The 218613-nt window shown below is 71.1% G+C and carries 218 protein-coding genes, 3 tRNA genes, 3 pseudogenes and 1 riboswitch (1 of these 225 running past the window's edge); of the genes and pseudogenes, 119 read left to right on the forward strand and 105 right to left on the reverse strand.

The features are described 5' to 3' along the window. Positions 1-208 precede the first annotated feature (208 nt). Both DJ021_RS07235 and DJ021_RS07240 read right to left on the reverse strand, forming a co-directional pair. Positions 209-493 (reverse strand): DUF167 family protein, encoded by a 285-nt coding sequence (locus DJ021_RS07235; RefSeq protein ID WP_111456903.1) that lies wholly within the window; start codon positions 491-493, stop codon positions 209-211. Between the two features lie 5 nt (positions 494-498). Then, positions 499-804: a YggT family protein gene (locus DJ021_RS07240; protein ID WP_111456904.1), complete on the reverse strand. Its 306-nt coding sequence runs from the start codon at positions 802-804 to the stop codon at positions 499-501. 121 nt (positions 805-925) lie between these two features. Here DJ021_RS07240 and DJ021_RS07245 point away from each other — a divergent pair. Continuing rightward, positions 926-1001: transfer RNA gene (locus tag DJ021_RS07245), tRNA-Ala, on the forward strand. Between the two features lie 33 nt (positions 1002-1034). Here the strand turns inward: DJ021_RS07245 and DJ021_RS07250 are convergent. The 3 genes from DJ021_RS07250 to DJ021_RS18840 all read right to left on the reverse strand — a co-directional run bounded on the left by DJ021_RS07250 (position 1035) and on the right by DJ021_RS18840 (position 3674). After that, positions 1035-2090 (reverse strand): sensor histidine kinase, encoded by a 1056-nt coding sequence (locus DJ021_RS07250; protein ID WP_111456905.1) that lies wholly within the window; start codon positions 2088-2090, stop codon positions 1035-1037. Between the two features lie 201 nt (positions 2091-2291). Next, complete coding sequence (locus DJ021_RS07255) at positions 2292-3335, reverse strand: glycine zipper 2TM domain-containing protein (protein ID WP_243625923.1); 1044 nt, start codon at positions 3333-3335, stop codon at positions 2292-2294. A 162-nt stretch (positions 3336-3497) separates the two neighbouring features. Continuing rightward, positions 3498-3674, reverse strand: coding sequence for a hypothetical protein (locus tag DJ021_RS18840; RefSeq protein ID WP_165837140.1), 177 nt, complete (start codon positions 3672-3674; stop codon positions 3498-3500). A 331-nt stretch (positions 3675-4005) separates the two neighbouring features. Here DJ021_RS18840 and DJ021_RS07260 point away from each other — a divergent pair, with 331 nt between their 5' ends. Further along, positions 4006-4215, forward strand: a complete 210-nt coding sequence (locus DJ021_RS07260) for a hypothetical protein (RefSeq protein WP_111456907.1) — start codon at positions 4006-4008, stop codon at positions 4213-4215. An 89-nt stretch (positions 4216-4304) separates the two neighbouring features. Next, positions 4305-5081, forward strand: coding sequence for a metallophosphoesterase family protein (locus tag DJ021_RS07265; RefSeq protein WP_207801787.1), 777 nt, complete (start codon positions 4305-4307; stop codon positions 5079-5081). A 10-nt stretch (positions 5082-5091) separates the two neighbouring features. On the opposite strand, the gene polA is transcribed toward DJ021_RS07265, so the two are convergent. Then, positions 5092-7962 carry a DNA polymerase I gene (gene polA, locus DJ021_RS07270; protein WP_111456908.1) on the reverse strand — a complete coding sequence of 957 codons (2871 nt, stop codon included), beginning with the start codon at positions 7960-7962 and terminating at the stop codon, positions 5092-5094. A 169-nt stretch (positions 7963-8131) separates the two neighbouring features. After that, positions 8132-8941 (reverse strand): isocitrate lyase/PEP mutase family protein, encoded by an 810-nt coding sequence (locus DJ021_RS07275; RefSeq protein ID WP_111456909.1) that lies wholly within the window; start codon positions 8939-8941, stop codon positions 8132-8134. Between the two features lie 140 nt (positions 8942-9081). Here DJ021_RS07275 and recF point away from each other — a divergent pair, with 140 nt between their 5' ends. From recF to DJ021_RS07290, 3 genes are all read left to right on the forward strand, one after another. Further along, positions 9082-10227, forward strand: coding sequence for a DNA replication/repair protein RecF (gene recF, locus DJ021_RS07280; protein ID WP_111456910.1), 1146 nt, complete (start codon positions 9082-9084; stop codon positions 10225-10227). Next, positions 10224-12662, forward strand: a complete 2439-nt coding sequence (gene gyrB / locus DJ021_RS07285) for a DNA topoisomerase (ATP-hydrolyzing) subunit B (protein WP_111456911.1) — start codon at positions 10224-10226, stop codon at positions 12660-12662. The genes recF and gyrB overlap by 4 nt, the downstream gene beginning before the upstream one ends. Positions 12663-12824: 162 nt before the next feature. Next, entirely contained in the window at positions 12825-15071 is a 2247-nt protein-coding gene (locus tag DJ021_RS07290) for a TonB-dependent receptor (RefSeq protein ID WP_111456912.1), read from the forward strand. Positions 15072-15080: 9 nt separating this feature from the next. Here DJ021_RS07290 and recQ read toward each other — a convergent pair whose 3' ends face one another. After that, positions 15081-16943, reverse strand: a complete 1863-nt coding sequence (recQ, locus tag DJ021_RS07295) for a DNA helicase RecQ (RefSeq protein ID WP_111456913.1) — start codon at positions 16941-16943, stop codon at positions 15081-15083. Positions 16944-17020: 77 nt separating this feature from the next. Beyond that, positions 17021-18013 carry a phosphate/phosphite/phosphonate ABC transporter substrate-binding protein gene (phnD, locus tag DJ021_RS07300; RefSeq protein WP_111456914.1) on the reverse strand — a complete coding sequence of 331 codons (993 nt, stop codon included), beginning with the start codon at positions 18011-18013 and terminating at the stop codon, positions 17021-17023. Between the two features lie 94 nt (positions 18014-18107). On the opposite strand from phnD, the gene DJ021_RS07305 reads away from it, so the two are divergent. The 4 genes from DJ021_RS07305 (at position 18108) to DJ021_RS07320 (ending at position 22673) form a co-directional block, all read left to right on the forward strand. Then, entirely contained in the window at positions 18108-19787 is a 1680-nt protein-coding gene (locus DJ021_RS07305; protein ID WP_111456915.1) for a lysine--tRNA ligase, read from the forward strand. A gap of 103 nt (positions 19788-19890) precedes the next feature. Then, positions 19891-20370, forward strand: a complete 480-nt coding sequence (locus tag DJ021_RS07310; protein WP_111456916.1) for a MerR family transcriptional regulator — start codon at positions 19891-19893, stop codon at positions 20368-20370. 39 nt (positions 20371-20409) lie between these two features. Then, the gene (locus DJ021_RS07315; RefSeq protein WP_111456917.1) at positions 20410-22197 is read left to right on the forward strand and encodes an acyl-CoA dehydrogenase C-terminal domain-containing protein; all 1788 of its coding nucleotides are present in this window, start codon (positions 20410-20412) and stop codon (positions 22195-22197) included. Beyond that, positions 22197-22673: an OsmC family protein gene (locus tag DJ021_RS07320; RefSeq protein WP_111456918.1), complete on the forward strand. Its 477-nt coding sequence runs from the start codon at positions 22197-22199 to the stop codon at positions 22671-22673. The genes DJ021_RS07315 and DJ021_RS07320 overlap by 1 nt, the downstream gene beginning before the upstream one ends. Before the next feature lie 153 nt (positions 22674-22826). Here the strand turns inward: DJ021_RS07320 and DJ021_RS07325 are convergent, their stop codons facing one another. The 3 genes from DJ021_RS07325 to DJ021_RS07335 form a co-directional block, all read right to left on the reverse strand. Then, on the reverse strand, positions 22827-23270 hold the full coding sequence (locus DJ021_RS07325) for a very short patch repair endonuclease (protein ID WP_111456919.1): 444 nt from the start codon (positions 23268-23270) through the stop codon (positions 22827-22829). Continuing rightward, positions 23267-24256, reverse strand: coding sequence for a cysteine synthase A (gene cysK / locus DJ021_RS07330; protein WP_111456920.1), 990 nt, complete (start codon positions 24254-24256; stop codon positions 23267-23269). Before cysK ends, DJ021_RS07325 begins: the two co-directional genes overlap by 4 nt. 206 nt (positions 24257-24462) lie before the next feature. Further along, positions 24463-25599 carry a DNA cytosine methyltransferase gene (locus DJ021_RS07335; protein ID WP_111456921.1) on the reverse strand — a complete coding sequence of 379 codons (1137 nt, stop codon included), beginning with the start codon at positions 25597-25599 and terminating at the stop codon, positions 24463-24465. A gap of 46 nt (positions 25600-25645) precedes the next feature. On the opposite strand from DJ021_RS07335, the gene DJ021_RS07340 reads away from it, so the two are divergent. From DJ021_RS07340 to DJ021_RS07350, 3 genes are all read left to right on the forward strand, one after another. Continuing rightward, positions 25646-26101, forward strand: a complete 456-nt coding sequence (locus DJ021_RS07340; RefSeq protein ID WP_133254964.1) for a COG3650 family protein — start codon at positions 25646-25648, stop codon at positions 26099-26101. A gap of 348 nt (positions 26102-26449) precedes the next feature. Next, positions 26450-28189 (forward strand): N-acyl-D-amino-acid deacylase family protein, encoded by a 1740-nt coding sequence (locus tag DJ021_RS07345; RefSeq protein ID WP_111456923.1) that lies wholly within the window; start codon positions 26450-26452, stop codon positions 28187-28189. 11 nt (positions 28190-28200) lie between these two features. Further along, entirely contained in the window at positions 28201-29223 is a 1023-nt protein-coding gene (locus DJ021_RS07350; protein WP_111456924.1) for a TauD/TfdA family dioxygenase, read from the forward strand. On the opposite strand, the gene DJ021_RS07355 is transcribed toward DJ021_RS07350, so the two are convergent. Both DJ021_RS07355 and DJ021_RS07360 read right to left on the reverse strand, forming a co-directional pair. After that, a complete protein-coding gene (locus DJ021_RS07355) occupies positions 29220-29639 on the reverse strand; it encodes a PaaI family thioesterase (protein WP_111456925.1) in 420 nt (139 codons plus the stop codon). The genes DJ021_RS07350 and DJ021_RS07355 overlap by 4 nt on opposite strands. Next, positions 29636-30079, reverse strand: a complete 444-nt coding sequence (locus tag DJ021_RS07360; protein ID WP_111456926.1) for a PaaI family thioesterase — start codon at positions 30077-30079, stop codon at positions 29636-29638. The genes DJ021_RS07355 and DJ021_RS07360 overlap by 4 nt, the downstream gene beginning before the upstream one ends. A 343-nt stretch (positions 30080-30422) precedes the next feature. On the opposite strand from DJ021_RS07360, the gene DJ021_RS07365 reads away from it, so the two are divergent. Together DJ021_RS07365 and DJ021_RS07370 are read left to right on the forward strand one after the other, a co-directional pair. Next, positions 30423-31433 (forward strand): ligase-associated DNA damage response exonuclease, encoded by a 1011-nt coding sequence (locus tag DJ021_RS07365; protein ID WP_111456927.1) that lies wholly within the window; start codon positions 30423-30425, stop codon positions 31431-31433. 55 nt (positions 31434-31488) lie between these two features. Further along, positions 31489-33111 (forward strand): cisplatin damage response ATP-dependent DNA ligase, encoded by a 1623-nt coding sequence (locus DJ021_RS07370; RefSeq protein ID WP_111456928.1) that lies wholly within the window; start codon positions 31489-31491, stop codon positions 33109-33111. A gap of 3 nt (positions 33112-33114) precedes the next feature. Here DJ021_RS07370 and DJ021_RS07375 read toward each other — a convergent pair whose 3' ends face one another. Then, positions 33115-33657, reverse strand: a complete 543-nt coding sequence (locus DJ021_RS07375; protein ID WP_165837141.1) for a D-glycero-alpha-D-manno-heptose-1,7-bisphosphate 7-phosphatase — start codon at positions 33655-33657, stop codon at positions 33115-33117. Between the two features lie 98 nt (positions 33658-33755). Here DJ021_RS07375 and DJ021_RS07380 point away from each other — a divergent pair, with 98 nt between their 5' ends. From DJ021_RS07380 to bamJ, 4 genes are all read left to right on the forward strand, one after another. Next, the gene (locus DJ021_RS07380) at positions 33756-35612 is read left to right on the forward strand and encodes an ABC transporter ATP-binding protein (protein WP_207801788.1); all 1857 of its coding nucleotides are present in this window, start codon (positions 33756-33758) and stop codon (positions 35610-35612) included. A gap of 11 nt (positions 35613-35623) precedes the next feature. Next, entirely contained in the window at positions 35624-36688 is a 1065-nt protein-coding gene (locus DJ021_RS07385; protein WP_111456930.1) for a mannose-1-phosphate guanylyltransferase/mannose-6-phosphate isomerase, read from the forward strand. A gap of 67 nt (positions 36689-36755) precedes the next feature. Further along, the gene (locus DJ021_RS07390) at positions 36756-37964 is read left to right on the forward strand and encodes a threonine ammonia-lyase (protein ID WP_111456931.1); all 1209 of its coding nucleotides are present in this window, start codon (positions 36756-36758) and stop codon (positions 37962-37964) included. Between the two features lie 3 nt (positions 37965-37967). Beyond that, positions 37968-38453, forward strand: coding sequence for a BamJ family beta-barrel-assembly machinery protein (gene bamJ / locus DJ021_RS07395; protein ID WP_111456932.1), 486 nt, complete (start codon positions 37968-37970; stop codon positions 38451-38453). Between the two features lie 23 nt (positions 38454-38476). On the opposite strand, the gene DJ021_RS07400 is transcribed toward bamJ, so the two are convergent. Next, positions 38477-38920 carry a DUF2267 domain-containing protein gene (locus DJ021_RS07400; protein WP_111456933.1) on the reverse strand — a complete coding sequence of 148 codons (444 nt, stop codon included), beginning with the start codon at positions 38918-38920 and terminating at the stop codon, positions 38477-38479. Between the two features lie 124 nt (positions 38921-39044). Next, on the reverse strand, positions 39045-39515 hold the full coding sequence (locus DJ021_RS07405; protein ID WP_243625924.1) for a GNAT family N-acetyltransferase: 471 nt from the start codon (positions 39513-39515) through the stop codon (positions 39045-39047). Between the two features lie 90 nt (positions 39516-39605). Here DJ021_RS07405 and argE point away from each other — a divergent pair, with 90 nt between their 5' ends. Beyond that, positions 39606-40778, forward strand: a complete 1173-nt coding sequence (gene argE / locus DJ021_RS07410; RefSeq protein ID WP_111456934.1) for an acetylornithine deacetylase — start codon at positions 39606-39608, stop codon at positions 40776-40778. Here the strand turns inward: argE and DJ021_RS07415 are convergent. After that, the gene (locus DJ021_RS07415; protein ID WP_111456935.1) at positions 40738-41775 is read right to left on the reverse strand and encodes a glycosyltransferase family 2 protein; all 1038 of its coding nucleotides are present in this window, start codon (positions 41773-41775) and stop codon (positions 40738-40740) included. The genes argE and DJ021_RS07415 overlap by 41 nt on opposite strands. A gap of 30 nt (positions 41776-41805) precedes the next feature. Between DJ021_RS07415 and rfbC the strand changes: the two genes are divergently transcribed. Beyond that, on the forward strand, positions 41806-42360 hold the full coding sequence (rfbC, locus tag DJ021_RS07420) for a dTDP-4-dehydrorhamnose 3,5-epimerase (protein ID WP_111456936.1): 555 nt from the start codon (positions 41806-41808) through the stop codon (positions 42358-42360). Between the two features lie 206 nt (positions 42361-42566). On the opposite strand, the gene queG is transcribed toward rfbC, so the two are convergent. From queG to DJ021_RS07440, 4 genes are all read right to left on the reverse strand, one after another. Further along, on the reverse strand, positions 42567-43718 hold the full coding sequence (queG, locus tag DJ021_RS07425) for a tRNA epoxyqueuosine(34) reductase QueG (protein WP_111456937.1): 1152 nt from the start codon (positions 43716-43718) through the stop codon (positions 42567-42569). Continuing rightward, the gene (gene fzlA, locus DJ021_RS07430) at positions 43699-44385 is read right to left on the reverse strand and encodes an FtsZ-binding protein FzlA (RefSeq protein WP_111456938.1); all 687 of its coding nucleotides are present in this window, start codon (positions 44383-44385) and stop codon (positions 43699-43701) included. Before fzlA ends, queG begins: the two co-directional genes overlap by 20 nt. Before the next feature lie 87 nt (positions 44386-44472). Further along, positions 44473-45417: a cation diffusion facilitator family transporter gene (locus tag DJ021_RS07435; protein WP_111456939.1), complete on the reverse strand. Its 945-nt coding sequence runs from the start codon at positions 45415-45417 to the stop codon at positions 44473-44475. Positions 45418-45471: 54 nt separating this feature from the next. Next, positions 45472-46557 carry a citrate synthase/methylcitrate synthase gene (locus tag DJ021_RS07440; protein ID WP_111456940.1) on the reverse strand — a complete coding sequence of 362 codons (1086 nt, stop codon included), beginning with the start codon at positions 46555-46557 and terminating at the stop codon, positions 45472-45474. 80 nt (positions 46558-46637) lie between these two features. On the opposite strand from DJ021_RS07440, the gene DJ021_RS07445 reads away from it, so the two are divergent. Further along, positions 46638-47801: a citrate synthase gene (locus DJ021_RS07445; protein WP_111456941.1), complete on the forward strand. Its 1164-nt coding sequence runs from the start codon at positions 46638-46640 to the stop codon at positions 47799-47801. Between the two features lies 1 nt (position 47802). On the opposite strand, the gene DJ021_RS07450 is transcribed toward DJ021_RS07445, so the two are convergent. From DJ021_RS07450 to DJ021_RS07460, 3 genes are read right to left on the reverse strand one after another with little or no spacing between them, the layout of a single operon-like run. Then, positions 47803-48972, reverse strand: coding sequence for an aspartyl/asparaginyl beta-hydroxylase domain-containing protein (locus DJ021_RS07450; RefSeq protein WP_111456942.1), 1170 nt, complete (start codon positions 48970-48972; stop codon positions 47803-47805). 56 nt (positions 48973-49028) lie between these two features. After that, a complete protein-coding gene (gltB, locus tag DJ021_RS07455) occupies positions 49029-53564 on the reverse strand; it encodes a glutamate synthase large subunit (RefSeq protein ID WP_111456943.1) in 4536 nt (1511 codons plus the stop codon). A 5-nt stretch (positions 53565-53569) separates the two neighbouring features. Further along, the gene (locus DJ021_RS07460; RefSeq protein ID WP_111456944.1) at positions 53570-55018 is read right to left on the reverse strand and encodes an NAD(P)-dependent oxidoreductase; all 1449 of its coding nucleotides are present in this window, start codon (positions 55016-55018) and stop codon (positions 53570-53572) included. A gap of 210 nt (positions 55019-55228) precedes the next feature. Here DJ021_RS07460 and DJ021_RS07465 point away from each other — a divergent pair, with 210 nt between their 5' ends. Continuing rightward, a complete protein-coding gene (locus tag DJ021_RS07465; protein WP_111456945.1) occupies positions 55229-56032 on the forward strand; it encodes an undecaprenyl-diphosphate phosphatase in 804 nt (267 codons plus the stop codon). Between the two features lie 193 nt (positions 56033-56225). On the opposite strand, the gene DJ021_RS07470 is transcribed toward DJ021_RS07465, so the two are convergent. After that, a complete protein-coding gene (locus tag DJ021_RS07470; RefSeq protein ID WP_111456946.1) occupies positions 56226-57203 on the reverse strand; it encodes a complex I NDUFA9 subunit family protein in 978 nt (325 codons plus the stop codon). Positions 57204-57359: 156 nt separating this feature from the next. Between DJ021_RS07470 and DJ021_RS07475 the strand changes: the two genes are divergently transcribed. The 5 genes from DJ021_RS07475 (at position 57360) to lptB (ending at position 60158) form a co-directional block, all read left to right on the forward strand. Beyond that, positions 57360-57446: transfer RNA gene (locus tag DJ021_RS07475), tRNA-Leu, on the forward strand. 97 nt (positions 57447-57543) lie between these two features. Further along, the gene (locus tag DJ021_RS07480; protein ID WP_111456947.1) at positions 57544-58161 is read left to right on the forward strand and encodes a ribonuclease D; all 618 of its coding nucleotides are present in this window, start codon (positions 57544-57546) and stop codon (positions 58159-58161) included. 30 nt (positions 58162-58191) lie between these two features. Further along, on the forward strand, positions 58192-58794 hold the full coding sequence (lptC, locus tag DJ021_RS07485; protein WP_111456948.1) for an LPS export ABC transporter periplasmic protein LptC: 603 nt from the start codon (positions 58192-58194) through the stop codon (positions 58792-58794). A gap of 13 nt (positions 58795-58807) precedes the next feature. Continuing rightward, complete coding sequence (locus tag DJ021_RS07490; protein ID WP_111456949.1) at positions 58808-59380, forward strand: LptA/OstA family protein; 573 nt, start codon at positions 58808-58810, stop codon at positions 59378-59380. A gap of 52 nt (positions 59381-59432) precedes the next feature. After that, complete coding sequence (gene lptB / locus DJ021_RS07495) at positions 59433-60158, forward strand: LPS export ABC transporter ATP-binding protein (protein WP_111459018.1); 726 nt, start codon at positions 59433-59435, stop codon at positions 60156-60158. Here the strand turns inward: lptB and DJ021_RS07500 are convergent. Next, a complete protein-coding gene (locus DJ021_RS07500) occupies positions 60151-60876 on the reverse strand; it encodes a helix-turn-helix transcriptional regulator (protein ID WP_111456950.1) in 726 nt (241 codons plus the stop codon). The genes lptB and DJ021_RS07500 overlap by 8 nt on opposite strands. Positions 60877-60964: 88 nt before the next feature. On the opposite strand from DJ021_RS07500, the gene DJ021_RS07505 reads away from it, so the two are divergent. The 5 genes from DJ021_RS07505 to DJ021_RS07525 all read left to right on the forward strand — a co-directional run bounded on the left by DJ021_RS07505 (position 60965) and on the right by DJ021_RS07525 (position 65158). Then, positions 60965-61696, forward strand: a complete 732-nt coding sequence (locus tag DJ021_RS07505; protein WP_111456951.1) for a glutathione S-transferase family protein — start codon at positions 60965-60967, stop codon at positions 61694-61696. Positions 61697-61774: 78 nt separating this feature from the next. After that, positions 61775-63268 (forward strand): RNA polymerase factor sigma-54, encoded by a 1494-nt coding sequence (gene rpoN, locus DJ021_RS07510; RefSeq protein WP_111456952.1) that lies wholly within the window; start codon positions 61775-61777, stop codon positions 63266-63268. A gap of 59 nt (positions 63269-63327) precedes the next feature. Beyond that, the gene (locus DJ021_RS07515) at positions 63328-63951 is read left to right on the forward strand and encodes an exopolysaccharide biosynthesis protein (RefSeq protein ID WP_111456953.1); all 624 of its coding nucleotides are present in this window, start codon (positions 63328-63330) and stop codon (positions 63949-63951) included. A gap of 32 nt (positions 63952-63983) precedes the next feature. Further along, positions 63984-64610, forward strand: coding sequence for a ribosome hibernation-promoting factor, HPF/YfiA family (gene hpf / locus DJ021_RS07520; protein WP_111456954.1), 627 nt, complete (start codon positions 63984-63986; stop codon positions 64608-64610). A 71-nt stretch (positions 64611-64681) separates the two neighbouring features. Continuing rightward, positions 64682-65158 (forward strand): PTS sugar transporter subunit IIA, encoded by a 477-nt coding sequence (locus DJ021_RS07525; protein WP_111456955.1) that lies wholly within the window; start codon positions 64682-64684, stop codon positions 65156-65158. Between the two features lie 94 nt (positions 65159-65252). Here the strand turns inward: DJ021_RS07525 and DJ021_RS07530 are convergent, their stop codons facing one another. From DJ021_RS07530 to DJ021_RS07550, 5 genes and pseudogenes are all read right to left on the reverse strand, one after another. Beyond that, on the reverse strand, positions 65253-65510 hold the full coding sequence (locus tag DJ021_RS07530) for a DUF1150 family protein (RefSeq protein WP_111456956.1): 258 nt from the start codon (positions 65508-65510) through the stop codon (positions 65253-65255). A 106-nt stretch (positions 65511-65616) separates the two neighbouring features. Further along, positions 65617-66039, reverse strand: coding sequence for an Hsp20 family protein (locus DJ021_RS07535; protein ID WP_111456957.1), 423 nt, complete (start codon positions 66037-66039; stop codon positions 65617-65619). 98 nt (positions 66040-66137) lie between these two features. Then, a complete protein-coding gene (locus DJ021_RS07540) occupies positions 66138-66848 on the reverse strand; it encodes a hypothetical protein (RefSeq protein ID WP_133254965.1) in 711 nt (236 codons plus the stop codon). Further along, a complete protein-coding gene (locus DJ021_RS07545) occupies positions 66845-67537 on the reverse strand; it encodes an acyltransferase (protein WP_111456959.1) in 693 nt (230 codons plus the stop codon). Before DJ021_RS07545 ends, DJ021_RS07540 begins: the two co-directional genes overlap by 4 nt. 89 nt (positions 67538-67626) lie before the next feature. Next, positions 67627-67905, reverse strand: a pseudogene (locus DJ021_RS07550) (HAD-IC family P-type ATPase); the annotation flags it as partial. A gap of 70 nt (positions 67906-67975) precedes the next feature. Here DJ021_RS07550 and DJ021_RS18845 point away from each other — a divergent pair. After that, on the forward strand, positions 67976-68143 hold the full coding sequence (locus tag DJ021_RS18845; protein ID WP_165837142.1) for a hypothetical protein: 168 nt from the start codon (positions 67976-67978) through the stop codon (positions 68141-68143). 43 nt (positions 68144-68186) lie between these two features. On the opposite strand, the gene DJ021_RS07555 is transcribed toward DJ021_RS18845, so the two are convergent. Together DJ021_RS07555 and DJ021_RS07560 are read right to left on the reverse strand one after the other, a co-directional pair. Next, a tRNA-Ala gene (locus DJ021_RS07555) sits at positions 68187-68262 on the reverse strand. Positions 68263-68381: 119 nt separating this feature from the next. Next, on the reverse strand, positions 68382-68843 hold the full coding sequence (locus tag DJ021_RS07560) for a TIGR02300 family protein (protein WP_111456960.1): 462 nt from the start codon (positions 68841-68843) through the stop codon (positions 68382-68384). Between the two features lie 120 nt (positions 68844-68963). Here DJ021_RS07560 and aroA point away from each other — a divergent pair, with 120 nt between their 5' ends. The 5 genes from aroA to mscL all read left to right on the forward strand — a co-directional run bounded on the left by aroA (position 68964) and on the right by mscL (position 73838). Next, positions 68964-70304, forward strand: a complete 1341-nt coding sequence (gene aroA / locus DJ021_RS07565; RefSeq protein ID WP_111456961.1) for a 3-phosphoshikimate 1-carboxyvinyltransferase — start codon at positions 68964-68966, stop codon at positions 70302-70304. Next, positions 70301-70975 (forward strand): (d)CMP kinase, encoded by a 675-nt coding sequence (cmk, locus tag DJ021_RS07570; protein ID WP_111456962.1) that lies wholly within the window; start codon positions 70301-70303, stop codon positions 70973-70975. The genes aroA and cmk overlap by 4 nt, the downstream gene beginning before the upstream one ends. A 155-nt stretch (positions 70976-71130) precedes the next feature. After that, positions 71131-72840 carry a 30S ribosomal protein S1 gene (gene rpsA, locus DJ021_RS07575; RefSeq protein WP_111456963.1) on the forward strand — a complete coding sequence of 570 codons (1710 nt, stop codon included), beginning with the start codon at positions 71131-71133 and terminating at the stop codon, positions 72838-72840. Between the two features lie 241 nt (positions 72841-73081). Then, entirely contained in the window at positions 73082-73369 is a 288-nt protein-coding gene (locus tag DJ021_RS07580; RefSeq protein WP_111456964.1) for an integration host factor subunit beta, read from the forward strand. A gap of 7 nt (positions 73370-73376) precedes the next feature. Beyond that, complete coding sequence (gene mscL / locus DJ021_RS07585; RefSeq protein WP_111456965.1) at positions 73377-73838, forward strand: large-conductance mechanosensitive channel protein MscL; 462 nt, start codon at positions 73377-73379, stop codon at positions 73836-73838. A gap of 146 nt (positions 73839-73984) precedes the next feature. Here mscL and DJ021_RS07590 read toward each other — a convergent pair whose 3' ends face one another. Then, the gene (locus DJ021_RS07590) at positions 73985-74545 is read right to left on the reverse strand and encodes a hemerythrin domain-containing protein (RefSeq protein ID WP_111456966.1); all 561 of its coding nucleotides are present in this window, start codon (positions 74543-74545) and stop codon (positions 73985-73987) included. Between the two features lie 102 nt (positions 74546-74647). Here DJ021_RS07590 and DJ021_RS07595 point away from each other — a divergent pair, with 102 nt between their 5' ends. The 6 genes from DJ021_RS07595 to DJ021_RS07620 are packed head-to-tail and all read left to right on the forward strand — an operon-like array spanning position 74648 to position 79885. Beyond that, on the forward strand, positions 74648-75289 hold the full coding sequence (locus DJ021_RS07595) for a phosphoribosylanthranilate isomerase (protein WP_111456967.1): 642 nt from the start codon (positions 74648-74650) through the stop codon (positions 75287-75289). 23 nt (positions 75290-75312) lie between these two features. Then, positions 75313-76533, forward strand: coding sequence for a tryptophan synthase subunit beta (trpB, locus tag DJ021_RS07600; protein WP_111456968.1), 1221 nt, complete (start codon positions 75313-75315; stop codon positions 76531-76533). Next, on the forward strand, positions 76530-77363 hold the full coding sequence (gene trpA, locus DJ021_RS07605; RefSeq protein WP_111456969.1) for a tryptophan synthase subunit alpha: 834 nt from the start codon (positions 76530-76532) through the stop codon (positions 77361-77363). The genes trpB and trpA overlap by 4 nt, the downstream gene beginning before the upstream one ends. Positions 77364-77368: 5 nt before the next feature. Continuing rightward, positions 77369-78298, forward strand: coding sequence for an acetyl-CoA carboxylase, carboxyltransferase subunit beta (accD, locus tag DJ021_RS07610; protein ID WP_111456970.1), 930 nt, complete (start codon positions 77369-77371; stop codon positions 78296-78298). Then, positions 78273-79631: a bifunctional folylpolyglutamate synthase/dihydrofolate synthase gene (locus tag DJ021_RS07615; RefSeq protein WP_243625925.1), complete on the forward strand. Its 1359-nt coding sequence runs from the start codon at positions 78273-78275 to the stop codon at positions 79629-79631. Before accD ends, DJ021_RS07615 begins: the two co-directional genes overlap by 26 nt. Next, positions 79628-79885, forward strand: coding sequence for a hypothetical protein (locus DJ021_RS07620; RefSeq protein WP_111456971.1), 258 nt, complete (start codon positions 79628-79630; stop codon positions 79883-79885). The genes DJ021_RS07615 and DJ021_RS07620 overlap by 4 nt, the downstream gene beginning before the upstream one ends. Positions 79886-79903: 18 nt before the next feature. On the opposite strand, the gene trxA is transcribed toward DJ021_RS07620, so the two are convergent. The 7 genes from trxA to DJ021_RS07655 form a co-directional block, all read right to left on the reverse strand. After that, positions 79904-80239 carry a thioredoxin gene (trxA, locus tag DJ021_RS07625; protein ID WP_111459020.1) on the reverse strand — a complete coding sequence of 112 codons (336 nt, stop codon included), beginning with the start codon at positions 80237-80239 and terminating at the stop codon, positions 79904-79906. An 82-nt stretch (positions 80240-80321) separates the two neighbouring features. Then, positions 80322-83780, reverse strand: coding sequence for a double-strand break repair helicase AddA (gene addA / locus DJ021_RS07630; RefSeq protein WP_111456972.1), 3459 nt, complete (start codon positions 83778-83780; stop codon positions 80322-80324). Beyond that, positions 83777-86773: a double-strand break repair protein AddB gene (gene addB, locus DJ021_RS07635; RefSeq protein WP_111456973.1), complete on the reverse strand. Its 2997-nt coding sequence runs from the start codon at positions 86771-86773 to the stop codon at positions 83777-83779. The genes addA and addB overlap by 4 nt, the downstream gene beginning before the upstream one ends. Beyond that, entirely contained in the window at positions 86770-87483 is a 714-nt protein-coding gene (locus DJ021_RS07640) for a nucleotidyltransferase family protein (RefSeq protein ID WP_111456974.1), read from the reverse strand. Before DJ021_RS07640 ends, addB begins: the two co-directional genes overlap by 4 nt. Next, positions 87480-88595, reverse strand: coding sequence for an N-acetylmuramate/N-acetylglucosamine kinase AmgK (amgK, locus tag DJ021_RS07645; RefSeq protein ID WP_111456975.1), 1116 nt, complete (start codon positions 88593-88595; stop codon positions 87480-87482). The genes DJ021_RS07640 and amgK overlap by 4 nt, the downstream gene beginning before the upstream one ends. Continuing rightward, entirely contained in the window at positions 88555-89034 is a 480-nt protein-coding gene (gene tsaE / locus DJ021_RS07650) for a tRNA (adenosine(37)-N6)-threonylcarbamoyltransferase complex ATPase subunit type 1 TsaE (RefSeq protein ID WP_111456976.1), read from the reverse strand. The genes amgK and tsaE overlap by 41 nt, the downstream gene beginning before the upstream one ends. Then, a complete protein-coding gene (locus DJ021_RS07655) occupies positions 89031-89903 on the reverse strand; it encodes a GNAT family N-acetyltransferase (protein WP_111456977.1) in 873 nt (290 codons plus the stop codon). The genes tsaE and DJ021_RS07655 overlap by 4 nt, the downstream gene beginning before the upstream one ends. Before the next feature lie 116 nt (positions 89904-90019). Here DJ021_RS07655 and DJ021_RS07660 point away from each other — a divergent pair, with 116 nt between their 5' ends. After that, positions 90020-90655 (forward strand): hypothetical protein, encoded by a 636-nt coding sequence (locus DJ021_RS07660; protein ID WP_111456978.1) that lies wholly within the window; start codon positions 90020-90022, stop codon positions 90653-90655. A gap of 70 nt (positions 90656-90725) precedes the next feature. On the opposite strand, the gene DJ021_RS07665 is transcribed toward DJ021_RS07660, so the two are convergent. After that, positions 90726-91172, reverse strand: a complete 447-nt coding sequence (locus tag DJ021_RS07665) for a hypothetical protein (protein ID WP_111456979.1) — start codon at positions 91170-91172, stop codon at positions 90726-90728. A gap of 88 nt (positions 91173-91260) precedes the next feature. On the opposite strand from DJ021_RS07665, the gene zapE reads away from it, so the two are divergent. Next, positions 91261-92379 (forward strand): cell division protein ZapE, encoded by a 1119-nt coding sequence (zapE, locus tag DJ021_RS07670; protein ID WP_111456980.1) that lies wholly within the window; start codon positions 91261-91263, stop codon positions 92377-92379. Positions 92380-92411: 32 nt separating this feature from the next. On the opposite strand, the gene DJ021_RS07675 is transcribed toward zapE, so the two are convergent. Continuing rightward, positions 92412-93293 carry a LysR substrate-binding domain-containing protein gene (locus tag DJ021_RS07675; RefSeq protein ID WP_111456981.1) on the reverse strand — a complete coding sequence of 294 codons (882 nt, stop codon included), beginning with the start codon at positions 93291-93293 and terminating at the stop codon, positions 92412-92414. Between the two features lie 189 nt (positions 93294-93482). Between DJ021_RS07675 and sdhC the strand changes: the two genes are divergently transcribed. From sdhC to DJ021_RS07705, 6 genes are read left to right on the forward strand one after another with little or no spacing between them, the layout of a single operon-like run. Next, positions 93483-93890: a succinate dehydrogenase, cytochrome b556 subunit gene (sdhC, locus tag DJ021_RS07680; RefSeq protein ID WP_111456982.1), complete on the forward strand. Its 408-nt coding sequence runs from the start codon at positions 93483-93485 to the stop codon at positions 93888-93890. After that, a complete protein-coding gene (gene sdhD / locus DJ021_RS07685) occupies positions 93890-94282 on the forward strand; it encodes a succinate dehydrogenase, hydrophobic membrane anchor protein (RefSeq protein WP_243625927.1) in 393 nt (130 codons plus the stop codon). The genes sdhC and sdhD overlap by 1 nt, the downstream gene beginning before the upstream one ends. 3 nt (positions 94283-94285) lie before the next feature. Continuing rightward, positions 94286-96073, forward strand: a complete 1788-nt coding sequence (gene sdhA / locus DJ021_RS07690) for a succinate dehydrogenase flavoprotein subunit (protein ID WP_111456984.1) — start codon at positions 94286-94288, stop codon at positions 96071-96073. Positions 96074-96093: 20 nt separating this feature from the next. Next, on the forward strand, positions 96094-96876 hold the full coding sequence (locus DJ021_RS07695; protein ID WP_111456985.1) for a succinate dehydrogenase iron-sulfur subunit: 783 nt from the start codon (positions 96094-96096) through the stop codon (positions 96874-96876). 57 nt (positions 96877-96933) lie between these two features. Then, positions 96934-98163 (forward strand): NAD(P)/FAD-dependent oxidoreductase, encoded by a 1230-nt coding sequence (locus DJ021_RS07700; protein WP_111456986.1) that lies wholly within the window; start codon positions 96934-96936, stop codon positions 98161-98163. Positions 98164-98182: 19 nt separating this feature from the next. Then, positions 98183-98503: a 2Fe-2S iron-sulfur cluster-binding protein gene (locus DJ021_RS07705; RefSeq protein WP_111456987.1), complete on the forward strand. Its 321-nt coding sequence runs from the start codon at positions 98183-98185 to the stop codon at positions 98501-98503. Between the two features lie 300 nt (positions 98504-98803). On the opposite strand, the gene DJ021_RS07710 is transcribed toward DJ021_RS07705, so the two are convergent. Then, entirely contained in the window at positions 98804-101128 is a 2325-nt protein-coding gene (locus tag DJ021_RS07710; protein WP_111456988.1) for a sensor histidine kinase, read from the reverse strand. A 138-nt stretch (positions 101129-101266) separates the two neighbouring features. Between DJ021_RS07710 and DJ021_RS07715 the strand changes: the two genes are divergently transcribed. After that, positions 101267-101857, forward strand: coding sequence for a hypothetical protein (locus DJ021_RS07715; RefSeq protein ID WP_111456989.1), 591 nt, complete (start codon positions 101267-101269; stop codon positions 101855-101857). A gap of 7 nt (positions 101858-101864) precedes the next feature. After that, entirely contained in the window at positions 101865-102284 is a 420-nt protein-coding gene (locus DJ021_RS07720) for a metallopeptidase family protein (protein ID WP_111456990.1), read from the forward strand. Here DJ021_RS07720 and DJ021_RS07725 read toward each other — a convergent pair. Further along, entirely contained in the window at positions 102281-102949 is a 669-nt protein-coding gene (locus tag DJ021_RS07725; protein WP_111456991.1) for a TMEM175 family protein, read from the reverse strand. The two genes, DJ021_RS07720 and DJ021_RS07725, sit on opposite strands and share 4 nt — an antisense overlap. Before the next feature lie 167 nt (positions 102950-103116). Between DJ021_RS07725 and DJ021_RS07730 the strand changes: the two genes are divergently transcribed. The 3 genes from DJ021_RS07730 (at position 103117) to DJ021_RS07740 (ending at position 106333) form a co-directional block, all read left to right on the forward strand. Continuing rightward, complete coding sequence (locus DJ021_RS07730; protein ID WP_111456992.1) at positions 103117-104244, forward strand: ferritin-like domain-containing protein; 1128 nt, start codon at positions 103117-103119, stop codon at positions 104242-104244. Between the two features lie 331 nt (positions 104245-104575). After that, the gene (locus DJ021_RS07735) at positions 104576-105700 is read left to right on the forward strand and encodes a ferritin-like domain-containing protein (protein WP_111456993.1); all 1125 of its coding nucleotides are present in this window, start codon (positions 104576-104578) and stop codon (positions 105698-105700) included. A 102-nt stretch (positions 105701-105802) separates the two neighbouring features. Further along, complete coding sequence (locus tag DJ021_RS07740; RefSeq protein ID WP_165837143.1) at positions 105803-106333, forward strand: lipocalin family protein; 531 nt, start codon at positions 105803-105805, stop codon at positions 106331-106333. A gap of 594 nt (positions 106334-106927) precedes the next feature. Here DJ021_RS07740 and DJ021_RS07745 read toward each other — a convergent pair. Next, positions 106928-107785, reverse strand: a complete 858-nt coding sequence (locus DJ021_RS07745) for a DUF3800 domain-containing protein (RefSeq protein ID WP_111456995.1) — start codon at positions 107783-107785, stop codon at positions 106928-106930. Here DJ021_RS07745 and DJ021_RS18850 point away from each other — a divergent pair. From DJ021_RS18850 to mmcB, 3 genes are all read left to right on the forward strand, one after another. Further along, entirely contained in the window at positions 107784-107942 is a 159-nt protein-coding gene (locus DJ021_RS18850; RefSeq protein WP_165837144.1) for a hypothetical protein, read from the forward strand. The genes DJ021_RS07745 and DJ021_RS18850 overlap by 2 nt on opposite strands. Positions 107943-107998: 56 nt before the next feature. Further along, positions 107999-108148 carry a hypothetical protein gene (locus DJ021_RS18855; RefSeq protein ID WP_165837145.1) on the forward strand — a complete coding sequence of 50 codons (150 nt, stop codon included), beginning with the start codon at positions 107999-108001 and terminating at the stop codon, positions 108146-108148. A gap of 67 nt (positions 108149-108215) precedes the next feature. Next, positions 108216-108674, forward strand: a complete 459-nt coding sequence (gene mmcB, locus DJ021_RS07750; protein ID WP_111456996.1) for a DNA repair putative endonuclease MmcB — start codon at positions 108216-108218, stop codon at positions 108672-108674. Between the two features lie 3 nt (positions 108675-108677). Here mmcB and DJ021_RS07755 read toward each other — a convergent pair whose 3' ends face one another. Both DJ021_RS07755 and DJ021_RS07760 read right to left on the reverse strand, forming a co-directional pair. Continuing rightward, on the reverse strand, positions 108678-109235 hold the full coding sequence (locus tag DJ021_RS07755) for an ActR/PrrA/RegA family redox response regulator transcription factor (RefSeq protein WP_111456997.1): 558 nt from the start codon (positions 109233-109235) through the stop codon (positions 108678-108680). An 81-nt stretch (positions 109236-109316) separates the two neighbouring features. Then, positions 109317-110717, reverse strand: a complete 1401-nt coding sequence (locus tag DJ021_RS07760; RefSeq protein ID WP_111456998.1) for an ActS/PrrB/RegB family redox-sensitive histidine kinase — start codon at positions 110715-110717, stop codon at positions 109317-109319. 54 nt (positions 110718-110771) lie between these two features. Here DJ021_RS07760 and DJ021_RS07765 point away from each other — a divergent pair, with 54 nt between their 5' ends. From DJ021_RS07765 to DJ021_RS07775, 3 genes are all read left to right on the forward strand, one after another. Then, positions 110772-111383 carry an SCO family protein gene (locus DJ021_RS07765; protein ID WP_111456999.1) on the forward strand — a complete coding sequence of 204 codons (612 nt, stop codon included), beginning with the start codon at positions 110772-110774 and terminating at the stop codon, positions 111381-111383. Positions 111384-111497: 114 nt separating this feature from the next. After that, complete coding sequence (locus DJ021_RS07770; protein ID WP_111457000.1) at positions 111498-112769, forward strand: polyhydroxyalkanoate depolymerase; 1272 nt, start codon at positions 111498-111500, stop codon at positions 112767-112769. A 9-nt stretch (positions 112770-112778) separates the two neighbouring features. Beyond that, positions 112779-113519 carry a M48 family metallopeptidase gene (locus DJ021_RS07775; RefSeq protein WP_111457001.1) on the forward strand — a complete coding sequence of 247 codons (741 nt, stop codon included), beginning with the start codon at positions 112779-112781 and terminating at the stop codon, positions 113517-113519. A 156-nt stretch (positions 113520-113675) separates the two neighbouring features. On the opposite strand, the gene DJ021_RS07780 is transcribed toward DJ021_RS07775, so the two are convergent. After that, the gene (locus DJ021_RS07780; protein ID WP_111457002.1) at positions 113676-115670 is read right to left on the reverse strand and encodes a transglycosylase domain-containing protein; all 1995 of its coding nucleotides are present in this window, start codon (positions 115668-115670) and stop codon (positions 113676-113678) included. A 286-nt stretch (positions 115671-115956) separates the two neighbouring features. On the opposite strand from DJ021_RS07780, the gene DJ021_RS07785 reads away from it, so the two are divergent. After that, complete coding sequence (locus tag DJ021_RS07785; RefSeq protein WP_111457003.1) at positions 115957-116301, forward strand: DUF8200 family protein; 345 nt, start codon at positions 115957-115959, stop codon at positions 116299-116301. An 80-nt stretch (positions 116302-116381) separates the two neighbouring features. Here the strand turns inward: DJ021_RS07785 and DJ021_RS07790 are convergent, their stop codons facing one another. Beyond that, positions 116382-118280 (reverse strand): type I secretion C-terminal target domain-containing protein, encoded by a 1899-nt coding sequence (locus DJ021_RS07790; RefSeq protein ID WP_111457004.1) that lies wholly within the window; start codon positions 118278-118280, stop codon positions 116382-116384. Positions 118281-118621: 341 nt separating this feature from the next. Between DJ021_RS07790 and DJ021_RS07795 the strand changes: the two genes are divergently transcribed. The 7 genes from DJ021_RS07795 to DJ021_RS07825 all read left to right on the forward strand — a co-directional run bounded on the left by DJ021_RS07795 (position 118622) and on the right by DJ021_RS07825 (position 124500). After that, positions 118622-119176, forward strand: coding sequence for a F0F1 ATP synthase subunit delta (locus DJ021_RS07795; RefSeq protein ID WP_111457005.1), 555 nt, complete (start codon positions 118622-118624; stop codon positions 119174-119176). A gap of 4 nt (positions 119177-119180) precedes the next feature. Then, the gene (atpA, locus tag DJ021_RS07800) at positions 119181-120713 is read left to right on the forward strand and encodes a F0F1 ATP synthase subunit alpha (protein ID WP_111457006.1); all 1533 of its coding nucleotides are present in this window, start codon (positions 119181-119183) and stop codon (positions 120711-120713) included. A gap of 28 nt (positions 120714-120741) precedes the next feature. After that, on the forward strand, positions 120742-121614 hold the full coding sequence (locus DJ021_RS07805; protein WP_111457007.1) for a F0F1 ATP synthase subunit gamma: 873 nt from the start codon (positions 120742-120744) through the stop codon (positions 121612-121614). Between the two features lie 21 nt (positions 121615-121635). Next, on the forward strand, positions 121636-123159 hold the full coding sequence (gene atpD, locus DJ021_RS07810; protein ID WP_111457008.1) for a F0F1 ATP synthase subunit beta: 1524 nt from the start codon (positions 121636-121638) through the stop codon (positions 123157-123159). Positions 123160-123165: 6 nt separating this feature from the next. Next, complete coding sequence (locus tag DJ021_RS07815) at positions 123166-123429, forward strand: ATP synthase F1 subunit epsilon (protein ID WP_111457009.1); 264 nt, start codon at positions 123166-123168, stop codon at positions 123427-123429. Positions 123430-123517: 88 nt separating this feature from the next. Further along, positions 123518-124249: a hypothetical protein gene (locus tag DJ021_RS07820; RefSeq protein ID WP_111457010.1), complete on the forward strand. Its 732-nt coding sequence runs from the start codon at positions 123518-123520 to the stop codon at positions 124247-124249. Beyond that, on the forward strand, positions 124249-124500 hold the full coding sequence (locus DJ021_RS07825) for a CBU_0592 family membrane protein (RefSeq protein ID WP_111457011.1): 252 nt from the start codon (positions 124249-124251) through the stop codon (positions 124498-124500). Before DJ021_RS07820 ends, DJ021_RS07825 begins: the two co-directional genes overlap by 1 nt. Here DJ021_RS07825 and DJ021_RS07830 read toward each other — a convergent pair. The 8 genes from DJ021_RS07830 to DJ021_RS07865 all read right to left on the reverse strand — a co-directional run bounded on the left by DJ021_RS07830 (position 124497) and on the right by DJ021_RS07865 (position 133348). Beyond that, complete coding sequence (locus tag DJ021_RS07830; RefSeq protein ID WP_111457012.1) at positions 124497-125258, reverse strand: alpha/beta fold hydrolase; 762 nt, start codon at positions 125256-125258, stop codon at positions 124497-124499. The two genes, DJ021_RS07825 and DJ021_RS07830, sit on opposite strands and share 4 nt — an antisense overlap. A gap of 92 nt (positions 125259-125350) precedes the next feature. Next, the gene (locus tag DJ021_RS07835; RefSeq protein ID WP_111457013.1) at positions 125351-125851 is read right to left on the reverse strand and encodes an RNA pyrophosphohydrolase; all 501 of its coding nucleotides are present in this window, start codon (positions 125849-125851) and stop codon (positions 125351-125353) included. Further along, positions 125848-126969, reverse strand: a complete 1122-nt coding sequence (locus DJ021_RS07840; RefSeq protein WP_111457014.1) for a divergent polysaccharide deacetylase family protein — start codon at positions 126967-126969, stop codon at positions 125848-125850. The genes DJ021_RS07835 and DJ021_RS07840 overlap by 4 nt, the downstream gene beginning before the upstream one ends. Positions 126970-127133: 164 nt before the next feature. Then, positions 127134-128525: a S41 family peptidase gene (locus tag DJ021_RS07845; protein WP_111459021.1), complete on the reverse strand. Its 1392-nt coding sequence runs from the start codon at positions 128523-128525 to the stop codon at positions 127134-127136. A 74-nt stretch (positions 128526-128599) separates the two neighbouring features. Next, on the reverse strand, positions 128600-129451 hold the full coding sequence (locus tag DJ021_RS07850; protein ID WP_243625928.1) for a murein hydrolase activator EnvC family protein: 852 nt from the start codon (positions 129449-129451) through the stop codon (positions 128600-128602). Further along, positions 129451-129915, reverse strand: coding sequence for a 23S rRNA (pseudouridine(1915)-N(3))-methyltransferase RlmH (rlmH, locus tag DJ021_RS07855; protein WP_111457016.1), 465 nt, complete (start codon positions 129913-129915; stop codon positions 129451-129453). The genes DJ021_RS07850 and rlmH overlap by 1 nt, the downstream gene beginning before the upstream one ends. 2 nt (positions 129916-129917) lie before the next feature. Beyond that, positions 129918-131132: a class I SAM-dependent methyltransferase gene (locus DJ021_RS07860; protein ID WP_111457017.1), complete on the reverse strand. Its 1215-nt coding sequence runs from the start codon at positions 131130-131132 to the stop codon at positions 129918-129920. Then, positions 131129-133348 carry an O-linked N-acetylglucosamine transferase, SPINDLY family protein gene (locus tag DJ021_RS07865; protein ID WP_111457018.1) on the reverse strand — a complete coding sequence of 740 codons (2220 nt, stop codon included), beginning with the start codon at positions 133346-133348 and terminating at the stop codon, positions 131129-131131. Before DJ021_RS07865 ends, DJ021_RS07860 begins: the two co-directional genes overlap by 4 nt. Positions 133349-133525: 177 nt before the next feature. Between DJ021_RS07865 and DJ021_RS07870 the strand changes: the two genes are divergently transcribed. The 3 genes from DJ021_RS07870 (at position 133526) to DJ021_RS07880 (ending at position 136198) form a co-directional block, all read left to right on the forward strand. Next, a complete protein-coding gene (locus tag DJ021_RS07870; protein ID WP_111457019.1) occupies positions 133526-134827 on the forward strand; it encodes a M20/M25/M40 family metallo-hydrolase in 1302 nt (433 codons plus the stop codon). Between the two features lie 350 nt (positions 134828-135177). Beyond that, complete coding sequence (locus DJ021_RS07875) at positions 135178-135597, forward strand: PEGA domain-containing protein (protein WP_243625929.1); 420 nt, start codon at positions 135178-135180, stop codon at positions 135595-135597. Further along, positions 135584-136198: a hypothetical protein gene (locus tag DJ021_RS07880; protein ID WP_111457020.1), complete on the forward strand. Its 615-nt coding sequence runs from the start codon at positions 135584-135586 to the stop codon at positions 136196-136198. The genes DJ021_RS07875 and DJ021_RS07880 overlap by 14 nt, the downstream gene beginning before the upstream one ends. Positions 136199-136740: 542 nt before the next feature. Here the strand turns inward: DJ021_RS07880 and DJ021_RS07885 are convergent. Further along, the gene (locus tag DJ021_RS07885; protein WP_111457021.1) at positions 136741-139278 is read right to left on the reverse strand and encodes an excinuclease ABC subunit UvrA; all 2538 of its coding nucleotides are present in this window, start codon (positions 139276-139278) and stop codon (positions 136741-136743) included. A gap of 400 nt (positions 139279-139678) precedes the next feature. Between DJ021_RS07885 and rplU the strand changes: the two are divergent. The 9 genes and pseudogenes from rplU to DJ021_RS07930 form a co-directional block, all read left to right on the forward strand. After that, positions 139679-140068, forward strand: a pseudogene (gene rplU / locus DJ021_RS19195) (50S ribosomal protein L21); the annotation flags it as partial. A 353-nt stretch (positions 140069-140421) separates the two neighbouring features. After that, entirely contained in the window at positions 140422-140694 is a 273-nt protein-coding gene (gene rpmA / locus DJ021_RS07895; protein WP_111457023.1) for a 50S ribosomal protein L27, read from the forward strand. A 130-nt stretch (positions 140695-140824) separates the two neighbouring features. Further along, positions 140825-141358, forward strand: a complete 534-nt coding sequence (locus DJ021_RS07900; protein WP_111457024.1) for a GNAT family N-acetyltransferase — start codon at positions 140825-140827, stop codon at positions 141356-141358. A gap of 363 nt (positions 141359-141721) precedes the next feature. Beyond that, the gene (obgE, locus tag DJ021_RS07905; protein ID WP_111457025.1) at positions 141722-142771 is read left to right on the forward strand and encodes a GTPase ObgE; all 1050 of its coding nucleotides are present in this window, start codon (positions 141722-141724) and stop codon (positions 142769-142771) included. Then, a complete protein-coding gene (proB, locus tag DJ021_RS07910) occupies positions 142759-143892 on the forward strand; it encodes a glutamate 5-kinase (RefSeq protein ID WP_111457026.1) in 1134 nt (377 codons plus the stop codon). Before obgE ends, proB begins: the two co-directional genes overlap by 13 nt. A gap of 48 nt (positions 143893-143940) precedes the next feature. Beyond that, positions 143941-145521, forward strand: a complete 1581-nt coding sequence (locus DJ021_RS07915) for an aldehyde dehydrogenase family protein (RefSeq protein ID WP_111457027.1) — start codon at positions 143941-143943, stop codon at positions 145519-145521. An 11-nt stretch (positions 145522-145532) separates the two neighbouring features. Next, entirely contained in the window at positions 145533-146192 is a 660-nt protein-coding gene (locus DJ021_RS07920; protein ID WP_111457028.1) for a nicotinate-nucleotide adenylyltransferase, read from the forward strand. Positions 146193-146269: 77 nt separating this feature from the next. Continuing rightward, positions 146270-146701: a ribosome silencing factor gene (gene rsfS / locus DJ021_RS07925; RefSeq protein ID WP_207801889.1), complete on the forward strand. Its 432-nt coding sequence runs from the start codon at positions 146270-146272 to the stop codon at positions 146699-146701. Between the two features lie 158 nt (positions 146702-146859). Then, complete coding sequence (locus DJ021_RS07930; RefSeq protein WP_133254966.1) at positions 146860-148050, forward strand: molybdopterin molybdotransferase MoeA; 1191 nt, start codon at positions 146860-146862, stop codon at positions 148048-148050. A 71-nt stretch (positions 148051-148121) separates the two neighbouring features. On the opposite strand, the pseudogene DJ021_RS19200 reads toward DJ021_RS07930, so the two are convergent. Continuing rightward, positions 148122-148982 (reverse strand): annotated as a pseudogene (locus tag DJ021_RS19200) (XdhC family protein); the annotation flags it as partial. A 96-nt stretch (positions 148983-149078) separates the two neighbouring features. Between DJ021_RS19200 and DJ021_RS07940 the strand changes: the two are divergent. Then, positions 149079-149954 (forward strand): bifunctional regulator KidO, encoded by an 876-nt coding sequence (locus DJ021_RS07940; RefSeq protein WP_111457031.1) that lies wholly within the window; start codon positions 149079-149081, stop codon positions 149952-149954. A 219-nt stretch (positions 149955-150173) separates the two neighbouring features. Here DJ021_RS07940 and DJ021_RS07945 read toward each other — a convergent pair whose 3' ends face one another. The 7 genes from DJ021_RS07945 to DJ021_RS07975 form a co-directional block, all read right to left on the reverse strand. Then, the gene (locus DJ021_RS07945) at positions 150174-152003 is read right to left on the reverse strand and encodes a TonB-dependent receptor plug domain-containing protein (RefSeq protein ID WP_111457032.1); all 1830 of its coding nucleotides are present in this window, start codon (positions 152001-152003) and stop codon (positions 150174-150176) included. Between the two features lie 145 nt (positions 152004-152148). Continuing rightward, a riboswitch (cobalamin riboswitch) is annotated at positions 152149-152365 on the reverse strand. 51 nt (positions 152366-152416) lie between these two features. Further along, a complete protein-coding gene (locus DJ021_RS07950) occupies positions 152417-153187 on the reverse strand; it encodes a polysaccharide deacetylase family protein (RefSeq protein ID WP_111457033.1) in 771 nt (256 codons plus the stop codon). Positions 153188-153208: 21 nt separating this feature from the next. After that, positions 153209-154021, reverse strand: coding sequence for a glycosyltransferase family 2 protein (locus DJ021_RS07955; protein ID WP_111457034.1), 813 nt, complete (start codon positions 154019-154021; stop codon positions 153209-153211). A 99-nt stretch (positions 154022-154120) separates the two neighbouring features. Further along, positions 154121-156490 carry a TonB-dependent receptor gene (locus tag DJ021_RS07960; protein WP_243625930.1) on the reverse strand — a complete coding sequence of 790 codons (2370 nt, stop codon included), beginning with the start codon at positions 156488-156490 and terminating at the stop codon, positions 154121-154123. Between the two features lie 36 nt (positions 156491-156526). Continuing rightward, a complete protein-coding gene (locus tag DJ021_RS07965; protein ID WP_165837146.1) occupies positions 156527-157516 on the reverse strand; it encodes a FecR family protein in 990 nt (329 codons plus the stop codon). 97 nt (positions 157517-157613) lie between these two features. Continuing rightward, the gene (locus DJ021_RS07970; protein ID WP_111457036.1) at positions 157614-158159 is read right to left on the reverse strand and encodes an RNA polymerase sigma factor; all 546 of its coding nucleotides are present in this window, start codon (positions 158157-158159) and stop codon (positions 157614-157616) included. Next, positions 158152-158823, reverse strand: coding sequence for a class I SAM-dependent methyltransferase (locus tag DJ021_RS07975; RefSeq protein WP_111457037.1), 672 nt, complete (start codon positions 158821-158823; stop codon positions 158152-158154). The genes DJ021_RS07970 and DJ021_RS07975 overlap by 8 nt, the downstream gene beginning before the upstream one ends. A gap of 279 nt (positions 158824-159102) precedes the next feature. Here DJ021_RS07975 and DJ021_RS07980 point away from each other — a divergent pair, with 279 nt between their 5' ends. After that, a complete protein-coding gene (locus DJ021_RS07980) occupies positions 159103-159468 on the forward strand; it encodes a response regulator transcription factor (protein ID WP_111457038.1) in 366 nt (121 codons plus the stop codon). On the opposite strand, the gene DJ021_RS07985 is transcribed toward DJ021_RS07980, so the two are convergent. Beyond that, positions 159440-160420: a retropepsin-like aspartic protease gene (locus DJ021_RS07985; protein WP_111457039.1), complete on the reverse strand. Its 981-nt coding sequence runs from the start codon at positions 160418-160420 to the stop codon at positions 159440-159442. The genes DJ021_RS07980 and DJ021_RS07985 overlap by 29 nt on opposite strands. A 191-nt stretch (positions 160421-160611) precedes the next feature. On the opposite strand from DJ021_RS07985, the gene DJ021_RS18860 reads away from it, so the two are divergent. Then, a complete protein-coding gene (locus tag DJ021_RS18860) occupies positions 160612-161700 on the forward strand; it encodes a hypothetical protein (protein ID WP_111457040.1) in 1089 nt (362 codons plus the stop codon). Between the two features lie 22 nt (positions 161701-161722). Here the strand turns inward: DJ021_RS18860 and DJ021_RS07995 are convergent, their stop codons facing one another. Further along, entirely contained in the window at positions 161723-161953 is a 231-nt protein-coding gene (locus DJ021_RS07995) for a hypothetical protein (protein ID WP_111457041.1), read from the reverse strand. A gap of 118 nt (positions 161954-162071) precedes the next feature. Between DJ021_RS07995 and DJ021_RS08000 the strand changes: the two genes are divergently transcribed. Continuing rightward, positions 162072-162503 (forward strand): hypothetical protein, encoded by a 432-nt coding sequence (locus DJ021_RS08000; RefSeq protein WP_111457042.1) that lies wholly within the window; start codon positions 162072-162074, stop codon positions 162501-162503. 4 nt (positions 162504-162507) lie between these two features. On the opposite strand, the gene bla is transcribed toward DJ021_RS08000, so the two are convergent. Continuing rightward, a complete protein-coding gene (bla, locus tag DJ021_RS08005) occupies positions 162508-163698 on the reverse strand; it encodes a class A beta-lactamase (protein ID WP_111457043.1) in 1191 nt (396 codons plus the stop codon). Between the two features lie 23 nt (positions 163699-163721). Continuing rightward, positions 163722-164687: a CDF family Co(II)/Ni(II) efflux transporter DmeF gene (gene dmeF, locus DJ021_RS08010; RefSeq protein ID WP_111457044.1), complete on the reverse strand. Its 966-nt coding sequence runs from the start codon at positions 164685-164687 to the stop codon at positions 163722-163724. A gap of 75 nt (positions 164688-164762) precedes the next feature. On the opposite strand from dmeF, the gene DJ021_RS08015 reads away from it, so the two are divergent. Then, positions 164763-165818, forward strand: a complete 1056-nt coding sequence (locus DJ021_RS08015; RefSeq protein WP_111457045.1) for a CobW family GTP-binding protein — start codon at positions 164763-164765, stop codon at positions 165816-165818. Between the two features lie 265 nt (positions 165819-166083). Here DJ021_RS08015 and DJ021_RS08020 read toward each other — a convergent pair whose 3' ends face one another. Both DJ021_RS08020 and DJ021_RS08025 read right to left on the reverse strand, forming a co-directional pair. Further along, positions 166084-166503 (reverse strand): biopolymer transporter ExbD, encoded by a 420-nt coding sequence (locus DJ021_RS08020; RefSeq protein ID WP_111457046.1) that lies wholly within the window; start codon positions 166501-166503, stop codon positions 166084-166086. Between the two features lie 177 nt (positions 166504-166680). Beyond that, positions 166681-167127, reverse strand: a complete 447-nt coding sequence (locus DJ021_RS08025; RefSeq protein ID WP_111457047.1) for a biopolymer transporter ExbD — start codon at positions 167125-167127, stop codon at positions 166681-166683. 239 nt (positions 167128-167366) lie between these two features. Between DJ021_RS08025 and DJ021_RS08030 the strand changes: the two genes are divergently transcribed. Next, the gene (locus tag DJ021_RS08030) at positions 167367-168332 is read left to right on the forward strand and encodes a WD40 repeat domain-containing protein (RefSeq protein ID WP_111457048.1); all 966 of its coding nucleotides are present in this window, start codon (positions 167367-167369) and stop codon (positions 168330-168332) included. A gap of 31 nt (positions 168333-168363) precedes the next feature. Here the strand turns inward: DJ021_RS08030 and DJ021_RS19080 are convergent, their stop codons facing one another. Beyond that, a complete protein-coding gene (locus DJ021_RS19080) occupies positions 168364-168831 on the reverse strand; it encodes a UBP-type zinc finger domain-containing protein (protein ID WP_207801789.1) in 468 nt (155 codons plus the stop codon). On the opposite strand from DJ021_RS19080, the gene DJ021_RS08040 reads away from it, so the two are divergent. After that, positions 168767-169261, forward strand: a complete 495-nt coding sequence (locus tag DJ021_RS08040; RefSeq protein WP_133254967.1) for a hypothetical protein — start codon at positions 168767-168769, stop codon at positions 169259-169261. The genes DJ021_RS19080 and DJ021_RS08040 overlap by 65 nt on opposite strands. Here DJ021_RS08040 and DJ021_RS08045 read toward each other — a convergent pair. Beyond that, complete coding sequence (locus DJ021_RS08045) at positions 169258-169920, reverse strand: nitroreductase (RefSeq protein ID WP_111457050.1); 663 nt, start codon at positions 169918-169920, stop codon at positions 169258-169260. The genes DJ021_RS08040 and DJ021_RS08045 overlap by 4 nt on opposite strands. Before the next feature lie 157 nt (positions 169921-170077). Here DJ021_RS08045 and mtgA point away from each other — a divergent pair, with 157 nt between their 5' ends. The 3 genes from mtgA (at position 170078) to ald (ending at position 172729) form a co-directional block, all read left to right on the forward strand. Next, positions 170078-170758, forward strand: coding sequence for a monofunctional biosynthetic peptidoglycan transglycosylase (mtgA, locus tag DJ021_RS08050; RefSeq protein ID WP_279386499.1), 681 nt, complete (start codon positions 170078-170080; stop codon positions 170756-170758). 154 nt (positions 170759-170912) lie between these two features. Continuing rightward, a complete protein-coding gene (locus DJ021_RS08055; protein WP_111457051.1) occupies positions 170913-171527 on the forward strand; it encodes a DUF4168 domain-containing protein in 615 nt (204 codons plus the stop codon). 86 nt (positions 171528-171613) lie between these two features. Further along, entirely contained in the window at positions 171614-172729 is a 1116-nt protein-coding gene (ald, locus tag DJ021_RS08060) for an alanine dehydrogenase (RefSeq protein WP_111457052.1), read from the forward strand. A 169-nt stretch (positions 172730-172898) separates the two neighbouring features. Here the strand turns inward: ald and DJ021_RS08065 are convergent, their stop codons facing one another. From DJ021_RS08065 to DJ021_RS08075, 3 genes are all read right to left on the reverse strand, one after another. Next, positions 172899-174266 carry a M20/M25/M40 family metallo-hydrolase gene (locus tag DJ021_RS08065; RefSeq protein WP_111457053.1) on the reverse strand — a complete coding sequence of 456 codons (1368 nt, stop codon included), beginning with the start codon at positions 174264-174266 and terminating at the stop codon, positions 172899-172901. Positions 174267-174329: 63 nt separating this feature from the next. Beyond that, a complete protein-coding gene (locus DJ021_RS08070) occupies positions 174330-176375 on the reverse strand; it encodes a TonB-dependent receptor (protein ID WP_207801790.1) in 2046 nt (681 codons plus the stop codon). Position 176376: 1 nt separating this feature from the next. Then, positions 176377-176931, reverse strand: a complete 555-nt coding sequence (locus tag DJ021_RS08075) for a cytochrome c (RefSeq protein WP_165837147.1) — start codon at positions 176929-176931, stop codon at positions 176377-176379. Between the two features lie 111 nt (positions 176932-177042). On the opposite strand from DJ021_RS08075, the gene DJ021_RS08080 reads away from it, so the two are divergent. Together DJ021_RS08080 and DJ021_RS08085 are read left to right on the forward strand one after the other, a co-directional pair. Beyond that, positions 177043-178344 (forward strand): helix-turn-helix domain-containing protein, encoded by a 1302-nt coding sequence (locus DJ021_RS08080; protein ID WP_133254968.1) that lies wholly within the window; start codon positions 177043-177045, stop codon positions 178342-178344. Positions 178345-178437: 93 nt separating this feature from the next. Further along, on the forward strand, positions 178438-179022 hold the full coding sequence (locus DJ021_RS08085; protein ID WP_111457056.1) for a DedA family protein: 585 nt from the start codon (positions 178438-178440) through the stop codon (positions 179020-179022). Positions 179023-179029: 7 nt separating this feature from the next. On the opposite strand, the gene DJ021_RS08090 is transcribed toward DJ021_RS08085, so the two are convergent. Continuing rightward, positions 179030-179770 carry a sulfite exporter TauE/SafE family protein gene (locus tag DJ021_RS08090; RefSeq protein ID WP_111457057.1) on the reverse strand — a complete coding sequence of 247 codons (741 nt, stop codon included), beginning with the start codon at positions 179768-179770 and terminating at the stop codon, positions 179030-179032. A gap of 80 nt (positions 179771-179850) precedes the next feature. On the opposite strand from DJ021_RS08090, the gene DJ021_RS08095 reads away from it, so the two are divergent. The 3 genes from DJ021_RS08095 (at position 179851) to DJ021_RS08105 (ending at position 181968) form a co-directional block, all read left to right on the forward strand. Next, on the forward strand, positions 179851-180279 hold the full coding sequence (locus DJ021_RS08095; protein WP_111457058.1) for a hypothetical protein: 429 nt from the start codon (positions 179851-179853) through the stop codon (positions 180277-180279). Positions 180280-180311: 32 nt separating this feature from the next. Continuing rightward, positions 180312-180827: an OsmC family protein gene (locus DJ021_RS08100; protein ID WP_111457059.1), complete on the forward strand. Its 516-nt coding sequence runs from the start codon at positions 180312-180314 to the stop codon at positions 180825-180827. Between the two features lie 115 nt (positions 180828-180942). Then, complete coding sequence (locus DJ021_RS08105; protein WP_111457060.1) at positions 180943-181968, forward strand: methyltransferase; 1026 nt, start codon at positions 180943-180945, stop codon at positions 181966-181968. A gap of 14 nt (positions 181969-181982) precedes the next feature. On the opposite strand, the gene moaC is transcribed toward DJ021_RS08105, so the two are convergent. From moaC to moaA, 5 genes are read right to left on the reverse strand one after another with little or no spacing between them, the layout of a single operon-like run. After that, positions 181983-182453 (reverse strand): cyclic pyranopterin monophosphate synthase MoaC, encoded by a 471-nt coding sequence (gene moaC, locus DJ021_RS08110; protein WP_111457061.1) that lies wholly within the window; start codon positions 182451-182453, stop codon positions 181983-181985. Next, a complete protein-coding gene (gene moaB, locus DJ021_RS08115) occupies positions 182450-183016 on the reverse strand; it encodes a molybdenum cofactor biosynthesis protein B (RefSeq protein ID WP_111457062.1) in 567 nt (188 codons plus the stop codon). The genes moaC and moaB overlap by 4 nt, the downstream gene beginning before the upstream one ends. Further along, a complete protein-coding gene (locus DJ021_RS08120; protein WP_111457063.1) occupies positions 183013-183468 on the reverse strand; it encodes a molybdenum cofactor biosynthesis protein MoaE in 456 nt (151 codons plus the stop codon). The genes moaB and DJ021_RS08120 overlap by 4 nt, the downstream gene beginning before the upstream one ends. Further along, positions 183465-183704, reverse strand: a complete 240-nt coding sequence (locus DJ021_RS08125; protein WP_111457064.1) for a MoaD/ThiS family protein — start codon at positions 183702-183704, stop codon at positions 183465-183467. Before DJ021_RS08125 ends, DJ021_RS08120 begins: the two co-directional genes overlap by 4 nt. A 4-nt stretch (positions 183705-183708) precedes the next feature. After that, on the reverse strand, positions 183709-184737 hold the full coding sequence (moaA, locus tag DJ021_RS08130; protein ID WP_111457065.1) for a GTP 3',8-cyclase MoaA: 1029 nt from the start codon (positions 184735-184737) through the stop codon (positions 183709-183711). A 59-nt stretch (positions 184738-184796) separates the two neighbouring features. Between moaA and DJ021_RS08135 the strand changes: the two genes are divergently transcribed. Continuing rightward, positions 184797-185360 carry a nucleotidyltransferase family protein gene (locus DJ021_RS08135; protein WP_243626127.1) on the forward strand — a complete coding sequence of 188 codons (564 nt, stop codon included), beginning with the start codon at positions 184797-184799 and terminating at the stop codon, positions 185358-185360. A 119-nt stretch (positions 185361-185479) separates the two neighbouring features. Here DJ021_RS08135 and DJ021_RS08140 read toward each other — a convergent pair whose 3' ends face one another. The 3 genes from DJ021_RS08140 to DJ021_RS08150 all read right to left on the reverse strand — a co-directional run bounded on the left by DJ021_RS08140 (position 185480) and on the right by DJ021_RS08150 (position 188496). Further along, positions 185480-185713 (reverse strand): GIY-YIG nuclease family protein, encoded by a 234-nt coding sequence (locus tag DJ021_RS08140; RefSeq protein WP_424443728.1) that lies wholly within the window; start codon positions 185711-185713, stop codon positions 185480-185482. Positions 185714-185785: 72 nt separating this feature from the next. Then, on the reverse strand, positions 185786-187993 hold the full coding sequence (locus DJ021_RS08145) for a xanthine dehydrogenase family protein molybdopterin-binding subunit (protein WP_111457066.1): 2208 nt from the start codon (positions 187991-187993) through the stop codon (positions 185786-185788). A gap of 11 nt (positions 187994-188004) precedes the next feature. Next, a complete protein-coding gene (locus tag DJ021_RS08150) occupies positions 188005-188496 on the reverse strand; it encodes a (2Fe-2S)-binding protein (protein WP_111457067.1) in 492 nt (163 codons plus the stop codon). Between the two features lie 126 nt (positions 188497-188622). Between DJ021_RS08150 and DJ021_RS08155 the strand changes: the two genes are divergently transcribed. The 3 genes from DJ021_RS08155 to DJ021_RS08165 all read left to right on the forward strand — a co-directional run bounded on the left by DJ021_RS08155 (position 188623) and on the right by DJ021_RS08165 (position 190989). Further along, the gene (locus tag DJ021_RS08155) at positions 188623-188973 is read left to right on the forward strand and encodes a c-type cytochrome (protein WP_111457068.1); all 351 of its coding nucleotides are present in this window, start codon (positions 188623-188625) and stop codon (positions 188971-188973) included. An 11-nt stretch (positions 188974-188984) separates the two neighbouring features. Continuing rightward, complete coding sequence (locus DJ021_RS08160; protein ID WP_111457069.1) at positions 188985-189869, forward strand: NAD(P)-dependent oxidoreductase; 885 nt, start codon at positions 188985-188987, stop codon at positions 189867-189869. A gap of 67 nt (positions 189870-189936) precedes the next feature. Next, a complete protein-coding gene (locus DJ021_RS08165) occupies positions 189937-190989 on the forward strand; it encodes a phosphotransferase (protein ID WP_111457070.1) in 1053 nt (350 codons plus the stop codon). A 65-nt stretch (positions 190990-191054) separates the two neighbouring features. Here the strand turns inward: DJ021_RS08165 and DJ021_RS08170 are convergent, their stop codons facing one another. The 3 genes from DJ021_RS08170 to DJ021_RS08180 form a co-directional block, all read right to left on the reverse strand. Next, positions 191055-192734 carry an MFS transporter gene (locus tag DJ021_RS08170; protein ID WP_111457071.1) on the reverse strand — a complete coding sequence of 560 codons (1680 nt, stop codon included), beginning with the start codon at positions 192732-192734 and terminating at the stop codon, positions 191055-191057. A 66-nt stretch (positions 192735-192800) separates the two neighbouring features. Next, positions 192801-195179: a PAS domain-containing hybrid sensor histidine kinase/response regulator gene (locus tag DJ021_RS08175; protein ID WP_165837148.1), complete on the reverse strand. Its 2379-nt coding sequence runs from the start codon at positions 195177-195179 to the stop codon at positions 192801-192803. A gap of 65 nt (positions 195180-195244) precedes the next feature. Further along, positions 195245-196435, reverse strand: coding sequence for an acyl-CoA dehydrogenase (locus DJ021_RS08180; protein ID WP_111457073.1), 1191 nt, complete (start codon positions 196433-196435; stop codon positions 195245-195247). A 159-nt stretch (positions 196436-196594) separates the two neighbouring features. On the opposite strand from DJ021_RS08180, the gene DJ021_RS08185 reads away from it, so the two are divergent. From DJ021_RS08185 to DJ021_RS08200, 4 genes are all read left to right on the forward strand, one after another. Then, entirely contained in the window at positions 196595-198313 is a 1719-nt protein-coding gene (locus DJ021_RS08185) for an MASE4 domain-containing protein (RefSeq protein ID WP_207801791.1), read from the forward strand. A 106-nt stretch (positions 198314-198419) separates the two neighbouring features. Continuing rightward, a complete protein-coding gene (locus DJ021_RS08190) occupies positions 198420-200894 on the forward strand; it encodes a TonB-dependent receptor (RefSeq protein WP_111457075.1) in 2475 nt (824 codons plus the stop codon). 2 nt (positions 200895-200896) lie between these two features. Further along, positions 200897-201574 carry a Fe2+-dependent dioxygenase gene (locus tag DJ021_RS08195; protein WP_111457076.1) on the forward strand — a complete coding sequence of 226 codons (678 nt, stop codon included), beginning with the start codon at positions 200897-200899 and terminating at the stop codon, positions 201572-201574. Positions 201575-201634: 60 nt separating this feature from the next. After that, positions 201635-201823 (forward strand): hypothetical protein, encoded by a 189-nt coding sequence (locus DJ021_RS08200; protein WP_111457077.1) that lies wholly within the window; start codon positions 201635-201637, stop codon positions 201821-201823. A 229-nt stretch (positions 201824-202052) separates the two neighbouring features. Here the strand turns inward: DJ021_RS08200 and cysQ are convergent, their stop codons facing one another. Further along, positions 202053-202805 carry a 3'(2'),5'-bisphosphate nucleotidase CysQ gene (gene cysQ, locus DJ021_RS08205; protein WP_111457078.1) on the reverse strand — a complete coding sequence of 251 codons (753 nt, stop codon included), beginning with the start codon at positions 202803-202805 and terminating at the stop codon, positions 202053-202055. A 17-nt stretch (positions 202806-202822) separates the two neighbouring features. Continuing rightward, positions 202823-203020 (reverse strand): DUF3553 domain-containing protein, encoded by a 198-nt coding sequence (locus DJ021_RS08210; RefSeq protein ID WP_111457079.1) that lies wholly within the window; start codon positions 203018-203020, stop codon positions 202823-202825. 65 nt (positions 203021-203085) lie between these two features. Here DJ021_RS08210 and chpT point away from each other — a divergent pair, with 65 nt between their 5' ends. The 4 genes from chpT (at position 203086) to DJ021_RS18865 (ending at position 205212) form a co-directional block, all read left to right on the forward strand. Further along, a complete protein-coding gene (chpT, locus tag DJ021_RS08215) occupies positions 203086-203748 on the forward strand; it encodes a histidine phosphotransferase ChpT (protein ID WP_111457080.1) in 663 nt (220 codons plus the stop codon). Between the two features lie 63 nt (positions 203749-203811). Further along, positions 203812-204177, forward strand: a complete 366-nt coding sequence (locus tag DJ021_RS08220; RefSeq protein ID WP_111457081.1) for a response regulator — start codon at positions 203812-203814, stop codon at positions 204175-204177. Then, on the forward strand, positions 204174-204995 hold the full coding sequence (locus DJ021_RS08225) for a CheR family methyltransferase (protein WP_111457082.1): 822 nt from the start codon (positions 204174-204176) through the stop codon (positions 204993-204995). The genes DJ021_RS08220 and DJ021_RS08225 overlap by 4 nt, the downstream gene beginning before the upstream one ends. A 61-nt stretch (positions 204996-205056) precedes the next feature. Next, on the forward strand, positions 205057-205212 hold the full coding sequence (locus tag DJ021_RS18865; RefSeq protein WP_165837149.1) for a hypothetical protein: 156 nt from the start codon (positions 205057-205059) through the stop codon (positions 205210-205212). A gap of 83 nt (positions 205213-205295) precedes the next feature. Here the strand turns inward: DJ021_RS18865 and DJ021_RS08230 are convergent, their stop codons facing one another. From DJ021_RS08230 to nepR, 4 genes are read right to left on the reverse strand one after another with little or no spacing between them, the layout of a single operon-like run. Further along, positions 205296-205433 carry an entericidin A/B family lipoprotein gene (locus tag DJ021_RS08230; protein ID WP_111457083.1) on the reverse strand — a complete coding sequence of 46 codons (138 nt, stop codon included), beginning with the start codon at positions 205431-205433 and terminating at the stop codon, positions 205296-205298. Positions 205434-205473: 40 nt separating this feature from the next. Further along, entirely contained in the window at positions 205474-207189 is a 1716-nt protein-coding gene (phyK, locus tag DJ021_RS08235) for a sensor histidine kinase PhyK (protein WP_111457084.1), read from the reverse strand. 19 nt (positions 207190-207208) lie between these two features. Further along, positions 207209-207811: a sigma-70 family RNA polymerase sigma factor gene (locus DJ021_RS08240; protein WP_111457085.1), complete on the reverse strand. Its 603-nt coding sequence runs from the start codon at positions 207809-207811 to the stop codon at positions 207209-207211. Further along, positions 207811-207999, reverse strand: a complete 189-nt coding sequence (nepR, locus tag DJ021_RS08245; RefSeq protein WP_111457086.1) for an anti-sigma T factor NepR — start codon at positions 207997-207999, stop codon at positions 207811-207813. Before nepR ends, DJ021_RS08240 begins: the two co-directional genes overlap by 1 nt. Before the next feature lie 231 nt (positions 208000-208230). On the opposite strand from nepR, the gene phyR reads away from it, so the two are divergent. Both phyR and DJ021_RS08255 read left to right on the forward strand, forming a co-directional pair. After that, positions 208231-209034, forward strand: coding sequence for an anti-anti sigma factor/receiver protein PhyR (gene phyR / locus DJ021_RS08250; protein ID WP_111457087.1), 804 nt, complete (start codon positions 208231-208233; stop codon positions 209032-209034). Positions 209035-209116: 82 nt separating this feature from the next. Beyond that, positions 209117-209290, forward strand: a complete 174-nt coding sequence (locus DJ021_RS08255) for a DUF1328 domain-containing protein (RefSeq protein WP_111457088.1) — start codon at positions 209117-209119, stop codon at positions 209288-209290. Positions 209291-209354: 64 nt separating this feature from the next. Here DJ021_RS08255 and DJ021_RS08260 read toward each other — a convergent pair whose 3' ends face one another. From DJ021_RS08260 to DJ021_RS08275, 4 genes are all read right to left on the reverse strand, one after another. Then, positions 209355-209663 (reverse strand): hypothetical protein, encoded by a 309-nt coding sequence (locus DJ021_RS08260; RefSeq protein WP_111457089.1) that lies wholly within the window; start codon positions 209661-209663, stop codon positions 209355-209357. Between the two features lie 11 nt (positions 209664-209674). Next, complete coding sequence (locus tag DJ021_RS08265; protein WP_111457090.1) at positions 209675-209884, reverse strand: hypothetical protein; 210 nt, start codon at positions 209882-209884, stop codon at positions 209675-209677. Positions 209885-210307: 423 nt separating this feature from the next. Beyond that, positions 210308-210757 (reverse strand): OmpA family protein, encoded by a 450-nt coding sequence (locus DJ021_RS08270; RefSeq protein ID WP_165837150.1) that lies wholly within the window; start codon positions 210755-210757, stop codon positions 210308-210310. Positions 210758-210859: 102 nt separating this feature from the next. Then, positions 210860-211204, reverse strand: coding sequence for a YMGG-like glycine zipper-containing protein (locus DJ021_RS08275; RefSeq protein WP_111457092.1), 345 nt, complete (start codon positions 211202-211204; stop codon positions 210860-210862). A 123-nt stretch (positions 211205-211327) separates the two neighbouring features. Between DJ021_RS08275 and DJ021_RS08280 the strand changes: the two genes are divergently transcribed. From DJ021_RS08280 to DJ021_RS08290, 3 genes are read left to right on the forward strand one after another with little or no spacing between them, the layout of a single operon-like run. Beyond that, positions 211328-211687 carry a hypothetical protein gene (locus DJ021_RS08280; RefSeq protein ID WP_111457093.1) on the forward strand — a complete coding sequence of 120 codons (360 nt, stop codon included), beginning with the start codon at positions 211328-211330 and terminating at the stop codon, positions 211685-211687. 22 nt (positions 211688-211709) lie between these two features. Further along, a complete protein-coding gene (locus tag DJ021_RS08285; RefSeq protein WP_111457094.1) occupies positions 211710-212576 on the forward strand; it encodes a diacylglycerol/lipid kinase family protein in 867 nt (288 codons plus the stop codon). 2 nt (positions 212577-212578) lie between these two features. Beyond that, positions 212579-213361, forward strand: coding sequence for a metallophosphoesterase family protein (locus DJ021_RS08290; protein ID WP_111457095.1), 783 nt, complete (start codon positions 212579-212581; stop codon positions 213359-213361). A gap of 7 nt (positions 213362-213368) precedes the next feature. On the opposite strand, the gene DJ021_RS08295 is transcribed toward DJ021_RS08290, so the two are convergent. The 3 genes from DJ021_RS08295 to DJ021_RS08305 all read right to left on the reverse strand — a co-directional run bounded on the left by DJ021_RS08295 (position 213369) and on the right by DJ021_RS08305 (position 214391). Beyond that, entirely contained in the window at positions 213369-213542 is a 174-nt protein-coding gene (locus DJ021_RS08295) for a DUF1328 domain-containing protein (protein WP_111457096.1), read from the reverse strand. A gap of 121 nt (positions 213543-213663) precedes the next feature. Next, positions 213664-214074, reverse strand: coding sequence for a hypothetical protein (locus DJ021_RS08300; RefSeq protein ID WP_111457097.1), 411 nt, complete (start codon positions 214072-214074; stop codon positions 213664-213666). After that, positions 214071-214391 (reverse strand): glycine zipper domain-containing protein, encoded by a 321-nt coding sequence (locus DJ021_RS08305; protein ID WP_111457098.1) that lies wholly within the window; start codon positions 214389-214391, stop codon positions 214071-214073. Before DJ021_RS08305 ends, DJ021_RS08300 begins: the two co-directional genes overlap by 4 nt. Before the next feature lie 201 nt (positions 214392-214592). Here DJ021_RS08305 and DJ021_RS08310 point away from each other — a divergent pair, with 201 nt between their 5' ends. Then, complete coding sequence (locus DJ021_RS08310) at positions 214593-215984, forward strand: HWE histidine kinase domain-containing protein (protein WP_243625931.1); 1392 nt, start codon at positions 214593-214595, stop codon at positions 215982-215984. Between the two features lie 217 nt (positions 215985-216201). Here the strand turns inward: DJ021_RS08310 and DJ021_RS08315 are convergent, their stop codons facing one another. After that, positions 216202-217440 carry a CaiB/BaiF CoA transferase family protein gene (locus tag DJ021_RS08315; RefSeq protein WP_111457100.1) on the reverse strand — a complete coding sequence of 413 codons (1239 nt, stop codon included), beginning with the start codon at positions 217438-217440 and terminating at the stop codon, positions 216202-216204. Positions 217441-217591: 151 nt separating this feature from the next. Between DJ021_RS08315 and DJ021_RS08320 the strand changes: the two genes are divergently transcribed. Beyond that, the gene (locus DJ021_RS08320) at positions 217592-218272 is read left to right on the forward strand and encodes a fumarylacetoacetate hydrolase family protein (RefSeq protein ID WP_111457101.1); all 681 of its coding nucleotides are present in this window, start codon (positions 217592-217594) and stop codon (positions 218270-218272) included. Beyond that, a protein-coding gene (gene maiA, locus DJ021_RS08325; RefSeq protein WP_111457102.1) for a maleylacetoacetate isomerase crosses the window boundary here: on the forward strand, positions 218272-218613 show its 5' portion. 300 nt of this gene lie beyond the right edge of the window; the window shows 342 of its 642 coding nt (coding positions 1-342); the start codon lies at positions 218272-218274; the stop codon falls past the right edge of the window. Before DJ021_RS08320 ends, maiA begins: the two co-directional genes overlap by 1 nt.

Genomic DNA, 218613 nt, shown 5'->3' on the forward strand with positions numbered 1-218613 from the left:
AGGCTTCAGCCGGATGGGAAGGGGGAGATCGGCCCGGCCGCGGTCGGGGGGGATGCCAGGGGTGTGGGCCGGGCCGATCTGTAACCGCTCTGGACTGACAGGTGTCGCAGAGCAGTCGCTCCTGAAACACTCCATCAAAAAGCAAGTTCCGCGAGGGGCGGAAAAAAGTCGCGGGCGGGCGTCGGTGGCCGGGCGTCCGTGGACGGTGTCAGGCGGCGGGCGGGTGGCCGAAGGCGCGGGCCGCCTCGGCCTCGTCGAGGCCGTCGATTTCAACCTGCTTCACCCGCGCCGTGTCGCCGCGGACGATCCGCACCTGCGACTTCGGGCGGCCGAGCGCCTTGGCGAGCAGGGCGACGACCGCGGCGTTGGCCGCGCCTTCGGCGGCGGCGGCGGAAACCCGGACCTTCAGCACCGGACGGCCGGCCTCGTCGCGGCTCCAGCCGTCGACGGCGTCGCGCCCGCCGCGCGGCGTGACCCGCACGGCCAGCCGCACCGGCCTCAGCCCATCAGGCCGATGAGCGGCGTGAAGATCAGCGGCAGGAGGTAGGTGATCGTGCCCTGGATGATCAGGATGACGATGATCGGGCTGATGTCGACGCCGCCCAGGGACGGGATCATCCGCTGGAAAGGCGCCAGCACCGGCCGGGTCACCGCGTCGAGGAACCGCGACACGTTGTAGACGAAGCGGTTGCGCAGGTTGATCACGTCGAAGGCCACCAGCCACGACAGGATGGCGCTGATGATGATCGCCCACACCAGAAGCTCGAGAAGCGAGCGGACGATGAAGTAGAGGAAGCTGCCCATGCCTGCGCTTCTAGCGGGGTTTGCGGCCCGGGCAAAGACGCCCCCGTAGCGTATGCGGCGTCGCCACGCGCTCTGCACGCTTGACAGAGGCGGGCGCAAAAGGGTTATTCCGCGCCTTCCTGGGGCCGTAGCTCAGTTGGTAGAGCGCCTCGTTCGCAATGAGGAGGTCAGCGGTTCGATTCCGCTCGGCTCCACCAGGAACCTTCCAAGCCCCGCGTCGCCCTGCCCGCCTAATGATGGTGAGGCGGCGGCTCCAGGCAGGTGATGGTGATCCGGGCGCCCGGACCGGCGTCGAGCACCGCGACCTCTGCGCCCAGCTGGCGGGCCAGCGCCTCCACGACGCTGGTGCCGAGGCCCACCCGGGCGGTGGCCGACGCCGGCGGCCGGCCCACGCCATCGTCGGTCACCGAAAGCGTCCAGCCCGGCGGGTGCAGTTCGTAGGCGACGACGATGTGGCCGTCGCGGGTTTCCGGAAAGGCGTGCTTCAGGGCGTTGATCACCAGTTCGGTGACGATGAGGCCGAGGCTGACCGCCTCGCGCGAAGTCACGGTGGCGGCTTCGGCGCGGACGTCCAGCCGGATCGGCCGGGAGTCGCGAATCATCGATGAGCCGAGGCTGCCGCACAGCTTGGTCAGGTACGGCCCCACGTCGACCTCGCCCAGGCTGGCTTGCAGGTGTTGCTGGACCGCGGCCACCGACATCACCCGGTCGTGGGCGTCACGCAGGTGGAGCCGGCTTTCCTCCGACTTCACGGTCCTGGCCTTGAGCAACAGGACGCTGGCGATGATCTGCAGGCTGTTGGCGACCCGGTGCTGCATCTCCTGCAGCAGGACGGCGCGCTCGCGCAGCAGGTCGTCCTTCTCCAGCAGCAGGGAGGCGATCTGGCCGTCGGCCCGCCGGCTATCGGTGACGTCCTCGATCGACAGCATGACCAGGGGCCCGCGGTCGCGGTCGTCGTCCAGCCGCTGGACGTTCAGCATCAGGCGGCGCGGCGCCGCCGACCCCGCGGAGAGGTCGGTCTCATAGGGTGAGATGTCGAGACTGCCGGCCAGCGCGCTCTCGAGCAGTTCGCGCAGCTGGGGGAAGGCCCACTCTCCGGCGCCCAGGTCGTCCAGGGTCCGTCCGTCCGTCAGGTGGGGGGCGATGTCGAACGCGCTGGAGAAGGAGCGGCTGGCGCAGACCACGCGCAGGTCGCGGTCGAACAGCAGCAGCGGCAGGTGCGAGGTGTTGATCAGCGCGCGGGCGAGGCTCAGCCCGAGCTCGCCGCGGGATTCGATGGTCACCATTGTCGGCGAATTCCCCGACGAACGCGGCCGGAGCCGCGAAAGCCTTGCTCGGGTCAGGCGCCGCAGCGACTGACCGCAGTTCGTCTGGGGGCAGCCTACCACACGAGGTTGCGGCGCTGCAGGAATTCGGCGACGGCGGCCAAACGCCAAACGCCCGCCGGATTGCTCCGGCGGGCGCTGGCTTAAGCGGCGGACAGATGATCAGTAGTTGCGGCGGTTGTCCCGCTTGGTCCAGCGGATGCTGCTCCGCAGGGTTTCCAGCTTGGCCTGGATGCGCGCCTCGTCGCGTTGGGCGAGCTGGCCGCGGTAGTGGCGCATCCCCGATTCTTCGCGACGGATGGCGTCCAGCGACCGCAGGGCGCGGTTGGCGTCGCCGCGGCTCAGCGAGCCGTCGTCCATGCCGCGGCGGATGCTCTGGTCCAGCCACGCTTCGCGCGAGGCGATGTCGGGGCGGGTGTTGGCCCAGCTTCCGCGGGTGTCGTAGGAGGCGTTCGACGTATAGCCGGCGGCCGCTGCGGCCGTGGGGATCCAGCGACCGCGGGTGTCATAATAGCCCGAGGTCTGGCCGGCTCTCCAGCGGCCGTTGGCGTCGTAGTAGCCCGGCTCCGCATCGGCGATCCAGGCGCCGTTGGCGCCCTGGTGGCCGGCGGCCTGGCCGGACATCCAGCGACCGTTGGAGTCGTAGTGGCCGGTGGTGGGGCCCGCGACCCAACGGCCCTGGCCGTCGTAGTAGCCGCTGGCGGTGGCCGCAACCCACTGGCCGTCGGCCTCGTAATAGCCCTCGGCCGAGGCCGGGATCCAGTGGCCGTGGGAGTCGTAGTAGCCGCTGGTCGAGGCGGTCGTGCTGGCGGTGACCCAGCGGCCCTGGCCGTCGTAGTAGCCGTTCGGCGCGCCGTCGACCCACTGGCCGTTGCGATCATAATAGCCGGCGGCGTTCGCCTGCTCGACCGCGTTGGCGTGCCAGGCGCCGTTGGTGTCGTAGTAGCCATAGGCGTGGGCGCAGTCGGCGCGGGACTTGCTGACCTGGTTGCCGATCACCGCGCCGCCGACTCCGCCGATCACCGCGCCGGTGGTCTTGTCGCCATGGCCCGCGACCGCACTGCCCAACAGGGCGCCGAGGCCGGCGCCGACGACGGTGCCGGCGACGCGGTTGTTGTGTTGCTGTTCGCAGCTCGTCTGAGCGAACGCGAACGAAGGAAGGAGGGCCGCCGCGGCGATGCCGGCGACGAGCAGATGTTTTCGCATGGAATGGAGCTCCTGGAAAAGATGCATATCTTTCCGCTTGCAACCATAACGCTCAAGCTTGCGAACAGTTCCAGTATCGCGCGAACAATGCGGCGCTGAACTTCGGAATTATTCGGGAGGCGACGAATAAATCGTCGCGCCGTTTCGACCCGGCTTCGGGATTTACTGCCCGCTACCCAGCGGATTGGGCGGGCGCATCGCCCTGCGGCCGTGCAGGCGCTCGAGTTCCTCGCGCAACCGGCCGGCCTCGGCCGAGATGTCGGTGACGTCGGACTGCAGTTGGGCCACCCGCTGGCGCAGGTAGAGGTTCTCGCGCTGCAGGTCCTCGGGCGCGGTCACCGCGACCGGCCTTCGCGCGCGCCGACCAGGGTGTAGACCAGGGGAAAGACGATAGCGGCCAGCACGCAGAGCGCAGAGGCGGCGAAAAGCAGGGACATGGAGATCTCGAAGGGCGCCGCATCGGGAGGATTGACCGCTTCGGTGGCGGCGGCCCGCCCGACGGCGCACGTCCCCTATATGGGGGTCCCGCGACGATCCGCCAGCGCGCAGGATCCACATCGCGCCCCGGAGCGTCCCGCGACGTGCTAGGCTGGGCCATTGCCGGCACGTGCTTTGGGGCCGTCGGCAGCTGAGAGAGCCTTTGCGCTCCCGCCTCCAGCGAGGCCGAACCATGTCGCGACAGCAGCAATATCTCGCCAACGCCCTGACCTGCGCCAAGCGTGGGGCGGCGGCCACCGAGGCCGAGGAGCGGACCGCCTCCGAACAGGCCGAGCAGGCCTGGCTCGTCCTGGCGGGCATCGAGGCGGCCAGGGAGCTGCCGGCGGCCGCGGCGCCCGCCAGCATCCGCCAGGGCCACCGCGCGGGCTGGTACGCCGGCTGAGCCGCCAGCGGCGCCGGAAAGCGTCGCCGTTCGTTGTGGGGTAAGGATCGCGGACCTATGTTCGCGGTCCGTCAGTCTGGACGCCTTCCTTGTTCGCTCGCCTGTTCGGCCGCAATCGTACGCCCGACGTTCCGCCCACCACCGGCGGCCGGCTGGTCTATGCCGTCGGTGACGTGCATGGGCGGCTGGACGCGCTGGAGCCGCTGTTGCGCGACATCGGCCAGGACGTGCTGACCGCCCCGCCGGCCGAGCGGCCGATGCTGATCTTCCTCGGCGACTATGTGGACCGCGGGCCCGAGAGCCGGCAGGTCGTCGACCTGATCCTGCGGATGCAGGCGGACGAGGCCTTCGAGACCGTGGCGCTGAAGGGCAACCACGAGGAGGCCCTGCTGCAGTTCCTCGACGATCCGAGCTTCGGGGCGACCTGGATGGAGCACGGCGGCGGCCCGACCCTGGTCTCCTACGGCGTGCAGCCCCCCGCGACCCGCACCGACGCGGAAGCCTGGCAGCGGGTGCGCGACGCCTTCGACAAGGCCCTGCCGGCCGACCACCGGAGCTTCTTCGGAAACCTGCGGCTGATGGAGACGGTGGGCGACTACGCCTTCGTCCACGCCGGCGTGCGGCCCGGGGTGCCGCTGGAGCAACAGGCCGAGCGCGACCTCCTGTGGATCCGTCATGAGTTCCTGCAGGACCGTGGCCCGTTCGGGAAGGTGATCGTCCACGGCCACACCCCGGCCGAGGAGCCGCAACTGATGAAGCACCGGCTGGGCGTCGACACCGGCGCCTACGCCACCGGCCTGCTCACCGCCGTGCGCCTGCGCGACGAAGGCCAGACCCTGATCCAGGCCCGCGCGCGGCGGGGGTAGCGGCCCGCGGCTAGTGGGCGTCGTCCCAGTTGGCGGCGGCGCGGGCCTCGACCACCAGCGGCACGGACAGGGCCACCGCCGGCTCCGGCGCCGATTCCATCACCCGCTTGGCCACCGCGATCACCGCCTCGGCCTCGGCTTCCGGGGCCTCGAACACCAGTTCGTCGTGCACCTGCAGCAGCATGCGCGCCGTCAGGCCCTCGGCTCTGAGGGCGTCGGGCATGCGCACCATGGCCCGGCGGATCACGTCGGCGGCGGCGCCCTGGATCGGGGCGTTGATCGCCGCGCGGTCGGCGAAGGACCGCTCCGCCTGGCTCTTGCCGCGCGCCGCCGGGATGTGGACCTTGCGGCCGAAGATGGTGGTCACGAAGGCTTGGCTGCGGACCTGCTGGATCATGCGGTCCATGTAGGTGCGGATCCCCGGGAAGCGGTCGAAGTAGGTCTTGATGTAGGCGCCGGCCTCCTCGCGGGGGATCGACAGCTGGTTGGCCAGGCCGAAGGCCGAGATGCCGTAGACGATGCCGAAGTTGATCGCCTTGGCGCGCCGGCGGGTCTCGGCCGGCATGCCTTCCACCGGCACCCCGAACATCTCCGAGGCGGTCATGGCGTGGATGTCGAGGCCGTCCTTGAACGCCTGCTTCAGCTGCGGGATGTCGCCGATGTGGGCCAACAGGCGCAGCTCGATCTGGCTGTAGTCGGCGCTGATCAGCACGTGGCCGGGCTCGGCGATGAAGGCCTTGCGGATCTTGCGGCCCTCCTCGGTGCGGACCGGGATGTTCTGCAGGTTGGGGTCGGACGAGGCGAGGCGCCCGGTGGTGGCGGCCGCCAGGCTGAAGGAGGTGTGCACCCGGCCGGTGCGGGGCGAGATCGCCGCCACCAGGTTGTCGGTGTAGGTGCCCTTCAGCTTCGACAGCTGGCGCCAGTCCAGGAGGGTGCGCGGCAGCTCGTGGCCCTGGGCGGCCAGATCCTCCAGCACCGAGGCGTCGGTGGAGGTCGCGCCGGTGCCGGTGGTCTTGCCGGTGGCCAAGCCCATCTCCTGGTACAGCACCTCGCCGATCTGCTTCGGCGAGCCGAGGTTGAACGGCCGGCCGGCCAGCCGGTGGGCCTCGATCTCCAGCTCGCCCATCCGCACCGCGAAGTCGTTGGACAACTGGCGCAGCCGCTCGGGGTCGACCTTGACGCCGGCCAGCTCCATCTCGACCAGCACCTTCGGCAGCGGCCGCTCCAGGGTCTCGTAGACGGTCAGCAGGTGCTCGTGCGCCAGCCGCGGCCGCAGGTGCTCGTAGAGCCGCAGGGTGACGTCGGAGTCCTCGGCCGCGTAGCAGGTCGCCTCGCTCAGCGGCACGTGCTTGAAGCTCTTCTGCGCCTTGCCGGCCCCGGCCACGGTCTTGAAGCTGATCGGCTCGTGGTCCAGCCAGCGCTTGGCGAGCTCGTCCATGCCGTGGCTCTTGTGCAGCCCCGCTTCCAGCACGAAGCTGATCAGCATGGTGTCGTCGATCGGCCCGACCTCGATCCCGTAGCGGGAGAGGACGGCCATGTCGTACTTGGCGTTCTGCGCCACCTTCAGGACCGCGGGGTCCTCCAGCAGCGGCTTGAGCCGGGCGATCACCTCTTCGCAAGGGATCTGCGCCAGGTCGGCGGGCTCCTCGAAGTCGAGGCCGCCGGCGGCCTCGTCCTGGTGGCCGACCGGGATGTAGCAGGCCTCGCCCGGCGCCACGGCCAGGGACACGCCGCACAGCTCGGCGCTGGCCGAGGACAGCGCGTCGGTCTCGGTGTCGAAGGCGACGATCCCCGCCGCCCGCGCCCGGGCGATCCAGGCGTCCAGGGTCTCGACGTCGCGGACGCACTGGTAGGTGGTGACGTCGATGGCGGCGTGCTGCGGGACCTGCGGTCCCTTGGTCTCGGCGGGAGCCGGGGTCGCCGTCGGGGCCGCGCCGCCGCGCGCCTCCACCACCCGCCGCGCCAGGGTGCGGAACTCCATCAGCTCCAGGAAGTCGGCGAGCACCTGCGGGTCGGGGTCCTCCACCGCCAGCTCGTCGATCGGGCTCGGCAGCGGGGTGTCGCAGTCCAGCCGCACCAGTTCCCGCGACAGCCGCACCTGGTCGGCGAAGTCGATCAGCGTCTGGCGGCGCTTGTCCTGCTTGATCTCGTGGGCGCGCGACAACAGCGTATCGAGATCGCCGTATTCGAGGATCAGGGCCGAGGCGGTCTTGATGCCGATGCCCGGGGCGCCGGGGACGTTGTCCACCGAGTCGCCGCACAGGGCCTGCACATCGACGACCTTGTCCGGCGGAACGCCGAACTTCTCGACGACCTGCTCGGGCCCGATGCGGACGTTCTTCATGGTGTCCAGCATGGTGACCTGCGGGCCCACCAGCTGCATCAGGTCCTTGTCGGAGGAGACGATGACCACCTCGCCGCCGAAGTCGCGGACCTTGCAGGCGTAGGCGGCGATCAGGTCGTCGGCCTCGTAGCCGGGCAGCTCCAGGCAGGGCACACCGAACGCCCGGGTGGCGTCGCGCACCAGCGGGAACTGCGGCCGCAGATCCTCCGGCGGCGGCGGGCGGTGGGCCTTGTACTTGTCGTAGAGCTTGTTGCGGAAGGTCTGCTCGGAATGGTCGAACACCACCGCCAGGTGGGTCGGCGCGTCGTCCGAGGCCTTCATGTCGACCAGCAGCTTCCACAGCATGTTGCAGAAGCCCTGCACCGCGCCCACCGGCAGGCCGTCCGACTTGCGGGTCAGCGGCGGCAGGGCGTGGAAGGCGCGGAAGATGAACCCCGACCCGTCCACCAGGTAGAGCCGGACCTTGGGTCCGTCCTGCGTCGGTTCGCGCGGGATCTCGTCCAGGGTCTGCGGGGCGGCGTCGAGCGTGTCGGTCATGAGGGCAAGATAGGGCGGCCGGGCGCGAAGGTCATCTGCGACGAAGCGGCGAGCCCATCCTCGTTCGTCATGGCCCGGCTCGTCCGGGCCACCCAGCCCAAAGCCGTTCCGCGGTTGACGACGTTCGGCCTTGGGATGGATCACCCGGACGAGCCGGGTGATGACGAGTTCAGACGGAGAACCGCGTGTTGAGGTTGGGCAGGCCCTCGGCCCCCGCGGAGAAGGCGGCCGCCTCGCCGCTTTCCAGGTAGCCGGCGACCGCCTTGCCGAGGGTGGCGTAGGCGGCGCGGAACGGCGAGGTCGCCGAGCTCAGCCGCCGCACGCCCAGCGCCTGCAGCCGCGCGGCCGGCGACAGGCCCGGCAGCAGCATGATGTTCAGCGGCAGGTGGATGGCGTCCGCCAGTCGGCCGATCAGGTCGTCGTCCTTCGGCCCGGGCACGAAGATGCCGTCCGCGCCCGCGGTCCGGTAGCGCTCCGCCCGCTGCACGGTCTCGGCATAGGCGGCGGAGCCCTCGGCCAGCCCCTTCAGATAGACGTCGATGCGGGCGTTGATGAACAGCGGGACCCCGGCCCGGTCGGCGGCCTGGCGCACCGCCTCGACCTTGCGGGCATGCAGCTCGGGGTCGCGCGTTCCGTCCTCGAAGTTGATCCCCACCGCGCCGGCCTGGATCAGCCGCGCGATGAACTCGCCCAGTTGGCCGAGGTCGTCGGTGTAGCCGCCCTCCACGTCGGCGGTCACCGGGACCGAGACCACCCGCGCCACCTCGGCGACGGTGGTCAGCACCTTGTCGGTCGGCACGGCGTCGCCGTCCGGATAGCCGTGCGCCCAGGCCACCGCCGCCGAGGAAGTCGCCACCGCCTTGGCGCCGGCGTCCTCCATGATCGCCGCGCTCGCCGCATCCCAGGCGTTCGGCAGCACCAGGATCTCGGCGCCATGGTGCAGGGTCTTGAACTGCTCGGCCTTGCTGGTCTGGTCCATCCGGATCTCCTCCGCTCAAGCTCGTTGCCCCAATATGGGGAGGATTGCGATGCGCCGCTCGCGGAAAACGGACCTCGACGCAGCGTCGCACGCGCGCGCGAAACCCTGCCCGCGCCCGAGAAACCCTGTATGACCGCGGCGTGACCTCCACGGCCCTCACCCGCCTGACCCTCTCGGACTTCCGCTCCTACGCGACGGCCGAGCTCGTCCTGAGCGGGGCGCCGGTGTTCCTGGTGGGGCCGAACGGGGCGGGGAAGACCAACCTCCTGGAGGCGGTGAGCTTCTTCACCCCGGGCCGCGGCCTGCGCGGGGCGAGCCTGGCCGAGGTCGGCCGCCGGCTGCCGGGCGAGGCCCAGGGCCGCGCCTGGGCGGTGGCGGCGGTGATCTCCGCCGACGGCGAGGAGACCCGGCTCGGCACCGGCGTCGAGCAGGCCGGCGCCGCGCGGCGCACCGTGCGCCTGGAGGCCGAGACCGTGCCGCCCGGCCGGTTGGCCGAGCACCTGCGGCAGGTCTGGCTGACCCCGGCCCAGGACCGGCTGTTCCTGGAGGGGGCCGGCGAGCGGCGCAGGTTCTTCGACCGGCTGGTGTTCGCCGCCGAGCCCCGCCACGCCGCCCACGCCCAGGTCTACGACAAGGCCAACCGCGAGCGCATGCGCCTGCTTACCGACGGCCCGGCCGATCCGGTCTGGCTCGACGCCCTGGAGGCCCGGCTGGCGGAGGCCGGCGCCCTGATGGCCGAGGCCCGCGCCCGGACGCTGGCGGCCCTGCAGGACGAGATCGACACCCGCGGCGAGCGGCCCTTTCCGCAAGCGCAGCTCAGCCTCACCGGCGAGTGGGAGCAGATGGCGGCCGAAGGCGCCGAGATCGCCGACATCGAGGCGAAGCTGGCCCGCGCCCTGGCCGCGGCCCGCGACCGCGACGCCGCCGCCGGCCGCGCCCTGACGGGCCCGCACCGCGGCGACCTGGCGGTGATCCACGCCGAAAAGGACCGCCCCGCCGCCGAATGCTCGACCGGCGAGCAGAAAGCGCTGATTTTGAACCTCGTTCTGGCCCAGGCGGCGCGTCTTGCGCGTGCAGAATCAGCGCCAAACCCTATATTGTTGCTGGACGAAGTCGCAGCGCACCTGGACCGCCGCCGGCGGGCCGCGCTGTTCGACGAGATCGAGGCGCTCGGGCTCCAGGCCTTCCTGACCGGAACCGACGAGCACCTGTTTGAAGACCTGCAAGGCCGGGCCCAGGGGGTCCGTGTGGACGCCTCCGGCCTCGCCATCCTGGACACGCAATGACCGACGAGACGCAGATCCCCGACAACACGCCCGAGAACAACGGCCAGGCCGAGTACGGCGCTGAATCGATCAAGGTCCTGAAGGGCCTGGATGCGGTGCGCAAGCGGCCGGGCATGTACATCGGCGACACCGACGACGGCTCGGGCCTGCACCACATGGTCTACGAGGTGGTGGACAACGCCATCGACGAGACCCTGGCCGGCTGGGCGACGCGGGTGGAGGTGATCCTCAACGCCGACGGCTCGGTCACCGTCACCGACGACGGCCGCGGGATCCCCACCGACATCCACGAGGGCGAGGGCATCTCGGCGGCCGAGGTGATCATGACCCAGCTGCACGCCGGCGGGAAATTCGACCAGAACTCCTACAAGGTCTCCGGCGGCCTGCACGGGGTCGGCGTCTCGGTGGTCAACGCGCTGTCCGAGTGGCTGAAGCTGAAGGTCTATCGCGGCGGCATCGCCCACGAGATGGAATTCCGGAACGGCGACGCGGTCTCGCCGCTGGCGGTGACCGGCAAGGCGCCGCTGCGCGAGAACGGCGAGTTCCTGTCGGGCACCGAAGTCACCTTCTTGCCGTCGCTGCAGACCTTCGCCTTCATCGACTTCGACCGGAAGACCCTGGAGCACCGGCTGCGCGAGCTCGCCTTCCTGAACTCCGGCGTGACCATCTGGCTGAAGGACAACCGCGAGGCCGAGCCGTTCGTCGAGGTGATGCACTACGAGGGCGGCATCGAGGCCTTCGTGCGCCACCTGGACAAGGCCAAGACGCCGCTCCTGAAGACCCCGATCGTCATCCGCGGCAAGCGCGAGAACGTCGAGCTGGACCTGTCGCTGTGGTGGAACGACGGCTACCACGAGAACGTCCTGTGCTTCACGAACAACATCCCGCAGCGCGACGGCGGCACCCACCTGGCGGCGTTCCGCTCGGCCCTGACGCGGATCATCTCCAACTATGCGGAGAGTTCCGGCGCGGCGAAGCGCGAGAAGGTCTCGGTGTCCGGCGAGGACGCCCGCGAGGGCCTGACCTGCGTGCTGTCGGTGAAGGTGCCGGACCCGAAGTTCTCCTCCCAGACCAAGGACAAGCTGGTCTCCTCCGAGGTGCGTCCGGCCGTCGAGGGCCTGGTGCAGGAGGGGCTCGCCAGCTGGTTCGAGGAGCATCCCACCGAGGCGCGGCTGATCGTCCAGAAGATCGCCGAGGCGGCCGCCGCCCGCGAGGCGGCCCGCAAGGCGCGTGAGCTGACGCGGCGCAAGTCGGCGCTGGATATCTCGTCCCTGCCCGGCAAGCTCGCCGACTGCGCCGAGAAGGACCCGGCCAAGTCCGAGATCTTCATCGTCGAGGGGGATTCGGCCGGCGGCTCGGCCAAGCAGGCCCGCAACCGCGACAACCAGGCGATCCTGCCGCTGCGGGGCAAGATCCTCAACGTCGAGCGCGCCCGCTTCGACAAGATGCTGGGCTCCGAGCAGATCGGCACCCTGATCACCGCCCTGGGCGCCGGCATCGGCAGCGAAGACTTCAATATCGAGAAGCTGCGCTACCACAAGATCGTGCTGATGACCGACGCCGACGTCGACGGCGCCCACATCCGCACCCTGCTCTTGACCTTCTTCTACCGGCAGATGCCGGAGGTGATCGAGCGCGGCTACCTCTATATCGCCCAGCCGCCGCTCTATAAGGCCTCCAAGGGCAAGTCGGTGCGCTACCTGAAGGACGATCCCGAGCTCGAGATCTACCTGATCGACGAGGGCGTCGAGGGGGCCACCCTGGAGCTCTCCAGCGGCGAGCGGCTGACCGGCCGCGACCTGCTGGCCATGGTGCAGACCGCCCGCGGGGCCAAGGCCAACGTCGAGCGGCTGGCCGCCCGGGCCCCGGCCTTCGCCATCGAGCAGGCGGCGCTGGCCGGCCTGCTGGCCGAGGGCGGCGACCCCGCCGCGGCGGCGAAGCGGCTGGACCTCTACGCCGAGGAGGGCGACGGGGCCTGGACCGGCGAGCCCGGGGCGCAGAACAGCTACGTGTTCTCGCGCGTGAAGCGCGGCGTCTCCGAGCGCATCGTGCTTGACGAGTTGCTGCTGCACGCCGCCGACGCGCGCCGCCTGGCGGAACGCTCGAAGGAGCTGGCGGAGATCTTCTCCGGCCGCGCGACCTACACCCGCAAGGACCGCACCACCCAGGTCCGCGGCCCCATCGACCTGGTCAATGCGGTGATGGACAACGGCCGCCGCGGCCTCTCCGTGCAGCGCTACAAGGGCCTCGGCGAGATGAACGCCGACCAGCTCTGGGAGACCACGCTGGACGCCAACGCCCGCACCCTGCTGCAGGTCAAGGTCACCCACAGCGACGACGCCAGCGACATGTTCAGCCGGCTGATGGGCGACCTGGTCGAGCCGCGCCGCGAGTTCATCCAGGAGAACGCCCTCGACGCCGAGGTCGACGTCTAGGCCAAGCGCCACCGGTGCAGAAATGTCCCACCGGCGTCCGAAAATGAGCCCCGAAGGCTTCCGATCGGCCCGCCTGCGTGACACTAGAGTGACGTCAGTGTGTCGGTTTCGCTAAACGCTCCTCCAGGGTAGCGCCGGTTCGGCGCGACAGGGGATGTGGCGATGATCCGGATGAGCTCGCGGCGGTCGGCGCTGACGATGGGCGCGGCGGCGGCCGCAATGGCGCTGGGCGCCGGTTTCGCCGGCCAGGCGATGGCCCAGGAGGCGGGGCCGACCGTCCTCGGCGAGGTGGTGGTGACCGCCCAGAAGAGGCTGGAGAACATCAACGACGTCCCGGTCTCGGTGACCGCGATGGGCGGCGAGAAGCTGGACGTCATCCGCTCCTCGGGCGGCGACATCCGGGTGCTGTCCTCGCGGGCGCCCAGCCTGACGCTGGAATCCAGCTTCGGCCGCACCTTCCCGCGGCCCTATATCCGCGGGCTCGGCAACACCGACTTCGACCTCAACGCCTCGCAGCCGGTGTCCTTCGTCTATGACGACGTGGTGCTGGAGAGTCCGATCCTGAAGGGCTTCCCGCTCTTCGACATCGACCAGGTGGAAGTGCTGCGCGGGCCGCAAGGCACCCTGTTCGGCCGCAACACCCCGGCCGGGGTGCTGAAGTTCGACTCCGCCAAGCCCGGCCAGACCTTCGGCGGCTACGCCCAGGCCTCCTACGCGACCTACGGGACCACCAACCTCGAGGGCGCGGTCTCCGGCCCGATCGTCCCGGACGTCCTGGCCGGCCGCATCTCGGCGCTCTACCAGCACCGCGACGACTGGATCGACAACACCTTCACCCATCAGGACAACGCCACCGGCGGCTACGACGAGTACGCCCTGCGCGGCCAGCTGCTCTACACCCCGAACAGCCAGTTCAGCGCGCTGGCCAACGTCCACTACATGCACCTGGACGGCACGCCGCAGATCTTCCGCGCCAACATCATCCAGAAGGGGACCAACGACTTCGTCCCCGGCTTCGACCCGGAGAAGATCGCCCAGGACGCCCAGACGCGGTCGTTCCAGAAGGTCGAGGCCAAGGGCGCCAACCTGAAGCTGACCTATGACCTGGGCGGCCCGGTGCTGACCTCGATCACCGGCTACGAGGCGGTCACCGCCCTGTCGCACGGCGACATCGACGGCGGCTTCGGCGCGGTCTTCGCCCCGCCCTCCGGCCCCGGCCTCATCCCCTTCCCGTCGGAAAGCGCCGACGGCATGCCCTATCATGCGCAATGGAGCGAGGAGCTGCGGCTGGCCGGCCAGCGCGACGCCCTGAGCTACACCGTGGGCGCCTTCTACTTCTTCGAAGACGTCAAGATCGACAGCTTCGACTACAACACCCTCGCCGGCGGGGCGCAGGACGGCTACGCCTACCAGCACCAGAAGACCACCTCCTGGGCGCTGTTCGGCAACGCAGACTACAAGCTCACCCCGCAATGGACGGTGGGCGGCGGCCTTCGCTATTCCAACGACAAGAAGGACTTCCTGGCCCAGCGGCTGGTCTCGCCGTTCGGCGCGCCGCCGACGCCGGTGCTGCGCGCCAACCCCAACAGCGACGACGTCAGCTTCAACCTCAACACCACCTATGCGCTGAGCGACACCGCCAACCTCTACGCCCGGATCGCCAAGGGCTACCGCGCGCCCTCGATCCAGGGCCGGCTGCTGTTCGGCGACACCATCTCCGTCGCCACCAAGGAGACGCTGATGTCCTACGAGGCCGGCTACAAGGCCGACCTGTTCGACCGCCGCGTGCGCCTGGACGCCGACGTCTTCTACTACCGCGTGAACGACCTGCAGCTCACCGCGGTGGGCGGCGGGGCCAACTTCAACCGGCTGATCAACGCCAGGCACGCCACCGGCTACGGCTTCGAGTTCAACGGCGAGGCGCAGCCGGTCGAGCACCTGCTGCTGACCGCGGGCCTGTCCTACAACCACACCGAGATCGACGACCCGAACCTGGTCACCCAGCCCTGCGGCGGCGGCTGCACCGTGCTGGATCCGGCCGGCGCCGTGCCCGGGACGGTCAATATCGACGGCAACAGCCTGCCCAATGCGCCGCGCTGGATCGCCAACCTGACGGCGCGCTACGCCATTCCGTACGGCGAGGGCGAGTTCTTCGTGTTCACCGACTGGGCCTACCGCTCGAAGATCAACTTCTTCCTCTACAACTCGGTGGAGTTCACCGACGACCACCTGCTGGAAGGCGGCCTGCGGCTCGGCTACCGGGCGGCGGGCGGCAAGTGGGAAGCCGCGCTCTTCGGGCGCAACATCACCGACGACCGCTCGCTGGAAGGCGGCATCGACTTCAACAACCTGACCGGCTTCATCAACGACCCCCGCACCATCGGCGTCGAGGTGAAGACGACGTTCTGACGATCGCGCCTAGCCCTCGAAGCCGCTGACGACTTCGAGCACCGCCTCGCCGTAGCGGGCGAGCTTGCCTTCGCCGACGCCGTTGAGGCGCTCCAGGGCGGCGCGGCTGCCGGGGCGCACGCGGGCGATCTCGGCCAGGGTGCGGTCGTGGAAGATCACATAGGGCGGCACGTGCTGCGACTTGGCCTCGCTGGAGCGCCAGGCCCGCAGCGCCTCGAACAGCGGCTGGTCGGCGGGGGGCAGGGCGGCCATGGCCTCGCGGCCCCGCTTGCGGGTGCGGCCGCCGGCGCGGCCTGAGTCCTCCGGCCCCTCCGGATGCTTGCGCATGGCCACGCGCCGCTCGCCGCGGAACACCGCCCGCACGGCCTCGGCGTCGCCCAGTCCCACCAGAGGACGGCCGTCGTTGGGGTCCTCGCGCAACAGCCCCTCGAACAGCAGCTGTTCGGTCAGGTCGCGCCACTGGGTGGCGTTGAACTCGGTCCCGATGCCCCAGGTGGAGAGCGAGGATTCCTGGGCGCTGACGTCCTTGGTCTTGCCCAGCAGGTGATCGACCAGGCGCCCGCGGCCGAAGCGGCCGGCCAGCCGGTGGGCGGCGGACAGGGCCTTCTGCGCCGCCTCGGTGGCGTCGGTGGTCTCCACGGCGCCGGTGCACAGGTCGCACTGGCCGCAGGCCTCGACGCCCTCCTCGCCGAAGTAGCGGCGCACCGCGCCGGCCCGGCAGCCGGTGCCGTCCAGCAGGGTGTAGAGCTGGCGGACCTTGCGGACCTGCACCTGCTTGACCTGCTCGTCCACGTCGCGCTCGCCGATCCGGCGCAGGGCCCAGGCGAGGTCGGAGGCGCCGTAGAGGGTGATCCCCTCGGCCGGGTCGCCGTCGCGGCCGGCGCGGCCGATCTCCTGCCAGTAGGCCTCGATGGAGGCGGGCGGATCGGCGTGGATGACGAAGCGCACGTCCGGCTTGTCGACCCCCATGCCGAAGGCGATGGTCGCCACCATCACCGCCGCGTCGGCCTCTAGGAATTCCTCCAGCCGCTGGGTGCGCAGGGTCCGTTCCAGGCCGGCGTGGTAGGCCAGCGCCGGCACGCCGGCGGCGCGCAGGGCCTCGGCGATCTTCTCCGTGCCGTCGCGGGAGCCGGCGTAGACCACGCCGGAGCGGTTGGGCCGGGCGGTGACCAGCTCCACCACCCGCTTCTGCGCCGCGCCGCGCTTGCGCTCCGCCGACAGGATCAGCTCCGGCCGCGCGAAGCTGGCCACGAACTCCCTGGAGCCGGTGAGCTTCAGCTCGCCGCGGATGTCGTCGCGGGTGCGGGCGTCGGCGGTGGCGGTGACCGCCAGCCGCGGCACGTCGGGGAAGATCTCCGCCAGCCGCCCTAGCATCCGGTACTCGGGGCGGAAGTCGTGGCCCCACTGGCTGACGCAGTGGGCTTCGTCGATGGCGATCAGCGCCAGCGGCGTGCGCGCCAGCCGGTCCATCATCCAGGGCTGCATCAGCCCTTCCGGCGACAGGTAGAGGAGGTCGAGCTCGCCGGCGTCGATCCGCCGCCAGGTCTCGGCCTTCTCGGAGGGGTCGATGTTGGAATCCAGCCGCGCCGCCGCCACGCCGGACTGCTGCATGGCCGCCACCTGGTCGGTCATCAGCGCGATCAGCGGCGAGACCACCAGCCCCAGGCCCGGGCGGATCATACTGGGGATCTGGTAGCAGAGGCTCTTGCCGCCGCCGGTGGGCAGCACCGCCAGCGCGCTGCGGCCCGCCAGCACCTCGGCGATGACGTCGGCCTGCATGCCGCGGAAATCCGCGTGGCCGAAGGTGCGTCGCAGGATCTCCCGCGCCTGGTCGAGCGGGGTCAGGTCAGGTTCGGCGAGGGCGACGGGCATCGCGCCGGTTATGGGGCCGACTCAGCCCGAACGCCATGCGTCGCAAAGGCAATCCTTCTTCCGCAAGGGGAGGAGGATCACGGATGCGCGGCGGCGGCCTCGGTCTTGATCTGGGTCAGGGCGGCCTGCGCTTTGGCGATCGCCGCGGCGTCGTGCTTGCCCTTCGCCGCCACCAGCTGGCCGGTGGCCTCCATCTCGCGCACCGGCAGCAGGTGGGAGTTGTCCGCGTGCTTGAAGGGGCCGGTCTGGATGCGCTCCAGGATCGCCCGCTGGCGTTTGGCTTCCGGGGTGTCGCCGACGCCGTAGCTGAAGATGAACTTCGCCACCTTGGCCTTGGTGGCCGGGTCGAGGTCGGCGCGCCAGATCATCGGGTCCTCCGGAATGGTCGGCGAGCGCCAGATCACCTCGAGGCTGGCCAGCGTCTTGCGGGCCAGGGGCGTGTCGATCGCGCCCAGCCGGTCAATGGAGCGGGTGTTGTTGGTCGCCGCCGGCAGCACGCCGGAGCCCACCGCATAGAGGTTCGCCTCGGCGTTGGCGGAGCGCACGGTCTTGAAGCAGGTGGCGGGGTCGAGGCCGCGCGGCCCGAACAGGTAGGTCATCGGCGCCAGGGTGCCGGACGTGGACTTGGCGTCGCCCATGCCGAAGTCGAGGGTGCGGTCGCACTTCAGGATGCGGTCGAGGGTGATCCCGGAGCCCTTCCGGACGATGATCACCCCCTGGTAGCCGTCCGGCCCGGTGGGATGGGTGGTGCGGGCGAACACCTCGCCCCCGGCCCGGCGCACCGCCTCCAGGCCCGACTGGTTGGTGAACCAGCCGAGGTCCGCCTGCTTGAAGCGCAGCGCCTCGATCAGCGCCGAATAGTTGCTGCCGAAGAACGGCTTCACCTTCATGCCGGTGGCGGCCTCCATGTCCTTCAGGAACGGGCCCCACTCCTGCAGCTGGGTCTGGGCGCCCTCGGTGGAGACGATGGAGAAGGTCAGCGTCTGCGGCGCGGCGGTCTTCGGCGCGGGCTTCGAGCAGCCGGCGAGGGCCGCGAGCGCGACGGCCAAGGCGAGGCGACGTGTGATCATCTGCGGTTCCCCCTGGCGCGAGCATAGGCAGGTTCACGACCGCACGGCAAAACTCCGCTTGAGCCGCCCGCCGCCGCAGCGTAGTGGCGCCCCCATGTTGCAAGGTCTTTCCCATCCGGCCCGCGAGGCGAAGAGCTGGCCCTTCGAACAGGCCCGCGGGCTGCTGGAGCGGGTGCTGCGCCTGCGGCTCAGCGACGCCGAGCGCGACCTGGCCGCGACGCTGTTCGCCCAGGGCAAGTTCGCCGAGGCGGTCCGCACCCTGCCGGCCCTGCTTGAGCCGGTGGTGTTCCAGTGCGGTTACGGGGCGTCGGGCCTGCCGCACATGGGCACGTTCGGGGAGGCCGCGCGGCCGACCATGGTGCGCACGGCCTTCCGGGCGCTGACCGAGGACGCCATTCCGACGCAGCTGATCGTCTTCTCCGACGACATGGACGGGTTCCGGAAGATCCCCGACAACGTGCCCAACCGCGAACTGCTGGAGCTGGACCGCGACAAGCCGGTGACCAGCGTCCGCGATCCGTTCGGCGAGCACGAGAGCTTCGGGGCGCACAACAACGCCCGGCTGCGCGCCTTCCTCGACGGCTTCGGCTTCGACTACACCTTCATGTCGTCCACCGAGACCTACAAGTCCGGCCGCTTCGACGCGGTGCTGCTGCGCATCCTGGAGCGGTTCGACGCCGTGCAGGCGATCATGCTGCCGACGCTGGGCGAAGAGCGCCGGGCCACCTATTCGCCGTTCCTGCCGATCAGCCCGACCAGCGGCCGGGTGCTGCAGGCCCCGACGATCGCGCGCAACGTCGAGAAGGGCACCATCACCTTCCCCGACGAGGACGGCACGCTGACCGAGGTCCCGGTGACCGGCGGCCACGTGAAGCTGCAATGGCGGCCCGACTGGGCGGCGCGCTGGGTGGCGCTGTCGGTCGACTACGAGATGTCCGGCAAGGACCTGGTGGACTCGGTGCGGATCTCCAACCGCATCGCCAAGGCGCTGGGCGGCGAGCCGCCGGAGGCCTTCCACTTCGAGCTGTTCATGGACGAGAACAACCAGAAGATCTCCAAGTCCAAGGGCAACGGCCTGACCATGGAGGAGTGGCTGCGCTACGGCACGCCGGAGAGCCTGGCCTACTACATGTACCAGTCGCCGAAGTCGGCCAAGCGGCTCTATTTCGACGTCATCCCCAAGGCCACCGACGAGTACCTGCAGCAGCTCGACGCCTACAACCGCGCCCGCGCCGAGAGCGGCGCGCCGGCCATCGACAACCCCGCCTGGCACGTGCACCGCGGCGCGCCGCCGGAGCGTGGCTCGCCGGTGAGCTTCTCGCTGCTGCTGAACCTGGTGTCGGCGGCCGACGCCTCGACCAAGGACATCCTGTGGGGCTTCCTGGAGCGCTACATCCCCGGCGCGACGCCGGCCACCGAGCCGCTGCTCGACCAGCTCGCCGGCTACGCGATCAACTACTACGAGGACTTCGTGAAGCCGGCGAAGACCTTCCGCGCCCCGGACGCGCGGGAGCGGACGGCGATGGAGGACCTGGTGGCGCGGTTGCGGGCCCTGCCGCCGGGCGCCGACGCCGAGGCGATCCAGAACGAGGTGTTCGAGGTCGGCAAGGCGGCCGGCTTCGAGCCGCTGCGCGCCTGGTTCGGGGCCCTCTACGAGGTGCTGCTGGGCCAGAGCCAGGGCCCCCGCTTCGGCTCCTTCGTGGCGATCTTCGGGATCGAGCGCACCATCGCCCTGATCGAGCGGGCGCTGGCCGGCGAGCTCGCCGCCGCCTAGGGCGAACGAGGTTCAGGCATCGGCGATACCGGCTGACCTTGACGTAAACGGAAAGACGGCTTTACGCTGTCAGGCATAATCAACAGCGTCCAGGGAGGACGCCATGCCGAACGACCTGCGGCGGCCCAGCCGCACCTTCACCATCCGCCAGCTCTGCCTGGAATTCAAATGCACGCCGCGCGCCCTGCGCTTCTACGAGGACAAGGGGCTGCTGGCTCCGGCGCGCGACGGCATGAACCGGGTCTATTCTTACAAGGACCGCGCCCGGCTGCAGCTGATCCTGCGCGGCAAGCGCGTCGGCCTGGCCCTGGCCGAGATCGGCGAGATCCTCGACCTCTATGAGGTCGACGATGGCGGCGCCCAGCAGGCGGCCAAGTCGCTGCGCAAGTTCCGCGAGCGGATCCTGGCGCTGGAGAACCAGAAGCTCGACATCGACAAGGCCATCAAGGAACTGAAGCTCGGCGTCGAGGCCATGGAGAAGCGGCTGACCGAAACCCGGCCGGACCTGCTTCCCCGCGCCGCCGATTACGATCAGATGTTGCGCCATCGCCTCGACGGCGTGGAACATAGCGAAGCCAAGTAGCCGCGGGCCCCGCGCCCGGAGGCGAGATCCGGAGCGTCCATGACCTACCAGCCTCCCGTTCGGGACTACGCCTTCCTGTTGCGCGACGTGCTCGAGCTGGAGCGCTACGCCAACCTGCCGGCCTTCGCCGACGCCAGCATCGACACCGTCGACCAGATCCTCGAGGAGGCCGGCCGCTTCACCGCCGAGGTGCTGGCGCCGCTGAACCGCGTCGGGGACAAGGAAGGCTGCCGCTGGAGCCCCGACTTCACGGTCAAGACGCCGACCGGCTTCCAGGCCGCCTACCGCCAGCTGGTCGAGGGCGGCTGGCCGGCGCTGGGGGCCGATCCCAACTACGGCGGCCAGGGCCTGCCGGCGGTGGTCAACCTGGCGTTCTCGGAGATGTCGTCGGGCGCCAACATGGCGTTTTCCATGTATCCGGGCCTGACCCACGGGGCCTATTCGGCGATCCTCAACGGCGGCTCCCCGGCGCAGAAGGACCTCTACCTGCCGAAGCTGGCCTCGGGCCAGTGGGGCGGGACCATGAACCTCACCGAGCCGCACTGCGGCACGGACCTTGGCCTGCTGCGCACCAAGGCGGTCCCGCAGGCCGACGGCAGCTACCGAATTTCGGGCCAGAAAATCTGGATTTCCGGCGGCGAGCACGACCTGACCGAGAACATCATCCACCTGGTGCTGGCCAGGATCGAAGGCGCGCCGCAGGGGACGCGCGGCATCAGCCTGTTCATCGTGCCGAAGTTCATCCCGGACGCCCAGGGCAATCCCGGCGCGCGCAACGCGGTGAAGTGCCTGGGCCTGGAAGAGAAGATGGGCATCCACGGCAACGCCACCTGCGTGATCGGCCACGAGGAGGCCACCGGCTGGCTGGTGGGCGAGGAGAACCGCGGCCTGTCGCTGATGTTCGTGATGATGAACGAGGCCCGCATCGGCGTCGGCCTGCAGGGCGTCGCCCAGGCGGAAGCCGCCTACCAGGCGGCGGCGGCGTTCGCGAAGGAGCGGCTGCAGGGCCGTTCGCTGACCGGGCCGAAGAACCCCGACGGCCCGGCCGACCCGATCATCGTCCATCCCGACGTGCGGCGGATGCTGATGGACTCCCGCGCCGTGGTGGAGGGCGGCCGCGCCTTCCTGCTGTGGACCGCGCTGCAGGGCGACCTGGCGCACGCCAGTCCCGACGAGGCCGTGCGCCAGAAGGGCCACGACTACATGGCGCTCCTGACCCCGGTGCTGAAGGCCTTCCTGACCGACCGCGGCTTCCGGGTCTGTTCGGACGCCATGCAGGTGCACGGCGGCGCCGGCTTCACCGAGCACTTCCCGGTCAGCCAGTACCTGCGCGACGTGCGCATCGCGCTGATCTACGAGGGAACCAACGGCGTACAGGCCCTGGACCTGGTGGGCCGCAAGCTCGCCGCCGACGGCGGCCGCGCGGTGATGAGCTTCTTCGCCGAGCTCGACGCCTTCGTGGAGGCCAACGAGGCCGATCCGGCGCTGACGCCGTTCACCGCGCCGCTGGCCCAGGCCAAGGGCCAGCTGCAGGAGGCCACCATGTGGCTGATGCAGAACGGCCTCGCCAACCCCGAGAACGCCGGCGCGGCCTCCACCGATTACCTGCACCTGTTCGGCCTGACCGGGCTGGGCTTCATGTGGGCGCTGATGGCCAAGGCCGCGCAGGCGCGGATCGCCGCCGGCGACACCGACCCGCTGTACGCCGAGAAGCTGGCGGTCGGCCGCTACTACGTCGAGCGCGTCCTGCCGGAGACCGCCTCGCACCTGGCCAAGCTGAAGACCGGGTCGGAGGCCATGATGGCGCTGCCGGCCGAGGCGTTCTGATGGCCGTCTATCGCGCCACCGCCGACTGGTCGCTCACCGCGCCGGGGGAGGACTTCCTGAAGGGCCGCTACGGTCGCGGCCATGCGGTGAGCTTCGAGGACGGGCCGCAGATCCCCGGCACCGCCTCCCACCACGTGGTGGGGACCAGGTGGGCGGCGCCCGGCGCGGTCGATCCGGAGCAGATGCTGGTGGCCTCGCTCGCCACCTGCCACATGCTGAGCTTCCTGCACGTGGCGCGGGAGGCTGGGTTCATCGTCACCGGCTACCGCGACGAGGCCGAGGGGGTGATGGAGAAGAACCCCGAGGGGCGGCTGGCCGTCACCCGCATCACCCTGCGCCCGGCGATCGCCTACGAAGGCCGCCAGCCCACGCCGGCCGAGCGCGACCACCTGCACCACCTCGCCCACGAGGTCTGCTTCATCGCCAATTCGATCAAGACCGAGGTGGTGGTGCAGGAACGCCAAGCCGTCGAGTAGGGGGCTCCGGTCATCCCCGCGAAAGCGGGGACCCATGTGTTTTGGCGTTTGGGCGTATCGCGCGCACGCGGTGGCCAGACAGGGTCAGCTACAGAAAAAGCCTGGGTCCCCGCTTTCGCGGGGATGACTGGTGTGGGATGGCCGAGCGACCCGTCATCCGTCATCGCCCACACGGGGAGAAGGCGCGAGGAGCTCCGCCAGCCGCGCCCGCAGCGCGACCGCGTCCTTCAGGTCGCATTCCCACAGCGTCTCGACCCGCCAGCCGGCCGCCGCCAGCGCCTCGCGGGCGGCGAGGTCGCGGGCGCGGTTGCGGGCGACCTTGGCGGTCCAGTACTCGCGGTTGGCCTTCGGCACGCGCGACCCGCGGGCGCAGTCGTGGCCGTGCCAGAAGCAGCCGTGGACGAACAGCGCCAGGCGGCGGCCCGGCATGACGATGTCCGGCCGGCCGGGCAGGTCCTTGCGATGGAGGCGATAGCGGGCGCCGAGCCCGGTCAGCGCCCGGCGCACCGTCATCTCCGGCGTCGTGTCGCGACCCTTGACCCGCCGCATGACGGCGGAGCGCTTGGCCGCGTCGTAGACGTCGGTGCGTTCCGTCACAGCCCGTCGAACAGCGCCGTCGACAGGTAGCGCTCGGCGAAGCTCGGGATGATCGCCACCACCAGCTTGCCGGCCATGTCGTCGCGGCTGGCTACGTCGAAGGCCGCCACCAGCGCCGCGCCGGAGGAGATGCCCACCGGGATGCCCTCCTCGTGGGCGACGCGCCTGGCCATCGCGAAGCTGTCGTCGTTGGACACCTGGACCACCTCGTCGATGATCCCGCGGTCGAGGATGGAGGGCACGAAGCCCGCGCCGATGCCCTGGATCTTGTGCGGCCCGGGCTGGCCGCCGGACAGCACCGGCGAGGCCTCGGGCTCCACCGCGATCATCCGCACCGAGGGCTTGCGGGCCTTCAGCACCTGGCCGACGCCGGTGATGGTGCCGCCGGTGCCGACGCCGGAGACCACCGCGTCGACGCGGCCCTGGGTGTCGTTCCAGATCTCCTGCGCCGTGGAGACCCGGTGGATCAGCGGATTGGCGACGTTGTCGAACTGCTGCGGCATCACCGCGCCGGGGGTGGCCTCGACCAGCTCCTTGGCCCGCGCCACCGCGCCGGCCATGCCGCGCTCGGCCGGCGTGAGCTCGAGCTTGGCGCCCAGCAGCAGCAGCATCTTGCGCCGCTCGATGGACATGCTCTCCGGCATCACCAGGGTCAGCTTGTAGCCCTTGGAGGCCGCCACGAAGGCCAGCGCGATGCCGGTGTTGCCGCTGGTGGGCTCGATGATCGCCCCGCCGGGCTTCAGCACGCCCTTGGCTTCCAGGTACTCGATCATCGCCACGCCGATGCGGTCCTTCACCGAGCCGATCGGGTTGAAGAACTCCAGCTTGGCGACCACCTCGCCCTTCGGCTTCAGCGCCGCGGTGAGGTTGGGCAGGCGCACCAGCGGCGTGTCGCCGATGGTGTCGATGATGGAGTCGTAGATCCTGCCGCGGCCGGCCCGCTCATAGCGGGCGGCGTCGTAGACCTTGTCGGGAGTGGCGTCCATGGATGGACCTTTCGTCGCGGGCTGCCCTTCGGAGCGCGAACCTAAGACTTCCAGCGGCTTTTGGAAGCACCCTCGCGTCGATCGCCCTTCGTCATGGCCCGGCTTGTCCGGGCCACCCAGCCCGATGCGGGGGCCTCATGTGCTGAAGATCGGCTTTGGGATGGGTCACCCGGACAAGCCGGGTGATGACGAGCGCGGGGTGATCGTTACTCCGCCGCCATGGCGGCAGGCCCGTCCAGCAGCGGCTCCAGCAGCTCGCGGGCCAGCCAGCGGACCACCGGCACGGCGACGCCGTCGCCGGCCACGTGCAGGGCGTTGGTCGCCGCCTTCGGCAGGGCGTAGCTGTCCGGCAGGCCCATCAGGCGGGCGGCTTCGCGGGGGGTGAGCAGGCGGGTGCGCACCCGCTGGCCCTCGACGCTGACGATGACCTGGCGCGAGGAGCCGCCGCGCGGCGTGCGCAGGCAGCCGGCGACGCCGTCAAATCGGACTTCGGCGCGCTGCACCCGCTGGCCGTCCTCGATCCGCATGCGCCGGAAGACCGCGCCGACCACGGCGACGCCACGGTCCTTGAGCGTCTCCAGCCGGGTCAGGTGCAGCGGCGACATCATCGAAAGCCACGCGGCGGTGCGCTCGGCGCTGTGCCAGGCGACGTCCGCAGGGTCTTCGAGCAGGGCGGCCAGGTCGGTGTTGCGCGGCGGCGGGGCGGGCAGCCGCCAGTCGATCCAGCGGGTCGCCAGCGCCGGCGGCAGGTGGGCGGCGGCGGCGTGCACCGCCCGGGTCCGGAAGGGGCTGTCGCCGACCAGGTGGGCGGGCGCCGGCTCGCGGGTGGCGATCACGAACACCCGCGGCCGCGATTGCGGCAGGAAGGCCGCCGCGTCGATCTCCAGCGCGCCGAAGCTGTAGCCCTGGCTGGCCAGCGCCTCGCCCAGGGCGGCGAAGTCGGCCCCGCCGTGGGAGGTCAAAAGGCCGCCGACGTTCTCGATGACGATGATCCGCGGCGCCCGATGCTCGGCGCCCAGCGCCTGCATCAGCCGCCAGAAGCCGAAGAAGGCCGAGGAGCGCCCGCCCGCCAGCCCGGCCCGCGCGCCGGCCAGGCTGAAGTCCTGGCAGGGCGAGGAGGCCCAGGCGAGGTCGGCGCGGCCCGCGAGGTCGGCGGCCGACAGCTTCCAGACGTCGCCCACGTGCAGGTGGTCCGCGGCGTCGGCGAAGTTGGCCCGGTAGGTGGCGGCCTTCACCGGATCGAAGTCGTTGGCGAAAGCGCAGCGCCAATCGTCCCCGAGCCCCAGACGGGCCATGCCCCCGCCGGCGAAAAACTCGTAGAAGGTGGCGGGCGCCCGACTCATGGACAGCGAGTCTAGCGTGCGTCGCGCCCACCGAAAGGCCGCAGACATGCGCCGATTGATCGCCCTATCCGCCCTGGTCCTCTGCGCCTGCCAGCCCCACGGCCCGGGGGGCAAGCCGGCGGCGTCGCCGGACGACCCGCTCAAGGCCGCCCCGCCGCCGATGACCGCGGCCCAGATCGGCGGCGACATCGACGCGCGTGGGACCGAGCCGTTCTGGAGCCTGAAGATCCGGGGGACGCAGATGACCCTGTCGCGGGCCGGCGCGCCGGACCTGGTCGCCACCGTCGCCGCCCCGGTGCTGGGCGACGCGCAAGCCGCCTGGTCCGGCCAGTCCGCCGACGGCCAGACGATCAAGGCGACGGTCTACGTCAGCGATTGTACGGATGGGATGGGCGACCGGACCTATCCGCTGGCGGCCCAGGTGGAACTCACGCAGCTCACGCAGCTGAGCGGATGCGCCGCCAGGCCCGCGAGCGCGCCGAAGGGCGTCGCCGCCCGCTAGTCCCCAGCCTGGCCACGGCCCGGCTCGAAGGAGGCGACCTGCGACTGGCGGGCCGTCGCCGCCTGGCTGTGGTGCCGCACCGGGAGCGCAAGCCCCACGGCGATAGCCGCGGCGGCGGCCGCGGCGAGAAACGCTTTCAGCGCCATGTCCGGGTCCCTCGAACCGTCCTTACGCGAAGGACTACGGTGTAGCTTGCTGCGGTTAATGGTCGGGGAATTAACAGGCTGAATAAACAGTGAGTTCCTACGGCCAAGCCATCTGCGGGCTTGACCGATCCCTGCGCGCGGGCGGCTAATTACCGGCGATAACAAAACGCCCGACGACAAAACGCCTGGGGAGGCGCGGCGCATGGACAAGGCCTACGACCTGGTGATCCGGGGCGGGACGCTCGTCGACGGTTCCGGCGGCGCGCCGGTCGACGCCGACGTCGGCGTCAGGGACGGGCGGATCGCCGCGGTGGGCCGGATCGCCGGGGCCGGCGCCGAGGAGATCGATGCCGCCGGCCTGCTGGTCACCCCGGGCTTCGTCGACATCCACACCCACTATGACGGCCAGGCCACCTGGGACAGCCGGATGCAGCCGTCCTCCTGGCACGGGGTCACCACCGTGGTGATGGGCAACTGCGGCGTCGGCTTCGCCCCCTGCAAGGCCGAAGACCACGACCGGCTGATCCGGCTGATGGAAGGCGTCGAGGACATTCCATTCCCGGTGCTGAGCCAGGGCCTGCCGTGGACCTGGGAGAGCTATCCCGACTATCTCGACGCCCTGTCGCAGCGCCGCTTCGACGTCGACATCGGCAGCCAGCTGCCGCACGCCGCGCTGCGGGTGTTCGTTATGGGCGAGCGCGGGGCCAACCGCGAGCCGGCCACTCCGGCCGACATCCACGCCATGGCGGCGATCGCCCGGCGGGCGGTGGACGCCGGCGCGCTCGGCTTCTCCACCTCGCGCACGCTCAACCATCGCACCTCCGACGGCCAGCCGACCCCGACCCTGACGGCGGGCGAGGACGAGCTGACCGGCATCGCCATGGGCCTTGCGGCGGCCGGCAAGGGGACGCTGCAGTTCGTCTCCGACTTCGCCGACGCCGAGGCGGAGTTCGCCATGCTGCGGCGGCTGGTGGAGAAATCGGGCCGGCCGCTGTCCTTCAGCCTGGTGCAGAGCCCGCGCCAGCCGGAGGGCTATCGGTTCCTGCTGGAGAGGCTGTCGCAGGCCAGCGCCGCGGGCCTGCCCATGCGCGCCCAGGTGGCGGGGCGGCCGGTGGGCATCCTGTTCGGCTTCGAGCTGACCCTGAACCCCTTCAGCCACCATCCCGCCTATCGGGGGATCAAGGACCTGCCGCTGGAGGGCCGCGTGGCGCGGCTGCGCGATCCCGCCTTCCGCGCGCGGCTGCTGGCCGAGCAGAGCGAGGCGGACCGCGGCTTCGCCGGCGCCCAGCCGCGCAACTGGGACAAGATGTTCCTGATGGGCGACGAGCCCGACTACGAGCAGACGCCGGACCAGACGGTGGCGGCGCTGGCCGAGCGCCGCGGGGTCGATCCCGCCGAGGTGGCGCTGGATCACATGCTGCGCCAGGGCGGCCGCGGCATGCTCTACCTGCCGTTCCTCAACTACGCCGACGGCTCGCTCGACCCGGCCTACGAGATGCTGACCCATCCCGACGCGGTGCCCGGCCTGTCGGACGGCGGCGCGCACGTGGGCATGATCTGCGACGGCAGCTTCCCGACTTCGAACCTCACCCACTGGACCCGCGACCGCACGCGGGGGCCCAAGCTGCCGCTGGAGCGGATGGTCCGGGCCCAAACCCGCGACACCGCCGAAGCCGTCGGCCTCTACGACCGCGGCCTGGTCGCGCCGGGCTACCGCGCCGACCTCAACGTCATCGACTACGGCCGGCTGAAGCTGTTGAGCCCGCAGGTCGCGCACGACCTGCCGGCCGGCGGGCGGCGGCTGATCCAGCGGGCGGAAGGCTATGTGGCGACCATCGTCGCCGGCCAGGTCACCTACCGCGGCGGCGAGCCCACCGACGCCCTGCCCGGACGCCTGCTGCGCGGCGCGCAGGGAGCACCCGCCGCCCTGGCCGCGGAATAGGAGGGCCTGCCGTGCACGTCGACGTCCTGGAGACCGCCTGCGAATGGAGCGCCGAGGACGTCCGCGACCCGGCGCGGTGGACCGAGCAGCTCTCCGCCGCGGAAATCGCCGAGCTGGAGGCGGCGATCGCCCGCGCCCGCGACAGGTCCTCCGACCTCCTCGACCTCGGCAAGGCCGACTTCCCGCTGCCGACCCTCGGGCCCCGGCTGCGGGCGATCGAGACCGAGCTGATGGACGGCCGCGGCTTCGTGCTGATCCGCGGCCTGCCGCGCGAGCGCTGGACCAACGACGACATGTGCCTCGCCTACTGGGGGATCGGCGCGCACCTGGGCAAGCCGTGGCCGCAGAACGCCAAGGGCCATGTGCTGGGCGACGTCACCGACCAGGGCAAGCAGCCGGGCGACCCGACCGCGCGGGGCAACGAGCTGGGCCAGATCGGCCTCGACTACCACTGCGACGGCTCGGATCTGGTGGGCCTGCTCTGCCTGCAGACCGGGGTCGAGGGCGGGTTGTCGGCGGTGTGCAATTCCGTCGCCCTGCACAACCGGCTGGTCCGCGAGCGGCCGGAGCTGGCCGCCGAGCTCTACCAGCCGCAGCCCTACGACTACCGGGGCGAACAGCCGGCCGGAAAGCCCGCGTGGTACTCGATGCCGGTGTTCACCCGCCACGGCGACCGGCTGTTCGTGCGCCTGATCCGGCCCTACATCCTGGCCTCGCAGCGCCACGCCGAGGCGCCGCGGCTCACCGACAAGGCCCTTGAGGCGCTGACCTGGATGCAGGAGACGGCGGAGAGCGGCCGCTACGCCGTGACCATGGACTTCCGGCCCGGCGACATGCAGTTCATCAACAATTACCACGTGCTGCACGGCCGCACGCCCTATCGGGACGACCGCGCCGCCGGCCGGGTGCGGCACCTCAAGCGCCTGTGGCTGGAGACCGACCTGCTCGCCGACCGCCCGTCGATCTTCACCAACCGCATGGGCTCGCACTGGGCGAAGAAGCTCAGCGTCAGCCGGCTGGACGCCGCCTCCTAGCCCTCGGCGCTGAGCAGGAAGTGGCCGCGCAGCGCCGCCACCGGATGGTCGCGCGCCTCCTGCCAGGCCTCGACGTGGACGTTGGCGATGCGCCGGCCGACCTTGCGCAGGTCGGCGCGGGCGTAGGTGGTCAGCGCCCGGCCGGGGCGCAGGTATTCGATGGTGACGTCGATGGTCTTGTGGATGCGCGCCGTGGGCTGGGTGACCGACAGCTGCGCCAGCGCGGTCATCTCCAGGAAGGCCCCCAGCACCCCGCCGTGCAGGGCCGGCAGTATCGGATTGCCCACCAGGTGCGGCGCGAACGGCAGGACGGCGGTCATCTCGTCGCCGGCCAACTCGGCGCGCATGCCCAGGAAGCGGATGTAGGGCACCCGCTGCAGGAAGGCTTCGAGCTGGCGGGCGGAGTCTTCGCTCATCCCGCAGCTGGCCGGTTGATCACGAAGGCGGCCTGGGCCGTGGCGATGGGATCGGCCGGGTCGGCGTCCCACGCCTGGGCGCGGACGAAGGCGATGGAGCGGGTGAGCTTGTAGCAGTGCGCCTCGCAGATCACGCCGGCGCGCGGCGCGGCGGCGCGCATGTAGTCGATCCGCAGGTCGAGGGTGGCCGTGGAGGCGAGCGCGGCGCCGGCGGCCGAAGTGATGGCCAGGCCGCAGGTGTGGTCGAGAAGGCTGGTGACCACCCCGCCGGCGATGACGCCGGTGTCGGGATCGCCGACCAGGTCCTCGCGCCAGGGAACCTCGATGGAGCCCCGGGGCCCCTCGGCGGAGCGCAGCCGGAAGCCCAGCGCCGCGGCCTGTGGCCCGCCGGTGGCCATGGTCACGAAGGCTTGCCGCAGCTGGTCGGGGTCGAAGCTCATGCCCCGCGGGGTTACGGCCGCCCCGCCTCGCCGTCAACGATGGCGCGGCAGAGGGCGGCCGGGACGGAACCTAGTGGGCGAGCGTTGCGATGTAGGCGACGACGATGGCCAGCACAGGCGTCGCGGCCATGGCGAAGTTGGCGACGCCAAGCAGGGGAGAGAAGGTATTCGACATGGTATGCCTCATGTTGTTCAGGGTGTGGGCGCGGTGTCGCGTCCGGTGAGGCGGGGTATATGTGACGACGTGCTTGAATACTCGTTAAGTCGGCGTCATGACGTCGAATTCATAAGGTGAATACTTGGTAAGGTTGCGCCGCGGCCACAGCGGCCTAGATGCGAGATCATGATCCGTCCACAGGACCTGCTCTGCCCGAAGCCCGAGGGGCTCTACTGTGCGCCCGGCGACTTCTACATCGACCCGGTGCGGCCGGTGCCGCGCGCGGTGATCACCCATGGCCACGCCGACCATGCGCGGTCGGGACACGGCGCGGTGCTGGCCACCGTCGAGACCCTGGACATCATGGGCGAGCGCTATGGGCTCGCATTCGCCGAGACCATGCAGGCGGCGGCCTATGGCGAGGCGGTGCCCCGCGACGAGGTCGAAGTCACCCTGGTGCCGGCCGGCCACGTGCTCGGCTCCGCCCAGGTGGTGGTGCGCTGGAAGGGCCTGACCATGGTGGTGTCGGGGGACTACAAGCGCCGCCGCGACCCGACCTGCCCGCCGTTCGAGCCGGTCCCCTGCGACGTCTTCATCTCCGAGGCCACCTTCGGCCTGCCGGTGTTCCGCCACCCCGACGACAGGGACGAGATCGCCCGCCTGCTGCGCTCGGTGGCGCAGTTCCCGGAGCGCTCGCACCTGGTGGGCGCCTACGCGCTCGGCAAGGCCCAGCGGATCATCCGCCTGCTGCGCGAGGCCGGCTGGGAGCGGACGATCTATGTCCACGGGGCGCTGGAGCGGCTGAACGCCCTCTACGAGAAGCACGGCGTCGACCTCGGGCCGCTGGCGCCCGCCACCACCACCGAGAAGCGAGCGTTCGCCGGCGAGATCATCGTCGCGCCGCCCTCCACCCTGCAGGACCGCTGGAGCCGGCGGTTCCCCGATCCGGTGGCGGCCTTCGCCTCGGGGTGGATGCAGGTCCGCGCCCGCGCCCGCCAACGCGGCGTCGAGCTGCCGCTGGTGATCTCCGACCACGCCGACTGGGACGAGCTGACCGCCACCGTGGACGAGCTGCGGCCCGGCGAGCTGTGGATCACCCACGGCCGGGAGGAAGCCCTGGCCCGCTGGGCCGAGCTGCACGGCGTCCCGGCCCGGGCGCTGGCCCTGGTCGGCTACGAGGAGGAGGGCGATGACTAGCCTCTGCCGCGGCGCCCCCTTCCGAACATCATCCCCGGGAGGGCCGCGGTAGCCGATGCGCGCCTTCGCCGAGCTGCTGGACCGGCTGTCGCTGACCGGGTCGCGGAACGCCAAGCTGACGCTGGTGCGCGACTATCTGCGCGATACGCCGGACCCCGACCGCGGGTGGGCGCTGGCGGCGCTGACCGGCGACCTGACCTTCACCGCCGCCAAGCCGACCTTCATCCGCAAGGCGGTGGAGGAGCGGATGGACCCGCAGCTGTTCTGGTGGTCCTACGACTATGTGGGCGACCTGGCCGAGACCGTGGCCCTGGTCTGGCCCGCGCGGCCGGGCGCCAACCGCGAGCCGGAGCTGTCGGAGGTGGTGGACGCGCTGCGCGGCGCCACCCGCGCCGAGGTGCAGCGGCTGATCGAAGGCTGGCTCGACGCCATGCGCGAGCCGCGCGAGCGCTGGGCCCTGCTCAAGCTGATGACCCGGGAGCTGCGGGTCGGCCTCTCCGCCCGGCTGGCCAAGCAGGCGGCCGCCGACCTGGCCGGCGTCCCGGTGGCCGAGGTGGAGGAGCTCTGGCACGCCCTGCATCCGCCCTACGAGGACCTGTTCGCCTGGCTGGAGGGGCGGTCGGAGAAGCCCTCGTCGGAGAACCCCGGCCGCTTCCGCCCGGCCATGCTGGCCCAGGCCATCGACGAGGCGGCGGACTTCGCCAAGCTGGACCCGGCCGACTACGCCGCGGAGTGGAAGTGGGACGGCATCCGGGTGCAGGCGGTGCACGAGGGCGGCGTCCGCCGGCTCTACACCCGCACCGGCGACGACATCTCCAAGACCTTCCCCGACGTCCTCGACGCGCTGACCGACGAAGGCGTGATCGACGGCGAGCTGCTGGTGATGCGCGAGGGGCGGGTGGCGAGCTTCGCAGACCTGCAGCAGCGGCTGAACCGCAAGTCGGTGGACGCCAGGCTGATGGCCGCCTACCCGGCCGGCGTGCGCGCCTACGACCTGCTGGCCGAGGGGCCGGAGGAGACCCGCACCCTGAGCTTCGCCGAGCGCCGCCAGCGGCTGGAGGCCTTCGTGGCGCGCCAGGCCAGCCCGCGCCTCGACCTCTCGCCGATGCAGCCGTTCGCCAGCTGGGCGGAGCTCGCGGCCCTGCGCGCCGAGCCGCCGCCCGGCGACCCGCAGGTGGCCGAGGGCCTGATGCTCAAGCGCTGGGACTCGATCTACGAGGCCGGACGGCCGAAGGGGCCGTGGTTCAAGTGGAAGCGCGACCCGTTCCTGATCGACGCGGTGCTGATGTACGCCCAGCGCGGGCACGGCAAGCGCTCGAGCTTCTATTCCGACTACACCTTCGGGGTGTGGACCGACGGGACGGACGGCCAGCGGGCGCTGACCCCGGTGGGCAAGGCCTATTTCGGTTTCACCGACGAGGAGCTGAAGCAGATCGACAAGTTCGTCCGCGACAACACCATCGAGCGGTTCGGGCCGGTCCGCTCGGTGCGCGCCGAGCCGCACGCCGGCCTGGTGTTCGAGGTGGCCTTCGAGGGCCTGCAACGCTCCGGCCGCCACAAGTCCGGCGTCGCCATGCGCTTCCCGCGCATCAGCCGCATCCGCTGGGACAAGCCGCCCGGCGAGGCCGACGAGCTGCCCACGCTAGAGCGGATGCTGGAGCAGATGGAGGCGCGCTGAGCCTCAGCCGAACTGGACTTCCGGCAGCTCGTTCTCGAGGAAGGTCTTCAGGTCGCCGCCCGGGAACAGCACGCCGCGGATGCCGGCGCGGGTGGCGGCGTCGATGTCGGAGACCTTGTCGCCGACCAGGATCGAGCGCTCGCGGTCGATCGGCCAGTCGGCCAGGGCGCGCAGGATCATGCCCGGGTTCGGCTTGCGGTCCGGCGGGTCGGGGTGGCGGTACTGGTCGAGCTCGGCCTTGGGGTGCTGCGGGGCGAAGTAGAAGGCGTCGATCCGCCCGCCGGCCTGGGCGAGCTCCTCGGACATCCGCGCATGCAGGGCGTGCATGTCGTCCTCGGTGTAGTAGCCGCGGCCGACCCCGGACTGGTTGGTCACCACGATCACCAGCCAACCGGCGCGGTTGAAGGCGACTACCGCCTCCCGGGCCCCCGGGATCCAGCGGAAGTCCTCCCAGCGGTGGACGTAGCCCTGGTCCTCGTTCAGCACCCCGTCGCGGTCGAGGAACAGCGCGGGACGCGGCGGGAGGGCGGAGGGACTGTCGGACACGCGCCGGACTATAGCCAAAGCCGCCAAACGTGCGATTTCAAAAAGCCGGAAGGGGCGGCTAAGGTCGTCGATCTCGCCGTCCTGCCGAAGGGTTGAGCTTGTCCGCCACCGCGCCGCCCATGCTCGACCCGGTGGTCGCCCCCGAAAACGTACTCGCCCTCGAAAACCTGGCCGTCGACTTCGCCACCCATGACGCCGTGGTGCAGGCGGTGCGCGGCGTCTCGCTGTCGATCGCCCGCGGCGAGACCCTGGGCGTGGTCGGCGAGAGCGGGTCGGGCAAGAGCCAGACCTTCATGGCCGTGATGGGCCTGCTGGCGCAGAACGGCCGCGCCACCGGCTCGGCGAGATTTCGCGGCCAGGAGCTGCTGGGGCTGAAGCCCCGGGCGCTGAACCGCATCCGCGGCTCGAAGATGACCATGATCTTCCAGGACCCGCTGACCGCCCTGACCCCCCACGTGCGGATCGGCGAGCAGATCGCCGAGCCGCTGCGGCTGCATCTGGGGCTCAGCGACCGCGACGCCCGGGCGCAGGCGAAGCTGTGGCTGGAGAAGGTGCGCATCCCCGACGCCGCGCAGCGGCTTCGCCAGTATCCGCACGAGCTCTCCGGCGGCATGCGCCAGCGGGTGATGATCGCCGCGGCGATGGCCGGCGGCCCGGAGCTCTTGATCGCCGACGAGCCGACCACGGCGCTCGACGTCACCGTGCAGGCCGAGATCCTCGACCTGATGAGCGACCTGCAGCGCGAGACCGGCGCGGCCATGGTGCTGATCACCCACGACATGGGCGTGATCGCCCGGCTCGCCGACCGGGTCTGCGTGATGAAGGACGGCGCCTACGTCGAGGCGGGCTCCGCCGAGGCGATCTTCGCCCGTCCGCAGACCGACTACACCCGCGCCCTGCTGGCCGCGATTCCGCGGCTCGACCGCGAAGGCCGCGGCGGCCGGCCGATGCTGGCGCCGGTCGCCGCGGACGCGCCGGTGGTGGTCGAGGGCCGCGACGTGAAGGTCTGGTTTCCGGTCGCGGGCGGCCTGTTCGGACCTCGACAACAACTGCGCGCCGTCGACGGCGTCTCCTTCCAGGTTCGTCAGGGCGAGACCCTCGGCGTGGTCGGCGAGAGCGGCTCGGGCAAGTCGACGCTGGCGCGGGCGGTGCTGAACCTGATCCCGCCCACCGCCGGCGCGGTGACCCTGATGGGCCGCGACATCACCCACGCCGAGCGCGCGGCGATGCGGGCGGCGCGGAAGGACCTGCAGATCGTCTTCCAGGACCCGCTCGCCAGCCTCGATCCGCGGATGACCATCGGCGATTCCATCGCCGAGCCGCTGCAGGTCTTCCGGCCCGACCTGGACCGCGCCGGCCGCGACCGGGAGGTGGCGGCGATGATGGCCCGCACCGAGCTCGATCCCGGCCTGATCAACCGCTACCCGCACGAGCTCTCCGGCGGCCAGAACCAGCGGGTGGGCATCGCCCGGGCGATGGTCCTGAAGCCGAAGCTGGTGATCTGCGACGAGGCGGTGTCGGCGCTGGACGTCTCGATCCGCGCCCAGATCATCGACCTGCTGATCGACCTGCAGAAGGAGATGGGCCTGGCCATGGTGTTCATCAGCCATGATCTGGCGGTGGTGCGCGAGATCAGCCACCGGGTGCTGGTGCTCTATCTCGGCCGGGTGGTGGAGCAGGCGGACGGCGCCCGGCTCTACAGCGCGGCGCAACACCCCTACACAAAAGCCCTGTTGTCCGCCGCGCCGATCCCCGATCCGAAGCTGGAGCGCAACCGCAAGCGGCTGAAGCTGGCGGGCGAGCCGCCCAGCCCGATGGACCCGCGCTCGGCCTTCCGGTTCGCCCCGTCGCGGCTGCCGGTCGATCCCAATGCGCCGATCCTCGCGCCGGCGCTGCGCGAGGTGGCGCCCGGCCACTGGGTGGCGGAATTCGACCCACCGGCGGAAGTGGCTTAGGAAGCTTCGCCATGGCCAAGATCACCCCAGTCATCATGTCCGGCGGCTCCGGCACGCGCCTGTGGCCGGTGTCGCGGCGCGCGTCGCCCAAGCAGTTCCACGCGCTGGGCGGGGCCCACACCCTGATCCAGGAGACGGCGCTGCGCTCACAGGGGCCGCTGTTCGACGCCCCGGTGGTGGTCTGCAATGCGGCGCACGCGGAGATCGCGCGGACCCAGCTCACCGCGGCCGGGGTCGCCCCGCAGCTGATCATGCTGGAGCCGATGGCCCGCAACACCGCCCCCTGCGCGGTGGCGGCGGCCGCCGCCCTGGCGGCGCGCGATCCCGACGCCCTGCTGCTGCTCTTGCCCGCCGACCACGACATCACCGACGTGCCCGCCTACCAGGCGGTGATGGCGGCGGGCCGGCAGGCGGCCATCGACGGCGCCCTGGTGGTGTTCGGCCTCAAGCCCAGCCGGCCCGAGACCGGCTACGGCTATATCCGCGCCGGCGCCGGCGACGGCCCGGTGCGGCCGGTCGAGGCCTTCGTGGAGAAGCCCGACGCCGCCACCGCCGCGCGCTTCCTGGCCGACCCGGCCTACAGCTGGAACGCCGGCATGTTCCTGTTCTCCGCCCGCGCCTTCCTGGAGGAGGCCCGGCGCCTGGCCCCCGAGGTGGCTGAAGCCGCCGAGGCCGCCGTGCGCGAAGCCCGGGTGGTCGACGGGATCATGCCGCTGGGCCCAAGCTTCGAGACCGCGCCCTCGATCTCCATCGACTATGCGGTGATGGAGAAGACCAGCCTCGCGGTGGTGGCGCCCTGCGACCTCGGCTGGAGCGACGTGGGCGCCTGGCAGGCGATCTGGGAGCTGGCCGACAAGACCGCGTCGGGCGACGTTTTCCAAGGCGACGTGACGGCGGTGCAGACCGCCGGCTGCCTGGTGCGCAGCGACGGCCCGCCGGTGGTGGTGGCCGGGGTCGAGGGGCTGGCGGTGATCGTCCAGGACGGCGTGGTGCTGGTCACCCGCCGCGACGCCTCCGAGCCGCTGAAGGCCGCCGTCGAGGCGATGAAGGCGGCCGGCCGCGGCGACCTCCTCTAGACGCTGCATTGCAGCAGCGGCGTCACGTCGTTAGGTTGCCGGCCTTTCTCGCCCCGGCTTCCCGCACATGACACTTTCCTTCGACGATATCCTCGCCGCTCAAGAGCGGTTGAAGGGTCATATCGAGCGCACCCCTTGCCGCCCGTCGAGGACGCTGTCGGAGATTACCGGCGCCCAGGTGTGGGTGAAGTTCGAGAACCTGCAGTTCACCGCCGCCTACAAGGAGCGCGGCGCGCTCAACAAGCTCCTGCAGCTCACCGAGGCCGAGAAGAAGCGCGGCGTGATCGCGGCCTCGGCCGGCAACCACAGCCAGGGGCTGGCCTACCACGCCGCGCGCCTGGGCATCCCGGTGACCATCGTCATGCCGCGCGGCACGCCGTTCGTGAAGGTGCAGCAGACCCGCGCCCACGGCGCCGACGTGGTCATCGACGGCGAGGGCTACGACGAGGCCTCGGCCTTCGCCATGAAGCTGCGCGACGACCGCGACATGGTGTTCGTCCACCCCTTCAACGACCTCGACGTCATGGCCGGCCAGGGCACGGTGGCGCTGGAGATGCTGGAGGACGCGCCGGACCTCGAGGTGCTGCCGATCCCGATCGGCGGCGGCGGGCTGATCGCCGGCATGGCCACGGCCGCCAGGCACGTGAAGCCGGACATCCGGATCGTCGGCCTGGAGCCGGCCATGTATCCGTCGTTCACCGCCAAGATGCGCGGCGTCAACGCCGGCGCGGCCACCGGCGGGGCGACCATCGCCGAGGGCATCGCCGTCAAGCAGGTGGGCGAGCTCAGCTACGCCGTCGCTCGGCCGATGATCGACGAGGTGCTGCTGATCGAGGAGCCGTTCTTCGAGCGCGCGGTGGCCCTCTACTGCAACGTCGAGAAGACCGTCACCGAAGGCGCCGGCGCGGCCTCGCTGGCCGCCCTGCTCGCCTATCCGGAGCGGTTCCGGGGCAAGAAGTGCGGCCTGGTGATCACCGGCGGCAACATCGACACCCGCCTGTTGGCCTCGGTGCTCACCCGCGAGCTGGTCCGCGAGCAGCGGATCGTCAGCCTGCGGATCATCGGCGACGACCGGCCGGGCCTGCTGGCCAACGTCTCCACCATCATCGGCCAGCTGGGCGCCAACATCATCGAGGTGGCGCACAACCGCCTCGCCCTGGACGTGCCGGCCAAGGGCGCGGAATTCGACCTGATGATCGAGACCCGCGACGCCCAGCACACCCAAGAGATCATGGACGCGCTGCGCGAGCGCGGCTATCCGCCGAGGGCTGTCTGACCCATGTTCCGTACCCTGACGATATTGGCCTGCGCCCTGGCGCTGGGCGCCTGCCACAAGACCCTTCCCGACCAGAGCGCGGCGGCGAAGACCTTCCTGGCGCAGAACGCCACCCAACCGGGCGTCCACGTGCTGCCGGACGGCCTGCAGTACAAGGTGGTCCGGTCCGGGCCCGCCGACGGCCTGCGGCCGCAGCGGATGGACGAGGTCAAGGTCCACTACGAAGGCAAGCTGATCAACGGCAAGGTGTTCGACTCGTCCTACGAGCGCGGCCAGCCGGCCTCCATGCCGCTGAAGGGCCTGATCCCCGGCTGGCAGGAGGCGCTGCAACTGATGCGGCCGGGTGACGAATGGGTCCTCTATGTCCCGCCGGCGCTGGGCTATGGCGACCAGGGCGCGGGCGGCGAGATCCCGCCCGGCGCGGCGCTGATCTTCCGCATCGAGCTGATCGACGTATTGCCCGGCGTCGGCCACATCCAGCAGGGCTGATTGGCAGCAGGGCTGATCCGCCGCTATTGGGTTTGCAGGGCGGCCGGGAACAGGTGGCGGATGTCCTTGGGCAACTGCATCATCAGCTTGCGGATCGAGTCCTTGCCCATCTGGTGCGACAGCGCCGTCAGCACGCCGCGAGTCGTCTCCGCCACGTCCAGCGGGTAGCTGGCGGGCAGCTTCTCCTCGACATGCAGCAGGAATTCCGAGGCCAGCCGCTCGCCGCTGGGACTTGCCGAGACCTTCCAGCCCTCGGTCATGAAGCCGCGCATCAGCATCGGCAGCTGGGCTGCGAAGTTCATCGCCTGGTCGGGCTCGAGGCGGTCGCGCAGGGCGTGCAGCACCGCCCGCGTCGCCTCGTAGGAGCGTTGGCGGTCCAGCGAGGCCAGTTCGGCCTCGACCTTCTTCAGCCAGAGGTTGGTCTCCTGAACCGTGGTGTCGAAGACAGGCAGACCGGTGACGCTCATGGAGCAGCTCCTCGTCCGGTGTGACGTCCTGCCAACCCGCGGCGGCGCCGTGCGTTCCGCCCGGGGGGCCAAATGTCGTCCGGCAGACCCAAACGACTTCGGGAACGCGGTCGCCCCGCCCCGCCTACAGCGCGCGGCGCATCCCGGCATGGCTCCGCTCGAAACCGAGGCGCTCGTAGAAGCGCTGGGCGTCGGTGCGGCTCGCGTGGGTGAACAGCTCGACGAAGCGGCAGCCGCGACGGCGGGCCTCGTCCATCGCCCATTCGATCATCGTGGCGCCCAGGCCCTGGCCGCGCCGGCCGGAGTTCACCCGCACCGCCTCGATCAGCGCCAGCTCCGCCCCCCGGTTGGAGAGCCCGGGGATGAAGGTCATCTGCAGCGTCCCCACCACCGCGCCCGAGGCGTCCTCGGCGACCGCCAGCAGGTTGCGGGGATCGGCGTCGATCTTCGCGAACGCCGCGAGGTAGGCCGGCAGCGGCGGGTCGCTCGCCCGTTCGCGGCTGGCGCCCAGATGGTCGTCGGCCAGCAGGGCGACGATGGCGGCCACGTCGTCGCGCCGCGCCTCGCGCAAGGTGATCGGTGCGATGCTCGGCATCTGGAGCCTCCCGGCGGCGATCTTCCCCACCGACCTAGCACATGGCGCTTTCCTTTGAGGCCTGGACGACGCGGGTCTATGCCATGCGCCATGGCCGAAGACCTGACGCCCGCCGCCCTCGACATCCTGCAGACCCTGGTGGCCTTCGACACCACGTCGCGGCTGTCGAACCTCGAACTGATCGCGTGGGTCGAGGCCTACCTCGACGGCCACGGGGTCCCGCACCGCCGGGTGCCGAACGCCGACGGCCGCAAATCCAACCTGATCGCCACCGTCGGGCCGGCGGTCGAAGGCGGCGTGGTGCTGTCCGGCCACACCGACGTGGTGCCGGTGGACGGCCAGCCGTGGACCTCGGACCCGTTCACCGTCACCGAGCGCGACGGGCGGCTCTATGGCCGCGGGACCTGCGACATGAAGGGCTTCCTGGCCCTAGCGCTGGCCGCCGTGCCGGGTCTGAAGGCCGCCGATCCGAAGCGGCCGGTGCACCTGGCCCTCTCCTACGACGAGGAGATCGGCTGCCTGGGCGCGCCCTCGATGATCGAGGTGATCGCCCGCGAATTCCCGAGGCCCGCGCTGGTGGTGGTCGGCGAACCCACCGACATGGTGGCGGTGAACGGCCACAAGGGGATCGCCACCTTCACGGTGACCGTCAACGGCCACGAGGCCCACTCCAGCCAGACCCAGCTCGGCGTCTCGGCGATCATGGAGGCCGTGCCGCTGATGGCCTCGCTGCGGGCGCTGGCCGAGCGGCTGGAGCACGACGCCGACCCGGCCTCGCCGTTCACGCCCAAGGGCGCGACCCTGACCATCGGGGTGGTGCACGGCGGCACCGCCGGCAACATCCTGGCCCGCGAGTGCCAGTTCCTGTTCGACCTGCGCTGTCCGCCGGGACTGGATCCGGACGCGATCCTGGCGCCCTTCCTCGCCCAGGCGCAGACGCTGAACCAGGCGCTGAAGGCGCGCTCGCCGGACGCGGGCGTCACGGTTCAGCGGCGCTCCAGCACCCCGCCGCTGTCGCCGGAGCCGAATGGCGTCGCGGAGGCCTTCGCCCGCCGCCTGGCCGGCGACAACGGACCCGCCCGCGCGGTGGCCTTCGCCGCCGAGGCCGGGCAGTTCCAGGAGGCCGGCTTCTCCACGGTGATCTGCGGGCCCGGCTCCATCGAGCAGGCGCACCAGGCCGACGAGTTCGTCGAGCTCTCTCAGATGCAGCGCGGCGCGGCCTTCATGGGTCGACTGATCGAGTGGGCCGCCGCCGGCGAATGACCACCCGGCGCTGGAACAGGTCGAGCGGGTTCCAGGTCATGGTCCGGGCGATCGCCCACGAGCCCACCGTGCGTTGCGCCTGGGCTTCGCGGCGGGCCTCCAGCGCGATCCGCAGGCCGCTTACCCCGGCCTTCAGCCCCCGCCAGGGCGCCGCCAGCTCGCCGCGCGTGGCGTGGCGGGCGAACAGCAGGGCGGTGGCGGCCACGTGCAGCGGCAGGGTCAGCCAGAACAGCACCGGCGGGGTGTTCTTGACGAACACCCACAGGCGATTGCGCGTGCCGTGGAAGACCGCGAAGTCGGAGCGCGGGCCGCCCGACGAGGCCGAGCCCACGTGCCGCACCACGGCGTCGGGGACGATCAGCGTCGGCTCGCCGCGCAGCTGCAGGCGGTAGCCGAGGTCGACGTCCTCGCAGTAGCAGAACAGCCGCTCGTCGAAGCCGCCCATCTCCAGGAACAGCGCCCGGTCGATCAGCATGGCCCCGCCGCAGGCCGAGAACGCCTCGCCGGGCGCCATCGGCCCGGGGTCCTTCTGCAGGTAGCCGCCGCGGAACGGAAAGCCCGCCGCCGCCATCACGTCGCCGAGGCCGTCGAGCCGGCCGGGGTCCTCGGCCAGCAGTTGCCGCGAGCCGAAGGTGTGGACGCCGGGGTTGGCCTCGGCCGCCGCCAGCAGGCGCGCCAGCCAGTCGGGCTCGGCGAAGGCGTCGGGGTTGATCAGCGCCAGCCATTGGCCGCGCCCGCGCCGCGCGCCCTGGTTCACCGCCGCCGCGAAGCCCAGGTTCTCAGTGTTGGCGATGAAGGTCAGCGTCGGGTCGGCCTGCGCCGCGGCCTGGGCGGCGCCGTCGCTGGAAGCGTTGTCGACCAGGATGACCTCGGTCCCGCGGAGCGTCTGGGCCTTCAGGGCCGCCAGGCACTGCGCCAGCAGCGGACCGCTCTCATAGGCGACCACGACCACGCTGACGCGCGGAGGAGGCTTGTCATTCGCGCCGACCCGCGCCATCCGAAGGGCTGCTCCTCATCCTGGGCCGACATGACGACGATCACGCCACTGGCGCTTCCCGAGGTCCTGCTTATCACGCCCCGCCGCCATGGCGATGCCCGCGGCTGGTTCGCCGAGACCTGGAGCCGCCGGAGCCTGGCGGAGGCCGGCGTCGACGCCGACTTCGTGCAGGACAACCAGGCCTACAACGCCCGCAAGGGCACCGTGCGCGGCCTGCACTTCCAGCAGGCGCCGCATCCGCAGGCCAAGCTGGTGCGGGTGGTGCGCGGCGCGATCTACGACGTGGCGGTGGACGTGCGCCCCGGCTCGCCGACCTTCGGCCGCTGGGTGGGGGCCGAGCTCACCGCGGCGGGCGGCGAGCAGCTGTTCGTGCCGCGCGGATTCGCCCACGGCTACTGCACCCTCACCGATGACTGCGAGCTGTTCTACAAGGTCGACGGCCTCTACGCCCCGCAGACCGAGGGCGGCGTGGCGTGGAACGACCCCGACCTCGCCATCGACTGGCCGCTGGCCGGCGAGCCGGTGCTGTCCGACAAGGACCAGGCGCTGCCGACCCTCAAGGACATGCCGCAGGCGAAATTCTGATGGGTGTCGGGCGCGAGCCCGACGCATGACAGGTCGCGCTAACCCGCTCCCAGTCATCCCCGCGAAAGCGGGGACCCAGGTGTTTATGTTCTCGACCGGTGATCCAGGTGCGGTCCGTCGACGGTGACGCAAAAGCCTGGGTCCCCGCTTTCGCGGGGATGAGCGGATTTGGGGGCGGATACCCTCAGCAACGCCTCATCCCACGCTTACGCGGGATGGCCTTCTCCCACGGGGACGTCGGACCATTCCGCGCGAACCTGCTCGTCCGTCTCTGACGGCGCCCGCTCCGCCCGCAACGCCTCGAACGGCTCCGCGTCCAGCAGCCGCGACAGCGCCCACACCGCCGCGCCGCGGACCAGGGGCGCGGGATCGTCCAAGAGCCGGCGCGCCTCGGCCGCCAGGGCCGGCTCGGCGGAGTTGCCGATGGCGTAGAGCACGTTGCGCAGGAAGCGGTCGCGGCCGATGCGCTTGATCGGGCTCTTGGAGAACAGGGCGCGGAACGCCGGATCGTCCAACCGCGAGAGCTCGGCCAGCGAGGGCGCCCGCAACGCCTCGCGGGCGTGCAGCTTCTGCTCGGCCGACTGTTGGGCGAACTTGTTCCACGGGCAGACCGCCAGGCAGTCGTCGCAGCCGTAGATCCGATTGCCGAGCGCGGCGCGGAATTCGGGCGGGATCGGGCCCTTCAGCTCGATGGTCAGGTAGGAGATGCAGCGCCGGGCATCGAGCTGGAAGGGCGCGGGAAAGGCCTGGGTTGGGCAGACCTCCAGACAGGCGGTGCAGCTGCCGCAATGGACGGCCTCGACCGGGTCCGGCGTCAGGTCGAGCGTGGTCAGGATCGAGCCGAGGAACAGCCAGGAGCCGAACTCGCGGCTGACCAGGTTGGTGTGGCGGCCCTGCCAGCCGAGGCCCGCGCGCTCGGCCAGGGGCTTTTCCAGCAGCGGCGCGGTGTCGACGAACACCTTCAGCTGCCCCCCGAACCGGGCCTGCAGCCAGCCGCCCAGCTGCTTCAGCCGGCCCTTGATCAGCTCGTGGTAGTCGTCGCCCTGGGCGTAGACGCTGATCGCCGCCCGCGTCGGCTGCTCGAGGATCGCCAGCGGATCGGCGTCGGGGCCGTAGTTCATGCCCAGCACGACGGCCGAGCGGGCCTCGGTCCACATGGCCCGCGGGTGCGCCCGGCGTTCGGCGGTCTCGGCCATCCAGCCCATCTCGCCGTGGCGACCGGCGTCGATGAATTCGGCGAGCCGGCCGGCGGCTGGCCAGGCGGCGTCGAGATCGGTGAAGCGGCAAAGGTCGAAGCCGAGGGCCTTGGCCTCGGCGCGGATCAGGTCTTCAGGTCGTTCAGAAGTCGAGATCGTCATATTGCTTGGCGGGCGTCAGGCCCGGCCAGCGGTCCAGCAGCAGCGGCCGGAAACACGGCCGGGATTTCAGCTTCATGTACCAGGTCTTCACGGCAGGGAAGTCGGCCCAGGGCACGTCGCCGAAATAGTCGATCACCGACAGATGGGCGGCGGCGGCGAAATCCGCCAGGGAGAGCCGCTTGCCGGCCAGCCACTCGCGGTCCTGCAGCAGCTTGTCGATGTAGAACAGGTGGTTCTTCAGGCCCTCGCGGCCCTGGCGCAGGTTGGCCAGCTCCGGGGCGCCCAGGCCTAGCAGCCGCTTCTCCATCTTCTCGTGCAGGATGTAGCCGCCGGCCTCGAACTCGAACTTGCGGTCGAACCACTGCAGCAGGCGGCGCGCCTCCGCTCGTTCGGCCGGCTCGCGGCCGAGCAGGGCGGGCTCGGGGGCGCTCTCCTCCAGGTGGTCGAGGATGGCGCGGCTCTCGCAGAGCACCAGCTGCGCCTCGCCGCGGGTCTCCACCAGCACCGGCGTCAGGCCCGACGGATTGAGCGCGGTCAGCTCCTTCGGCCGTTCCCAGTAGCGCACCTGCACGTCGGTGAACGGCAGCCGCTTCTCGCCCAGCACCAGGCGCACCTGGCGCGAGGCGGGATCGAGCGGGAAGTGGTGAAGGGTGCGTTCGACGCTCATGTCCGGGCTAACGCGCGAGTTGCGTGGGGGATTCGCCGGGGCGAATCGGCTGGGCCCCAACAGACGCCTGAGCCCTTAAGGGCGCGTTTACTGCGCCTGCGCGCGGGCGGCTTCGGCGAAGGCGCCGCCGTGCGGCTCGGCCCGACCGCGGGGGTCGGCGTGGATGATGATGTCCGCCGAAGGGAACACCTCCAGCAGCCGCTTCTCCGCCGCCACGATCACCTCGTGCGCCGATTCCAGCGTCAGCTCGGGGTCGAGGTCGACGTGCATCTGCATGTGGATGAACGGGCCGGAGGCGCGGGTGCGCAGCTGGTGGACGTCGGTGAGCCGGCGGTCCTGGGTCATCAGCTGGACGATGGTGGCGCGGGCCTCGTCCGAAAGCTCGTGGTCCATCAGCTGGCCCGAGGCCTCGCGGAACACGCCGACCGCGCCCCACAGCAGCAGGGCGGCGACGATCAGGGCGGAGATGGCGTCGAGCCCGTTCAGCCCCAGCCAGGCCGAGGCGCCGATGCCGGCGAGGGCGATTACGTTGGAGGCCAGGTCCGAGGCGTAGTGGGCGCGGTCGCCGGAGACCGCCACCGAGGAGGTCTGCCGCAGCACCCGGGTCTGGGCGACGATCAGGAGGCCGGTGAGGGCGGTGGAGACCAGCATCACCACGATCGCCCAGCCCTCCGACTTCAGCGGCTGCGGTTCGAGCAGGTGGCCGACGGCTTCGCGGGCGATCAGGGCGGCGGAGGCGAACACCAGACCCCCCTGCACCAGGCTGGCGAAGGCCTCGGCCTTGCCGTGGCCGAAGCGGTGCTCGGCGTCCGGCGGCGCCACCGCGTAGCGGACCGCGAAGAAAGTGGCGAGCGAGGCGACCAGGTCGAGGCCGGAATCCGCCATCGAGGCCAGCAGGGCCACGGAGCCGGACGCCAGCCAGGCGGCGACCTTGATGGTCACCAGGATGGTGGCGGTGGCCACCGACAGCAGGGTCACCCGCCGGGTCAGCGCCGCGGTCTCCGCCGCGGCCATGCCATGTATCGTGCTCATCGGGCCGGAAGTTAGCGCCGCCGAAGCCCCAGGCCAGCGCGAACGACTCTCAGCTTAGGCCGCCACCTGCGGCAGCGGCCCGACGTAGCGCGACTGCGGGCGAATCAGCCGGCCGCCGGCCAGCTGTTCGCGGGCGTGGGCGATCCAGCCCGCCACCCGGCCCATGGCGAAGACGCAGGTGAAGGTCGACGGCGGCAGGCCGAGCGCTTCCAGTAGCAGGGCGGTGTAGAACTCGACGTTGGTGTCGAGCGGGCGGTTGGGCTTCTTCTCGCGCAGGATGGCCAGGGCGGCGCTCTCCACCGCCTCGGCGAAGGCCAGGCGGCCGGGCCGGACGTTGGAGCCGTCGCTGAGCCGCCCGACGGCGCGCTTCAGGGCGTCGGCGCGGGGATCGCGCACCCGGTAGACCCGATGGCCGAAGCCCATCAGCCGGTCGCCGCGGGCCAGCGCCGCCTCAAGCCAGGCCCGCGCATTGGCGGGCTCGCCGATGGCGTCCAGCATGTCGATCACCGGGCCCGGCGCGCCGCCGTGCAGCGGCCCCTTCAGGGCGCTGATCCCGCCGAGCACCGCCGAGGTCAGGCCGGCGCGGGTGGAGGCGATCACCCGGGCCGCGAAGGTCGAGGCGTTGAGGCCGTGGTCGCTGACCGTCACCAGGTAGGCGTCCAGCGCCTCGGCTTCGGCGCGGGTCGCCGGGCGGCCCCGGGTCATGCGCAGGATGTCGGCGGCGTGGCTGAGCGCGGGATCGGGCCGCACCGGCGCCTCGCCGGCCTGGGCGCGCACCACCGCGGCGGTGAACACCGCCGGCGCGGCCAGCAGCCGGAACGCCACCTCGAGGTCGTCGCCGTCGGCCAGCCGGGCGGTGAGCGCCCGCATGGCCTCGATCGGCGTGCGGTCCAGCAGGCCGGTGTCGAGGGCCGCCACCTCGGCGAACACCGCCAGCCGGGCCGCGCCCAGGGCTGGCCCGAAGTCGGCCGGCAGGTCGTCGAAGAAGCCGTCGAACAACAGCCGCGCCACCTCCTCGAAGCGGGTGCGCCCGGCGAGCTCGTCCAATGAGCGGCCGCGGATGATCAGCCGCCCCGCCTGCCCGTCGACCTCCGAGAGCACGGTCTCGGCCGCAACGACGTCTTCCAGGCCATCCGACATGGCGTCCTCCAAACTGGCTTGCCGCCGCCTAGATTTGTCGGCAACCTTCCTCAGTCAATCTTGATCAATGTAATCAACGTATGCCTTCGCCTGACTGGATCGCCGCCGAGGAAGCCCGTGACCGTCTCGGCGTGCGGCCGCAGACCCTCTACGCCTATGTGAGCCGCGGGCGGGTGCAGGTGCGGCCCGATCCGCACGATCCGCGGCGCAGCCTCTATCGGGCGGCCGACATCGCCGCGCTCACCCAGCGCAAGGCCCGCAGCCGCAAGGTGTCGGAGGTCGCCGCCGGCGCGATCGCCTGGGGCGAGCCGGTGCTGGAATCGCAGATCACCACGGTGAGCGGCGGGCGGCTGTTCTACCGCGGCCGCGACGCCATCAAGCTGGCCGAGACCGAGACCCTGGAGGCGGTGGCGCGCCTGCTGCGCGGCGGCCATGGCGCGGCGCTGAAGCGCACCGAACGTCCGGTCCCGCCGAGGGCGGAGGACATGCGCACCCGCGCCTTTCTGGCGCTGGCGGCGCGGGCCGGGACCGACCCGCCGGCCCGCGGCCGCAACGCCCTGGCGCTGGCGGTGGAGGCCGCGACCCTGCTGGACGTGCTGACCGACGCCGTGGCCGGCGAGGTCGGCGGCGGGGCGATCCACAACCGGCTGGCGCTGGCCTGGGGCCTGGGTCCCGGCGGCCCCGGCGCGGACCTGATCCGCCGCGCCCTGGTGCTGGTGGCGGACCACGAGCTGAACGCCTCGGCCTTTTCGGCGCGGGTGGCGGCGTCCACCGGAGCCTCGCTGTCGGCGGCGGCGCTGGCCGGGCTGGCGACGCTGTCCGGGCCGCGGCACGGCGGGGCGACGGCGGCGGTGCGCACCTTCGCCCGCGAGGCGGCCCAACTCGGCCCGCGCGCCGCCATCGCCAACCGGCTGGTGGAGGACCGCGCCCTGCCGGGCTTCGGCCACGCCCTCTATCCCGACGCCGACCCGCGGGCCGCCGCCCTGCTGGAGCGGTTCGACGCGCCGCCGGAATTGGCCGCCCTGCGCCAGGCTGTGGAGGCCGCGGCGGGCCTGGCGCCCAACGTCGACTTCGCGCTGATGGCGATCTGCGAGGCGTTGCGGCTGCCGCAGGATGCGCCGTTCGCCCTGTTCGCGGTGGCCCGCTGCGCCGGCTGGATCGCCCACGCCCTGGAGCAGGGCCAGGCCGACACCCTGATCCGGCCCCGCGCCCGCTACGTCGGACCGGAGCCGGAGTTCGGCTAGCTCAGTCCGAGAAGAACTCGTTCCTGGCGTGCATCATGGCGGTGATCAGCTGCCGCTCCCCAGCATCGAGACAGGGGTTCCAGATGTCGAAGATCAGGATCACCCGAAGCGCGTCGGCGTCGTTCCAGGCCTCGTGCTCGATGGTGTCGTCGAACACCCAGGCCTCGCCCATCTTCCAGGTGCGCGTCTCGTTGCCGACCCGAAACCGCGCCGGTCCCGGCAGGATCAGCGGCAGATGGACCAGCAGGCGAGCGTTGGTGGAGCCGGTGTGCGGCGGAATGTGGGTGCGCGCGTCCAGCGCCGAGAAAACCGCCGTGGGCGCGAACCCCGGCTGGGCCGCCATGGGCAGGCTCTCCAGCAGGGCCGCCGTGTCCGGGCAGACGGCGCAGGCGGCGTCCTGCTTCACCCCGTCCTTCCAGAGGAAAAGCGAGCTCCATCGGCGCGAATGGTTGAGCTCGCCCCACTGGTTGACCGGCGCGCCCGGCGGATAGGCGATGTAGGGCACGAAGCCGTCGGCGGCCTCGGCCAGGGCTGTCTGAAGCTCAGCCTGGATGGTCGCGGTCGCCGCTTCCAGCACCGGCAGCCACGGAAACTCGGCGCGGTCGTGGAACGGGATCGCCGGCAAGCCCGGATAGTGCAGCAGCAGCGGCTCCTGGGTGTAGGCCTGTGTCCTGCCGGAGAAGATCGACAGCGACTCCTCGAATCGGCGCCGTCCGGGCAGGGAAACCTCGACGGCCACCCCCGCCAGGCGCTCGCGGAGGTAAGCCTCAAGGGCGTCGGCGGTGCGCGCCACCACCGCCCGGGCCCGGGCGGTGGGCGGGCCAAGCTGCGGCGGCATCGCCGGTGGCGCCGGCGCGATCTTCAGGGCGTTCCGGTAGATCTGCGCAGCCGCCCGCTCCCCCGACAGCTTCTCGACCAGAGCACCCTTCGAAAGCAGGGCGAAATAGTCGTAGGGATCGATCGCCAGCGCCTCGTCCAGCGCCTCCACGGCGCCGGCCAGATCGCCGGCCGCGCGGCGGACGACGGCCTTCTGCACCTTCAGGTCGACGCCGGTAGCGCCGCCCGCCTCCGCCTCGGCGATCAGCGAAAGCGCCCCGACGAGGTCGCCGCGGCGCAGCGCGTCGTGGGCGCGCGCGCTGAGCCGTTCATGTAGCGTTGTGGCGGAGCTCACCCCTCAGGGACGTCGCCGAACGCCGTTACCCCCTCCTGCGGGCCGGCCAGTGGCGCTCAGGCGCGCAGGGGCGCCGACTCCTCCGCCTCCAGCCCATGCGTCAGGCGCCCGACCATCTCCTTCGGGGTCACCTGCCAGAACCGCTCCAGCGCCCGGTCCCAGTCGCGGAGCAGCTCGTCGGCCAGGCCCGACCCGGTCTCGCGGGCGTGCTCCTCGACCAGGTCGCGCAGGACCCCGGCCCAGTGGCTGGAGGCCAGGCGGCCGACCACCACGCTCTCGGGATTGAGCGCGGTGCGGAAGCTGCCGTCGGCGTCGTAGACGAAGGCCATCCCGCCGGTCATCCCGGCGGCGAAGTTGAAGCCGACGGGTCCGAGGATCACCGCCTGGCCGCCGGTCATGTATTCGAGGCCGTTGGCGCCGCAGCCCTCGACCACGGCGGTGGCGCCGGAGTTTCGCACCGCGAACCGCTCGCCCGCCAGGCCGGCGGCGAACAGCCGCCCGGAGGTCGCGCCGTAGAGCACGGTGTTGCCGAGGATGGCGTTGGCCTCCGGCCGCGCCAGGTGGCCGGAGGGGCGGATGACGATGGTCGCGCCGGACAGGCCCTTGCCGACGTAGTCGTTGGCCTCGCCGGTCAGCTCGATGCGCAGGCCCTGCACGGCGAAGGCGCCCAGGCTCTGGCCGCCGGAGCCGCGCAGCTGCACCGTGAGGTGGCCCGGTGCGAGGCCGGTCATGCCGAACTTGCGCACGATGTGCGAGGAGGTCCGCGTGCCGATCGCCCGCTGGGTGTTCTGCACCGTGTAGGTGAGCTGCATCTTCTCGCCGCGCTCCAGCATGGGCGCGGCGTCGCGGACGATCTGGGCGTCGAGGGTGTCGGGCACCTCGTTGCGGCCGGCCACCGTGCAGTAGGACTTGTTGAGGCCCGGGTCGGCCTTCACCAGCAGCGGGTTGAGGTCGAGGTCGTCCAGGTGCTCGCCGCCGCGCGACACCTGCATCAAGAGGTCGGTGCGCCCGACGATGTCCTGCAGCGAGCGCACGCCCAGCTGGCCGAGGATCTCGCGGACCTCCTCGGCGATGAAGGTGAAGAGGTTGATCACCTTCTCCGGCGAGCCGGAGAACTTCGCGCGCAGCGCCTCGTCCTGGGTGCAGACCCCCACCGGGCAGGTGTTGGAATGGCACTGGCGGACCATGATGCAGCCCATGGCGATCAGGCTGGCCGTGCCGATGCCGAACTCCTCCGCGCCCAGCATGGCGGCGATCACCACGTCGCGGCCGGTGCGGATGCCGCCGTCGGTGCGCAGCCGCACCGAGTGGCGCAGGTTGTTCAGGGTCAGCACCTGGTTGGCCTCCGACAGGCCCATCTCCCACGGCCCGCCGGCGTACTTGATCGAGGTCTGGGGCGAGGCGCCGGTGCCGCCGACGTTGCCGGAGATCAGGATCACGTCTGCTTTGGCCTTGGCGACGCCCGCGGCGATCGCCCCGATGCCGGTCATCGCCACCAGCTTCACGGTCACCCGGGCGTCCGGGTTGATCTGCTTCAGGTCGTAGATGAGCTGGGCCAGGTCCTCGATCGAATAGATGTCATGGTGCGGCGGCGGGCTGATCAGCATCACGCCGGGGGTGGCGTGGCGCAGCTTGGCGATCAGCTCGGTGACCTTGAAGCCGGGCAGCTGGCCGCCTTCTCCCGGCTTCGCCCCCTGGCTGACCTTGATCTCGATCTCGCGGCACTGGTTCAGGTACTCGGCGGTGACGCCGAACCGCCCCGAGGCGATCTGCTTGACGGCCGAGTTGGGGTTGTCGCCGTTCGGCAGCGGCTTGTAGCGGGCGGAGTCCTCGCCGCCCTCGCCAGAGACCGACTTGGCGCCGATCCGGTTCATGGCGATGTTGAGCACGCCGTGCGCCTCGGGGCTCAGCGCCCCCATGCTCATGCCCGGCGTCAGGAAGCGCTTCCTGATCTCGTTGACGCTCTCGACCTCCTCCAGCGGCACGGCCTTGCCGTCGGCCCGCCAGTCCAGCAGGTCGCGCAGCTGGATGGTCGGCAGGGTGCGCATGCCCTCGGAGAAGCGCTTGTAGGCCTGGTAGTCGCCGCGGTCGCAGGCGGCCTGCAGGGTGTGGATCATCCGCGCCTCGAAGGCGTGGGCCTCGCCCGCCCGGCGCGCCTTGTAGAAGCCGCCCACCGGCAGGCTGAGCGCCGCCGGATCCCAGGCGCGGCGGTGCAGCTCGACGGCCTTGGACTCGATGCCGGCCAGGCCGATGCCGGAGATGCGCGACGGCATGCCGGGGAAGAACTCGGCCACCAGGGCGCGCGACAGGCCGACCGCCTCGAAGTTCAGGCCGCCGCGGTAGGACGAGATCACCGAGATGCCCATCTTGGCGATGATCTTCAGCAGGCCGGTCTCGATGGCGGTCTTGTAGTTCACGCACAGCTCGCGGAGCGACAGCTCTCCGGTGAGGCCGCGCTCCATCCGGTCGACGAAGCTCTCCTGCGCCAGGTAGGCGTTGATCGCCGTGGCGCCAGCGCCGACCAGGACGGCGAAATAGTGGGTGTCCAGGCACTCGGCCGAGCGGACGATGATCGAGACGTAGGACCGCAGCCCCTTGCCCACCAGCCAGGCGTGGACGCCGCCGGTGGCCAGGATCAGCGGCAGGGCCACCCGGTCGGGCCCGGTGGCCAGGTCGGACAGCACGATGGTCGAGCAGCCGCGCAGGGCGGCGTCCTCGGCCTCCGAACGGATGCGGTCGAGGTTGGCGCGCAGGGCGTCGCCGGGCCGCGATTCCTCCGCCGGGATCGGCATGGTGCAGTCGACGACGGCGACGTTCTTCTCGCCGATCACCCCGGCCACGCGCTCGTACATGCCGGTGGTCAGCACCGGCGAGTTCAGCACGAAGACATCGGTCTGGGTCTCGTCCTCGGCCAGGATGTTGCCGAGGTTCTTGAACCGGGTCTTCAGGCTCATGACGCCGGTCTCGCGCAGCGAGTCGATCGGCGGGTTGGTCACCTGGCTGAAGTTCTGCCGGAAGAAGTGGCTGAGCGGCCGATAGTCCTTCGACAGCACCGCCAGCGGGGTGTCGTCGCCCATCGAGCCGATCGCTTCCTTGGCGTCCTCGACCATCGGGGCGAGGATCAGCTCGAGGTCTTCCAGGCTGAGGCCGGCGGCGGCCTGGCGGCGGACCAGCTCCTCGCGGCCCCACAGGCGCTGCTCCGGCCCGGGGCCGATGCGCTCTTCCAGCTCGACGATGTTGCCGAGCCACTTCTCATAGGGGTGCTGGGCGGCGAGGCGGTCGATGATCTCCTCTTCGCCGTAGAGCCGGCCTTCCACCAGGTCGACGGCCAGCATCCGGCCGGGGGCGATGTGCGCCTTGCGAACGATGCGCGCCTCCTCGACGCGGCACATGCCGGCCTCCGAGCCGACGATCAGCAGGCCGTCGGAGGTGTGGGCGACGCGCAGCGGCCGCAGCCCGCTGCGGTCCTTGCCGGCGATGACCCAGCGGCCGTCGGTGGCGCAGACCGCGGCCGGCCCGTCCCAGGGCTCCATCACCGAGTTGCAGTAGGAGAACAGCGCCCGGTGCGAGCGCTTGATCTGAGCTTCGGTGCGCCCGTTCCAGGCCTCCGGGATCAGCAGGGTCTTGGCCATCGGCGCGTCGCGGCCGGCGCGGACCAGCACCTCGAAGGTGTTGTCGAGCGCCGCCGAGTCGGAGCCGCCCGGCTGGATCACCGGCTTCACGTCGTCGCCGAGCTCGCCGAAGGCCTGGGCCGCCATGCGGATCTCGTGGGACTTCATCCAGCCCACGTTGCCCTTCAAGGTGTTGATCTCGCCGTTGTGGGCCAGCATCCGGAACGGCTGCGCCAGCCGCCACTCCGGAAAGGTGTTGGTGGAATAGCGCTGGTGGAACACGGCGACGGCGGCGGTGAACCGCGGGTCGGTCAGGTCTGGGTAGAACTCGTCGATGTGCTCGGCGAGGAACATCCCCTTGTAGATCAGCGACCGGGCCGACAGGGAGCAGATGTAGAAGTGCTGGATGTTGGCCTGGGCGACGCGCTTCTCGATGCGCTTGCGGCACAGGAACAGCGCGCGCTCCAGCGCCTCGCCCTCCATGCCGGCGGGCGGCGAGAGCATGATCTGCTCGATCTCGGGACGGGTGGCGTTGGCCTTCTCGCCGATCACCCGGTTGTCGGTGGGCACCTGGCGCCAGCCGTAGATGTAGAAGCCGAAGCGCAGGGCCTCCGCCTCGACGATGGTCCGGGCGGTCTCCTGGGCGGCCAGGTCGGTGCGCGGCAGGAAGACCTGGCCCACGGCGATCGGGCCCGGCCGCACCTTGTGGCCGATGCGCGCCACCTGGTCGGCGAAGAAGTCCTGCGGCACGGAGACCAGCACGCCGGCGCCGTCGCCGGTCTTGCCGTCGGCGTCCACGGCGCCGCGGTGCCAGACCGCCTTCAGCGCGCGGATCGCCAGCTCCACCACCTCGCGGCGCGGCTTGCCGTCGATGGCGCAGACCAGGCCGACGCCGCAGGCGTCGCGCTCGCTGGAGGGATCGTAGGCGCCGCCGTCGATCAGCTTCTGGCGGTTGGAAAGGTAGAGCTGGGTTTCGTCCATCGGGCTCACTCCGCCGCCATCAGCGCGTCGGCGCCGGTCTGGGCTTCGAGGTATCGGTGCATGGCCTCGGCCGCATCGCGGCCGTCGCGGATCGCCCAGACCACCAGGCTCGCCCCACGCACGATGTCGCCGGCGGCGAACACGCCGGGCAGCGAGGTCATCATGCTGCGGAAGTCGGCCTTCAGCGTGCCCCAGCGGGTGACCTTGAGCTCGTCCGCGGCAAAGGCCGTGGGCAGGTCCTCGGGGTCGAAGCCCAGGGCCTTGATGACCAGGTCGGCCTTGAGGTCGAAGTCCGCGCCCTCGACCTCCTCCGGCGCCTGGCGCCCGGACGCGTCGGGCGGGCCCAGGCGCATGCGCACGGCGCGGACGCCCGCAGCCTTCAGCGCCTCGCCGCTCACCGCCCGCGGCGCGGCCAGCCATTCGAACACCACGCCCTCTTCCTCGGCGTGGGCCACCTCGCGGGCCGAGCCCGGCATGTTGGCCTTGTCGCGGCGGTAGAGGCAGGTGACCGAGGCGGCGCCCTGGCGCACGGCGGTGCGCACGCAGTCCATGGCGGTGTCGCCGCCGCCCACCACCACCACGTGCCGGCCCGCGGCGTTCAGCCGGCCGCTTTCGTAGTCCGGCACCCGGTCGCCCAGGCCCTGGCGGTTGGAGGCGATCAAATAGTCCAGCGCCGGCACGACGCCTTCCGAGCCCGCGCCCGGCACGGCGAGGTCGCGGGGCTTGTAGACCCCGGTGGCGACCAGGACGCTGTCGTGGCGCGCGCGCAGCTCGGCGAGGGTGGCGTCGCGGCCGACCTCGAAGTTCAGCCGGAATTCGATGCCGCCGTCGGCCAGCCGGCGGGTGCGGCGCTCGACGACCTCCTTCTCCAGCTTGAAGCCGGGGATGCCGTAGATCAGCAGGCCGCCGGCGCGGTCGTGGCGGTCGTAGACGGTGACCGCGTAGCCCAGCTCGCGCAGCCGCTCGGCGGCGGCGAGGCCGGCCGGGCCCGCGCCGACGATCCCCACCGACTGGCCGCGGTCGGCGCCGGCGAGCAGGGGCTGGACCCAGCCTTCCTCCCAGGCCTTGTCGCTCAGGTACTTCTCCACCGCGCCGATGGTCACGGTGCCGTGGCCGGACTGTTCGATGACGCAGTTGCCCTCGCACAGCCGGTCCTGCGGGCAGATGCGGCCGCAGATCTCCGGCATGGAATTGGTCGCCTGGGAGAGGGCGTAGGCTTCCTGCAGCCGGCCCTGAGCGGTCATCCGCAGCCAGTCGGGGATGTTGTTGTGCAGCGGACAATGGGTCTGACAGAACGGCACGCCGCACTGCGAGCAGCGCGAGGCCTGCTCGGAGGCCTTGGCGTCGATGAAGTCCGCATAGATCTCGTGGAAGTCGCCGGTGCGCGCGTCCGCCGCGCGCTTCGACGGCGTCGTCCGGGGTGTGGTCGTGAACTTCAGCATCCGCTCGGCCATGGACGAGGCTCCTTCCGCAGCCGCCATTTAGAGGCGTGGCGACGAGCAGGAAAGCAGATGGTCCAATTCCAAGACTACAACTTCGCCGCCAGCGGCGGACGCCCAGAGCTTAAGCAGGACCCGCTCCGATATTAGTCCAATTTCAGGATGAACATATTTTTCACCATAATTGCTATCTTCTGACCGCTTGCCGCCGCCTTGGAGAGTGCTGTGTCGGACTGGATCTACGCCGTCGTCCTAGGCGTCATCGAAGGGCTGACGGAGTTCATTCCGGTCTCGTCGACGGGGATGCTGTTGCTGGCCAAGACGGCGATGGGCTTGCCGGACGGCTTCTGGGACACCTTCTGCGTGCTGATCCAGCTGGGCGCGATCCTGGCGGTGGTGGTGCTCTACTTCGGGCGGCTCTGGGGCGTGCTGCTGCGGCTGCCGCACGACAAGCAGGCCCGCCGCTTCGTGCTCAGCGTGCTGGTCGCCTTCCTGCCGGCCGCCGTGGTCGGCCTGCTGCTGCACGACTTCATCAAGAGCGTGTTGTTCGACAGCCCGCGAGTGCAGTGCGTCTCGCTGATCCTCGGCGGCCTGGTCCTGCTGGTGATCGACCGCGTCGTCCCGGCGCCCACGCGCAACGATCCGATGAAGCTGCCGCTCGCCACCGCTTTCGTGATCGGCCTCTTCCAATGCCTGGCGGTTATTCCCGGCACCTCGCGGTCCGGGGCCACCATCGTCGGCTCGATGCTGATGGGCGTCGACAAGCGCGCGGCCGCGGAATTCTCGTTCTTCCTGGCGATCCCGACCATGGCCGGGGCCTTCGCCGTCGACGCCTGGAAGAGCCGCGGTCAGTTGGCCACCACCAACATCGAGCTGATCGCGGTCGGTTTCGTGGTGTCGTTCGTGGTCGCGCTGGCGGTGATCAAGGCGATGCTGGCGATCATCTCGCGCCGCGGCCTCGCGCCGTTCGGCTGGTTCCGGATCCTGGTCGGGGCCGTCGGCCTGGGCCTGCTGGCGCTGCGGGGCTGATCGGCGCTGCGGTCCCCCGCTCCTCGTCATGGCCCGGCTCGTCCGGGCCACCCAGCCCAAGGCGAGCGCCTCAGCTGGTGAAGAACGGCGTGGGGATGGGTCACCCGGACAAGCCGGGTGATGGCGAATAAGGTTTATCCCGGACAGCCGCCCCACGGCTTTCGGGATGACAGCTAAGTGGAAATGAGAGGCCTCAGGCCCGTTCGGCGGCCATCTCGCGGTCTTCCTGGTCGGCGTACTGGCCGCCGCGGCGGTAGCGGTAGAGGTAGGTCGGCAGCACCGATTCCACGGTGGTCGGCGTGATTCCGAGGTCGGGGAGGCCCGGATAGGCGCCGCTGACCACGTTGTCGGTCTTCAGCAGCTCCACCTGGTCGGCGGTGATCGGCGGCGCGACGACGCCCGCGGCGAGATCGCCCACGGCGCCCAGCAGGCGGGCGACCGGGAAGGGCACCGGCGCCAGCAGGCGGCGGCGGCCGGTCTCCCTCAGCATCATCTCCATCAGCTCGCGGAAGGTGAACGTCGCCGGCCCGCCCAGCTCATAGGTCTGGCCGGCCGCGGCCGGGTCGCTGGCCAGGCGGGCGATCGCCTTGCCGACGTCGCCCACGAACACCGGCTGGAAGCGGGTTTTCCCGCCGCCGATCAGCGGCAGCGCCGGGCTCACCGCCGCCAGGGCCGCGAAGCGGTTGAAGAAGTGGTCCTCGGATCCGAAGACGATCGACGGGCGGACCACCACGGCGCCGGGGACCGCGTCGCGCGCCGCCAGCTCCCCCTCGGCCTTGGTGCGGGCGTACTTGGAGGCGGCGGCCGGGTCGGCGCCCAGGGCCGACATCTGCACCAGCCGGGGGATCCCCTCGGCGCGCACGGCCTCGGCGACGGTCTTGGCGCCCATGACGTGCACGGCCTGGAAGCCCTGGCGGCCGGCCTCGTAGAGCACGCCGACCAGGTTCACCGCCGCGGTGGCCCCCTCCAGCGCCCGGCGCACGGAGGCTTCGTTGCGGACGTTGGCCTGCACCACGTCGATCTGGCCCACGTCGCCGTGCAGCCGCATGGCGTAGCCGAGGTTGGGATTGCGGATCGCCACCCGGATCCGCCAGCCGGCCTTGGCGAGCTGGCGCACAGTCTGGGCCCCGATGAAGCCCGATCCGCCGAAGACGGTGACTAGGTTCTGCATAGGTGAGCGCCGGCTGCCGTTCGAGAGGTCCAGGAGGGTGCGGATAGACGATGCGGCCCCGAGCCGCAATGAGACTTGGCTAAACCTCGCGGAGCGCCGTTGACCGGGCCGGGGCGGCGCTTTAAGGAAGCGCCCTCGCGCGATCCGGTGGATCGGGCCCAGGTGGCGGAATTGGTAGACGCGCTGGCTTCAGGTGCCAGTGGCTTAACGGCCGTGAAGGTTCGAGTCCTTTCCTGGGCACCATCGATTGTAGACGACGCGCTTCGGCAGTCCTTTCCTGGGCGCCATCCCTCTCTCTATAGTGGAGAGCCGGGATGGGCCGGAGCGAGCGTACAGAGACGTGACGACCTATCTGCATCAGGGCGATCTGCCGGCCGACGCCTTGGCCAACGCCACCGCCGTCGCGATCGATTCGGAGACCATGGGCCTGCGGCTCGGGCGCGACCCGCTGTGCGTGGTGCAGCTCTCCGACGGCGGCGGCGACGCCCACGTGGTGCAACTGGACCGCACCACCTATGACGCCCCCAACCTGAAGCGGCTGCTCACCGATCCGGCGGTGACCAAGATCTTCCACTACGGCCGCTTCGATATCGCCATGTTCTGGCTTCATCTCGGGGTGGTGACGACGCCGGTCTACTGCACCAAGATCGCCTCCAAGCTGGCGCGGACCTACACCGACCGCCATGGGCTGAAGGACGTGACGCGGGAACTGGTCGGCATCGACCTCTCCAAGGCCCAGCAGAGCTCCGACTGGGGCGCGGCCAAGCTGTCCGAGGAACAGGTCGCCTACGCCGCCTCCGACGTCCTGCACCTGCATGCGCTGCGGTCCCGGCTCGACGACATGCTGGCGCGCGAGGGGCGCGACGGCCTCGCCCGCGCCTGCTTCGAGTTCCTGCCGCACCGGTCCCTGCTCGACGTCGCCGGGTGGGAAGACGTCGACATCTTCGCCCATACCTGAGGCCGCCCTGTGACGGCCCAAGACCTTTCCATGATCGCCGCCCCGGACCGCCGGGCGGGATTCGCGCGCTGGCGCCGCCGCTCGCGCCTCATCCGCCTGCTGCGCATCGCCCTGCCGGTGAGCATCTTCCTGATCTTCGCCGGCATGGCCGGGGCGGTGGCCTACAACACCTTCGGCGCCGAGCCGCCGCCGCCCAAGGACACCAACGCGCCGATTCGGCTGGTGAATCCGCGCTTTGTCGGCCGCGACGACAAGGGCCGGGCCTTCCTGTTGACCGCGGTCACCGCCACCCGCGATCCCCAGGAGTACCAGCGGGTGCTCCTCGACCACCCGGCCCTCGTGCTCGACGAGGAGGGGACCGATCCACTGCGCGTCACGGCGCACGAAGGCGTCTACAATGAAGGCGACGGCAAGCTCGAGGTGCACGGCGGCGTACGGCTCTCCGGGGCCAAGGCGGCGTTCGACACCGCAGCCTCGCTGTTCGACACCAAGACCGGGGAACTGGTCGGTTCAGGTCCTATTCAAGGTTCTGGGTCGCTTGGAGAAATCACCGCAAAGTCCTATGGCGTGTACGGCAAAGGCGAGCGGATGATCTTCAAAGGCGGCGTCCACACCCGCCTCGACTCGAAATAGAAGCAGGCGGCTGATGCGATTGAAGAGCCTTTTCCCGACGATGGTGGCCGCAGCGCTCGCGCTGCTGGGCGGCCCCGTGGCTGCGCAGCAACTGGCCACCAACTCCAAGTCCCCGGTCGACATCACCGCCGATGAGCTGGAGGTGGTGAACAACAAGTGCCAGGCGATCTGGCGCGGCAACGCCGAGGCCCTGCAGGACACTGCCCGGCTGCGCGCCGACGTGCTGACGATCTACAACCACATCGGCGGGGCCAAGCCCGGCGCACAGGGGCCGGCCTGCGGCGATATGGAGCGGATGGAGGCCCAGGGCTCGGTCTACTACGTGACCCCGCAACAGCGCGTGCACGGCGACGCCGCGGTCTACGAGGCCGGCAGCACCACCATCACCATCACCGGCGACGTGGTGGCGGTGCAGGGCCAGAACGTGCTGCGCGGCAGCCGGATGGTGTTCAACACCCAGACCGGGCAAGGTCAGATGCAGGGCGGCGCCAAGGGCCGCAAGGGCGAGCGGCCGCGCGGGGTCTTCTATCCCAGCCAGGCCAACGCCAACTCGTCGAACACGAAACCATCACCGGCGCGCCGGTAGGTCTGGAACAGGTGATCTCTTGAAGCAGGAACGCTTCGCCGTTCTCCCGGGACTGGTCGGCGAAGGCCTGGTCGTGGACAATATCGGCAAGTCGTTCCGCGGCCGGCCGGTGGTCAAGGGCGTGTCGCTGCGCCTGGCGCGCGGCGAGGTCGCGGGCCTGCTGGGCCCCAACGGCGCCGGCAAGACCACCTGTTTCTACATGATCACCGGCCTGATCCCGGCCGACTACGGCGCCATCTATCTCGACGGCGAGGACATCACCGCCCAGCCGATGTACCAGCGCGCCCGCATGGGCGTCGGCTACCTGCCGCAGGAGACCTCGATCTTCCGCGGCATGACCGTCGGCGAAAACGTCATGGCCGTGGTCGAGCTGCGCGAGCGAGACCGCAAGAAGGCCCGCGAGATCGTCACCCAGCTCCTCGAGGAGCTGCATATCGAGCACCTGCGCAACGCCCCCGCCATCTCGCTGTCCGGCGGCGAGCGTCGCCGCGTCGAGATCGCCCGCGCCCTGGCCTCCGAGCCGTCGTTCATGCTGCTGGACGAGCCCTTCGCCGGGATCGACCCGCTGGCCATCGCCGACATCCGCGAGGTGATCGCCTATCTGAAGAAGCGCGGCATCGGCATCCTGATCACCGACCACAACGTGCGCGAGACGCTGGACATCATCGACCGCGCCTCGATCATCCACGCCGGCGAGGTGCTGTTCGAGGGCCGGCCGGACGAGATCGTCGACGATCCGGAAGTCCGCCGCGTCTACCTCGGCGACACCTTCAGCTAGCCTTCGCGGTCACCGACTGGGCGCGCATGGCCTCGGCCTGCGCCAGCTTCGCCTTCCGCCAGCGAGCGCGCAGCGTCGCCGGCCGCTCGGGATAGCGCTCCTCCAGGAACTGCGCGCCGGCCACCCGATCGGTGCGGAAAGTGCGGAAATCCCGGCGTAGCTCGCACCAGGCGACCAGCAGCCGCACGGTCTCGTGGTAGCCGACCGCGATCGGCCAGATGATCCGCTCGCTCTCGCGCTCCTGCTCGTCGCGATAGGTCAGGCTGATCTTGCGCGCGCCGTGGATGGCGCGGCGCACCGCGGCCATGTCCAGCCGGTCGGGCAGGGCGTTCCAGTTCGGCGCGGCGCCGCTGGCCGGCTCCAGGATCAGCGGTCGCAGGCGCTCCGGCACCGCGACGCCGATCTTGGCGATCAGGTCCTGCGCGGCCCGCGCCAGCGCCGGGTCGCCGCGGCTGGCCACCCATTGCGCTCCCAGCACCGCCGCCTCGATCTCCTCGGCGGTCAGCATCAGCGGCGGCAGGTCGTAGCCGCCCTCCAGCACATAGCCGACGCCCGCCTCGCCGCGGATCGGCACCTGCTGGCCGATCAGGTCGGCGATGTCGCGGTAGACGGTGCGCTTTGAGGTCTCCAGTTCCGCGGCGATGGCGTCGGCGGTCACCGGCCCGCGGCCGCGCCGCAGCACCTGGATGATCTGGAACAGCCGGTCGGCGCGCCGCATGTCTCTCCCGCCACTCTGCTGACAGAACGCTGGCGGCAGAGGGGGGGCTACTCCTTCGCCTGTGTCAACTCACGGACGGAGCTTCCCCATGATCATCCTCTACGGCGTCGGCGCCGGCTTCGGCCTTCCCGAGATCAGCCCCTACGTCACCAAGACCGAGGTGCAGCTGAAGATGGCGGGCCTCGCCTATCGCAAGGAACACGGCCAGCGGGAGCAGTCGCCCAAGGGCCAGCTGCCGTTCATCGACGCGGGCGGCGAGCGCATCGCCGATTCCACCTTCATCCGCGGCTTCCTGGAGCGGACCTACGGGATCGACTTCGACGAAGGGCTCGACAGCCGCCAGCGCGCGGAGGCCTGGGCCGTCGAGCGGATGTGCGAGAATCACCTCGCCTGGACCGGCGTCCATGCCCGCTGGCTGATCCCGGAGAACTTCGCCAAGGGCCCGGCGCAGTTCTTCGCCGGCGCGCCGCCGGCGGTGCGCGACGAGGTGCTGGCCGCGGTCGGGGCCAACCTGCGCGCCGTCGGCGTCGGTCGGCACTCGGAGGCGGAGATCGTGGCGCTGGGCGTGCGCTCCCTGGCGGCGCTGTCGGTGCTGCTGGACGACCGGCCCTACCTGATGGGGTCGCGGCCCTGCGGCGCCGACGCCACGGTGTTCGCCATCCTGGCCTTCATCCTGACGCCCTATTTCGACTCCGAGCTGCGGACCCGGGCCGAGGGCTTCGCCAACCTGGTCGCCTATGGGGACCGGCTGATGGCCCAGTTCTATCCGGAGTTCCCCTGGCGGGCCGCGACAAAGCAGCCGGAAGCGGCGCTCGCCTGATCAAAACGCCGGCGGTTAACCAATCGGTGGGGAACGACAGCTTAGCCTCCAGCAAGAAACAGGCCAGAGGGGGCTATCTTGGCGCTAGGCGCACGTTTGGAGCTTCGGCAGGGCCAGGGTCTGGTCATCACGCCGCAGCTGCAGCAGGCCATCAAGCTGCTGCAGCTGTCCAACATGGAGCTCGAAGCGTTCGTCGAGACGGAGCTCGAGCGTAACCCCCTGTTGCAGCGCGAGGAGGCCGAGCCCGAGCCGACGGCGGAGGCGGTCGCGCCCAGCGACCTTTCCACCGATCGGGTGGAGGATTCGGAGGCCCGCGCCGACCTCGACGCCAGCTACGACGACTCCTCGCCCGGCGAACGGGCCACCGGCGACACCCCGGAAGCCCCGGCCGCCGAGGCGGGCGGCGCCATCGACTGGTCGAAGGCCGGCCGCGGCGGCGGCTTCGACGGTGACGCCGAGGGCATGGAGGGCTCGCTGACCCGCGAGAAGACCCTCGCCGAGCACCTGCAGGACCAACTGGCGGTCGCCGGCCTCACCGGCCCCGAGGCGGCGGTGGCGCGCGTGCTGATCGACGCCGTCGACGAGGGCGGCTACCTGCGCGCCGACCTCGACGAGATCGCCGAGCGGCTGGGCTGCGACATGGCGCTGATCGAGAAGGTGCTGGCGGTGGTCCAGGGCTTCGAGCCCACCGGCGTGGCGGCGCGCGACGTGCGCGAGTGCCTGATGCTGCAGCTGAAGGACCGCAACCGCTTCGATCCGGCCATGGACGCCCTGCTCGACAACCTGGCGCTGCTGGCGCGGCGCGACATGACCGCGCTGAAGCGGGCCTGCGGCGTCGACGACGAGGACCTCAAGGACATGGTCGCCGAGCTCCGGGCGCTGACGCCGCGCCCCGGCGCGGCGTTCGGCGGCGAGCCGGTGCAGGCCGTGGCCCCCGACGTCTTCGTGCGCGAGAGCGCCGGCGGCCTCTGGCACGTGGAGCTCAATTCCGAGACCCTGCCCCGGCTGCTGGTCGACCAGCGCTACCACGCCCGGGTCAGCGCGGTCGCCCGCTCCGACCAGGACAAGACCTTCGTCTCCGAGTGCATGGCCCAGGCCAACTGGCTGGTGAAGAGCCTCGACCAGCGGGCCAAGACCATCCTCAAGGTCTCCTCGGAGATCGTGCGCCAGCAGGACGGCTTCCTGGCCTACGGCGTCGAGCACCTGCGGCCGCTGAACCTGAAGACCGTCGCCGACGCCATCGGCATGCACGAATCCACCGTCAGCCGGGTGACCTCCAACAAGTACATCGCCACGCCGCGGGGCGTGTTCGAGATGAAGTTCTTCTTCACCTCGGCCATCCAGGCCACCGAGGGCGGCGAGGCCCACTCCGCCGAGAGCGTGCGCCACAAGATCCGCCAGCTGATCGACGCCGAGGCTAGGGACACCGACGTGCATTCCGACGACCGGATCGTGGAGATCCTCAAGGAAGCCGGCGTCGACATCGCCCGGCGCACCGTCGCCAAGTACCGCGAGGCCATGCGCATCCCCTCCTCGGTGGAACGCCGGCGGATGCTCAAGGAAGCGATCTAGGTCCGCGGGCCGCGAAAACCCTTGGCGCAGGGGCCCGCAAGGCCCAGATCAACGGCGACATGTCCGCCGCCTCCGAAATCCGTCAGCCGCTCTCCGCCATCCTGCGCGACCTCGCCGGGCAGGAGGCGCCGACCGTCTCGGTCGAACAGCTCATGGAGCGGTTCGGCGGCCGGGCCATCGGCGCCGTGCTGCTGGTCTTCGGCCTGATCTGCACCCTGCCGCTGCCGCCGGGCAGCACCACCCTGTTCGGCGCCCCGCTGGTGCTGCTGGCGCCGCAGTTGATCGTCGGCGGCCGGGTGGCCTGGCTGCCGGCGAACGTGCGCCGGCGCGGCATCGCCACCGCCGACCTGCGCCTGGGCCTGCCGCGCGTCCTACCCTGGCTGGAACGGGTGGAGGCGGTCTCCAAGCCCCGGCTGGCCTTCCTGTTCGGTGCGGTGGGCCAGCGGCTGATCGGCGTCGTCTGCACCGTGCTGGCCTTGGTGCTGATCCTGCCGATCCCACTCGGCAACATCCTGCCGGCCGCGGCGGTGAGCGTGCTGTCGCTGGCCCTGGTCCAGCGCGACGGCCTGCTGGCGCTGGTCGGCTACGCCCTGGTGGGCGCCAGCGTCGGCGTCCTGGTGCTGGCGGCGGGCATCATCAACCGCGGCGCCCACCAGCTGATTTCGCTATTCACGGCGGCTTGACACCTTCCAGCGCCGCGCGCGTTCATTCGGTCATGCAAGTTCAGATCACCGGCAAACACGTCGAACTCGGCGAGGCCCTGCGTACGCGGATCGCCGACGAACTTTCCACCAGCATAGGGAAATACTTCGACCGCGGCGGCGGCGCCGACGTCGTCGTCCTGCGTGAAGGCCATTCCTTCAAGGTCGACTGCGCCGTCACCCTGGCCTCGGGCCAGCAGCTGACCACCCACGGCCTCGGCGGCGACGCCCACGTGGCCTTCGACGCGGCCATCGCCAAGATGGACAAGCGCATCCGACGCTATAAGCGCCGCCTGAAGGACCATCACGTGCAGGCGCAGGCCAAGCAGGCCGAGACCGCCGCCTATTTCGTCCTGCAGTCCGCCGACCTGTCGGAGGACGAGGACGACGACGAATCGATCGAGCTCTTCCCGGAGCCGATGGTCATCGCCGAGACCGAGAAGCCGATCCGCACGATGACCGTTTCGATGGCGGTCATGGAGCTCGACCTGACCGAATCTCAAACAATCGTGTTTCGCAACGCCGCGCACGGCGGCTTGGCCGTGGTATATCGCCGCCCGGACGGCAACATCGGTTGGGTTGACCCGGAGCGGACGAAATCGGCGAACGGGGATAGGGCCGACGGAACCGACAGCGCCTGATTGCAATTCGAACATCCGTCACAACGGTCAGCTAGATCACGGGCCGTAAAGTTGCGGGCTTTTAGAGAACCATGAACATCGGCGAACTTCTTGATCGCAACGGCATCGTGTTGCGCGTCAGCGCGGCCAACAAGCGCCAGACCCTGGCGGTGATCGCCGAGATCGCCGCCCGTACGTTCGGCCTCGACGCCGGGGTCACCCTCGACGCCCTGACCGAGCGCGAGCAGGCGGGGTCCACGGGCGTCGGCCACGGCGTCGCCGCGCCGCATGCCCGCCTAACGGGCCTGGACCGCATGCGCGGCGTGTTCGTGCGCCTGGAACAGCCGGTGGAATTCGATTCGGTGGACGACCAGCCGGTCGACCTGATCTTCGCCCTGTTCGCCCCCAAGGACGCCGGCACCGAGCACTTGCGGGCGCTCGCCCGGGTGTCGCGGCTGCTGCGTCAGCCGAAGCTGCGCGAGCACCTGCGCCAGGCCCGTACGGTCGACGCCATCCATGCGCTCCTGGTCCAGGACGGCGGGGCCACCGCCCGCTCCTCGGCCGCCTAGACCCGGCGCCGCCAACACCGACCGACAACAAAAAAGCCGGCTTGCGCCGGCTCACGCCCTCCCCGGCCCGGGGAGGGGCGGACTGGTTGCAGAGCTAGTGCACCGACACCGGCGCCAGCTCATGGGCGAGGGCTGCGGCGACCGCGGACTCGCGATCGGTCAGCACCGCCAGGCGTTCGCCATCGGCCCGATGCACCGCATAGAGCGTCTGCTCGGGATCGAGCTCGAACCCCTGCACCTGGGACGACGGCACGCTCGCCAGGATCTCGGCCGCCTTTACGGGGCGGACATAAACAAGGTTCGGGGCGCCCAGGGCGGCGAACGCTTCAGTCGTCAATACGGGTGTCATCATGACCACCTCCAAAAACTCAACGCGTCGAACGGACGCCGGTTCAGCCGACCGTTCGGGGGAATGACGCCGGACAATCCGCACGCCATGATTTGACCGGCCACGCCCTTCAACCTGCGGAGCGGATCGGGATGGTGGTGATCCGCCTCTCCGGCTGCGGCCGCGCGAGGTCGATGTGGAGCAGGCCGTGCTCCAGGGTCGCGGCGTCCACCACCATGCCATCGGCAAGGACGAAGCTTCGGATGAAGCCCCGCGCGGCGATGCCGCGGTGGAGATAGGCCTCCTCGGGCCGGGCCGTGTCGCCGTCCCGCTTGCCGGCCACCACGAGCTGGCGGTCCTCCACGGTGACGGTGAGCTGGTCCGGCGTGAAGCCGGCGACAGCGAGCGTGATGCGCAGGCTCCCCTCGCCCGTATCCTCTACGTTGTAGGGGGGATAGCTCTCGGCGGCCGCCTTGGCGGCGCGCTCGATCAGGCTACGGGTGTGCTCGAAGCCCAGCAGGAACGGGCTGTCGAAGAGTATCGACCGGTTCATCCTTCAGAGTCCTCAAGGAAGCGACTCTCCGGCTGGGCCGCCCGGCAGCGGCGCGGCTCGACCGGACAAGGACTATTTGGGAGCCCGCGGGCGAACTTTCAATGCGCAGGGGTGGGCGCGGGCGCGGGCGCGGGCGGGCCGAGCGGCGCGGCGGGATCGGGATTTTCGCCGATCGCCACCTGGTGGATCACGAACTCGCCGCCCAGCTGGTCGTCGGGGTCGAACCGGAGCTGGTCGATCGTCGAGTTGGTCCAGTCGTCCCCGCCGGCCGCCGGCTTGGCCATGTTGTAGACCAGCGTCACCGTCTCGTTCACCGCCGGGTCCTTGCGATCCAGCGGCAGCCCGATGAACTGTTCGGCCGTGCCGTGCTGGGTGGTGGCGTAGTAGAGCACCCCCGACCACAGGCCGCCGGCCTTCCTGCGGGTCAGGCGCACCAGGACGATCGGATTGCGCGCGCCGTTCACCTGCAGCCCCTTGGGCGAGAGCACCATCGGGTCGAACCGCTGGTCGGTGACGTGCAGGCCGCCGCCGGGCTCCAGGCCCAGGACGCCGCCGCCCATGGTGAAGCCGTCGGTGGCGTTGTCGAAGGTCCACTGCTTGATGGTCTTCACCGGCTTGCCGTTCAGCTCGAAGGCGCCGGTCTGGGCGTTCCAGCGGGCCGGGCCCGGCCGTTCGCTGGCGGGGCCTGCGGGGGCCGTCGCCGCCGGCGTCGCCTGCCCGGGCTGCCCAGGTCGTGGCTTTGGCTTCTCGCACCCCGCGACCGCGAGCGCGACGGCGGCGCTTGAGAGGATGAGCAAGGTCGCTTTCACGCGCGGAAGATCCTTGGGTTGGTGCTGGCCTTCGGTCGCAGGGGTATGACACGGTTAAGCCACGCCCTGAAGCCTGACGGCCGTGGATCCGCGACCGGATCTATATGCTCCACGAACTCGCGCCGCCATTCCACTCCGGTCCGCATCACCCGGGCGGGCGTGCCGGCCGCAATGACGTTGGGGGGGATTTCGCCCACCACCATCGAACCCGCCCCGATGACGGCGCCGGCCCCGATGACGGCGCCCTTGGTGACGAGGACCCGGGTCCCGAGCCAGACGTGGTCGCCAATCGTAATCGACCGGGCCGGATTAATCCGCCGCCCGGTCGCGCGGTCGTAAATCGGATGCATGTCGCTGACGTCCATATGGATGTCGGTGGAGAACATGCAGTCTTCGCCGATGTTGATCTCGCCGGTCTCGTGCATCGAGATGCCGGCCGCGTTGATGGTGGTGCCGCGACCGATGCGCAGCACGCCGCCGTCCCCCCGCAGGGTGCGGATCATGCCATTGATGTTGCAGCCGTCGCCGATTTCGACCAGGCCGCCGTCGCCCTGCAACCAGATGCTCGCCGTCAGTACGACGTTTTTACCGATCCTCAGCGTGTTGCCCCGGCCATGGATCAGGATCCGACCCTCGACCTCGCTTTCCAGTTCCAGAACGGTGTCTGGCCTCGCAAATTCGACCGGCATCGATGCTCTTGCTCGCCCGGGCCCACAACGCCCCGTTCGACCCGTAGCATCGAAGCGCGGCCTTTGCAGACCCGAAACGCGGGTCCGCCCTAGCCGTCCAGGCGCGCGCCGCGCAGGCGCAGGGCGTTGCCGATGACGCTCACCGACGACAGCGCCATGGCCAGGGCCGCCACTTCCGGCGAGAGCGTCAGGCCGAGGCTCGGGGCGTCGTTGACCCCGTCGCCGGCCATGGCGACGCGGCGGCCCTCGGCGCGCAGCCGCTGGACGACCGCGGCCTTGTCCTGCGGCAGCACCTCCGCCTCGACATCCTCGATGCCGAGCTTGCGGGCGACCGCCAGGGCCGTGGCCCGGTTGTCGCCGGTCAGCATCGCCCGCGCCTAGCGGACCGACAACGACGAGCTGACCACCGTCGGCGGCCACCACGGCCCGGTCTACACGGTGGCCAAGGCGTCCCTGGGCGCGATCCGCGACTGGCGGATCTCCGAGCACGTCACCTTCGGCCTGGGCGGCCTCTATGCGGTGAACTTCATCCCCTCAGGGCTGACGGCCGCCTACGGCGCCGATCCGGCCGGGGCCATGGCCTTCGTGCGGATGAAGCTGCAGTAGGCCGGAAAAGGCGAAGGCCCGACGGGTTACCGTCGGGCCTTCATGGTGGAGCTAAGCGGAGTCGAACCGCTGACCTCTTGAATGCCATTCAAGCGCTCTACCAGCTGAGCTATAGCCCCGAGGTCTCGGGTTCCCAGGACGTTTGTCGCCCCCCGGGAAGGCGCGGAACCTATTCAAAGCACGTGGCGCGATCAAGCCCGGGTTTGGGCTTTTTCGCCACACCGCCGATCGAAGCCGATCAGCGGTCCTCGTCGCCCTCCTCTGGGAGGCCTTCGATCTCGTCGTCGAAGTCGTCGTCGTCCTCTTCCTCCAGGAAGGGCACGTCGGCGTCGTCTTCGACTTCTTCGTCGTCCGTGAACTCGCCCAGGTCGTCGGCGACGGGCGCCACGCCCGGTTCGGCGGTGTCCTCGTCGTCGTCGGTGGCGAGCGGCGGTTCGTCCGCCACCTCGTCCAGTTCCGGCGCGCCGATATCTTCTTCTTCTTCGTCCTCGGCGTCGTCCGCCTTGCCCTTCACCTGATCTTCTTCGACCTCAGGCTCGGGAACCACGGCGCGGGCGCGGACCCGGCGATTGCGAACGGCCTCGTCAGGATCGAATTCGGTGCCGCACTTCGGGCAGTGCGCCGGACGCTTGCTGAGGTCGTAGAACTTCGCTTGGCAGTGGGGGCAAATCTGTTTGGAGCCCAGCTCGGGATTGGCCAAAGGCGACGACCCTCTAAAACGGCGGTTTTGCGAAAGCGGGCTCCCTTGCCACGCGCGGGAGCGACTGTCAAAAGCAATCCCCCTCGTGAACCGGCGGCCTGCGGAGGCTCGATTTTCAATATGACCGCGGCTGGACTGACCGCCAGGCGCACCGGACCTCTCAGAGGCCGTGTGCGGGCGCCCGGGGACAAGTCGATCTCGCACCGGGCGCTGATCCTGGGCGCGCTGGCGAACGGCGCAACCGACATCGAAGGCCTCCTGGAAGGCGATGACGTCAAGCGCACCGCCGCGGCGATGGCGAGCTTCGGCGCGCGCGTGGAGCGGCTGGGCGAAGGCCGCTGGCGGGTGGACGGCCAGGGCGGCTTCGCCGAGCCGACGGACGTGGTCGACTGCGGCAACGCCGGCACCGGCGTGCGGCTGGTGATGGGCGCGGCCGCCGGCTTCGAGCTCTCCGCCACCTTCACCGGCGACGCCTCCCTGCGCGGCCGGCCGATGAACCGGGTGCTGAAGCCGCTCGGCGAGATGGGCGCCACCTGGATCTCGCGGTCCGGCGGCCGCCTGCCGCTGACCCTGAAGGGCGGCGGGCTGAAACGCATCGCCTACCGCCTGCCCGAGCCCTCGGCCCAGGTGAAGTCGGCGGTCCTGCTGGCCGGGCTGCACGCCGACGGGGGGGCCGAGGTGTTCGAGCCCGAGCCCACCCGCGACCACACCGAGCGCATGCTGCGGGCCTTCGGCGCCGAGGTTGAGGTGTTCGAAGAGAACGGCGGCCGGCGCATCCTGCTGGCCGGCGGCCAGCGGCTGACCGGGACCACGGTGCGGGTGCCGGGCGATCCGTCCTCCGCCGCCTTCCCGCTGGTGGCGGCGCTGATCACCCCCGGCTCCGAGGTGACCGTGGAAGGCATGCTGCTCAACGCGCTGCGCATCGGCCTGCTCGACACCCTGGGCGAGATGGGCGCCGACATCTCGGTGACCAACGTCCGCGACGAGGGCGGGGAGACGGTCGCCGACCTCACCGCCCGCTATTCGCAGCTGACCGGCGTCGAGGTGCCGGCCGAGCGCGCGCCCTCGATGATCGACGAATATCCGATCCTGGCGGTGGCCGCCGCCTTCGCCGAAGGCCGCACGGTGATGCGCGGCATCGGCGAGATGCGGGTCAAGGAGAGCGACCGCATCGCCCTGATGGCCGCGGGCCTCGCCGCCTGCGGGGTCGGCGTCGAGGAGGAGCCGGAGGGCATGACGGTGATCGGCTGCGTGCGCGGCAACCACGCGGTGACCGGCGGGGCGCGGGTCACCACCCACGGGGACCACCGCATCGCCATGTCCCACCTGATCATGGGCCTCGCCGCCGAGCAGCCGATCGCGGTGGACGAGCCCGGCATGATCGCCACCAGCTTCCCCGGCTTCGTGGCGCTGATGCGCGGCCTGGGCGGCGAGATCGACGACGAGCGCCCGGCCGCATGAAGGAACAGGCGCCCAACCCGAACTTCGTGATCGCGGTCGACGGCCCGGCCGCCTCCGGCAAGGGGACGATCGCCACCCGCCTGGGCGCCGCCTACGGCCTGCCGGTGCTGGACACCGGCCTGCTCTACCGCGCCGTGGGCGTGCTGATGCAGCGGGCCAGCGAGGACCTGGACGACCACGAGGCCGCCGCCGCGGCGGCCGCGATCCTGACCTCCGACCTCCTGGACGACCCCGCCTGCCGCACCCGTGCGGCGGGCGAGGCGGCCAGCCGGGTGGCCATCCATCCGCGGGTCCGCGGGGCGCTGATGGACTTCCAGCGCACCTTCGCCAGCCAGGAGGGCGGCGCGGTGCTCGACGGCCGCGACATCGGCACGGTGATCGCCCCCGACGCCCCGGCCAAGCTCTACGTCACCGCCTCGCCGGAGGTCCGCGCCGAGCGTCGCTGGAAGCAGCTGACCGCCCAGGGTGAGCGCGTCGAGCTTGCCGACGTGCTGGAAGACATCCATAGACGCGACGCCCGCGACGGCGGCCGCGACGCCGCCCCCATGCGGCCCGCCGCCGACGCCGTCTTGCTGGACACCTCTGAAATGACTATAGACCAAGCCGCCGATGCGGCCCGCCGCATCGTCGAGGCGGCGCGCGCCCGCTGGGAGAAATCCCGGCAGAGCTAATCCACCCGCGCCTTTCCCTCGCACGGCTGCGGGCAGACTTCATTTAAGCGCGAGGTATTCCCCGCGCCTTCGGTTCAACCCCTAACCCGACGTAGGGACTCCGTCCGACGCCCTTGGCGCACGGGCCCCCCGTCATTTGAAGACGAAAGATTCCCATGGCTGACGATATGAGCCTCAATCCCACCCGCGACGATTTCTCCGCCCTGCTCGACGAGTCCCTCGGCGGCCGTGACTTCATGGAAGGCCAGGTTGTCCACGGCAAGGTCGTGGCGATCGAGAAGGACATCGCGATCATCGATGTCGGCCTGAAGACCGAAGGCCGCGTGCCCCTGAAGGAATTCGGCGGCGAAGACGGCAAGCCCGCCAACCTCAAGGTCGGCGACACCGTCGAGGTCTTCCTCGAGCGCGTCGAGAACGCCATGGGCGAAGCGGTGCTGAGCCGCGACAAGGCCCGCCGCGAGGAAGCCTGGACGCGCCTGGAAGCCGTCTACGAGCGCAACGAGCCGGTGATGGGCTCCATCGTCGGCCGCGTGAAGGGCGGCTTCACCGTCGACCTCGGCGGCGCCTCGGCCTTCCTGCCGGGCTCGCAGGTCGACATCCGCCCGGTGCGCGACGTTGGCCCGCTGATGGGCCGCGAGCAGCCGTTCGCGATCCTCAAGATGGACCGCCCGCGCGGCAACATCGTCGTCTCGCGCCGCGCCATCCTGGAAGAAGCCCGCGCCGAACAGCGCACCGAGCTGGTCTCCCAGCTGCAGGAAGGCGAAGTCCGCGAAGGCGTGGTCAAGAACATCACCGACTACGGCGCGTTCGTGGACCTGGGCGGCATCGACGGCCTGCTGCACGTCACCGACATGAGCTGGAAGCGCGTCAACCACCCGAGCCAGGTGCTGGCGGTGGGCGACACGGTCAAGGTGCAGATCGTCAAGATCAACCCCGACACCCAGCGCATCTCGCTCGGCATGAAGCAGCTGCAGTCCGATCCCTGGGACGGCGTGGAAGCCAAGTACCCGGTGGGCGCGAAGTTCACCGGCCGGATCACCAACATCACCGACTACGGCGCCTTCGTGGAGCTGGAAGCCGGCGTCGAGGGTCTGGTGCACGTCTCGGAAATGTCCTGGACCAAGAAGAACGTCCACCCGGGCAAGATCGTCTCCACCTCGCAGGAAGTGGAAGTCGTGGTCCTGGACGTCGATCCGTCCAAGCGCCGCGTGTCGCTGGGCCTCAAGCAGGCCATGGCCAACCCGTGGGACGCCTTCGTGGCCACCCATCCGGTCGGCTCGACGGTCGAAGGCGAGGTCAAGAACGCCACCGAGTTCGGCCTGTTCATCGGCCTGGACAACGACATCGACGGCATGGTGCACCTGTCCGACCTGGACTGGGCCGCGCCGGGTGAAGAAGCCATCGCCCGCTACAACAAGGGCGACATGGTCAAGGCCCGCGTGCTGGACGTCGACGTCGAGAAGGAGCGCATCTCCCTCGGCATCAAGCAGCTGGCCGGCGACCCGATGCAGGGCGACAGCTTCCGCAAGGGCCAGACCGTCACCGTGGTGGTGACCGAGGTCACCTCGGGCGGCATCGAAGTCCGCTTCGGCGAGGACGATGCCCCGATGAGCGCCTTCATCCGCAAGTCGGACCTGTCGCGCGACCGCGCCGACCAACGGCCGGAACGGTTCGCCGTCGGCGACCGGGTCGACGCCCAGATCACCAACGTGGACAAGGCCGCGCGCCGCGTCTCGCTGTCGATCAAGTCGCTCGAAATGGTCGAAGAGAAGCAGGCCATCGAGAAGTTCGGCTCGTCGGACAGCGGCGCTTCGCTGGGCGACATCCTGGGCGCGGCTCTGCGCGAGAAGGCCCAGAAGGAATAGTCACCCTCAGCTGAGGACGTGACGAAGCGGCGGATCGGGAAACCGGTCCGCCGTTTTCTTTTTGGCGGCGCGGTTTGCACGCCGCGAAGCCATCGCGAGAGCAGATTGCAGGCGCCGCTCAGGGTTGTCCCGGGATCGACCCGGTAAAGCTTGACGGTGAACGCCGTAAACCCTCTTTACGCCTTGAATACAAAGGCGCACTCGCTCATGGTCGCGCCGCTTGAGGACCTGAAGGGCCCCCATGATCAAGTCCGAACTGATCGCTAAACTTGCCGAAGAGAACCCGCACCTGACCCAGCGCGACATCGAGCGCGTGGTCGGCGTCGTCCTCGAGCGCATGATCCAGGCCCTGGAGGAGGGTGGACGCGTCGAGCTCCGCGGCTTCGGCGCCCTGTCCGTCCGCTCCCGCGACGCCCGCGCCGGCCGCAACCCGCGCACCGGCGAGCCGGTGAACGTCCGCGCCAAGCACGTGCCGTTCTTCAAGAGCGGCAAGGAACTGCGCGAACGTCTCAACGTCACCGACGAATAGGCCCGCCATGACCCTGACTGACGCGCCCGCGGCGCCGAAGCGCCGGGTCTCCATCCTCTCGGAATTCCGCGAGTTCATCGCCCGCGGCAACGTCATCGACCTCGCCGTCGGCGTGATCATCGGCGCGGCCTTCAACGACATCGTCAAAAGCCTGGTCGACCAGATCGTCATGCCGCCGGTCGGCCTGCTGCTGTCCGGCATCGACTTCTCGCACCTGGAATGGGTGCTGAAGCCGGACAATCCGGCCACCAAGGCCAACGAGCTGGTGGCCATCCAGTACGGCCTGTTCCTCAACACCCTGATCAAGTTCGTGATCGTCGCCTGGGTGGTGTTCCTGCTGGTCAAGGCGGTGAACGTCATCCGCCGCCGCGACGCCGAGCGGCCGCCGGAGGCAAAGCCCGCGCCGCCGCCGCAGGAAGCGCTGCTGATCGAAATCCGCGACCTTCTGAAGGCGCAGGCGGAAAAGTAGGGCCTCGTCCACTCGTCATCACCCGGCTTGTCCGGGTGATCCAACCCGAAGCCGCTCTCCATCAGCTGCGGAAACGTGTTGGGCTGGGTGGCCCGGACAAGCCGGGCCATGACGATCCGGAGGAAGCGTCGGTGCTCCCCGGCCGCCTACGCCACCTTGAAGCCTTCCCAGTTCATCATCTTGGTGAGCCGGGCGTTCTCCTCGGCCGGCAGGGCGTCGCGGAAGGTGGGGAAGATCTCGTCCTCTTCCTGGCGCATGTGCTCCTGCAGGTCTGTCCAGAACTCCCGGGCCCGGAGCAGCCACTGCGGGTCCCGCGAGGAGATCCGGCGCAGGTCGTAGATGAAGGTCTTCGCCTTGGCGTGGTCGTCGACGAGGTGGTGCGCCTGCTCGGCGTGGGCGTTCTCCGACAGCGCCGGATAGATGACGTTCTCCTCCTCGATCGCGTGCTTGGTCAGCGCATAGGCGATCTTGGTCAGCAGCATCTCGCGCTTGAGCATCTCCTCGTCGGAGGTGGCGAGCAGGGTGTCGAACATCTTCTCCACCATGCGGTGCTCGGCGGTGAGGCCGGCGACCCAGTCGCCCGCGGCGAGCGCGGGTCCCTGCATCACCGCCTTGCGGGCGTGCGGAATGGCGAGGCCGGCCAGCAGGCCGAAGGCGGCGCCTGTGGCCAGGCGGCCGAACGAATGGTCGGAGGTCGAGTGTGGCATGGTCGTTCTCCTGCAGTCGGTTTGAGAACCTGCCGGGGCTGACCGCTGTTCCGGACGATCTTCGCCCTTGCGGCGAAGCCGCGGAGGCCCCTAATTCCCGCCATGTCGATCCAGGCCAAGATCTGCGGCGTCTCCACGCCCGAGGCGGTGCGCGCCGCCCTGGACGGCGGCGCGGCCTGGCTGGGTTTCGTCTTCTTCCCGAAGAGCCCGCGCAACCTCAGCCTCGAGGCCGCGGCCCGGCTGGCCGAGCCGGTGCGCGGCCGCGCCAAGGTGGTGGCCCTGGCGGTGGATCCGGCCGATTCCCTGGTCGACGACATCGCCCGGGCGCTGCGGCCCGACCTCATCCAGCTGCACGGCAAGGAAACCCCCTCGCGGGTGCGCGAGATCGGGCTCCGCGCGCAGGCCGGCGTCATCAAGGCCGTGGCGGTGTCCGAGGCCTCCGACCTCGACCGGGCCCGTGCCTACGAGACCGTCGTCGAGCACCTGATGTTCGACGCCCGTCCGCCCAAGGACGCCTCCCGGCCGGGGGGCATGGGCGGCCGCTTCGACTGGACGCTGCTCGCCGGACGTCGGTTCGAGCGCCCCTGGTTCCTGGCCGGCGGCCTCGACCCGTGGAACCTCGCCGAGGCGGTGCAGCAATCCGGCGCGCGCCTGGTGGACGTTTCCTCTGGCGTGGAGCGTGGGCCCGGCTTAAAGGACCCCGCCTTGATCACGGCGTTTCTCGACGCCGTCAAAAGAGCCTGATTGGCGCGTCTAAGAAGCGAACCGTGAACGCCTCCGCCAGACCCAACGACTACGCCGCCTATCCCGACGCCCACGGACGGTTCGGGGACTACGGCGGCCGCTACGTGCCCGAGACGCTGATGCCGCTGGTCCACGAGCTGGACGCGGCCTACCGCGCCGCCAAGGCGGACGAGGCCTTCCAGGCCGAGCTCAACGGCTACCTGAAGCACTACGTCGGGCGGCCCAGCCCGCTCTATTTCGCCGAGCGGCTCACCGCCCACTTCGGCGGCGCGAAGATCTATCTGAAGCGCGAGGAGCTGAATCACACCGGCGCGCACAAGATCAACAACTGCATGGGCCAGATCCTGCTGGCCATGCGGATGGGCAAGACACGGATCATCGCCGAGACCGGCGCCGGCCAGCACGGCGTGGCCACCGCCACCGTCTGCGCCCGCTTCGGCCTGCCCTGCATCGTCTACATGGGCGCGGTGGACGTGGAGCGGCAGAAGCCCAACGTCTTCCGGATGAACCTGCTCGGCGCGGAAGTGCGGCCGGTGACCTCCGGCTCCTCGACCCTCAAGGACGCCATGAACGAGGCGCTGCGGGACTGGGTGACCAATATCGAGGACACCTACTACCTGATCGGCTCGGCGGCCGGCCCGCACCCCTATCCGGAGATGGTCCGCGACTTCCAGGCGGTGATCGGCAAGGAATCCCGCCAGCAGGTGCTGGAGATGGAAGGCCGCCTTCCCGACGCCGTGGTGGCCTGCGTCGGCGGCGGCTCCAACGCCATCGGCCTGTTCCACCCCTTCCTCAACGACGAGGCGGTGAAGATCATCGGCGTCGAGGCCTCGGGCCACGGCATGGAGACCGACAAGCACGCCGCGGCCATCAACGGCGGCCGCCCGGGCGTGCTGCACGGCAACAAGACCTACCTGATCCAGGACGCCGAGGGCCAGATCACCGAGGCCCATTCGATCTCCGCGGGCCTCGACTATCCCGGCATCGGCCCGGAGCACTCGTGGCTGCACGACGTCGGGCGCGCGACCTACCTGACGGCGACGGACGAGGAGGCGCTGGACGCCTTCCAGCTCTGCTCCAAGCTCGAAGGCATCATCCCGGCGCTGGAAAGCGCCCATGCGCTGGCCCGCCTGCCGGAGATCGCCGCCGAGGTCGGCAAGGGCGGGATCGTGGTGCTCAACCTGTCCGGCCGCGGCGACAAGGACGTCGCCACCGTCGCCGCCCACATGGGGCTCGAGATTTGACCAAGGCCCGGATCGACGCCCGCTTTGCGGAGCTGAAGCGTGAAGGCCGCGCCGCCTTCGTCGCCTATGTGATGGCCGGCGACCCCGACGCCGCCACGGCGCTGAAGATCCTGCAGGGGCTGCCGGCGGCCGGCGCCGACCTGATCGAGCTCGGCTTCCCGTTCTCCGATCCCATGGCCGAAGGGCCGCCGATCCAGCGCGCCGCCCAGCGGGCGCTGGCCAACGGCATGACGCTGAAGGGCACGCTGGAGCTGGCCCGCCAGTTCCGCGCCGGCGACGCCGCCACGCCGCTGATCCTGATGGGCTACATGAACCCGCTGGTGACCTGGGGCTTCGAGGCCTTCGCGCGCGCCGCCGCCGACGCCGGCGTCGACGGCCTGATCGTCGTCGACTGCCCGCCGGAGGAAGCCGATCCCCTGGCCGACGCCCTCGACGCGGCCGGCGTCTCGCTGATCCGGCTGGCGACCCCCACCAGCGACGACGCGCGGCTGAAGACCATCGTCCGGCGCACCTCCGGTTTCGTCTATTACGTCTCGGTGGCCGGCGTCACCGGGGTCAAGGAAGCCGACGAAGTGGCGGTCGCGCCGATGGTCGAGCGGGTGCGCGAGGCCTCGGGCCTGCCGGTCGCCGTCGGCTTCGGCATCAAGACTCCGGAAAGAGCCGCGGCCATAGCGCGGGTCGCCGACGCGGCCGTGGTGGGCTCCGCCCTCGTGGACGAAGTCGCCAGGGCGGTGGAGATGAACGAAGACGTGACCTCGCGAGTTCTTTCCAAAGTCGTATCCTTGGCTAAGTCTGTGCGCCTCGCGCGAGTCGGCCAAACGGCGGTCTGAAATCCATGGCTATGGCTGATCAACGAAACGACAAGCCCGGCCGTCCTCCCGCGGCGCCGCGGGAACGCTCCGGCTGGCTGTCCCGTATCGCGCCGGGCGTGCGCAACGCGTTCGCCAAGCGCGAGACGCCGGAGAACCTCTGGGTCAAATGCCCCGATACCGGGGAGATGATCTATCGCCCCGACCTGGAGGCGGCGCTGTGGGTGACGCCGTCCGGCCACCACATGCGGATCGGGGCCGCGGCGCGCCTGCGCTTCACCTTCGACGACGGCAAGTTCGAGCGGATCGCCTCGCCGGTGGTGGGCGACGACCCCCTCAAGTTCCCCGACGAGAAGCCCTATCCCGAGCGCCTGAAGGCGGCCCGCAAGGCCACCGGCGAGCAGGATTCCATGGCCATCGGCTACGGGCACATCCACGGCCAGCCGACCATGGTGGTCGTGCAGGACTTCACCTTCATGGGCGGCTCGCTCGGCATGGGCGCCGGCGAGACCTTCATCAAGGCCGCGCAGGAAGCCGTGAAGCGGCAGGTCCCGTTCGTGATCTTCACTGCCTCGGGCGGCGCGCGCATGCAGGAGGGCACGCTGTCCCTGATGCAGATGGCCCGCACCACGCTGGCGGTGAACGAGGTCAAGGCGGCCGGCCTGCCCTACGTCGTGGTGCTGACCGACCCGACCACCGGCGGCGTGCTCGCCTCCTACGCCATGCTCGGCGACGTCCACCTGGCCGAGCCCAACGCCACCATCGGCTTCTCGGGCCGCCGGGTGATCGAGCAGACCATCCGCGAGACCCTGCCGCCGGGCTTCCAGAAGTCGGAGTTCCTGGTCGAGCGGGGCATGGTCGACCGCGTGGTCGAGCGCGCCGAGCTGCCCGCGGTGCTGGGCTCGATCCTCAAGACCTTGATGATGGGGCGTGACCGCCTTTCCTCCGCCGCCTGATGTGACCGCGGTCCACGATTACGACCCGATCCGCGCGTCCGATCACGCGATCCAGCGCCTGCGCGCCAACCACCCGAGCCTGATCGACCTGACCACCGGCCGCGTCGAGCGGCTGCTGGCCGCGCTCGGCCATCCCGAGCGGCGCCTGCCGCCGGTGATCCACGTGGCCGGCACCAACGGCAAGGGCTCCACCGTCGCCTACCTGCGGGCGATCGGCGAGGCGGCCGGCCTGAAGGTCCACGCCATCACCTCGCCGCACCTGGTCCGCTTCGCCGAGCGCATCCGCATCGCCGGCCAGCTGATCACCGACCAGCGGCTGTCGGAGCTGATCGACCGGGTGGAGGCGGCCAACGAAGGCCAGCCGATCAGCTTCTTCGAGATCACCACGGTGCTGGCCCTGCAGGCCTTCGCCGAGACGCCGGCCGACCTATGCATCGTCGAGGTGGGCCTGGGCGGCCGGTTCGACGCCACCAACATCTTCGACGCCCCGGCGCTCAGCGTGATCACCCCGGTGGACTACGACCACCTGGAGATGCTGGGGCCCGAGCTCGGCAAGATCGCCTGGGAGAAGGCCGGGATCATCAAACGCGGCCGTCCGGCGGTGGTCGCCCGCCAGCCCGAGGAGGCGCTGGAGGCCATCGAGCGCGAGGCCGACGACCGCATGGCGCCGCTGTTCCTGATGGGCCGCGACTTCGACGCCTGGGAGGAGCGCGGCCGGCTGATGGTGCAGATGCAGGACCGGTTGCTGGACCTGCCGCCCCCGAGCCTGTTCGGGGGCTACCAGTTCGACAACGCCGGCCTGGCGGTGGCCGCGGCGCTGACTCTGGATCCGCAGCTCAGCGAGGAGGCGGTGGGGCAGGGCGTCTCCGGCGCCGTCTGGCCGGCCCGCTTCCAGCGGCTGACCAAGGGCCCGCTGGCCGAGCTCGCCCGGGCCCGCGGTTCCGACCTCTGGCTCGACGGCGGCCACAATCCCCACGCCGGGCGGGCGCTGGCCGAGGCCGCCTCGCGCCTGGTGGACCGCGATCCGCGGCCGCTGGTGCTGGTCACCGGCATGTTCGCCCGCAAGGACGCCGTCGGCTTCTTCCGCCCGTTCGCCGAGATGCACCCCAAGGTGTTCGCCACCACCTTCGAGTCCGGCAACGCCGCCAGCCCCGAGGAACTGGCCGCGGCCGCCACCCAGGCCGGCCTCAAGGCCGAGACGGTGGCCGACGTGTCCGACGGCGTGCGGCGCGCGCTGGCGGTGGAAGGCCCCGCGCCGCACGTGCTGATCTGCGGCGGCCTGCATTTCGCCGGCGAGGTGCTGGCGATGAGCCCGGAGACCTGGCCCACATGAAACCCAAGGTCGTCGTGCCCTGGCACTACCTGGTCATGCTGGTGCTGGGCGTGGCGGTGCTGGCCCTGCTGCTCTGGCGGTTCGGGCGCACCGACAAGGTGCTGATCGGCTGGCTGATCGGCTGGCTGGTGCTCAGCCGCCTGGTCGACACGGTCTACCGCCGCAGGCGTCGCCGCCTGGCGGCGCAAACGAACCCCGGAGCGCAAACGAAAACGGGGGAAGCCGATGGCTCCCCCCGAAATTCGCAGGACTGAAATCCGTCGGCCGGCGGCTCAGGCCGTGGCGGCGACGCCGGCTTCGTTCAGCCACTCCAGGATCTTCTGCTTGGGCATGGCGCCGACCTTCATCGAGGCCATCTGCCCGCCCTTGAACAGCATCATGGTGGGGATGCCGCGCACGCCGTAGCGGGACGGCGTGGTCGGGCTCTCTTCGATATTCAGCTTGGCCACCGTCACCTGGGCGCCCAGCTCTTCGGAGATCTGCTCCAGCGCGGGGGCGATCTGCTTGCAGGGACCGCACCACTCGGCCCAGAAGTCGACCAGCACGGGACCTTCGGCCTGCAGGACGTCCTTCTCGAAGGATTCGTCGGTGACCTTCACGGTGCTCATGGAAAGCTCCTTACGCGCGCGGCCATGGGAACGGGCCGCGTGCTTCTTCGACTCGCCGATGTAGGCGGCCCACGCCCTGGTATCAACCGGCACGGCCGAGGTCAGCAAGGGTTTGGTCGATCAGCTTTTCTGGGATCGGCATCAGCTTCGGCCCGTCGGTCCAGACCAGCGCCGCCGCGATGCGCCGGCCGGGGAACACCTCGCCGAGCACCGCGGCGTAGACCGCCATCTGCCGCAGGTAGGCGGGATCGGCGTCCTCGATCCGGTCCGGCGAAGGGCGGTTGGTCTTGAAGTCCGCCACCAGCACCCGGTCGGGCAGCACCACCAGCCGGTCGATGCGGCCGGAGATCTTCAGGCCGGCCGGCAGGGCCGCGGCGGAGCCGGCGATCCCCACCTCGGCGCGGGAGCCGGGGCCGAACACCTCGGCGAAGCGGGCGTCCTCCAGCACCGCCAGGGCGGCGTCGGTCATCTCCGCCCGCTGGGCGTCGGTGAGGTCGCGCTCGCGGGCCAGCAGGGCGCGGGCGCCCTGGCGGCGTTCGGCCGCCGCCAGGTCCGGCAGGATCTGCAGCAGCCGGTGGATCAGGTCGCCGCGGCGGAAGCGGCCGAGCCCGCCCACCGCGGTCAACGGCGACGGCGCCGGGACGGCCGCGCCTTCGCCGAGGTCCGAGGGCGAGGCGTAGCGGGCGAAGACCTCGACCCGCGGCGCGTCGGCGGTCCAGCCGGGCAGGGCGCTCGGGACGCGGACCTGCGCGCGGACGCCGCCGCGGCGCTCGGGATCGGGCCCGAACCGCTCGGCCGTGACCTTGCCGCAGGCGGCCGGGCGCAGGTGCGGCTTGACGCCCTCGTGCGCGAAGCCGGCCTTCACCGCCGCCCACCAGCCCTTGAGCGACTCCTCCTTGCGGTTGGCGGCGATGCGCCCGCAGATCACCAGCCGCTCGCGGGCGCGGGTCAGGGCCACGTAGAGGAGGCGCAGGGACTCCTCGGTCTCCTTGCGGGCGCGCAGCTCGCGCGCCAGGCGGGAGGCCTCGCAGTCGCCCTTCTGGGCGGCGCACCACAGGAAGCCGCCGTCCTCGGTCTCCAGCAGCGGCGAGCCCCGCGCGCCGGTCTGGCTGGCGGTCTCCGGCAGGAAGACGATCGGCGCCTCCAGGCCCTTGGCCCCGTGGGCGGTCATCACCCGCACCTCGTCGCGGGCCGCCTCCAGCTCGCGCTTCACGGTGATGTCGAGGCCGGCGAAGTCGGCGGCCAGCCGCTCCAGGTCGTGGACGCCCCGGGCTTCGGCGGCCAGCACCTGGGCCAGGAACTCGTCCAGCGCATCCTCCGCCTCGCCGCCCAGCCGGCGCAGCAGCCGCGCCCGCATGGAGCGGCCCCGGCCGTCGCGCGCGCCCAGCACCCGGCTGTAGAGCTCGAAGGGCCGGCGCACCTGCGCCTCGTCGCGCAGGAAGCCCAGGAAATCGGCGGCGGCGCGCCACTCCGGCGCCGCGTCGGCGCGGTCGCGCAGCACCTGCCACAGCGGCGTCTTCCCGCGCCCCTTGGCCAGCCGGTAGAGGCTCTCGTCCTCGACGTCGCAGAACGGGCTGCGCAGCAGGCTGGCCAGCGTCAGGTCGTCGTTGGGGAACAGGGCGAAGCGGGCCAGCGCCAGGAGGTCGTCGAAGATGATGTGCTGCGACAGCGCCAGCCGGTCGGCGCCGGCCACCGGGACCTTGGCGTGCTTCAGCGCCCGTAGGATCTCCTCGAACAGGCCGCCGCGCTTGCGCACCAGGATCAGCACGTCGCCGAACGTCGCCGGCCGCCACACCCGGTCTTCCTTGTCGAACACCGCGTCGCCGCGCTCGACCAGCTCCTTGATCTCGCAGGCAATGTTCTCGGCCAGCCGCTTGGTGGCCGACGCCTCGGCCTCGGCGTCCAGCGGCGCGTCCCAGGCGTCGCGCTCCTCGCCCCTGATCTCGCGCTCCAGCGGCCAGATGTCGACGCAGCCCTGGTGGCCGGCCCGCATCGGCTCGTGGCGCAGGGCATGAACGCCGGGCGGCACGCCCTCGGTGAACACCGCGTCGACGAAGGCCAGCACCTGTTCGGTCGAGCGCCAGGAGGCGGACAGCGGCACGCTTTCCCCGCGCCGGCCCACGGCGGTGATCTCCGCCACGTAGCGGCTGGTCTCGGCGATCAGCCGGGCGGGGTCGGCGCCCTGGAACGAGTAGATCGACTGCTTCTCGTCGCCGACCACGAACAGGCTGCGCTCGATGTCGCCGTCGGCCCGCGGCAGGCCCTCGCCGGAGAAGAAATCACCGGTCAGGGCGCGGACGATCTCCCACTGGTCGGGGGCGGTGTCCTGCGCCTCGTCCACCAGGATGTGGTCGATGCCGCCGTCCAGCTTGTAGAGCACCCAGGCCGCGGCCGGCCGGCCGGCCAGCAGGGCCTTGGTCTTCTCGATCAGGTCGGCGAAGTCGAGCGCGCCGGCCGAGGCCTTCTCCAGGCGGTAGGCGGTCAGGTATGCGTCGGCCAGCGTCAGCGCATAGGCGGTGTCCCAGGCGACCTTGGCGGCGTGCAGCTCGTCGCGGGCGGCCGCCAGCCGGTCCTGCTCGGCCAGCAGCCGTTCGCGCAGATCCTCGCGCGCCTTCAGCCCGGCGGTCTTGGCGACCCAGGTGGCGGGGGTGCCCTCGCCCCGCTCGGTGAACAGGGCGGCCAGGGCGTCGGCGAAGGTGAGGTCGGCGTGCCCCGCCACCGCCGCCAGTTGCCGGGCGCACTTCTGGTCGGCGACGCCGCCGGCCATCAGCACCTCGGCGGCCTCGCGCCACATGCGCCGGTCGAGCGCCCGGACGGCGGCGGCCTCCAGGGCGTCGGGGTCCATCCACTGGCGGAAGCCGCAGGTCCGCCACACCCAGTCGATGGCCCCGTCGAGGCCGCCTTCCCGCGCCAGGAACGCGCCGAGCGGGGCGCGGCGGGCTTCGAAGCCCAGGAACATCTGCTGGAAGGAGGCGAAGTCCAGCGCCACCGAGAAGCGGGCGTAGGCCTCGGCGATCCGCCCTTCGCCCTTCAGCGCCACCCGCGCCACCCCCTTGCGGGCGGCGTCGGCGATGGCGGCGGAGGCGGCGTCGTCCATCACCCGGAAGCCTGGCGACACGCCCGCCTCCAGCGGGAAGCGGCGCAGCAGCTTCTCGCAGAAGGCGTGGATGGTCTGGATCTTCAGCCCGCCGGGGGTCTCCAGGGCGCGGGCGAAGAGGGCGCGGGCGGTTGAGAGGTCGCGGGGCTCGTAGCCGCCGGCCTCGCGGCCCTCCAGCCTGGCGAGCTCGTCGCGCAGTTCGACGTCGCCCATCACCGACCAGCCGCCCAGCCGGCCGAACAGCCGGCGCTGCATCTCCGCGGCCGCCGCCTTGGTGTAGGTGACGCAGAGGATGGCCTCGGATTCGGCGCCGGCCAGCAGCAGGCGCGCCACCCGGTCGATCAGGGTCTTGGTCTTGCCGGAGCCGGCGTTGGCGGTGACGAAGGCGGAGATCGCCGGGTCGGCGGCGGTGCGCTGCGGGTCGTGGAGCAGGGTGGCGTTCATCCGTCCTCCTCCTCGCCGCTGGTCGACCATTCGAACACCCGGGCCAGATGGTCGTAGTCGCCGTGCCGGTCGCGGACGAACTGCGGCGCGGTGCGCGAGACGTAGGGCCGGTCCGGCTCGTAGAAGCGGGCCACCAGGGCCCTCAGGCCCTCCAAAGCGCGTTCGGCGGCGTCATGGCTCTCCTCGCCGGCGCTGGCGCGGACCTCCTCCTTGCCGGCCGGCTTGCGGCCGGTGACCTCGAGATAGGTGAGCTCGCCGGGCTGCAGCCGGCCGATGTCGGCGAACCCGCCGTGCGCCAGGATGGCGGCGGTCAGCGTCAGCTGCGGCGAGAAGCCGGCGTCCACCACCTTCTGCGACGGCGCCTTGCCGGTCTTGTAGTCGAGGATGTGGCCGAAGCCGTCGGGGGTCGCCTCTATGCGGTCGGCCTTGGCGGTGACGGTGAAGGTGCGGCCGGCGATCTCCAGCGGCAGGCGGCCGGTCAGCTCCACGTGGACGGCGCGGCCGTCGGCGCGGCGGCGGGCCTCCAGCTCGGCCACCCAGGCGGCGGCTTCACGCGCCAGCGCCGCCTCGCGCGCCAGGCTCTCGCGCGGCATGCCGGCGGTCTCCAGCTCCTGCAGGTAGAAGCGCTCGAAGATCGCCGCGGCATCGGCCGGCAGCTCGCGGGGATGGTCGAGGGCGAAACGTTCGAAGGCGGCGTGGATGGCGGTGCCGCGGGCGCGGGCCTCCACCGGCTCGTCCGGCCGGTCCAGGGGGCGGAACCGCAGGATGTCGCGGGCCCAGACGCCGTAGGGGTCGCGGGTCAGGGCCTCGACGCGGGTGACCGCCAGTTCGACGGGGCGGTCCTCGACCGGCGGGGCCGGGGCGGGGCGCCTGGCCGGGGCGTACTCCGACGGCGCGTCCAGCCGCCGGGCCCAGTCCAGCGCCTCCGGCCGGCCGGGGATCTCGACGCCGGCGCCGCGGGCCAGGGTCTCCAGCCGCCACAGCCAGCGGGATTTCACCGACGGCCCGCCCTCGCGCCGTTCGGCATGCAGCAGGATCACCTCGGGCGCGCAGGCGGCCTGGGCGAAGTCGTGGGCGGCCAGGCCTACCCGGCGCTCCGGCGGCGGCAGGCCCAGCCGGCTGCGCATCGGCCGCGACAGGAAGGGGTCGAGCGGCGCGCCCCGGGGCCAGACGCCCTCCTCCAGGCCCGCCACCACCAGCCGGTCGGCGCGCACCAGCCGCGCCTCGATGGCGCCCAGGATCCGCAGGCGGGGATGCGTCGCGCCGCCGGCGCGCACGCTCTCGCCCTCCATAAGCCGGCCGAGCAGGTCGGCGAAGCCGCGTGGCGTCGCGGGCGGCAGGTCGGCGCCGTCCTGGATCAGCGCGGCCAACAGACGGCTCATGGACTCGCCGCCGGGGCCGCTCCAGAGCTCGCCCAGGCGGCCGTCGGCGTCAGCGGCCAGCGCCTCCATGGCCGCGGCGGCGGTCCGCGCCGCCTCCGCAGGGGAAATCGCGTCGGCGCGATCGAGCCCGTCCAGCACCGTGCGCAATCGGTCGGCCAGGGACAGCGCGTCGGCGTGCTCCGCCAGCTTCGCCCGCAGCTTGTCCCAGCTCCCCGGCCGGGGGCCGCGCAGGCCGTGGCGCTCCAGGTCGTCGCGGGCGCGGGCCAGGTCGAGGGGGTCCAGGCCCAGGCGCGCGTAGGGGTGCTTCAGCAGCCCGAGCAGGGTCACCGGGTCCAGCGGATCGACGACGGCGCGGGCGACCAGGCCGGCCAGCGCCCCGCAGCGGCAGCCGGCCAGCGCCTCGCCGGCCGATGAGTCCGGGATCACCCCCCAGCGGGCGAGCTTGGCCGCCACCCGCCGGGCCAGGGTCTGGTCGGGGGCCACCAGGGCGGCGGTGCGGTCCGGCGTCTCCAGCGCCTCGCGCAGCAACAGGGCGGCGACGGTGGCGGCCTCTTCCTCGGAGCGGGCGCTGACCAGCGACAGGCCCTTCAGCCCCTCGGCGATCGGATCGACCTGCTCGGCGTCGGCCTCCAGCCGCAGCTGTTCGATGGCGTGCAGCCAGTCGGCGGTGGCTTCGGCGGGGCGCAGGGCCTCGTTGATCACCCGCCGCCGCCAGCGGCCCTGGGCCTGGAAGCCGTGGCTGGCCGGCCAGGTCTCGACCTCGCCGCGTTCGACGCCGGCCCGCTGCAGCAGGCGGCGCATGGCCCCCTGCGGATGCTGTTCGCCGACCTGCAGCCAGGCGGTCTGCGCCAGGCTGTCATCCAGCCCGGGCAGGACCACGCAGCCCTGCGGCGCCTCGGCGATCACCCGCAGCAGGTCGGCGGTGGCCGGCGCCGTGCCGGTGGAGCCGGCGGCCACCAGCACCCCCTGCGGCGGATGGGCGGTCCAGGCCTCGGCCAGGCGGCGCAGCAGGCGCACGCGGCGCTCGCTGACGTCGACCACGCCGAGCTCCGCCAGGCGCACGGGCCATTCGCGCAGCGCAGTCTCCAGGAAGTCGCGCGACACCCGCCAGTGCTCGGCGAGGTCGGCCTCGACGAGGCCGGCCAGCCGCTCGCCGGCCTCGACCTCCTCGATCTGCAGGCTGTCGAGGAAGCCGCCCAGGGCGTCGGCCAGCTCCAGGGCCGAGGAGGCGGTGAGCTCGCGGCCGGGCAGCAGGTCGGCGTGGCCGGCGACCAGCCGGGTCAGCTCGAAACGCCGGCGCAGGGGGTCGATGGCGGCGGGCAGGTCCAGCGCCAGGTCGCCCGGCTCGAACGGCGGCTCGCCCTCCTCCAGGTCGCCCAGCGGCCGCATCTGCGGCGGCAGCACGGCGCGGCCGCCGGCGGCGCTGACGAAGGCGTCGGCCAGGGCGCGCGCCCCGCGGCGGGTGGGGGTCAGCACGGTGGCCTGCGACAGCGCCTCGGGCCCAAGCGGGCTCAGAGCCTCGTGCAGGCCAAGCGCCAGGTCCTGGGCGAACGGCCGGTGCGCCGGGATGTTGAACCAGCGGGGACCCGGGCGTTCAAAGAAGGCGCTCACGTGAGCCTTGCCTCCGCCGCCTCCCGGGCTGCGGGGTCCCCCACGTGCATCCAGAAGGCGTCCATGGCCACGCCGTAGAGCCGGCCCTGCGCCTGCAATCGATGCCAGGTCGGCAGGATGGAGAACGCGCCCTCGGGCGCGCCGTCGAGGATCTGCGGCTTCAGGATGCCGAAGCCGACGTTGGCGTAGGGGGTGGGCGGCTCGGCTGCGGTCGAGTGGGTCAGCCGTCCGGCCGCGTCCATGAAGAAGCCGTTCGGGCCCTCGAAGCCGATCCCGTGGCCGCGGCGCACCAGCAGCAGCAGCAGGTCCATGGCCGCCGGGTCCCAGGCCGCCTTCAGGCTCTCCAGCGGCGGCGTCCCTTCCTCCAGCCACAGGGAGTCGATGTTGGCGACGATGATCGGCTCGTCGCCCAGCAGCGGCCGGGCGTGCCGGATGCCGCCGCCGGAGTCGAGCAGGCCGGCCCGCTCGTCGGAGATCAGGATCTCCAGGTCCCGGCGCTGGGCCAGGTGGGCTTCCAGCTGGTCGGCGAGGTGGTGGACGTTGACCACCGCCCGCTCGACGCCGGCGTCCTTCAGCTCATCCAGCACCCGGTCGATGAGGGCCCGGCCCGCCACCGGCGCCAGGGCCTTGGGCAGGCGATCGGTCAGCGGCCGCATGCGGGTGCCCAGCCCCGCCGCCAGCACCATCGCGGTCGTCGGCCCGGGCGTCACGTGCGCGCCTCGCGGGGCACGTAGCGGTCCATCCAGGCCTTCAGCTCCGCCAGCTGCGGGTCGGCCAGGCAGCGGTCGAGATAGCCCCAGAGCCTGGGCATGAAGGCGGCGTAGCGGGGCTTGCCGTCGCGGGTCACCAGGCGCGCGAAGACGCCCAGGATGCGCACGATGTTGAGCGCGCCCAGCGCATGGTAGTCGGCCAGGAACCGCGCCCGGTCGATGTCCGGCTTCAGCTCGAAATAGCGGGCCAGGGCCGCCGCCTCCAGGCTGGCGGAGACGTCGCGGCGTGCGTCGTGCAGCAGCATCGACATGTCCCACGCCGGGTGCGCCTTCAGCGCGTCCTGGAAGTCCAGCAGCCCGACCCGAGCCGCGCCCGCCCGCAGCGGCAGCCAGATCAGGTTCTCGGCGTGGTAGTCGCGGTGACAGAAGACGGTCGCGCCCGCAGCGCCGTGGGCCCGGATCGGCGCCCAGATCGCCTCCCACGCCGTGACCGCGGCGGCGTCGAACGCGAGTTCGGGCTTCAGCTGCGGCAGCCATTCGGTGAACACGCCGCTGGCGATCTCCAGCGCCACCTCGTCATAGGTCAGCAGGGGCCAGCTGACGCCGTCGTAGGCCAGCACCGAGGGCGGTGCGATCTCGTGGATGCGCACCAGGGCCACGACGGCGTCCTCATAGAGCGGCGCCTCGTCCTGGCCGGCCTCGATCAGCCGCGCGAACAGGTCGTCGCCGAGGTCTTCCAGCACCGCCAGGCCGCGCGGCGCGTCGGCGGCGAGGATGGCGGGCGCCGACAGCCCCTGGGCGCGCAGCCAGCCGGCGGTGGCGATGAAGGCGTCGACCCGCCCCGCCGCCAGCCGCGCCAGGGCGTTGTAGCCGAGCGCCAGCCGTTCGGCCCGGGTGGCCTCGGGCGGGCAGCGGGGGCTTTCCAGCGCCGGCGGCTGGTCCATGAAGATCAATGTGGTCCCGTCGGCCAGGTACAGGCGCTCGTAGCGGCGCGTCGAGGCGTCGCCGCTCAGCGGCTCCCGGCGCGCGCCGCCGAAACCGTGGGCCTGCAGGAAGCCGGCCTTCTCCGCCTCACGTTCGGAACTCAAGCCCTCGTCCTTCCCAGGCCCCATGCGGGATCAGCCGCACGTAGCGCCCGTCGCTCTCACTGTCGTCCGGAAGCCCGATCTCTATATCGAGTCGGTCGGCGGGCAGACGGCCCTCCAGCCGCTCGGGCCATTCGACCACCGCCGCGCCGTCCTCCAGCGCCTCGTCGAGGCCGATCTCATAGGCCTCGTCCGGACTGGATAGCCGATAGAGATCGAAATGGGCCACCTTGAGGCGCGGCCCTTCGTAGAACTGCACCAGGGTGAAGGTCGGCGAGGGCACCTCCTCGTCCGGCGCGGTCAGCGCGCGGACCAGGGCGCGGGCCAGCGTCGATTTCCCCGCGCCCAGGGGGCCGGAGAGGCAGACGACGTCGCCGGCCCGCAGCGCCTCGGCCACCGCCGCGCCCAGCCGCGCGGTGGCGGCTTCGTCGGGCAGGCGGAATTCGCCCTCGGCTTCCAGGATCATGCGAAGGCCCGCGCCGGGTCGGCCGGCAGCTGGCGCTCGACGTAGGCCTTCACGCTGCGGATGGCGTCCGCGGGCTCGCCGACCAGGGCGTCCGGCCGGATCGGCGCGCCGATGGTCAGCGAGAACCGCCGCCCCTGCTTGTTCAGCAGCTCGTGGAACAGGGTGATGTCCCGCAGCTCGCCGGAGAAGCGGTTGAAGAAGTGGAACAGGGTCGACCAGGGCCCGGCCACGTGCACCGGCAGGATCGGCGCCTCGTACTTCCGCGCCAGGGAAACGGCGCTGGGCGCCCACGGCGGGTCGCAGAGCCGGCCGTCGGCCTGCCGCCGCGCCAGCCGGCCCGACGGGAAGATGATCAGGCAACGCTCCGCCTCCAGGGCGTCGCGGGTGGCGAGCAGGGTCTGGCGGGTGCGCTCGCGGGTCCGCTTGGCCTCCACCCACTCCACCGGGATCAGCACCTCGCCGAGCCGGTGGGCGACCCGGTGGGCGTCGGAGTTGGCGTAGAAGCAGAGGTCGGGCCGCAGCGCCTTCAGCACGTCGTAGACCGCGATCCCGTCGGCGATCCCGGTCGGGTGGTTGCAGACTACGATCAGCCGCCCCTTGGCGGGCACGTGCTCAAGCCCCCGGGCGGTGACCTGCACCGACAGCAGGGCCGAGACGTGCTCCAGCGCCGCGCGGCCGGGGAGCGGATCGATGGCGTCGGCCATCCGCCGGGCCCGGCCGTAGTCCAGCATCGCGTAGAGCAGCGGCCTGACCAGCGGCCAGGCGGGGCTCGCCGACAGCTTCGGCGCCCGCTCGGCGATCAGCACGTCGACGATGTGCGGCGATCGCGCGGTGCGCGGCAGGGCGTGGGCGGGCGAAGCGACCGTCATGGGCGCAGGATGCGCCAGCGCCTGTTCCCAGGGCAAGGGCGTGGAACGACAGCGGTGCTGTCGCGGAACCTTCCCGCGGCCTATGTCTGTTCACAGTGGGGCTGGAGATCGATGGGATGAGACGGTTCAAGCTGTGGGCTTCGGCGGTCCTGGTGCTGGCGGTGATCGTCGCCGGCAGCTGGGCGGTGTGGAACTTCGAGCTGCGCTGGCGGCCGAAGACCATCACCCGCCACCAGGCGGAGATCACCAACCTGCTGCAGTCCGCCGGCTGGGTGTCGCCCGGCCTGCCGGGGAAGAAGCTCTACATGGTGTCCTACCGCAATTGCCCGGAGTGCATCCGCTTCAAGCTGGAGGAGGTTCCGAAGCTCTCGGCGAAGAACGTCGACAGCCGGGTGATCGAGATCGCCCGGCGCGACGTCAACGGCCTGACGAATTCGACGGCGGCCGAGCGCGCCACGGTCGCGCAGCTGTGGATCACCCGGAGCTGGAAGCTGATGCAGGCCTGGGAGGCCGTGCCCGCCGACGCCTGGACCGCGCCCGGCATCCCGCGCGCCGACGGCGACATGGCCCGCACGGCGGTGGTGGAGAGCGGCCGCAACCTGGTCGACCGGCTGCAGCCACTGCTCAAGGACAACGGGATCAACTTCGCCTACCCGACCCTGATCTGGTGGAACGACAAGGGCGAGATGCGCGGCTGCGCCTGCGAAAGGCGGGAAACCTACCGCTTCGTCCGGCGCGAACTGGGGGCTTAGGGCGCTCGTCATCCTCCGGTCGCCCGCCGGGTGATCCGGGGATGACGACGTTATTGGCGGTATGGGCGGCTCAGGTGCGCCGGCTGATGATGTCCTTGTTCAGCTTGCGGGTCTTGGCGCCCTGGCCGCGCTCGGCCTCGGTGCGCAGCGGCCGGCGGGTGTGGGTCTGCGAGTGCGTCACGCCTTCGCCGGCCGGCTCGCCCCAGTCCTCCTGGGGATTGTCGCGCTGACCGAGGTCGTGGGGGTTCACGTTCGCCGGCGCGCCGGCGCCGAGCATGGGGTCGTCTTCGGGTTCGGCCGCGTCGCCGTCGTCGGCGGCGAAGCTGCGGTCCTCGCCGGAGGCCTCTGCGTCGTCCCGGGTATCCGGCTCGAAGGGTTCGAGGCGCTCCGGATCGGTGGCGTCTTCGCTGCGGGCCGGGTCCTTCTGCAGGTTCAGCTCCTTCTGGCCGACTCCGAGCCCCTGGGTGCGGGCGCGGTTCACTTGCGGGGGGGTGGGCATGCGCGGGTCTTCGGCCATGGGAAGGCTCCTTCTGCGTGCCGCATCAACCGCTCGGCGGCGCCGCCGTTCCTTGCGCTGAGCGGCCGCGGTCGCTAGGCGGGAAGCAATGGCCTCCGCGCTCCAAGCCGCCTACGACGCCCGCCTGGAGCGCGGCGAGCTCCGCCCCGATCCGGCGCAGGCCGAGGGCCTGCGGGCGCTGCTGCGGCTCGAGCAGGAGCTGGCGGAGGCGACGCCGCCCGGCCGGCTGGCGGCCCTGTTCCGCAAGCCGCAGGCGCTGCGCGGCGTCTACCTCGTGGGCCCGGTCGGCCGCGGCAAGTCCATGCTGATGGACCTGTTCTTCGAGACCGCGCCCACCGAGTCCAAGCGCCGCACCCACTTCCACGTCTTCATGGGCGAAGTCCACCGGCTGATCGGCGAATGGCGCGGCGGCGACGCGGCGGCCCGCAAGGCGCGGTTCGGCCAGCACAGGGGCGACGATCCGATCCCGCCGGTCGCCGACCTGGTGGCCGACGCGGCGCGGCTGCTCTGCTTCGACGAGTTCCAGGTCACCGACATCGCCGACGCCATGATCCTGGGGCGGCTGTTCGAGGCGCTGTTCGCCCGCGGCGTGACCCTGGTGGCGACCTCCAACCGCGCGCCCGACGACCTCTACAAGGACGGCATCAACCGCCAGCTCTTCCTGCCGTTCATCGACCTCCTGAAGGCGCGGCTGGAGGTGGTGACCGTGGCCGGCGGCCACGACTACCGGCTCGACCGGCTGCGCGCCGCCGGCGCCTGGTTCTCGCCGGACGACCCGGACAACCAGCGGTGCTTCGACCGGCTGTGGCGCGACATGCTGGGGGCCGAGGAGGAGAGCGGCGCGACGCTGGAGGTGCTGGGCCGCCAGGTCACCCTGCCGCGTGCCTCGGGCGGCCTGGTGCGGGCGGGCTTCGCCAGCCTGTGCTCGGTGGCGCTGGGTCCCAACGACTACCTCGCCCTGGCCGGGCGCTTCCACACGGTGTTCCTGGAGGACGTGCCGAAGCTCACCGCGAACCGCCGCGAGGAGGCCCGCCGCTTCGTCATCCTGATCGACACCCTCTACGAGGCGAAGACCCGCCTCGTCGTGCTGGCCGAGGCCGAGCCCGCCCAGCTCTATCCGGCCGGCGACGGGGCCTTCGAGTTCGAGCGCACCGCCTCGCGCCTGCAGGAGATGCGCTCCACCGACTGGCTGGAGGAGGTGGGCTAACGCACCTCCCGCGCTTTGCAGGGGAGGCGCGATCAGGCCCGCAGGCTCTCCACCAGCTCGCGGGCATAGGGGCGCAGGTCGTCCAGGGCGCGGACGACGATCTTCAGGTCGCGCAGCGCCCAGTCGTCGGTGAGCTCGACCAGCCCCAGCTTCATGGTCTTGGCGGCGCGGTGGGCGGTGGTCTGCGGCACCACGCCGACGCCCACCCCGCACTCCACCAGCCGGCAGACCGCGTCGAAGCTGCGCAGCTGGACCCGCAGCCGCAGCGGCCGGCCTTCGCGCGCCGCCTTGGCGGCCAGGAACCGCTGCAGGGAGCTCGACCGCTCCAGCCCGACGAAGTCGCAGGCCAGCACCTCGGAGAAGGCCACGGAGGGCCGGGCCGCCAGCGCATGCTCGGCGCTGGTCACCACCACGAAGCGGTCGGAGCGGAAGGCGAAGGTCTGCAGGGCGCCGACGTCGACCGTGCCGGCGACGATGCCCACGTCGCCGACGCCCTCGGCGATCAGGCCGACGATCTCGTCGGACAACCGCTCCTCCAGGTCGACGCTGACGTGGGGATGGGCGGCCAGGAAGGAGCTCAGCGCCTCGGGCAGGAATTCGGTCAGGGCGTTGGTGTTGGCCAACAGCCGCACCTCGCCGGAGAGCCCGCCGGCGTAGGCGCCCAGGTCTTCGCGCAGCCGCGCGCTCTGGGCCAGGATGGTGCGGGCGTGCTTGACGAGGGTGCGGCCGGCCTCGGTGGGCGTCACCCCCTGGCGCGAACGGGTCAGCAGCGGCGCGCCCAGCACCTCCTCCATGCCGCGGATGCGGGTCGAGGCCGCCGCCAGCGCCAGGGCGCTGCGCTCCGCCCCGCCGGTGATGGAGCCCGCGTCCACCACCTCGCAGAACAGCTTCAGGTCAACCAGATCGAACCGCATCCTTCGTCTCCCGCGAAGGAAGACTACAGGAAAGACGCATTGCGCCGTGAGCGGAAAAGGAAAGACTTTTCGGGTTCGGCGAAGCACGGCCGGGCGGGTGCGCCCTCCACGGCCGCCTCCGTTGACACCCCCGGGCGGCGGCTTAAAAGCGGAGCCGCCTCCCAACCAGACGAGCGAGCGGCGAGAGACATGACCGACGCCTCAAGGCCTCCCCGCGAACCGCCGATGTCGCCGCACCTGTCGGTCTGGCGCTGGCACATCACCATGGCGACCTCGATCGCGCACCGGGCGACCGGCGTCGCGCTCTATGTCGGGGCGCTGATCGCCGCGGCCTGGGCGGTCGCCCTGGCGCAGGGGCCGGACGCCTACGCGGGGTTCAAGCACCTGCTCGGCTCGCCGCTCGGCAAGCTGGTGATGTTCGGCCTGACCCTGTCCTTCTTTTATCACCTGGCCAACGGCGTGCGGCACCTGGTCTGGGACGCCGGCCACGGGCTGAACGTGAAGAGCGCCAACGCCAGTTCGGTGGTGGTGTTCGCCTTCACCGCCGCCGCCACCGTGGCGATCTGGGTGATCGCCGCCATGACCGGAGCGCTCTGATGGCCAGCTATCGCACACCGCTGTCGCGGGCCCGCGGCCTCGGCTCCGCCAAGCATGGCGTGGGCGTCTGGATCGGCGAGCGGGTGAGCGCCATCGCCCTGGTCCCGCTGACCCTGTGGGGCGTGTTCGGCGTCCTGCGGCTGGCCGCCGGCGACTACAACTTCGCGGTCGCCTGGATCTCCCACCCGCTGAACGCGGTGCTGATGGTCCTGCTGGTCGCGCTCAGCTTCTGGCACATGCACGCCGGCATGCGGGTGGTGATCGAGGACTACATCCACGTCACCCTCAACAAGACCGGCCTGTTGCTGATCAACCTCTTCGTCTGCGGCCTGTCGGGCGCGCTGGCGGTGTTCTCGATCCTGAAAGTCGCCCTTGGCGGCGGAGCGTACTGAGCGATGGCGACCTACGACTTCATCGACCACAAGTACGACGTCGTGGTGGTGGGCGCCGGGGGCTCCGGCCTTCGCGCGGCGCTCGGCTGCGCGGCGGCCGGCCTGAAGACCGCCTGCGTCTCCAAGGTGTTCCCGACCCGCTCGCACACCGTGGCGGCCCAGGGCGGCATCTCCGCCAGCCTCGGCAACATGGGCGAGGATGACTGGCGCTGGCACATGTACGACACCGTCAAGGGGTCGGACTGGCTGGGCGACCAGGACGCCATCGAGTACCTGGTCCGCAACGCGCCGGCGGCGGTCTACGAGCTGGAGCACTGGGGCGTGCCGTTCTCGCGCACCCAGGAAGGCAAGATCTACCAGCGGGCGTTCGGCGGCATGACCCGCAACTTCGGCGAGGCGCCGATCCAGCGCACCTGCGCGGCGGCCGACCGCACCGGCCACGCCATGCTGCACACCATGTACGGCCAGGCCCTGGCGCAGGAGACCGAGTTCTTCATCGAGTTCTTCGCCCTGGACCTGATCATGGACGAGGGCGTCTGCCGCGGCGTCACCGCCTGGAAGCTCGACGACGGCACCCTGCACCGCTTCCAGGCGCAGCTGGTGATCCTCGCCACCGGCGGCTACGGCCGCGCCTACTTCTCCTGCACCAGCGCCCACACCTGCACCGGCGACGGCGGCGGCATGGCGCTGCGGGCGGGCCTGCCGCTGCAGGACATGGAGTTCGTGCAGTTCCACCCCACCGGCATCTACGGCGCCGGCTGCCTGATCACCGAGGGCGCGCGGGGCGAAGGCGGCTACCTGACCAATTCCGAGGGCGAGCGGTTCATGGAGCGCTATGCGCCCTCCGTGAAGGACCTGGCGCCGCGCGACATGGTCAGCCGCGCCATGACCATCGAGATCCGCGAAGGCCGCGGGGTGGGTCCGAAGAAGGACCACATCAACCTGCACCTCGACCACCTGGACCCGAAGATCCTGGCCGAGCGGCTGCCGGGCATCTCGGAGAGCGCCAAGATCTTCGCCGGCGTCGACGTCACCAAGGAGCCGATCCCGGTGCTGCCGACCGTGCACTACAACATGGGCGGCATCCCGACGAACTTCTACTCCGAGGTGGTCACCAAGGCGGGCAAGAACCCCGACCAGGTGGTGCCCGGCCTGATGGCGGTGGGCGAGGCGGCCTGCGTCTCGGTGCACGGCGCCAACCGCCTGGGCTCCAACAGCCTGATCGACCTCGTCGTGTTCGGCCGCTCGGCCGCCCTGCGCGCCGCCGACACCATCAAGCCCGGCGCCACGCAGCCGGAGCTGAAGCCGCACCACACCGAGAAGCACCTCGCCCGCTTCGACCGGCTGCGCAACGCCAGCGGCGCCACCACCACCGCGGCCCTGCGGCTGGAGATGCAGATGGCCATGCAGGAGGACGCCGCCGTCTTCCGCACCGGCGAGAGCCTGCGCTCCGGGGTCGACCGGCTGAACGTGGTGCAGGCCAAGCGCGGCGACCTGCGGGTCACCGACCGCGGGATGATCTGGAACACCGACCTGATGGAGACCCTCGAGCTCGACAACCTGGTCGGCCAGGCGGCGGTGACGGTGGTCGGCGCAGCCAACCGCGCCGAGAGCCGCGGGGCCCATGCCCGCGAGGACTTCCCCGACCGCGACGACAAGCGCTGGATGAAGCACACCCTCGCCTGGTTCGACGACGCGACCGGCAAGGTGAAGATCGACTTCCGCCCGGTGCACGACTTCACCATGACCAACGACATCGCCTACATCCCGCCCAAGGCGCGGGTGTACTGAGCGCTTGAGGACGCCACCCCATGGTCCAGCTCCGGCTTCCGAAGAACTCCCGCGTCACCAAGGGTCGCCACCACCCGGCGCCTGAGGGGGCGACGCGCACCAAGACCTTCCGCGTCTATCGCTACGACCCGGAAGGCGAGGGCAATCCGTCCTGGGACACCTATGAGGTCGACGTCGACGCCTGCGGGCCGATGGTCCTCGACGTGCTGATCCACATCAAGAACACCATGGACGCGACGCTGGCGTTCCGACGCTCCTGCCGCGAGGGCGTCTGCGGCTCCTGCGCCATGAATATCGGCGGCCGCAACACGCTGGCCTGCACCCACGGCTGGGAGGAGGCCCCGGGCCGCGAGGTCTCGATCAGCCCCCTGCCGCACATGCCGGTGCTCAAGGACCTGGTCCCCGACCTGACCCTGTTCTACGCCCAGTACGCCTCCATCGAGCCGTGGCTGAAGACCGAGACGCCGCAGCCGCAGAAGGAGTGGATCCAGTCGCCGGAGGACCGCGAGAAGCTGGACGGCCTCTACGAGTGCATCCTGTGCGCCTGCTGCTCCACCTCCTGCCCCAGCTACTGGTGGAACCAGGAGAAGTACCTCGGTCCCGCCGCTCTGTTGCACGCCTACCGCTGGCTGATCGACAGCCGCGACGAGGCCACCGGCGACCGGCTCGACGAGCTGGAAGATCCCTTCAAGCTCTATCGCTGCCACACCATCATGAACTGCGCTCAGGTCTGTCCGAAGGGCCTCAACCCCGCCAAGGCGATCGCCGAAGTGAAGAAGATGCTGGTGGACCGGGTCGTCTGACGGCTAGGGTATCTCTCCCAAGTTGACGCCAGAGTCATTTTTGGGCAACGGGGGAGAATGAGCGACCTCGCCGCACATGTGGTGATCCTGGGCGCGGGCCACGCCGGCGGTACGGCGGCGGCCCTGCTGCGCCAGTATGGCCATACCGGCCCGATCACCCTGGTCGGGGCCGAACCGCTGCCGCCCTATCAGCGGCCGCCGCTGTCGAAGGCCTGGCTGAAGGGCGAGGCCGACGCCGACTCCCTGGCGTTGAAGCCGCTGGAGTTCTACGCCGAGCACGACATCGACTTCCGGCCCAGCACCCGGGCCGTGGAGATCAACCGCGGCGAGCGGACCGTGCGGCTCTCCGACGGCGCGGCGCTGACCTACGACAAGCTGATCCTCGCCACCGGGGCGCGGGCCATCGCCCTGCCGATCGCGGGCGCGGACCTGGCCGGCGTGATGTTCCTGCGCACCGCCGCTGACGCCGAGCTCCTGAAGGCGACCATCGGGCCGGGCAAGCGCCTGGCGGTGGTGGGCGGCGGCTATATCGGCCTGGAGGTGGCGGCGTCCGGCCGCGCCCTGGGCGCCGAGGTGGTGGTGCTGGAGCGCGAGCCGCGGCTGCTGGCGCGGGTGGCCTGCGAGACGCTGTCGACCTTCTTCCGCGACTATCACGAACAGCACGGCGTCACCTTCGACCTGGGGGCCGACGTCGCCGGGTTCGAGGGCCAGGACGGGCGCGTGACCGGGGTGAGGCTGGCGGACGGCCGCATCGAGCCCTGCGACGCGGTGGTGGTCGGCGTCGGCGCGGCCCCCAACGACGAGATCGCCGCCGAGGCGGGGCTGGAGACGGCGCGCGGCGTGGTCGTCGACCTCGAGGCCCGGACCTCGGACCTGAACATCTTCGCCATCGGCGACGTCGCCCACCGGCCGATGCCGATCTACGACCGCATGTTCCGCATGGAGAGCGTGCCCAACGCCCTCGAACAGGCCAAGCAGGTGGCCAGCGCCATCACCGGCCGTCCGGCCCCGGCCGGGGAATGCCCCTGGCAGTGGTCCGACCAGTATGACCTGAAGCTGCAGATCGCCGGCTACGCCTTCGACGTCGACCAGATCCTGGTGCGCGGCGATCCCGCGGCGGCCAAGTTCGCGGTCTTCCACCTGAAGGGCGACCAGGTGCAATCCGTGGAGGCGATCAACTCGCCGCCGGAGTTTATGATGGGCAAGCAGCTCATCCTCAGCCGCAGGCCGGTCGACAAGGCCAGACTTGCGGACCCGTCAATTTCCATGAAAGAGGTCGCCGCCTAAGGTCGGCGGCGAGGGTATAATGGCCAAGATCACCTACATCGAGCACGACGGGACCGAGCACGTGGTGGACGTGAAGCCGGGACTTTCGGTGATGGAAGGGGCTGTGAAGAACAACATCCCCGGCATCGACGCCGATTGCGGCGGCGCCTGCGCCTGCGCCACCTGCCACGTCTATGTGGATGAAGCCTGGCGCGAGAAGACCGGCTCCTCCTCGGCCATGGAGGAGTCGATGCTCGACTTCGCCGAGAACGTCGAGGCCAACAGCCGCCTCTCCTGCCAGATCAAGGTCAGCGACGCCCTCGACGGCCTCATCGTCCGCATGCCGGAAAGCCAGCACTAAGAAATTCCTCCCCCGCTGGGGGAGAAGGCCATCCCCGCGCCAGCGGACGGATCAGGGGTTCGCTTCCCTATCCGCCTTTTGCGCCGCAGGCGCTATTTGTCCACGAACCACACGAACCACACGAACGCAGGCCCATTTGCAGGGCTCGCGAGCGGCACGTTCCGTTCGTGTGGTTCGTGTGGTTCGTGGACCCGTCAAAGGGGCGCTGGCGCGCCATGGACGCTTGGAGTCCAGCGCGACCCCTCATCCGTCAGCCTTCGGCTGCCACCTTCTCCCACAAGGGGAGAAGGAATCCTCCCGCTACCCGTTCAGGCCCAGCTCCGGCTGCGCCGCCGCGGCGTGGGCCTCTTCGGGCAGGTGGCAGGTGAAGGTGGCGCCGGCGCCGGGCTCGCTCTCCAGGGCTACCCAGCCGCCGTGCAGCTCGGTCAGCGCCTTGACCAGCGCCAGGCCCAGGCCCGGGCCGCCCCGCTCGCGGCCGACGAAGCGGTCGAAGATGTGGGCCTGGACGTGGAAGGGGATGCCGCGGCCGGTGTCGGAGACCTGCAGCTGGACCTCGCCCAGGGCCTTGCGGGCGGTGACGGTGACCACGCCGGTCGGCGGGGTCTGGCCGAGCGCGTTTTCCACCAGGTGGTCGAGGATCTGGCCGAGCCGGCGGGCGTCGCCGCGGATCACGCCGACGTCGTCGGGCCGCTCCACCACGATCGAGACCCGCATGGCCTCGGCCTCCTTCATCCAGCGGCCGGCCACCGAGATCAGCAGGTCGGAGACCCGCACGTCCTCCAGGTCCAGCGCCATCTCGTCGGCGTCGATCTGGGCCATGTCGAGCACGTCGTCGATGGAGCGGGCGAGCTGGGTGGCGGCGGCCTTCACCGCCGCGGCGTGGGCCCGGCCGCGCTCCGACAGCGCCTCGCCGGAGCGCTCCAGCAGTTCCGAGTAGCCGATGATGGTGGTGAGCGGGGTGCGCAGCTCATAGGAGACGTTGCCGACGAAATCGCGCTTCAGCCGCTCGGCCTCGGTCAGCGCCGCCTCGCGGGCGGCCAGCGCGCTCTCCAGCTTGCGGGCGTCGGTGACGTCGGTGAAGGCGATCAGCGTCGCCCCGTCCGGCAGCGGCCGCGACTGGTAGGCGACGATGCGGGAGTCGGAGGTCTTCACCTCGCCGCTCATCGGCGCGCGGGCGCTGGGGTCGGGGTCGGCGACGCGGCCCTTCACCTCGCGCCAGAAGCCCATGTCGTGCAGCTTGGGGATGCAGAGCTCCACCACGCCCTCGAAGTCGCCGGCGGCGTCCAGCTGGGCCGGAGTGATGTGCCAGAACCGCGCGAACGCCTCGTTGTGCAGCCGCAGCCGGCCGTCGGAGCCGAACACGGCGACGGCGTCGTTCAGCTTGTCGAGGGTGGCCTGCTGCACCTGGATCAGGGCGTTGTACTGGGCCTTGAGCTTGAGCTCGCCGGTGATGTCGGAGAACAGCAGCAGCAGGCCGCCCATCGGGTGCGGCTGGCGCACCACCTTCAGCGTCTGGCCGTGCGGCAGGCTCCAGAGGTCGTCGGGGCCGGCCGCCAGCTGCTCGTAGCGGTCGAGCTCGGCCGCCTTCCACTTGGCGTAGTCGGCGGTCTCCGGCAGGCGGCGGCGCTGGCGCAGGCGGTCGAGGATCTCCGAATGGCTCGGCTGTTCCGCCAGCCAGGCCGGCTCGAGGGCCCACAGCTGGGCGAAGGCGGTGTTGTGGAAGATCAGCTTCTTGCCCTGGCTGAACACCGCCACGGCCTCGGCGATGTGGTTCAGGGTCTCGTCGTGCGCCTCGACGTTGCGCTTGAGGATCTCGCGCATCTCCTCCAGCTCGGTGACGTCCTCGGTCCACACCCCGACGCCGCCGCCTTCCAGCGGCTGGGCGACGATGTGGAAGGCGCGCCGGCGGCCGCCGACGGTGGCCCAGCGCACCGCGTCGCGCCGCTGGCCGAGGTTGGCCGCCTCGCTGGCCAGCGCGTCGGCGCCGCGGTCGAAGGCCACGCCGCGCGCCGCGGCCTCGTCCAGGCTGGCGGCGTCCGCCGCCTTCAGCCACGCGGCGTTGACCCAGACCGGCGAGCCGTCCGCCGCGGCGATCCAGGCCGGGCAGGCGCGGGCGTCGAGGAAGGCGGCCAGCCGCGGCGCGGTCGGCAGGCCGGCCTCCTCGCCCATCACCGCCGACAGCCGCAGCCAGGCCAGGGCCCCGGCCGCGCGGCCCTCGACGGTGACCACGCCGGCCGTTCCCTGCACCTCGAAGGCGCAGGCCTCGCCGCGCTCGAACAGGGCGCGCAGCCGGCGCGCATGGTCGGGGTCGGCGCGCATCAGCGCGTTGACCAGGGTCTGCGGGTCGCGGGCCTCCAGGCCCAGGGCCTCGGCGCAGGTGGCCAGGCTCTCCTCGCCGGACGCCAGCATGGCGTGGCCGTCCTCGACCGCCAGCAGGGCGGAATCGAAGGCCTCGGCCGAGGCCTGGGCGGCTTCGGCGCGGGCTTCCAGGCCCGCCATCCGGCCGGCCAGCTCGTCGACGCGGCCCTGGCTCTGACGCCGCTGGGCCAGCGCCCACAGCACCGCGCAGATCGCCAGCGAGATCGCGCCCGCCGCCGCCGCGAGGATCAGATCGTGCGCGCTCATCCCGGCTCCGTCGGCGCCGCCGTCCCAACCGGCGAATCACCCAGCGGCCAGAGTAAGCGGCTGCGGGCTCGGCCGCACGCCCCCCACTTTTCGCCCGACCACTTTGGCGCCGCGTTTCGTGTGCAAGGATTTTCGCGCATGATCAGGGACATGACCGCCATCCTCTATCCGGTGGCCGCCAACGCCGAGCAGGCCTTGAGCCAGCCGCGGGGGCGCGCCGCCCGCGAACGCGAGGCCCGCGCCGCCGCCGGCGAAGCCGTGGTGTTCACCACCGACGCGCTCGGCCCGGCCTTCGCCACCCGCGAGGCGGCGCTGGCCGCCTACGGCGGCCGCGTCGAGGACGAGCGCACCGGGATCAGTCCGCCGATCGAGGACCGCTATTGCCAACTCAGCGCGCAGATCGTCCGCGAGCCCGGCCGCCCCGCTCCGGTCGCGCCGGTTCAGCCCACCAACCAGGACGGCCGCCGCTGGCCGGCGCCGACCGGAGCGCCGCCGCGCACGGCATGGCGGCTGATGGTGTCATACTGGCGGATCGCCTCCGCGGAGCGGCCGATCGAGACGCCGCAGGCCCGCCAGGCCCGTCGCACCCGCCAGGGGGTCGATCCGGAGACCCTGCGCGCCATCGCCCGCCAGCCGCTCCGCCCCGTCGAGCCGCAGCAGCCGCTGGACATCGGCCTGTTCGAAACCCGCCTGCCCGAGGCGCCGCACATCGTCGTACCCGATGAATAGGCGCCCGATGAGTAAGGGCCCGACCGGTGACGAGCCGATCGGCCGGGCTCCTTCGCTCGACGACCTCGCCGGCCTGGCCGAGGCCGCCTTCGCCGCGCTGCCGGAGGAATTCCGCCGGATGACCGGCGAGGTGATCTTCCGGGTCGACGACTTTCCCTCCGACGAGGTGCTGGCCGAGCTCGGCATCGAGGACCCGTTCGACCTCACCGGCCTCTACCAGGGCGTCGACCTGACCCACCGCTCGCTGTTCGACCCGGCGCCGCAACCCTCGATGATTTTCCTCTACCGCCGGCCGCTGCTCGACGAGTGGGCCGACCACGGCGAGGTGACGCTGGAGGAACTGGTCGCCCACGTCCTGGTGCACGAGATCGGCCACCACTTCGGCCTGTCCGACGCCGACATCGACGCCATCGAGGCGGCCGCCTAGGTCTGCTCCGCGTCGGGGTGCGGATGGGGCTCCGCGGCGTCCTCGTACACCGGCCACGGCGGGGCGCGCAGGTGGAACAGCGTCACCGCCGCCGCCAGCCCCACCCCCAGCCGCCAGTCGACGAGGCTCAGGGCCGCGGCGACCGCCTGCAGCGCCGCGGTTGCGACGTAGATCCGCGTCAGCCGATGGAGGTAGTCGTGGTCCAGCCGCGGGTCGACCGCCCGCGTGCGCTGGGCGTAAAGCCATTTGAAGACCCAGGTCCAGGTCGGCGCCGCCAACGACAGGGTGTAGAAGACCGCCGCCGTCGGCAGGCGGGCGGGGTCGTTCAGGTATTCGGTGAACAGCCGGGTCGGGAAGGGCACGAATCCCACCGTCGCCAGGAACGCCAGGTTGGCCAGCACGAAGCCGTGATCCGCCCGGGCGTAGATCTTGCCGGTGAAATGGTGGTGCACCCAGTAGATGCCGATCACCAGGAAGCTCAGGCCGTAGGCCAGGTAGGTCGGCCACTGCTCGCCGAGCGCGGCGGCGAGAGACTGGCCGGCGGACAGGTCCGGCGTCCTGAGCTCGACGATCGGCAGGGTGATGGCGATGGCGAACACCCCGTCGGAGAACGCCTCCATCCGTCCGATCTCGCGGGCCGAACCGGCCTTGTGCGGTTTCGCCATGGTGGTCTCCTCCGAGCCCCGTCCTGCGGGCGGCGCGCGAACATACGCCGAGGATCGAAGTTGACGGCCCCGTCACTTTCCTTGACCGATCATTGTTCGGGTGAGAGGGTGGCCTGAAGGCGCGACCGGGCGACGGAAGCCCGGCGCCCAAGGAGCGAGGATCCCCCATGGCGGCCGACGGCAACATCACCAAGGACATCATCTACGACGCCGTGGCGCCGGACGATTTCGAGTCCATGCTGGAGCTGGACCGCTACGGCGCCCGCTCGCCCGCCTTCGACAAGATCATCAGCGCCACCCACGACCACTTCTGGGACCCGCTGGACCCCAAATACATCGACTTCTCCGAGCCGTTCGACATGGAGAACGAGATGATCCTGCCGGAGACCATGATCGGCGCCCTGCGGCTCGACTACGTCAACGGCATCCTCACCGACCAGAAGGACCGCGTCCGGTTCGCCAACGCCCAGACGCTGCGCACCTTCTCCTCGATCCTGCACGGCGAGCAGGGGGCGCTGAACCTGTCGGCCTCGCTCTGCCACGTGCTGAAGGACCAGGGCGCGCAGGAGTACGCCGCCAACCAGACCCGCGAAGAGGCCCGCCACGTCACCGCCTTCGCCAAGTACATCAAGGTCCGCTGGGGCCGGCCGGTGGAATGCGGGCCGATCCTGAAGGACCTGCTGGTGGAGATCATCGCCGCGCCGGAGGTCTACAAGAAGATCATCGGCATGCAGATGCTGGTCGAGGGCCTGGCGATGGGCGCCTTCGCCACGGTGTTCAACCAGACCAACGATCCGCTGGCCCGCAAGCTGACCCAGCTGGTGATGACCGACGAGGCCTTCCACCACAAGTTCGGGAAGATCTGGGCCGACCGCACCATCCCGCACCTGACCGCGGCCGAGCACGAAGTCATCGAGATGTGGGCGGCGCACTGCTTCCAGACGCTGCTGTTCAACCTGGTGGCCCCGACCCAGAACGTCGGCCTCTACGAGGAGTTCGGCCTCGACCCCGAACGGGTGATCGCCGAGATGGCGCAGATCGTGAACGACGAGACCCGCCGCGAGGAGATGAAGGAGCAGACCAACATCTTCCGCGTGCTGGTGAAGACCCTGGTCAACGCCGGCATCATCACCGACCGCACCAAGGCCTTCTACGCCACCTACGTCGACATCGACGAGCTCAAGTCCGAGGGCGACAAGATGGTCGGCGACGACATCGCCGAGGAGGGCATCAAGTACCTCCAGGAGATCAACTTCAAGGACCGCGCCAAGCAGATCCTGATCGCCGCCGAATAGGCTCTCTCTCCAGTCGAGCCGCGAGGCGCCCGCTGAGTGATCGGCGGGCGTTTTCGTCTTCGCTCCTCCCCTGCGCAGCGGGGGAGGGAGACCGCCCGCTGCAAAGCGGGTGGTGGAGGGGGCGCGGGTTCGCGCGGTGCGTCGGCTCGCCCCCTCCGTCACGCCCTCTGCGGGGCGCGCCACCTCCCCCGTCCTCTTCGGGACAGGGGAGGAGCGAATTGACGCCTCCGTCATTTTCTTTGACGCGCCGGCCCGTCGGCGCGAAGCTTCCGGCATTCTCATGTGCTCGGGTCCGCGTCAGACGGATCAATTTCGGGAAGGAAGCCAGGCCATGGCCGACGGCAACATCACCAAGGACGCCATGTACGGTGCGGTGGCACCGGACGATTTCGAGTCGATGCTGACCCTCGACCGCTACGGCGAGCGGACCACGGCCTTCGACAAGATCATCAGCGCCACCCACGACCATTTCTGGGATCCGCTCGACAAGCGCTACATCGATTTCGACGAGCCCTTCGACCTCGAAAACGTCGCCATGACGCCGGAGGAGCACAATCCGATCCTGAAGCTGCCCTACGTCGCCGCCACGCTCACCGACGAGAAGGAAAAGATCCGCTTCATCAACTACATGCAGCTTAGGAACTTCTCCTCGATCCTGCATGGCGAACAGGGCGCGCTGAACCTCTCGGCCAGCCTCTGCCACGTGCTCTACGACCAGGGCGCCCAGGAGTACGCCGCCAACCAGACCCGCGAGGAGGCCCGCCACGTCACCGCCTTCGCGAAATACATCAGGTCCCGCTGGGGCCGCCCGACCGAGTGCGGCGCGGCGCTGAAGAGCCTGCTGGTGGAGATCATCGAGGCGCCGGAGGTCTACAAGAAGATCGTCGGCATGCAGATGCTGGTCGAGGGCCTGGCGATGGGCGCCTTCGCCAACGGCTACCGGCACAACCGCGACCCGGTGGCCCGCAAGCTCTTCCAGCTGGTGATGACCGACGAGGCCTTCCACCACAAGTTCGGGAAGATCTGGGCCGACCGCACCATTCCCAAGCTCACCCAGGCCGAGCGCGAGATGGTGGAGGACTGGACCGCCCACTGCGCCCAGTCGCTGCTGTTCGACCGCGGCGATCCGCGCCAGCAGGCGGAGATCTACGGCGAGTTCGGCCTCGATCCGGAGCGGGTGGTCGCCGACATCGTCCAGCGCCGCAAGGAGCGCGACCCGACCCGCAAGTTCAAGGGCGAGACCAACGTCTTCCGGGTGTTGATCAAGACCCTGCTGAACGCCGGCCTGATCACCGCGCGGACCCGCGGCTTCTACGCCATGTACGTCGACATGGACGAGCTGGCCGCCGAGGGCGAGCGGATGGTGGGCGACGACATCGCCGAAGACGGCATCCGCTACCTGCAGGCCATCAACTTCAAGGACCGGGCGAAGGCGGTTTCCATCGCCGCCGAATGAGGCGCCGCGGAAACGCCTAAGTTCTGTTGCGTCCTTATGCGGCGCCCGCGGACGTTCCCGCGGGCGTTTCCTTTGTCACATCACACGGATATCGGTGTGGGCATGCTGAAGCGCCTGATCGTCCCCGCCGCGGCCCTGGCCGTCTGCCTCGCCGCCGCGTCGGCGCAGGCCGCCATTCCGCAGCCGTCGGAGCGGATCGAGCTCTCCAAGATGATGGGCCGCTGGTACGAGGTCGCCCGCCTGCCCAACCAGACCCAGCGCGGCTGCCAGGCCGGCACCTCCGACTGGGCCCGCACCGACGACGGCTTCTCGGTGGTCCAGGCCTGCCACAAGGGCGCCCCGGACGGCCCGCTCGCGGAGTGGAAGGCCAAGGCCCGCGTCGCCGACCCGGCCACCAACGCCAAGTTCAGGATGAGCTTCTTCGGCGGCCTGATCTCCCAGGAGTACTGGGTGCTGGCGCACCGCCCCGACGAAGGGTGGCTGATCCTCGCCACCCACGACGGCAAGTACCTGTGGCTGATGTCGCAGAAGCCGACCCTGCCGGCGGCGGTGAAAGCCCAGGCCGTGGCCCGCATCCGCCAGCTCGGCTTTGACCCCACCCGCCTGGAGTTCCCCCTGCCGGCCCACGGCTGACGGCGGCTGTTGGCGGTCGTATGCGAACCCTGAAAAAGGCTGTGGCCCAGTACTGCTCTCGGCGCGCCCAAGCGCTAGGCTAACGGGTCCAGGACATCGCCAGGTGCTAGACGTCGACAAAGGCGAGAAGCGCTCCGAAGATCAGGTGAGGCGAATCGCGCGGAACCTGGAGCGATAGCGTTGCCCATAACAATGGCGTTACTGGCGCGCGCAGCCCAGAATGTCGGGCTAGTGGGCTGGTTCGCCTTCGCCCTGGTCGTGACTAGCTGGGGCGGCCATCGGCCGCTTAAACCGGACGCGTTGCATCCGCATCGCTATGTCAATCATGGCACGATCTATGTCAGCGACTCCGACCTGTTGCTATCGCGTACGCTGGCCCTCGGCGGGCTCGGGCTTCTCGCAGCCGGCACGTTGACTCGCTGGCTCGTAGAGGGCCGGCCCAAGCGCAATTCGCAAAGTACATAATCGCCGGCCGCCGCCGCTTCCGATGGAGAAACAAGAACAAACGAAGAACTAATAAAAGCGACTTATATCAATAAGTTAGGCAAATCGTTGATTCGCTTGACTTTCTGGCGGGTCAACGCTAGATTCCGGTCAATCCGATGCTACGGCGGTCGGTAGCAGATGGTACACAATCCATCGGGCGGGGCCGCGTGCCTCGCCTTTGTGTTTTAGGGTAGGTGCTTGATGCCGTACCCGTTCACGGCCGCCCCGGGCGGACCTGTCGTATTTCTGAAGCTCAAGTATCGCGGCCACCTTCTCTGCGAAGGGACCGAGGCTCACGTCGTGCCCCATCTTGTCTCTCACGAGCATATGGCTTGGGTGGGCAAGTAGGTCGCAGAGCTGGAGTCCTGCGACGTTTTCAGGTTTCCGCCTAAATTTCAGCTTCGGCCCACGGACGGCGGAGGCAATCCGTTCAGCACTCACAAAGCGAGTTCCAGTTAATCGGACATCATCGCAAGCACGTTGAAGTCGCTCATTTGATTTTCCCATCCTGCTTTCTGGCATGATATCGCCAATAACATCCATCCGCTCCAAAAACTGGACGTACTTCTCGATCATAATTTCCATTAGGTAGTGATACGGGTGCGTCTTTTGCCAGTGTTGTTGCTTCAACATCCATTGTTTGTCTATTAGGGCGGTAATAACACTGTATTCCGCCCGCTTCATTAGGCGAAGTATAGACCTGTCAAATGGGTCGCATACTTTCTCATCGTTTAGACACTGGAAGCCGCCAGCTCGCGCTACGATATCCTTTCGGTGGAGAATGATCGGCGAATCGGGATCGTGCTTGAGCACGTTCGCCTTAATCCAATTCATGTTCGGCATGAGCTGATCGCGCGCGTGATCGATCCTCATCGCGACCCCGGTCAGGCTGAGGTATCTTTGGCTGTCCTTTTCGATGTGGGTCAGATCGTCCGTCCCCACCTCGTCAACGTAAAGGCGATACATGCCTGAGAACAAACCTGAGCAACCGCAGATAGACAAGTTCCGCGACCTAGCCCGCGAGCTAGAGTGCGACGAGGTTGAAGAGGCGTTTGACGAGCGGCTGAGGAAGCTGGCGCCTAAGGCTCCAAAGACCGAAGCGTCGGACAAGCCGAAACCGTGAGGTGGCTGTCCTTCTTTTGGCCGCCAACAGAAACGCGGCGCCGTTTGCGACGCGCTATGTGGATCATCTTTGGCTTGTTTGTCGTCACCCTGTTTCTGGCCGCTGGGCTGAACGCGCCTGAGTGGCTGAAGAGCGCGATTATTACAGGGTATCCCGTCGCATGGCTGGTGATTGCTACCGTGATCAGCCTGCGCAATCGTACCTAGCGATTTGCAAAGTGTATAAACGCCAAGCTCTTGCATCCGGAACGAAGCCGGAACAATGTCTGAGGCGATGGACGTCTCCGTCACCGTCGTGTCCGTCTCCCGGCCGGAGACCACCGCCAGCGTCACCCGCGGCGCGGGGCGGCTGCTGGCCGCGCTCGGCTATGCGCCGCTGACCGAGGTGACGCTGCCCAACGGCCGGCGCGCGGACCTGATGGCGCTGGGGCCCAAGGGGCAGATCTTCATCGTCGAGGTGAAGTCGGGGGTGGAGGACTTCCGCACCGACCAGAAGTGGCACGAGTACCAGCCCTACTGCGACGCCTTCGCCTTCGCCGTGGCGCCGGAATTCCCGCGCGAGATCCTGCCGCCGGAGCCGGGGATGATCGTCGCCGACGGCTTCGGCGGCGCGGTCCTGCGCGAGGCGCCGGTCAACGCCCTGGCCGGGGCGCGGCGCAAGGCTCTGACCCTGGCCTTCGCCCGGCTCGCGGCTCTCCGCGCCGCCGGGGTCCAGGCCCAGGTCCTGGAGTAGGGGTTAGCGCGGGGCTCGCTTGGCGAGGATCCGCTGCAGGGTGCGCCGGTGCATGTTCAGCCGCCGCGCCGTCTCCGAGACGTTGTGGTTGCAGAGCTCGTACACGCGCTGGATGTGCTCCCAGCGGACGCGGTCGGCGCTCATCGGGTTGTCCGGCGGCGCCGGGGCGGTGTCGCCGCGGGCCAGCAGCGCCCGGGCCACGTCGTCGGCGTCGGCGGGCTTGGAGAGGTAGTCCACCGCCCCGGCCTTCACCGCCTGCACGGCGGTGGCGATGTTGCCGTAGCCGGTGAGCATGATGATCCGCGCCTCGGGCCGGGCCTCGCGGACCGCCTCCACCACCTTCAGGCCGCTGCCGTCGTCCAGGCGCATGTCGAGCACGGCGAAAGCCGGCGGACTGGCCTTTACGGCGCTCAGCGCCTCGGCGACGCTGCCGACCAGGGTCGGCTCGAACCCGCGCTGCTCCAACGCCCGCCCAAGCCGGGTGCGCAGGGGCGCATCGTCGTCGAGGACGAGCAGCGATTTGTCGGGCAGGCCGGCCACGTCGGCGGAAAGGTCAGTCATTCAGCTACCTCCGGTAGAGAACTTAACTAGGACGCCTGCGGCATTCTGTCGCAGGAATTCGTAGTTCGGCAAGCCCGCAACTCAGTCCGACCCCACTTCGATTCTCGACCGTGGCCATCGTGCGGCGACGATCGCACCACGCGGCCGCCCGTTCTGAAACGTCACAAGGGCCCCGGTTCGTTCCAGCAGCGTCTTGGAGATGAAGAAGCCGAGCCCCATCCCGATGTGTCCGGTGCGCGAGCCCTCGGCCCCCGGCCGGGTGGTCACATAGGGCTCCCCGAGCTTGGCCAGGATCTCCGGCGCGAAGCCCGGGCCGTCGTCGCGCACCTCCACCGAGACGGTGTCGGCGTCGAACCGCGCGCTCACCAGCACCTCGGATGCGGCGAAGTCCACGGCGTTCTCGACGAACGAGGTCATGGCATGGGTGATCTCGGGCATGCGGCGGATGTCGGGGGCCTTTACGCCCGGCGCGCCCGTGACGATGGCCTCCACCCGCACGTCCTTGGCGTCGCCGTGCGGCTCGATCACCTCCTGCACCAGCTGACGCAGCGACAGCCGCTCGTGGACCTCGTCGGAGGCGGCGGCCGGCTGGTCGGTGAGCCGGCGCAGGATGTCGCGGCAGCGCTCGGCCTGGCCCACCAGCAGCTCGGCGTCCTCCTTCACGGTCGGCGTCGGCGCCTCGCGGACCATCTCCTTGGCGACGATGGAGATGGTGGCCAGCGGCGTGCCCAGTTCGTGCGCCGCCGCCGCGGCCAGGGCGCCCAGGGCCGAGAGCCGCTGTTCGCGCGCCAGCACCGCCTGGGTGACGTCCAGCGCCAGCGCCATCCGCGCCGACTCCTCGGCCGCCTGGCGCACATAGCCGGCGATCAGCGCGATGCCGGCCATCACCGCCATCGCCGCGCCCACCCGGTAGCTGGGCGGCATGATGCTCTCCATGCCCGGCGCGTCGGGCAGCGGCATCGAGAAGAAGGCCAACGCCACCGCCGCCCCGCCGGCCAGGAAGCCCAGGCCGAGCACGGAGCGGGCGGGCAGGGTCGCGGCGGCCAGCGTCACCGGCGCGATCAGCAGCAGCACGAAGGGATTGGCGGTGCCGCCGGTGAGGAACACCAGGGCGGCGATCTGCACGGTGTCCAGGGCCAGCTGGCCGGTGGCCTCCAGGTCGCCGAACACCCGCTGGCCCGGTGACGCCACCCCGGTCAGCAGGTTGATCCATGCCCCGGCGCCGATCACCGCGTAGCAGAGCGGGTAGGGCGCGTGGAAATGCAGGCCCATGCCCACCACCAGCAGCAGCAGCACCTCGCCGGCGATCACCATCCAGCGCAGGGAGACCAGGGTGCGGACCCGCAGGTGGCTGCGGCGGACCTCGCCGGGATCCCAATCGGTCTCCTCGTGGTGGCCCTCGCCTTGCGTCAGCCCGTGGCCGGTCTTATCGAGGCTCACGGGCTTCAGCGCCGCGCCGCCGGTGGTCCGCACGCTCGCCATGCTCAGCTCAGCGCTCCGGTCGCCCGGACGCCTGCGCCCCGGAGGAAATCGGACATGAGCCGCCGCCTGCTCGCCATCTTCGCGCTCCTGGCCGTGGCTTTCGCCATTCTCACCGGTCTGGCCATCCGTTCCGGGATCCTGGCCCCCCAGCATCAAACCGCCGCCGTGGGCGGGCCGTTCCAGCTGACGGACCAATCAGGCCGCACCGTCGACGAGCGCGCGCTGAAGGGCAAGTGGAGCGCGGTGTTCTTCGGCTTCACCTATTGCCCCGACGCCTGCCCGACGACGCTGTTCGCGCTCGGCCAGACCGAAAAGCTGCTCGGCCGCCGGGCCGGCGACTTCCAGACGGTGTTCATCTCGGTCGACCCGGCCCGCGACACGCCGACGCAGATGAAGACCTATCTGACCAACGAGGCCTTCCCGCGGCGCACCCTGGGACTGACCGGCACGCCGGCCCAGGTGGACCAGGTCGCCAAGGCCTACCACGTCTACTACCAGAAGGCCGGCGAGGGGGCCGACTACACGGTCAACCACTCGACCATCACCTATCTGATGAACCCGAAGGGCGACCTGGCCTGCCTGATCACCTACGGCCTCACCCCGCAGCAGATGGCCCAGAAGATCCAGGCCGCCATGCAGCAGGGCTCCCGCGCCCAGTCCTGCTAGGGATCGAGAACGGGTTCGTCGATCCCCGGCGGCCGAACGCCGTTCCTGTGAAGCTTGTGGACCCGATTAACGCTTCGGGTGTTATGTTGCGGCGCACAAAGGACTGAGGGCCGCATGCTCTATTCCCTCTACGAGACCGGATACTACGCGACCACGCCGCTGCGGTTCGCAGCGCGGCTGACGCGGGACTTCTGGTCCTCGCCGCTCAATCCGATGAGCGAGACCGACTTCGGGCGCCGCCTCTACGCCAACGCCGACCTGTTCGCCAACCTGACCCGCCGCTACGGCCGTCCGGCCTGGGGCTTCGACACCATCGAGGTCGACGGCCACCCGGTGCGCGTGCGGCCCACCGAGGTCTGGTCGAGCCCCTGGGGCAAGCTCACCCACTTCGCCCGCGACATGGCCGACATGCGCAAGGCCGGCCGCCGCGAGCTGGAGCCGGCGGTGCTGATCGTGGCGCCGCTGTCGGGCCACTACGCCACCCTGCTGCGCGGCACCGTGCAGGCCTTCCTGCAGGACCACGAGGTCTACATCACCGAGTGGTCCAACGCCCGCGACGTGCCGGTGATGGAAGGCCGCTTCGACTTCCACGACTACATCGACCACGTCCGCAAGATGCTGCAGCAGATGGGACCCAGGCCGCACGTGGTCGCCGTCTGCCAGCCGGGGCCGCCGGTGCTGGCCGCCGCCGCCCTGATGGCCGAGGACGGCGACGAGAGCCGCCCGGGCTCGATGACCTTCATGGGCTCGCCGATCGACGCGCGCCTGTCGCCCACCGTCACCAACCGGCTGGCCGAGCAGAAGCCCTTCGCCTGGTTCCAGTCGAACATGATCTACACCGTGCCCGGGCCCTATCCGGGCATGGGCCGGCGCGTCTATCCCGGCTTCGTGCAGCTCGCCAGCTTCATGTCCATGAACCTGGAGAAGCACCAGGAGGCCCACCAGCGCTACCTGCAGCAGCTGATGGACGGCGACGGCGACAGCGCCGAAAAGCACAACGAATTCTACGACGAGTACCTCGCCGCCCTCGACCTTACCGAGGAGTTCTACCTGCAGACCGTCGACGTGGTCTTCCAGCGCTACCTGCTGCCCAAGGGCGAGCTGGAGCATCACGGCCGGCTGGTGCGCCCGTCGCTGATCCAGGACATCGGCCTGCTCACCGTCGAGGGCGAGAACGACGACATCTCCGGCATCGGCCAGACCCAGGCCGCCCACACCCTCTGTTCCGGCCTGCCGCCGGAGCTGAAGGAGGACTACGTGCAGCCGCACGTCGGCCACTACGGGGTGTTCAACGGCCGCCGCTTCCGCGACGAGATCTATCCGCGGGTGAGGGCGTTCATCCGCCGCACAGAAGCGGGCTTCGACAAGCAGCGAGTCGCTGCCTAGATTCACCCCATGAGTCCCTTCGGCCGCGCCTTCGCCGACGGCGACCGGCTGGAGGTGGCCGGCGCGGTCGTGACCCTGAGAGTCCACCGCCGCGCGCGCCGGGTCTCGCTGCGCCTGGACCGCACCCGCCGCGAGATCGTCGCCACCGCCCCGACGCCGCGCCGCCTGGCCGAGGCCGCGGCCTTCGCCCGCGAACGCGCCGCCTGGATCGCCGAGCGGCTGGCCGAACTGCCCGATAGCTCGCCAATCCATCCCGGCATGACGCTGCAGGTGTTCGGCGAGCCGGTGCGGCTCGAGCAGGGGACCGGCCGGGCCAAGTGGCTCGCCGCCGCCGACGGCCAGCCGGCGGTGATCTCGGCCATGGGCGAGGGCGAGGGCTACGCCCGCGCGGTGATCCTGATGATCAGGCGCCGCGCCCTGGCGGTGCTGGGCGAGCGCACGGAGGTCTACGCCGCCATGCTCGGCGCGCAGATGCCCAAGGTGACGATCATGGACGCCAAGGCCCGCTGGGGCTCCTGCCGCGCCGGGCCGCGCGGCGCGCCCGGCTCGATCCGCTATTCCTGGCGCCTGGCGCTGGCCCCCTTCGAGGTCGCCGACTACGTCGCCGCCCACGAGTGCGCCCACCTGCTGGAGCTCAACCACGGGCCCCGGTTCTGGGCGCACGTGAACGCCCTGGTCGGCGACGAGCGCCCCCACCGCGCCTGGCTGCGCGCCGAAGGCGCCCGCCTGCACGCCTTCGGGCGGGGATAGCGCTAGCTCCTCCCCTGCGCAGCGGGGGAGGTGGATCGCCGCGCAGCGGCGAGACGGAGGGGGCGCGCCGACGCAGGTGCGAACCCGCGCCCCCTCCACCATCGGCTCTCCGGCCGATGGTCCCCCTCCCCCGCTGCGCAGGGGAGGAGCATTACCTCAGTACGGCGGCGTCTCGGCCGGGACGCGGTCCGGCTGCGGCTCGGGCGGGCCCTGCTCCGGCGGCCGCACAAGGCCGGCCGGCGCGCCGTTCAGCAGGTCGCCGATCAGGTCGGGGCTGGTTGGGGGCGGCGGGGCGACGTCGCCGCCGGGGATCGGCTGCACCTTCAGGCGGGGCAGGGCGGCGGTCATGTAGTCGTGCCAGATGCCGGCCGGCGCCGCGCCGCCGGTGACCTTGCGCATCGAGGTGTTGTCGTCCCGGCCGGTCCACACCGCGGTGACGAAGCCGCCGGTGTAGCCGATGAACCAGGCGTCGCGGTAGTCGCTGGTGGTGCCGGTCTTGCCCGCCAGATCGTAGGTCCCGACCTTGGCCCGCATGCCGGTCCCCGACTGGATCACCTGGCGCATCATCTGGATCATGTAGGACAGCGCCGGCTGGCCGATCACCGGCCGCCGCTCCGCCTGGCTGACCCCGTGGTCGTAGAGCACCCGGCCGCTGGCGGTGCGGATCCGCTCGATCGCATAGGCCTTGGCGAAGAAACCGCCGTTGGAGAACGGCGCATAGGCCTGGGCCATCTCCATCGGGCTGACCTCCACCGCGCCGAGCGCCATCGAGGGGTCGAGCTGGATCGGCGAGGTGATGCCGAGGCGCCGCGCGGTGGCGGCGACGTTGGCGGTGCCGACCTCGTTGGCCAGCCGCGCGGCGACGGTGTTGATGGATTCCTTCAGCGCCACCTGCAGGGTGATCGGCCCCAGGTACTTGCCGGTGTAGTTGCGCGGCTGCCACGTGCCGATGGTCACCGGCTCGTCGACCACCGGCGTTTCCGGCGTCCGGCCGGCCTCCATGGCGGTCAGGTAGACGAAGGGCTTGAAGGCCGAGCCGGCCTGGCGCCTGGCCATGGTGGCGCGGTCGAACTGGGTCTGCAGGTAGTTGGTGCCGCCGACGTAGGCGCGCACCCGGCCCTCGCCGTCGAGGGAGACCAGCGCCCCCTGCTGCACGCCCTGGGCCTTGGCCGCGGCGACGCCGCCCTGCACCGCCTGCTCGGCCGAGGCCTGCAGCGGCAGGTCGAGGGTGGTCTCCACCACCAGGTCCTCGGTGGGCTCGCCGACCAGCTGGCGGACCTGATCGTCCACCCAGTCGGTGAAGTACTGCGCCCGCTGGTTGGCCAGCACGGGGTTGACCCGCACCGGGGTCACGAAGGCCTCGGCGCGCTGCTCGGGGGTGATCGCATGGATGCGGACCATCTCGTCCAGCACCATGGTGGCGCGCCGGCTGGCGCGGTCGCTGGCCGCCACCGGCGAATAGCGCGAGGGGCCCTTCATCATCCCGGCCAGGATCGCCGCCTCGCCGAGCGTCAGTTGCGAGGCGGGCTTGTTGAAATAGCGCTGCGAGGCGGCCTCGATGCCGTAGGCGCCGGCCCCGAAGTAGACCCGGTTGAGGTAGAGCTCGAGGATCTGCTTCTTGGAGAACCGCGCCTCCAGCCAGACCGCCAGGATCAGCTCCTGCGCCTTGCGGCGATAGGTCTGGTTCGGGGTCAGGAACAGGTTGCGGGCCAGCTGCTGGGTGATCGTCGAGCCGCCGCGCAGCGGCCCCTGGCCGTGGTGGGTCAGGTTGTAGAGCTGGCTGCGGATGATGCCCCACGGGTTGAACCCGAAGTGCCAGTAGTACCAGCGGTCCTCGATGGCGATGAAGGCCTTGGGCACGTAGGGCGGCAGCTTGTCGAGGTCGACCGGCGGGGCGTACTGGCTGCCGCGCACCGCCACCAGCCCGCCGGAGCGGTCCAGGTAGGAGACCGACGGCTGCCGCTTGACGTCATAGAGCTTGGAGGTGTCGGGCAGGTCCACCGCGAACACCGCGAAGAAGGCCACCACGAAGATCAGCGCCCAGACGCCGAGCACCATGCCCCAGTACAGGATCGCCTGCAGCGGCGAGCGCGCGGCGCGGGGCGTGCGTGGATCGCGACCGCCCGGTCCTGAGGACTGCGCGTTGGCCATATGGTCGTCCTACGTGATAGCCCCGCCCGGCGGACCCTTACCACTGGCGCGGTACGCCCAACAACATTGACGGGCCGTGAATGGGGTGCGGCAACGAGGCTCTGCATCCGCGCATAGCGGTCGTGCGAAAATTGCGGTTGCGCCCGATCTTAACACTGTTATCTTAGCGTTGCTTAGTTCGCTTCGCGTCGACGGTGGGGATACCGGCGGCGATCCCACGAGGCGGGCCGGGCCGGTCCCTGAGTAGTCAAGTTCCGTTCACTCCCCGAAACGCTGGAGGGCTCACATGAAGCTCCAAACCCTTGCGGCCGCCTGCGCGGCCATCGTCACCCTCTCGGCCGGCTCCGCCGCCTTTGCGGGCGACACCGTCACCGCCAAGCTGCAGCAGCCGGTCGCCGAGAAGACCAAGTTCATCGCCGGCGGCGCGATGTTCGTCTGCGAAGCCGATGCGTGCCTGGCCCAGGCGCCGACCTCCCAGACCTTCTCCACCGCCGCCTGCAAGACCATCGCCGGCAAGGTCGGCCCGCTCGCCTCGTTCGGCGGCGATCGCAAGCAACTCGAGGCCGACCGCCTCGGCGACTGCAACAGCGTCGCGGCGGCGCGCCCCGGCAGCCAGCTCGCCAAGCAGTAGGACGTCTCTCCCAGGGCTCTGTTGTCGAGCACTGAAACTGCGGGGCGCCGGCGCGAAGCCGGCGCCCCTTCTTTTTGCGCCTAGTGGAACAGCCAGTCGCCCGCGCCGACCTGGCTCGGCGCCACATGATCCAGGGTGGTGATCAGGAACGGCCATTGGCTTCCGGAGGGCCCGTCGACGTCGACGTAGACCTGGGTGTCGCCGGCCCCGTCGCTGCGGAACTCCAGCACGTGGTCGCCGACCGGGTCGGTCCCGGCATAGCCCGCCGCCTGGAACAGCGCCCGGAGGTCGAGCTTGTCGACGCCCGGCGTGAAGTCGGTCACGTGGCCGGCGTTCCACGGCAGCTGGCCGAACACGAAGCTGTCGGCCCCGCCGCCGCCGGTCAGCCGGTCCGGGCCCTGGCCGGCGTTCAGGGTGTCGGCGCCCGCGCCGCCGGTCAGCGTGTCCGCATACTTCGATGACGTCAGGGTCTGGCCCGGGGACCCGCCGCCGCCGGCGGGCGGCGGGGCGCCGGCGGCCGGAGCGCCGCCTGCCAACTGCGCCCAGGTCAGGCCGGTCGGCGAGACGTGGTCGAGGTCGGTGATCCTGAACTGGATGGTGTTGCCGGGCGCCGGGCCGTCGGTGTCGTAGTAGACCTCCGTCCCGTCGGCGCCGTCGGACTGCAGGCTGACATAGCCGTCGGCCATCGGGTTCGATCCCGTGTAGCCGCTGGCCTGGAACAGCGCCGTGAGGTCCAGGCGGTCGGCGCCCAGCGTGAAGTCGGTGCTGTGGCCGGCGTTCCACGGCAGGTCCTTGAAGGTGAAGACGTCGGCGCCGCCGTGGCCGGTCAGCGCGTCGGGCCCCTGGCCGGCCACCAGGGTGTCGTCCCCGGCGCCGCCCACCAGGCTGTCGGCGTACTGGTGGGAGGTCAGCAGCTGTCCGCCGCCGGTGGGGGCCGGATCGCCGCTGGTCACCGTCAGGCTGAAGGCCGCCGAGGTCGCGCCGACGTTGCCCGAGGTGTCGATGTTGCGGGCGGTCAGTGCGTACGTCCCCGGCGCCAGGGCCGAGGTGGTGATGGTCGCCGGGCCGGCCTGGGCGTAGGCCGAGCCCACCAGCGTCCCGTTGGCGAACAGCTGCACCGTGCCCTGGATGGTGCTGGACGGCGGGTAGGGGTTGTGGCCCGGCGAGCCGGGGCCGGCCGGCGGCTGCTCGAGGTCGAAGGTCACGGTGACCGTCGGCGTGGTGTCGTCGGTCGAGCCGCCGCTCGCCACGTCGCCGGTCGCGGCGCCGGCGTCGTCGTGCACGGCGGTGATCTGCGGCGCGACCGGCGCGACCGTGTCGACGCGCACGCCCCGGACATTCGACGCGCCCACGAAGGCGCCGTCGGCGTGGGTCAGCTGCGACTGGAACTGGTACCAGCCGTCCGAAAGCGTCGGCGTCAGGTCGACGTAGCCGTTCTGCACCTCCGCCGCGGTCACCGTGTGGGTGAGCTGCACCTGCGTCGGCTGGTTGCTGAACAGCTTCAGCTGGTCGCCGGCGGCGGCGTTGGTCCCGGTCAGGGAGACCTCCAGCACCGGCGTGGAATCGTTGATCATCCGCGGGGTGGCGGCGTCGGGGCCGGAGAACGGCCCGTCGGGCTGCACGTCGTCGATCACCTTGACGAGCAGCGGCGCGGCGTCCGGCGTCAGGTCGATGGTCACCGCGAACGGGTTCGAGGCGGCGGTCGCGGAGTCCGCCTCGAAGGTGTAGCTCGCCTCCGCCAGGGCCGGGGGCCGGAAAATCACCGAGCTCGTGTTGGAGCCGACCGTCAGGGTCTGCAGCGCCTGGCGCGCGCCGTTTTGGCCCACACTATAGAGAGTGAGGTTCGTGCCCGCCGCGGCGTCGCTGCCGGTCAGCTGGACGACGACGCCCGGCGTGCTGTCGCCGATGGTCTGGCCGTTGGCGACGCCGCTCGCGCCATCCGGCGCATCGTCCAGGATCTGCGTAATCGAAAGTGACATGAAGCCCCGCGCAAAAAGCGCGCGGCTCGCCGCGCGCAGTGTCCCGCGGGGACAACCTACCGATGCGGGGTCATGTTCCCGCGGCGGTCAAAAACAATCGTTCCGTGTTGTTGCGCGGCGCCGGACCGCCTCGCGTCGCCGCCGGCGCCGCAGAAGCGGGCGCCCGTCCGGCCCCTTTGGTTGCGGCGCCAAAGATCGCGTGCTATCAGGCGCGCGGCTTTGGGCCAGGGGTCTTCCAGGCCTTTCGGACCGATGTGCTTTTTCCAAGCGCTTTCAAGCCTTTAAGGCTGCCGCGGAGTCCCTCCGCAGCGGCTTTCGACACGCACCGGGCGGACAATCAAGTGGCGGACGATTCCCAGGCTTCGAATGTGGGCGGCAGGTATGCCCAGGCCCTGTTCGATCTCGCGACAGACCAGAAGCAGACGGCGGCCGTCGAGGCCGACCTGAAGTCGCTGAAGGCCGCCCTGGCCGACAGCCGCGACCTGCGCGTCCTGATCGCCTCGCCGGCCTTCGCGGCCGAAGACAAGGGCAGGGGCCTGGCGGCGATCGCCGACAAGGCGAAGTTCAATCCGACCACCAAGAAGTTCCTCGGCCTGCTTGCGGCCAACGGCCGCGTGGCGGCCCTGCCGGCGGTGATCACCGCCTACGAGCGCCTGTCCGCCGACGCCCGCGGCGCGGTGTCCGCCCAGGTCACCACGGCGCTGCCCTTGACCGCCGCCCAGTCCAAGGGCGTCGCCCAGGCCCTGCGCCAGGCGCTCGGCAAGGACCCTGAAATCGAGACCCGCGTCGACCCCGCCATCCTCGGCGGGATCAAGGTGCGGGTCGGCTCCCGTCTGTTCGACGCTTCGCTCCGTTCGAAGCTCGATTCCCTGAAGTTCGCCCTGAAGAGAGCGTAAGACCATGGATATCCGCGCCGCCGAGATTTCGGCCATCCTCAAGTCGCAGATCGCCAACTTCGGCGAGGAAGCCGACGTCTCCGACGTCGGTCAGGTCCTCTCCGTCGGCGACGGCATCGCCCGCGTGTTCGGCCTCGACAACGTCCAGGCCGGCGAAATGGTCGAGTTCCCCAAGGCCGGGGTGAAGGGCATGGCCCTGAACCTCGAGCGCGACAACGTCGGCGTCGTGATCTTCGGCCAGGACCAGACCATCTCGGAAGGCGACGAAGTCCGCCGCCTGGGCGAGATCGTCGACGTGCCGGTCGGCAAGGGCCTCCTGGGCCGCGTCGTCAACCCGCTGGGCGAGCCGATCGACGGCAAGGGCCCGCTGGTCGGCATCACCGAGCGCCGCCGCGTGGACGTCAAGGCGCCGGGCATCATCCCGCGCAAGTCGGTGCACGAGCCGGTGCAGACCGGCCTCAAGGCCATCGACACCCTGATCCCGATCGGCCGCGGCCAGCGCGAGCTGATCATCGGCGACCGCCAGACCGGCAAGACCGCCGTGGCGATCGACACCATCCTGAACCAGAAGCAGATCAACGCCGGGACCGACGAGAGCGCCAAGCTCTATTGCATCTACGTCGCCATCGGCCAGAAGCGCTCCACCGTCGCCCAGATCGTCAAGACGCTCGAGGAGCGCGGCGCGCTGGACTACACCATCGTGGTCTCCGCGACCGCGTCGGAGCCGGCCCCGCTGCAGTTCCTGGCGCCGTTCGCCGGCTGCGCCATGGGCGAGTTCTTCCGCGACAACGGCATGCACGCCGTCATCATCTATGACGACCTGTCCAAGCAGGCCGTGGCCTACCGCCAGATGTCGCTGCTGCTGCGCCGCCCGCCGGGCCGCGAAGCCTATCCGGGCGACGTCTTCTACCTGCACTCCCGCCTGCTGGAGCGCGCGGCCAAGCTGAACGAGGACAACGGCTCCGGTTCGCTGACCGCCCTGCCGCTCATCGAGACCCAGGCCAACGACGTGTCGGCCTACATCCCGACCAACGTGATCTCGATCACCGACGGCCAGATCTTCCTGGAGACGGACCTGTTCTTCCAGGGCATCCGTCCGGCCGTGAACGTCGGCATCAGCGTCAGCCGCGTGGGCTCCTCGGCCCAGATCAAGGCCATGAAGACCGCCTCCGGGCCGATCAAGGGCGAGCTCGCCCAGTACCGGGAAATGGCCGCCTTCGCGAAGTTCGGCTCCGACCTCGACGCCGCCACCCAGCGCATGCTGGCGCGCGGCGAGCGCCTGACCGAGCTGCTGAAGCAACCGCAATACTCGCCGCTGTCGGTCGAGGAGCAGGTGGCGGTGATCTACGCCGGCACCCGCGGCTACCTCGACCGCGTGCCGACCGCCCAGGTCGGCCGCTTCGAGCGCGACCTGCTCGCCCACCTGCACAGCAAGCACCAGGCCCTGCTCGACAAGATCCGCGTCGAGAAGGATCTCAAGAACGTCGAGACCGACCTGAAGTCCGTGCTCGCCGCCTTCGCCGAAACCTTCGCTTAAGATCGTCGCAGGGAGCGAGTAGCCGGCGATGGCCAGCGTCAAGGAAATGCGCAATCGGATCTCCAGCGTGAAAGCCACGCAGAAGATCACGAAGGCGATGCAGATGGTGGCGGCGGCCAAGCTGCGCCGCGCCCAGAGCGCCGCCCAGAACGCGCGGCCGTACGCCGAGCGCATGGCGGCGGTGATCGCCAACCTGGCGGCCGGCGTCTCCGGCGACGGCGCGCCGCGGCTGCTGGTCGGAACCGGCTCCGACCGCCGTCACCTGGTGGTGGTCGCCACCTCCGACCGCGGCCTGGCCGGCGGCTTCAACTCCTCCATCGTGCGCGCCGCGCGCGAGCGGATCTCCCAGCTCCTCAACGAGGGCAAGGAGGTCAAGATCCTGACCGTCGGCCGCAAGGCCCGCGACCAGATCCGCCGCTTCTACGGCAGCCATGCGGTGGGCGCGATCGAGGCGGGCGGCAGCCCGTCGCTGGCCGTGGCCGAAGAAGTCGCCGCCAAGATCCGCGAACTGTTCGACGCCGGCGAAGTCGACGTCGTCACCCTGTTCTTCAGCCAGTTCAAGTCGGTGGTCACCCAGATCCCGACCGGCCGCCAGCTGATCCCGGTCGAGGTCTCCACCGGCGGCGCGACCATCGACCTGAAGGGCGCCTCCTACGAGTACGAGCCCGACGAGGAGACGATCCTCGAGGCGCTGCTGCCGCGCAACCTCACCACCCAGGTGTTCTCCGCCATGCTGGAGAACCAGGCCGGCTTCTTCGCCGCCCAGATGACGGCGATGGACAACGCCACCCGCAACGCCGGCGACATGATCGCCAGCCTCACCCTGCAGATGAACCGTGCACGCCAGGCGCAGATCACCAAGGAGCTGATCGAAATCATCTCCGGCGCCGAAGCGATCTAGACCTTACCGAAAGAGCCGAACATGTCCGAAGCCGACACCAAGAAGCCCGCCGCGAAGAAGCCAGCCGCCCCGAAGAAGACCTCGGCCGCGGCTCCGGCGACCGTGAAGGCCGTCGCCACCGGCCGCCTGGTGCAGATCATCGGCGCCGTCGTCGACGTCGAGTTCGACGGCCACCTGCCGGCGATCCTCAGCGCCCTGGAAACCACCAACACCGACCAGCGCACCGGCGAGCCCTTCCGCCTGGTGCTGGAAGTCGCCCAGCACCTGGGCGAGAACACCGTGCGCGCCATCGCCATGGACACCACCGAGGGCCTGACCCGCGGCCAGCCGGTGGTCGACACCGGCCGCTCGATCACCGTGCCGGTCGGCCCGGCCACGCTCGGCCGGATCATGAACGTCATCGGCGACCCGATCGACGAAGCCGGCCCGATCAACTCGCCGTTCAGCGCGTCGATCCACCGCGAGGCCCCGTCGTTCGCCGAGCAGTCGACCTCGGCCGAAGTGCTGGTCACCGGCATCAAGGTGATCGACCTGCTCTGCCCCTACACCAAGGGCGGCAAGATCGGCCTGTTCGGCGGCGCCGGCGTCGGCAAGACCGTGACCATGCAGGAGCTGATCAACAACATCGCCAAGGCCTACGGCGGCTACTCCGTGCTGGCCGGCGTCGGCGAGCGCACGCGTGAGGGCAACGATCTCTACCACGAGATGATCGAGTCCAACGTCAACGTGGCCGGCGGCGGCGAGGGCTCCAAGTGCGCCCTGGTCTACGGCCAGATGAACGAGCCTCCGGGCGCCCGCGCCCGCGTCGCCCTGACCGGCCTGGCCCAGGCCGAGTACTTCCGCGACGAAGAGGGCAAGGACGTGCTGCTCTTCATCGACAACATCTTCCGCTTCACCCAGGCGGGCTCCGAAGTGTCGGCGCTCCTGGGCCGCATCCCCTCGGCGGTGGGCTATCAGCCGACGCTGGCCACCGAGATGGGCAACCTGCAGGAGCGGATCACCTCCACCTCCAAGGGCTCGATCACCTCGGTGCAGGCGATCTACGTCCCCGCCGACGACCTCACCGACCCGGCCCCGGCCGCCTCCTTCGCCCACCTGGACGCCACCACGGTGCTGTCGCGCGACATCGCCTCGCAGGGCATCTTCCCGGCCGTCGACCCGCTCGACTCCACCTCGCGGATCATGGACCCGCTGGTGATCGGCGAGGAGCACTACCAGGTCGCCCGCCGCGTGCAGGAGACCCTGCAGGCCTACAAGGCGCTGAAGGACATCATCGCCATCCTCGGGATGGACGAGCTCTCGGAAGAGGACAAGCTGACGGTCGCCCGCGCCCGCAAGATCAGCCGCTTCCTGTCGCAGCCGTTCCACGTGGCCGAGCAGTTCACCAACACGCCCGGCGTGCTGGTCAGCCTCGAAGACACCATCCGCTCCTTCAAGGCGCTGGTGGACGGCGAGTACGACCACCTGCCGGAGCCGGCCTTCTTCAACGTCGGCACCATCGAGGACGCGGTCCGCAAGGCCGAACAACTGGCGTCGGAAGCCTAAGGGACCATGGCCGAGAAGCTCCACTTCTCCCTGGTCTCGCCCGAGCGCGAACTGTTCGCCGGGCCGGTCGATCAGGTCGACGCGCCGGGCTCCGAAGGCGACTTCGGGGTCCTGGCCGGTCACGCGCCGTTCATGACGGCCCTGAAAGAAGGTCAGGTGCGGGTGTACGACGAGGGCCGGGTCATCGTCTTCGACGTCCGCGGCGGGTTCGCCGACGTGACGCCGGAGGGACTGACGGTGCTCGCCGAGCATGCCGTCGAGGCCGCCTAGGCCTCGCCATTAGCACGGCGCCGAGAGGCCTTGCTTCCGGCGCGGTGGTCAAGTTTGATACTGGGCTGAAAAGTCAGGGGAACCGTCCATGCGCACCGCCTTCGCCAGTTTGATCCTCGCCGCGGGCCTCGCCGGCGCCGCGCAGGCCCAGGCGCCCGCGACCACCACGCCGGCGCCGTCGACGCCGACCCCGGCCGCTGCGCCGCCGTCCGGCCCCGCGCCGACCACCTCCTCGCAGCCGCTGCCGCCGCTCTCGCCGGTCCCGCAGGCGGCCCCCGCCTCGCCGGCCGGCGCCGCCCCGCAAGGCGCGCCGGCGGCTGCCGCCGCGCCGCCGCCGGTCCTGCCCACCTCGGGCGACGGCGCGGTGGTGCTCTCGGTGCTGGAGAAGGTCTGCGTGCCGATCGTGCGCGGCCAGAAGCTCGAAGACGTCGCCAAGGCCAACGGCATGAAGCTGAACCGCCGCGACGGCAGCTGGACCATGGGTCTCGGCGGCGACAAGAACTACACGGTCAGCATCTTCCCGCAGGGCTCCAACAAGGACGTCTGCCAGGGTGAGGTCCACTTCGCCGTCGGCCAGGACAAGCCGATCGTCGGCGCCATCAACACCTGGGCCTTCCTGCACCAGCCGGAGCTGATCCTGCAGGCCAACTACGTCAACGTCGACCCGGACGGCATCAAGCGCGTGCGCAAGTCCTGGGAGCACCTGGAATCGAACGCTTCGATCGCGGTGAACTTCTCGACGCTGAGCAAGCCTGACGGCAGCTCGCTGAACGGCCGCTTCGACACCGGCACGCTGTTCTACCAGGAACGCAAGTTCTGATGAGGCTGACGGACGCCGCCGGCCTCGTCGGCGTCCTCGCCATCCTCCTCGCCTACGCCGCCGCCACGCTCGGGCGGCTGGACCCCAAGCGGCCGCTGTCGCTGTTCGCCAATTTCGCGGGCGCCGGCCTGATCCTGCTGTCGCTGGCGCACGACTTCAATCTCTCGGCGGTGGCCATGGAAGGCTCGTGGGCGCTGGTCTCGCTGGCCGGCCTGCTGCGCATCGGCTGGAGCCGGCTGCGCGGCCGCTAGGCCGCGGCGCGCGCCTCATCGCTCAGCCAGCGCAGGACGCTGTCGGCGATGTCTTCCCAGCCCGGCTCCCCCGGCAGCCAGTGGCTCATCTGCGGCATCACCTCGAACGTCGCCCCGATCCGCTCGGCGGTCTGGCGCACCGTGGCCGGCGGATGCACCACGTCCAGTTCGCCGGCGATGGCCAGGGCGGGCGCGGCCAGCCGGCCGGGCCCGACGCTGGTGGTCATGAACGGGTCGAGCCACCAGTTCAGCGCCTCACGCACGGCGCGCCCGCTCTCCGGCTTCAGGCGGCGGATCACCGCCTCGCGCTCGGCCGCCGGCATGCGGTCCAGGCTGTAGCTCCGCATCAGCCCGGCGTCGGGCTCCACGGCGCCCGACGAGAAGGGGCTCATCATCTGGATCCCCAGGGCGGTGATGCCCTCCTCCAGGCTGGAGCCGGCGACGCCCCAGGGCGGCGTGGGCGCCAGCAGCACCAGGGCCTGCAGCTTGGCCCGCCGCGCGGCCATCTGGGCCACCAGCCCGCCCATGGAGTGGCCGACCAGGATCGGCGCCCCGGGCAGGCTTTCGCACAGCGCCGCGACGTCGGCGGCGTAGTCGGCCATCGAGACCCCGATCACCCGGTCCGGGCCGTCGGCGGCGGCGTGGCCGCGCAGGTCCGGCGTATGGACGGCGAAGCCCGCGGCTTCGAACGGCGTGCGCAGGCGCTCGAAAGCCCAGCCGCCGCAAAAGGCGCCGTGCACCATGACGATGCTGGTCATATCCCCTCGCTTCCGATGTGCGGCGCGGGCCTTCTGGATTGCGGGCCCGTCAGCGTCATCCTACCCCAAAACCCGCGAGCGGCCGCCAGGTTTCACGCCGCTGTTGCGCCGCGACTTCGCAGCGCAGCAAATTGCGCGAAGGCCTGGACCACGATCTCGTAGGCTGCCCGCTTGAAGGGCACGATCAGCTCCGGCGCCTCGTCCAGATAGGCCCAGCGCCAGGCGTCGAACTCCGGCTCGCCGTGCGCCAGCAGGTCGAACTCGGCTTCCTGGCCGTCGAAGCGGAAGGCGAACCACACCTGCTTCTGCCCGCGCCAGCCGCGCGCGGCCTTGGGTCCGCCGTGGTTCTTCGGGAAGTCGTAGGCGACCCAGTCGTCTGTGCGGCCGAGGTAGCTGACGGACCGGGCGCCGGTCTCCTCGGCGAGCTCGCGGCGCGCGGCGTCCTGCAGGTCCTCGCCGGCGTCGACGCCGCCTTGCGGGAACTGCCAGTTGTAGGGGCCGGGCGTCGCCGCCCGCCGCCCGAGCCACACGCGGCCGTCCGGATGCAACAGCACGACGCCGACGTTGGGCCGGTACTTGGAGAGATCTTTCATCGCTTCTGCGCCAGCGCCGAGGCCGGCGCCAGCTGGTAACCCCGTTGTTCCACGCTACCTGCCCAACGCGCGACCTTCTCCAGGGTTACCGGATAGGCGAAGCCGGCGCCCAGCGCCTGGCCGCGCTGCAGGGCCCCGGCCTCCAGGGCGAGCAGCTGCTGGTCGATGGCCTGCTGGCTCAGCTGGTCGTCGATCACCCGCTCGGCGGAGGCCCGTGGGATGCCGCCGCCGATCCGCCGGCTGGCCGAGCCGTCGTCGATGAAGCCCAGGCCGCGGCCGCGCACCGAGCCGATGAAGGTGGCGTAGGCGTGGTCGTCGGCCAGGAACCGCGACCCGAGGTAGTTGGTCAGCCCGAAATAGCCGGTGGCCCGCGACAGGATCCACTCCAGCTTGTTGGTGGTGTCCGGGGCCTGGGCGTCGGCCATCAGCGTATAGGGGCCGGGATCGTTGTCCGGATAGTCGACCGGCTCCATCGGGGTCTCCAGCAGCACCTCGTGGCCGTGCGCGCGGGCCATGTCGATCCACCCCTGCAGGCCCTCGGCGTAGGGCACGAAGGACAGGGTGATCTGGCCGGGCAGGGTCTCGATGGCGGCCTGGGTGGCGCGGGCGTTGAGGCCCAGGCCGCCGATCACCAGGGCGATCTTCGGCCGGCCGTTGCCGGCGAAGGGGCGGGCGTAGGCCTCGAACGGCGTGCGGCCGTTCTGGGCGATGATCGGCAACGGCCCGCCGGGGCCCGGGGCGAAGAAGCCGGCGATCGGCGCCGCCGCCAGGGGGCCGCCGATGACCACGGGCGCGGCCTGCTGGCCGGCGTTCCAGGCGCCCGCCGCCATCGGCGCCAGCGGCCGCTCGGAAAGCCGCACGATGTCCTCGGTGACCGACACCCCGTGCGCCGCGCTCAGCGCCTCGCGCCAGCCCTGCGGCGCGTGGGCGAACACCGGCGCGAGGCCGATGCGCACCGGCCGCGGCTTGCCGCCCGGCCCGACCAGCTGCGCCACCACCGCCAGGGCGACGACGAACAGCACGGCCGCAGCGCCGGGTCGCAGGTAACGGCTGGCGAGCAGCCCCTTCAGGCCCGCGAGGTTCAGCCGCGGCGCGCTCAATCGAGGAATCGCAATCATGGCCAAGGTAGGAAGGCTCCTTCGTCAGGAAGGTCCGCCGATATGGTTAATGAAGGGCTTCCTTCCGCCGCCTGACCGCCGCGCCGCGCGCTCCCGCCGCAGGGCGCGCAAACGAAAAGGGCGGCTCCTGCGAGCCGCCCCGATCGCATGTTCCGGCCGCAGGCCTACTTGGTGATCTGCGGCGGCTTGACCTCGGCCACCTTGGCCTTGGAGCCGATCACCTCGGCGAGCCGCGCCGTGGGCTTCGGCAGCTTCGGCGTGGCCGCGACGGAGCCGTAGTGCAGCACGTCCTCGGCGCGGGCCAACTGGAAGTCCTTCTTGGCGTCGAAGGCCTCCGGCGGGGCTTCCGCCGGCTGGTGGGCCCCCTTGCGGACCTTGCCCTCGTCGGCGTTCAGGGCGTTCTTGAACGAGGCTTCCGAGAACTGGAAGGCGCGGTTGGCGATCGACTGCGCCTCGTCCTTGGTGGAGGCCACTTCCAGGTCCGGCTCGATGCCGGTCTTCTGGATCGAGCGGCCGGACGGCGTGTAGTAGCGCGCCGTGGTCAGCTTCAGCGCCCCGTCCATGCCGCCGCGCAGCGGGATCACGGTCTGCACCGAGCCCTTGCCGAAGCTGGTCAGGCCGACGATCTCGGCGCGCTTGCGGTCCTGCAGGGCGCCGGCGACGATCTCGGCGGCCGAGGCGGTGCCGGAATTGATCAGCACCACCATCGGCATGCCGTTGGTGATGTCGCCCGGGCGGGCGTTGTAGCGCTCGACGTCGCGCGGATCGCGGCCGCGCTGGGAGACGATCTCGCCGTTGTTGAGGAACAGGTCGGAGACCCCGACCGCCTGGTCGAGCAGGCCGCCCGGATTGTTGCGCAGGTCGAGGACCAGGCCCTTCATCTTCGGGTTCTTGGCCTTCAGCGAGGCAAAGGCCTCCTCGGCCTCGTCGGTGGTCTTCTCGTTGAAGCCGGAGAGCCGCAGCACGCCGTAGTCGCCTTCCATCTTGGCGGTGGCGGACTTGGGCTTGATCACCTCGCGGACCAGCTTGACGTCGAACGGGTCGGACTTCTCGCGCGCGATGGTCAGCGTCACCGTCTCGCCGGGCTTGCCGCGCATCTGCTTGACCGCGTCGTTGACCGACAGGCCGAGCACGCTGTCGCCGTTGACCGCGGTGATGAAGTCGCCGGCCTTCACGCCGGCGTTGGCGGCCGGGGTGCCGTCCATCGGCGAGATCACCTTGACCACGCCATCCTCGCTGGTGACCTCCAGGCCGAGGCCGCCGTACTCGCCGCGCGTCTGGTCGCGCATGTCGTCGAAGCTTTCGGGGTCGAGGTAGCCGGAGTGCGGATCGAGCGAGGTGAGCATGCCGTCGAGCGCGGCGTGGATCAGCTTGGTGTCGTCGACCGGCGTGACGTACTGGCGCTCGACGGTGTCGAGCACGTCGCCGAACAGGCCGAGCATCCGATAGGTCTTGGCCCGCGGCTCGGCCGCGGCCATGGCGTGCTGGCTCACGTAGGCCATGGACCCTGCGCCGAGCACGAAGGCCGAAACGCCGATCAGAAGGTACTTCTTCATCATCGCCTGCCGTAGGCTCCCTTGCGACCATCCGGCCGCTTATGAAACAGGCCCCCGGGGCGCCTTCGTGGCGCTCAGCCCGTTTGGTTTCTTATCCAACGCGCAGGATCGACTGGCGAGCCCTGCTCACGGATCTCTAGATAGAGTTCAGATGGCGATTGTCGACCATCCGGCATCCATCCGACAGGCTGTCCCGGCGCGACGGATTGTCCGACCGTCACGGTGGGGCGTTCGAGGCCAGCAAGCACGAGATGGTAGCCGCCTGCCAGCCTTAATATCAAGATGACCCCCCAGCCCTTCACGGGGCCCACATACTGGACGAGACCGGCGCCGGGGCTGGCCACGCGAGAGGCGCGGGCCGGGGTCCATGTCAAGCCGTTGGACCGTCCGCCGCCGCCGAGCGCATCGCCGAAGCGGCGGGTCAACGGACCGGATACGGGGGCGATGAGGCCGGCCGGGGCGGCCAGCTTCGCATCGGATAGGGCCGGGGCCGGCGTCGGCCCCCGCAGCAGCGGCGAGGCGGCCCCCGGCTCGGGGGCGGCGTCGGCCTGCTCGCTCTCGGCGGTGAACAGCGCCTCGCTCTCCACCGCCGCCAGGCGGCGCTGGCGCATCATCTCGCCGGCCTCGCGGGCGTAGACCTGGGCGCGGCGCTGCAGTTCCGGCGTCATCGCCTTGACCAGGATGGCGGCGCGCACCGCGTCCTTGGCGTCGCGCGGCGAGACCAGCAGGGCGGGCGGCGGATCGCGCCGCAGCTGTTCCAGCACCGACAGCAGCCGCGCCAGCTGGCTCATGTTGCGGGCCTGGCCGGCGGAGAGCTCGGTCTCCTCCAGGTTCAGCCGCGCCAGCCGCTCGCCGGTGGCGGCGATCGCGACGGCGCCCAGGGCGGTCGCCGCCATCGCCGCGCTGAAGAGAACCGCTGTGCGCATCAGTCCCTATGGTAGGGCGAACCGGCCAGAATTGAGACCGCCCGATAGACCTGTTCGGCCAGCATGGCGCGGGCCAGCGCATGCGGCCAGGTCTGCGGCCCGAAGGCCAGCTTGCCGTTCGCCGCCGCCAGCAGGGCGGGATCGAGCCCGTCCGCCCCGCCGATCACAAATGCGAGACGCCGCGCCCCGCGGTCGCGGATCAGGGCGATCTCCTCGGCGAACGCCCGCGAGGGCCGCGCCGTCCCGTGCTCGTCGCAGGCGATGACGTGGGCGCCCTCCAGGTGCGGCCGCAAGGCCTCGGCCTCGGCGGCCTTGCCGGGCTTGCGGCTCTCGACCTCCACCACCTCCACCGGCCCGAGCCCCAGCGCGCGCCCGGCCGCCGTCGCCCGCTCGGCATAGAGCTTCACCAGCTCGGTCTCTGGCGAGCGGCCGAGCTTGCCGATGGCGAGCAGGGTGATCTTCATGCCTAGCGGTAGGGGTGCGGGTCTCGTTCGAAGTCGATCAGCCGCCCCTCATGCTCGATGAGGATCCGTTCCGCCGCGATCCCGGCCGCCCGCATCTCCCTGACGATGTCGGCGGCCCGCCACTGGGTGGGGATGATCAGCACCTTCACCGGCCGGGTCTTCAGGACGTCGCGGAACTGGATCTGCTGGCCGGCGCCGGGCACGTGGGTGCCGACCTTGCCGGGGTCGGAATCCACCACCAGCGGGAAGCGCGCGGCGTCGACCCCGAACTGATGCATGAAGGCCGCGCCCTTGCCGGTGCCGCCCCAGATCGCGGTCAGCTCGCCGCTGGCGGCCAGGGCGTCGAGTTGGCGGGCGATCTCGCGACGGCTCGCGTCGCTCCGCCGCCGGAACGCCTGCGCCTCGGCGGCGCGGGCCTGGGCGGCGGCCGGCACGCCCAGCCGGACCAGGGCATAGACCACCTCGCCGTCGTAGCCGTGGGCCAGCTCGAAGACGTCGCCGGACCGCTCCATCAGGGTGCGGAAGCTGTCGGTGGTGAAGTGGGAGACGTGTTCGTAGAAGAAGTCCGCCAGCCGGTCGGTGGCGAACACCCGGTCGATGCAGGGGCTTTCCGCGAACAGCCACACCGGCTTGTCCACCTGCGACGCGCCCCAGGCCAGCTTCTCGAGCAGGGCGGCCGGGTCGGTGAGGTGCTCCAGCACGTGGCGGATCACCACCGCGTCGGGCGCGAAGCGCGGGGTGTCGGCCAGCGGATCGAACAGCCGGGCATGGAACTCGAAGCCCTGGCCGGTCTCCGGGTGGGTGCTGGGATCGAAGCCGAGGATGCGGCCCTCGCCGCCGCAGGCCCCCGCCAGGGCGCGCAGGAAATGCCCCTCGCCGCAGCCGATCTCCACCAGCACCGGATTGGCCGGCATCCGGCGGACCAGCAGCTCGCAGCTCTCCGCCAGGTGGCCCTTCCAGATCGTCCCGTTGTTGAACATCCGGTTCGGCGCGTCGCGGTAGGGCACGGCGTCGTAGCGGAAGCTGTGGTTCCAGACGTGGGTGCAGCGCGGGCACTGGACGAAGTCGTGCGGATGCCGCGCCATGCCTTGGGCTTCGGTCGCCGACGCCGGCCAGCCCAGCGTCGCCAGCGGCTGGGCCCCGCCGTCGAAGAAGGGCGCGGCGACCGTATGGGCGCAGACCGGGCAGGTCGCCTCGACGAAGCCGGCCTGGCTCATGCCGCCGCCGGGTCGGCGCGCCAGCCGCTGGCCAGCCGCTCGCCGCGGCCGGCCGCGGCCACCGCCGCTGAGAGGAAGGTCTCGAAGTCCCGCACCGCCTTCAGGTCGTTGAACAGCTCCGCCTGGGCCGCGCTGCGCAGCGCCGTCCGCAGTCGCGCCCGCCGCGCCGGGTCCCGGCCCAGCGCCAGGGCCAGCGGCGCATAGTCCTCCAGCCGCTCGGCGACCGGCGCGTCCGCGATCCCCATCTGCCGGTAGGCCCCGGCGACGATGCGGCCGCGGGCGAAGCGGCCCGGCCAGGTGACGATCGGCGTGCCATGCAGCATCGGCTCGAACAGGGTGTTGCCGCTCCCGAAGTGGATCGGATCCAGCAGCACGTCGATCAGCCCGAGGTGGGCGACGAAGCGCCCGGTCGGCATGCGCGGCAGGAACCGGACCCGCTCCAGCAGCGCCGGATGATGCGCGCGCCAGCGGGTCTTGAGCAGCTCGGTCCAGTGCGGCTTGGCCGGATCGAGCAGCACGATGTGCCCGTCGGGATCGCCCTGCGCGATGTCCGCCAGCACCTGGTCGAACGCCGGGTGGATCTTGAAGAACGACTGCGGGCAGCCATAGAGGACGCCGCTCGCCGGCAGGCCCAGGTCCGCCCGCGACAGCGACGCATCGCCGAGGCTCGGCGCCGGGTAGCAGGTCGGCAGCCGGCCAAGCAGCGCGAGGCGTTCGACATAGGCGGCAGGGCCGTCGTCCGGCTCCAGCGAGGCGGCCGAGACGAAATAGTCCATGGTGTCGACGCCGGTGGTGTTCGGGTGGCCCCAGCTGGTGGCCTGCACCGGCGCCAGCCGCGAGTGGGCGAGATAGTAGGCCTCGCCGGACATGCCGATGTCCGCGAAGAACGCCACGTCCGGCGCCAGCGCTTCCAGCTGCCGGCGCTGCTCCTCCAGCGATTCGCCCAGCGTGATCGAGACGTCGGCGGCGCGGTCGAGCAGCGCGCGGAAGCCGTCCTGCTTGCTGTGGAACAGGTGGACCAGCGCGACCTCGAACCGGCTGCGGTCGAGGTTCTCGATGAAACCCCGGTTCAACTTGCCGACCACGTGGTCGTGGAAGAATTCCGAGATGAAGGCGACCTTGATCCGGCCGGTCGGCGGGCTCCAGCCGCGCAGACGTGGCGACTGGTAGTCGAGCCCGGGGTTCTTCCGGCGCAGGACCGCGCTGGTCTGCTCCAGCAGCGCCCGGTCGTCGAGCCCGTGGTACGACAGCGGAAACCAAGGAAGATTGTTCGGCTCGGTGTCGAAGGCGTAGGTCGCCGGGCTGGAGCCGAACCGCGTCAGATCCGCCTGGTAGGCCGATCGCTCCTGTAGGATCTGCTCCCACGACATCGGGAAGGTGCTCACCATCAGGTGCGCCTGCATGGCCGCCGACAGCGTGCCGTCGATCCGCGCCGCCGCCAGGTAGCAGGCCTTGGCCTCGGCGATCCGGTCGTGGCTCTTCAGCAGGTTGCCGAGGTTGCGCAGGGCGCCGGGATTTTCCGGATCGAGCGCCAGCGCCTGGCGGAACGCCGCCTCGGCCTCCGCATCGCGTTCCAGCTTGCGCACTGCGACGCCGAGGTTGGTTAGCGCCTCCACCTGGCGGGGGTCGAGCACCAGCGCCTGGCGCAGCACGATTTCGGCGTCGGCCGCGCGGCCCTTCTGCAGCATCAGGGCGGCGCCCAGGTCGGCGTGCAGCCGGGCCTCGGCCGGCGCCGTCTCCAGCGCCCGCCGCAGCCGGGCCTCGGCCGCCGCGTAATGGCCCTCGGCGATCAGGCTCAGCCCCCAGGCGTGGTTCAGCCGCAGCGCCAGCGCCGCGACCCTCGGGCTGCCCCCGCTCCCGTCCTGGGACTGCCCATCCCGCGTTTGGCGGTCGGTGAGCAGGTCCTCGGCCTGCTTGAACTGGCCGGCCTCCACCAGCGCCAGCCCATAGGTGACCCAGTTCTCCGTCCCGGCGCCGCGGCCGGCGGCGATCGCCAGGTGCGACAGCGCCTCGGCTACCCGCTTGCGCTGCAGGCACAGGGCGCCGAGGTTGTGCCGCGCCCGCACGTGGCCGGGATCGGCCGCCAGCGCCTCGCCGTAGAGCCGCTCGGCCTCGTCGAGCCGCTGCGCGCGGTGCGCCTCCAGCGCCTGGTCAAAGGACGCCTGCCCGGCGTCCGCGCGGGACGGCGTCGAGGAGGGGGCGGGACCTTCGGACATCAAACGCCTCTAGCAGGGCGCGGCTGGAAGTTCGAGCCTCGCGGCGAGGTTTCTTGCCGTGATCGTAGGCATACGACCCGGCGGACCTCATCGCGCTTGACGCCTTGTCGCTGAGTCGAAGTAAGCTTCACCTTAGCCGCCGTCGGGGCGCGGCGGGACTGTTCTCAAAGGATCGATATGAAGCTTCAGATTTCGGCCTTGGCGCTTGTCGCCGCCTTGGCGTCGACCTCCGCCGCCAGCGCGGCCGACGCGCCGTCGGCGGCTCACCTGGCGGCCATGAAGAAGCTGGTCGCCAGCGGCCAGTACAAGACCGCCGTGGCCAAGCTCACCTCCGACTACGACCGGATCGTCGCCGACCTGGTCACCCTCACCGAGATCCCCGCGCCGCCGTTCAAGGAGCAGACCCGCGCCAAGGCCTACATGGAGATGCTGAAGGCCCACGGGCTTTCCGACGTGGAAATGGACGCCGAGGGCAATGTGATGGGCCTGCGACGCGGCACGGGTCCGGCCGGCGGCCCGCTGCTGGTAGTCACCGCCCACCTCGACACCGTGTTTCCGGAAGGCACCGACGTGAAGGTCCGCCGCGAGGGCGCCAAGCTGAGCGCCCCGGGCATCGGCGACGACACCGCCAGCCTGGCCGTCGACCTCGGCCTGATCCGGGCGATGGACGCCGCCAAGATCAAGACCAAGGGCGACATCCTGTTCATGGGCAATGTCGGCGAGGAGGGCCCGGGCGACCTGCGCGGCGTCCGCTACCTGTTCTCCAAGGGCAAGTACAAGGACCGCATCAAGTACTTCATCTCCTTCGAGCCGGGCCGCGAGCGGATCACCAACGCCGGCGTCGGCTCCAAGCGCTACCACGTGACCTTCAAGGGCCCCGGCGGCCACAGCTACGGCGCCTTCGGCCTGGTCAGCCCGGCCTACGCCATGGGCGACGCCATGGCCCAGTTCGGCAAGATCCAGGTCCCCGCCAAGCCGAAGACCACCTACACCGTCGGTCTGGTCGACGGCGGCACCTCGGTGAACTCGATCCCGTTCGCCATGTCGATGACCGTCGACATGCGCTCGGAGGGCAAGGCCGAGCTGAAGACCGAGGAGGACCAGTTCCTGGCCATCCTGCCCAAGGCCGCCGACGCCGAGAACGCCACGCGCTCCACCGCCAACGGCAAGATCACCGTCGACAACAAGCTGATCGGCGACCGCCCGGTCGGCGCGACGCCCATGGACGCCGAGATCGTGCAGGTCGCGGCCGCGGCGGTGGCGGCCGGCGGCGGCAAGCCCAGCTTCGGCGCCAGCTCCACCGACTCCAACATCCCCATGAGCCTCGGCGTCCAGGCCGTCACCCTCGGCGCCGGCTTCGAGGCCGAACGGGCCCACGCCCCCGACGAGTACCTGACCTTGGACAAGCCCAGCGACCTGCAGCACATGGCCATCGGCCTCGCCACCGTGCTGGCGCTGGCCGGCGCCGAGGTCCGCTAGCCCGACGCAGGTGACAGAGCCTCCCCCGGCGCGAAGCGCGGGCTGGGGGAGATTTGTTCTCTTTTGTTCGGCACCGGCCGGTCCGCGCTAGGCTGCGCCGCATGGCCTTCCCCGCGAAGAAGTACGGCGCCATCCCCCGCCAGACCCTGAACGCCGCTCCAATTCCTCCCCCAGCGCGTAGCGCGATGTGGGGGAGGTGTCAGCGAAGCTGACGGAGGGGGTCCTCCGGGGCCGGCCCCGACCGGAGCATCACAGCCCAGAAGCGTCGCCTGTCCATTGACAACCTGCCGTTGCGCAGTTCCTCTGTCCGCGGGCTGATCAAAAAACAAACTACCCTGGGGAGGGAAATCTTGAACACCGTCAACCGGATCGCGCGTGCGGTCCTCTGCGGCGCTGTGCTCGCGTCCACCGCCGCCTGCGCCACCGTCACCCGTGGCTCCAACGACACCTGGACCGTGCAGACCGAACCGTCGGGCGCCGCCGTCCGCACCACCAACCAGTTCGCCTGCGACTCCACGCCCTGCACCTTCAAGATGCAGCGCAAGGCGGAGTTCGACGTCACCATCACCAAGCCCGGCTACAAGACCTGGCAGGGCCACGTGACCCACCACGTCGCCGGGGCCGGCGGCGCGGGCATGGCCGGCAACGTGATCCTTGGCGGCATCATCGGCGCCGGCGTCGATGTCGCCACCGGGGCGATGTACGACCTCGTGCCCAATCCGCTGTCGGTGAAGCTCGAGACGGAGGGCAAGGCCAATGGCGCCCCGTAGCACCGCCGCCCTCGTCGCCCTGGCGCTCGCGGGCCTGGGCGCCACCGCCTGCACCACCACCAGCCAGGTCCACCCGGAATACGTCTCGGCCGGCCTGTCCGCGCCGGTCGTGCAGGGCAAGGCGGTGATCGTCATGGACGCCGCCGCCCGGAACGGGACCGTCACCGCCCACCCGACCTCGCTCACCGGCGCGGCGACCTCGATCACCGAGCCCATGGGCCCGATCATCGCGGCCACCGGCCAGAAGGTGTTCGGGGCGGGGTTCTCCGGCGGAGCCCAGGTGGCCGACCAGCCGCAGCCGGACGCCTACGCCGTCGCGCTGCGGTCGGACTCCTTCAGCTTCAAGTACGACCAACTGAGCAACCTCGGGTTCGCGATCACCCCAAAGGTCTCGGTGGGCGTCACCGCCGACGTGGCGGCGCCGGGCGGCAAGCCCCTGCTGCACAAGTCCTACACCCGCACCGACATCACCACCGGCGCCTACGCGGCGAGCCTCAACCCGCCGGAGAAGATCAACCAAGCCCTCCACATGGCGCTCGGCGAGATCTGGCGCGAAGTGCTGGATGACATCAAAGCGGCGGCGGCAAAGGGCGCGCCCTAACCCCCGCCCGCTCCGCTCATCCCCGCGAAAGCGGGGACCCAGGCTTTTTCAATCCAGCGGTCAAACGCCTCTGAAAACCGGCATTCCTCAGGAATGCTGAAGGTCCTTAAGCCCATGGTCAGATGTCCGCTCCGGGTTTCGGTTGCGCTCAAGGAGCGCGCCTCCGGCGCCCGCTCCCCGGCGGCCCTGCGGGCCGTCATTGACCCGGTTGCAAGCCGGAGCATGCTCGCCGCCATGGACCTAAAGGGCTCAACCGCCTCACGGGCCGCCCCGGCCGCAGGAGCAGACATTGGGTGGGCAAAAAGGGAGGGGCGGCTTCTGGCACGAAGGCGACCTTGGGAAGGTCCGCTTCAGGGACGATCGCTGAGCTTCAGTGATGAATGGCCGCTTCATCCCATTTGCTGACGTTGGGAGAGTCAGCTTTCGGACGCTTTCTCAGCTTGGCCGCACTCAGTCCGCTGCTGACTCTCAGGCGACATTCGGTACGTCTGCTTGCCGCCCCAGTCCGGAGCGTTCTGAGCCAGTAAGCGGCGGGCTGCGCTCTAGAGGGCGCGTTTCAGGTAGGGAGCAGTGCGGCTGCGCCTGGCCTTGGCGACCTCGGGGGGCGGACCGCTGGCGACGACCTCGCCGCCCTCGTCGCCCGCGCCAGGCCCGATGTCGACCACCCAATCGCTGCTGGCCGCCAGGCTCATGTCGTGGTCGACGACGATCACCGTGTTGCCGGCGTCTACCAGGGCGTCGAGCTGGACGAGCAGCCTCTCCACGTCGGTGGGGTGCAGTCCGGTGGTGGGCTCGTCCAGGACATAGAGGGCGCCGCCGCGCTGCGAGCGCTGCAGCTCGGTGGCCAGCTTGACGCGCTGGGCCTCGCCGCCCGAAAGCTCGGTGGCCGGCTGGCCAAGGCGCAGGTAGCCCAGGCCGACCTCACGCAGCACCTTCAGCGAGCGGCAGACATTCGGCGCATCGGCGAAGAACTCCCAGGCGCCGTCCACCGTCATGCCCAGCACCTCGGCGATGTTGCGGTCGCGATAGTGGATTTCCAGGGTCTTCGGATTGTAGCGGGTGCCGTGGCAGGTGGGACAGGGCGCGTAGACGCTGGGCAGGAACAGCAGCTCGACCATGACGAAGCCTTCGCCCTCGCAGCGCGGGCAGCGACCCTTGGCGACGTTGAAGGAGAACCTTCCGGCGTTGTATCGCCGCCGCTTGGCGTCCGGCGTGGCCGCGAAGATCGCCCGGACATGGTCGAACAGGCCCGTGTAGGTGGCGAGGTTCGAGCGGGGCGTCCGGCCGATCGGCTTCTGGTCCACCTCGATCAGCCGTTTGACGCCGGCCAGCCCGCCCTCGATCCGGCCGTCGGTGGCCCTGTCCGGCTCGCGTTCCAGGGCGGCCTCGATGTCCAGATCCTCCGCCACGGGAGCCGGCGCGCCCAGCGCATCCGCGACCAGTTCGACGAGGGCCTGGCTGACCAGGCTGGACTTCCCCGATCCGGAGATGCCGGTCACCGCCGCGCGCACCCCCAGGGGAAGGTCGCAGTCCAGGCCGTGCAGGTTGTTGCGGGTCACGCCACGCAGTTTGAGCCACCCGGACGGCTTGCGGCGGCGCCGGCGCGCCGGGGTCTCCCCGGCGAATAGGTGGCGGGCGGTCTCGGACCCGCGCACGCCCTTGAGCCCTTCGAGCGGACCGCTGTAGAGCACCTCGCCGCCGCGCTCGCCGGCGGCCGGGCCGACGTCGACCACCCAGTCGGCGTGACGGACCACGTCCAGCTCGTGCTCGACCACGAACAGCGAATTACCGACAGCCTTCAGCCCATCGAGCGCCCGCAAGAGCGCCTCCGTGTCGGCCGGGTGCAGGCCCGCCGAGGGCTCGTCGAGGACATAGACCACGCCGAACAGATTGGAGACGACTTGGGTCGCCAGCCGCAGGCGCTGCAGTTCGCCGGGCGAGAGGGTCGGCGTGCTCCGCTCCAGCGTCAGGTAGCCGAGGCCGAGGTCCAGCAACACCGAGAGCCGCCTGCAGAGGTCGGCGGCGATCCGCTCGACGACCATGGCCTTCTCGGGATGGGTCTTGGCCAGCCGCGGGAGCTTCGTCGACTGACCGTCGGCGTAGGGCGCGAAGATCTCCGAGAAGCGCTTCATCGGCAGCCGGCTCATCTCGGCGATGTCGAAGCCTTCGAAGCTGACCGACAGGGACTCCTTCCGCAGCCGCTTGCCGTTGCAGAGCGGGCAGGGGCTGGCGACCATGTAGCGAGCCGCCCGTCTCTTCATCATGGCGCTGTTGGTGGTGGCGAAGCTGTGGGTCACGTGCCGCCGGGCGCTGGAGAAGGTGCCCATGTAGCTGGGCTCCATCTTCCGCCGGATGGCGCGCTTGATCTCCTCATGATCGAAGCCGGGATAGACCGGGACCACCGGCTGCTCGTCGGTGAACAGGATCCAGTCGCGGGTCTTCTTCGGCAGCTCGCGCCACGGCCGGTCCACGTCGGCGCCCAGGGTGATCAGGATGTCGCGCAGGTTCTGGCCACCCCAGGCCATGGGCCAGGCCGCCACCGCCCGCTCGCGGATGGTCAGCGAGGGGTCGGGCACCATCGAGGCCTCGGTGACCTCATGTAGGCGCCCAAGGCCATGGCAGCGCGGGCACGCCCCCTCCGGTGTGTTGGGGGAGAACGACTCGGCGTCCAGGTGCGGCTGGCCCGCCGGATACTCACCGGCACGCGAAAAGAGCATCCTCAGGAGGTTCGAGAGGGTGGTGACGCTGCCCACGGACGACCGCGCCGTTGGCGAGCCGCGCTGTTGCTGCAGCGCCACCGCCGGCGGCAGGCCCTCGATCTCGTCGACCTGGGGCACGCCCATCTGGTGGAACAGTCGCCGCGCGTAAGGTGACACGCTTTCCAGGTAGCGGCGCTGGGCCTCGGCGTAGAGCGTCGAGAAAGCCAGGGACGACTTGCCCGAGCCGGAGACCCCGGTGAACACCACGAGGGCGTCACGGGGGATGTCGACGTCCACGTTCTTCAGATTGTGCTCGCGTGCGCCGCGCACCCGCACAAACCCTGCCGCCGTGGCGGCGCGCGTCCTGGCCGATCTCGACATCCCATGGCCTCCGGGGTGGTAAAGGCGCGGCTGGAGGCGCGGTTGCTTCGGCAGGCTACGTGAGCGCCCCCATTGATGACTGGGCGAGGATCGGTGGCCGTGCCGTAGGATCGTTCGACTGCGGCCAGTCGATAGTTCGGCCAGCCGAGCAGGTGCGGGCGTCAGGCGACGTCAGGATTGCGGCTGGAGGTCAACGTCCGCACTTGGCGCAAAGCGGACGGGCGCGCGTCCGCCCACATGCCCGCTCCTAGGATAAGGCCGACCTTCGCGACCGACGCGCCGTCCCCCCTCTCTCGTTGACTCCACGCTCGCCGTGCGTATAAGTCCCGCCCTCTCGCCCGCCGGGCCACTGGCGGGCGCATTCCGTTTTGCACACACGACAAAGTACGAAGGCGCGAAGATGTACGCGGTGATCAAGACCGGCGGCAAGCAGTACCGGGTCCAACCGGGCGATCTGCTGGTGGTCGAAAAGCTCGACGGCGAACCCGGCGCCAACGTGGCGTTCGGCGAAGTGCTGATGCTGGGCGAGGGCGAGGCCATCACGCTCGGCGCCCCCACCGTGGCCGGCGCGACTGTCTCGGCGACCCTGATCGAGACCCGCAAGGGCGAGAAGGTGAAGATCTTCAAGAAGATCCGCCGCCAGGGCTATCGCCGCACCAAGGGCCACCGGCAGATCGAAAGCGTCCTGCGGGTGACTTCCATCGCCGGCGCCGACGGCAAGGAAACCAAGTGGGACGGCACGGTGGACATGACCACCAAGGCCGAGCTGAACGCCCGCTCGCGGAACCTGAAGTTCCTGGCCCCCGGCGCGGAAGCCGAAGCCGCTGCCGCCCCCAAGGCCGCCAAGACCGCCGCCCCCAAGGCGCCGGCCAAGGCCAAGGCTGCGCCCAAGGCCAAGGCCGACACCGCCGAGGAAGTCCTCGCCGATCCGGCCGTGATCGCGGCGATGGACTCCGCGGAGACCAACGCCCCCGTCGCCGAGGCCCCCGTTGCGGAAGCCAAGAAGGCCGCGCCGAAGAAGGCCGCGGCGCCCAAGGCTGAAGGCGACGACGAGACCAAGGCTGCCGCCCCCAAGAAGGCCGCCGCCCCGAAGAAGGACAAGTCGGCCGAGTAGGGCCGACTGCTTAGGATCAGGAGAGCGCAATGGCTCACAAGAAATCAGGCGGCTCCTCGCGCAACGGTCGCGATTCGGCCGGTCAGCGCCTCGGCGTGAAGAAGTTCGGCGGCGAAGCGGTGCTCGCCGGCAACATCCTCGTGCGTCAGCGCGGCACCAAGTTCTGGGCCGGCGCCAACGTGGGCATGGGCAAGGACCACACCCTCTTCGCCAAGGCGCACGGCGCGGTGAAATTCATCACCAAGCGTGATGACCGCACCTACGTCACTGTGGTGCCGGCGCAGGTGATTGCAGCCGAATAGGCGGAACCTCTCCATCCGGTTCCGCCCCAATCAGAGGCGGACCGGACAAGACTTCAAGCGGGGAGTCCGGGACGCCGGGCTCCCCGCTTTTCGTTTTGGGCCCCCGTCAGAGGGGCCGGGAGGCAAGAAGATGTGCGCGATCGAAGTCACACCGAGCCTGGCGACGGAACGGCTCCTGCTGCGCGGCCACGTGCCGTCGGACGCCGAGCGGCTCTGCCAGCTGGCCAACGACATCAAGGTGGCGGGGATGACCGCGGCCATGCCGCACCCCTACGTCGCCGCCGACGCCGAGGCCTTCATCGACCGCGCCATCCGCCAGGACTGGCGCACCCAGGCGGCCTTCGCCATCGAGCACCGCCAGTTCGGCCTGGTCGGCGGCCTCGGCTTCAAGCCCGCGGCCCGCGGCCGCACCGAGCTCGGCTACTGGATCGGCCGGCCGTTCTGGAACCGCGGCTACGCCACCGAGGCCGCCCGCGCGGCGCTGCGGTGGGCGCAGCGGGACTGGCGCAAGAAGCTGGTGGTCGCCGGCCACTTCGCCGACAACCCGGCCTCCGGCCAGGTGCTCTGCAAGTCCGGCTTCCTCTACACCGGCGACGTCGAGCTGCGCGACAGCCGCGCCCGCGGCCAGACGGTGCCCACCCGGCTGATGGTGTGGCTGGCGTAAACGCCTCCCGGCCCCTTCTCCCCTTGCGGGAGAAGGTGTCGGGCGGGCGCCCGACGGATGAGGGCGCGCGTTGACTTGCCAGCTGCCATGGCGCGCCAGCGCCGCCTTGTCGGTCCACGAACCACACGAACCACACCAACGGGCCGTGCGGCGCGCGAGGCTCCCCCAGATGAACCCCCGTTCGTGTGGTTCGTGTGGTTCGTGGACAAACAGCGCCTGCGGCGCAAAGCCTGCGAGGCGAGCGCGACCCCTCATCCGAGCCGCCGGCGCGGCCCACCTTCTCCCGCAGGGGGAGAAGGATCACCCGAGAACGCACCGCCGGTTTTGTGCTAAGCGGCGACCAACAAGGCTCCCGATCTCCCGATGAAGTTCCTCGACCAGTGCAAAGTCTACATCCGCTCCGGCAACGGGGGCGGCGGCGTCGTCTCGTTCCGGCGTGAGAAGTACATCGAGTACGGCGGCCCCGACGGCGGCGACGGCGGCAAGGGCGGCGACGTCTGGATCGAGTCGATGGACGGCCTCAACACCCTGATCGACTACCGCTACCAGCAGCACTTCCGCGCCGAGACCGGCGGCCACGGCATGGGCCAGAACCGCCATGGGGCGAACGGCGCCGACTCCGTCCTGCGCGTGCCGGTCGGCACCCAGGTGCTGGAGGAGGACAAGGAGACGGTGATCGCCGACCTCGACCAGCCGGGGATGCGCGTCCTGCTGGCCAAGGGCGGCAACGGCGGCTGGGGCAACACCCGCTTCAAGGGGCCCATCAACCAGGCGCCGCGCCGCGCCAACCCCGGCCAGGACGGCGAGGAGAAGGCCATCTGGCTGCGGCTGAAGCTGATCGCCGACGTCGGCCTGGTCGGCCTGCCGAACGCCGGCAAGTCGACCTTCCTGGCGGCCGCCAGCGCCGCCAAGCCGAAGATCGCCGACTACCCGTTCACCACCATCGCCCCCAACCTCGGCATGGTCGACCTGTCCACCAGCGAGCGGTTCATCCTGGCCGACATCCCCGGCCTGATCGAGGGCGCCTCGGAGGGCGCGGGCCTTGGGACCCGCTTCCTCGGCCACGTGGAGCGCACCGCCGTCCTCGTCCACCTGGTGGACGGCACGCAGGACGACGTCGGCGGCGCCTGGCGCACCGTGCGCCACGAGCTGGAAAGCTACGGCGAGGAGCTGGGCGACAAGATCGAGATCCTGGCGCTGAACAAGATCGACGCCCTCGATCCCGAGACCATCGCGGCCAAGGCCGCCGAGCTGGAGGCCGCGGCCGGCGTCAAGGTCCGCCGCATCTCCGGCGTCGCCGGAACCGGCGTCGTCGAGATCCTGCGCGAGGCCTACGCCCTGGTCCGCGCCGGCAAGGCCGCGGCCGCCGCCGCCAGCGCTGCGCCCGCCGAAGACGAGGGCTGGGCGCCTTGAGCTCGCTCGCCGCCGCCAAGCGGATCGTCGTCAAGGTCGGCTCGGCCCTGCTGGTGGGGGCCGACGGCGCCGACCGCGCCTGGCTCGCCGCCTTCGCCGCCGACGTCGCCCGCCTGCGCGCCCGCGGCCAGCAGGTGCTGGTGGTCTCCTCCGGCGCCGTCGGCCTCGGCCGCCGCCGCCTGGCCCTGCCGAAGCGCGCCCTGACCCTGCCGGAGAAACAGGCCGCCGCCGCCGCCGGCCAGTCGGCCCTGATGCGCGCCTGGGAGGAGGCCCTGGAGCCCCACGCCCTGGCCGCCGCCCAGATCCTGCTGACCCGCGACGACACCGAGGTCCGCCGCCGCTGGCTGAACGCCCGCGCCACCGTCGAGACCCTGCTGGCCCTCGGCGTCGTCCCCGTCGTCAACGAGAACGACACCGTCGTCACCGAGGAGATTCGATACGGCGACAATGACCGGTTGGCCGCCCGCGTCGCCCAGATGATCGGCGCCGACGTCCTGGTGCTGCTGTCCGACGTCGACGGCCTCTACACCGCCGATCCGCGCCGCAATCCGGCCGCCGAGCACATGCCGCGGATCAGCCGCCTGACGCCGGAGATCGAGGCCATGGCCGGCGGGGCCAACGCCGCGGCCGGGGTCGGCACCGGCGGCATGGCCACCAAGCTCGCCGCCGCCCGCATCGCCCAGTCGGCCGGCTGCGCCACCGTCATCACCCTTGGCCACCGCCCCTCGCCGCTGTCGGCGCTGGAGCACGGCGAGCGGGCCACCGTCATCGAGCCCTCGACCACCCCGGCCGCCGCCTACAAGGCCTGGATCGCCGGCAGCCTCGCCCCGTCCGGCGCCCTGGTGGTCGACGACGGCGCGGCCGCCGCCGTGCGCCGCGGCAAGAGCCTGCTGGCCGCCGGCCTGCGGCGCGTCGACGGCGTCTTCGACAAGGGCGACGCGGTGGTCATCCACGACGAGGCGGGCCGCGAGATCGCCCGCGGCATCGTGCGCTACGAAGCCGAGGACGCCACCCGGATCTGTGGCCTGAAGAGCGAGGCCATCGAGGCGGTGCTGGGCTACACCTCCGGACCGCTGGTGCACGCCGACGACCTGGCGCTGGCCGCCCATGTCGCGGCCTGAGTTTGCTCCGGGTGCTGAAGGCGCTTAGGTAAGGCTCATCCTGAGCAAATGGGGGCAGGTGTGGACGACGGCGGCGCACGGCATGAACCCGGCCCGACCCGCGAGGGTCGGCTGGAAGCGCTCGTCCCCGGCCAGGCCATCGTCTTCGGCGGCGACCGCGTCGCCCATGTGAGCCCCGAGTTGGCCGCCGCCTTCCGGGCCGGCGACCGGCTGCTGGTGGACCCCAATTCCGGCGCCCTGCTGCACGTCCCCGCCCGCGAGCACGAGGTGGCCGCCGCCGCCGTCGGCCGCGCCCAGGCCGCCTTCGCCCGCATGGGCCAGGTCTCCGACGCCTCGATCACCGGCTTCTTCGAGGCCTTCGCCGCCCGGCTCGAGGACGACGCCTGCTGGGGCGAGATCGCCCGCGCCAACGCCGCCGACATCGCCGCGGCCCGGGCGCGCGGCCGCTCCACCACCCGCCTGCAGGCCGGCGAGGCCATGCGGCGCGACATGATCGCCGGCCTGCGCGCCTGGCGCGACGCCGAGCCCTCCCGCGGCCGGGTGCTGGAGACCGTCGAGCACGAGGGCTGGCGCGTCGAGCAGGTGATGGCGCCGCTGGGCGTGGTCGGCTTCGTGTTCGAGGGCCGGCCCAACGTCTTCGCCGACGCCACCGGCGTGCTGCGGGCCGGCAACACCGTGGTGTTCCGCATCGGCTCGGATGCGCTCGGCACCGCGCGAGCCATCGTCCGCGCCGCCCTCGATCCCGCCCTGGCCGCCGCCGGCCTGCCGGAAGGCGCGGCGGTGCTGGTGGACTCCGCGGCGCATGCCGCCGGCTGGGCGATGTTCGCCGACCCCCGCCTGTCGCTGGCGGTGGCGCGGGGCTCGGGCCCGGCGGTGTCGCAGCTGGGCGCGATCGCCCGGGCGGCCGGCGCCCCGGTCAGCCTGCACGGCACCGGCGGCGCCTGGCTGGTGGCCGACGACAGCGCCGACGCCGAGCGGTTCTTCGCCGCCGTCTACCATTCGCTGGACCGCAAGGTCTGCAACACGCTCAACACCTGCTGCATCGCCGCCTCCCGCGCCGACGAGCTGGTCCCGGTCTTCCTCGACGCCCTGGCCAAGGCCGGCGAGCGGCGCAAGGACTGCAAGCTGCACGTCGCCCACGCCGACCTCGCCCGCCTGCCGCCGGCCTGGCGCGACGCCCGCGCCACCGTGGTCCGCGCCGAGGGGGCCCGCGAGGAGCCGCGGGTCGAGCCGCTGGCCGACGCGGACCTCGGTCGCGAGTGGGAGTGGGAGGAGACCCCGGAGGTCAGCCTGAAGATCGTCGCCGACCTCGACGAGGCGGTGGCGCTCTTCAACCGCTACAGCCCGCGCTTCACCGCCAGCCTGATCGCGCAGGACGCCGCGGCCCAGGCGCGGTTCTACGACACCATCGACGCGCCCTTCGTGGGCGACGGCTTCACCCGCTGGGTTGACGGCCAGTACGCCCTGGACCGGCCGGAGCTCGGCCTGTCGAACTGGGAGCAGGGACGCCTCTTCGCCCGCGGCGGGGTGCTGGCCGGCGACGGGGTGTTCACGGTGCGGGCGCGGGTGCGGCAGGCCGATCCGGCGCTCGACCGCGGCGGCGCGCCGACCCCCGGGCGGAGCGCTTGAGCAAGGGGCGCATGTGGTTCGCAGGCCCGGCGCGCCGCCACCCGGCGGCCGGACGCCCGCAGGGCCTGCGGCTGGGCTTCACGCTCAGGCCCGGCATGCGGGTCGGCCTGTTCGGCGGCTCGTTCAATCCGGCGCACGAGGGCCATGCGCACGTCGCCGAGACCGCCAAGCGCCGGCTCCGGCTCGACCGGGTGATCTGGCTGGTGTCGCCGCAGAACCCCCTGAAGCCGACGCACGAGACCGCCGGCCTGACGGCCCGCATGGCCGGCGCGCGCCGCTATGCCGACGACCCCTGCATGATCGTCTCCGACGCCGAGACGCGGCTCGGCTCCCAGTACACCATCGACACGGTGCGCGCCCTCAAGGCGCGGTTCCCGGGCGTGAAGTTCGTGTGGATCATGGGCGCCGACAGCCTGGCCACCTTCCATCGCTGGCGCGGCTGGACCCAGATCATGCGCGAGGTTCCGGTGGCCGTGGTCTCGCGGCCGTGGATCTCCCTGAAGAGCCGGTTTTCGCCCGCCGCCCTGCGGTTCGCCCGCTTTCGCCTCGGCGCGACCGAGGCCATGGGCCTGCCCAACGCCAAGCCCCCGGCCTGGGTCTTCCTGCTCGGCCGGTTCAACTTCCAGTCGTCCACCGCATTGCGGGAACGGATGCGGCGGACCCGGTCTTGAAGAGTTTGTGAGGGCCGCTGACCCGCGCCCGCGCCTGTGATAGGGTCTGAAGGCGAGGATATCAAAGGAGCACCCCGCTGAACCAAGAACCCGCGCCGCGTGCGCAGGAAGTCCCGGCCCCGACCTCCCCGCAGGCCGCCGGAGCTTCCCAAGACGTCCAGGACCGCATCGCCGCCCTGGAAGAGCTGATCCTGGCCCGCCTGGACGACGACAAGGCGCAGGACGTCATCTTCATCGACCTCAAAGGCAAGAGCGCCGTCGCCGACGGCCTGATCGTGGCGTCCGGGCGGTCGCACCGCCATGTGGGCGCCATGGCCGACCACCTGCTGCGGGCGCTGAAGGAAGAGGGCTACGGCCGTTGCCGCGTCGAGGGCATGCCCCACTGCGACTGGGTGCTGATCGACACCGGCGACGTGATCATCCACCTGTTCCGGCCCGAGGTCCGCAGCTTCTATAACATCGAGAAGATCTGGTCGGTCGACTCGCCGCACCGCACCGCGGCGGTCTGATCCCCCGCCCTCCGGCGCATGCGCCGCCGGAGTCCTGCGCGCCGTGACCGCAGCCTGGCCGGCGCGGGCAGACGGCCGACGCCGCTCCCCATCATAAGAACGCTCCCGCAGGGGAGAAGGCGGATTGAAGGCGCGGTGGCGTTCGGTTTGATAGCGGCATGAAACTTCTATCCGTCGATGATGCGCGCGCCCGGATGCTGGCCGAGGTCGAGCCGCGTCCCGCCGAGACCGTGACGCTCGCCGCCGCCATCGGCCGGGTGCTGGCCGAGGATGTCGCCGCCGTCCGCGACCAGCCGCCGTTCGCCGCCTCGGCCATGGACGGCTGGGCGGTCCGCGCCGCCGACACGCCGGGCGCGCTGAAGATCGTCGGCGAGAGCGCGGCGGGCCACGGCTACGAGGCCACGGTGGGCGCGGGCGAGGCGGTGCGGATCTTCACCGGCGCGGCCTTACCGGACGGCTGCGACGCCATGGTCATCCAGGAGGACGCCGAGCGCGCCGGCGACGCGGTGCGCGTGCCGCAGGTGGCGTCGGGCCACTACATCCGCCCGGCCGGCGGCGATTTCCGGGCCGGGAGCGTGCTGCTAAAGCGCGGCCAGCGGATCGACCCCTGGCGGCTGTCGCTGGCCGCTTCGGCCGGCCGGGCCGAGGTCCAGGTCCACGCCCGGCCGCGGGTGGCGCTGCTCTCCACCGGCGAGGAGATCGTCGAGCCACCAGGCGTGCCCGGCCGCTTCCAGATCTACGATTCCGGCGCCCCGGCGCTGGCCGCCATGGTCGAGGCCTGGGGGGCGACCGTCACCCGCGCCAAGCCGGTCCGCGACGAGCTGGAGGCGGTGGTCGCCGCGCTGGAGGCCGCCGAGGCCGAGCTGATCGTCACCGTTGGCGGCGCCTCGGTGGGCGACCACGACCTGGTGCGCGCCGCCGCCCAGGCGCTGGGCCTCGCCCTGAAGGTGGAGAGCGTCAACGTCCGGCCCGGCAAGCCGACCTTCTTCGGGGTGCTGGAAGACGGCCGGCGGCTGCTAGGCCTGCCCGGCAACCCGGCCTCGGCCTTCGTCTGCGCCGAGATGTTCCTGAAGCCCCTCGTCGCCCGCTATCTGGGCGCCTCGCCGGAGCCGGCGACGATCACCGCGCGACTGGCGCAGGACCTGCCCGCCAACGGCCCGCGCGAGCACTGGATGCGGGCGAAGCTCGACCACGTCGATGGCGGGGTCAGCGTGCGGCCCTATCGCGATCAGGACTCGTCGCTGGTCAGCGTGTTCGCCGCCTCCGACGCCCTGCTGCGACGCCGGTCCGGGGCGGCGGCGGCGGCGGCCGGCGACGTGGTCGAGGTGCTGCCGCTGGCGCGCGCATAGCGCAGCGCGGTGATCTCGCCGATCACCGAGACCGCCACTTCCCAAGGGGCCTTGCCGCCGATGTCGAGGCCGATGGGGGCGTGCAGCCGCGCCAGGGCGCTTTCCGACATGCCGTCGGCCCGCAGCTGCGCCAGCCGCTCGGCGAGCCTGCGGCGGGCCCCCAGCAAGCCCACGTAGCCGGCGGGCGACGGCAGGACCGCCCGCAGCGCCGCCCGATCGGTCTCAAGGTCGTGGGTGGCGATGGCGACGGCGGTCCAGGGATCGACGCCGATGACCTCGAACGCCTGCTCGGGCTCGTCGCGACGATAGGCGAGGCCCGGGATCGGCGGCGGGGTTGAGGGCCCCTTGGGCCGCACCAGGGTGGTCTCGAACTCCGCCTGGGCGCCCAGCTGGGCGATGGCCAGCGCGGTGGGGTCGCCACCCACCACGATCAGCCGCGGCCGGGGCTCGTAGAGGCGCTCGACGGCGGCTTCCGGCCAGGGCTCCAGGTCCTCGGCGCAAGCGCGCGCGAAGCCGTCGCTGACCCAGGTCACCGGGCGGCGGTCGGCCTCTGCGGCCAGCAGTTCGCGCAGTGCGGGATCGTCCGGCGCCACCCGCTCGACGAAGATCTCGATGCGCGCGCCGCAGAGCAGGCGGATGTCCGGCCAGGGGCTGCCCTCGCCATAGACCAGTGTGCGCGGCTCACCGTCCTCGAGGCAGGCCGCGGCGTGGTCGGCGACGTCGGACTCCACGCAGCCGCCGGAGAAGTAGCCGGCCACGATGCCGGGCGCGAAGACCATCTGGGTCCCCTGGGGCCTGGGGCCGCCGCCGTCGACGGCGACCAGGGTGGCCAGCGCCGCGGTCAGCCCGCCCTCCCGCGCCTGACGCAGGGCAGGGCGCACGTCGTCGGTCATGCCGAACAGGGGCCACTCGGGCAGCGGGTCGACGGCCATGCGGACTTAACTCCCCGGAAAGGTCCTGGATACGGCTTCTTAGGCTTCCTACTCCAAGATGGCGGCTCATAGGGACCGCTCCAAGCCTCACCGCACATGATGTCACCGCTTAACAAGCTTGGGCTCGGGTCCGGGCAATTCGGTCTCGACCAGCAGGCGACCTCCCGGGGCCGTCCGCGCGACGCCGAGGCCCGCGAGATCCTCGCCATCGCCGCCCGTTCGGGTCTGCCGGTGCTGGAGATCGGCCGCCATCCGCATTCCGCCGAGATCACCCTCGGCCAGGTGCTGCCGCGCCCCAATCCCTTCCGCACGACCGTCACCACCGTGCGTCCGGACCGTGGTCCGGACCTCGCCGAGGCCGAGCTGCGCGCCCAGCTGCGCCGGCTGGGCGTCGAGACGGTGGACACCATCCTGGCGCCGTCGGTCACCGACCTGCTCAGCCCCAACGGCCCGGCGCTCTGGGACCGCATGCGCGCCCTGAAGGACGCCGGCCTGTGCCGCAAGATCGGCGTCTCAGTCTACGCCTCCGACGATCCGGTGCATCTCGCCCGCCGCATGAAGCCCGACGTGGTGCAGGCCCCCGCCTCGCTGCTCGACCAGCGCCTGCTGATCGACGGCACGCTGGCCGAGCTCGCCGACATGGGCGTCGAAGTGCAGCTGCGCTCGATCTTCCTGAACGGCCTGTTGTTCTTGCCGCCCGACCGCGCGCCCAACCACCTGAAGGCCGCGGCCGGCCGCATCTCCCGCGCCCGCCGGCTGATCGCCGAAGGCCGCTCCGACCCCCTGCAGGCCGCCCTGGGCTTCGCCCTGTCGCGGCCGGAAGCCTCCACCGTCCTGGTGGGCGTGGCCTCGGCCGCGGAGATGTCGGCGGTGATCGCCGCCGCCTCCACCCCGCCGCCGGACCTCGACTGGGACGAGATGGCCATCGACGACCCCATCGCCCTCGACCCCCGCGCCTGGGCGGCGGCGTAACGATTGTTGTTCCGCCCTGGCGCGACAGCGCCGGTTTGAATGTCCACGAACCACACGAACCACACCAACGCGCTTCGTGTGGCTAGGCCGGGCCGGCGGCGAGGCCAGTTCGTGTGGTTCGTGTGGTTCGTGGACCAATAAGGACAGCGCCTGCGGCGCCACGGACGGCTCTCGCCCGACACCTTCTCCCACAAGGGGAGAAGGGCCGGTTGAGCTGTCTTAGTCCCTGAGCTTCACCCCCAGATAGATGGCCCGGCCGGGCTCGGCGTAGCCGTAGGTCTCCTGGTAGCGCTGGTCGGTGAGGTTCTCGACGCGGGCGGTGAGCGTCACCCGGGCGTTCAGCCGGTAGGAGCCGGCCAGGTCGGCGGTGACGAAGCCCTTGCGCACGATCGGCGAGAAGCCGTCGACGTCGGTGTCCGACTGGCTGGACTCGCCGCGCACGGTCAGCGTCGCGGCCCACGGATCGTTCGTCCAGAACAGGCTGGCCGCGCCCGAGCGGTCCGGAACCCGCAGCAGGCTCTTGCCGGTGGTGACGTCGATGGCGTCGGTCCAGCTGTAGGCCACCCGCACGCGCCAGGCGTCGGAGAGTTGGGCGTCGGCCTCCGCCTCCACTCCCGTCGAGCGGGTGCGGGCGATGTTCACGTAGCGCGAGGCCACGTAGCTGATCTGGTCGCGGACGTTCAGCCGGTAGCCGGTCACGGCGCCCGACAGCCGCCCGTCCGGCGAGCGCCAGCCGAGCCGCAGGTCATAGCCGTCCGCCACCTCCGGCCGCAGGGGCACGGGCGGGGCGAAGCAGAAGTCGCAGACCACCTGGCTGATGGTCGGGGTCTTGAAGCCCTGCCCCGCCGAAGCGGTGGCGGTGAAGCCGCCGCCCAGCGCCAGCGCCGCCGACAGCCGCCCCGTGCCGCGCGCCTTGAAGGCGTCCGGGTCGTCGTAGCGGGCGCTGCCGGTCAGCGTTAGCCGCTCCAGCACCTGCGTGCGCAGCACCCCGAACGCCGAGGTCGTCGAGAGGTCGGCGCTGGTGCGGCCGGCGAGGTCGGCGTGGGTGTCGTTGCGCTCCGCCCCGACCACGAAGGCGGCGGCGTCGCCCGGACCTCCGTGCGCCGCGGTCCAGCGCCACACCTGCCGCTGCGCCGTGTAGCGGGAGGGGAAGGCCGACAGGTTGTCGCGCGTCAGGTCGTAGTCGCTGAAGCTCAGCTCGTGGGTCAGCCCCCATGCGCCGTCGACGGTTGCCCGGCCGAAGCCCGACCACGCCCGGCTCTTGTTGCGGTCCGAGGTGTCGCCCAGCAGGTAGGTCGGCGGCGCGTAGCCGTCGATGGCGATGTCGCTGTTGGTGTAGCGCAGCCGCCCGTCCAGCCGCACGGCGTCGCTGACCCGGAGGCGGCCGCCGAGGTTGGCGGTGACGGTGTCGAAGCCGTCCTTCTCCGTGCCCGAGGCGGCCTTGGAGATGCCGTCGGTGTGGAAGGCCGCCACCGAGCCGTTCAGGGCGTAGGCCTCGGTGCTGACCCCGGCGCCGGCGAAGCCGCGGGCCGTGCCGAACGAGCCGCCCTCGGCCTCCAGCGCCCAGCCGGACAGTTCGCGGGTGGTGAAGGCCACCACGCCGCCGATGGCTTCCGAGCCCCACAGCGACCCTTGCGGGCCGGAGAGCACCTCCACCCGCTCCAGGTCGGCCGCCTGCACGGCCGAGGGGTCGAAGGTGCCGTTGGGGTCGGCGGGATCGCCGGCCGGCACGCCGTCGATCAGCACCAGGGTCTTGTCCGGTCCGGCGCCGCGGATGCGGATGGCGGCGACGCCGCCGAAGGCGCCGTTGCGGGTGATCCCGACGCCGGGGACGGTGGCGAGCGCGTCGGTGACGAACACCGTCTGGCGCGCCTCCAGCTCGGCCTGGTCGATGACGTGGGCGCCGGTCACCAGGTCCAGCCGGCTCGGCAGGCGGGTGGCGGTGACGATCAGTTCGTCCAGGGCGGTCGGGGGCGACGCGTCCTCGGCGAAGGCGCAGGCGGGAAGAGCCGCGGCGAGGGCCACGGTGGATATGAGCAGAGACCGCATGGTCAAAAGGCTCCGTCGTTCGGGCCTGCCTGAAGCCGCCGGCAGGCGCTGCAGCGAATGTGCGGCCCGGCGGCGAGACCTGGCGCAGTCGCTGCGACGGAAGGACGTGAGCCTCCCCGCGCCGACGGCCTGGTCCCGGGCCACGGACGAGCGACGGAAGACGGCAGGTCTCCTGGCTTGCGGGTCGTCGGGCCTCATCCTCGCCTTCCCGGTTTCCCAGTGGCGCCGCCCTTCAGATAGGAGCGGAACGGACGCGGCCCTCGCCGCTCACAGTTGCGGGCACAGCCGGGGAATGACGGCGTTCGCCGCATCACCCCGTTCCCTCTTGGCCCCTTGCGGGGACCGCCTTCACGGGCGGAGTGATGCCGTGGTTGCGCCGCCGGGGCAAGGCCCGGCTTGACCGTGGGCGGGGTTCAGGCCGCCTGGTGGCGGGCGCCGGCCTGTTCGGCCAGCAGTTCGCCCAGGCTTCGCCAGGCGAGCTCGGGGCGAGCGCGGGTCCAGTCCAGGAACTCGGCCAGGAAGACCCACGCGGCCTCGTCATGGTCCAGGTGGTGGGTGAGCAGGCCGATGGGCGCCTCCCAGCGGCCGGCGCGCCGGCGCGCCCGCAACGCCGCGCGGAAGGCCTCCAGGAACCGGCCCTCGCCCCGGAACCGCACGCCGCTCTTCCAGCGCAGCAGGTCCAGGTGGGCGTCGATCCTCGGCAGCGGCCCCCGGTCGCCGGCGTCGGCCCACGCGGACCAGCCGAGATAGCCGCAATCCTCGAGCGCGCCGGGAAGCTCCGGATGGATGTCGTTCCACGGGGGCACGAAGACCGGCTGCGCGCCGGGCAGGGCCTGCAGTCGCGCCCAGCCGGCGCGAAGCTGGGTGGCCACGCGTAGGCGCCGCCACTCGTGGGGGAACTCGCCGGCGGCCTGGCCGTCGCGGCGGTTGGTATGATCGACGCCGTGCTGGGCGACCGTGGCCAGCGGGCAGGTGGCCAGCGACCAGGTCAGGCTCGCCGGGTCCTCGTCGGGGATCACCGCCAGCGTCAGGGGAACGCCGTGCCAGAGGCTGAGCGCCAGCAGGCGCTCGAGCGCGGGCGTCGGCCCCCGCGCGTCGTCGTCGCGCCACCATAGGCGCGCCGGGCGTCCGGCCCGGCGCCAGTGCTGGAGCTCGATGTCCAGCAGCGTTCGTTGCAGGTTCAAGACGCCGGCGGCCGCGGGGCGCTAGCCGACCGCCTCGTGGCGGACCACCGTGCCCAGCGCCTCCTGCGGCGCGCTGCGGCGGGCCTCCAGGATCTCCTTGGCCCGCAGGTGCGAGATCACCGGGTAGAGCCCGGCCATTAACGCGATCAGGAAGCCGAGGTCGCCCTCCCGCCGGCCCTTGCGGCCGACGTAGCACTTCCAGAACCGGCGGAAGCCGCGGAACACATTGTCCCCGAGCGTCCCCGGCTCGCCCTTGTCGGCCAGGTCGGCGGCGCGCAGCGCGGTGTAGCGGTTCAGCCGGTCGATCATGTCGCCGATGTCGTCATCGACCTTGTGGCGCAGGGGCGTGTTGAGGCCGCCGGCGAACCGGCCCTCGAAGGTGACGCCCGGGTGCACCCGATGCGGCTTCCAGTGCTTCACGCCACGGCGATAGAGGCGCGCCACGCTGGAGGTGCCGAACGAGCCGCCCCAGCCGTTCCGCACCAGCGTCTTGCCCACATAGTTGTCGACCGGCACCTGGAACCAGTCGCCCTGGGCCGGCGCCTCGATGGTGGCGCGGACTTCGGCGGCCAGCATCGGGTCGACCAGTTCGTCGGCGTCGACCTCGAAGATCCATTCGCCGGAACAGGCGGCGATCCCGGCGTCCTTGCGCTGGCTTTCCAGCGGGAAGATGCCGTCGATGACGATGGCTCCGAACTGCCGGGCGATCTCCTGCGTGCGGTCGGTGCAGCGGTCCGCCACCACCACGACCTCGTCGCAGAACGCCAGGCCGCGCAGGCATTCCGCCAGACGGGCCTCTTCATTGTGCGCGCAAACCAGACCCGAGAGTTTCACCTTAACACCCCCCAACCGCCATCGCGGTTCGAACTCTTGGTGCAAGGACGGCGCGGCGGGCGGCCACCCCCCCGAGTCGGCGGCCAGATCGATCGGCGGTCAGAACGTCGCAGTCACCGCCAGGCCGGCGGTCCGGGGCCGCTGGGGGGTCACCTGCCGCACCTGGCCGAAGCTGAACGGGTTGCCGTAGGCGAAGGTGTCGCCGGAGTCGTTGGCCGGGTTGGAGACGAACAGGTCCGCGGTCCATCCGGGACCGGTCACCCCTGCGGACAGCTTGGCCTTGATGTAGTCGCCCATGGTTGGCGAAGCCATGTCGAAGGTCAGGCGCGAGCGGCCGACGTAGCTCGCCTCGGCGGTGAGGCGCAGCGCCATCCGCGCCGTCAGCGGGCGGCGATAGATCGCCAGCATCCCGCCGGAGACCTTCGGCGTGCCCGGCAGGCCCGGCGCCAGCCGCGAGGCGAAATCGGGGTTCACGCGGGTGAACCGGGGGGCGGACACCAGCGCGTTGGCCTGCACCGAAAGCCCGAGGTCGAAGGCGTAGGCGAGCTCGGCTTCCACGCCGCCGATCTGCGCGTCGCCGACGTTGGCGGTGTAGGCCAGGCCCGAGGGCGACCGGTACTGGTCGGTCTGGATATTGCGCCACAGGTCGTAGAACACCGCCCCGCGCGCGGCCAGGTGGCCGTCGAACGCCCGCAGCTTGGCGCCCAGCTCGAAATTGCGCAGCCGGTCGGGCTGGAACTCCGCCTGCTTGGGTCCAGGCGCCGCCAGACCCGAGGAATTGATCCCGCCGGCCCGGTAGCCTTCCGACACCAGGGCATAAAGCAACTCGCCCGAGCCCAGGTCCCATTGCAGCGACAGCTTCGGGGAGACGCCCGCGAAGCCTGCGCTGCGTTCCAGGGTCCGGGACTGGTACGGCGCCGGCAACATCACGTTGGAGGTGGCGTGCAGACGGGTGTCGAACAGCCGGGCCCCCGCGGCCACCGTCCAGCCGGGCGTCCACTCGTACGAGGTCTCGCCATAGACCGCCAATTCGCGCACCCGGTCGCGTCGGGACTCCTGGTAGGCGGTGGTGAGCGGGCCGTTGGCCGTGCGCACCTGCAGGACGGACGGCGTCTCCTCCACGGTGCCGGCGCCGTAGAGCCCGGCCAGCCATCCGAAGCGGCCTTCGCGCGAGGAGGTCAGGACGAGGTCCTGCACCAGCATTTCCACCCGCGTCGCTTCCGAATAGACCCCAAGGTCCGATCCGTTGGGGCTGTAGAGGTCGAGCGCGGCGGAGGCGTCGTACTGGCTGGAATAGCTGTGCCGGACATAGGCGGTGGACGACGTCAGGTCGGCCCAGCCCAGGGCCCCGTGGACCGTCAGGGCGGCCTCGGAGAAGTCGTTGTCGTGCGCCTCCGCCACCCGGTTGGCGCGCTGGTGCCCGCGCATGGCGGACGTGGTGTACTGGGTGTCGTTGGACTTCAGGTGCTGGGTGGTGCCGGAAAGGTCCGCCATCCAGTTGTCGCCCAGCTGGGCCCTGAGCGTCACCCGGCCGCCCTCCCTCACGGTCTGGTCGACGTTGGAACGGCGCAGGTTCACGTCGTCCAGATAGCCGCCGAGGGTCTCCCGGTAGCCGGAAATCCGGATCGCGAGGCGGCCGGGGATCAGGGGAAGGTTGCCGTAGCCGTCGACGGACTGGCTGGGCGAGCCGCCCTGCGTCCAGGCGTAGGCGGCGCCGAGGCCGGCGGACATCGTCTCCAGGTCCGGCTTGCGGGTGACGATCCGGTAGACGCCGCTCAGCGAGCCCGCCCCGTAGAGCGCGCCCTGCGGTCCGCGCACCACCTCCACCCGGTCGACGTCCACCAGCCGCAGGTCCGGATCGGGCGCGTTGTAGTTGATCGGCGTCTCGTCGAGGTAGGTGCCCACGGTCGAGCGCGCGCGGCCGGTGAACGCCCCGTCCGACAGCCCCCGCATCAGCAGCTTGTCCCGTCCGGGCCCCAGGTTGGTCATGGTCACCCCGGCGGTCTGGCCGGTGGTCTCGCCCGGGTCGGTGGCCCGGGTGGCTTCCAGCTGGTCGTGCGGCAGGACGCTGATCGCCGCCGCCAGCCGGTCGGCCGCCTGCCGGCGCTTGGTGGCGGTGACCAGCAGTTCGGTGATCAGCGGGACCGGGGCCGGGGCGGGGCCCTCCCGCGCCGCGGATGGGGCCGGCGGCAGGATGCGCACGGTGCGCGGATCGACGATCCGGTAGCTGCACGGCGCGCCGGCGAGCAGCCGCTGCAGCGCGCCGTCCAGGGTGTAGGTCCCGTTCAGGCCTGCGCGGCTGGTTCCGCGGCACGCGGAGGCGTCCAGCAGCGAGACGTCGGCCTGCAACGCCAGGTCGATCAGCGCTTCGGAATAGGGCTTCGGCGGAATTCGGAACTGACGGGTCGACGCGGCCTCAGCCGGCCACGCGGCGCAAAGCGCGCCGACGCCGCAAGCCCATGCGGTCAACGATGTCCGCCGTCCAAAGATGATTGATCGCCCCCGTCACCGCTTTGACGCCCCGTCGCGTTTTAGCAGCACGCCGCTGTCGGTGGGTACCGCTGTTATTGGCACCATCAGCGCCAGGCGACGAATAATCGCGGCCTCGTTGTCGAGCACCAGCACCCCGGAGATCCGGGTCTGGCCGAGAACGCGGTCCTCCAGCCGGATCGGCCGGTCGAACTGCAGGTTGAGGTCTTCGACCACCTGGCTGAGCGGCTGGTCACGGTAGACCAGGCGCCCGGCGCGCCAGCCGAACACCTCCTGCGGCTCGGCGGCGCTGACGCGGCCGTCCGGGGCGCCCTGGAGGTGGTCCAGCCGCTGGCCGGGGTGCAGGCGGAAGGCGGCGCCCGAAGCGCCTTCGGCGGGCCGGACCTCGACCACGCCGCGGGCCACGGTCACCGACAGCTCGTCGCCGCGCCGGCGGACGTCGAACTGCGTCCCCACCACCCGGACCGTGCGGTCGCCGGCCGCGATCAGGAACGGCCGCCGCGCATCGGCCGCGACGTCGAACACCGCTTCGCCGTCGCTCATCGCCACGCGCCGCTCGCCGCGTCCCAGCGCCACCGTCAGCCTGGAGCCGGCGTTCATGTCGATCGTCGAGCCGTCGGCGAGCTTCACCGTTCGCCGCTCGCCGTGCGCTGTCGCAAAGACCTGTTCGGTCGGCGGCGCCGCCACCTGCGGCAGCACCGCCAGCGCCACCGCGGCCGCGGCCGCCAGCCCCCCGGCCGCGATCAGGCCGCGACGCCAGCCGAAGCCCCGCTCCCGGATCCGGTCGGCGGCGGCGGCCAGGCCGGCCAGCACCTCGGGCCCCGCGGCGCCGAATTCGTCCCAGACCGCCAAGGCGCGGTCATAGGCCAGGCCGTTGGCCTCCGAAGCGCTCAGCCAGGCGTCGAAGGCCTCGGCGTCGCTCGCCTGCGGATCCTGCAGGCGCACGATCCAGGCGCTGGCGTCCGCCAGCCGCGCCTCGTCGTCCTGATCCCGTCCAGCGCTCATCGGCTCACCTGGCCCGCCCTTCGTGGGGCGCCCGTCACTTGCAAAGACGACACGGCCCGGGCCTGCCCCCCGTCGCCACATTTCGCGTGAGAGTTGATCACGAGGCCAACCTACGGGTGAGCGCCTTCAGCGCCGCGCTGATGTGCTTCTCGACCGCCTTCACCGAAATCCCCATCGCCTGGGCCGTCTGGGCGTGGCTGAGCCCCTCCAGCTTGTGCAGGCGGAACGCCCGCCGCATCTGGGGCGGAAGCTCCTCGGCGGCGGCCACCAGCTGCCGCAGCCGCTGGCGGGAGGCCGCGGCCTCGTCGGCCGGCGGCTCCTGGGCGACGTCCTCGCCGGAGATGCTGGTGCGCATGGCCGTCCGCCACGCCGTGTCACGGGCCGCCGAGCGCCGCTCGCCGCGCGCCTTGTCGAGCATCAGGTTGGTGGCCATCCGGTAGAGCAGGGCCGTGGGGCTCTGCACGTCCGGCTCCGGTCTGCGCCCCGCCAGCTTCAGGTAGAGGTCCTGCGCCAGGTCCTCCGCCGCCGCCGCCGAGCCGGCCTTGGCCGCGAAGTACCGCACCAGGTTGGCGCGCTTCTCGAAATAGGCCCGCAGCAGCGGGTCGTCTGCGCCGTCGTGCGGCGGGCGGCCGGGCTCAGCCATGGCCCGACGCCTTCGGCCGGCAGGTCCACACCTGCCAGGCGCCGCCCCAGGGCGCGCTGACCACCGCCTCGTCCAGCACCTCGACGGCGGTCTTCATCTCGCGCCACAGGCCAAGCGGATGCAGCGCCAGCCACTGCGCGACCCCGATCACCCCGCCGGGCGCCAGCAGCGCGCCGTAGCGGCGGACGGTCTCCAGCACCGGGCCGAGGTATTCGATGCAGTCGGCGAAGATCACCGCGTCGAACCGCTCGTCGGCGGTGAACTGCGGCCCGCCGTCGGCCACCCGGAACTCCGCCGCGCCGGCGGCCACGTCGCCGGCGAAGCGGTCGTTCGCCGCCGCGATCGCCCGGGTGGAGATGTCCGTGCCCAGATAGCGGCCCGGCTTCAGCAGCCGCAGCGACTGGTAGAAGGCGCCCTCGCCGCAGCCGACCTCCAGCACCCGCCCGCCCGGCGCGCGCTCGGCCACCAGCCCGGCCAGCAGCCGGTGGTGGTGGCGTTGCTCGCTCTTCAGCAGGCCGTCGTAGGCGCCCTGGTCGTACAGGCTGTCCCACCGCGCCGCCGGCGCCGCCGACGCGCCCTCGCCCCGCGGCGGGAAGATGGCGGCCAGCGCCGGCCGGTCGAGCACCGAGAGCTCGATCAGGCGGCGAAGTCGCAGGTAGGCCATGGCGCGCGAATCTCGGGATTTCCAACTCGAAGACCCAAGGTGTGCCGCAGTTCGCGCCCGCGTGCGAGCCGTAGCGTGGGGCGCGCCCGTCCGGCGGCGTCAATGCTTTGCGGGCCCCGGCGGGGGCCCGCTTCGCAGACGGCGCCACCCGGAGACTAGCCGCGCCACACGTTCGCCATCACGCAGCTGTGTGGTTTGGCTCTTGCGGAAACTGCCGGCTTCGCCTTGCGCGCGCTGCTGAATGTCAGGTAGGCGACACGCCCCTGAGGGAGATCCCGAATGACGAACGTGCTGCTCGTCGAAGACGAACGCGAGGTCGCAGACCTGGTGCACGACGCCCTCGCCGACGCCGGCTTCGAGGTCACGGTCGCCTACAACGACGCCGAAGCCTACCAGCGCCTGGCCGCCGAGGCCCGGGCCTTCGCGGTCCTGGTCGCCGACATCAACCTGGGATCCGGCACCACCGGCTTCGACGTCGCCCGGCGCGCCCGGCAGCTGAACGGCGACTTGAAGGTGGTCTATATCACCGGCCAGGCGGCCCATCTGTCCCGCTTCGGCGTCGACGACGCCCTGATGTTCCCCAAGCCCTTCGACCCGCGCGAACTGGCCGACCAGGTCAGCCTGCTGGTCGCCGGCGTGGGCTAGACGGCCCGGTCAGGAACAGCCGTCCCCCGGCGTGGTCCAGCACCACCCGGAACCGCCGCAGCACGCCCAGGCCGATCAGCCCGCTGGGGATCGGGGCGTGCGGGGCCGGCGTGAAGATCTGAACCTCCACATTGCGCAGGTCCGCGCCGGCGAAGACGATGCGGCGGGCCAGCGCCACCCGGTCGTCGCCGACGCCGCCCAGGGTCACCGACTGCGCCGGCCGCAGCGGACGGCCGTCCAGCAGGCCCGCAGCGGCGGCGGCGGCCTCGGAGAGCGCCAGGGCGCCCGTCGCGCCGGTGTCGAGCAACACCTCCACCGGGGCCGCGTCCTCGACGCCGACCCGGACCATGAGCGCGCCGTCCACACTGCGCACCGCCGCGGGGACCGCGTCCGGCGACGGGCGCCAGGCGTCCGGGCGCAGGAAGGCCGCGCGGCCGCGCGGGAAGTCGGCGTCGACCACCACCGCGCGCAGGAAGTCGCGGCCGAGCAGCAACGAGAACGGCTGCCGCGTCAGCCCCGACAACGGCTTCAGGTTCAGGGTCGCCGCGCGCAGGCCGCGCAGCCGCAGCGCGCCAAGGTCGACGTCGGCCCGCACCGCCCGGGTGACGCTGGGCTGGCCGCTGACCCCGAAGGCCAGCATCGGCAGCGGCGTGGCGGACGGCAGGCGCAGCCGTCGGGCGAGGTCGGCGTCGATGGCCGAGTACTGCGCGCCTGAGTCCACGATCGCCCGCAGGTGCGCGCCGTTGACCATCGCCGGCAGGTCGATCAGCCCGCCCGTCGCCGGCAGGGCCAGCCAGCCGGTGGACGGCCCGCCGCCGGCGAACGCCACCTCGGGGATCGGCCAATGCTGCTGGTGGCGTACGGCGAGGAAGCCCGCGGCGCCGGCCCCCAGCGCCACGAGTTGCGAGAGCACGACCCGGCGGTTCGGCCCCGCGGTCCTGCGGACGATCATGCGACGACCCCTGGCATCTGGCTCTTCAATGACCGGAGCGCGGTGCGGTTCACGGACCGACGGCCGCGCTTCGCCGCCTTTGCGCCGCAACCCTGAACGGCAGCCGACGTTCCCCCTCCGGTCGTTCAGCCGGAGGCGGGCAGGCTGGCCGGCTGTCTCTGCGCCCAGGGCGCGCCACGCGGACCAAGCTTATGACCCGAACGTTCCGCTCCGCCACGGTGTTGATGGCCTCCAGCGCGCTGGCGCTGACGCTGTCGGCCTGCAAGATCGACAACCGGCCGCTGCTGGCCCGCGACGCGGCGGCGGGGCCCGCCTATGGCGGCCTTCCCGCGCCGGGGCCGATGGACCTCGCCTATGCGCCGCCGGCGCCGGTCGCCGCCTACGCCCCGCCGGCCGACCGTTACGCCTACGCCCGGCGCGCCTATGGCGTGGACCGCGCTGTCTACGACGCGCCGCCGGCCTACGGCTTCGCCTATGGCGACGAGCAGCCCTGGGCCTGGCAGACCGCCGACGACAGCCTGCTGTACGCCGAGCCGATCGATAACGGCTACCGGTCCTACTATTACGAGCCCGGCCAGGACTATCCCTACTTCGTCCGCGACGGGTCCTACGGCTACGGCTACGGCCAGGATGGCGCCCTGATCGCCCTCTACGACGCGGCCGGCGTGCTGCTGTCGGGCGACCGCTACGGCCAGGCCGCGCCCCTGGCCGGCCGCTACTGGGCGCGCGGCTACGACCTGCGGCGCACGTCCCTGCGCGCGCCGCGGATTGCGGTGGACGAGGGCCGCTGGCGCGAGCGCCGGCCGCAGTTCGCCCGCGCCCAGGCCGCCTGGATCGGCGCGGCCCAGGCCCAGCCAGGCTGGCGCGACCAGGGCGGCGGCGAGCGGGACCGCCCGGCGCCGCAGTTCGCCGCGGCCTACGGCCCGCGCGGCCACGGCGGCCATCACGGCGGCGAAGGTCCGGCTCCGCAGTCGATGGCCCAGGGCCAGCCCCAGTGGAACGGCGGCGGCCACGGCCGCGGTCATGGCGGCGGCGACGGCGGCGGCCCGGCTCCGCAACAGATCGCGCAGGCCCAGCCGCCCCGGGGGCACGGTGGCGGCGATCATGGCGGGGGCGGGCACGGCCGGAACGGCGGTGGCGCTCCCCAGCAACCGCAGGGGGGCGGCGGCCACGGCGGCGGCGACCAGGGCCACGGTCATGGCGGCGGCGACAAAGGCCATGGCGGCGGTGGCGGCGGGGGCGGCGGCGATCACGGCGGCGGCCACGACCACAAGCGGTAGCCGACGTCAGGCGGCCGGCGGCTCAGCCCTTCAGGCTCCGGGCCAGGATCTCCAGCGTCAGCTGCGCGGCCTGGCGGGTCTCGTCCTGCTCGCCGCGCTCGAAGGTGACGAGGCCGGCCTCGAAGATCTGGTCGATCTCCGCCGGGGTCAGCACGCCCTTGCGCTTCAGCGTCGACAGGGTGCCGACGATCACCGCGTGCAGCGCCGCCAGCATCCCGGCGCGCTCGGCGTCCGGCGAGATCGGCTCATCCATGTCGCTGTCTCTCCTGTAAGCCGCCAGTCAGCCGCAGTTCATCCAAAGTCGGCAAAGAGTCCAGACGCGCCCGCAGGCCCGCGGGCACTCTCATGGGGTTCACGCGTTGAAAGCCGTCATGCAAGACTTTCTCGTCAATGCCGACCGGGCTCTCTCCAAAGTCGCGGTGCGGTTCCTGCTCGGCGGCTATGTCGCCTTCTCCGCCCTCAACGCCCAGGCGGCCGACACCCAGGACCTGAAACCCGCGTTCGGCAACACCGTGGTGTCCACCTATCCCGACGGCCGCTCGCAGAAGGTCTGGCTGCACCCCGACGGCAGCTGGGACGGGCTGAGCCGCCGCGGCATCGCGTTGGCCGGCCACTGGAACCTCAAGGGCGACAAGGTGTGCTTCCGCCAGAGCACGCCGCCGACCCTGCCGGTCAGCTTCTGCTCGCCGTTCCCGCAGCACCCGGCGATCGGCGTGCAGTGGACCAGCAAGGACATGGCCGGGACCCCGATCCACCTGACCCTCGAGAAGGGCATCGTGCAGAACCCGGTGTCGTCGAACTGACGACCTAGAGGCCGCCGTCCGCCGGGACCTGCGGGCCGGTCGCCAGCTGTCGACCGTCGCCGGGGCCGGGCGCGGCATTGCGGGCCCGCCAGCTGTCGGCCACCGCCCGCGTCACCGCCTGCATCAGCGCCAGCCGCTGCGGCACGGGCTTCCGGGTCTGGCGCATCATCACCGCCACGGCGTAGACGCGGCCGTCCGGGGCGGTCAGCAGGCCGACGTCGTTGATCCCCACCGAGGCCCCGCGCCAGTCGGGGCCGGTGCCGGTCTTGTGGGCGATCTTCCAGCCCGGCGGCAGGCCGCCGCGCAGCCGCATGCGCCCGGTCCGCGCCTCGCCCATCAGGGTCAGCATGGTCTCGCTGGAGGCCTTCGACAGCAGGTCGCCGCGTTCCAGGGCCGCCAGCGCATGGGCCACCGCGCTGGGGCTCGCGCCGTCCGGCGGATCGGCGAGATAGGCGGCCAGCGCCTGGTCGCGCACGGAATCCGGCAGCTTCGAGCGCGCCTCCTTGAACCGCCAGCCGGCGTATTCGGGGCGCCATTCCAGTCCCGCGGTCCGGGCCTGCAGCTCGCGCTCGTAGGCGCCCACGGCGATGTGGCTCAGGCCCTTCTCGGCCAGGGCGTCGGTGACCGCGCCGGCCCCGCCGACCTCGCGCATCAGCTTGTCGTTGGCGGCGTTGTCGCTTTCGGTCAGCGCGCGCCGCAGCAGGTCATGCAGGGTGGTGGCGAAGCCCTTCTCGCCCACCCGCTCGCCCAGCGGCTGATAGAACACCGAGCGGTCGTCGCGGGTCACCACCACCGCCTGGTCCAGCGCCAGGCCGCCGTGGTCCACGGCGTCGAGCACCGACATCGCCACCCACAGCTTGGAGACGCTCTGCTGGGGATAGGCGCTGTCGCCGTCCACCGCCGCGGTCCAGCCGTCCTTCACGTCGACCACGGCGATCCCCACCGGCTCGTGGTAGGCGGCCGCCAGGGCGTCGAGCCGCGCCTGCAGCTCCGCAGGGGCTGGCGGGGGCGGCGGCTGGCGGATGTGGAGGGCGGTCTGCAGGGAGGTGAGCGCGACCTCCGGCGCCTGGCTGTGATGGCCGGCGACGGCCCAGCCGCCGGCGCCGACCGCCGCCGCCAGCAGCAGGCCCGCTGCGGCGACCGCCCGCGGCCGCGCCTTCGCCTGCGCCCAGATGCCGATGGCCAGCGATCGCATAGCCGAGCTAACGCGCGAGGCGCTCAAACGGAGCCGCGGCCATGGTGGTGATCGTGATGGGCGTCGGGGCCGCGCACCTCGACGGTGACGTGCGACAGGCCGGCGACGCTTTTCAGCCGGGCGCGGTAGGCCTCCGGCGAGCCGGGGGCGTCGGAGGCGACCACCGCCACCGCCGCATGGTGTCCGGGTCCCAGGCGCCAGAGGTGCAGGTCGATCACCCGCTCGCCCTCCGCCTCCAGACGGCTGCGGATGTCGGCGGTGAGCTCGGCCGACGGGTTCATGTCCAGCAGGGCCGCCGAGGCGCGGCGGACCAGGGTGAGGGCGAACTGCGCCACCAGCGCCGCGCCGACCAGCCCGGCCAGCGGGTCGGCGAAGCGCCAGCCCAGCCGCGCGCCGGCCAGCAGCCCGGCGATCGCCAGCACCGAGACGACGGCGTCCGCGGACAGGTGCAGGTGGGCGGCCGAAAGATTGAGGTCGCCGTCGTGATCATGGCGTCCGGCGGCGGCGTGGGTGGGCTTCAAGAGCCAGACGCAGACCAGGTTCACCGCCAGCCCCGCCACCGCCAGCGGCAGGGCGGCGGCGTAGTCCACCCCCTCCGGCGCGATCAGCCGCTGCAGGCTCTCGACGGCGATCAGGATGGCGGTGATCCCCAGCACCACGGCGTTGCCGAACCCGGCCAGGTAGCCGATCTTGCCGGTGCCGAAGGCGAACCGCGGGTCCTCGGCGTGGCGGCGCGCGAGGGCGTAGGCGCCGGACGCGACCAGCAGGGCGGCGACGTGGGCGGCCATGTGCAGGCCGCTGGCGGTCAGCGCCATGGAGTGGAACATCATCCCGCCGATGACCTGGGCGACCAGGGTCACCGCGCAGATGCCGGTGACGATCCAGGTCCGGCGCTCGTTGCGCGCGTGGTCGGCCCCCAGGTAGGTCCGGTCCTCGCGGAAGGCGTCCAGCGGCTCGGCGGTTCGGGCGGGATCGGCGGCGCTGGTCATCAGGTGTTACTCTATAACACCGCTCGGCGATAACAAGGCTTCATAAGTGGCGATCCGCCCCCTACATGGTGCCGCATGACCGACAAGACACCCGTCACCGTGCTCACCGGCTACCTGGGCGCCGGCAAGACCACCCTCCTCAACCGCATCCTCTCCGAAGACCACGGCAAGCGCTACGCCGTCATTGTCAACGAGTTCGGCGAGGTCGGCATCGACAACGACCTGATCGTCGGCGCCGACGAAGAGGTCTTCGAGATGAACAACGGCTGCGTCTGCTGCACCGTCCGCGGCGACCTGATCCGCGTCGTCCAGGGGCTGATGAAGCGCAAGGGGGGGTTCGACGCGATCATCGTCGAGACCACCGGCCTCGCCGATCCGGGGCCGGTGGCCCAGACCTTCTTCGTCGACGAGGACGTCCGCGCCAAGACCCAGCTCGACAGCGTCACCACCGTGGTCGACGCCAAGCACCTGCCGCTGCGGCTGGCCGATTCCAGGGAGGCCGCCGAGCAGATCGCCTTCGCCGACCAGATCATCCTCAACAAGACCGACCTGGTCTCCGAGGCCGAGTTGGCTGAGGTGGAATCCGCCATCCGCCGGCTGAACCCGCTGGCCCCGATCCATCGCGCCCAGCGCTCCAACGTGCCGCTCGACACCATCCTCGGCCGCGGCTCCTTCGACCTGGCGCGCATCGAGGAACTGGAACCGGACTTCCTCAACCCCGCCCACGGCGAGGCCGGCCACGTGCACGACGAGCACTGCGGGCACGACCACCACGACCACGATCACCACGGGCACGGCCACGACCACGGAGCCATCCACGACCACGTGGCCGAGAGCGGCATCCGCGGGATCTCGCTGACGTCGGACAAGCCGCTGGACGCCAACCGGGTGACCGCCTGGCTCAACAACGTGCTGCAGATGCAGGGCCCCGACATCCTGCGCGCCAAGGGCATCATCGACGTCAAAGGCGAGGACCGCCGCCTGGTGTTCCAGGCCGTCCACATGATCCTGGAGGGCGACTTCCAGGGCCCCTGGCGCGACGGCGACAAGCGCTACTCCCGCCTGGTGTTCATCGGCCGCAACCTCGACGAATCCGCCCTGCGCGCCGGCTTCGAGAGCACGGTGGCCTGAACGCGGCGCCCTTCTCCCCCTGTGGGAGAAGGTGTCGGGCGAGAGCCCGACGGATGAGGGGTCGCGCCGCCCTTCCGGTCATCCCCGCGAAAGCGGGGACCCAGGCTTTTTCCGTGACCGTGACGGCGGCGGCCTGCCCACGCTCCAGCACGAACACAAAACACCTGGGTCCCCGCCTTCGCGGGGATGACCGGGCAGGCGTGAGCGACCGCCCATGCCCGCCGGGTTTCCCCGGCGGGCTCTTCGTTCTTCTAGTTGGAGAAGCTCAGGAGATGTCTTCGTTGACCAGGCCGACCTTCTGATAGCCGCCGGCATGCAGATGGCTGACCACGGCCATGAAGCTGCCGTAACGGACGCCGCGCTCCGCACGCACGTAGATCTGGCCCGCGATCGCCGGGGCCCCGGCCACCTGCCGCAGGTCCGCCGATAGCGCGTCGAGGCTGGTCGGCGCTTGACCGATGAACAACGCCCCATCGCGTTGCAGGTTGATCACCGTCGGCTCGACGACCTGGCCGTTCGTCTTGGCCGGCGGCAGGTCCAGCTTCAGCGACACCGTCGCGGCCGGGATCGCCACCATGAAGATGATGAGCAGCACCAGCATGACGTCCACGAACGGCGTCACGTTGATCGTGCTGTTGTGCTGAAGGTCGAACCGACCGTGTCTCGCGGCGAGCATTGCGCCCATGCGCTTACCTCCCTGACGCGCGGCGCGTTGACCGCGCACCATTAGGGAGCGCTCGGCCAGGGTTATTGTAAAGCTGAAAAATTACACGTGTGAACGACAATTGTCCGGCGCCCCCATACGAAAAAAGCCCGCCGGGTTTCCCCGGCGGGCTCTTCGTATTCGACAGGCTGGAGAGCCTTAGGAGATTTCTTCGTTGATCAGGGCGACCTGGTAGAAGCCGTTGCCCTGCAGGGTGTTCATCACCGCCATGAAGTCGCCGTAGCGCACCGTCCGGTCGGCGCGGATGTAGACGCGCTGTTGGGTCGGCGGCAGGGTCGGGTCGTCACGGGTGAGCACGCCCGACAGGTCCGCCGGCAGGGTGCCCAGGCTGGTCGCCTGGTCGCCGATGTAAAGGCCGCCGGTGCCCTGGATGTTGATCAGGATCGGCTCCTTCACCTTGGTCCCGGGCGGCGGTGGGATCGCCGGCGGCAGGTCGAGCTTGATCGACACTGTCGCTGCGGGGATCGACACCATGAAGATGATAAGGAGCACCAGCATCACGTCCACGAAGGGCGTGACGTTGATGTCGCTGTTCTGGCCGAGGTTGAAGCGTCCGCCGCCCCCGCCGCCCAGCTTTGCCGCCATGCGCTAATTCCTTCCCTGGGGCGCGCGTTTCCGCACCCGTCTCAAGTTCCGCCGACCATTGGCAAGCCGTTACTGGATTGTAAAGGGCCCAAGCAGGGCCTGCGCATGGGGATTTTTGTGATGCCTGACGCGAGGGCGCCCGCCGCGGCGGATTCAGGGGCGGCGCAAGAACCGCGTTCGATAGGCGGAATGGGCGAAAGGACTTTTCGTTTGCGGCCCCGTCGATCTAGGGGAGAGGCATGATCCAGTCCTTCGACGCCTATGTCACCGCCGCCCTGTTCGACCGCGCCGGCCGCGCCGCCTTCGCGCTCGGCGACGGCACGGTGCGCTTCGAGGACGGGGCGAGCGTCGAGGCGCACAAGGGCGCGGCGCTCGCCGCCTGCCTGCACCCGTCCGGCGAGGGCCTGCTGACCGGCGGCGACGACGGCCGGCTGGTCTGGGCCAGGGCCGGCGGCGCCCAGGAACTGGGGAAGGTCACCGGCCGCTGGATCGAGAGCGTCGCGGCCTCCGCGGAGTCGGGCCTCATCGCCTTCGCCGCCGCCCGTGAGCTGCACGTCCGCGACGTCGCCGATCCGGCCTTCGCCCGGGTGTTCGCGCACGAGAAGTCGGTGGCGGACCTGGCCTTCGACCCCAAGGGCCGGCGGATCGCGGCGGCCACCTACAACGGCGTGGCCCTCTGGTACGCCCGCATCGCCGACCAGAAGCCGGCCATGCTCAAGTGGGCCGGCAGCCACGTGGCCATCGCCTGGAGCCCGGACGGCAAGTTCCTGATCAGCGCCATGCAGGAGAACCAGCTGCACGGCTGGCGCGTCGCCGACGAGAAGAACATGCGGATGGGCGGCTACCCGGCCAAGGTGAAGAGCCTGGCCTTCCTGGCCAAGGGAAGCCTGATGGCCACCTCCGGCGCCAACGGCGTGGTGGTCTGGCCGTTCGCCGGCTCCACCGGGCCGATGGGCAAGCAGGCGGCCGAGGTCGGCTATGAGGAGAGCGCCACCGCCACCCGCGTCGCCGCCATGCCGGCCGGCCAGTGGGTCGCCTGGGGCCTCGACGACGGCCGCGTCCGCGCCTGCAATCTCGCCGGCCAGCAGATCGTCAACCTCAAGGCCGAGAAGGGCGCCCCGATCACCGCGCTGGCCATGACCCCGGACGGCAAGCGCGTGGCCTGGGGCGACGAGGACGGCGCCGCCGGGGTGGCGGAGATCTAGGCGCGAGCCGGGCGCTCGTGGGGTTCGTGGACTAATAATACCGCGGAATCGGCCCGCGTTGCGGCGTGCGGCGCTCCTCGAGGTCGAAGAACACCTCGTCGACGTAGCACCAGCCCCAGCCCTCGGCCGGGTCGTAGCCCTCGATGATCGGATGCGCGGTGGCGTGGAAGTGTCGGGTGGCGTGGCGGTTCGGCGACTGGTCGCAGCAGCCCACGTGCCCGCAGGTCCGGCACAGCCGCAGGTGCAGCCAGGCCGAGCCGATCTTCAGGCACTCCTCGCAGCCGAGCGCGCTGGGGGTGACGTCGCGGATGTGGCGGGTGTGGGGGCAGGCTCTTCCATGGCCTTCTTTTAGCCCGTTGCGGCCGCGAAGTCGTGGCGGGCGCGGGCGAGTCGCGGCAGCTTGGCCGCCTGGCGATTCGACTGGAGATCGAGCCTTGGCGAGACCGACGCGCAACCCCACCCGCCGCGGCGGCAACCCGGCGCTGAAGCTGGCCGCCATCCGGCGCTGGCACAGCTATCTGGGCGTCTTCATCGCCCCCAGCGTCATCGTCTTCGCCCTGACCGGCTCTCTGCAGGTGTTCCGCCTGCACGAGCCCAGCGGCGGCTACACGCCGCCGGCGCTGATCGAAAAGCTCGGCCGGCTGCACAAGGACCAGGTGTTCGCCCCGCTGCCGCCGAAGCCGGCCAAGCCCGCGCCGCCGGCCGGGGCGCCGAAGCCGGCCGCCAAGCCGGCCGAGCACGCTGAGCCCGCGCCCAAGCCCGCCCACCTGGCGCTGCAGTGGTTCGCCATCGGGCTCGGCGTGCTGCTGGCCACCTCCACCGCGCTCGGCCTGTGGATGGCGCTGGCCTACAGCGCCCAGAAGGGCCGGCTGCTGGTGCTCCTGCTGCTCGGCGTGGCGGTCCCGGCGGCGCTGGTGCTGCTGGGCTAGTCGAACCCCCGCAACTCGCCCCAGAGCTCGAACGGGTCGCGGGACGCCTTCAGGGCGTTGATCGGCGCGTCGGGGTCGCGGTAGCCCATGGCCATGCCGGCGAACAGCATGTGATCGTCGGGCAGGCCCAGGAACGTCGCCACCGTCTGCGGATAGCGGGCCCAGTATTCCTGCGGGCAGGTGTCGAGCCCGCGCTCCACCGCCAGCAGCATGACGTTCTGCATGTACATGCCGAGGTCCGCCCACTGCGGCGGCTCGAGCTTGCGGTCGAGGCAGAAGAACATCCCAACCGGCGCGCCGAAGAAGGCGCCGTTCTTCGCCAGCTGCCGCAGGCGGGCCGGCTTGTCCTCGCGGGGGATGCCGAGGGTCGCGTAGAGGTCCTCGCCGTTCTGGAAGCGGCGGGTGCGGAACGGCTCCCACAGGTTCGGCGGATAGACGTCGTACTCCGGCGTTTCGCCGAAGGGGTTCGTCGCAACGACAGCCTTGAAGGCGGCCAGCGGCTCGCCGGCGAGGGCGTAGACCCGCCACGGCTGCAGGTTGCCGCCCGACGGCGCCTTGGCCGCCGCCTCGAGGATCCCGCGCACCACCGCGCCCGGCACCGGATCGGGACGGAAGGCGCGGACGGAGACCCGAGCGGCCACGGCCTCGGACACGTTCACCAGCTCGCCCCGTTCATGAACTCAAAACCCCTGCCGGCCCACGCTCTCGGCTGCGGGCAAATCAGCTAGCATCGTCGCCCCAGGTCAACGCAAGGACAGGCGCTTGAGCAAGAGACCCAGGCCCCGGCGGGCCAAGGCGGCGCCGCGGCGGCGCGGCGTGTTCGGCCGCCTTTTCCGCATCCTCATGGTGGTGGTGCTGGTCTTCGGCCTAGTCGGGCCGGCGGCGGTGGTCGCCGTCTACCGCTTCGTGCCGCCGCCGATGACCTTCCTGATGGTCGAGCGCATGTTCCAGGGCCGCGGCTTCGACCGCCGCTGGGTCCCGCTGCAGCGCATCTCGCCGCGCCTGGTGGGCGCGGTCATCGCCGCCGAGGACTCCGGCTTCTGCCAGCACCACGGCTTCGAGTTCGCCGCCATGCAGAAGGCGATGGTCGCCAACGAGCGCGGCGGCAAGATCCGCGGCGGCTCCACCATCAGCCAGCAGACCGCCAAGAACGTCTTCCTGTGGCCGCACCGCGACTATGTCCGCAAGGGCCTGGAGGCCTGGTTCACCGTCCTGATCGAGGCGATCTGGGGCAAGCCGCGGATCATGGAGGTCTACCTGAACTCCATCGAATGGGGTCCCGGCGTCTACGGCGCCGAAGCCGCCGCCCAGCGCAACTTCCATGTCAGCGCCGCCAACCTGACCCCCGCCCAGGCCGCCCGCCTCGCCGCCATCGTGCCGAAGCCGCTGGAATGGAAGGCCGCCCGCCCGGGCCCCTACATCCAGCGCCGCAGCGGCAGGATCGTGGCCCGCGCCGGGACCGTGCGGCGGCAGGGGCTGGCCGAGTGTGTGTGGTGACGATCCAAGCTGCGGCGTGGCGTCGCGAGCCGATCGGGCGAGGGGTAGTGGCGCGGCGGCGCTTGGGCCACTAGGCTTGGCCGCGAGTCTCTGGGACGGGCAAGGACGGGCCGCGCCGCATCGAGGGCGGCGGCCTTACGGAGGAAATTCGGGAATGCTTCGCTCTAGCTTCGTCTTCGCCGCGCTCGCGGCGGCGCTGGCGTTCGGCCCGGCCGCCCAGACCCAGGCCCAGATGCCCGCGCCCGCGGCCCCGGCCCCCTCGCACCCGGCCTACGGCCAGCAGCAGTTGGACGCATTCGCCCGGGCGACCGTCGATATTCAGGCCCTGGGCTCGCAGGATCCCGACGCCATGACCCGGTCGATCCAGGCCAACGGCCTCAGCGTCGAGCAGTACAACGAGATGGGCGACGCCATGCGCGGCGACCCGGCGCTGGCCGCCAGCCTCGATCCCTTCCTGCAGCACGCCCGGGTCGAGCGGGTGGCGAGCGACGCCGCCGCCGGCCGCTACCAGCCGCATCCGGGGGCGGCGGCGACCTCCAGCCGCGCCTCCAGGACCCGCGCGGCCAGCAGCCATGTCTCCAGCGGCAAGGCCTCGCGCCACGGCAAGCGCCACGCGACCAGCGCCCACAGGTCCGCGTCCAGCCGCCACCACGTCGGCAAGACCTCCCGCACCACCGGCCATCACGCCACGGCGCGCCACAGCGCCAGCCGCCACGCCGCGACGCACACCACCCACAAGCCGGCGACCCGGCGCCACCGCAAGAGCTGAGGGGCGGCGGGGTCATCCTTGACTCCGCAACCCCAGCCCCTCAAACCGCCTGCCAACCGCAACAATCTCCCCCATAGGAGCTGTCGATGCGCGTAGGTGTGCCCCGCGAAATCAAGCCGGACGAGTACCGGGTGGGGCTGACGCCCACCGCCGTCCGCGAATACGTCACCCACGGGCACGAGGTGGTGGTCGAGACGGCCGCCGGCCAGGGCGCGGGCTATGCCGACGAGGCTTACCGGCGGGCCGGGGCCAAGGTCCTGGCCACCGCCGAGGCGGTGTTCGCCGAGGCCGAGCTGATCATCAAGGTCAAGGAGCCGCAGCCCGCCGAGTGGGCCCGGCTGGGCGAGCGGCACATCCTCTTCACCTACCTGCACCTGGCGCCCGACCCGGCCCAGGCTGAGGGCCTGCTGACGTCGGGCTGCGCGGCGATCGCCTATGAGACGGTGACCGACGACGCCGGCGGCCTGCCGCTGCTGGCGCCGATGTCGGAGGTGGCCGGCCGCATCGCGGTGTTCTCGGCCGGCGAGACCCTGCTGAAGCACAACGGCGGCATGGGCCTCTTGCTCTCCGGCGTGCCCGGCGTGCCGCCGGCGCGGATCGTGGTGCTGGGCGGCGGCGTGGTCGGCATGAACGCCGCGCGGATGGCCGCCGGCCTGGGCGCCGAGGTGGTGATCGTCGAGCGCTCGATCCCGCGCATGCGCGAGCTCGACAACATGTTCCAGGGCCGCATCCTCACCCGCTATTCCACCGCCGACGCGGTTGACGAGGAGGTGCTGAAGGCCGACGTGGTGATCGGCGCGGTGCTGACCGCCGGCGCCGCCGCGCCCAAGCTGGTGCGCCGCGAGCACCTGAAGAAGATGAAGCCCGGCTCGGTGCTGGTGGACGTCTCCATCGACCAGGGCGGCTGTTTCGAGACCTCGCGGCCGACGACCCACAACGATCCGACCTACACCGTCGACGGCGTGGTCCACTACTGCGTGGCCAACATGCCGGGCGCCGCGCCCCGCACCTCGTCCGAGGCGCTCGGCCACGCCACCCTGCCGTTCGGCCTTCAGCTCGCCGACCACGGCCTCGACGCCCTGACGACCAACCGCCACCTCGCCAAGGGCCTCAACGTGCTGAAGGGCCAGCTGACCCACCCGGCGGTGGCGCAGGCGCTCGGCAAGGCGTTCGCGGACCCGTACGGGGCGTGGAAGGGGTAGGCATCCCGCTCCTCCCCTGCGCAGCGGGGGAGGGGGACCATCGGCCGAAGAGCCGATGGTGGAGGGGGCGCGGGCTTGGCGCGGTGCGTCGGCTCGCCCCCTCCGTCACGCCCTCTTCGGGGCGCGCCACCTCCCCCGTCCTCTTCGGGACAGGGGAGGAGCGTAAGGCTTACTTCGCCGCCGCCGGCGGCGTCGCCTTGAACCGGCCCGCGGCGCCCGGGAACACCACCGGGCTCTCGAAGCCGTCGGGGCCGATGGCGCTGAGGCCGAAGAACCAGTCGTCGATGTTGACATCCTTCAGCACCACCTGGCCGGAGGTCCCGGCCAGCCGCGAGTAGCGCCACTGCGGGTCGGTGGTGGAGCGCCACCAGGCCCGGTAGGCCACGGCGTCGCGGCTGGGCGTCCACTTCAGGGTGGTGTCGGAGGTCACCGCACCGGCGATGTCGACGCCCTCGGGCGGCGTCGGCGCCGAGGCCAGGCTGGCCATCGCCAGCAAGTTCAGCCGCGTCACCTGGGCCAGGTAGTCGAAGTCCACGCCCTCGATCACGTCGCCGTACTTGACGCCGTTCTCGGTGCGCAGGTCCTGGTGCTGGCGGGTGTAGTTTTCCGCCGCCTCGGTGACCCGCACCGCGGGGAAGCCGGCCTTCAGCATCGGCACCTGGTCGCCGCTGCGGCCGTAGCGGTCGGTGCGGTAGACCATGATCACGTCGAAGTTGGTCAGGTAGCGGTCGGCGAGCGCGTCCATCACCCGGGCGAGGTTGCGCGACGGGCTGTCCACCTCGCCGCCGTTGTAGCGCCGCCGGTCGGCCTCGGCCGCCGTCTCCACCGTGCGCGTGCCCTCGGAGAAGACCCGCACGTGGGTGTTGTCCGCGACCCCGTTCTGCCCGTGCGAGTTGCCGACGATGTCGTTGTTGAGGTCGGCCTCCACCTGCCAGCCGTGGGCGGTGGCGTAGTCCGCCAGCACCTTGCCGCCGTAGAGCCCCTGCTCCTCGCCGGAGAGCACCGCGAACACCAGGGTGGCGGGGAACTTGTGCTTCGACAGCACCCGTGCGGCCTCCATCACCGCCGCCACGCCCGAGGCGTCGTCGTTGGCCCCGGGGGCGTCGGCCGTGGCGTTCAGCGGGTCGGAGACGCGGCTGTCCATATGGCCGGAGATGACGATCACCCGCTCGGGGTCGGTCGTCCCCTTCTGGATGGCCAGCACGTCCATCACCTCGGTGGGCTTGGGGATGCGGGCGGCGGTGAACACCTCGCTGGGCGTCTCCACCGTCAGGCAGCCGCCGCAGTCCTTCGACATCTGGGCGAACTCGGCGGCGACCCAGCGCCGGGCCGCGCCGATGCCGCGCTTGTCGGACTTGGTGTCGGAAAGGGTGTGGCGGGTGCCGAACCCGACCAGCCGCTGGATGATCGCCTGCTGCCGCGCGCTCGACACCTCGCCGGACAGTTGCCGCAGCAGCGGCTGTTCGCCGCCAAGCGGCTGGGCGTGGGCGGTGGCGGCGATGGCCGACACGGCGGCGGCGAGAACAAGACGGCGCAAGGGCGGGCTCCAGGTCTGAAGGCGGCGGGACCTTCGCTCCGGATCAGCTTGGCCGCAAGCGCTTCAGAACACCGCGCTCACCGCCAGCCGCGCGGAGATCGGCTCCAGGGGATGGCGGTGCACGTCCTCGACCCCGCCGGCCGGCTCGCCGGGCAGCCGGTCGGTGTAGAAATAGGCCGCGGCGTCGTCCTTGGAATTGGTGACGTTGAACACGTCGAGCTGCACCTTCAGCTTCGGCGTGATCCGGTAGCCGAGGTTGAGGTTCAGCTCGCGGTAGCCGGCCGAGCGCACACGGTTGTCCGGCGTCAGGGCGTGCTCGCCGAGGTCGCGGAACTCCAGCGCCCCGAACCAGGGGCCGAGGTTGTCCACCAGCATCCCGGCCGAGGCCACCAGGCTGGGGGCGTCCTCGATGTAGGGGCCGGCCGGGTCGCCGTCGGTGTAGCGGGCGCGGCTGAGCGCCAGGTTGGCGTTCAGCTCGATCCAGCGGAACGGCCGGTACTGGGCGGTGACCTCGACGCCGCGCCGCCGGCCGGGCCGTCCGGCCTCCGTCTGGCCGGCGTCGGCGTTGTAGGTCAGCTCGCTGGCGAAGCTCATCTCGAAGGCGGTGACCGCGGCCTGCACGTGCGGGATGGCGCTGGTCCGCAGGCCCACCTCGTAGCCCGTGGACTTCACCAGGAACGGCGGCCGGGCGACCACCCCGACGTCGGACAGGGTCCCCGCCCGCACGTCGTTGGAGTGGAAGCCGCCCCCGGCGCTGACATAGAGCTCGGTCCTGTTCCAGGGTCCGAGGATCAGGCTGGCCTTGGGCTGTAGGACGCTGGCCTGCCGGGCCCCGGAAAGCCCGCCGACCAGGTTCTCGTCCTGCGCCGCGAAGTGGTCGAGCCGCAAGCCCGTCACGGTGCGCGCCCAGTCGCTCCAGCGCAGGGTGGTCTCGGCGAACGCCGACAGGTTCCCCTCCCGCACCCGATCGGCCAGCAGGGTCTCCAGGTCGACGCGGCGCAGGGTGTGGCGGGCGTCCACATAGATGTCGTCCCAGCGGCCCTGGACGCCGAGCGTGGTCTCCGCCGCGACGCCCAGCACGGCGTGAGTGAACCCGGCCTGCGCCTGGCCGCCCAGGGTGGTGCGCCGGTCGTTCTGGGCGTGCTGGTCGCCGTTCACCGGGTCGTCGAGGAAATGGGTGAAGTCGTTCCACAGGGTGAGCTGGCTGCGGATCGCATAGGCCGAGACGCCGAGCCGCGCCGCGCCCAGCTGGCGATCGAGCGTCCCCGACAAGCTGAACCTCTCTGCCTGGCCGCCGTCCGACGGATCCAGCGTGCCGAAGCGCGAGATCAGCCGCCCCTCCGCCACCGCCCGTTCCGGCTGGTCGGTGGTGGCGTTCCAGAGGCCGCGGTAATAGAGCGCCGTCAGGGCCGCGCCGTCCGCGGCGTCGCCCTGGCTCAGCCGCAGCGCGGCGTTGACCTTGCGCAGGTCGTCCGGATGGTCCCAGGGCCCGTCCAGGTGGACCGCCTCGCCGGCCATCGTCAGCCGCGCGTCGCTCGCCAGCGGGACCGTGCCGCCGGCGAACAGCCGCTGGTCGCCCACCGTGCCGACGCTGGCCGCGGCCTGCACCGGCAGCGTGTCCACCAGGCCCATGCGCACCGCGCCCACCGAGGAGAAATCGCCCTCGGCGGCGTCGTAGGGTCCCTTGGTGAAGCGGATGCCGGAGGCCAGCTCCGGGATCAGGAAGTTGAGGTCGGTGTAGCCCTGGCCGTGGGCGTGGGTCCGCTCGTTCACCGGCATGCCGTCGACGAAGGTGGCGAGGTCGGTGCCGTGGTCGAGGTTGAAGCCGCGCAGCAGGTACTGGTTGGCCTTGCCCTCGCCGGAATGCACGGTGACCACCAGCCCGGGCACGGTCTCCAGCAGCTGGCCGACGCGATAGACCGGCCGCAGCTCCAGCTCCTGCTTGGTGACCGCGCCCTGCGAGGCCGTCGAGGCCACGCCCAGCAGGTCGAGGGTGGAGGCGGTGACCACCACCTCGGACAGGGTCTTCTGCGGCGGCGCCTGGGCGTGCAGCGGCGCTGCCAGCGCGCAGGCGGCGGCGCTGGCGGTCAGGGCGGCGAGGGGCCGCATGTCACGGCTTGGCGGTCGGGGCCGGCGCCGAGGTCGGTGCGTTCCAGTCGGGCAGCTTGCCGGGCGGCTCGCCGCCCTCAGCCTTCAGCTGCGGGTCGATGACGTACTGCTTGTGGCAGGCGGTGCAGACCTCGTAGACGCGGCCGCCGGCGTCGAACACCGCCTGCTTGTCGTGATTCTCGGCCGCCGCCTTGGCCTCGGTCGCCCGCGCGGTGAGCGCCTGGGCGTAGCGGTTCCAGTCTGCCTCCGGCGCCCGGATGCGGCCGGGCAGCTGCAGGAGGTTGCCGGCCTCGATCAGGGTGGCGGCGCCGTTCTCCAGCCTCTCCCAGCCCTCCTGGGTGGTCGGCGACAGGTCCCGCTCGCCCTTGTCGGTGATCTCCGTGCCCGAGCCCTGCCAGTAGGCGAAGGCGGCCGGATCGACCACGTGGCCCATCAGCTCGGCCATCGGCAGGCCGGTTGCGAACTTCGCAGCCCCGGCCGGCGGCGGCGCGGGCTTCGGCGGCGCACAGCCGGACAGCAACCCCGCGCAGGCGGCCAGCATCATCAAGCGCTTCAAGGCGTTGTCCCCCCACGTCCTACTTGTCGCCCGAGGATACTTTGCCATTCCCGGCCGGGTCCGGTTATTTACGGTTCGGCTCCCGCGGCGCGGGTTACAGAAGGTTACAGAATGGCCCCGGCGGAGGCGCAGGAGGAGCTGACGCGGCAGGCGGCGCTGCTGCGCGCCCATGGCGTGCTCGGCCGCTCGGGCGTTCTCCAGCGGCTGTTCGACTACCTGGCGCAAGCCGGCCGCGCCGACGCCCGGCCCAAGGAGGTCGAGATCGCGCTCGCGGTGTTCGGCAAGGCCACCGCCTTCGACGGCGGTCAGGACGCCACCGTGCGGGTCTACATGCACCGCCTGCGCAAGAAGCTGGACGAGTTCTACGCCGGTCCGGGCCGCGACCAGCCGGTGCGGCTCTCCATCCCCAAGGGCGAATACCGCATCGACGTGCAGCCCGCCGCCGCGCCGGCGCCCGCGCCGCAGCCGCAGCCGCAGCCGCAGCCGCAGCCGCAGCCGCAGCGGCGCCCCGGCCGCGGCTTCTGGATCGCGGCCCTCGTCCTGGTGCTGGCGCTGAACGCCCTGGCCTGGGCGGCCTTCCGCCTGGCGGCGCCCGGGGACGGCCTGGCCGGAGTGCGCCGCAGCCCGCCCTGGGCCCAGCTCCTGACCCGTGAGCGGCCGCTGATCCTGGCGGTCGGCGACTACTACATCTTCGGCGACATCGACGAGGCGACCGGCTCCGGCCGGCTGGTCCGCGAATACACGGTCAACGGCAAGAACGACCTGGACGGCTTCCTGATGGCGCATCCCGGCCTGGCGGAACGCTACCGCGACCTCGACCTGTTCTACCTGCCGACCTCCGCCGCCGCGGCCCTGCGGGACGTGATGCCGGTGCTGGCGCCGAAGGCGGCGCATCGCGACGCGGTGCGGGTGGTGATGGCCTCGGACCTGACGCCCGAGATGCTGAAGCACGACGACATCGTCTACCTGGGCTACCTCTCGGGCCTGGGCGTGCTGCGCGACCCGGTGTTCGCCGGCTCCCGCTACCGGGTGGGCGACACCTACGACGAGCTGGTCGACACCCGCACGGCGCGCCGCTACGCGAGCCAGGAGGGCGGGCCGGGTGACGCCCAGGCGAGCCAGCGCGACTATGGCTACGTCTCCAGTTTCCGCGGCCCGACCGGCAACCGCATCCTGGTGATCGCCGGGGCCCGCGACGTGGCCCTGACCCAGATCTCCGAGGCGCTCACCACGCCGGCGACCCTGAAGGCGCTGGCCGCCAGGGGCGGCGGCGCCGACGCTTTCGAGGCCCTTTACGAGGTTGCGGGCATTCGCCGCAGCAGCCTCGGCGGCCGGCTGATCGAGGTTTCCCCCTTGCAGGCGGACCGCATCTGGGCCCCGCAGCGGGCGCCGCTGAAGTTCCCCGCCGGCTGAGCCTTCCGGGCCGACCGGCAAAGGGGTAAGGAACCGGCCCGCCCCGCGCCGCCTTCTCCCGCGCCCCTCCCCCGCGCCGCCTACCAAGGATCGATGGAACACTTCCTGGCCAACTACGGCGTGATCGGGGTCTTCATCGGCTCGGCGGTCGAGGGCCAGACGGCGGTGATCGTCGGCGGCCTGCTGGCCAAGCAGCACCTGCTGGCCCGGTGGTCGGTGGTGCTGAGCGCCACCGCGGGCTCGGGCCTGATCGACCAGCTGCTGTTTGTCGCCGGCCGGCGGTTCCGCGACCACCGGCTGGTGGTGCGGGCCACCGAGCAGGCGGCCTTCGCCAAGGCGCTGAGCTTCATCGAGCGCTACCCGATCAGCTACATCCTGGCCTTCCGCTTCCTCTTCGGCCTGCGGCTGGTGAGCCCGATCGCCATCGGCGTGTCGCAGGTGCCGACCTGGCGCTTCGCCGTGCTCAACCTGCTCGCTGCGGTGCTGTGGGCCGGCGTCTTCACCGCCGTCGGCTACGGCGCGGCTGACGCCCTGCACCGGCTGTTCCACGGCCACCATGCGGGGCGGATGACCCTGGCGGTCGCCGGCGGTCTGATCGTCGGGGTCGTGGCGCTGGCCGTGCTGCGCTGGTGGCGCCGGCGCCGCAAGGCGCGTCGCGCCGCCGAGGCCGCCGCCTGACGACGCCTCAGCGCTGGCGCAGGAACAGGCCCACGGTCAGCGCCAGGCCCAGCAGCACCACGAAGCCGCGGATGAGCCGCTCGTCCACCCGCTTCAGCAGCAGGGCGCCGAGGTAGCCGCCGGCCATGGCCCCGGCCGCGATCACCCCGACCCGCAGCCAGGGGATGCCGGGCGTGAACAGGAAGATCGCCACCGCCGCGGCGTTCATCACCGAGGCCAGCACGTTCTTGGTGGCCCCCGCCGCCCGCACCGCCAGCCCCGCCGCGGTCAGCGCCGCCAGCATCAGGAAGCCGATGCCGCCGCCGAAATAGCCGCCGTAGGTGGCGATCAGGAACTGCATCACCGCGGCCGCGCGCGGCCCGACCCGCGGTCCCGCCTCGGCGCCCGGCTTGCGCACGAAGCTGCCGTAGGCGAACAGGCCGGTGGCGAACAGCACCAGCCACGGCACCAGCCTGGCGAAGAAGGTCGAGGGCGTCAGCAGCAGCAGCGCCGCCCCCAGCGCCCCGCCCGCCAGGCTGATGATGGTCAGCGTCTTGAAGCTCAGGCCCGCCGCGCCGCTGACCTGCTTTCGGCCCACCAGGCCGGTGGTCACCTGGCCGGGGAACAGCGCCAGGGTGGAGGCGATGTTGGCGGTGCGCGCGTCGAGGCCCGAGACGATCAGCGCCGGCAGGGTCACGAACGACCCGCCGCCGGCCAGGGCGTTCTGGATGCCGGCCCAGACCGCCACGAGCAGCAGAAGAAGGAGCATGGGGCTCGGTAGCGCTGGGACGCCGGCTTGACCAGAGCTTCCGCCTCGCCAAACCGCGGCATCGGCGCTACGCCACGCGGATGACCAGCCAGCCGGCGCTGCGGCGCCTCATCGACCTGCCGGGCGTCGCCGACCTCGAGCTGAAGGCGCTGATGAAGCGCGAATACGCCGAGCCGGAATCCCGCGCCGAGAACCCCGAGCTCGACGAGCTCTCCCGCAAGCTGTTCGGCCTGACCGCCGACGAGGCCGAGGAGACGCCCCGGCCCGCCGGCTGGGACGGCGTCGAGCGCCTGCCGATCCCCCGCCAGGTCGCCGCCTTCGAGGCCGAGGGCTGGGACGTCACCGACGACAAGCGCCGCCCCTTGCGCAACCTCGGCCACTTCAACCAGCAGCTCTGGCTGGCCGTTCGCGGCGTGGCCGGCGAGCTGCCCTTCCAACCCGAGGACGACAAGCCGGAAGCCTGGGTGACCTCGCTGGCCGCCGAGGCCGCCCGGTTCCGCAAGCGCTAGCGCCGCCGTTCCCCCGCCCCAAAGGAGGTCCGATGTCCGAAACCACCACCACCGCCACGCCTCCCGCAGGCGTCCGGCCTGAAGCCGTGCTGGTCGAGGAGACCGGCGTGGGCCGCTTCCAGGTGGAGGCGCACGCGCGCGGCGCCACCTTCCTGGTGGACGAGCCGGCGGCGGTCGGCGGCCTGGGTTCCGGGCCCAACCCCTACGACCTGATCAGCGCCGCCCTGGGCTCCTGCACGGCGATGACCATGCGCCTCTACGCCGAGCGCAAGGCCTGGCCGCTGGGACGGGTGCGGGTGCGCGTCGCGCATGTTCGCGGCGCGCTCAACGCCCGCGACCGCTTCGAGCGCGAGATCACCCTGGAGGGCGACCTCGACGAGACCCAGCGCGCGCGGCTGCTGGAGATCGCCAACCGCTGCCCGGTCCACCAGCTGCTCGACCGCGGCGCCGACGTCGACACCCGCGTGGTCGCCCACGACCAGCTCGAGGGACCCGACCACGGCGTCGGCCAGCACATGCGCCACATGGTCGAGGCCTGCGCCGAGTAGACGGCCGCCGCTCCGGCGCACCCGTCTCGTGGGCCGCCAGCCTATCCAATGAGGCTTCGCGCAGGCGGCGTCTGCGCCAGAATGCCCGGCGCAGGCGCAGCGGCGGGAGGCTCAGATGACGGACGATGTTTCGCCAGACCACATCTTGCAGGTCGGGTTCGGCTTCTGGGCGTCCAAGGCCCTGTTGAGCGCCGTCGAGCTGGAGGTCTTCTCCCACCTCGCGGACGGCCCCAGGACGGGCCTTGGGTTGCAGAGCGCCATGGGCCTGCACCCGCGCGCCACCTATGATTTTCTCGACACCCTCGTCGCGCTCGGGCTGCTGCAGCGGGACGGCGCCGGCGAAAGCGCCCGGTACGAAAATACGCCCTCGACCGCGCGCTTCCTGGACAAGCGGAGCCCGCAGTACATCGGCGGCATCCTGGAGATGGCGAACGCCCGCCTCTTCCGGTTCTGGGCGGATCTGACGCCGGCCTTGAAGACCGGGAAGCCCCAGAACGAGATCAAGGCGAACGGCGCCTCGATGTTCGGCGAGCTCTACGCCGACCCGGCGCGCCTGGAGCAGTTCATGGACGCCATGAGCGGCATCTCGCTGGGGAATTTCACGGCCTTGGCGGAGACGTTCGACTTCTCCAGCTACCGGACCCTGACCGACATCGGCGGCGCCACCGGCCAGCTCTCGTCCATCGTCGCGGCGCGGCATCCGCACCTGCAATGCCGGACCTGCGACCTCCCCGTCGTGCAGCCGATCGCCGAGCGGCGGCTGAAGGAACGCGGTCTGGACGGCCGCGTCGTCGCCGAGAGCCTCGACTTCTTCACCGACGAGTTTCCCCCGGCCGACGTCATCACCATGGGGATGATCCTCCACGACTGGAATCTCGAGAACAAGAAGATGCTGATCGCCAAGGCCTACCGGGCGCTGCCGCCGGGCGGCGCGCTGGTGGCGATCGAGAACATCATCGACGACGAGCGCCGGCAGAACGCCTTCGGCCTGATGATGTCGCTCAACATGCTGATCGAATTCGGCGAGGCCTTCGACTTCACCGGCGCCCAGTTCTCCGAGTGGTGCCAGGAGGCCGGCTTCAGCCGTTGCGAGATCATTCCGCTGGCCGGCCCGGCGAGCGCGGCGGTGGCCTACAAGTAGGCCGATCGCTGACCCTAGGCCGCGCGCCAGTCGCCCGACTTGCCGCCGACCTTGCTCAGCAGGCGGATGTCCTCGATGACCATGCCCTTCTCGGCCGCCTTGAGCATGTCGTAGAGCGTCAGGCAGGCCACGGAGACCGCGGTCAGCGCCTCCATCTCGACGCCGGTGGGGCCGGTGGTCTTCACCCGGGCGGTGACCGACAGCCCCCCCTCGGCCGGCTCGACCCGCACCTCGACCTTGGAGAGCGCCAGCGGGTGGCACATGGGGATCAGGTCGGCGGTCTTCTTGGCGGCCATGACGCCGGCGATCTCGGCCACGGCGCGGACGTCGCCCTTCTTGCCCTCGCCGGAGAGGGCGAGCGCCAGGGTCTCCGGCGTCATGCGCACGAAGCCCGCGGCCACGGCCTCGCGGGCGGTGTCGGCCTTGTCGGAGACGTCGACCATGCGCGCGCGGCCGGTCTCGTCGATGTGGGTGAGCTTGCTCAACTCTCAAGCAGCCGGGGCATCAGCTCGACCATGTTGCAGGGGCCATGGCGGCTGTCGAGCTGGGCGGAGATCACCTTGTCCCAGCCGTCCTTCACCGCGCCGTTGGAGCCCGGCAGGCAGAACACGAACACGCCCATGACGATCCCGGCCGTGGCCCGCGATTGCAGGGTCGACAGGCCCACCGACTGGTAGCTGACCAGGTGGAAGATCACCGAGAAGCCGTCGATCTTCTTGTCGAACAGCGGCTCGACCGCCTCCGGGGTCACGTCGCGGCCGGTGATGCCGGTGCCGCCAGTGGTGATGATCGCCTCGACCTCGCCGGAGGCCGCCCAGGCCAGGACCTTGTCGCGGATCTCCGGGATGTGGTCGCGCACGATGGCCTTGTCGACCAGCTCGTGGCCGGCCGCCTTGACCCGCTCGGCCAGCACGTGGCCGGAGGTGTCGCTCTCCTCGTCGCGGGTGTCGGAGATCGTCAGCACGGCGATGCGGACCGGCTTGATCGGCTGCGAGGCGTCGATCCGGCCGCCGGGGCTGAGCACGGGGGCGTCCACAGGGGCGTTCATGCAGGGGTCTCCTTTTCCCAGCGCGCGATGTCGGCGTGGTCCTGGTCGCGGGGCTCGATCCAGCGGGCGCCGTCGGGACCGTGCTCCTTCTTCCAGAAGGGGGCGCGGCTCTTCAGATAGTCCATCAGGTAGTCGCAGGCCTCGAAGGCTGCGCGGCGGTGGCGCGCGGCGGTGGCCACGAAGACGATCGGCTCGCCCGGCGCGATCTTCCCCACGCGGTGCACGACCAGCAGGTCCTCGATCCCGAACCGGGCGCGCGCCGTCTCGGCCATGCGGCCGATCTCGGACTCGGTGAAGCCGGGATAGGCCTCCAGCTCCAGAGCGGTGGCGGCGCCGGCCTCGGCGCGAGCCAGGCCGGTGAAGGTGGCGACCGCGCCCACCTCGGCGCGGCCCCGGCAGAAGCCGGAGAGCAGGGCGCCGGGATCGAACGGGTCCTGGGTGAGCCGGATCATCCGCCGCTCATCGGCGGCAGGAAGGCCACCTCGGCCAGCGGGCCCAGCGCCGCGTCGCCGCGGACGATGGCCTGGTCGAGCGCGACCTGGACGCCGCGGCCGGACAGCGCCGCGCCGAGCGCCGCGTCCTCGCCCGCCAGCCGGTTGCGCAGCTCGGCCAGGGAGGTCGCCGCCACCTCGCGCTCGCGCCAGCCGGCGAGGTCGCGAAGCGGTCCGAACAGCAGCACCCGGGCCACGGCCCTAGCCTCCGGTCGTCGACATGTGGCGGCCCACCGAGGGGCCGGCCGCGCGGGCGATCCTGAAGTCGTGGCCCTTAGGCTTGGCGTCGACGGCGTGGCGGATGGCCTCGATCAGGCCGGCCTCGTCGGCGCCGCCGCGGATCACCGCGCGCAGGTCGGAGGCGTCCTCTTGGCCGAGGCAGGTGTGCAGGGTGCCGGTGCAGGTCAGCCGCACGCGGTTGCAGGCCTCGCAGAAATTGTGGCTGAGCGGGGTGATGAAGCCCAGCCGCCCGCCGGTCTCCTCCACCTTCACATAGCGCGCCGGCCCGCCGGTGGAGAGCGGCAGGTCGGTCAGCGTCCAGAAGCTCTCCAGCTCGGCCCGCAACGCCGTCAGCGACAGGTACTGGTCGGTGCGGTCGGCCTCGACCTCGCCCATCGGCATGGTCTCGATCAGCGTCATGTCGAGGTCGCGCCCATGCGCCCAGCGGATCAGCTCCGGCAGCTCGGCGGCGTTGTCGTCCTTCAGGGCGACGGCGTTGATCTTGACCCGCAGGCCGGCGGCCTGGGCGGCCTCGATGCCGGCCACTACCTTGGCGAGGTCGCCGCCGCGGGTCAGCGCGCGGAACAGCTCCGGCTTCAGGGTGTCGAGCGAGACGTTGATCCGCCTGACCCCGGCCTCGGCCAGCTGGTCCGCGAACTGCGCGAGCTGGGTGCCGTTGGTGGTCAGCGTCAGTTCGTCCAGCGCGCCGGTCTTCAGGTGCCGGCCGAGGCCGGCGATCAGCCCCATCACGCCCTTGCGCACCAAGGGCTCGCCGCCGGTGATCCGCAGCTTGCGCACGCCCAGCGACACGAAGGCGCTGGCCAACCGGTCCAGCTCCTCCAGGGTCAGCACCTCCGCCTTCGGCAGGAAGGTCATGTGCTCGGCCATGCAGTAGACGCAGCGCAGGTCGCAGCGGTCGGTGACCGAGACGCGCAGGTAGGTCACGGTGCGGCCAAAACCGTCCGTCAGTCCCACCGGGCCTTGCGGCGATGCGGCGTCATAGGGTGTCATGCGGTGCTAAACATAGAGGGGATGCCGGCTTGGCGACAGGGGTAGGGCCGTTGGAAGCGGTGGTTCTGGCGGCGGGATCGGGCTCGCGGTTCGGCGGCGGCAAGCTGATGGCGTCGTGGAACGGCGGGCTGCTGCTGCTGGAGGCGGCGCTCGCCAGCGCCTTCGCCGCGCCGGTGCGGTCGGTGACGGTGGTGACCGGCGCTGAGGCCGAGAAGGTCGCCGGGGTCGCCCGCGACTTCGACCCGCGCGTGCGCATCGTCCACGCCGCCGACCACGCCGAGGGCATGGGCGCCTCGCTGCGGGCCGGGATCGCCAGCCTGCCGCAGGACGCCGGCGGCGCCTTCGTCTTCCTCGGCGACATGCCGAGGGTGCCGCACGCGGTGCTGGCGCCGATGACCAGGGCCGTGCTCGAAGGCGCGCCCGCCGCCGCCCCGGTGTTCCAGGGCCGCCGCGGCAACCCCGTCCTGCTCGGCCGCGAGCTGTTCCCGCAACTGCTGGCCCTGACCGGCGACGCCGGCGCCCGCGCGGTGCTGGAAGCCCTCGGCGACCGCCTCGCCCTCATCCCCGCCCCCGACGACGGCGTCCTCTTCGACGTCGACGAGCGGGCCGATCTGAAGGCCTGAAGGCAACACCTCCGGTCATCCCCGCGAAAGCGGGGACCCAGGCTTTTTTGTCATTCCGGCTTGTCATTCCGGCGGAAGACCCTCCGCCAAATCGCGCCAACCTGGATTGAACCGTTCGATCAGCTCGATCTCCAGGCGCGATTCCACTTCTTCATCGCCCGCTCCCGAGCAAAGGCGGCCTCTCGCGTTTCAAAGTACTCGTAATAGACCAGCAGCTTCACGCCGTACGTTGCGGTGAAGCCCTGGACGGCGCCCTCCCTGTGCTCGAAGACCCTGCGGCCAAGACTGTCCGTCTGCCCGATGTAGAGGGTGCCGTTGCGCTGGCTGGCCAGGATGTAGACGTGGAAGCCCAACCTAAAAAACCTGGGTCCCCGCTTCCGCGGGGATGAGCGGAGGAGGGGTGGCGTCCCCCTTCACGGCCCGCTCTACGTCTTCACCAGCGGCAGGCTGGTGGTCGGGGCCTGGCCCATGGCGAGGAGGGCGTTGGCGACCGCCGGGCCGATCACCGGGGTGCCGGGCTCGCCGACGCCGCTGGGCGGGTTGGCGGAGGGGACGATGTAGGTCTCCACGCTCGGCGCCTCGGAGTGGCGCAGCACCCGGTAGCTGTCGAAGTTGTGCTGCTCCACCTGGCCGTCCTTCAGCGTGATCTTGCCGAACATCGCCCCGGACAGGCCGTAGCAGGTGCCGCCTTCCATCTGGGCGGCGATCTGGTCGGGCGAGATCGCCGTGCCGCAGTCGATGGCGGTGACCACGCGGCCGACCTTGGGCTGGCCATTCACCAGCTTCACCTCGGCGACCTGGGCGACCACCGAGCCGAAGCTTTCGTGCACCGCCACGCCGCGGGTCCAGCCCGCCGGCGCGGGGGTCGTCCAGCCGGCCTTCTCGGCGGCCAGGTTCAGCACCGCCAGGTGCCGGTTGGCCCCGGCCTTGGTGTAGAGCGCACGGCGGTAGTCCACCGGGTCCTTGCCGGCCTTCTTCGCCAGCTGGTCGATGGTGTGCTCCATGACGAAGGCGGTGTGGGTCGCCCCCACCGAGCGCCACCAGAGCACCGGCACCCCGACGTCGGGCAGCATCAGCTGGGCGTCGACCACCGGAGTCGCCTTCAGGTAGGGCGAGCCCTTGGCGCCCTCGACGGCGGTCTCGTCCAGCTTGCCGCCGCCCATCGGCGAGCCCTTCATGATCGACTGGCTGACGATCCGGTGGCGCCAGGTGGCCGGGTAGCCGTCCTGGTCGACGGTGACCCGCACCGCGTGGTGGATCAGCGGCCGGTAGTAGCCGCCGGCCATGTCGTCCTCGCGGGTCCAGATCAGCTTCACCGGCCGGCCCTTGCCCACGTGCTTGGCGACGTGGACGCACTCGGCGACATAGTCCGACTGGAAGTTGGCGCGACGGCCGAAGCTGCCGCCGGCGTACAGCGTCTCCACCTGGACCGCGCCCGGCAACGTGCCGACGATCTTGGCGGTGTTGAGCTGGTCCATGGTCGGGATCTGCGAGCCGTGGATCAGCTTCGCGGAGTTGCCGTCGACGATGGCCACGCAGTTCAGCGGCTCCATCGTGGCGTGGGCGAGGTAGGGGAAGTCGTAGGTGGTCTCCAGCGCCGCGGTCCCGCCGGCCGCCTTGGCCGCATCGCCGGCGCTCTGGAACGCCTGCCACTTGAGGTCGCCGGCCTGGCCCTTGCCGGCGGCGAGGTCGGCGTACCAGCTCTGGATCTGGTCGGAGCCGCGCTTCTCGGCCTTGGACTCGTCCCAGTTCACCTTCAGCGCGTCGCGGCCCTGGCGGGCGGCGTAGGTGGTCTCGGCCACCACCGCCACGCCGGTGGGGATCTGGAAGACGTCGACCACGCCGGGCGTCGCGCGGGCCGCCTTGTCGTCGAAGGAGGCGACCTTGGCGCCGAACCGCGTCGGGTGCGCCACCATGGCGGTCAGCATGTTCGGCAGGTGGACGTCCTGGGTGTAGCGCGCGGTGCCGTCGCTCTTCGACTGGCTGTCCTTGCGCCGCACCCGGTCGGTGCCGATCAGGGTGAAGGTCTTGGGGTCCTTCAGCACCGGCTTCTGCGGCGGGGTGATCTTGCCGGCCTCGGCGATCAGCGGGGCGAAGCCGGAGGTCTTGCCGCTCTTGGCGTGGGTCAGGACGCCGTTCTGCACGGTGATCTCGGCGGCCGGCACGTTCCAGGTCTTGGCCGCGGCCTGCACGAACATCGCGCGCGCGGCGGCGCCGGCGGTGCGCAGCTGCGTCCAGGAGTTGGAGATGGCCGAGGAGCCGCCGGTGCCCTGCACGCCCATCAGCCCGTTGGCGTAGACCTTGGCGATAGCCGGCGCGAAGGCGACGCGGACCTTGGCCCAGTCGGCGTCGAGCTCCTCGGCGGCGAGGGCGGCGAGGCCGGCGTGGTTGCCCTGGCCGAACTCGATGTGCTTGGACATCACCGTCACCCAGCCGTCGGGCGAGAACTTCAGGAACGGCCCGAACGGGCCGAAGTCGGTCTTCGCGCCGAGGCTCAGCACGTCGCCCATCAGGTGCGGCGAACAGCCGACCAGCAGGGCGCCGCCGGCCACGGTCGCGCCGACAGCCAGGGCTTCGCGGCGGGTCTTGCCGCGGGATTTCGAGACGTCGATGGCCTTCAGGGGCTTGTTCATGGTCGCGCTCCTCAGGCTTGCGGCAGGGGCAGGGTGGGCGCGGTGACCGTCACCGGCGGCAGGCCGGCGGCCTCCTTGATGGCGGCGCGGATGCGCTGGTAGGTGCCGCAGCGGCAGATGTTGCCGTCCATGGCCGCGGCGATCTCGTCGTCCGAGGGCTTGGGGTTCTGGGCCAGCAGGGCCGCGGCGCTCATCAGCTGGCCGGACTGGCAGTAGCCGCACTGCGGCACGTCGTGCTTCACCCAGGCCACCTGCAGGGGGTGGTTTCCCCCGAAGCTTTCGACGGTGGTGATCTTGGCCGCGCCGACCACCGAGATCGGGGTCGAGCAGGAGCGGATCGGCTGGCCGTCCATCTGCACCGTGCAGGCGCCGCACTGGCCGACGCCGCAGCCGTACTTGGAGCCGGTCAGCCCCAGTTCATCGCGCAGCACCCACAACAGGGGCGTCTCCGGCGTGGCCTTCACCTGATAGGCCTTGCCGTTCACATCCAGAGTGGTCGCCATCGCCCGATCCTTCGAACCATCAATAGACCATCCTAACGCCGTTCAGACCGCCCGGTAAATGCGCGGCCTGTGGCGGCGCAGCTGAAGTCCCGCTAAGCCTTCGTCGACGAATTTCAGGAGATCCGCATGGTCCGCTACGCCGCCGCAGCCGCCGTCCTGGCCCTCAGCCTCGCCGGCCCGGCCTTCGCCGCCGACGGCGGCCAGCTTTTCGCCATGCAGTGCAAGATGTGCCACCAGGCCGCCAGCACCGCCATGGCGCCGTCGCTGACCGGCGTCGTCGGGCGCAAGATCGCCTCGGCCGCCGACTTCACCTACTCCCCGGCCCTGAAGGGCAAGGCGGGGACCTGGACCGCGGCCAACCTCGACGCCTTCCTGAAATCGCCCGCGGCGTTCGCGCCCGGCACGAAGATGCCGATCTCGGTGCCCTCCGACGAAAACCGCGCGGCGATCATCGACTACCTGAAGACCCTGAAGTAGCGCCTGGCGGCATGGACGCCTTTCCCGCCTTCTTCCCGCTCGCCGGCCGAACGGTGGTGATCGCCGGCGCGGGCGAGGCGGCGGCGGTCAAGGCGCGGCTGTTCGAGGGCTCGCCGGCGCGCATTGTCCGGCTCGAGGGCGACGCAGCCCTGGACGCCAGCGCCTACGCCGGCGCGGCCCTGGCCTTCGTCGCCTCGGCCGACGACGTGTTCGCTGAGGGCGCGGCGGCGGCGGCGCGGGCGGCGCACGTGCCGGTCAACGTCGTCGACCGCCCGGCGCTCTGCGACTTCACCACCCCCGCCGTGATCGACCGCGGCGAGGTGGTGGCGGCGATCGGCACCGGCGGCGCCTCGCCGATGCTGGCCACCCTGCTGCGCCACGACATCGAGGCCCGCGTGCCGCAAGGCGCCGGCCGGGTGGCGGCGCTGTTCCGCAGCCTGCAGGACGAGGTGCGCCAGGCCCTGCCCGAGCCGCACCGCCGGCGCGCCTTCCTGCGCGCGGCGCTGACCGGCCGGGCGGCGGAGGCGGCCATGGCCGGCGACATGGAGCGCGCCGAGTCGCTGCTGCGCGCGGCGCTGGCCAGCGATGCGCCAGCGCCAGGCCTCGTGCAGTTCATCGACGCCCGCGGCCCCGCCGACCTCTTGACCCTGCGCGCCGCCCGGGCGCTGGCGGCCGCCGACGTGCTGGTCTGCGATCCGGACGCGGACGAGGAGGTGCTGGGCCTGGCCCGCCGCGACGCCGAGCGCCTGGCCCCGCAGAGTTCGGAGCGGCTCGCCGACCTGGCCGCCCAAGGCCGACGGGTGGCGCGCCTGATCGTCGGCACCCACTGGCGCGCCGAGCACGCCGCCCTCGACGCCGCTGGCGTCGACACGGAAGTCCTGCCGATCGCTGGCTAATATATTATCCGGGTATTATTGACTCGGAATTCTACCGGGGTAAAAAGGCGCGCAGCTGGAGGCGCGCATGTCCGGTCCCTTTCCCGAAGCCAAGGTCGACGCCGTCGACCGCGCCCTGATGGCGGCGTTCGGTACGAACGTCCTCGACTCCGTCGCACCGCTGTCCGGCGGCTTATCCGGCGCGGCGATCTACCGGATCCGGGTCGGCGCCGTGCCCTATCTGCTGCGGATCGAGGGCGCCCGCGACGCCTTCCGCGATCCGGTGCGCGGCTACGCCTGCATGCGCGCCGCAGCCTCCGCCTTCGTGGCGCCGCGCGTCCGCTACGCCGACGCGGACGATGGCGTGGCGATCATGGAGTTCATCGCCGAACGCTCGCTGACGCTGGACTACCCGGGCCCGCGCATCGCCCTGGTCACCGAGGCGGCGCAGACGCTTCGGGCGCTGCACGAGACGCCCGGCTTTCCGCCGCTGGTGGACTACATGGACGGCGTCGCCGCCATGGTCGGGCATCTGGGCGCGTGGAGTCTGGCCGGGCCCGGCAAGGCCGCCGCCGAGCTGCACGCGCGGCTGGCCGACGCCTATCGCAGCGACCCCGCGGACCTGGTCTCCAGCCACAACGACCTCAATCCGCGCAACATCCTCTACGACGGCGCGCGGCTATGGCTGGTGGATTGGGAGTCGGCGTTCCGGGCGGACCGGTTCGTCGACCTCGCCTGCCTGGCGAACTTCCTGACCACCTCGCCGGAAGAGGAGGAGGCCCTGCTGCGGGTCTACTTCGGCCGGCCCCCGGACGAGATCGGTCGGGCGCGGCTCCTGGTGATGCGGCAGGTCAACCACCTGTTCTACGCCCTGTCGTTCCTGAGCACCGTCGCGCCGGCCCAAGCGGAGACGGAGGCCACGTCGCCGGCGCTGGCCGACCTGCACCAGGCGCTTGGCGTCGGCGAGTTCGACCTCGCGCGCCCGGCGAACCGGCTGACCTACGCTGAAAGCCGGCTGGACGCCGCCCGCGCCGGGATGGCCACGGAGGCCTTCCAGCGGGCGTCGGAACGCCTGTCCCAGCTCTCGTCATCGCCCGGCTCGTCCGGGCGACCCAGCCCGCAGCCGCTCGGCTGCAGCTGAAGATCGACCCTGGGTTGGGTCCCCCGGACCGCCTTCGGCGACCGGAGGATGACGACCCCAGTACGTCAGCGGTCCAGCGGCCGGTCCTTGGTCTCCGGCAGGAACAGCAGGCAGACCACCACCGCGATCAGGGTGAAGCCGAACGGGTACCAGAGGCCCGAATAGATGTTGCCCACCGCGGTGACGATGGCGAAGGCGGTGAAGGGCACGAAGCCGCCCACCCAGCCGGTGCCGATGTTGTAGGGCAGCGACATGGCCGTGTAGCGGATCCGGGTCGGGAACAGCTCCACCAGGCAGGCGGCCATCGGCCCGTAGAGGGCGGCGGCGGCGACCACGAACAGCACCAGCACGCCGAACGCGCCCAGATAGTTGATCCGCGCCGGATCGGCCTTGGCCGGATAGCCGGCGCCGGACAGACCGGCCTTGATGCGGCCTTCGCCCGCGGTCTTCACCGCCTTGGCGACGTCCTTGGGCAGGCCCGAGGCGCTGGGCGTGGCGATGGCGTTGGCGCCGATCCGCACCACGGCGGGCGCGCCGGCCGGTCCGGCCTCGTTGCGGTAGGAGACCCCGGCGTTGGCCAGCGTGCTCTTGGCGATGTCGCAGGAGGAGGTGAAGCTGGCCTTGCCGACGGGATCGAACTGCAGGCTGCAGTCGGCGGGATCGGCGACCACCACGATGGGGGTGCGCGCCTCGGCCTCCGACAGCGCCGGGTTCAGCGTCTTGGTCAGCATGTGGAAGCCGGGGAAGTAGGCGATCAGCATCAACGTCATGCCGAACAGCATCACCGGCTTGCGGCCGACCCGGTCGGAGAGCGCGCCGAACGCCACATAGCCCACCGCGCTGACGGCGGTGGCGGCGACCATCAGCCAGTTGATGATGGCGGGGTCGACCTTCAGGAATTTCTCCATGAAGGTCTGGATGTAGAAGAAGGTGGTGTACCAGACCGCGCCCTGGGCGAACATGATCGCCACCAGCGCCAGCAGCACCACCTTGAGGTTCGCCCACTGGCCGAAGGCCTCGGCGAACGGCGCCTTGGAGCCCTCGCCCTCAGCCTTCATCTTGGCGAAGGCCGGGCTCTCGGAGAGCTTCAGGCGCATGAAGATCGACACCGCCAGGAGGCCGGCCGAGAACAGGAACGGCACGCGCCAGCCCCAGGCGTCGAAGGCCGTCGGCCCGAAGGCGTGGCCCACCACCACCCGGGTCGCCAGGATCACGAGCAGGGCGGAGAACAGGCCGAAGGCGGCGGAGGACTGCACCCAGCTGGTCGAGCGGCCGCGGGCGCCCGGCGGCGCATGCTCGGCGACGTAGATCGCGGCCCCGCCGTATTCGCCGCCGAGCGCGAAGCCCTGCACGATCCGCATCAGCACCAGCAGCGCCGGCGCGATGATCCCGGCCTGGGCGTAGCTGGGCAGCACGCCGATGGCCACAGTCGCCCCGCCCATCAGCACCACGGTGACCAGGAAGGCGCCCTTGCGCCCGACCCGGTCGCCGATCCGGCCGAACACCAGCGCGCCCAGCGGGCGGAAGGCGAAGCCGGTGCCGAACAGCGCCAGCGCGGCGATGTAGCCGGCGGTCTCCGGAAGCCCGGAGAAGAAGGTCTTGGAGATGACCTGGGTCAGGCTGCCGAAGACGAAGAAGTCGTACCACTCGAAGGTGGTCCCGGCGGCCGAGGCCGCCACCACGGTGCGCAGGCCGACGGCCTTTGCGACCGGCGCGCCGGCGGTTTCCGCGGCGATCTCCGCCATGCTTGTTCCTTCCCCGATTTGCGCAAGCTCTAACACCGCTTCGCAAGGCGTTGAAAGGCGCGACGCTCAGGCGGCGGCGTGTTCGGCGCAGTCGTCGCCGGAGTCGTCGGCGATGTCCTCGGCGCCCGCGTCCAGCCGGGCGATCTCGCTGATCAGGGCTGTGGGCGAGATCGGCTTGCCGACCACGCCGTCCATGCCGGCTTCGAGGTAGGCGCCGCGCTGGTGGGAGAGCACGTTGGCGGTCAGCGCCACGATCGGGGTGCGCGCCACCGCGCCGCCGAGCGCGCGGACGCGGCGGGCCGCTTCCAGGCCGTCGATGCCCGGCATCTGCACGTCCATCAGGATCAGGTCGAAGCCGCCGCGGGCGGCCGCCTCGACGCCGAGATAGCCGTCGGCGGCGGTCTCCACCGAGGCGCCCAGCTGCTCGAGCAGCTTGGTGGCGATCATCCGGTTGGTGGCGTTGTCCTCGACCACCAGCACCCGCAGCCCCTCCAGGATCGGCGCGACGCACTCGGCCTGCGGGGCCAGGGCCTGGGCCGGCTCGGCCATGAACTCCAGCCAGAAGGTCGAGCCCTCGCCCTGCACGGAGGTGAAGCCGACGTCGCCGCCCATGATCTCGGCCAGCCGCTTGGTGATCGCCAGCCCCAGGCCCGAGCCGCCGAACTTGCGGGTGGTCGAGGCGTCGCCCTGGTCGAAGCGCTGGAAGATCCGCGGCTGCGCCTCGATCGGGATGCCGACGCCGGTGTCCTGCACTTCGAAGCGCAGCATGCCCGGCCTCGTCGACGGGCGGCAGCGGACCACGACGCCGCCGCGCTCGGTGAACTTCACGGCGTTGCCGATCAGGTTGAACAGCGCCTGGCGCACGCGCACCGGGTCGGCCCGCACCCAGCCCTGCGCGGGATCGGCCTCGACGATCAGCTTCAGCGCCTTGGCCTCGGCCTGCGGGCGGAGCAGCCGCGCCACGCCTTCCACTAGCGCCCTGGGATCCACCGGCTCCAGGGCGAGCTCCAGGCAGCCGGCCTCGATCTTCGAGAAGTCGATGACGTCGTTGAGCAGCTCGGCCAGCATGTGGCCGCAGGACAGCGCCTCTTCCAGCATGTCGCGGCCGTCCTGCGAGAGATCCTCGGTCTTCAGCAGGTGCAGCACGCCCATCACGCCGTTCATCGGCGTGCGGATCTCGTGGCTCATGTTGGCGAGGAAGGCGGCCTTGGCCTCGCTGGCCGCCTCGGCCGCCTGCTGGGCCTCGACCAGGGCCAGCTCCTGGCGCTTGCGGGCGTCGAAGTCGTGGATCAGGCCCACCGCCTTCAGCCAGCGGCCGTTGCGGGTCACCCGCAGGTGGTGCAGCACCCGCACCCAGCGCTCTTCGCCGTCCGGCTTGACGATCCGCGCCTCGAACGCCTCGCCGGACTGTTTGGCGCCGCCGTGCAGGGCGCGGAAGGACTCGCGGACGTGATCCAGGTCGTCGGGATGGAAGCCCGGGTAGCGCAGCTCGGTGGCCTTATCGTAGCTGGTGGCGCCCTGGCCGGTGAGCTTCTTGAATTCCGGGGAAGCCCAGAAGGTCTTGTTGACGTGGTCGATCTCGTAGACCCCGGCCTCGGCCGCCCGCAGCGCCAGCTTCAGGCGCCGGGCATTGGCCAGGGCCTCGCGCCGGGCCTGGCGCATGCGCTGCTCGCCCAGCCGCGCGGCGTCGCGGGCCTCGGCCAGTTCGGTGATGTCCTGCGACAGGCCCTTCAGGGCGAACAGCCCGCCCGCGCGGGGCTCGGTGTGGAAGGTGGCGCGCAGGGTGATCCAGCGGTCACCGGCCAGCATCCGGTGCTCCAGGCGCCCGGGCTCGCCGGTGGTCGCGGCATGGCGGAATCCGGCCAGGACGGCCGCGCGTTCGCTGGGATGCAGCAGGGCGCCGAATTCCTTCGGCGTCATCGCCTGCTCGCGGGCGAAGCCGGTCAGCGTCAGCAGCTCGTCGGACCAGGTGATGGCGTCTTCCGACGGCTCGTAGGACCAGGTCCCGATGCCCGCCGAGGTCCCCAGCATCTTGCGGGTGCGGCGGGCCTCCTTCAGCTCCTCCGCCCGGGCGCGGTCCTCGGTGGCGTCGCGCAGGGTGACGATGTGCAGCCCGTCGGCCATCCGCTGGCTGCGCACCGAAACCCACAGCCAGCCGCCGGCCCTCAGCCGGATGCGACGCTCGGTCTGCGAGACCGAGCCCGGGATCACCTCGGCCAGCCGGGCGCGGATGTCGGCGTGGTCGTCGGGATGGAAGAAGTCGATCACCGCCCGGCCGATCAGCTCGTCCTCGGCCCAGCCGGTGACGCGCGGCCAGGCCGGATTGACCAGCTGCAGGCGGCCGTCGGGATCGGCCACGTGCATGAGATCGCGGCTGTTCTCGAACAGCCACTGGATCATCTCAGCCCTGTCAGCGGCGACTTCCGTCTCGCGTCGTGCCGGCATGGATTTCCCCGCAGTGGGAGAACCTGTTACCCCAGTTGCGGTAAACGGAGTGTTTTGAAGCAGGCTTAAAAGGCGCTCTCGCCGGTGATCGCGCGGCCGAGGATGAGGGCGTGGACGTCGTGGGCGCCCTCGTAGGTGTTGACCGTCTCCAGGTTCGCGGCGTGGCGCATCACATGGTACTCGCCGGAGATGCCGTTGCCGCCGTGGATGTCGCGCGCCTCGCGGGCGATGGCCAACGCCTTGCCGCAGTTGTTGCGCTTCATCAGGCTGATGGCCTCCGGGACCCAGGCCCCCTCGTCGATCAGCCGGCCGAGCGCCAGCGCCCCTTCGAAGCCCAGCGCGATCTCGGTCTGCATGTCGGCCAGCTTCTTCTGCACCAGCTGCCGCGCGGCGAGCGGCTTGCCGAACACCTGGCGGGTGAGGGTGTAGTCGCGGCTGGCGTGCAGGCAGAACTCCGCCGCCCCCATCGCCCCCCAGGCGATGCCGTAGCGGGCCTTGTTGAGGCAGGAGAACGGCCCCCGCAGGCCGCTGACGCCGGGCAGCATCATGTCTTCCGGCACGAAGACGTCGGCGAGCGCGATCTCGCCGGTCACCGAGGCCCGCAGGGAGAGCTTGTTCTTGATCTGCGGGGTCTCGAACCCCTTCGAGCCGCGGTCCACCAGGAAGCCGCGGATCACCCCGTCCAGCTTGGCCCAGACCAGGGCCACGTCGGCGATCGGCGAGTTGGTGATCCACATCTTGGCGCCGTTGAGCACGTAGCCGCCGTCGACCGCCTTGGCTGTCGTGCGCATCGAGGCCGGGTCGGAGCCGCCGTCCGCCTCGGTCAGGCCGAAGCAGCCGATGATCTCGCCCTTGGCCATGCCGGGCAGGTACTTGCGCCGTTGATCCTCCGAGCCGAAGGCGAAGATCGGGTACATCACCAGCGAGGACTGCACGCTCATCGCCGAGCGGTAGCCGCTGTCCACCGCCTCGATCTCGCGGGCGATCAGGCCATAGGCCACGTGGTTGACCCCGGCGCAGCCGTAGTCCTCGGGCAGCGTCGGGCCCAGGAAGCCGAGGGCGCCCATCTCGGTCATGATCTCGCGGTCGAACCGCTCCTCGGCGTAGGCCGAGACCACCCGCGGCAAGAGCTTCTCGCGGGCGTAGGCGCGGGCCGCGTCCCACACCATCCGCTCCTCCTCCGACAGCCGCGAGGCGAGGTCCAGCGGGTCGTCCCAGCGGAAGGTCTTGTGGCTCGCGCCCGTGTCGGCAGGCATGGGGAAATCTCCTGAATTCAATGCGGTGGCTTATGACGCGAAATCAGCGTCCCGTGTAGACGCCTCTGCGCGGGGGAATCTTGCAACCCCCGGCGTCTGTCCCCCGCCGTCTTCGCGGGGCATACTTCAAAAGGCATAGCGCGCGTCCCTCGGACGGCCGTGACCGTCCAGGCAGCGCGCCGGCGCCCGAAGCCGCGCGAGGAATGCCGTTCGATGATTGGCGCAGCCGCCGTCCTGAAAGAACAAGACTTCATCCTGTCGAGCCTGGCGCCGAGCCCCGGGCAAAAGCGGCTCGCCCTGGCGGTCGTCGTGTTCCTGCTGGCGGCGTTTTTCACCATCGTCGGGCCGCTGGCGGCGGTTCACCTTCCGAAGGTCGGCGCGTTCATCGCCATCTACGCCACCGCGATGTTCGTCACGGACATGATCACCGCGGTGCTGCTGTTTGCGCAGTTCTCGATCCTGCGTTCGCGCGCCCTGCTGGCGATCTCCAGCGGCTACCTCTTCGCCGCGCTGATGGTGATCCCGTGGATGCTGACGTTCCCGAGCGTGATCGCGCCGACCGGTCTGCTCGGCGCCGGCCTGCAAAGCACGGTGTGGCTGTACATGATCTGGCACGCCGGCTTTCCCATCATGGTCATCGCCTATGCCCTGCTGAAGGATGTCGATCCGACCCAGCGGCTGTGGGCCGGCTCCGTGCGGACCGCCATTCTTTGGACGGTAGGCCTGACCGCCGGCGTGGTGTGCGCCGCGACATACCTGGTCACCGCCGACCCGCAGTTGCCGCCCCTGATGCTGGACCCCGTTCAGCTTTCACCGCTGTGGGCCTATGCCGCCGCCGGCCCGATCCTGCTGAGCGTCACGGCCGGTGTCCTGCTGTGGACGCGGCGGCGTTCGGTGCTCGACCTGTGGCTCATGGTGGTGATGTGCGCCTATGTGATCGAGATCGGCCTGATCCGGTTCCCAATCCCCGCCAGGTACAGCATCGGCTGGTACAGCGGGCGGGTCATCGGGGTCCTGTCCGCAAGTCTCGTCCTGTTCGTCCTGCTCTACGAGATAACCACCCTCTATGCCGGGCTCCTGCGGGCGGTCTCGGCGCAGCGTCGGGAGCGCGAGGCGCGGTTGATGACCGGGGATGCGGTGTCGGCTTCGATCGCTCACGAGATCAGGCAACCGCTGGCGGCGATGACCACAAGCGCCGCGGCGGGCCGTCGCTGGCTCAACCGCGAGACTCCCGATCTCCCTGAGGCCATGGCCGCCTTCGAAGCCATCTCGACGGCGGGGGAGCGCGCCGGCGCCCTGATCGAGGGCATCCGGGCCATGTTCAGGAAGGACGCCATGACGAGAACGTCCGTCGACATGAACGAACTCGTCTCGGAGGCGCTCGGCCAACTCAGCGACGAATTGCGGGAGCACCGGATATCGGTGCGAACCGAGCTTCCGACCCGGGCGCCGCGGGTCACCGGCGATCGCGTGCAGCTGCAACAGGTGCTGGTGAACCTGATCGCCAACGCGATCGACGCGATGGCGAACACGGAAGGGCCGCGGGAACTGCGCGTGAAGTCGGCGGCTCATGAGGCGGGCGGCGCGGTCATTTCGGTCTCGGACACCGGCCCGGGCGTGGAGGCGACGCACCGGGATCAGATCTTCAATCCGCTCTTCACCACCAAGGCCCACGGCATGGGCATGGGCCTGTCCATCTGCCGCTCGATCGTCGAGGCCCATGACGGGCAGCTCTGGGTGACGCCGAACCGGCCCCACGGAGCCGTCTTTCAGCTCCTGGTTCCCGCCGACCCCGCCGACTCCGCGGGCCGCGAAAAGCCGTCCAAGGGCGACGTTCGCGCGTCCGGCGGCGACCCGGCCGTGGCCCGCCTGCAGTAGGGCCCACCGTCCGGCGGCCAGGTCCGACGCCTTCTTGCGACTCATTCTTATTGTCAGCCTTGGCTGTTCTAGTTAAGAACGCCTCGCATTTGCAGCGAGGCGAGAGATGCGGGGCGGGGCGGCGTCGGGCGTGGTGGGCTATTGGACGGGCAAGGGCGCGCGCGTGGCGCAGGCCCTGGCGCTGGCCGCCGGAGCCGCGGCGTTCGGCGGGGCCGCCCAGGCGGACGACGCCGGGGCCGGCGCGGCGACGGAGATCTCCGGCGTCACGGTGACGGCCGCCCGCCCGCCGCTCGACCCGGGCCTCGCGACCGCCCTGACCACGGTGCGGGACACGCCCCAGGCGATCAGCGTCATCGACCAGGCGCAGCTGAAGGCGCAGGGCGTCGCCAGCCTCGAACAGGCGCTGCGCAACGTCCCCGGCATCACCATCGCCATCGGCGAGGGGGGCACGCTGAACGGCGACCAGTTCAAGATCCGCGGCTTCGACGCCAAGGACGACGTCTACGTCGACGGCCTGCGCGACTTCGGCGCCTACACCCGCGACAGCTTCAACTACGAGGAGGTGCAGGTCCTGAAAGGTCCGTCCGGCGCGATGTTCGGGCGCGGGACCACGGGCGGGGCGATCAACACCATCTCGAAGCAGCCCAGGCTGGAGGACTTCGCCAGCCTCGACGCCTATGCCGGCGGCGGCGAGTACTACCGGGCGCTGGCCGATATCAACCGCAAGCTCGGCGCCGGCGCCGCCGTGCGGCTGAGCCTGATGGCCAACGACAGCGGCGTGGTCGACCGCGACCTTGTCCATTCCCAGCGCTGGGGGGCGGCGGCGACCATCGGGTTCGGCCTGGGCGCGGACACCACCCTCACCGCCAGCTACCTGCACCAGCACAATCACCAGCGGCCGGACTACGGCGTCGTGGTGGTGCAGCGGCCCGGCGAGCTGATCGCGCGGCCGGCGACCGAATACGACGTCGGCGTCGAGCGCTCGACCTACCTGGGCTTCCGCAACGACGTCGACCGGTCGGACGCCGACATGCTGACGGTGCGGCTGACCCACCAGCTGAACGACAAGGTGAGGCTCACCTCGGACACCCGCTACGGCCTCTACAGCCGCGACTTCCAGTACACGACGCTGGACCAGTGCGCCGCCGCCTGCACCACGGCGCTGTTCGACGGCAATCCGGCGACCGAGGCCTTCGGCGGCATCGGCGGCTCCAGCCCCTACGCGATGGACGCCTGGGGGCTACAGAACATCTCCACCGCGCGGATCGACTACGACCTGGGGCCACTGAGGAACCAGGCCATCGTCGGCGTCGACCTGTCGAAACAGGTGAACGACAAGCTGTTCTACGCCTACGCCCTGCCGGCGGGGATCACGACGCGGCCGAACCTGCCGCATCCGATCGTCAACCCGGACCCGAACTTCCCGCCCGGCTACACGGTGTTCCGCGCGATCCCCGGCCAGACCATCAGCTGCGCGGGCAGCGGTAACTGCACGACCAACCTGCTGGGCCCGACCGTCTTCACCAATGTGACCGGCGCGGGCGCGCTGGACAGTCATGGCGAGAGCACCGACCTCGGCGTCTTCCTGACCGACCGGCTGTGGCTGAGCGGCAAGCTGTCGGTGATCGGCAGCCTGCGGCTGGACCGCTACGCGGCGCAGGTCGGGACGCTGACCTACGCGAACGCCTTTTCCACGGTGAAGGCCAGGTCGACCCTGACCAGCCCGCGCGTCAGCCTGGTGTTCGAGCCCGCCGCCGACCAGACCTGGTACCTCTCCTGGGGCAAGTCGCAGACCCCGCAGGGGACCTCGGTGGTGGGCGCGGGCACGGCGCTGACGCTGAGCGCCAAGGACCTGGCGCCGGAGGACAGCGAGATCCTCGAGGCCGGCGCCAAGCTCGCCATTCCGCACACCCGCCTGGCGGCCACCGTCTCGGTGTTCGACATCGCGAAGGACAACGCCCTGCAGGCGGACCCGGCCACCGGCTTCCTGCAGGCGCAGTCCGGCGAGCGGCAGGAGGTGAAGGGCGTCGAGCTCGGGCTGACGGGCAAGGTGACCGACGCCTGGAGCGTGAGCGCCGGCTACAGCTATCTCGACGCCAGGATCAAGCAGTCGTTCTCCAACTGCGCCGTCCCCACGACCACCAGCGGCGCGCCGACCAACATCGTCTGCGTCCCCGGCGTGACCGCCGCCGCTCCGGTGCTGAACACCGTGGCGGTCGGCCGGCAGGTGACCTTTGTGCCGAAGCACTCGGCCTCGCTGTTCACCACCTACGACCTCAGCCGGTTCGTCGACGGGCTGTCGGTGGGCGGCGACGTCACCTACCAGAGCAAGCTGTTCCTGGCCTATGTCGCCCGCAGCCTCAGCTATGCCGACCCCGCGACCCTGACCGCCGCGCGGATCGCCGAGACGCCGGAAAGCGTCACCCTCAACGCCTACGCCAGCTACCGGACCGGCCGCTGCCGGTTCGCGGTCAACGTCTACAACCTGGCGGATCGGCTCAACTACACCCAGGTGTTCGCCAACCGCGCGGTCCCGGCGGCCGGGCGCACGGTGATCGTCTCCGTCGGGGCGAGCTTCTAGCCATGCTGCTGCACATCGAAAACGTGCTGACGCCGGAGCAGGTCGCCCAGTGCCGCCGGCGGCTGGCGGCCAGCGACTGGGTGGACGGCCGCATCACCGCCGGCGAGCAGTCGGCCCGGGCCAAGCGCAACCTGCAGGTCCCGGAGGGCTCCGATGCGTCGCGGGAGCTCGGCGAGCTGATCCTCGGCGCGCTCGGCCGCAATCCGGAGTTCGTCTCCGCCGCCCTGCCGCTCAGGGTCTTCCCGCCGCTGTTCAACCGCTACGACGCCGGCATGGGCTTCGACACCCACGTCGACAACGCCATCCGCTTCGCCGGGCCGGTGCGCTACCGGACCGACCTGTCGGCCACCCTGTTCCTCAGCGATCCCGGCGACTACGACGGCGGCGAGCTGATCGTCGAGGACACCTACGGCGAGCACGCCGTGAAGCTCGCGGCCGGCGACCTGATCCTCTATCCGGCGTCGAGCCTGCACAGGGTCGCCCCAATCACCCGCGGGTCGCGCTGGGCGGCGTTCTTCTGGACCCAGTCGATGGTGAAGTCGGACGAGCAGCGGACCCTGCTCTGGGCGCTCGATCAGGCGGTCCAGAAGCTCACCCTCAAGGTGGGGCAGGCCGACCCGGAGGTCGTCAGCCTGACCGGGACCTACCACAACCTGCTGCGGATGTGGGTCGAGGTCTAGGCGGCGCAACCAAGGGCCGGCTGTGGTGTTCCCAATCCGGACGCCTGAAGGATCTGGACGATGACGCAATCCGGCGCGCTCGATGTGCTGAAGCCCTTCGCCTGGCTGGCGCTGGCGGCCTTCCTGGTCGGCTTCGTCAGCTACCTGGCGCTCGGCCAGCCGTCGCAGGCCCTCGCCCACGAACGCGCCCACGCCGCGCTGGTCTCCGGCCCCGCGTCCGACGACTGGAACCTCCCCAAGCACATCTGACGTAGGGCCTTCCCCCTGCGGGAGCAGACCTTTCCCGCGCCGGCGGCTCGCTTCTGCGCCGCAGGCGCTGTTTGTCCACGAACCACACGAACCACACGAACGGGATCGCGCGCTGGCGAAGTCCTGCCAGATCAACCTTCGTTCGTGTGGTTCGTGTGGTTCGTGGACGATCTAGAGCGGCGCTGGCGCGCCATCAGGCCGTCCCCGGCGAGCAAGCCGTAATCGGACGCTATGCTCCGCCGCGCGCCACGAACCAGCCGTTGCGGAAGCCCTGGTCGGCCTTGCCGTAGACGAAGGGCTCGCCCTCGGGCGTGGTCAGCCGGCCGCCGGCCGCCTCCAGCACCGCCTGGCCCGCGGCGGTGTCCCATTCCATGGTCGGCCCGTGCCGCGGATAGATGTCCGCCGCGCCCTCGGCGATCCGGCAGAGCTTGATCGAGGAGTCCATCGGCTCGCGCCGGTCGAAACCGTACTGCTCGGCGAGCTTCCGGGCGGTCTCGTCCTTCATGGTGTGGCTGACCAGGGCCAGGGCCTCGCCGGTCGGCCAGGGGCGCACCCGCACCGCCTGCGCCGCGCCGCCGTCGCGCCGCTTCAGCGCGCCGCCCGGGGCGGTGAACCAGGCCTCGCCGGTCGGCGGGGCGACGACGGCGCCGGCCACCGGGCGGCCGTGCTCGATCAGGCCGATGTTGACGGTGAAGTGCGGGTCGCCGCGCACGAAGGCCTTGGTGCCGTCCAGCGGGTCGACCAGGAAGAAGCGCGGGCCGATCGCCTCGGGGGCGCCGAACTCGCTGGCGTCCTCCTCGGAGACCACCGGGATGTCGGGGAAATGCCGGGCCAGCGCCTCCAGGATCAGCGCCTCGCCGCGCTTGTCGGCCTCGGTCACCGGGCTCTCGTCGGCCTTGGTGGTCACCGTCAGGCCCGAGCGCCACAGCGGCAGGATCAGCCGCGCCGCGGCTTCGCAGATCTCGGCGAGCGTCTCGCCCATGTCGTTCGTCGTTTCGCTCAACTCGCCCTCGGATCGTCGCCCACGAACACCAGCCGCACGACCGAGGCGTCGATCACCTGCTTGCCGGCATGCTCGAAATTCACCGTCACCTTGCGCCCCGCCACCGATTGCACCTGGCCCAGGCCCCAGTCCTCCTGAGTGGGATGCCGGACCAGGACGCCCGGCTCCAGGAACGGATCGGAAAACGGCCCCATGGGCGGGTCTCTTATGGGGCCTGGGCCGTTTTCCAAAGGCTCAAATCAGCCCAAGGTCGCGCGCCATGACCGATCAGCTTCCCGTCCCCGATGCGCCCGCCGTCCGCGCGGCCGAACTCGCCGCCTACCTGGCGGCGCGGATGTGCCACGACTTCATCAGCCCGGCGAGCGCCATCGTCTCCGGCCTGGACCTCCTGGAGGACCCCTCGGCGCAGGACATGCGCGAGGATGCCATGAACCTGATCGGCGCCTCCGCGCGCAAGCTCGCCGACCTGTTGGCGTTCAGCCGCGTGGCGTTCGGCGCCTCGGCCTCGGCCGAGACCTTCGACGCCCGCGAGCTGGAGAAGCTCGCTCAAGGCGTGTTCGGCCACATGCGCGCCCAGCTCGAATGGGGGGTGGAGACGCCCGGGGTCAGCAAGCCCGCCGCCCGCGCCCTCCTGAACCTGGCGCAGCTGGCCGGCGGGGCGCTGCCGACCGGCGGCACGGCCCGCGTGCGCTGCGTGCAGGAAGGCGCCTCCATCGCCATCGCCATCGACGCCACCGGGCCGCGCGCGCGGCTGCGGCCGGAGGTGCTGGCGGGCCTGCGCGGCGAAGCCCTGGCCGAGGGCCTGCACGGCCACTGGGTGCAGGCCTACTACGTCCACCTGTTCCTGGGCGACGCGGGCGGGCGCGTGTTCGCCGACGTCAACGAGGAGCGGGTGCTGTTCGCGGCCACGGTTCCCGCCTAGAGCGCTACGGGTCCTTAACCATAGGGCGCGACAAAGACTCCCACGGGAAGGGAGCCGCCCAACGTGAAGACCTGCCTGGTCGTCGACGACAGCCGTGTGATCCGCAAGGTGGCCCGCCGCATCGTGGAGGACCTTGGCTTCGAGGTGGCCGAGGCGGTGGACGGCAACGAGGCGCTGGCCTGGTGCCGCGCCATGATGCCCCAGGCCATCCTGCTCGACTGGCACATGCCGATGATGGGCGGCCCCGAGTTCCTGCGCCGCCTGCGGGCCGAGCCCGGCGGCGACCAGCCGAAGGTGATCTTCTGCTCGGTCGAGAACGACCTGGAGCGCATCCGCGAGGCGCTGGACAGCGGCGCCGACGAGTACATCATGAAACCCTTCGACGGTGAGATCGTGGCGGCCAAGTTCGCCCAGGCGGGCGTGGCGTGACGGCCCGCGACTGCGAATTCGTCGCCAGCCTGTGCGCCGCCCGCGCCGGCCTGCGGGTCGACCCGGCCCGGGCCTATCTGGTGGAGAGCCGACTGGGGCCGGTGGCGCGGCGCGAGGGCTTCGGCTCGGTCGCCGAGCTGCTGCAGGTGGTGCGCGACCGCGGCGACGAACGCCAGGTCTGGGCGGTGGTCGAGGCCATGGTGCTGCCGGAGACCTCCTTCTTCCGCGACCGCGCCGGCCTCGAGCAGCTGTGGCGGGAGACCGCGCCGGAGATCGCCCGACGCCGCAACGGCGCGCCGGTGCGCATCTGGAGCGCCGGCTGCGCCTCCGGCCAGGAGGTCTACTCCCTGGCCATGCTGCTGGAGGAGGCGGGGCCGGGGGCCCTGAAGGCGGAGCTGTTCGCCTCCGACCTCAGCGAGCGGCTGCTGGAGAAGGCGCAGAGCGGCCTCTATTCGCAGTTCGAGGTGCAGCGGGGGCTGGCGGCGCGCGAGCTGGTCCGCCACTTCGAGAAGCGCGACGAGATGTTCCTGCTGTCGCGCCGCGTGCGCCAACACGTGCGCTGGCGCCGCGTGAACCTGATCGACGACTTCTCGCGGCTGGGGCGGTTCGACATCGTGCTCTGCCGCCACGTGCTGGGCTCGCTGACGGAGCCGGCGCGGGCCCGCGTGCTCGCCGGGCTGGCGGGGGCGCTGGCGCCCGACGGGGTGCTGATGCTGGGCGCAGGCGAGTCCTGGGACGAGGCGCCGGCTGGCCTTCGCCCGGTGGACGGGCTGCCCGGCGCTTGGTCGTTCAGCCAGGCGGTCCGCGCAGCGGCCTGATCAGCCTGCGAAATCCCAAAGGTCGGGAACCCGACCCTTGGGCTGGCGGTTTGCGCCTCTGATGAGCAATCCTCCCGACGAGCCACGATCCTGGCAGGACCCGGAGCCTGAAGGCGACCGTGCGGTGGCGGAACTGCGCCGGGGGATCGAACGCGTGCGCTCGCGGGTCGCCGACTTCCGTGAAAAGGTCCGGCCGGAGCCACACGGCGAGGCCTGAGCCGTCTGCTCCCGCAAGGCTCCAGGCATGCAAAAGCCCCGCCGCCAACCTGGCGACGGGGCTTTGCTGTATCCAGCCGTTGACTAGTGCTTGGCGTCTTCGGCCGTGCTGGTGACCGCATGACCGGCGGCCGTCACGTCCTTGCCCGCACCGGACATGGTGTTGCAGGCGGCCACGGCGACGCTGGCGGCAAGGACCGCCATGAGGACAACTTTGCGCATTGATATCTCCCGGGAGTTTGAACTCGCGGTTGCATAACGATCACGCTGCAGCTTGGTTCCCGGCCGCAGGCGGAATGGCGTCGGCCGAGGGCGTCGGGAAGATCAGCCGCGCGGTGATCCCGCCGCTGGCGTTGCGGATCATCTCCACCTGGCCGCGCAGCTGGCGGGCGAAGGCGGTCATCAGGGTGCGCCCGACCCCGGAGGCGATCAGCGACTGTTCCGAAGCCTTGCCGTCGTCGCTGATCTCCAGCCGCGCCTGTTCGCCGTTGACGTGGAAGGTCACCGTCAGCACCCCGCCGCGGTCGGCGAAAGCGTGCTTCTGGGCGTTGGTGATCGCCTCCACCGCGAACAGGGCGAGCGGCGCCAGGCGATCGGGGTCGATCACCAGGGCGTCCACCGAGATCTCGGTGCGCACCGCTGGACCGTGCAGCATCTCGCCGGCCACCAGCTGGGCGGTCAGCTCCTCGAGGAACGGCCGCAAGTCGACGCGTTTCAGGTCCGGCCCCTGGTAGAGGGCGCGGTAGATCAGCGCCAGCGCGGTGATCCGCTGGCGGGTGTCCGACATCGCCGCCCGCGCCGCCGGGTCGGAGAGCGCCCGCTGCTGCATGTTCAGCAGGCTGGAGATGACCTGCAGGTTGTTCTTCACCCGGTGGTGGATCTCGCGCATCAGCGCGTCCTTCTGGGCCAGCGAGTCCCGCAGGGAGGCGTCGCGCCCGACGATGGCGTCGGCCATGTCCTCCAGGGTCTCCGCCAGCTCGCGGATCTCCGGCGGCATCTGTTCGGCCTGCACCGGGCGCACGCTGAGCCGGCCCTTGGCGTAGAGCGCGGCGATGCGTTGCAGATAGGCGATCCAGCGGACCACCACCCGCTCGGCGACCACGGTCACGGCGGCCAACGCCAGAACGAAGGACAGCAGCGGGAAGAGGATGGCGGTCAGCGGGTTCAGCCGCGCCCACGACAAGAGCCCGGGCGAGGCGGCGGAGAGCACCACATAGACGTCGTCGCCGATCACCGGGGCGGCGGAATAGACCCGGCGCTCGCCGCGCACGTCGCGGCCGTACCAGACCAGCGAGCCCTGGGCGTGGGTCCGGGCCCGCCAGCCCGCGGGAAGCGCGGGGAAGGCCTGGGGGTTGGTGGTGTTGATGAAGTGGCCCGCACGGTCGACCAGCGCCACCTCCGCCCGCTTCGGCAGCGAGGGGTCGTTGAGCGAAGGCTGCAGGCTGGCCAGCGGGATGACCGCCGAGAAGGCGCCGTCGAAGTTGCCGTCGGGGGCGGCGGCGCGCGCGGCCGCCAGGACCGCCGGCTCGTGGGCGTAGGTCGATCCGGCCTCGCGGGTGACCACCAGCGGGTCGCCGGCCGCCAGCCGCTGGAACCAGACGCGCTGGCGGCGGACGGGATCGGCGGGCACGTCGGCGGCGGCGCAGGCGACCCGGCCGCTGCGGTCGAAGCGGATCAGGTTGGCGTAGCCCGGCACGCGGTGGGTGACCTGCGCCAGCCGCTGCGCGCACTGGAAGCCGATGGAGCCCGGCGCCAGGGTCTGCAGCAGGATCTCCGCGCCTTCCAGCCGGGCGCGCGCGGCCGCAGCGCTGCGTTGCGCGCTGAAGCCCAGGTTCGCGCTCAGCGCCACCCCTTCGCGGTGGAAGGCGATGGCCGACTGCACGACGCCGAGCATCAGCACCGGCAGCAGCGCCGCCGCCAGGGCCGCGGTCAGCCGGACCCTGATCGTGCTCAATGAGCCCCAGAGGTGGCCGTTCATCACAGGCCGGATTCCGTCCTCAACGGACGGTGCTTAGGCGCTCCGCGTCGGCCAGGATAGCCCGCATGGCGTCTCCAGCAGACGCGCCGTCGCGATCGTAATTCCCCTCGTCGAGGATGGCGTGCAGGGCGCGGCGCGCGCGGCTGACCCGGCTCTTCACCGTGCCGACGGCGCAGTTGCAGATCTCCGCGGCCTCCTCGTAGGCGAACCCGCCGGCGCCCACCAGGATCAGCGCTTCGCGCTGCTCGGCCGGCAGCATGGCCAGGCCCAGACGGAGTTCGTCCAGCGCCACCGGCGCTTCCGGATCGTCCACCGCCACCAGGGTCCGCTCGGCGGCTTCCTGGTCGAGCTGGCTCTGGCGCCACGAGCGGCGCTTCTCCGAATAGAACTGATTGCGCAGGATCATGAAGGTCCAGGCCTTCATGTTGGTGCCCATCTGGAAGCTGTTGCGGGCGTCCCACGCCTTCATCATCGCGTCCTGCGCCAGGTCGTCGGCCGCGGCCGGATCGCCGCACAGGGTGCGGGCGAACGCCCGCAGGTGCGGGATCAACTGGACGAGCTCACGCTTGAAGGCTTCGTCGTTCGCGCCGTCTCGCGGCGGCTTCGCGTCGGGCGGCGCCATCAGCCCTTCTCCGACGAACGGCTGTCGGCTCGCCGAAGGATATCCAGGAACTCGTCGGGAACGTCCTCGTTCACCACCTCGTCGAACATCTGGCGCAGGCGCACGCCGATGGCCTGCTGACGCAGGCGGGCCTCGTCCATCGCGGCGGAAGATTTCCGCCGGTCCTCTGAAGGTCTTTGTTCGATCATGTCGCCGGCGCTCCGCTCTCGCGGCGGCCGCCCCCTCTTTGCATTCTCGTCAGCGGTCAACGCCCCGCTCCGCATGAGGTTCCCAAAAGCTGCCGGCAAGATGCGGAAAACTTCTCAATTTGGGAACAAGTTCCCTCCGGTGACGTTTTGGCACCATGATGGCGCCTTGTCGGGGGGATACGCCTCCCTGACGACGGCTGCCACGTATTGTTTCCATGGGAGGGGTCACCCTTGAGTCTTCTAGCCCGACTGGCGCCTCATCTTCCGTATGTGCGTCGTTACGCGCGCGCCCTGACTGGCGACCAGACGACCGGCGACCATTACGTCCGGGTGGCCCTCGAAGCGCTGGCGGCCGGCGAGCGGGTGCTGGAGGCCAACCTCACCCCCCGCGTGGCGCTCTACCACGTGTTCCACGCCATCTGGTGCACCTCCGGCGCGCAGCTGGAAAGCCCGCAGGACGACGACAGCCTGGCCACCGACGACACCACGCGGCGGCTGATGCGCATCGCGCCGCGGTCGCGTCAGGCCTTCCTGCTGACCGCGCTTGAAGGGTTCACCCCCTCCGAGGCGGCGCAGATCCTCGGCACCGACTTCTCCGAGGTCGAGCAGCTGATCGCCGAAGCCCAGTCCGAGATCGACGCCGAACTGGCCACCGACGTGCTGATCATCGAGGACGAGCCGGTGATCGCCGCCGACATCGAGGCGCTGGTCAAGGAACTCGGCCATACGGTCGTCGACATCGCCGCCACCCGCACCGAGGCGGTGGACGCCGTCGCCCGCAAGACCCCCGGCCTGGTGCTGGCCGACATCCAGCTGGCCGACGGCTCCTCCGGCATAGACGCGGTGAAGGACATCCTGGCGCGCTTCGACGTGCCGGTGATCTTCATCACCGCCTTCCCCGAGCGGCTGCTGACCGGCGAACGGCCGGAGCCCACCTTCCTGATCACCAAGCCCTTCCAGCCGGAAACGGTGAAGGCGGCGATCGGCCAGGCGCTGTTCTTCCACCCGCGCAAGGCCAACAAGCAGGCCGCCTGAGCCGGAACGGCCGAGCTCCGCGTACGTTGAATTCGAAGGGCCCCGCAGGCTGCGGGGCCCTTTGTCTTTGAGGAGAGTGCGCATGCTCGGTTGGGCGCTGGTGTTTGCGGTGCTGGCGATCGTCGCCGGCTTCCTGGGCTTCTTCAGCCTGGCGGGCCTGGCGGCGACCATCGCCAAGGTGCTGTTCGTGGTGTTCCTGGTGCTGCTGGTGGTGAACTTCATCGTCCGCGCGGTCCGCGGACAGTCGGTGGTCTAGAGCCCCGACACAGCGACGGCGGCCCCGCGGGGCCGCCGTTCTCTATTGCGCAGGTCCGGGCCGTCTATTGGCCGGGATTGCTGGGGTTGCCGCCGTTCTTCGGCGCCAGCGGCGCGCCTTGCTGGTAGTTCTGGCGGTCGGCGGCGCCGGGCGCAGGAGCATTGAACTGGGGCGCGCCCGCCCTGGGCCTTCCATTGTCGGAATTGGCGCGGCTGAAGTCGCCGGACTTCCAGGTGTAGGCGGCCAGGAAGCCGAGCACGACCAGCAGCAGGCTGAACAGCAGCACCCACAGGACGGGACGGCCGAGCCGGCCTTGCCGGGCGCGCGTGGCCCCCAGGGTCGGCCGGGCGGTGGTGCGCGTGGAAAGCGCCATGCGAAGGCTCCTTACTCAGACGGGAAATAGCTGAACGGGCCGGTGGCGGGCGCCGCCGACACCGGTGCGTGCGGATGGGTCATGGATCCGATCAGGCCGCTGACCATGGCCATCGCCAGCACCGTGCAGACCACCATCAGCCGCCGGCGGCTGACCTGTTGGCGGTGGCTGGGCGTCTTCATCAACGTGAAACCGCCCCGCGGCGCATAGAAGCCACGCATGACCGGGCCCTCCCTGGCGGCGCGGGCCTGGAGCGCCCGCTTCGGAGGTAACGCGTCCGGCGCGACCGCCGTTCCGCGAGGGCCGCGGAAAACGGTTAAGCTTTGAAATATCGTTGCCTTTTCAATGGTCTCGGGGTGAGGTGGCCGGGCCTGCGCGACCGGCGCCGGCGCTCCGCGGCGGGGCGGCGCCGGCGTGTGAAAAAAATTCTGGATTCTTCGCCGTCGGCCGGAACGGTTCCTGGGGGCGGGTGTTTAAGACTTGCGGAGGCGGCGACGCCCCCCCCGACTTGAGACTGGCGACCATGCCAGTCTGCCGTCTCCGCACCCCTTTTCTCGATGATGCACACTCAGGCGGACCTTCGGGTCCGCCCTTTCTTTGTGCGTCGAACAGGCTTTGTGCGTCGAACGGGCAGCCTCCGCGCCTCAGCGCGGCGCCAGGTGCAGCACCACGTCCACACGGCGGCGCAAGGGCGCGGCCTGGCCGCCGGCGGTGACCGAGCCCGCCTGTCCGCCCGCCGACACCCGGAACTCCGCCGGCGGCAGCCCGGCCCCCGCCAGGGCGGCGGTCACCGACTGGGCGCGGCGCTTGGAGAGCTCCAGGTTGGCCTCGGGCGCGCCGGCCGCGTCGGCCAGGCCCAACACCTCCACCCGGCGGACCGCACAGCCCTGGGCGCCGTTCGCCGCCGCGGCGATCACCGCGCGGCCCTCCGGCGTCACCTCCGCCGACTGCGGCTCGAAATAGATGTCGACGGTCTGGTCGGGACAGCGCGCCGGCGCCTTCACGATCCGCCCCCGGGCGTTCTCGATGGTCGTGCAGCCGGCCAACGCCAGCGCCAGCGCGGCGCCGGCGGCGACTGCGGCTGCGGTGCTCATGGTCTTCATCGTCGTACCCCCTCGGGTCCTTGCAAAGCCAACATGACAAAGGGCGGCCGGAGCTTCCGACCGCCCTCGCCAATCCACAGGCGTGTCCGCCGCCTAGGAGCGCGGGCTGCCGTCTTCCCAATAGTAACGGCCGCTGCCGGAGTCGTAGTAGTAATACCGACCCGCACGCTCGTCGTAGTACTGGCGCCGGCTGGGCGTGCTGGCGCCGCAGCCGCCCTGGTCGTTGCAGCCCTTCACCGCGCCGGCCGCGCCGCCCACCAGAGCGCCGATGGCCGCGCCGGTGGCCGCATTGCCGGATCCGGTGTTGTTGCCGATCACCGCGCCGGCGACGGCGCCCAAGGCGGCTCCGCCCAGGGTGGTGTTGGTGGTGTGGGGGTCGTTCGCGCACGCGGTGAGCAACACGCTGGCCCCGGCGATCGCGATCCATGGTTTGAGCATTTGATGGGCTCTCCTTGTTTGTCCCCTGGCGGGCCTAACGCGGATCAAGCGTGACAGTTCCGCCGGAACAACGCCGCCGCGCCGCCGTTTGGAGGCTGACGAACGACGTTTGGGAGCTCCGAGATGGCAGCTGCGCGCCTGCACGATAGCACGACCACCGTCGACACGGCGGGTCGGGACGAGATGAGGGCCGATCTGCGGGAGGCCTATGAACGCGGTCGCAGCGACGAGCGGGCCAGCCGCAAGCGGCATCCGGTCGCCATGACCTTCACCTTCATCGCCGCCGCCATCGGCGTGGTGCTGCTGGTGCTGGCGGCGATCAACGGCTCCTTCACCCGCGCCGGCGGCGTGGTCGACCAGAACCTCAACGTCGCCGCCAACCGCGCGGAGCCGGCGGTGCGCGACGCGGCCAGCAACGCTGGACAGTCGCTGCGTGACGCCGGACAATCCGTGAAGACCAAGGCCGCCGACACCGCCGGCTAGGGAACCTCGAGGAGGGGGGGCGGTGACGGCAATTCGTCGTGTGGAAGTGATCGCCAATGTGGCTTCGGGCAGCGTCGGCAAGGACGCGCCGCAGGAAGCCGCAAAGATATTCGCCGACGTCGGCCTGGACGCGAACATCCGCGCGCCGGCCACCGGGGACCTGTCCCGCGCCCTGCGCGCCGCGGTGGACGCCGCGCCAGATTTGCTGGTGGTGATCGCCGGCGACGGCACGGCCCGGGCGGCCGCGGAGATGTGCGGTCCTGACGGGCCAATCCTCGCGCCGCTGCCGGGCGGCACCATGAACATGCTGCCGCACGCCATCTACGGGTCGAGGTCCTGGCAGGACGCGCTCACCATCGCGCTGGCTCAGGGCTCGGAGCGGATGCTGGGCGGCGGCGAGGTCGAAGGCCGCCGGTTCCTGGTGGCCGCCATCCTCGGCTCGCCGGCGCTGTGGGCCCCGGCCCGCGAGGCCGCGCGCTTCGGCCAGAACAAGCTCGCCCTGATGCGCGCGCGGCGCGCCCTGCGGCGGGCCTTCTCCGGCCGGCTGCGCTACATGCTCGACGTCGGCCCGCGGGAAAAGGCCGAGGCGCTGGTGTTCCTGTGCCCGCTGACCTCCCGGGCGCTGAACGAGGACGAGCAGACCCTGGAGGCCGCCGTGCTCGACGTGAAGGGCGCGGCCGACGCCTTCCGCCTGGGCCTGCACGCCCTGATCGGCGACTGGCGCGATGCGCCGGCGGTGGACAGCGAGCGCTGCAAGGTGGCGCGCATCTGGGCCGCGCACGGCATCCCCGCCATCCTCGACGGCGAGTCCGTGCGGCTGAAGTCGCTGGCAGAGGTCACCTACAAGCCGGAGCTGGTGCGGGTGCTGGCCATCCCAAAGGACCTCTGAGCGTGGCCATTCGCCTGGCGCACCTGTCCGACATCCATTTCGGCGGCGAGAACGTCGCCGCGGTGGCCGGCGCGGCCGAGTACCTGAACGCTGGCGACTTCGACCTGATCGTGGTCTCCGGCGACCTCACCCGCTACGGCGAGAAGGCGGAGTTCGACGCCGCGGCCCGCTGGCTGGACAGCCTCAACGGCCCCAAGCTGGTGACGCCCGGCAATCACGACGCCCCCTACATCGCCTGGGCGGAGCGGATCTTCACCCCGTTCCGGCGCTTCGAGCACAGCATCGGCCCGGCCCGGACCCAGAGCCACCTGGGCGGCGGCTTCGCGGTGAAGGCGGTGAACACCGCGCGCGGCGCCCAGCCCCGGCTCAACTGGTCGAAGGGCCAGCTCGCCGCCGGCCAGGTGCGCGAGGCGGCGCAATGGTTCGAGACGGTCCCGGCCGAGTGCTTCCGCATCGTCACATGCCACCACCCGCTGATGGAGATGATCGGCGGGCCGATGACGGCGCGGGTCTGGGGCGGGGAGGCGGCAGCCGCGGCCTTCGCCGCCGCCAAGGTGGACCTGGTGCTCTCGGGCCACATCCACGCGCCCTTCGCCTGGCCCTACCCGTTCGACGACGGCAAGACCTATGCGGTGGGCGCCGGCACCCTGTCGGTGCGCGAGCGCGGCGTCCCGCCGGGGTTCAACGTGGTCGACATAGAAGGGGCGGCGATTCGCATCGCCGCCCTCGTTTGGACCGGCTCGCATTACGAGCCGTATCGCACCTGGTCTCTGGACCGGCGCTGAACCGCGTCTAGGGCACCCCGCGTCCGCGTACGAAATGCATGACGATGGACACCAGGAACAGCACCAGGAAGACGTAGAACAGGATCTTGGCGACACCCATCGCGGCGCCCGCGATCGTCGTGAAACCAAGCACTGCCGCGATCAACGCGACCACCAGGAAGGTCAGGGCCCAGCCGAGCATTGGCGTTCTCCATGCGCGCCGAAGGCGCTTCTCACGTTGCGCGGGTCGCTCGCCCGCTCGCCAATTCAACGTCATTCAACCGGGGCTGTTCCCAGCGCTCCTTTCGAAGTGATGGGATGGCTCAGCGGCGCCGGGTCTTCTCGGGGACCGGCGCTCGCGTGGCGCGGCTGGCGATGGCCGCGCTGACCACGGCGGAGAGGATCTTCGGATTGCGCACCAGCACCACCGCGGCGGCGACGGCCGCGCCGGTGGCGATCACCGGCTTCTCCCGCGCCAGCTCGATGAGGCGGGTGGTCATGTTCTGGTCGTCGGCCTTGATCGGCTTCGGCTTGGCCTTGCGCAGCACCACCAGGGCCAGGGTCAGCGCCAGCAGGGCCGCCAGCACGGCGATCACCGCCGCGGCGCCGGCCGGGCCGAGATAATAACGGGCGAGCGCATAGAGCGCGAAGGCCGCTGCGACGACGCAGACGGCGGCGGCCGCCGCCATCGCAGCGATGGCGGCGACAAGGCCTAGCGCCTTCTTGAAGATCAACGGCGGCCGGAGGAGAGCAGCAGGCCGATGAGCACGCCGACGCCCAGCGCCGCGCCGGTGGCGGCCAGCGGCCGTTCCTTCACGCGCTCGGTGACGTATTGGCCGGCCTGTTCAAGTTGCTGGCCGGCGTTGTCGGCATAGGCGCGCGACTGCGCGCGCAGCTGCTCGAGGCCGTCCTGGACCACCTGCTCGATGCGAGTGCGGGCCTCGGCGAAGGTGCGTTGAGCCTCGGCGCTCAGGCGGCTGGCGCTCTCGGTCGCATTGCCGGACGCGGCCTTCATCTCGTCGGCGGCATAGTCGGCGGCGTTCGCGGGCATGGGGAGATCTCCAAAGGGATTTGAGCCCCGGCGGGGGGCGCAGCCTGAACGTCGAGCAGCATAGGCCGGTTCCGCCTTCGGCGCAAAAGCGGGTCGTCCCCCCGGCGCCCGAAACGCTGTGGGAAACGCACGGGTTCCTATCGCGCGGCGCGGGCTGTAGCCCTATGGTCACCCTATGACGCGGCAGAGATGGGCTGCAGAGTGAACCGAGAACGCCTGGAACTCGCGCTGAAAGCCGCCGGCCTGGGTGAGTTCGATTGGGACATGGTCCGCGACGTGTTCGCGATCAGCCCGCGGATGGCCACCCTCACCGGATTGCCGGCCGGGGAAATGCCGGCCGAGGGCGGGACCGCCCTGGACCGCCATGTGCATCCCGACGATCTTGCGGAGCTGCGGGAAAAGCGCGCCGCCAACGTCGAGGCCGGCGGCCCCTTCGAGGCCGAGTTCCGGCAGATCCGGCCGGATGACGGCCGCACCGTCTGGATCCGCTGCGCCGGCGTCCAGTTCCCGGGGCCCGACGGGCGCCCCGCCGGCGTCACCTGCATCGTCGACGACGTCACCGCGCGCAAGCTCGAGGAGGACCAGCGGCAGACGCTGATGTCCGAGCTGGACCACCGGGTGAAGAACGTCCTGGCGACCGTCCAGGCGCTGGCCTACCAGACCGCCAAGCGCACCACCTCCCTCGACGCCTTCCTGCAGAACTTCAGCGGCCGGCTGAAGGCCATGGGCTCGGCCAACGAACTGCTCACCGCCGCGCGCTGGCGCGGCGCGGCGGTGGACCACCTGGCGGCCGCCGAGCTCGGCGCCCTGGCGCCCGGCCAGACCAGCTGGGACGGTCCGGAGCTGTTCCTCACCCCGCGCGCGGCCAACGCCCTGTCGCTGGCGCTGCACGAGCTGGCCACCAATGCGGTGAAGTTCGGCGCCCTGTCGGTGGACACCGGGCACGTGGACCTGCGCTGGAAACGGCTGGCGGGCGGCGGCTTCGAACTGCAGTGGACCGAGACCGGCGGCCCGACCGTCTCGCCGCCCGCGCGGCGCGGCTTCGGCTCGACCCTGCTGGAGCAGGTCACCGGGCGCGAGCTGAACGGCGACGCCGGCGTCGAATACCGCTCCGCCGGCGTCCACGCCCGGCTGCGCGCCGGCCCGCAGGCCATCGCGCCGCGGCCGGAGACGGTGCCGGACGGCCCGCAGGTCGCCCGCGTGGCGGAGACGGTCGTGGCGTCCAGCGGCCCGGCCAGCCTGAAGGGCGCCCGCGTGCTGATCGTCGAGGACGCCGTGCTGCTGGCCCTGGAGCTGGAGATCGGGCTCTCGGAAGCCGGCGCCGAGGTGATCGGTCCGGCCTATGAACTGGAAGAGGCGCTGGCCCTGCTCGACCGGCCGATCGATGCGGCGGTGCTCGACGCCAACCTCAACGGCCGCTCGGTGATGCCGGTGGCCGAGGCGCTGGCGGCGCGCGGCGTGCCCTTTGTCTTCGCCACCGGCTACGGCGAGGCCGGCGGCGCGCCGGGCGGCTTCAACGCCCCGGTGATCCGCAAGCCCTACGACGTGACCCAGGTGGCCGCGGCGGTCGCCGCACTCCTCAGGTCAACCTGACGCACCCCTGAGACAAGGCGCCGCCTCGCGCCCGGCACGGCCAAGCTCTAGATAGCTCGCAGGGAGACCTGCGGCGCGGCCGCAGGGGCCGGACCGGCGGCCCAGGGACATCGCCCGCGTCATGCGACCCCAGCTCCTCGTTTCGGTCCGCGGCACAGGTCGCGGGCCGATCGTCATCCGCGCCCCCTCAGATCACGCGCCGTCGGATCACGCCCCCTCAGATCACGCCGAGGCTGCGAAGCTCCGCGATCCGCCCGGCCGACAGCCCCGCCCGCTCGCGCAGCACCGCCTCGGTGTGTTCGCCCAGCGCCGGCCCCGGCCAGCGGACCCGGCCCGGCGTCGCCGACAGCTTCGGAAAGGCGTTCTGCATCTTGATCGCCCCGAACACCGGATGCTCGGTCTCCACGATCGCCTCGCGGGCGACGAACTGCGGGTCGTCCAGCATGTCCGGCGCGCGGTAGACGCGGCTCGCCGGCACCCCCTTGGCCAACAGCTGCGGCAGCAGGTCGTCGAGCGTCTGGTCGCGGGTCCAGTCGGCGATGATGTCGTCGAGCTCGCGCTGATGGCGGCCGCGGGCGGCGTGGTCGACGAACCGCGCGTCGGTCTTCAGGTCCGGCCGCCCCATGGCCTCGGCGAGCCGGGCGAAGACGGTGTCGCCGTTGCCGCCGATCAGGATCATCTCGCCGCCGGCGCAGGGGTAGGCGTTGGAGGGCGCGATGCCCGGCAGGATCGAGCCGGAGCGCTCGCGCACATAGCCGGTGAGGTCGTATTCGGTGACGGTGTTCTCCATCACCGCCAGCACGCTCTCGTAGAGCGCGGCGTCGACCACCTGGCCGCGGCCGGTGCGCTCGCGGGCGTGCAGGGCCATGGTGATCCCCATCACCGCATGCATGGCCGCCAGGCTGTCGCCGATGGAGATGCCCGCGCGGGCCGGCGGCCGGTCGGGCTCGCCGGTGACGTGGCGCAGGCCGCCCATGGCCTCGCCGATCAGGCCGTAGCCGGGCCGCTGCGAATAGGGGCCGGTCTGGCCGAAGCCGGAGATCCGCGCCATCACCAGGCGCGGATTGGCCTGCGCCAGGCTCTCGTAGGAGAGGCCCCACTTCTCCATGGCGCCGGGGCGGAAGTTCTCGATCACCACGTCGGCCTGGGCGATCAGGGCGCGGGCGATCTCCTGGCCCTCAGGCGTGCGCAGATCGAGGCCGACCGACTTCTTGTTGCGCCCGATCACCGGCCACCAGGGCGACAGGCCATTGGGCAGGCTGCGCCCCCACTGGCGCATGGGATCGCCGGTGCGCGGGTCCTCGATCTTGATCACCTCGGCCCCGAAGTCGCCGAGGATCTGGCCGCAGAACGGGCCGGCGATCAGGGTGCCCATCTCGATCACCACCAGGTCGGCCAAAGGTCCTGTGGCCAGAGGTCCTGTTGCGGCGGGGGGTCCTTCGGCGGGGACGGTCATGCAGGCTCCTCGGAACGGCGGCGTGGGCCAGGTGGAGCCGCCGGCGGGCCCGGTTGTCAATCCGGCGCCCCGGTCGGGCAGAGCCGCCGGGCGGCGAATTCCCCTGGAGACTCGGCTTCACTTCTCGGCGTGCCGGGTCTAAGCGCGGCTTATGACCTCCTTCGCCTTCGCCCCGCCCGCCGTCCCCGCCGTCCCGGTGGAGGGCGAAACCGCCGCCTTCCCGGTCCGCCGCATCCTCTGCGTCGGCCGCAACTACGCCGCGCACCGCCGCGAGATGGGCGGCGACGACCGCGACCCGCCGTTCTTCTTCGCCAAGCCCGCCGACGCCATCGTCACGCCGGGCGGCGAGGTGCCCTATCCGCCGCGCACCGCCAACCTGCACCACGAGATCGAGCTGGTGGTGGCGCTGAACGGCTCGGGCGCCGACCTGACGCCGGAGCAGGCGCTGGAGCTGGTCTACGGCTACGCGGTCGGCGTCGACCTGACCCGCCGCGACCTGCAGAACGCCGCCAAGGAAAAGGGCCAGCCGTGGGACTCCGGCAAGGGGTTCGACGCCTCGGCCCCCATCTCGGCGATCCGCCGATGGACCGGCGCGCCGCCGCAGGGCCGCATCTGGATCTCGGTGGACGGCGAGGTCCGCCAGGACGCCACCGTCGCCGACATGATCTGGAACGTCGGCGAGGTGATCGCCGAGGCCTCCAAGCTGTGGCGCCTGGCGCCCGGCGACCTGATCTTCACCGGCACGCCGGAAGGGGTTGGTCCGATCCCCCGCGGCGCTAAGGTGGACGGCGAGGTCGAAGGGGTCGGCCGGGTGACGTTCACGGTGAGCTGATGAGCTTCGTCCTGCACAGCGCCTGGCGGGCGACCGCGCCCTATCGGGTGCGGATCGGCCTGGCGCTGAAGGGCGTGGCCTACGACTACGCCGCGGTCGACCTGATCGCCGGCCAGCAGCGCGAGCCCGCCTACCGCGCGGTGAACCCGCAGGGGCTGACGCCGGCCCTCGACATCGGCGACCGGGTGCTGACCCAGAGCCTGGCGATCCTGGAGTGGCTGGAGGAGGCCTATCCCGAGCCGCCGATCCTGCCCAAGGCGCCCCTCGACCGCGCCGCCGTCCGGGCCATGGCCGGGATCATCGCCTGCGACATCCATCCGCTGAACAACACCCGCGTCGGG

This window comes from Phenylobacterium hankyongense, from assembly GCF_003254505.1.
Classification (GTDB): domain Bacteria; phylum Pseudomonadota; class Alphaproteobacteria; order Caulobacterales; family Caulobacteraceae; genus Phenylobacterium; species Phenylobacterium hankyongense.

Bases quoted from the DNA above. Each gene is read 5' to 3' on its own strand.
- DJ021_RS07505 (WP_111456951.1), top strand. From the start codon at position 60,965: ATGATCATCCTCTACGGCGTCGGCGCCGGCTTCGGCCTTCCCGAGATC.
- trxA (WP_111459020.1), bottom strand. From the start codon at position 80,239: ATGAGCACCGTGAAGGTCACCGACGAATCCTTCGAGAAGGACGTCCTG.
- DJ021_RS07535 (WP_111456957.1), bottom strand. From the start codon at position 66,039: ATGAACCGGTCGATACTCTTCGACAGCCCGTTCCTGCTGGGCTTCGAG.
- DJ021_RS08230 (WP_111457083.1), bottom strand. From the start codon at position 205,433: ATGCGCAAAGTTGTCCTCATGGCGGTCCTTGCCGCCAGCGTCGCCGTG.
- DJ021_RS18855 (WP_165837145.1), top strand. From the start codon at position 107,999: ATGTGGATCATCTTTGGCTTGTTTGTCGTCACCCTGTTTCTGGCCGCT.
- DJ021_RS07370 (WP_111456928.1), top strand. From the start codon at position 31,489: ATGCGCGCCTTCGCCGAGCTGCTGGACCGGCTGTCGCTGACCGGGTCG.
- mmcB (WP_111456996.1), top strand. From the start codon at position 108,216: ATGGACGTCTCCGTCACCGTCGTGTCCGTCTCCCGGCCGGAGACCACC.
- DJ021_RS07705 (WP_111456987.1), top strand. From the start codon at position 98,183: ATGGCCAAGATCACCTACATCGAGCACGACGGGACCGAGCACGTGGTG.
- DJ021_RS07725 (WP_111456991.1), bottom strand. From the start codon at position 102,949: ATGGCGAAACCGCACAAGGCCGGTTCGGCCCGCGAGATCGGACGGATG.
- DJ021_RS07415 (WP_111456935.1), bottom strand. From the start codon at position 41,775: ATGGCGCGGGTCGGCGCGAATGACAAGCCTCCTCCGCGCGTCAGCGTG.
- DJ021_RS07240 (WP_111456904.1), bottom strand. From the start codon at position 804: ATGGGCAGCTTCCTCTACTTCATCGTCCGCTCGCTTCTCGAGCTTCTG.
- DJ021_RS07985 (WP_111457039.1), bottom strand. From the start codon at position 160,420: ATGATCGTCCGCAGGACCGCGGGGCCGAACCGCCGGGTCGTGCTCTCG.
- DJ021_RS08195 (WP_111457076.1), top strand. From the start codon at position 200,897: ATGCTGCTGCACATCGAAAACGTGCTGACGCCGGAGCAGGTCGCCCAG.
- DJ021_RS08170 (WP_111457071.1), bottom strand. From the start codon at position 192,734: ATGGCGGAGATCGCCGCGGAAACCGCCGGCGCGCCGGTCGCAAAGGCC.
- cysQ (WP_111457078.1), bottom strand. From the start codon at position 202,805: ATGGGCGAGACGCTCGCCGAGATCTGCGAAGCCGCGGCGCGGCTGATC.
- DJ021_RS08175 (WP_165837148.1), bottom strand. From the start codon at position 195,179: ATGCCGGCACGACGCGAGACGGAAGTCGCCGCTGACAGGGCTGAGATG.
- DJ021_RS08165 (WP_111457070.1), top strand. From the start codon at position 189,937: ATGTCCGGTCCCTTTCCCGAAGCCAAGGTCGACGCCGTCGACCGCGCC.
- argE (WP_111456934.1), top strand. From the start codon at position 39,606: ATGGCCGAAGACCTGACGCCCGCCGCCCTCGACATCCTGCAGACCCTG.
- DJ021_RS08190 (WP_111457075.1), top strand. From the start codon at position 198,420: ATGCGGGGCGGGGCGGCGTCGGGCGTGGTGGGCTATTGGACGGGCAAG.
- DJ021_RS07970 (WP_111457036.1), bottom strand. From the start codon at position 158,159: ATGGCTGAGCCCGGCCGCCCGCCGCACGACGGCGCAGACGACCCGCTG.
- DJ021_RS08270 (WP_165837150.1), bottom strand. From the start codon at position 210,757: ATGAGCACCGCAGCCGCAGTCGCCGCCGGCGCCGCGCTGGCGCTGGCG.
- DJ021_RS07445 (WP_111456941.1), top strand. From the start codon at position 46,638: ATGCCTTCGCCTGACTGGATCGCCGCCGAGGAAGCCCGTGACCGTCTC.
- DJ021_RS07310 (WP_111456916.1), top strand. From the start codon at position 19,891: ATGCCGAACGACCTGCGGCGGCCCAGCCGCACCTTCACCATCCGCCAG.
- DJ021_RS08160 (WP_111457069.1), top strand. From the start codon at position 188,985: ATGGACGCCTTTCCCGCCTTCTTCCCGCTCGCCGGCCGAACGGTGGTG.
- gyrB (WP_111456911.1), top strand. From the start codon at position 10,224: ATGACCGACGAGACGCAGATCCCCGACAACACGCCCGAGAACAACGGC.
- ald (WP_111457052.1), top strand. From the start codon at position 171,614: ATGCGCGTAGGTGTGCCCCGCGAAATCAAGCCGGACGAGTACCGGGTG.
- DJ021_RS08275 (WP_111457092.1), bottom strand. From the start codon at position 211,204: ATGCTCAAACCATGGATCGCGATCGCCGGGGCCAGCGTGTTGCTCACC.
- DJ021_RS07500 (WP_111456950.1), bottom strand. From the start codon at position 60,876: ATGCGGCGCGCCGACCGGCTGTTCCAGATCATCCAGGTGCTGCGGCGC.
- DJ021_RS08280 (WP_111457093.1), top strand. From the start codon at position 211,328: ATGGCAGCTGCGCGCCTGCACGATAGCACGACCACCGTCGACACGGCG.
- DJ021_RS07435 (WP_111456939.1), bottom strand. From the start codon at position 45,417: ATGAGCACGATACATGGCATGGCCGCGGCGGAGACCGCGGCGCTGACC.
- DJ021_RS08020 (WP_111457046.1), bottom strand. From the start codon at position 166,503: ATGGGCGCAATGCTCGCCGCGAGACACGGTCGGTTCGACCTTCAGCAC.
- DJ021_RS08000 (WP_111457042.1), top strand. From the start codon at position 162,072: ATGCAAGACTTTCTCGTCAATGCCGACCGGGCTCTCTCCAAAGTCGCG.
- DJ021_RS07440 (WP_111456940.1), bottom strand. From the start codon at position 46,557: ATGTCGGATGGCCTGGAAGACGTCGTTGCGGCCGAGACCGTGCTCTCG.
- DJ021_RS07460 (WP_111456944.1), bottom strand. From the start codon at position 55,018: ATGGCCGAGCGGATGCTGAAGTTCACGACCACACCCCGGACGACGCCG.
- DJ021_RS08320 (WP_111457101.1), top strand. From the start codon at position 217,592: ATGACCTCCTTCGCCTTCGCCCCGCCCGCCGTCCCCGCCGTCCCGGTG.
- DJ021_RS08085 (WP_111457056.1), top strand. From the start codon at position 178,438: ATGGAACACTTCCTGGCCAACTACGGCGTGATCGGGGTCTTCATCGGC.
- DJ021_RS07770 (WP_111457000.1), top strand. From the start codon at position 111,498: ATGCTCTATTCCCTCTACGAGACCGGATACTACGCGACCACGCCGCTG.
- DJ021_RS07720 (WP_111456990.1), top strand. From the start codon at position 101,865: ATGAGTAAGGGCCCGACCGGTGACGAGCCGATCGGCCGGGCTCCTTCG.
- DJ021_RS07675 (WP_111456981.1), bottom strand. From the start codon at position 93,293: ATGCGGTTCGATCTGGTTGACCTGAAGCTGTTCTGCGAGGTGGTGGAC.
- DJ021_RS07860 (WP_111457017.1), bottom strand. From the start codon at position 131,132: ATGAGCCAGGCCGGCTTCGTCGAGGCGACCTGCCCGGTCTGCGCCCAT.
- aroA (WP_111456961.1), top strand. From the start codon at position 68,964: ATGACCGCGGCTGGACTGACCGCCAGGCGCACCGGACCTCTCAGAGGC.
- queG (WP_111456937.1), bottom strand. From the start codon at position 43,718: ATGACGATCTCGACTTCTGAACGACCTGAAGACCTGATCCGCGCCGAG.
- DJ021_RS07745 (WP_111456995.1), bottom strand. From the start codon at position 107,785: ATGTATCGCCTTTACGTTGACGAGGTGGGGACGGACGATCTGACCCAC.
- DJ021_RS07915 (WP_111457027.1), top strand. From the start codon at position 143,941: ATGGGGGCAGGTGTGGACGACGGCGGCGCACGGCATGAACCCGGCCCG.
- DJ021_RS08100 (WP_111457059.1), top strand. From the start codon at position 180,312: ATGTCCGAAACCACCACCACCGCCACGCCTCCCGCAGGCGTCCGGCCT.
- DJ021_RS07820 (WP_111457010.1), top strand. From the start codon at position 123,518: ATGCGCACCGCCTTCGCCAGTTTGATCCTCGCCGCGGGCCTCGCCGGC.
- moaA (WP_111457065.1), bottom strand. From the start codon at position 184,737: ATGACACCCTATGACGCCGCATCGCCGCAAGGCCCGGTGGGACTGACG.
- DJ021_RS07965 (WP_165837146.1), bottom strand. From the start codon at position 157,516: ATGAGCGCTGGACGGGATCAGGACGACGAGGCGCGGCTGGCGGACGCC.
- DJ021_RS07930 (WP_133254966.1), top strand. From the start codon at position 146,860: ATGAAACTTCTATCCGTCGATGATGCGCGCGCCCGGATGCTGGCCGAG.
- DJ021_RS08240 (WP_111457085.1), bottom strand. From the start codon at position 207,811: ATGGCGCCGCCCGACGCGAAGCCGCCGCGAGACGGCGCGAACGACGAA.
- polA (WP_111456908.1), bottom strand. From the start codon at position 7,962: ATGACCGACACGCTCGACGCCGCCCCGCAGACCCTGGACGAGATCCCG.
- rpmA (WP_111457023.1), top strand. From the start codon at position 140,422: ATGGCTCACAAGAAATCAGGCGGCTCCTCGCGCAACGGTCGCGATTCG.
- DJ021_RS07865 (WP_111457018.1), bottom strand. From the start codon at position 133,348: ATGTCCGAAGGTCCCGCCCCCTCCTCGACGCCGTCCCGCGCGGACGCC.
- DJ021_RS07660 (WP_111456978.1), top strand. From the start codon at position 90,020: ATGAGACGGTTCAAGCTGTGGGCTTCGGCGGTCCTGGTGCTGGCGGTG.
- lptC (WP_111456948.1), top strand. From the start codon at position 58,192: ATGATCGCCGCCCCGGACCGCCGGGCGGGATTCGCGCGCTGGCGCCGC.
- DJ021_RS08305 (WP_111457098.1), bottom strand. From the start codon at position 214,391: ATGCCCGCGAACGCCGCCGACTATGCCGCCGACGAGATGAAGGCCGCG.
- DJ021_RS18860 (WP_111457040.1), top strand. From the start codon at position 160,612: ATGACCCGAACGTTCCGCTCCGCCACGGTGTTGATGGCCTCCAGCGCG.
- rfbC (WP_111456936.1), top strand. From the start codon at position 41,806: ATGACGACGATCACGCCACTGGCGCTTCCCGAGGTCCTGCTTATCACG.
- DJ021_RS07715 (WP_111456989.1), top strand. From the start codon at position 101,267: ATGATCAGGGACATGACCGCCATCCTCTATCCGGTGGCCGCCAACGCC.
- DJ021_RS08030 (WP_111457048.1), top strand. From the start codon at position 167,367: ATGATCCAGTCCTTCGACGCCTATGTCACCGCCGCCCTGTTCGACCGC.
- DJ021_RS07275 (WP_111456909.1), bottom strand. From the start codon at position 8,941: ATGGACCAGACCAGCAAGGCCGAGCAGTTCAAGACCCTGCACCATGGC.
- mscL (WP_111456965.1), top strand. From the start codon at position 73,377: ATGACCCTGACTGACGCGCCCGCGGCGCCGAAGCGCCGGGTCTCCATC.
- hpf (WP_111456954.1), top strand. From the start codon at position 63,984: ATGCAAGTTCAGATCACCGGCAAACACGTCGAACTCGGCGAGGCCCTG.
- cmk (WP_111456962.1), top strand. From the start codon at position 70,301: ATGAAGGAACAGGCGCCCAACCCGAACTTCGTGATCGCGGTCGACGGC.
- DJ021_RS07790 (WP_111457004.1), bottom strand. From the start codon at position 118,280: ATGTCACTTTCGATTACGCAGATCCTGGACGATGCGCCGGATGGCGCG.
- DJ021_RS07870 (WP_111457019.1), top strand. From the start codon at position 133,526: ATGAAGCTTCAGATTTCGGCCTTGGCGCTTGTCGCCGCCTTGGCGTCG.
- DJ021_RS08260 (WP_111457089.1), bottom strand. From the start codon at position 209,663: ATGGCGCTTTCCACGCGCACCACCGCCCGGCCGACCCTGGGGGCCACG.
- DJ021_RS07260 (WP_111456907.1), top strand. From the start codon at position 4,006: ATGTCGCGACAGCAGCAATATCTCGCCAACGCCCTGACCTGCGCCAAG.
- DJ021_RS07825 (WP_111457011.1), top strand. From the start codon at position 124,249: ATGAGGCTGACGGACGCCGCCGGCCTCGTCGGCGTCCTCGCCATCCTC.
- DJ021_RS18865 (WP_165837149.1), top strand. From the start codon at position 205,057: ATGAGCAATCCTCCCGACGAGCCACGATCCTGGCAGGACCCGGAGCCT.
- DJ021_RS07385 (WP_111456930.1), top strand. From the start codon at position 35,624: ATGGCCAAGATCACCCCAGTCATCATGTCCGGCGGCTCCGGCACGCGC.
- DJ021_RS07830 (WP_111457012.1), bottom strand. From the start codon at position 125,258: ATGACCAGCATCGTCATGGTGCACGGCGCCTTTTGCGGCGGCTGGGCT.
- DJ021_RS07850 (WP_243625928.1), bottom strand. From the start codon at position 129,451: ATGCGCACAGCGGTTCTCTTCAGCGCGGCGATGGCGGCGACCGCCCTG.
- DJ021_RS07845 (WP_111459021.1), bottom strand. From the start codon at position 128,525: ATGAAGAAGTACCTTCTGATCGGCGTTTCGGCCTTCGTGCTCGGCGCA.
- DJ021_RS07700 (WP_111456986.1), top strand. From the start codon at position 96,934: ATGAGCGACCTCGCCGCACATGTGGTGATCCTGGGCGCGGGCCACGCC.
- DJ021_RS08070 (WP_207801790.1), bottom strand. From the start codon at position 176,375: ATGCGGCCCCTCGCCGCCCTGACCGCCAGCGCCGCCGCCTGCGCGCTG.
- dmeF (WP_111457044.1), bottom strand. From the start codon at position 164,687: ATGACCAGCGCCGCCGATCCCGCCCGAACCGCCGAGCCGCTGGACGCC.
- DJ021_RS18850 (WP_165837144.1), top strand. From the start codon at position 107,784: ATGCCTGAGAACAAACCTGAGCAACCGCAGATAGACAAGTTCCGCGAC.
- DJ021_RS08105 (WP_111457060.1), top strand. From the start codon at position 180,943: ATGACGGACGATGTTTCGCCAGACCACATCTTGCAGGTCGGGTTCGGC.
- DJ021_RS07780 (WP_111457002.1), bottom strand. From the start codon at position 115,670: ATGGCCAACGCGCAGTCCTCAGGACCGGGCGGTCGCGATCCACGCACG.
- DJ021_RS07620 (WP_111456971.1), top strand. From the start codon at position 79,628: ATGAAACCCAAGGTCGTCGTGCCCTGGCACTACCTGGTCATGCTGGTG.
- DJ021_RS07760 (WP_111456998.1), bottom strand. From the start codon at position 110,717: ATGGCGAGCGTGCGGACCACCGGCGGCGCGGCGCTGAAGCCCGTGAGC.
- DJ021_RS07345 (WP_111456923.1), top strand. From the start codon at position 26,450: ATGGACAAGGCCTACGACCTGGTGATCCGGGGCGGGACGCTCGTCGAC.
- DJ021_RS08080 (WP_133254968.1), top strand. From the start codon at position 177,043: ATGGCCCCGGCGGAGGCGCAGGAGGAGCTGACGCGGCAGGCGGCGCTG.
- DJ021_RS07880 (WP_111457020.1), top strand. From the start codon at position 135,584: ATGGCGCCCCGTAGCACCGCCGCCCTCGTCGCCCTGGCGCTCGCGGGC.
- DJ021_RS08145 (WP_111457066.1), bottom strand. From the start codon at position 187,993: ATGAACAAGCCCCTGAAGGCCATCGACGTCTCGAAATCCCGCGGCAAG.
- DJ021_RS07340 (WP_133254964.1), top strand. From the start codon at position 25,646: ATGCGCCGATTGATCGCCCTATCCGCCCTGGTCCTCTGCGCCTGCCAG.
- sdhA (WP_111456984.1), top strand. From the start codon at position 94,286: ATGGCGACCTACGACTTCATCGACCACAAGTACGACGTCGTGGTGGTG.
- bla (WP_111457043.1), bottom strand. From the start codon at position 163,698: ATGCGATCGCTGGCCATCGGCATCTGGGCGCAGGCGAAGGCGCGGCCG.
- DJ021_RS07980 (WP_111457038.1), top strand. From the start codon at position 159,103: ATGACGAACGTGCTGCTCGTCGAAGACGAACGCGAGGTCGCAGACCTG.
- DJ021_RS07355 (WP_111456925.1), bottom strand. From the start codon at position 29,639: ATGAGCGAAGACTCCGCCCGCCAGCTCGAAGCCTTCCTGCAGCGGGTG.
- amgK (WP_111456975.1), bottom strand. From the start codon at position 88,595: ATGGGGCCTGGGAAGGACGAGGGCTTGAGTTCCGAACGTGAGGCGGAG.
- DJ021_RS07595 (WP_111456967.1), top strand. From the start codon at position 74,648: ATGTCGATCCAGGCCAAGATCTGCGGCGTCTCCACGCCCGAGGCGGTG.
- DJ021_RS07730 (WP_111456992.1), top strand. From the start codon at position 103,117: ATGGCGGCCGACGGCAACATCACCAAGGACATCATCTACGACGCCGTG.
- DJ021_RS07815 (WP_111457009.1), top strand. From the start codon at position 123,166: ATGGCCGAGAAGCTCCACTTCTCCCTGGTCTCGCCCGAGCGCGAACTG.
- DJ021_RS19080 (WP_207801789.1), bottom strand. From the start codon at position 168,831: ATGGCGGCCAGCTTCAGCGCCGGGTTGCCGCCGCGGCGGGTGGGGTTG.
- DJ021_RS07765 (WP_111456999.1), top strand. From the start codon at position 110,772: ATGAGCCGCCGCCTGCTCGCCATCTTCGCGCTCCTGGCCGTGGCTTTC.
- DJ021_RS07920 (WP_111457028.1), top strand. From the start codon at position 145,533: ATGTGGTTCGCAGGCCCGGCGCGCCGCCACCCGGCGGCCGGACGCCCG.
- DJ021_RS07470 (WP_111456946.1), bottom strand. From the start codon at position 57,203: ATGCAGAACCTAGTCACCGTCTTCGGCGGATCGGGCTTCATCGGGGCC.
- DJ021_RS07320 (WP_111456918.1), top strand. From the start codon at position 22,197: ATGGCCGTCTATCGCGCCACCGCCGACTGGTCGCTCACCGCGCCGGGG.
- DJ021_RS08210 (WP_111457079.1), bottom strand. From the start codon at position 203,020: ATGGGGCCGTTTTCCGATCCGTTCCTGGAGCCGGGCGTCCTGGTCCGG.
- DJ021_RS07710 (WP_111456988.1), bottom strand. From the start codon at position 101,128: ATGAGCGCGCACGATCTGATCCTCGCGGCGGCGGCGGGCGCGATCTCG.
- addA (WP_111456972.1), bottom strand. From the start codon at position 83,780: ATGAACGCCACCCTGCTCCACGACCCGCAGCGCACCGCCGCCGACCCG.
- DJ021_RS07775 (WP_111457001.1), top strand. From the start codon at position 112,779: ATGAGTCCCTTCGGCCGCGCCTTCGCCGACGGCGACCGGCTGGAGGTG.
- DJ021_RS07835 (WP_111457013.1), bottom strand. From the start codon at position 125,851: ATGAAAGATCTCTCCAAGTACCGGCCCAACGTCGGCGTCGTGCTGTTG.
- bamJ (WP_111456932.1), top strand. From the start codon at position 37,968: ATGTTCCGTACCCTGACGATATTGGCCTGCGCCCTGGCGCTGGGCGCC.
- tsaE (WP_111456976.1), bottom strand. From the start codon at position 89,034: ATGATCCTGGAAGCCGAGGGCGAATTCCGCCTGCCCGACGAAGCCGCC.
- sdhC (WP_111456982.1), top strand. From the start codon at position 93,483: ATGACCGACGCCTCAAGGCCTCCCCGCGAACCGCCGATGTCGCCGCAC.
- DJ021_RS07250 (WP_111456905.1), bottom strand. From the start codon at position 2,090: ATGGTGACCATCGAATCCCGCGGCGAGCTCGGGCTGAGCCTCGCCCGC.
- DJ021_RS07290 (WP_111456912.1), top strand. From the start codon at position 12,825: ATGATCCGGATGAGCTCGCGGCGGTCGGCGCTGACGATGGGCGCGGCG.
- DJ021_RS07490 (WP_111456949.1), top strand. From the start codon at position 58,808: ATGCGATTGAAGAGCCTTTTCCCGACGATGGTGGCCGCAGCGCTCGCG.
- DJ021_RS08120 (WP_111457063.1), bottom strand. From the start codon at position 183,468: ATGATCCGGCTCACCCAGGACCCGTTCGATCCCGGCGCCCTGCTCTCC.
- DJ021_RS07665 (WP_111456979.1), bottom strand. From the start codon at position 91,172: ATGGCCGAAGACCCGCGCATGCCCACCCCCCCGCAAGTGAACCGCGCC.
- rlmH (WP_111457016.1), bottom strand. From the start codon at position 129,915: ATGAAGATCACCCTGCTCGCCATCGGCAAGCTCGGCCGCTCGCCAGAG.
- DJ021_RS07335 (WP_111456921.1), bottom strand. From the start codon at position 25,599: ATGAGTCGGGCGCCCGCCACCTTCTACGAGTTTTTCGCCGGCGGGGGC.
- DJ021_RS08180 (WP_111457073.1), bottom strand. From the start codon at position 196,435: ATGCCTGCCGACACGGGCGCGAGCCACAAGACCTTCCGCTGGGACGAC.
- DJ021_RS07755 (WP_111456997.1), bottom strand. From the start codon at position 109,235: ATGACTGACCTTTCCGCCGACGTGGCCGGCCTGCCCGACAAATCGCTG.
- DJ021_RS08150 (WP_111457067.1), bottom strand. From the start codon at position 188,496: ATGGCGACCACTCTGGATGTGAACGGCAAGGCCTATCAGGTGAAGGCC.
- DJ021_RS07315 (WP_111456917.1), top strand. From the start codon at position 20,410: ATGACCTACCAGCCTCCCGTTCGGGACTACGCCTTCCTGTTGCGCGAC.
- DJ021_RS07580 (WP_111456964.1), top strand. From the start codon at position 73,082: ATGATCAAGTCCGAACTGATCGCTAAACTTGCCGAAGAGAACCCGCAC.
- DJ021_RS07740 (WP_165837143.1), top strand. From the start codon at position 105,803: ATGCTGAAGCGCCTGATCGTCCCCGCCGCGGCCCTGGCCGTCTGCCTC.
- DJ021_RS08295 (WP_111457096.1), bottom strand. From the start codon at position 213,542: ATGCTCGGCTGGGCCCTGACCTTCCTGGTGGTCGCGTTGATCGCGGCA.
- DJ021_RS07360 (WP_111456926.1), bottom strand. From the start codon at position 30,079: ATGAGCTTCGACCCCGACCAGCTGCGGCAAGCCTTCGTGACCATGGCC.
- DJ021_RS08315 (WP_111457100.1), bottom strand. From the start codon at position 217,440: ATGACCGTCCCCGCCGAAGGACCCCCCGCCGCAACAGGACCTCTGGCC.
- atpD (WP_111457008.1), top strand. From the start codon at position 121,636: ATGTCCGAAGCCGACACCAAGAAGCCCGCCGCGAAGAAGCCAGCCGCC.
- DJ021_RS07530 (WP_111456956.1), bottom strand. From the start codon at position 65,510: ATGATGACACCCGTATTGACGACTGAAGCGTTCGCCGCCCTGGGCGCC.
- sdhD (WP_243625927.1), top strand. From the start codon at position 93,890: ATGGCCAGCTATCGCACACCGCTGTCGCGGGCCCGCGGCCTCGGCTCC.
- DJ021_RS07940 (WP_111457031.1), top strand. From the start codon at position 149,079: ATGATGTCACCGCTTAACAAGCTTGGGCTCGGGTCCGGGCAATTCGGT.
- DJ021_RS07695 (WP_111456985.1), top strand. From the start codon at position 96,094: ATGGTCCAGCTCCGGCTTCCGAAGAACTCCCGCGTCACCAAGGGTCGC.
- moaB (WP_111457062.1), bottom strand. From the start codon at position 183,016: ATGAACGCCCCTGTGGACGCCCCCGTGCTCAGCCCCGGCGGCCGGATC.
- DJ021_RS07975 (WP_111457037.1), bottom strand. From the start codon at position 158,823: ATGGCCTACCTGCGACTTCGCCGCCTGATCGAGCTCTCGGTGCTCGAC.
- DJ021_RS07805 (WP_111457007.1), top strand. From the start codon at position 120,742: ATGGCCAGCGTCAAGGAAATGCGCAATCGGATCTCCAGCGTGAAAGCC.
- DJ021_RS07405 (WP_243625924.1), bottom strand. From the start codon at position 39,515: ATGCCGAGCATCGCACCGATCACCTTGCGCGAGGCGCGGCGCGACGAC.
- DJ021_RS08155 (WP_111457068.1), top strand. From the start codon at position 188,623: ATGGTCCGCTACGCCGCCGCAGCCGCCGTCCTGGCCCTCAGCCTCGCC.
- DJ021_RS07590 (WP_111456966.1), bottom strand. From the start codon at position 74,545: ATGCCACACTCGACCTCCGACCATTCGTTCGGCCGCCTGGCCACAGGC.
- DJ021_RS07255 (WP_243625923.1), bottom strand. From the start codon at position 3,335: ATGCGAAAACATCTGCTCGTCGCCGGCATCGCCGCGGCGGCCCTCCTT.
- DJ021_RS07305 (WP_111456915.1), top strand. From the start codon at position 18,108: ATGTTGCAAGGTCTTTCCCATCCGGCCCGCGAGGCGAAGAGCTGGCCC.
- DJ021_RS07885 (WP_111457021.1), bottom strand. From the start codon at position 139,278: ATGTCGAGATCGGCCAGGACGCGCGCCGCCACGGCGGCAGGGTTTGTG.
- DJ021_RS08015 (WP_111457045.1), top strand. From the start codon at position 164,763: ATGACCGACAAGACACCCGTCACCGTGCTCACCGGCTACCTGGGCGCC.
- phyK (WP_111457084.1), bottom strand. From the start codon at position 207,189: ATGAACGGCCACCTCTGGGGCTCATTGAGCACGATCAGGGTCCGGCTG.
- DJ021_RS08265 (WP_111457090.1), bottom strand. From the start codon at position 209,884: ATGCGTGGCTTCTATGCGCCGCGGGGCGGTTTCACGTTGATGAAGACG.
- fzlA (WP_111456938.1), bottom strand. From the start codon at position 44,385: ATGAGCGTCGAACGCACCCTTCACCACTTCCCGCTCGATCCCGCCTCG.
- DJ021_RS07900 (WP_111457024.1), top strand. From the start codon at position 140,825: ATGTGCGCGATCGAAGTCACACCGAGCCTGGCGACGGAACGGCTCCTG.
- recQ (WP_111456913.1), bottom strand. From the start codon at position 16,943: ATGCCCGTCGCCCTCGCCGAACCTGACCTGACCCCGCTCGACCAGGCG.
- DJ021_RS07655 (WP_111456977.1), bottom strand. From the start codon at position 89,903: ATGACGGTCGCTTCGCCCGCCCACGCCCTGCCGCGCACCGCGCGATCG.
- DJ021_RS07945 (WP_111457032.1), bottom strand. From the start codon at position 152,003: ATGCGGTCTCTGCTCATATCCACCGTGGCCCTCGCCGCGGCTCTTCCC.
- accD (WP_111456970.1), top strand. From the start codon at position 77,369: ATGGCTATGGCTGATCAACGAAACGACAAGCCCGGCCGTCCTCCCGCG.
- DJ021_RS07735 (WP_111456993.1), top strand. From the start codon at position 104,576: ATGGCCGACGGCAACATCACCAAGGACGCCATGTACGGTGCGGTGGCA.
- obgE (WP_111457025.1), top strand. From the start codon at position 141,722: ATGAAGTTCCTCGACCAGTGCAAAGTCTACATCCGCTCCGGCAACGGG.
- DJ021_RS07390 (WP_111456931.1), top strand. From the start codon at position 36,756: ATGACACTTTCCTTCGACGATATCCTCGCCGCTCAAGAGCGGTTGAAG.
- rpsA (WP_111456963.1), top strand. From the start codon at position 71,131: ATGGCTGACGATATGAGCCTCAATCCCACCCGCGACGATTTCTCCGCC.
- zapE (WP_111456980.1), top strand. From the start codon at position 91,261: ATGGCCTCCGCGCTCCAAGCCGCCTACGACGCCCGCCTGGAGCGCGGC.
- atpA (WP_111457006.1), top strand. From the start codon at position 119,181: ATGGATATCCGCGCCGCCGAGATTTCGGCCATCCTCAAGTCGCAGATC.
- phnD (WP_111456914.1), bottom strand. From the start codon at position 18,013: ATGATCACACGTCGCCTCGCCTTGGCCGTCGCGCTCGCGGCCCTCGCC.
- DJ021_RS07840 (WP_111457014.1), bottom strand. From the start codon at position 126,969: ATGATTGCGATTCCTCGATTGAGCGCGCCGCGGCTGAACCTCGCGGGC.
- gltB (WP_111456943.1), bottom strand. From the start codon at position 53,564: ATGGACGAAACCCAGCTCTACCTTTCCAACCGCCAGAAGCTGATCGAC.
- DJ021_RS08255 (WP_111457088.1), top strand. From the start codon at position 209,117: ATGCTCGGTTGGGCGCTGGTGTTTGCGGTGCTGGCGATCGTCGCCGGC.
- cysK (WP_111456920.1), bottom strand. From the start codon at position 24,256: ATGGACGCCACTCCCGACAAGGTCTACGACGCCGCCCGCTATGAGCGG.
- DJ021_RS07545 (WP_111456959.1), bottom strand. From the start codon at position 67,537: ATGCCGGTCGAATTTGCGAGGCCAGACACCGTTCTGGAACTGGAAAGC.
- DJ021_RS07515 (WP_111456953.1), top strand. From the start codon at position 63,328: ATGTCCGCCGCCTCCGAAATCCGTCAGCCGCTCTCCGCCATCCTGCGC.
- DJ021_RS07785 (WP_111457003.1), top strand. From the start codon at position 115,957: ATGAAGCTCCAAACCCTTGCGGCCGCCTGCGCGGCCATCGTCACCCTC.
- nepR (WP_111457086.1), bottom strand. From the start codon at position 207,999: ATGATCGAACAAAGACCTTCAGAGGACCGGCGGAAATCTTCCGCCGCG.
- DJ021_RS07995 (WP_111457041.1), bottom strand. From the start codon at position 161,953: ATGGATGAGCCGATCTCGCCGGACGCCGAGCGCGCCGGGATGCTGGCG.
- DJ021_RS08095 (WP_111457058.1), top strand. From the start codon at position 179,851: ATGACCAGCCAGCCGGCGCTGCGGCGCCTCATCGACCTGCCGGGCGTC.
- DJ021_RS07400 (WP_111456933.1), bottom strand. From the start codon at position 38,920: ATGAGCGTCACCGGTCTGCCTGTCTTCGACACCACGGTTCAGGAGACC.
- DJ021_RS08090 (WP_111457057.1), bottom strand. From the start codon at position 179,770: ATGCTCCTTCTTCTGCTGCTCGTGGCGGTCTGGGCCGGCATCCAGAAC.
- DJ021_RS07525 (WP_111456955.1), top strand. From the start codon at position 64,682: ATGAACATCGGCGAACTTCTTGATCGCAACGGCATCGTGTTGCGCGTC.
- DJ021_RS08200 (WP_111457077.1), top strand. From the start codon at position 201,635: ATGACGCAATCCGGCGCGCTCGATGTGCTGAAGCCCTTCGCCTGGCTG.
- DJ021_RS08055 (WP_111457051.1), top strand. From the start codon at position 170,913: ATGCTTCGCTCTAGCTTCGTCTTCGCCGCGCTCGCGGCGGCGCTGGCG.
- DJ021_RS08025 (WP_111457047.1), bottom strand. From the start codon at position 167,127: ATGGCGGCAAAGCTGGGCGGCGGGGGCGGCGGACGCTTCAACCTCGGC.
- chpT (WP_111457080.1), top strand. From the start codon at position 203,086: ATGACCGATCAGCTTCCCGTCCCCGATGCGCCCGCCGTCCGCGCGGCC.
- DJ021_RS07365 (WP_111456927.1), top strand. From the start codon at position 30,423: ATGATCCGTCCACAGGACCTGCTCTGCCCGAAGCCCGAGGGGCTCTAC.